Below are 229,842 nucleotides of genomic sequence, written 5' to 3'. Positions count from 1 at the left end.
CGTTGCACGCTGAAGGCGGCGACGGTTCGCGGCACGCCCACGGCGTGAACCCGAGCGCGTCCAGCTTGCTGTTGCGCTCCTTGAGATCGCCGTTGGATGCGCTCGCGCGGACCATGAACAGGGCGCCGAGGGAGGCCGTCGCCGTTGTCAGACCGATGCCGGCGATACGCGCCGGCCCGAGCCACGATGCCACCGGCCGCGGGGCCTGCGGCTTGACCGGTCCGCTCTTCCTCGTGCCCGGAGCCGGCGCGCGCGCGGGCGCGTCGGCCGCGCGCACGAGCTGCAGCGCCGCGCTGACCGTCTTCCCCGCATCGACCTCGACCCGCTGCGAGCCCTCCCCGTGCCCCGACAGCCGGGCCCGGAGCGTGTACGTGCCCGGCGCGACGAACAGCTCGTGGACCGTGGCGCCCGTGCCGACGGGCTCCCCGTCCAGGAGGATCTCGGCGTCGGGCGGGGAGGCAGCCACATAGATCCTGCCGACGTGCTCGATCGCCGCGTCGAACGCCCGCGTGAACCTGTCGAGGAGCGCGCGACTCAGGGCGGCGTCCTGCTCGAGGCTCCGCCCCAGGTGCTCGGCGGCCTCCCGGTGCTTGCCCTGCTCCAGCTCGCAAAGCCCGAGATAGCCGAGCACCTCGGCCCGCTGCACCGCGGTCATTCCGGCGGCGTCGGGCGCCGCCAGGACGGCTTCGAAGCTCGCTTCCGCCTCGGTCCACTTCCGTGCGCCGAAGGCAATCCGGGCCTTCTGGCGCGCCTTCGTCGCTGCCGCGCTCTCGGTCAGCGCAGGTGCTGCGCGCGCGAGCCCGATGCCGCTGCCCAGCACGCCGAGAAGGCAAATCCCGGACAGGGCCGAGCGCAAGAGGGTCATGCGGCCCACTTTATCAACGAGGCTGTCGGCCCAGCAAGCGCGTACGGATATCGAGCGCTGCGCTTTTGCATGATAAATCCAACGTCGCCTGCGCAATGATTCAACGGAGCCGTGGCCTTCTCGTTATCCCCCTGCGGACGCACCTTCGCGCACCGTTCTTCGTCGCACCGGTCGATTGGGTCACCTCTTTTCGCGCCTGAAGCATCTGGACGTGCATGGATGTGAGCACCTCGGCGAGCCTGCCCATCGCGGCCCCTGGTACGCTTGGTTCCGATCGCTTCCGCCGGCTCGCGCGCGCCATGCGCGTGCCGGCTCAGGACGTCGACGACGTCATCCAGGACGCGTGGCTTCGCATCCTGGAGAACCGCGCGCGCATCGGCCTGGCGAGGGACGCCGCGGCATATGTGGACGAGCTCGTCAGAAACGTGGTGCGCAACAGCCGGCGGCGATCGCGCCGCCGGCAAGAGGTGATCGCACCCCTCCAGGACGAGGATCCTTCGGACGAGCGGCCGGGCCCGGAAGCCTCCTTGATCGCCCGCCAGCGGGCTTCCGTCCTCTGGCGCTTCATCGACAAGCTCGACGACGCACGTCGCACGGTCTTCATCGAGCACGAGCTCCTGGGCCGGACGCTCGCCGAGATCGCCGAGGCGCACGCGCTCCCCGAGAACACCGTCAAGTCACGGCTCGCTGCCGCCTGGGACAAGATCGAGCAGGAGGCAGGGCGCTGGCAGGCGGCGCAGCACCGGCGCAGGCAGCCCGCGGTGCCGTGCTTCGTGCCCTTCTTCTCCGGTGCCTGGCTTCGCGACGCCTTGCGCGGGCTTCGCCGGTTCAGGCTGCATGGGACGGCGGCGGCGGGGCTCGTGCTCGGGGCGGGCGCTGCCTGGCCCGGCCCAGCGGCTGGCTTCGTCGAAGCGCCGCTGCTCGCGGCCTCGGGGCGCGCGCAGCCCGCGTTCGAGATGCCGGCGGCGCCTGCCGACCAGCGCGGCGTGGGGCCGGGCCGACCCGAGAGCGCGATCCGGCGAGAGGCCGTCACGGCCTCCGCCGTGTCTGCCCATCAGGGCAGCACCACGACGGCTCGCGCGGTCTCCGCCGCGGGCAAGGTGTCGCCCCGGGCGCACTCCGGCGCGGCGCATGCTCGGATCGATCCGATGCTCGAGCGCGCGCGAGCGATGCTCGAGCTCGGGACCACCGAGGGACAGCTCTCGGCGTGCCGTCTCCTGCACGAGCACCGCGAGCGTCGTGGTCGCGGAGAGCACACCGCGGAGCGCGACGCGCTCCTCCGGCGGGTTCGCTGCGAACGCCACGGGTCGATCGGGGCGCAGAGGTGATCGCGTCGCGCGTGTGGTGGCGGGATGATGGGCCAGAGAGGGCGACTCTCGCGCGCCACGTCTCCCTGGTCCCTCCGAGGAGGGCGCGAGCGGCGCGCCTACCGCGCAGCCATGAGCCCACCATCACCCGGTGCACACGGCTGGACGAGCAGCCGCTCAAAATGCGCCGCAGGAGCGCCCCAGCTTCTCCAGGCCGCTCACCACCTGTTGAGCGGCGTCGATGCTGCCCATGTACAGACGCTCGGCCTTCTGGGCGCTGCGGTCGCCGATGATGATGCGATAGATGACGCCCAAGACCGGCGTGTCAGACCACTCCACGTTCGCCAGCGACGCGTGGTCCAGGAAGCGGAGCGAGAGGGTGTTCGGCGGGCCATCCGTCGTGACCCGGACGCGGCAGTGCCCGAGGTATTCGAACCGGGCCCCGAGCCCCAGCTGCTCGCGGCCCATGACCTGCGCAATCGCCACCGCCACCTCGGTGCGCCAGGCTTCCTGCTCGGGATGGGGATCGTCCGTCTCGTCCGCTCGAGCCTGGTCTGCCGCGGCGGCGATATCGGCGCGTAGCCTGGCGGCATCCTCCTCCTTGCGGGCCTGGACCAGCGGCTCGAGCGAGGCCATGAACGCTTGCGCGCTGGCGGCATCGTAGAAGGACACATCGGCGGATTCGAGGCCCACGGCACCGATGGTGTTGTACGCGGCGAGGATCGAATGGTCTTTCGTCGTGCACGTCGCGGGATCGGCGGTGAAGGTGATGCCGTCCTGCTTGCTGAGCCGGTTGACGTATTCGCGGGCAGCGGTCGCGAACCCGGCCTCGGCCCCGTACTCGCCTCCGTTCTCTCGACACCAGCTCTGCAACTCCTGGCGCAGGGCGCTCACCACCTTCCTTTTGCGGGCCTCCGGGGTGGTGCCGTTGAGGTGCTCGATGAACGATCGATCCGTGGGCAGGATCTTCACGACGGTCGTATACAGAGCCCAGGGGGGGTTCGGGTGGGCCTGGTACCCCAGCGAGTCCGCGAAGGCGGCGATCGACATCTTCTCGTAGGATTGCGGCGGACGTCCCTGGAGGGCGGCGCAACCGCTGGCCGCCGCCGCGGCCGCCAGCAGGACCAGCACCCCTGCGGGCGATGGCGCCCTGGGCGGTCTCACTGCGGGGAGTACCTGCGGGAGAGGCGTGACCCGGTGTCGTGGGAGGGAAGTCATGGTGCGGCAGCGTACAGGAAGAATTCCAGCCCGGTGAAGAACTCCCTCAAGCGGGTGTGGAGCCGGGGGTGGAACCAGTGAGCCCGCCGCGAACGGAAGCGGTGTGGGGGAGGCAGCCGGCAGCCCTGCCGGCAACGGAAACGGGTAGTGCTGCACTTTGGCTCTGAGTGCTGCACTTTGACTCCGGCGCCGCACTGACGGGCTAAGTTCGGCCGGAAGTAGTACAGCCCGCGTCGGCGCCAACCGACCGGGCTGCGTGGCCGAACCCCGCTTCCACGGAGTCCGACAGTGCAGCAATACCTGATCCCACCCGACGGTGGGCAAGGCGGACGTGTACCCACACGCCGCGGTCCCCGTTCCACGTCCTTGACCGATGCGGAGGCGATGCGCCTGCGCGCCGCCCTGCGCAACCTGCGCGCCGCGTACGGCACCTGGGCATGCCTTGCCGAGGTCATGGGCATGCCGACCCGTACGATCCGCGCCATCGCGTCGGGCCAGTTCGCCGGGTCGCCCGGCACCGCCATGCGGGCCGCGCGTGCGGCTGGAACCACCATCGAGCGCCTCCTGGGCCGGCCAGTCGCGGCTGACCGCTGCCCAACCTGCGGGAGGTCCGGGTGACCAAGCCGCGGAAGGGGGCCGGACGCCCGCCTGCCGCACGACATCCCCGGAAGCGACCGACGATGGAGGCGATCCTTGCCGAGCGCGGCATCGTCCTGGCGACGCTCGCCGGCATCCCGAAGCGCGACCGCCGCGACGTGGAGGCCGAGGTGTTGCTCAACGCCTGGAACGCCGTCCGCCGTTGAATGTACCGGCCCGACCCGAAGGACAAGCCCAGGGACGCGCTCCGGAAGTGGCTCCACGGCATCGCCTGGCGCCTCGCCTCGCACTACATCCACAGCGCGTACGTCCGTCATGCCGTGATCCATCCGAGCCCCCTCGGCCTGCTCCGCGAGCCCGTCGGCATCGACATGCACGCCCAGATCGAGGCGCGTGAGGTGCTCGATGCCATGGCCAGCCTGCCGCCCTGGCAGGTCGACGCGCTCCTCTCCGTCGACGATCCCGAGAGCGTCTCGGCGTACGCCCGGCGGCATCGCATGAGCCCGCACACGGCGCTCAGCCGGCTCCGCATCGCCCGCGAGGCGCTGGCCCTGAAGCTGCGAAGGTGCCGGCGATGAAGCGGTGCAGCCCGAAGCGCACGGTATCGCATCAGCGTGACACGCTGCCCTGCTATAGACGAGATGTCCCCGAGGAAAATCGAGGCGCACCTCATGGCCAGCCATCCCATTGACCGAAATTCAATAAGACTGAAAGTGTCCTCAAGATGAGCGTCGCGAAAGCTCGTCCAGGCGGGTTTGAAGCTCGGCGACGTCAGCGATGCCAGCGCCTTCTGAAGCCAGCGAGATGAGAACTCCGAGCGCTCGCGCCTCGGCATCATCATCCATGTTTTGCCTCGCGGCTCGAAGTGCACTCCTTCCAAGCATCTCCAGTGATTGAATCTCAGAAATTGCCTTGTTTTGAACGGCCGCCAGCTCGTGCGCGGCGCCGAGAGCGTACATAACCGTTGCTCCTAGCTTAAATTGCGGCACGGCGCGAGCTCGGGTCTCTGCCTGCGTCAGCAACGAAATAGCCTCATCAAACCTCCTAAAATGCACGTAGGCCATGGCAAGCGAAACGGCATTGTATATATACAAATCCGCGTGCCCCAGCTGTTGCGCCTCATCGAGCGCCTGCTGCGTGACGCTCATCCCCTGCTCCCACACCCTTTGACTAATCAGGAATAAGCCCTTATATGTCTTGGCCGCGACGACCTCTGAGCGCAGGCCCCCTCCCAAGGCAATATCCGATGCGCGTTCGACGGCATGATGTGCCTCGTTGTACTGCTCCGCGTTCGCAAGGGCAATGCCTAGTTCACGAAGCGCTACGGACAGCCCGAGCATGTCACCACGCTCTTCTGCCTCTTTTACACGTTCCCGCAACGCGCTAATACGAATTGCGTGATCCGAGACTGATGTGTCCGCTGACATATCCGGCGGCGACGGATAGCCGGAGAGCCAAATAAGTATCGAACCCGTCAACCCCTGGTATGCCACCGCGAGCGGATCGGTCGGCTCAGCGCCGGACTTGTAATTGAGCAGCTGCTCTCCAAAACTCCACCTGGCCCGATGTGGGATCTCGTGACTCCTGAGGCCCGAAGAATGGTCCGCCCTCTGCCAGAGGCCCTGCACGATCCCTTCATCGAACCAGGGCTTATGTTGTTTGAACCATCGTGCTGCACGCAGGCTCTCCTCGATGCTGGAAATGCGAGACACTGATACCAGCAACTTTGGCATCTCGCGCCCAGCTCGTTCCTCGGCCGAGGCGCCCGCGATGCCGCGCGCCACCTGCATAATGCCATCGAGCGATTGCTTGTTGGGAGTCGACATCAACACAACTGCATCCGGTAGCTGGACGGTGCAGATTCCGCCGGCGTCTGTGAGTCCTGTCCGACTGTCGATCAGCACAGCATCAGCCGTGCCGACGAGCTGCTCCCGAAGCGTCTCGACTGCTGCTGCGCCGGCAGAGTTCTCGTAGAAGTCCTTCCAATCAACACCGGCAAGCCGACGGCCGAACTCGGCGTCAATGCGTCCTGCGACGAGCAGCGACAACGAACCGTGCCGCGGCGCATGATCCTTGTCCTCGATACGAATGAGCCACTGCCTGATGTCTGGCGGTGCAGGAGCATTGTTGCGTAGGGCCTCTCGCCATTCGAGTAAGTAATCCAGTACCCCACGAGCCTCGGCCATCTGCTCAGCGGTGAGTCCGAAAAAATTATGCAGCCCGGGGGCTTCCAGATCCCAGTCAACCGCGACCACGTCAAGAGCGTGCGTATCGGCAAGCCGGTAGGCGACGTTCGCGAGGGCCATAGTTCGCCCGACGCCACCCTTGAACGAGTAGAAGGTGATGACTCGTCGATTAGGCCGAGTGATATTCATGCGGCCTCGGTGATCGCCCTGATCATACTGGGCGGTTTTCGGGGCAGATGGCCACGCCTAGCCCAAGTCGGATGAACGCTCGGGACTGCGGGTGGGAGCCAAGCGTCAAGCTCTTCTGCAAGCGCTCCGATCTCCTCCAGGTCGCGCCGGCACCGAGCCACGGCCTCAGGGGACAACCCCGAAAGCGCCTTCGCAATCTGCCCTGCGTCGATGACAGGGTCGGTGCCGAACGCCCAGAGCACTTCTCCCAGAGGGAAGCGACCCCCACTGAGAGCCCGCTCAACGATTTCCGGCAAAAGCTCGGTCGCCTTGGATGGGTTCGAGAGCCGTAGCCCGGCGACGATGATCGGCCACGGCACTGGTGCACCCTGGCGCCAGAGGGACAACCAGTTTTCCCAGAGCAATTTTCTCTCCTGGAGTCCTGCGAGCGCGAAGAGTACGCTCCGCTCAACGATCTCAACGAGGCCTCGTGCCCGCCCACCAAAGGCGCCTCGCTCCGCGATCCGACGGAGCACTGGCGCCGCAGCCGAAATCCGACGCCGCAGGGCGAGCTCTGCCAAGTTCCGCACGGCTTCCGCATCCCGCGTGGTGAGTACATCGCTGGCGCCAGACATCTCTAGCCCAGTTACGACCGCACGCTCCAAGCGCTCCCGAAAGGTGAGGTCGGTCGTCTGCCCATGGATGACAGCGACATAGTCGTCGGGGGTCTCCGCGTGCAGTGTCGACAGCGGCGGATCCGCCTCTTCGGCGCGCATGCGGCGCAGCAACCAGTCCAGGAGTTGCTCCTCCTCCATTAGTTCAACAATTTCCCTAGTAATCATCTTAGCCTCACAGCGAGGTACCCTTCGGAAGGCGGTCGCATGATCGGACCGATGTACTCGGCGTCCAGTCCATCGTCCGGGTGGGGGCGAGCGAGAAGTTCGGGTTCAGTTGCGGCATCCGTTCGCAGGTCACGCGTCATTCCCCATGGATCTTTGTGGCCAGGAGGTGGGCATCGCCACGCGGGGCCTGCGTTAGCATCGAGCGCCGTCGGAACATGTAGGTCGCGGTCTGGCGCCGTGTCGATGGGGACAGGCACCCGAAACATGTGCTCCTTGTCGGGGATATGGCATAGCCCGAGGCGATCTCGCGCGTCGTCAGCGTCGTTGCTAGTGTACGAGCTGATCCAGAACGGATACCTGATGCCGTCTTTCCCCAGGCCAAAGGACCGTTCGAGGCGTAGTCGCCGTGGTGGGCGGGATGCCAGAGGGTCAGTCCTGGCAACGTAATCCAACTTTTGCAATTTTTCGAAAGTTACATGGGTCCACCAAACGCCTTGGATCGTTGACGGACGCGGGCTCGCGACCGGCAACATCAGGTGTCCCGCCGAGCAAGCCCCACAAACCCGGTCGATCGCCTTCGGCGCAGCGGAGGCTGCCAGCGCCTTGTGAAACGCCTCCCGACCGTGATCGGGAACACGGGTCTCTTCTTGGAGGCTGAGCAAGACCGCCTTGTCCTGAAGCGAGCCGCCCTTCAGTTCGGCTATGATTGACGCGACGACGGACGCGTGATCAGCGGAGGTGCCATCCAGCAGCGACATCGCCGCGAAACTATCACAAAGCGGCCGCGCTGCGCACCGGCGGTCCGACACCGACCGGCGCACGCCCCTGTGGATGTCCATCCCGTGCGTAGCGTCCGCAGCCCAAGGGGGCTGGGTGCGCTGTGTCGCTATGACATACCCCGTCCTGCCGGCATCTCTCCCGCACGCTTCCGAGCGGTTTTCCGCGGAGAAATCGCTGTAATCAGAGGACCTTAGACGAAAACGCCCCGCTCCCAGCGGCAAACTAGGAGCAGGGCGGCAGAAGCCGCGCGGGTTGCCCCGTCCGACGTCCTGGCAGACCGGATCGTGGGCCCTCCGCCGGGGAAAGGCAAGGGTCCCGTGGCGAACGTGCTCCCGGCGGAGAAGCGCCTGCGTGTGCTCGCGGCGCTCCTGGACGGCAACAGCATCCGGGCGGTCGAGCGCATGACCGAGGTCAACCACCGCACCATCACGCGCCTGCTCCTGGCGCTGGGGGCAGGTGCGGTGCGCCTGCATGACCGCCTCGTGCGAGACGTGCAGTGCAGCCTCGTGCAGGTCGATGAGGTCTGGTCCTTCGTGCAGAAGAAGCAGTCCCGTGTGACCGAGGCCGACCCGCCCGACGTGGGGGAGGCGCACACCTTCGTTGCCGTCGACGCGACGAGCCGCATGGTCATCTGCTGGCGTGTTGGCAAGCGCGACCAGGCGACGACGGACGCCTTCATCAAGGATCTTCGCGCACGCATGCTGGTCATGCCGCAGCTGACCAGCGACGGGTTCGCCCCGTACATCTCCGCCGTTGGCGCGTCCTTCGGCCCGAGCATCGACTACATGCAGACGGTCAAAAACTACCGCTCTGGCAGCCGTGGGCGCCGCGACGACGACCACCGGTACGAGCCGCCCCGGGACCCCTTCATCACGAAGTCCGTGGTCTACGGCGCGCCCGACCCGGCCAAGGCGTCGACGTCCTACGTGGAGCGTCTGAACGGCTCCACGCGCCACAGCAACGGGCGCATGCGGCGGCTCTGCTACGCCTTCAGCAAGAAGGCGGACCACCACGCCGCAGCGGTCGCCCTGAACTACGTGGCGTACAACCTGTGCCGCGTCGTGCGCACGCTCCGCGTCACGCCCGCGATGCAGGCAGGCATCACCGACCACGTGTGGGGCCTGGACGAGCTCCTGGAGACGCTCACGACCGAGGAGGAGGCCGCAGCCCCCGAGGCGCAGCCGCTCACTCATCGCGAGCCCTCCGCGCCAGCGAGGCCGCTTCCGAACGGCCGCGGGTTCCTGCGCCTCGTGACCGAGCCGACCCCAGGGTTGAAGCAACGGCGCCGGAGCGAGCCGCCGCCTCCGGCGGCATCCCCGGTCCAGGCCGTTCCGCCGCCCGCGCCGGATGGCCCGGTCCAGCTGTCCCTGTTCGATCCCCCGGAGGGGTCGTGAGTGCTGCACTTTGCGCGCGCAGGGTGCTGTACTTTGAGCACGAGTGCTGCACTTTCCCCCAAAGTGCAGCACCGCCCGGAAACGGTGTGGGGGAGGCAGCCGGCAGCCCTCCTGGCAACGGAAACGGTGTGGGGGAGGCAGCCGGCAGCCCTCCTGGCAACGGAAACGGTGTGGGGGAGGCAGCCGGCAGCCCTGCCGGCAACGGAAACGGTGTGGGGGAGGCAGCCGGCAGCCCTGCCGGCAACGGAAACGGTGTGGGGGAGGCTGCTGGGCAGCCCTCCTGGAAACGGAAACGGTGTGGGGGAGGCTGCTGGGCAGCCCTCCTGGAAACGGAAACGGTCTGGGGGAGGCAGCCGGCAGCCCTCCCGGCAACGGAAACGGTGTGGGGGAGGCAGCCGGCAGCCCTCCCGGCAACGGAAACGGTCGGCCGCGAACCGCCACACGTGGATGGCACGGTGCCTGCCGACATGCGTGCTGACAGCTACCAGACGCCGTGACGAGAGCAGCACTCTCGACGCCACCCCGCCGCGCGCCGGGCACATGACACCTTCAGGCGACTTCTCGCGAGCCTCGCGGGGCCTGGCCCATGAGCACGATCACGACGAGCGGCGGCAGGTCGTGATCAAATTGGAACATGAAGGCAGGAAGGCGGGAAGAAAACATGAATGATTTTCCCGCCTTCCTGCCTTCATGTTGACTCTCTCTGGGCAAAGTTGACCACCACCCGGCGGCACGCCGCCAGAAAATCAGCCGGCATGTCGATTGACGGGTGCGCGGGGGGGATTATCCCTGCGCGGAACGTTCGGCGTGCGCCTGACGTTCTCAACACGTCCAGCGCGCAGGGGTGGAGCGCGTCGTACCTGTTCTCCGCTGCTCCGCGACGACGAACAACGAGAGGTCATCCCCTCATGACGAAGCCTTCTCCGCTCAAGAAGAAGCCCGCTCCCAAGAAGCCCGCGGCCCCGCCCCAGGCGGCGGCGTTCGACGAGATCCTGCCCGAGATAGAGGCCCTGAGCCCGGATCGGCTGATCGCCATCAACCTCGATATTCCCCGGGTCGTCTCCCAGGTGCTGGGCGTGCTGCCCGGCCTCCTCGCGCTGCGCTCCGCCATCGCGGAGCACGTGCCGACGCACGATGTCGCGTTGCTCGACCGGCTCGAGACCTACGCGCTGGCCGCGTGGTACGCGCACCTCGCGTGGCTGTCGAGCGGAGGCGCCGAGAACTCGCTGAAGCCGCTGCTCGCGGAGGCGGCCCCGCTGCGCGAGAACCTGCTGAGCGACGCCGAGGCGCTGGCCCGGCGCGGCCTGCTCGACGCGGACACGGTCGCGGAGATCCGCGCGGGGCTGGGGCACATCGACACGGCGAACGACCTGGTCGCGCTCTCGGCGCTGTTCACTGCGAGCTGGGCGGAGGTCGCCAGCAAGACGGCGGCGACCGAGGAGGAGGTGAGGCGCGCGGGGGAGATCGGGCCGCAGCTGCTCGCGGCCCTCGGCGTGCGGGAGCACGGCAAAGGTCCCGGGCCGACCGAGGCCGCGGACAGGAGGGCGCGGGCGTTCTCGCTGCTCGTCCACGCCTACGACCAGACCCGCCGCGCCGTCACGTACCTGCGCTGGGACGAGGAGGACGCCGATACGATCGCCCCCTCTCTCTACAAGGGCCGCACTGGCCGCGCGACGGCGCACAGCGACGCCGTCGCCGCCCCGGGCGACGAGGCGCCGGCTGAACCGGCGGCGCCCCGCGCTGCGACCCCCGCAGCGCCGAACGGCACGGCGGCGCCTGCTGCGCCGAACGGCACGACGGCGCCTGCTGCGCTGAACGGCACGGCAGCGCCCGCGATGCCCGGGGCTGCACCGAACGGCGCGGCGCCTACCGGCTAGACATCGCCGCCCGCCTCCGCGGCGAGCGCTTCCCGCTCCCAAGGATCGGCTGCCCAGGCGAACGCACCGGCGGAGGGCAGGCAGACTCCCCCGCTTGCGGTGCAGTTCGCGAGGCGGGATCGAGCTAGTCGCCGCCCGCGCACGCCGGCTTGGGGGGGCAGCGACCTTCCAGGATGTCGCGGCACACCTTGTCGCGCTCCTTCTTGTCGACCGCGCCGAGCGCGGCGTAGATCTGCTGCGTACTGCACCCGAGCGAGCCCTCGGCCATGAGCGGACCGCACGCGTCGAACACCTCCGGCGCCGGCAAGGGCGCGCAGAGGGCCTCGCAGGCCGCGATATCCGCGAGCTCGATCGGGCATATGGCCGCATAGAGCGTGCACATCGCCTCGCACCGCCCGACGCACCCGGCGTCGCCCTCGGGGCCGAGCGGCCCGGCCGCGGTGCAGCCGGCGGGATCGCCGGCCTGCGCCGCGCGGCACCCGGCATACCCCTCGGGCGACGGCATCGCCTCGCAGACGGTGCAGCACGCCTCGACCGACGGATACTGCGGCGTGAGCTCGCAGAGATCCATCGACCGGGCGCAGTGCGCCGAGCACGCGGCGATCTCGCACGGGCCGCCCTCCTGCGTGGGCGGAGTCCAGCTCTCGGGGCTCCCATCGCCGGCGTCGCCCGTGGCGGCGCCGCTGTCGATGCCGTCACCCACGGCCGAGGTGGCGCTGTCCTCGCCGTCGGGCAGCGGGGCGACGACCTGACATCCGGCGACCCACGCGGCGAACGCGCAGGCGGCAGCGAGGCGCGCCCTCACAGCGTCCCTCGCATGCTGATGTAGCCCGGACCGACAGCCCAGGTGACGCTCGACTCCGGGGCCTTCGAGCGCTCCATGCCGAGGGCGATGCCGCCGACGGCCGCGCCGGCGATCGCGAGGCCGAACCCCACGTTCGAGACCCAACCCAGGGCGTTCGCGTCGCCTCGCGCGCCTGCGGAGCAGCCCGAGGTGCCCTGCCGGCACGCCTCGGCGAGGTCGCTCCTCGCGCTCAGGTAGGCCGCGCCCACGCCGATCCCCACCGCCAGCCCGGCGCCCGAAGCGATGAACCCGCCGACGGCCCACGGCGAGACGCCGTGCGGGCGGGGCTCCGGCGTGAGGGCGACGTCGAGCGCCGTGGTCTCCCGCTCCGGGACGTAGACCCGCTGCCGGGCGCCGACGTAGCCGTCGGCCTCGACCTCGACCCAGTGGTTGCCAGGATCGATCAGGGTCCCCTCCGAGGAGACCTTCACCTCCTGGCCGTCGACCCTGAGCCTGGCCCCGGCGGGGCTCGGCACGAGCCGCACCTTCAGCCGGGGGATTCGATCGTCGAGCTCGTCGCGCAGGGCGTCGGCGCGGCGCCGCGCCTGCATGAACGGCCAGGGCTCCCCCGGGAGCGCGCGCGACGAGGCGATCGTGGCCGCGAGCTCGCGCGCCTCGCTGAGCCGGCCGATCGCGGCGAGCGCCTTCGCCACCTCGATGGAGGTCGAGGGCACGCGGACGAGCTGCTCGGCGCGCTGGTAGGCGCGGAGCGCCTCCGCGTACCTCCTCAGGATGAAGAGCTCGTCGCCCTGGTACACGAGCTCCCGGGCGTCGCGCCGCGCCTTCTCGTCCGCGGCACCGCCGGCGGTGTCCGCCGCGTCGCCGGCGAGCGCCGGCGGCGCCGCGAGGATCAGGCTGGCGATCACCATCAGCGTGCTGGACCGGGGGCGCATGGGTCTCCTCTCCTGTCAGAAGCCGAGATCGCGGCGCCAGCGCGTGCGCGTCGCGACCGTCTTGCCTGGCGTCGCGGTCGGCGCGGCGAGCGCCGCCGTCGGGGCGTTCTGGGCGCCAGACACGGCCGGCACCCTGGCGTCGGCTACCGCCCTGACCGCAGGCTGCGCCGTGGCCGAAGCCCGCGCCTCGGCCTGGGGCGGCCGGACGTCGGCCTGCGCCGTGGCCGCGGCCTGCGCCTCGACCTGCGGCGCCGTGGCCGCGGCCTGCGCCTCGACCCGCGGCGCCGTGGTCGCGGCCTGCGCCTCGGGCTGCTGCGCGATCGTGGCGCACTGGGCCGCGGGCTCGACGGCGGGAGCGGCGCGTCCAGCCGCTGCGCCGGCCACCATCGCGAGCGACGCGGACTGCGCTGCCGGCGCGGTCCGGGTGACGCCGGAGGCCCCAGCCCACGCCAGGGTGCTGAGCCCCATGACGGCGCCCGCCGCGAGGGCCCAGGTGCGCGTCCGCGCCCGCTGCCGAGGCAAGCTCATGCCCACGCCCAGCGTGCCGAACGGCATGAGCGTGGTCACGAGGGACGAAAAGCCTTCGCCCGAGCAGAGGGACTCGCGCGGGGGCATGACCTCGGTCTGGGCGGGCCGCGTGCCGCGCGGGGCGGCGACGGCGGCGTCCAGCGCATCGAGGACGGCGCGGGCGCTCCGGGCGCGGCGCGCCGGGTCGGGCTCGAGCAGCGAGAGGACCCAGGCGTCGATCGCGGGGGGCACCTCCGGGGCGAGCCGGGACGGCGGCGGGGGCGGCCCGCGGTCGATCGCCACCGCCACCGCGGCGACGGTGGCGCCGCCGAAGGGGATCTGCCCGGTCAAGCAGAAGTAGGCCACGACGCCGAGGGCCCAGAGATCGCTGTGCGGTCCGACCCGCGCTCCGCCCGCCATCTGCTCGGGCGACATGAAGTGCGGCGTCCCCAGGATGGCGCCCGTGACCGTGAGCCGCTCGGCCTCGTCGGCGGTGTCCTTGGCGATGCCGAAGTCGAGCACCTTCACGAAGGGCTCCCGCTCGCCTTCGACGAGGAAGATGTTCTCGGGCTTGATGTCGCGGTGAACGATGCCCGCCTCGTGCGCCCGGGCCAGCGCGGCGCAGAGCTGGCGAAGGATGGAGACGGTCTCCTCGACCGTGAGCCGGCGGCGGCGCTCGACCAGATCTTGCAGCGTCTGCCCTTCCAGGTGCTCCATCACGATGTAGGGGACCCCCTGGTCGGTGAAGCTCACGTCGAACACGCGCACCACGTGCGGGCTCTGGATGCGGGCCGCGGCCTCGGCTTCCCGGTGGAGGCGCACGACGGCCAGCGGGTGGTCCATGTACATGTCGCGGAGGAACTTCACCGCGACGTGGGTCCTGAGCGCGACGTGCTCGGCGAGCCAGACGCTCCCCATCCCTCCCTGGCCGAGCGCGCGGATGAGGCGGAGCTGGGAGCCCACGTGCATCCCCGGCAGCGGACCGCGCTCCGAGCTCGACGCGGTGTGGCAGCCTGCCTCAGCTGGGGCGATCAGGCAGGGCGATGGCTGGGTGGCCTCGCCTATTCCTAGCGTCTTGCTCATGCCGGAGCCGGCTTGCACGCCTCGAGCCATCGCTCCGGCGGAGGGGTTGCCGGGAATGCGCCGGTGTCGGGGCGTCCAGTCGTGGCGTGGAGCCGCGCTGCCTGGCGCGCTCGTGACAGTTCGCTACAGGCGCGGTAGCGGCCGCGGCGCGCGCCGTCGACACCGGCTCACGGACGGCTCACGGCCGCCGTCATCGCGGGCTCCACGCGTCGCCTGTCGCCCGAAACCGTGACGTAACGCGAACTGCGCTGTCGGTGGACGCTAGGACGCTGGACGCGACAAGGGCGCGCGTCGAGCAGGGCTTGTCGTCTGCGCGCGGAGTCACCACGCTTGGGGGCTTGTCGTCTGCGCGCCGGGTCACCAGGGTAGGCCGGGCGATGCAGCCTCTCCTCCTCTGTTCCCTGCTGGCTGGCGTCGGCCTCCTCGCCGCGGCGTGCGACTCGCCTCCCGCGGAGGCGCCCAGGCCGGTCGCTCTTCCGCCCGTCGCTCCGGGCGAGCTCCGCAGTCCGGAGGCGTTCGCGGCGATCCGGGACGACGACGCGCGCGCGGCCTCGCTCTTCCTCGAGGCGAGCAAGGTGCTTCTCCACCCGCGCTGCGTGAACTGCCATCCTCACGATGGCGTCCCGCGCCAGGGCGACGCCGGCGAGCGCCACAGCCCGCCGGCCGAGCGCGGTCCGAACGATCTCGGGGTGGCGGCGATGGAGTGCACCTCGTGCCATCAGGCGCAGAACCTCGAGCTCGCCCGCGTCCCCGGGGCGCCGGGCTGGCACCTCGCGCCGGCGGAGATGGCGTGGCTCGGGCGGTCGCCGGCGGCGATCTGCGCGCAGATCAAGGATCCGGCGCGCAACGGCAAGAAGACGCTCGCGCAGATCGTCGAGCACGCCGAGCGCGACGAGCTCGTGGCGTGGGGGTGGGCGCCCGGCCATGGCCGCACGAAGGCGCCCGGCTCGCAGGCGGCCTTCGGCGCGCTCGTCGACGCATGGGTGAAGGCGGGCGCGGCGTGCCCGCCCGAGGAGTCCCGACGATGATCATCCTGAAGGTGAACGGCGCGGAGCAGAGGCTCGACGTGGATCCGGACATGCCGCTCCTCTGGGTGCTGCGCGACGTGCTCGGCCTCACGGGGACGAAGTACGGCTGCGGCCAGGCGCTCTGCGGGGCGTGCGTCGTGCACCTCGACGGCGAGACCGTGCGCGCCTGCGTGACGCCGGTGAAGCGCGCCGCGGGCGGCTCGGTGACGACGATCGAGGGGCTCAGCCCCACCGGCGATCACCCGCTGCAGCGCGCGTGGGTGGAGCTCGGCGTCCCGCAGTGCGGCTTCTGCCAGGCGGGGCAGATCATGAGCGCGGCCGCGCTCCTGCGGAAGAACCCGCGGCCCTCGAACGACGACATCGACAGGTCGCTCGCCGGCAACATCTGCCGGTGCGGCACGTACACGCGCATCCGCGCGGCGGTCCGCAAGGCCGCCGGCCTTCCCACGGAGTGAAGATGGAACAGCAACGGGTCGTCCTCCTCCGCCGCTCCTTCCTCGCGGGGCTCGGGCTCGCGGTGGGCGGGCTCGCGCTCGGGGTCGCCGAGGCCGCGCCGCCCGCGCGCGGCGACGTCGACAGGCCGCCGCCTGCGCCGCCCACGCCCGGCGGCGCGAAGGCGCAGCCGGGGCTCCGGACCGGGGTGTTCCTCCACATCGCGCCCGACGGGACGGTGTCGATCGTCTGCCACCGGTCGGAGATGGGGCAGGGGATCCGCAGCTCGCTGCCGGTCCTCGTCGCCGACGAGCTCGGCGCGGACATGGCGCGGGTCAAGATCGTGCAAGCCGACGGCGACAAGGCCTACGGCGATCAGAACACCGACGGCTCGCGCAGCGTGCGCGGCAGCTACGAGCCGATGCGGCGCGTGGGCGCGACAGCGCGCGCGATGCTCGTCGCGACCGCGGCCAGGAGGTGGCGCGTCCCCGCCGCGGAGTGCGTCGCCCAGCAGCACGCGGTCCACCACGCGAAGTCGAAGCGCTCGCTGGACTTCCGCGAGCTCGTTGCCGACGCGGCGAAGCTCCCGGTGCCCGACGCGGCGTCGGTCGCGCTCCGCCCCACCTCGGAGCTCAAGCGCGTCGGCGGCCTGCTCCCGCTGCTCGACGGCCGGGCCATCGTCACGGGCGCGGCCCAGTTCGGCGCGGACGTGCGCCTGCCGGGCATGCTCACCGCGGTCATCGCGCACCCCCCGGTCGTGGGGGGCAAGGTCGTGCGGTACGACGGTGCGCGCGCGCTGGCGGTCCCGGGCGTGAAGAAGCTCGTGGAGCTATCGGCGCCGAAGGGCGTCGGGGTGGGGTTCCAGCCGCTCGGGGGCGTGGCGGTCGTGGCGGACACGACGTGGGCCGCGATGCGCGGCCGCGCGGCGCTGGAGATCGTGTGGGATCACGGCGCGAACGCGTCGTACGACTCGGCGAGCTACCGCGAGGCGCTCTCGCGCGCGGTGCGCGCGCCGGGCAAGGTCGTGCGGAAGGTCGGCGACGTCGACGGGGCGCTCAAGGCGGCGGCGCGCACGGTCGAGGCCGAGTACTACGTGCCTCACCTCGCGCATGTGGCCATGGAGCCGCCCTCGGCGGTGGCGAAGGTCGACGCGGACGGCTGCGAGGTGTGGGCGCCGACGCAGAACCCGCAGGCCGCGCGGACCGAGGTGGCGCGGGCGCTCGGCGTCGACGAGGGCAAGGTCACCGTGCACGTGACGCTCCTCGGCGGCGGCTTCGGCCGGAAGTCCAAGCCGGACTACGTCGCCGAGGCGGCGCTGCTCGCGCGCGAGGTCGGCGCGCCGGTGCGCGTGCAGTGGACGCGCGAGGACGACGTGCAGAACGGCTACTTCCACGCCGTCAGCGCGCAGCACCTCACGGCGGGGCTCGACGCGGGCGGCAAGGTGACGGCGTGGCTGCACCGGACGGCGTTCCCGCCGATCCCGTCGACGTTCGACGCGAGGGTGAAGACCCCGAGCGAGAACGAGCTCGGCCTCGGCGTGCTCGATCTCGCGCTCTCGGCCCCGAACGTCCGCGCCGAGGCGTGCGACGCGCCGGCCCACGTCCGGATCGGCTGGCTCCGGTCGGTCTGCAACATCTTCCACGCCTTCGCCGTGCAGAGCTTCATCGATGAGATCGCGCACGCGCGGCAGGCCGATCCGCGCGAGGTGCTGCTCGAGGTGCTCGGCCCCGCCCGCAAAGCGACGCCCGCCGAGCTGGGCGTCGACAAGGTCCCGAACTACGGGGCGCCGATCGAGCAGCACCCGGTCGACGTGGGCCGCCTCCGGCACGTCATCGAGCGGGTGACGGAGCTCTCGGGGTGGGACGCCGCGCGCAAGGCGGGCCGCGCGCTGGGCCTCGCCGCGCACCGGAGCTTCCTCACGTACGTGGCGGTCGTCGCCGCGGTCTCGAAGGACGCGCTCGGCAAGGTGAAGGTCGACGAGGTGTGGCTCGTCGCGGACCCCGGCACGGTCATCAACCTGGACCGCGTGCGCGCGCAGATGGAAGGCGCGGTGGTCTTCGGGATGAGCATCGCGCTCCACGGCGCCATCACGATGAAGGGCGGCGCGGTCGAGCAAACGAACTTCCGCGACTACCCGGTGGTGCGGAGCCCCGAGGTGCCGGCGCGGATCCACGTGGAGATCGTGAAGAGCGACGCCCCGCCCGGGGGCGTCGGCGAGCCCGGGGTGCCGCCGGTGGCGCCCGCGATCGCGAACGCGGTGTTCGCCTTGACGAAGACCCGCGCGCGGGAGCTCCCGCTGCGGCGCCTGGGGCTGTGACGAGGGCAGGGCGCGGGGGGATCGACCGGAGGCCGCCGCGAGCGGCCCGGATGGATTGAAAAGCTGAAATTCGAGACGGCAGCCGCCGGGGGCATCGGTCGCGCACGAGGCGCCGTGGACCGTGCCGTCACCGGCTTGCGGCGTCGCCCGCGGACACGAGGGTAAGGAGCATGCTCACGTTCCTCGGGGTCGCGGTCGTGGTCGTCGGCTTCGTGGCCCGGATCCATCCGCTCCTGGTCGTCGCGGCGGCCGCCATCGTGACAAGCCTCTCGGCGGGGATGGGCCTCATCGAGGGGATCTCCGTCCTGGGCAAGGCGTTCAACGACAACCGTTATGTGAGCCTTGTCTGGCTCGTCCTGCCGGTCATCGGCCTGCTGGAGCGCTCGGGCCTCCAGGAGCGGGCGCGCGCGCTGATCTCGCGGGTGAAGACGGCCACGACCGGGCGCATCCTGCTCGTGTACTTCGCGGTGCGGCAGCTCAGCGCGGCGCTCGGCCTGACGTCGCTCGGCGGCCACGCGCAGATGGTCCGGCCGCTGATCGCGCCCATGGCCGAGGCCGTGGCGGAGAACCGGTACGGACCGCTGCCGGACAGGACGCGCTGGCTGATCCGCGCCTCGGCGGCGGCGGCCGACAACGTGGCGCTGTTCTTCGGAGAGGACATCTTCCTCGCCATCGCGTCGATCCTGCTGATCAAGGCGTTCCTCGAGCAGAACGGCATCTTCGTGGAGCCGCTCCAGCTGTCGGTCTGGGCCATCCCCACGGCGGTCCTGGCGCTCCTGATCCACGGGACTCGGCTCCTCCTGCTCGACAGGCGGCTCCACCGCGACCTCGCCCGCGCGGACGCGGGGAAGGCGCCCGAATGATCACGCTCGATGTCGTCTACGTCGTGGGAGGGCTGTTCTTCGCGGCGTCGGCCGTCCTGAGCGCGGTCGACCGCGAGAACTCGAGGCGGTGGAAGAACACCCTGTTCTGGGGTCTCCTGGCGACGAGCTTCCTCTTCGGCTCGCGCCTCGGGGATCTCGGCAACGGGGTGCTCGTGATCTCGCTCGTGCTCCTCGCGGGCGTCAGGGGCCTGGGCCAGGGGCGCCCCGCCACCTCGACACCCGAGGAGCGGCGCGCCAGCGCCGAGCGGCGCGGCGACCTGCTCTTCGTGCCGGCGCTGATCATCCCGGCGACCGCCCTCCTGGGCGCGCTGGTCCTCAAGCGGGTCGAGATCCGCGGAGCGCACTTGCTCGACCCGAAGCAGGCGACGCTGATCTCGCTCGCCCTCGGCGTGGTGCTCGCGCTCGTGGTCTCCGTGGCGTGGTTGCGCCCGCCGCTGCTCGCGCCTCTGCAGGAAGGCAGGCGCCTGCTCGACATCGTGGGCTGGGCGGCGATCTTGCCCCAGCTGCTGGCCGCGCTCGGGGTCGTGTTCGCGGCCGCGGGCGTGGGGGACGTGATCGGCGAGCTGGCCGGGAGCGCGCTCCCGCGCGGCGGCCGCCTCGCCGCGGTGGCCGCCTATACCGTGGGCATGGCGCTGTTCACGGTGATCATGGGGAACGCCTTCGCGGCGTTTCCCGTCATGACCGCGGCCGTGGGGCTCCCCCTGATCGTGCGCCGGCTCGGCGGCGACCCGGCGATCATGAGCGCCCTCGGCATGCTGTCCGGCTTCTGCGGGACGCTGATGACCCCCATGGCCGCGAACTTCAACATCGTCCCAGCGGCCCTGCTCGGATTGCCCGATCGCGACGGCGTGATCAAGGTCCAGCTCCCCACCGCGCTGCTCCTGCTGATCGGGAACACGCTCCTCATGTACCTGCTCGTCTTCCGGCGCTGAGGTCGCCATTCCATGACGCACGTCCTGACACCCGAGATCGCCTCGCATTTCGCCGCCATCGCGCTCGGACACGTGACGCGGGAGTATCCGAACAAGCTCGATCACGTCATGGCCGGCCCCGAGGACGTGAAGGGCCCGCGCGACCTTCACCCCATCTTCTACGGCAGCTTCGACTGGCACTCGTGTGTCCACGGCCACTGGCTCCTCGCGCGGATCCACCGCCTCTTCCCGGGCGTGGTCGGCGCCGCGTCGGTCCGCGGGCTGCTCGACGCACAGCTCACGGAGGACAAGGTCTCCGGCGAGCTGGCCTATCTGCGGCGGCCGTCGAGCCGCGGCTTCGAGAGGCCTTATGGGTGGGCGTGGCTCTTGATGCTGGCGGCCGAGCTCTCGCGGTGCGAGACCGAGGAGGGGCGGCGCTGGTCGGCCGCGCTGGCCCCGCTCGGCGACGCGTTCACGGGGCGGCTCCTCGAGTACCTGCCCAGGGCCACGTATCCGGTCCGCGCCGGCGCGCACACGAACAGCGCCTTCGCGCTGGCGCTCGCGCAGGAGTACGCCACCGTGAAGGGCGACGAGCGGCTGTCGCTGCGCTGCGCCGAGGCCGCGCGCGCCTGGTACGGCGGCGACGCGGACTGCCAGGCGTGGGAGCCCTCGCAGGACGATTTCCTCTCGCCCGCCGTCGTGGAGGGCGAGTGCATGCGCAGGGCCCTGCCCGGACCGGAGTTCCGCGCCTGGTTCGCGCGGTTCCTGCCGCGGGCGGCGCGGGGCGAGCCCGCGACCCTGTTCGAGCCCGCGACGGTCAGCGATCGCAGCGACGGCAAGATCGCCCACCTCGATGGGCTCAACCTGAGCCGCGCCTGGTGCTGGCGCTCGCTCGCCGCGGCGCTGCCCGAAGGGGACGCGGTCCGCGCCCGCGCCCTCGACGCGGCGGAGCGGCACCTCGACGCCAGCCTGCCGCACGTCGCCGGCGATTACATGGGCGAGCACTGGCTGGCGAGCTTCGCCCTCCTCGCGCTGGGCGAGGGCGCTGATTGACGCGCCACGGGGCCGCGGAGCGGTGCTCAGCGGCGTCCGGTGTTGCAGCGTCTATATCGCGGAGCGGGAGACGGGATTTGAACCCGCGACGTCAACCTTGGCAAGGTTGCACTCTACCACTGAGTTACTCCCGCGAACGGCGGTCCCATGGCTCAGGAAACCACTCTCGTGCGACGCAAACAGCGATGAGGCTGAGTGCGCCGGACCTCCTCAGAGGCCGTCTCCGTCGATGGGGGCGCAGGAGTATCAACCGACGTCGCCATAGTCAAGCACTGATGTGCGTGGTCGTGGCGCTTCTCAGCGACGGAGATCCGGGCGCCGTGGTTTTCCGGGCTCCGGCACCGGCGGGGCCCGGTTGCCGTCGAGGGGACCCCTCGCACACCTCTACCCCGCGCCGCGCGCGTACTTCCTGAGCTTCCTGTAGAGCGTCGACGCGCCGATCCCGAGCTCCGCGGCGGCGCGGGCCTGGTTGCCGCCGTGCCTCTCGAGCGCCGCGAGGATCGCTCGCTGCTCGACGCCCTCCAGCGTCCGCGCGGCCGGCGCCTCGCCCGCCTCGCCGCCGGTCGGCGCGGCGCCGCGGACGTCGTCCGGCAGGTCGTCCAGATCGGCGGCGCCTCCCCGCGCCAGGGCGACCGCGTGCTCCACGGCGTTCTCCAGCTCGCGCACGTTGCCGGGCCACCCGTGGCGCTCCAGCGCGCCTTCGGCCTCCGGCGTGAAGCCCGCGACAGGCCGATGGAGCCTGCGTGCCGCCGCCCCGAGCAGCGCCCGCGCGAGCGGCAGGATGTCCTCGCGGCGCTCGCGGAGCGGCGGAAGGCGGATCTCGATGACCCGCAGGCGGTAGTAGAGGTCCCGCCGGAAGCGGCCCGCCGCGGCGTCGGCCGCGAGATCGCGGTTCGTCGCCGCGAGGATCCGGGCGTCGACGGGGCGGCTCGTGTTCTCGCCGACGCGGCGCACCTGCCGCTCCTGGAGCGCGCGGAGGAGCTTCGCCTGCACCCCGGGCGGGGCCTCGCCGACCTCGTCGAGCAGCAGCGTGCCCCCGCGCGCCGCCTCGAACAGCCCGGCGCGGTCGTGGGTCGCGCCGGTGAACGAGCCGCGCGCATGCCCGAAGAGCTCGCTCTCCAGCAGCGTCTCGGTGATCGCCGCGCAGTTGACCGCGACGAACGGGCCCGCGGCGCGCGCCGACGCGCCGTGGATGAGCCGCGCCACCCGCTCTTTCCCTGCGCCGCTCTCGCCCGTGAGCAGGATCGTCGAGTCCACCGGCGCGACCCGCCGCGCGCGGTCGAGCGCCCGCTGCATCGCCGGGCTCTCCGCGACGAGCGGGGTCGGCGGCTCGCCCCGCGGCGCGGCGAAGGGCAGGGCGCTCGCCTTCGCGACGAGCGCCCGCCCCGTCACCCTTCGCAGCGGCGCGGGGTGCGCGGGCTGGCCGAGCGACGGGTCGAGATCGCTCTCGCGGAAGAACGGCAGGTGCTCGTCGAGCGCGCCGCCCCACGCGGCGCGCGTCCGGCCCTGGAAGTGGCAGACGTCGTCGCCCCGGCCGATGCACCGATCCTCGATGACGTAGACCGCCTCGCCCGTCGCCCGGGTCATGTAGCCGCTCGCGATGCCGGCGAGCATCCAGCACACCGGCTCGTCCGCGCGGCCGAGGTGCAGGAGGTGCTGCTCGGCCTCGTACGACGAGAGGAGCGTGGCGCCGCGCGAGGCGAGCGGCGTCGTGTCCCCGGGGGCGAGCCGGATGAAGCCCTGCAGCGTGTGGAGCAGGGCCCCTGCGCCGTGCAGCTCGGCGTCGCTGTCCCAGGCGAGCCGGGACACCATCGCCTCCGCCATCCGGGCGCCGTGCTCGACGCCGAAGCGCGTGAGCACGGCGCGCGCCCCCGCGTACCCCGCGAGCCGGACGAGCTCCTCGCGCAGCCTCCCGAGCGCCCCGGCGTCGAGGATGACCGCGCGCTCCCCGGCGAAGCGGACGACGCCGCCGCGCGAATCGACGTCGAGCAGCTTCCGGATGTCGAGATCGGCTGCGCGCATGGGACGACCTTTCAACGTGACAGGAGCGACCGGTCACCCTGACCGGCGGGCTCGCGAGGCGCCACGGATGAGCCCCGGATCTCCCATGAAAGCGGCCGCTCCTGCGCGGGCCCGGCGTGTGCTCGGGGCCATCGCGGGAGGTCTCTTCGCATGAGCGAGCGCGTGGACATCATGACACCCGCCTTCCGGGCGGATCCTTATACGCCGTACGCTGTGATGCGCCGCGAGGCGCCGGTCTGCCAGGTCGATCCTGGCGGGATGTGGGCGGTGAGCCGGTACGCCGATGTGGCGACGGTCCTCCGGAGCCCGGAGCGGTTCTCGTCCCAGGGGTTCCGGGCCGCCTGGCAGCCGGCGTGGGTGGGGCACAACCCGCTCGCGAGCTCGATCCTGGCCATGGATGGCCCGGATCACGCGCGGCTCCGCGGCCTGGTGAGCCGGGCCTTCGGGGCGCCGGCGATCGCGCGCATCGAGCAGCGGGCCCGGGATCTGTGCGAGCGGCTCGCGGGCCGCCTCGACGGCGAGGTCGACTTCATCGCCGCGGTCGCGGCGCCGCTGCCGGCGTTCGTGATCAGCGAGCTGCTCGGGCTGGATCACGCGCTCGAGCCGCGCTTCAAGCGGTGGATGGACGACCTCCTGTCCGTGACGCCCGAGCCGGCGAGCGCCGAGCACGCCGCCCGCGTCCGCGCCACGATCGCGGAGCTCGACAGGTACATGGCCGACGTCATCGAGGCCCGCAGGCGCTCGCCCTCCGACGACCTCGTGAGCGAGCTCGTCCGCGCCAGCGATCTCCTCGCCGACCGCGAGATCATCGATCTGCTGGTCAGCATCCTCGGCGGCGGCCTCGAGACCACGACCCACTTCCTCGGCAGCTCGATGCTCCTGCTCGCGGAGCGCCCCGCGGAGCTCGAGCGGCTGCGCGCCTCGCCGCAGCTCATCCCGAGGTTCATCGAGGAGATGATGCGTTATGATGGCCCGACGCAGTCCGTCCCCCGGCTCACGACGTCGGACGTCGCGCTGGCCGGCGTGACGATCCCCGCAGGCTCGCTCGTGCTCGCCCTGGTCGGCTCGGCGAACCGCGACGAGCTGCGCTTCACGGATCCCGATCGGTTCGATCTGCACCGCGGGCAGCCGAGCCTGACCTTCGGGCACGGCGCGCACTTCTGCCTTGGCGCTGCGCTGGCCCGGATGGAAGCGAAGGTCGCGCTCGAGGTGCTGCTCCCGAGGATCGGCGAGGTGATCCGCGCGCCGGGCGAGATCCCCTACAACCGCACGCTCACCGTGCGTGGCCCCGTGTCGCTGCCGCTCCGCTTCATGCCGGCCTGACATGCCAACGAAATGAGGGGATTTGTCAGGCCCTGTTCTGCACAATGGCTGTCCATGCGATATCGAGCGTTCCTGCCGCTGGTCTTCGCGCTACCGGCGTGTGGCCCGGCGGCCGCTCCCTCGCCTGCCGCGAGCGCCGCGCCCGCCGTGGCCAAGGCGGCGGCCACCACGGCGCCGTCTCCGTCGGCGCCCGCCGTGGGCGTCGCGCCTGCGCCGGCAGCGAGCGCCGCACCGGCGCCGCAGAGCGCCTGTGCGCTGGAGCGCGGCTTTCACGGCACGATCGGGCCGAAGCTCGAGGTCTTTGCGCGGCTCGAGCGCGACGGAGGGACGGTGCGGGGCCGTTACTTCTATGCCCACGTCGGCGTCGACATCCCGCTGGCCGGGACTGTCACCGACGCTGGCGAGCTCGCGCTTGTCGAGGGCAACCCGGCGCGCCCGACGGGCCAGTTCGCGGGCACCTGCCGGGCGGACGGCCACCTCACCGGGACGTGGACGAGCCCGCGGGGCGCCTCGCTGCCGTTCGACCTCGCCTCGGTAGGCGCGCGCGATGTGCTGCTCGTGGCCACGAAGAAGAGGGCGCGGCGCTTCCCGCCGCAGCCGAACCCCGATGGCCCATCCGACGGGGTGGGGATCCCCTTCGAGCCTGGCGAGGCGTGCAGCGAGGAGCTCGCCTGGCCAGAGATCTTCGGCGCCGCGACGGCGAAGAGCGAGGCGGCCATCAACCGCGCGCTCGAGAGCGGCGCGTGGGTGTTCGGGCAGGGGGATGAGGCGAGTTTGCGCGCGTGCAAGACGGGCGAGCGAATGGCCGCCTCGCGCACCTTCGAGATCTCCCTCAACGAGAAGGGGCTGCTCGCGGTCCGCTCCCACGATGCGCTGCGCTACGAGGGTGGCACGCACCCCTGGGATCCTGGGCCCGAGCGCTGGCAGGTGCTCGACGCGCGCACGGGCGCGCCCGTGACCCAGCTGCTCGACCGGTCCGCCGCGTCGAAGAAGGCCCTACGGCCCTTGCTGGAGCGCTGCCTCGCGCCGCTCGCCGACGGCGACGCGGCCGTGCTCGAGCTGCTGCGGGAGCGCGTGAGCCTCGACAACCCGGAGCTGCTCCTCCTGCCGACGCCCGCCGGGCTGAAGCTCGCCGCGACCGGATATCCGCCGCCGCTGCGCGTGCTCGAGGGGGATGGCCCCATCCTGACGTGGGCGGCGCTCGCCGGCGCGGGCGCGGTCGGCCCGAGGAGCCCTCTCGCTCGCCTCTGGGAGGGCCGCAGCGCGGCCGCGGCGGCGGACCCGTGCGCGAAGCAGGGGTCGCCCTGAGCCGGACCCGATCGGGCCTGTAAACCCGATCCGGTCGAGACGACAACCGACAACCCGACCCGGGTCGAGGCGACCATCGGCAATCTCATGGTGTGACGAGCCCGGGAACCTGGCCGGACCTCACCGGACTCGACAGCTGGATCCGCCGCGCCGTCGTGATCGGCGATGCAAGTGAGCTCCTCACATCCAGCAGACGTCCGCCGGGTTGAAGCTCGCCGCGACCGGAGATACAACGCTGAGCGCTTCCTGTCGGCGTGGGCCGCCATGTCATCAACGCGCGCCCGCGCCGCGCTCGTCGGACGCGACCCAGCCCACACCGAGGCCGTCTTTCCCGGGGAGGACGCTCGTCACGGAGCACGCGGACCAAAAGAACATGGAACAGAAGACAACTCCGACGATCACCGAGCTCGAGCGTGAGATCGATACGCTGCGCCGACGCGTTGCCGAGCTGGAGATCCCCGCGCGCCGCTACCAGGCCCTGCTCGACGGGGGCATCGTGAGCATGATGATCTACGATGGCGAGAGCCGCGTGCTCGAGGTGAATCGCCGGTGGGAGCAGCTCTGGAGCTTGAGCCTCCGGGATGTCGCCGAGTGGCGGTTGCTGAAGGACGAGCAGGTATCCGCCAATGGGTCCATGCCCCTCGTCGAGCGGGCGTTCTGGCGGGGCGAGGCCACGGCGTTGCCCACGATTCGCTACGATCCGGTCCAGGCAGACACGCTCCAGAAGGGAATGGCCCGCTGGGTCGCCTCTTCGCTCCATCCCATCAGCGACGCAGCGGGCAACGTGCGCGAGGTGCTGCAGATCCACGTGGACGTCGGCGAGCTCAAGCGGTCCGAGGACGAGCTACGGGTCCAGACGGCGCAGCTCGAGGCCGCGATCGCCGAGCGGACCCAGCGGCTCGAGGAGCAGCTCCGCGTGAGCGAGGAGCAGCAGCGCGCCATTGCCGCGCTGTCCACGCCCGTGCTCAGGCTCTGGGACGGCATCCTCGCGCTGCCGCTCATCGGTCGCATCGACGCCGAGCGCGCCGCCCATCTCCTCGAGGTGCTTCTGCAGGCCATCGTGGACACGCAGGCGGAGCATGTGATCCTCGACGTCACCGGCGTGCCTTTCATGGACGCGGAAGGGGCACGCCACCTCGGCAATACGGTGCGCGCTTCCTCGTTGCTCGGGGCGCAGTGCATCGTCGCGGGCATCTCGCCGGCCATGGCGAGATTGCTGATCGACTGCGATCTCGGCTTCGATGGCGTCCCCATCGTCGCGAGTCTCCAGGACGGGCTTCGGCGCTTGTTGTCCAGCCGCAACGGCGATCGGGAGAAGGGGAGTAAAGTCCCATGACTCTCCCCTCCTCCCTGTTCAATTTTCTCTCTCGAGATGCCAACGACAGTCACGTCATCTTGGCGAACCAGCTGTCGAGGATGGTTTGCGCCCGCGCGAGCTCCGAAAGCTCCGTCACCTCGTTCAGAGCGTGCATCGTCCGCTCCGCGCCCGGTCCGAAATTCGCCGCCGGGATCCCGAGCGTCGTGAAGCTTGCCACTTCCGTCCAGGTTTGCCGCGCCTCGACGCCTTGAACGCCGCTCTGTTCGAGAGCCGCGATGAGCGCGTGGTTCCGGTTCGGCGGCGCCGGACGGGAGAGCTCCTCGAACCGGACGGCTCCCACGCGGTCCACGAGCGCCATCAGTCGTTCTTGCGATGCATGGGAGCTCGTGCTCGGACCGTACGTGTGGTGCACGTTCACCTCCAGGTGGTCCGCCACGACGCTGCCGGAGCGGCCCCCGTGCGCCGAGGTGGCGTTCATCATCTCGTACCAGGTGAGGCCGTCGACGACGTCGGGTACGGGCTCGAACGCGACAAGCTGAGAGAGCACGCGCGCGAACTTGTGAATCGCGTTCACGCCGGCCCCGGGCAGCCCGCTGTGCCCCGTGCGGCCTGCAAAGGCCAGCGTCGCGTGCGTGGAGCCTCCCGAGCCGAGCTGGAGCTTGTTGTCCGTGGGCTTGAGCACCAGGGCGAAGTCGGCCCCCCGGAGCTCGGCATCCTGCTTCATGACCACCCTGAGCTCGCTCGCGTCGAAGCCGCACGCTCCGCGCGCGTGGAACACGAGGGTGATATCGGCGTGTACCTGCGGCCGGCGCTCGGCCAGATCGAGCATCAGGCAGAGGCCGCTCTTCTCGGCGGCTCCAGCGCCGAGTACGCGCTTGTTCTCCGTCCGCGCCTCTCCTCGTTGCCCCGGGTTCGCCACGTCGAGCTGCCCGACGAGCAGAATCTTGGGGCCTCCCGACCCGCGCGTCAGCGGCGCCACCAGAGAGTCCCCGTAGCGGCGCGGCGGTGAAGCCAATGGGCGCGCCGCGAGACGTTGAGCCAGCTCGTCGGCCAGGTTGCGTTCCTCACCCGACGGCGAGGGGATCTTGCACAGCCACAGCAAATTTTCGAGCAGCTCCACGTCGACCTCCGATCAGAAGAAACGATGCGCGCTGGCCCTCCCCGCGGCAGGTTTCAGGTGGGCTAACCGCGCGAACGACTGGACAAGCTGCTGCCCGACGTGCGGCGCCCAGCACTGTCGTCCCCGGCGAGAGCCGCAAGGGGCCGTTCCCATGGCGATGGCGGGGCCCTTACACTACGCCTCCCGTGACCCGCACTCCATGCTCGGGTACCCCAGCAGGCGATCGGCAAACGGAGTCTCCGACAGAGGCACGGAGCACCGGAAGGCCACCAACCGGCGCGAGTAAAAGAGGGCCCAATACCATCATATGGCTATTTAGGTAACACTGCGAAACGACCGCATCGCGTGAGGCGCCTTCGCGGCGCTCCACTGCGGTTGTCGTCACGAATCTCCGTAAAGATCACTGATGTAACGCTCGAAACGAGCTTCCTCAAATTTGTTCATCTCTTCCTCCCGGCTCTCGACAAACTGCACGTAGTCCCCTGCCTCAAAAGCTGCTTGAGCTCTTGGAGTGATAAGATGGCTGCGAAGCAATTGCTCAAGGTCACCCTTGTAGATCGATGGCTTCCTGAGCACGCTCCGTAGTACTTGGACTGACTCGCGCCGCAGCACGACGCGAGCACCAGGACTGGTTGACACGTTCTCTCTTGCCATATTTGCGCTGACGATCTGGGGTATCGCAGAAACACCGAGTCTAGCAAGCTCATCCAGAGGCCGGAACACATCAGGACCTCCTCTCGGATCCACCGGCTTCCTTCGTGCTAGCGTGACAGCCAAGAGCCGGGACCGTGCGTGACGAAAGTCAAACCGGCCGAGTGGGCGGCGGCTCTGATTTCGAACGCTCGGCGAGGGCTGGTCGCCGGCAGCAATGGCCCTAACCTCGTCGTGTAGCTTTCTGAAGCGAGAGTCGCTCATCTGGCGTGCAAATACTTCGCTGTAGGTGGTCAATCGAATCCATTTCGCCAGTAGCACTTGCGATTCGTATGCCATGTTTGGTTGGGCTCGGAAAGCCGCTGCTACAAGGACGATCTGAGCAGGGTAAGGAACCAAGTCGGGCGACTTGATCCCCATTCTACGGGCGAAGAAAGTGGCGGCCTTACGCAGATAGACCGTCACGCGTTCAAGTGCAGCCGTGTCGTCCTTCAGATTCTTGCTGAGTTCATCCGCCTGGACCTCATACATCGCAAGCCCAAATTCGATTTTGCAAACTCGCAAAATCGTCTGCTCGTCAATGTCAGACCAGTTGAACTCTGCGAGATGTTCGCTTCGAATCGTATCAATTCGATCCAGGAAATCGAAGTCTTCAAGGTGCACAAGCGCGTTGATCATGTGAGGCTCACTCATGGTCACGTGCTGGCTGTTGATTCGCTCGAAGGTCTTCGTTACGATATCAATGCTGTCGGATGTTATAGGAATTACCGGTAGCTTGTATTGACGGAATGCATCCGCCACTTCGTCCGAGCGGTCCTTTAGTCCATCAATGAGCTCATCGCACTCCTGAGCGTTCGCTCCTTTATCTCGAACGCTCACGTCTTCCTTCAATGCGTCCTCCATCTTGCGCTGAAACCGTGTCAGCCGCTTGCCCACGAGGACATCGACCAACGGCAAGTGGAATGGTTCTACCTCCTCCAAATCCGAACGCACCACGAATCGTTCTGTCTTCAGGTCAAAGAAGGTCTCATAATCCTCCGGTCTCTCGTCCTCTCTAACCGAGCCAGTCGTCGATCTCGGATTTGAGGAGATTCGTTCCGGCTCGAAAAGTGCCGAGTAGAGGGTCGTAAGACGCTGCTGACCGTCTAGTAGATATTGCTGCAGCCTGGAAGCATTCTTACGAGGGAGGCGGAACGGCCCCACGGTATCTTTCACACGCACGTCCTTAAGGGTAGTGCGCCATACGAGAAGGGCACCAATAGGAATGCCTTCGCGCACGCTGTCGAGCACCGCGAGACGCATTTCTTTCGGCCATACCAGCGGGCGCTGAAATTTGGGAACGAGCAGTTCGCCGCTATGAAAACCCTCTAAGAGTTGGGGCAAACTCAGGATTTCGGGACTGCTATAAAATGACGAGATAGCATCGTGTGCCATGACGCTCACCGGATCCGAGCGAGGAGTTCGTCGACGAACGGTTGTAACTCGTTTTTTGCCTCATGATCGAAGTCGTGATACTGAACACGACGTTCGTCGTACAGAAGCGCGATGGTATCGCCGAGTCCGTCCTGCAGAAGTTGACGGGTATGGGTGGCAACGCCTAGAGCGGCGAACACATTGAAAACGATTAAATTACGGCAGGTTACGCTGCCTGCTGCATCAGGCGTTGGGCCGCCTCGAGATTCTGGATCGCTGCTGCGCGCCGGAGGTCGAACAGATTTCTCCTGGCGCCGATGTAGCGTGCAGTGTGGCCCTTCCGTGCCGCGATGTGGGCGAGCGCATGCTCCACAGCCACCCGCTGGCGGAGCACGGCGCGACCTGCCCCCGTCTGCTGCAGCTTCCGGAATTTGCGCTGCAGAGCCTCGTCCTCCGCGATGGACACGGTCCGCCCCCGTCCCGAGGCGGCTTGGGTGCACCTAGCTCGGAGGGGGCACGCGCCGCACTCCTCAGGATCAAACTCGACCGTGTCGCCCGGCTCGAATACCTCGACCTGTCCCGCCGGACAGGTGATCGTCTTGGTGCGCAGGTCGATCTTGAAGTCGCGCTTGCTGAACAGGTTGGGTCTGCGAGCACGCTGTCCCCAAGGCTTCGAGAACACCTGGCCACCGTCGCGGATCACGTCGTCAACGACGGGACTGTTCACATAGGCGCGATCGATATGGAGCTCGCCGAGGCGCAGCCGCTGACGTTGGATGTCCTTGGCGATCGGTGCGGCCCCCTCTTCTTCGGGGCGATTCGCTGGCGTGACCGCACAGGCGACGATGACGGGAAGGTCCAGGTCGCGTGCGATATGTTCCTTGTAGCCATCGAACCTCTTCGAGCGGCTCTTTCTTCCGTGGCGCATCTCGGCGTCCTCAATGGAGACACGGCGGTCAGCTGCAACACCTTGACGGATGCGAACGGTCCCATCCTCAGCCGTTTCCAGGTCTTGGTCCCGAACCTGTGTGACCGCATCCAGATAGAAGCGGAGCGGCTGCTCGACAACGTCGTCCAGATGGCGGTCCACCCACTGCTGCAGGGACGAGACCTGCCGCTCCAGGATCTGAATCGCCGCCGCCTTCTGTCTCGGGTCGCTCCAATCGAGATCGAGCCCGGCCTTGATGCTGGGAGCCAGAAGCAGCGGGATGCCCGCCTTGCGACAGATCTCCTCGGGCGGGCGCTCCGTGATCTTCGACACGACGCGGACGATGCTGCGTGCTGCATGGCCGAGCAGGTTGATCGTGTCCTCAACCCGCCCGGCTCCCGCTAAAGGGCGGCTATCGATGGCCACGCGCAGCGCTTTGGACACCGCCCGCTTCTCGCTCGCCGTCATCGCGCCCGACCGAACGAGCGCCACGGTCCGCTCCAGCAGCACCCGGTCCATCTCATGCTCGACCATCCGCTCTCGGAACGCCTGCAGCGCGCCCTGCGCGAACGCGGGCGTGGCCGCCCCCAGGCAGCCGAGCACCATCTGCCAGCGAAGGTCGACGATCGACAGCTCCACCGCCTCGGCATCCGATGCGCCGACGTAGCCTTGGAGCAGCGTGACCATGCACATCAGCGCCGGCGGATGCGGCGGCTCACCTGCTCCCGTGGTCCGGTACATGCTCTCCAACTGCTCCTGGAACGTCTCGTCGAATAGCTCGTGCCGGTGCAGCCTGAGAAAGCCGAACAGGGCTCGCACCCGGGTCAACCGTTTCATGAGCGCCTGTTCCTGCCGCGACAGCTCCACCGGCGGCAACCATCGTTCCATCCGTGCACCTCCAGGCGCGGACGAGATCATGGCCCGCCGAAACCGTCGAGCCTTCCATCGAAGCGCTCGGGATTACCACAAAATCAAACTGATCGGTCCTCTAGATACAGGTCGTCTGCGCGATCGTGTCGGCGCGAGTCACCCGCCAGGCCGTGCTTGAAGTTGTAGTGGGATCGCTGATCGCGGCCGAGCTCCTCGAAAAGCGCCCTCACCTTCGCCGTGCGGATCTCTTTCTGCAGGCCGTCTGACAGCTTTGCCCACCTTTCGAGTACTTTGCGAGGTAGATAATTTTCGATTGATCGCCGCCTAAGCATGTGATGGTGGACGTCTGGGTAGCAAACATCCGAAATGCGCTGGTTCTCCGGCGCATTGGGTCTGACGCCGTCGCCATCGAAAAGTGCGCTCGTTCGTGTACATCTCGACGGTAGCGTTTTGCTCTGCAGAACGCGCTTGTACAGATGTTGTTTACCGCCACAATGCTCTATCTCCACCCACTCTTGCCCAACGCGCTTCTCGAGCCACTCGCGATCGTTCTTGGAACACAATGATAGAAGGAAGTTTCGATCCGAGAATCCATTTTCAACCAGGATTCTGTAGAGTCTACTCATTAAATCGAGTGCTTCGCCTATGCTGAGTGTGTTCGCAACCCAAGAGGAGTGGCTTCGGTCTTCGATGCGAATCTCATGATAAGATGGACTCAATGCATCTTCCGTAAGGCTGCTTCCTAACATCTGCGTCCACTCAAGCGTAAATTCCGGCGCAAAACTCCCAAGCCAGTCCGTGTAAACGGGATCTCTGTCGTCTTCGATAAGAGCACCTAACAAAAGCTCGTTCACCCCGCTTGCTTGAGGGAAGCCGATGGTGCGGCAGAATACAGCGTGGGCAAGCTGTTGGTGCCAGACGAACTCTGGGAACGAATCGTACCTCTATTGCCGAAAACGGAGCCGAAGCCGCAGGGGGGCCGGCCGCGTACGCCTGATCGGATCGCGCTGACCGGTATCTTGTTCGTGCTCAAGACCGGGATCCCTTGGGAGTATCTCCCGCAAGAGCTCGGCTGCAGCGGCATGACGTGCTGGCGCAGGTTGCGCGACTGGCAGCAGGCTGGCGTTTGGGATCGGCTCCACGAGGTCTTGCTCGATGAGCTCGGCGAAGCCGATAGGATCAACTGGGAGCGTGCTGCGCTGGATGCCTCGCTGGTTCCGGCAAAAAGGGGGGTGAAAAAACTGGCCCGAACCCCACGGATCGCGGCCGGCCGGGCACGAAATATCACATTCTGGTCGATCGGAATGGTATCCCGCTCGCCGTCGAGATGACGCCGGCGAACGTCCATGACTCGAGGATGTTCACTTCTATGGTGGACGCGGTGCCGCCGATCGCGCGTCCTTGCGGCCGACCGCGGCGCCGCCCTAAGAAACTGCATGCCGATAAGGCCTACGACGACCCGGCCCTGCGGTTGGCTTGTCATCTGCGCCACATCGTGCCCCGCATCGCTCGCAAGGGCATCGAGTCGTCGGAGAAACTCGGCCGTTATCGCTGGGTCGTCGAACGGACGATCGCTTGGATCCGGCGCTTCCGCCGCTTGACGGTGCGGTATGAGCGCCGTGCCGACATTCACCGAGCGTTCCTCCTGCTCGCCGTATGCGTGATCTGCCTCAACCATATCCCGACGGGCTTTTGTTAGGCGCTCTAAATATGCGATGGCGGCCAATTGCACCGACCCACAAGAGCAAAGAGGCGTCCATGACGGAGATGCGCGAGAATACCGTGAGCGAAAGTATTACCTTCATCGGCCTCTCCGCGCCAAAAACAACTCCCGTGCCAGTTCAACATCCTCTGAAAAGACGCCAGACGGCCATCCCACAGATCGACCGGCAGCGTCTAGACCTATGCTTTTGATGCAACTGTGACCTGCATCGGTGTCGATCCACAAGACCGACACCTCATCCGGAGAAAGGAAGCCTTTGGCAATTTGGAGCTGCACAAAGAGCAACAAATTCTCCGAGTGTGTCTCGACCAGGAGGCGTGCACCGGGCGCCTTTGCTGTAGTGCTCAGCGCTTCCGCTAAAACGCGCTCGGCGCGAGGATGAAGGTGCATTTCTGGCTGCTCCAGTACAACAACCGGCGTCGCTCCAAGCTGACCCGCCTTCAACATGCCGAGCAAAGTGAGTACTGCAAGGACCTGCGATACGCCTTCGCCGACATCAACGATCGACACATGCACAGGAGCTGCCGGATCAGGTGAAACCACTAGGGCGAATTCGTCGCCTGCGGGAGCGACCTGCATGGTTTGCTCGAACATGCGATATATGTGCTCTGCAACAAAGGGGAACACCAACGAAGGACCATGATGATCTGTGACAAGTTTTTGGGCGGTCCACCGACCATCGTCTCCGAGGGTTTTGGGCTCACTGGGCTGCCTAAAGCTGCGGGGCGGCATTGCGCGAACGGCGCCGAGCCAGTGTACGTCGGTCTTGAGGCTTCCAATACGCTGCGCGGCCTTAGCTAACGTGTCTCGATGCGTCTCCGCAGCTAGTTCGTTCCCGAGCGGTATGGGCCGGAGACCATCGAACGGTAATCTTATAGAATATTTTGAGTCTGCGGCGAATATTTCGTATTGTCCCAAAGTCTCCAGATCATCGCGCAAACGCAGAGTTTCCGCCCCGGCAGAGCTTCGAGTCGCAAAGGTGTCGAGCACATGTCCTCGAACCTCGTCCCCACGCAAGGACCACTCGACCTCGCGCACATCCTCGGGACCATCGTCCCACGCAACACGGAAGGAGAGCCTGTCACCCGGCTCGAAGCGACAAACGAAGTCGCGGTACGTCGCACCGCGTGCTACGCCGGCATCGAGCGCAAGCGGACCGAAAGCAGCGCCCCCACAGGAAGCAGCCACAAGAGGAAGCGCCCGTGCGAGGGCGCTTTTTCCGGCGCTATTGTAGCCAAAGAGCAGCGTCAACGGCTTCAGCGTGACCGAAGTCCGTGCAGCAAAGGAACGGTACCGCTCAACCGAGAACGAGGTAATCGCCACGTCGCGAATCATACTCGAAAGCGGCGAACAGGACACCCGGAGAACGTTCGGCCTGCGAGGCGCCCCGTCGGAGCGTCCGCTGGCCGTGCGAGCGGTCTCGTGCTCGCCTCACGAAGGCGCACCGCCTAGCTCGCGAAGCCGTTCCGGTGCTCGCGGATTCAGACGCGTCGGGATCGGCTGCTCGCGAGCACGTCGGCACTGAGCAGTGGCAGTGCCCCTGTCAGCGCCCGGCCGTTCAGGGAGTGGAACCTGCGGGATTGACAAAGGTAGTAGAACATGCTTAGGAGCCGCCGGCCGAACACGTAGATCGGTCGTCTGGAGCCGGAGTCGCGCCGCACAGTTCCACGCTATCTCGCGCCGCAGCGCGTAGCATGTGGCCCGGTAGCGACGCTCACGCTCCTCGACGTCCTGCGTTCCAGGACTGGCAACCCATCGCACCACGGAGCACGGCGCGCCGAGCGCATCCGGGCTCGACTTGTGTACTTCTCGCACGTTCCGCCGGGCGGGCGTTTGCTGGCGGATGCGGGCGGCGGCGGTGCCGGTCTGATGAGGCCCTTGAGAACCATCGCGTTCCCGGCCGGCGCGCTCGGGGCGCCGGCGGGTGGGTAACGCGGCCTCGCTCAGCGAGATCGCGCAGCTCGGGCAGCCTTCGGCTGGCTCCCGACGAACGCCGCCAGGTGCTCGCCGGTCAGCGTCGACTTCGCCGCCACCAGATCGGCCGGGGTACCTTCGAACACGATCCGCCCGCCGTCGTGGCCCGCGCCTGGACCGAGGTCGATGATCCAGTCGGCGTGCGCCATCACCGCCTGGTGGTGCTCGATCACGATGACCGACTTGCCGGAGTCGACGAGCCGGTCCAGCAGCCCGAGCAGCTGCTCGAGGTCGGCCAGGTGCAGCCCGGTGGTCGGCTCGTCGAGCACGTAGACGCCGCCGTCCGCGCCCATGTGCGTCGCGAGCTTGAGCCGCTGCCGCTCGCCGCCCGACAGCGTGGTGAGCGGCTGACCGAGCCGCAGGTAGCCGAGCCCCACGTCGGCCATTCGCTGCAGGATCGCGTGCGCGGCCGGCGTATGCGCCTTGCCAGCACCGAAGAAGCCGACAGCCTCCGTAACCGACAGATCGAGCACCTCGGCGATGTTGAGCTTGCCGAGGCGGTACTCCAGCACAGACGCCTGGAACCGCCGGCCCTCGCAGTCCTCGCAGACCGTGGTGACGCCGGCCATCATCGCGAGGTCGGTGTAGATCACCCCCGCGCCGTTGCAGGTCGGACAGGCACCCTCGGAGTTGGCGCTGAACAGCGCAGGCTTCACGTTGTTGGCCTTCGCGAACGCCTTGCGGATCGGCTCCAGCAGATCGGTGTACGTCGCCGGGTTGCTCCGCCGCGAGCCGCGGATCGGGGTCTGGTCGACCGACACAACCCCATCACGGCCGGACACCGAGCCGTGGATCAGCGAGCTCTTGCCCGACCCCGCCACGCCGGTCACCACCACCAGCACGCCGAGCGGGATGTCGACGTCGACGTTCTTCAGGTTGTGCGCGCGCGCGCCGCGCACCTTCATCACACCCGACGGTCTCCGCACCGACTGCTTCAGGGACACCCGGTCGCTCAGGTGACGCCCGGTGAGCGTGCCGCTCGCCCGCAGCCCGTCGACGGTGCCTGTGAAGACCACCTCACCGCCGGCGGTACCGGCGCCGGGGCCCAGGTCGACGACGTGATCGGCTATCGCGATCGTCTCGGGTTTGTGCTCGACCACGAGGACGGTATTGCCTTTGTCGCGCAGCCGCAGCAGCAGCTCGTTCATCCGCTGGATGTCGTGGGGGTGCAGCCCGACCGTCGGCTCGTCGAAGACGTAGGTGACGTCGGTGAGCGACGACCCGAGGTGGCCGATCATCTTGGTGCGCTGCGCCTCCCCGCCCGACAGCGTGCCCGACGGCCGGTCGAGGCTGAGGTACCCCAGCCCGATCTCGACAAACGAGTCGAGCGTGTGCCGCAGCGTCGCCAGCAGCGGCTTGACGGACGGCTCGTTCAGATCGCGCACCCACTTGGCCAGGTCGTTGATCTGCATCGCGCAGGCTTCGGCGATGTTGATCCCCTTGATCTTGGAGGACCGGGCCGCCTCGCTGAGCCGCGTGCCGCCGCACTCGGGACAGGTCGAGAACTTGATCGCGCGCTCCACGAACGCCCGGATGTGCGGCTGCATCGCGTCGACGTCCTTGGACAGCATCGACTTCTGGATCTTCGGGATCAGCCCTTCGTAAGTCAGGTTGATGCCCTCGACCTTGATCTTGGTCGGCTCCTTGTGGAGCAGGTCGTGGAGCTCCTTCTTCGTGAACTTGCGGATCGGCTTGTTCGGGTCGAAGAAGCCGCAGCCGTTGAAGATGCGCCCGTACCATCCATCCATCGAGTAACCGGGGATGGTGAGCGCACCCTCGTTGAGCGACTTGCTGTCATCGTAGAGCTGGGAGAGGTCGAAGTCGGAGACCGATCCCATGCCCTCGCATCGCGGGCACATGCCTCCGTTGACCACGAACTCGCGCTTCTCGGTCTTCTTCCCGCCGGCCTTCTCGATCGAGATCGCCCCGACCCCGCGGACCGACGGGACGTTGAAGGAGAAGGCGTTGGACGAGCCGATGTGCGGCTTGCCGAGGCGGCTCCACAGCACCCGCAGCATCGCGTTGGCGTCGGTCGCCGTGCCGACCGTCGAGCGGGAGTTCTGGCCCATCCGCTCCTGGTCGACGATGATCGCGGTCGTCAGCCCTTCGAGCACGTCGACCTCGGGCCGGGCCAGCGTCGGCATGAACCCCTGCACGAACGCGCTGTAGGTCTCGTTGATCAGCCGCTGCGACTCCGCCGCGATGGTGCCGAACACCAGCGACGATTTGCCCGATCCCGAGACGCCGGTGAACACGGTCAGCCGCCGCTTGGGGATCTCGACGCTGACGTCCTTGAGGTTGTTCTCCCGGGCGCCCTGGACGCGGATCAAGTCGTGGCTGTCTGCGGCGTGCTGTCTGTCTGTGGCGTGCTGTCTGGAGGAGGCCATGTCCGCGATCATGTCACCAACACCGACGGTCTGTGAAGGGGTTCCGGCAATCGGCGCGAGTCCGGCCGCAGCGCCCACGACGTCACCGCCAGCGCGAGGACCACGAGCGGCGCGACGATGTGGCCGGCGTTGCTCGTGGAGTCGCTGGCGCCGACGGCGGCCCAGGCGAAGGCGGCGCCGGTGAGGTCGAACACGAGGCCTGCATACGCCCACTCCTTCAAGCGCGGGAATCTCGGCGCCAGCAGCGCGAGCGCGCCGAGGATCTTCCAGATGCCGAGGAACGTGACGAAGTGCATCGGGTAGCCGAGGCGCACGAAGCCGTCGACGCTCGCTGGCGCGTGGAGGACGTGGGCCACGCCGCCGGAGACCATGGACGACGCGACCAGGCCTGTGGTCGCCCAGTAGGCCACGAGCCTTGCCCGGCTCATGAGACCCTCTCGAGCAGGTCGACGAGCTTCCCGCCCATCATCTTCCAGCCGTAGCGCGCGCCGGCGAAGTTCTGCTTCTGGTCCGGCTTGAAGCCCGATTGCACGAGGGACAGGCGCGTGCCCGACGCCGTTGGCGTGAGCGTGAAGGTCACGACGGTCTCCAGGAAGGGGACGCTCCACGTGTAGCTGAGCTTCCGATGTGCTTCGATCTCGACGAACCGGCAATTCACGGTGCCGTCCCAGCCGGGGTAGGGCTGCGTCTTGAGCGTGAACGCCGCCCCCGGCTCGAGCTGGAGGCCGATGGTGGGCAGGAGCCACTCCGCGAGCAGCGCCGGTTCGGTGAGCGCGCGCCACACCTTTGCCGGCGAGTGCTTCAAATCGAACTCGAACGAGATGGATTCGGTCTGCGATTGTGCGGTCGTGTCGGTGAGGTTCATTCGTCCATTTTCTCCAGCAATTGTTCGAGGCGATCGACGCGCTCCGTCCAGAAGGCGCGGTAGTGCGTGATCCAGTCGACGAGCGGCTTCAACCCGCGCGGCTCCACCCGGTAGTAGACACAGCGCCCCTCGCGCCGGCCGCTCACCAGGCCGGCGTCTTTCAACGTGGCGAGGTGCTGCGAGATCGCCGGCTGCGAGATGTCGAAGCGCGCCGTGAGGTCCTTCACGGCCGCTTCGCCACGCGTGAGCGACTCGAAGATCGCCCGGCGGCTGGGGTCTGCCAGCGCCTGGAAGATCTTGTCTTCGAGCACGGCCGCGCTCTGCATGGACGACTTATAAGCAACGGCTTATTGATTGTCAAGCGCGCGGATCGGGCCGCCCGGGAGCGTCGGAGCAAGGGGCATGCTCTTTGCGCTCCTCCTCTCGCTCTCGTCGACCGCGCGGCGCGGCCAGCGGCGGTCGAGCCCGTTGGTCGGTCGGGTTATCGCGCGAAGGCGGAGCTCAGCGCGGCGGATGCCTCCGCGAGGGCCCTCTTTCCCTCGTCCAGGAGGTCGGCCATCGCCATGAACCCGTGCATCATGCCGTTGTAACGCCTCACCTCGGCGGGGACGCCTGCCTCCCGCTGCGTACGCAGGGGGACGAACGCGCTCCTACCGTGATGAGGCGTGGGCGTGGTGCGCATCGACGCGGCGAACGGCCGCTACGTTGCCGCCGACGCGCTGCGCTGGACCATCGATCGGCCGGCGTACGGCGAGGCCGTGCTGCTCGAGGGCACGACGGCATCCGCGGTTGGCCGCAGGGCCCTGGACGTGTCCCCCGCGAGGCCCGTACCGGTGGCAGGAGCCCGACGCCGACGCTCAGACGCCTGCTGTGTGGGCCGCGGCGCCTCCGTGGGCTGCCGCCTCGGCTTCTGCAGCTGCCGTGAGCCGCATGTGCCTGCCGAGTCCGACGTAAAACGCCATCTCCATCATCAGCCCCATGGCCACATCGAACGGGCCGGTCGCGTCCGTCACCAGGTCGAGGAGGCCAGCAACGACATAAGCCACGACCACCGGGAGCATGAACATCACCGCGAAGCGTAAAGTGTACACCCAGCTGAGCGACACGTACCTCTCGATGAAGTGATGGCCCCGGTCACCACCGTTGAGGTGATAAGCCCAGATCGTACCCAACACCATCACCGCGATGTTCACGCCGGTCGCGATCGCGTCCCACGCGTTTTGAGGTATCGAGTCCTCCAGGAGCAAGGGCACCGCCCCCGTGAGAAGCACGAAGCCCAGGAGATAGCCGAACCGGGCCCGCTCGGACGAGGTCCCGTCAACCAGCGCAACCCGGAGCGCCTTGATGTTCCAGAAAAACATGTCCCACCCGACCAGCTCGCAGGTGTAATGCATGCCGTTCGCCCGCGCGAGAGCCAGCACGAACCCGCCGTGCACCACGGACATCCGCGAGCGGTCGGAGGGTCACGTGTGCCCTGGTGCTGAACGAGGGACTTGCGCAGCGCCCGGCGTCGATACGACGCGGTGCGCGGCGGGGATCACCATGAAGTCCGCGGGCAGGCGATGAGGCTACAGTTCGTGAACGTGTGCCCGTCCGAGGTCGTGTAGGTGTTGCAGAGATCGCACGCGGGGAGCAACGGATTGTCGAACGTGGGGCAGTCGAAGCGGCGCTGCTTGTAATAACGCGATGTCTCGCCGTCGGCCTCCCGGTAAATCGGGTCGCACTCCCAGTTCACCCAGCCCACGACCGTCGTGTAGGACGCGTCGCTGTAGTACGTGCGGAAGTAGCCGCTCGACGGCAGCGGCTGCTGCGCTGACTCGACGATCTCACCCTCCTCGCCGGCGGGATCCTCGCCGGCAGGATCGGCGCTCATCACGCAGCCGGCGAAGGTGGCGGAGGCGACGAGCGAGGCGAGGACCAGGCGAATCTGCTGAATCATGGGTAGCTCCTTCTTGCGAGGCGAGAGGCACAGAGAAAGCACGACGGCTGCGGCGATCACCACTTCGCCGTCGCGCTGGGGGCCCTCTGTGCCAACGTCTGGTGAGACAGGCTCCCCCTGGAAATCTGTGGTGAGAGGGCGGAGAATGGACCTGACCCGTGCCGAAGCCTTCCCATCTCCGATCCGTCGATCCTACCCTCGCCCCAGCGGCGCAGGGCGCTGCTCCACGCGCGAGTGGCGTCGCCGTCGAGACCATGCCGAAGGCGGGCAAGAGGCGGAAGTTCTCGGCGGCTGAGAAGCTGCGCATCGTTCGTGAGGCGGCCGCATGCACCCAGCGCGGCGACATCGAGGCGCTGCTGCGCCGCGAGGGCATCTACAGCTCCCTCCTAACGGCGTGGCGCAAGCAGCTCGCCCTCCACGGCAGCGAGGCTCTCGCGGGGCGCAAGCCCGGCCGCAAGCCGAAGCAGGACGCGAAGGACCGGCGCATTGCCGAGCTCGAGAAGCGCTCGGCCCGACTCGAGGAGAAGCTCGCGCTCGCGGAGAAGCTCATCGATCTCCAAAAAAAAGTCTCTGCCATTCTGGGCATCAATCTCACGAGCGACGAAGAGCGCTGATGGACGCCATCGAAGAGCTCGATGACCCGCACGTCCCCATCGCGCAGGCGTGTGCGACACTCGGCATCAGCCGCGCTACGCTCTACCGGCAGACGCAGCCCGCGAGGCCACCGGCGTTGCAGGGGCCCGTTCCGAGCCCACGCCGGCTCAGTGACCCCGAGCGGCAAGCCGTGCTCGATGTGTTGCACAGCGACGAGTTCGTCGACCAGCCCCCGCCGGAGGTCTACGCGACGCTGCTGTCGCGCGGCGTCTACCTTGCCTCCATCCGCACGATGTACCGCCTGCTCGCGGCGTCCGGCGAGAGCGGCGAGCGACGCGCGCAGCGCGGGCCGATGAAGCATGCCAAGCCGACGCTCACCGCCACAGCCCCCAACCAGATCTGGACGTGGGATATAACCAAGCTGCGCGGGCCGCTGCCCGGGGTCTTCTACTGCCTGTACGTCGTCCTCGACCTGTTCAGTCGCATGACCGTTGGCTGGCTGCTCGCCGAGCGCGAGAGCGCGAAGCTCGCCGAGCACCTCTTCGCAGAGACGGTCGCCCGCCACGGCGTCGAGTTCGGCTCGCTCACGGTGCACGCCGACCGCGGCTCCGCGATGAGGTCGGAGGGGCTCGCTCAGCTCCTCGGCTCGCTCGGCGTCGTTCGTAGCTTCAGCAGGCCTCACGTCAGCGATGACAACGCCTTCTCCGAGTCGCAGTTCAAGACGCTCAAGTACCAGCCCGACTATCCGGACCGCTTTGCCTCGCTGGCGCATGCACGAGCGTGGTGCCAGGAGTTCTTCAGCTGGTATAATGACCTTCACCAGCATTCTGGTCTTGCTCTCTTCACACCTGCTGATGTATTCTACGGCCGCGTCGAAGATATCGCGGCTCGGCGCCAGGTCGCCCTCGACACGGCCTACGCCGCGCATCCGGAACGCTTCCCGAACGGTCCGCCTGTCGTCCGCAGGCCGCCCGCTTCGGTAGCCATCAACCCGCTGTCCGTCGACGACGCTGCCGACGAGGCCGCGGCGCCGCCACACACGGCAACGACCAGCGTCGCGCCCGAGCCCGTCGCTGCGCCAACCGCCGAGACGCAGCGGCCGCTCGGGTGCCAGAGCCGGAACGCGTCCCTCAACGCGATCCACTCATAGAATTCCCGTCCGGCCTGTCTCAAACCTGTTGGCATTTTCCGGGGTCATTGCAAGGAGAGGACCAAACGGCGACGCGCGTGCTCCCCGGTCACGATCGCCGCCGGCGCGCGCCGGGGAGCGGTGAATTGAGCGATCCTTGCGCAACTTGCGCAACTTGCGCCGAGGGCGCGCTACGGCGCGTCGCGACCGACGAGCGCCATGGGCGTGGCCCCCTGGCGCTCTCGCCAAGGTCGACGATGCTGGGCGCAGGGCGGCGGCTGCCCACGGCTCAGAGCCTGGGACGGTGCTCTGCAAGCCGGCCTCGGCCCGCGTCGACGATCGCGGCCCGCGTCGCTCAGGATGCGTCGGCGTCGCCTTTTGCAGGAGCAGCGCGCGACGATTTCACCCAGGCGTCGGGCAGCAGGTCGTCGAGCCGAACGCGTGGCCAGGCGCTGGAGCGACAAACAGGCTGAAACTGCCTGAAAAGCGCAGAATTTTGAACGCCAAGGCGCCACAAGACGCCATGAGACGCCAAGGTATCTTGTTATTCTCATGGCGTATTGTAGCGCCTTGGCGGTTCATTTCTCGCTTGAGCAACGTGATCGCTGTTCTAGGATCATGGCGGTGCCTGTTCTCGAGGCCCAGAGCAGGGCCAACTCGTGTCGGAGCGGGGGCCCTTCTGGCTGGGGGATGCACGTCATCTCTTCGAGATTTGGGCGCGTCTCTATCGGAAGTATTTACAGGAAGGCGAGAAGGTTCCTGGAGATGCCCCAATTCCCACCTTCACGCTGGCCAGCGCTGAGAAAGCGCTTCCTATCACGACCCATCCAACGGCAGCTTCGCGGCCACATCTGTGAGTCGTGCGGCGCCGCTTCCGGAAGTCTGAAGGCCGCTTTATGAGACCGGCGAAGAGAGCGCTGCCTGCAGCTCGTTTGCTGGCTCTCTTTGAGGGGGGTCCTATGCAATTTCTCGTGTACCGTTCTGCGGGCATGGCCGCTGCCAGTGTCGCCTTCTTGTTCGCGTCTCACGGTCTGGCCCAATCTGTGCCGAGTGGACCAGTTCAGGTGATCTCGGAGAACAGCGGCCTGTGTCTGGATGTGCCGGGCTTCAGCACGAGCCCTGGTTCCACTCTTCAGCAGTGGGGATGTAACGGCGGCAACAACCAGCGATTCTCGCTGGTGGGCGCGGGCGGCGGCAATTACTTTATTGTCGCCACGCAAAGCGGCCTGTGTCTGGATGTCCCGAACTTCAGCAGGAATTTCGGGACGACCGTCCAGCAGTGGGGATGCAACGGCGGCAGCAATCAGCGGTTCTCGCTGGTGAGCGCAGGCGGGGATAACTATTACATCGTTTCCGAGAACAGCGGCCTGTGCCTGGATGTCCCGGGCTTCAGCAGGAATTTCGGGACGACCATCCAGCAGTGGGGATGCAACGGCGGCAACAACCAACGTTTTCGTCTCGTTCCATAATCCGCTAGGAGCGCTGCGAGGGCGCACCGTGGGCCGGCGCGACGAGCGACCGGCCCTCGCGGCTGTAGCGAGTCGGGTGCGACGAAGGGTCAGGCCTCGGGTTCGTGGCAAACCGCTTCGATGTTGTGCCCGTCCGGACCAATGACGAAAGCCGCATAGTAGTTCGCGTGGTAGTGCGGGCGCAGACCAGGCGCGCCATTGTCTTTGCCACCCGCCTCCAGCGCCGCGCGATAGAAAGCTTGGACTTGCTGGCGATTCTCGGCCGTGAACGCCAGGTGAAGATGCGCCGGCTTTTCCTCGGTTTGGTACAGGCACAATGATACATTACCCTTCGAGCTAAGCTCGACACCGTACGTCGGCGGCCCCTCCGAGACAACAGCTACGCCGAGCGGTTCGAGCGCCTTGAGGAAGAACGCCTTGCTCGCTGCATAATCGCTGACTCCGAATTTGACGTGGTCAAACATGATTTCTCCTGCGTTGCTGTGTTGGCGAGCGCGCCAGAGTTCACGATCGCTCCGACGGCCCTCGCGATCTGGTCTCCTCCGTTCATTCGTCCCCTCGATTCGTTCCATGTCCGGTCGACGTCGCGATCAGCTGCGTCGCAGGGCCTGGCGGCCGGTTATAGCATGTGGACGGCGAGGCACCGCGGCCAACCTCCATATACCCGCGAATACGGTCGCGACGCTCCGCGGCCTTCAGGGAGGAGCACCCGGAGCGTGCGCGTGGTACCTTGGCCCGCATGAAGGAGGCCGGCCCCTCGGGGCTCAGGGAACGCAAGAAGGAGCGCACGCGCGCGCAGATCATCGAGACCGCGATCGAGCTCTTCTTGAAGAACGGCTACGAGCAGACGACCCTCGATGACGTGCTCGGGGTGGTCGAGGTCTCGCGGAGGACGTTCTTCCGCTACTTCGAGTCGAAGGAAGACCTCGTGATCGCGTGGATGGACCAGTTCATCGAGGCGGCGCGCGAGGCGGTGCGGGCGCGCCCGCGGAGCGAGCCGCCCGTCGTGGCGCTGCGAAACGCCCTCAAGACGATCGTGAAGCTCCACGAGGGGAATCTGCCCCGCTTCGCCCTGATCCAGCAGTTCGTCGCGCGGACGCCAGCGATCCGCGCGAGGCAGCGCGAGCGGCTGGGACACTGCGGGGAGGAGATCTGCGAGCCGCTGGCCGAGCGCATGGGCCTGGACGCGCGGCACGATCTCGCGCCGCGCGTGCTGGCGAGCTGCGCGATGGCGGTCGTGCAATCCGCGATGGACGCGTGGGTCGCGCGCGGGGCCACCGAGGACCTGCCGGAGCTCGTGGACGAGGCCTTCCGGACGCTCGCACGCGAGTTCGGCCGCGGTGGGAGCGGCACCTCGCCGCAATGAGCGCCGGCTCGGTCGTCTCCGCCTGAGGCGCGCCCCCGGTTCGTCTGCGGGCGAGGAGCGCTCGCGAGAGGAAACGCGCCTTCTTGACAAATGCCACTCAGGGGCTATTGTGCCTGAGTAGCTGCTTTCAGTCGCGTTCCGGCGCTTGATCGCTCCACGATCCCGCGATCGAAGGGGGCTCAGCGCGCCTTTACAGCTTCCGTTTGGATCGACCTTGCCGAACCGCTTGGCCGAGGCGGCCAGGTCTGACCTGGCGGCGGATGCTCACGATCGCGCGACGCCAGCGCATGAGACCCTCCATGGCACCTCGGCGCGCGGCGGCGCTGGCTTGCTTCTGATTCAGCTTCGAGGGGTGTCAGACCGTCGGCGGCTGGCTGGACAATGCCGGTCACGACAAGAAAGGAATCCTATGGCAAGGGTATTGATTACCGGGTGCAGCAGCGGGTTCGGCTTCGAGGCAGCTAAGGCGTTCCGAGCGCGTGGGGACGAGGTGTTCGCCGGCGTGCGCGACTTGAGCGGAAGAACCGTCGGCGAGTTGAGGGAGCTCGGCGTGACGCCGGTCGTGATCGATGTCACCGACGACGTGGCTGTCGAGCGCGGTGTCACCCAGGTGCTGGCGGCAGGCCCGCTCGACGCGTTGGTCAACAACGCGGCGATCTTCCTGCGCGCTGCGGTCGAGGAGACGTCGGACGCCCTGGCATACCGCATGTTCGAGACGAACTTCTTCGGTCCGCTGCGGATGAGCAGGGCGGTGCTGCCCTCGATGCGCGCCCGAAGACAAGGGGTGATCGTCAATGTGTCTTCGGTCGCCGGGTTCCTCGCAATGCCGGGGCACGGCATCTACGCCGCGACAAAATTTGCGCTCGTGGGCATGTCCGAAGCCCTCTACCATGAAACCAAGCCGTTCGGCGTCCGCGTGCGGGTCGTGGAGCCCGGCGCCTTTCCAACGACGGAGATCTTGCGCAAGGCTCTGGGAGCGGCGCGTCACTTCGGATCTCCTTACCAGGCCCACCTGGACGCCTTCGAGTCGGCGATGAGCTCGTTCCAGAAGGCCGCACCGGCGCCGGACGAAAGCCTCGTGATCGAGGCCATCTGGCGCGCGGTGCACGAACCGGAGACGCCGTTCCAGCAACCCGTTGGCGCCGACGCGCAGGCCGTGGCGGCCGCCCGCCGCGCGCAGCCATTCGAGGCCATCGAAGCGATGATCCAGCAGACGCTCGGGCTCGGGTCGGCGTCGTAGATCGAGACCGAGGACCCTCGTTCAGTGGAAGGCGAAGCGGTCGACCGTGATCTTGTAGCTGAGTTGTTCACCGCGCTCGATGCGGCCACCGAGCGATATGTTGTGCTCCTCGCCGCTCGTCGCCACGTACTTCGCGTCGGCCGCCACGAAGGTGCACGCACCCTCGATCGGCTGCGGGCGCTCGGAGAGGCAGCCGTAGCCGTCCTCGGCGACGGGGCGACAGACGCGGGTGTCGATCTTCAGCGCCTCGACCTCCGCGCGCGAAAACAGGCGCTCCTCGTAGGTGATCTTCATGGGCTCCTCGCAGCGAACGTAGATGGGCAGGTACTGGTGCTGCGCGTCCCGGTACACGACGCCGTCTTCGATCTCCTCGCGCGTGCCCTCGGCCACGTCCAGATAGCCCTTCAGGCGGACCGGCGCCTCGACCGCGGCGGGGAGACCCTCGGCGGGCATCGCCTCGGCGTGCGGGTGATCGCCGGCGTAGACGAGGACGTTGAGGAAGCGTTGCCGCGCGCCGTCCCCGGCGGGGTCGAAGATCTCGCTGACCGCGTCGCAGCGTGCGGCCTGCTCGGCGGAGTGGCTCTCCATGTTGTCCCCGATCGACCCGAACCCGAGCGCGTAGACGCCCACGCTCGCGCCCCAGCCATTGTCGTCCTTGGACGCGGCCAGGCCGGCGGCGTCGTTGTTTGGGGCGATCCAGAGGTTGTTGGTGGTGAGCGCGGGGACGTGCGTCAGCGAGCGAACGAGGGAGCCGTTGTCACCGCAGCCGCGCCCGATCTGTTCATAGGTGGTGTTTACCTCCGCCGGAGTCGACGGGGTTGCCGGCGCCTCGGTGGGCTCGGCGATCGTGTCGCCGTCCGATCCGCCGCAGCCCGCGACGAAGATGAAAGGAGCCCCCACGAGAACCAGCGAACGAAAGAAGTTCCTCATGACGGCGGTGCGAGCAAAGCTCGTACCTCTCCGATCCATGCGGATTTTCCGTCCAAATCGCAGCGGGAGACGCGACGCGTGAACGGGGCGCCACACCGCGGCCGCTTACGACGCGGCCGGCGTCATCGACCTCGCCGCCGAGCGTACCGCGGCGCCGGACGATAGCCTCGGGGTCGACTGGGGCAGGTCGCGGCGAGAGTTGCGTCGGTATCTACCGGCCGGCTAGGCGCTCGGCGAGCGTCCATAGCTCGATCCCCAGGGTGCGGTCGTTCAGCAGGGGAGAGCCCGCCGCGGGCTGGTTGCTCGCGAAGTACTCGCCGTGGATATCACGCTCGGTCGTCGCCAGATGCACGAGGCGCTGCGCGCCCTGGGCCGGCGTGTCGAGGAACGGCGCGGCGAGGACCTTCAGGGCGGCGCCAGCGGCGCCCAGGTAGCGGCCGAAGTCGGAGGCGATGATGCCGGGGTGGAAGTCCGCGACCACCACCTGCGGGTGTCGCCGGCCGAATTCGCGCAGGAGGATCCCCGACGCCAGCTTGGCGCGCGCGTAGACCTTGTGAGGCCCCAGTCCCGCCGTGCTGGTTGAAATGCGGGTGAGGGTCTTGGAGGACAGGGTAGCCCCGGTGTGGGAGCGCGAGGACGTGGCGACGACCCTGCCACCCGTCAGGCGTGGCGCGAGCAGGCGCATCAGCAGCCACGGGCCGAGGGTGTTCACCTGGAAGATGGGCTCGATACCCGAGCTGGTGGGTTGCCTATCGGCGGGGATCCCGCCGGCGTTGGCGGCGAGCACGTCGATGCGCGGCAACGTGCTGAGGAGGTCGTGGGCGAGGCGCCGCACCTCGTCGAGGCGGGTGAAATCGACCGAGTGGCCGCGCACGCCGAGCTCGGCGCAGAGGGCCGCGGTCTTCTGCGGCGAGCGCCCGACGGGGACGACGCTTGCGCCCCGGCGCCGCAGCTCCCGGGCTGCCGCCGCGCCGATGCCCGAGCTGGCGCCCGTGATCACGACGATCTTGCCATCGAGAGAGCTCATCTCAGGTCCCTCGTCGCGAGGCGCCGCTGAGGACCACCCGGCGGCCAGCGAAGGCGTCGTCTTCAGCGGCGGAGACCAGAAACTGGGCGACGTCGTCGCGAGCGATCGCGAGCTGGCCGGGAGCGCGGAGCTCCGCGGAGACGCTCCAGCCCGAGGAGGGCGCCGCGTCGGTCAGCCGGCCGAAATACGCCACGGTCCACGCCAGACCCGAGCGCGCGAGGATCTCCTCGGCAGCGTCGAAGTCGCGGTAGTCCCGGCGGATCAAGATGCGAATGGCCGCGCGGACGAGGGGCGATGCGTGGGCATTGCTCTGGCCGGCGCCCCAGGCCAAGGGCATGACGATCCGCGATACGCCCTGCTCGCGCATGGCGGCGACCAGGTTGCCGGCCGCGGCCGCGACGATCGCCGGGCCGCGCTTGCCCTTGAGCCACAGCGGGTTACCCAGCGCCGAGAGCACCGCGCCGTGCCCGGCGATGGCCTCGCGAACCCGCGCTGGCTCGTCGGCGACCGCGCCGATTCGAACGGACAGCCCGGGTCGCTCGACGATCGCCCTTGGATCTCGCACGAACGCGGTGACCTCGTGGCCGCGTCGTAGCGCCTCCGCGACGACCCGCTGCCCCAGGCGCCCGTTGGCTCCGACAACGAAGATCCGCATACCTATCTCCTTGATTCGGGGCGACACCCGCAGCCATCCAGGTGAAATCTGGAGTCAGCCATGGGGCGCAGTCCCCGCGTCGCCCTCGATCTCGCGCTTCAACGTCCGATCCAGCGCGAAGGTCCCGCCCGGTACGAGCGACGCGAGGAGCGCCATGAGCGAACGGCGACGCGGCCAGTCGCGCTCGGTGGCCGCGCGAAACAGCGCGGAGACGAAGAGGAGAAAGAAGAGCCCGTGGGCGCTGCCGGCGATCCGGACCGCGACCGGCAGGCCGAAGACGTATTTGAGCGGCATCGCGACGGCGAGGAGGACCAGGAACGACAGCCCTTCCAGGAAGCCGACGACGCGCAGGGTGCGAAGCGCGCTCATGATCGGACGTCAGACCAGGTGGGCCGAAAGACCATCATCAGCAGCACCACGAAGAGAGGGGCAAAGGTCGAGACGAACGCGCCGAGCGTGCGCCGGTCGCGCGCGACGCTGCGAACGAGGGCGAGCTGCGAGACCAGCGACAGGACGAGCCCTGCGATGACCCAGAGCTCCATCAAAGGAATCTGCAGCTGCGTGGTCATCAGGTATCCCGCGATCCACGTGACGACCAGCCCTGGGGAGGCCACGGCGTGGATGGCGCGTTTGCGATCGGCGTGCGCCGTGGCGACGAAGCTGCCAATGAGGCCGCCCGCGTACAGGATGACGCCCAAGAACTTGATCAACCGTAGTATCTGGTAGGAGGGCATGAGGGGGATCCATGGCGCGGCGCGAGGCGCTCTTCACGGTTCGCCTTCTCGGGATGACCACGACGGCTCCGAGACGTGAGGCGGTCGGAGGGGCTCGCAAACGAGGGGATGCCCCGGATGCCAGTGGCATCAAGCCGTCATCGCTCGGCAGTTGGCACAGCCGGGATATGGCACAGCCGGGACGGTCCCGCGAGGGGCGTTCGTGCCAATCTTCGACGACTTCTGGCCAGCCCAACGTCCCCAACCCGCGCCGGATCATAAAACCGTTGGCATGAAGTGGATAATCAAGCATCTTTCAGCCATGCACGCCGTGGCTGTGGTCGCGATGGACGGGGTCGTCCCGTTCGACCTGTCGACGCCCTGCGAGGTGTTCGGGCGTGTCCGGCTGCCCGGGGGTCGGGCCGGGTATCAAGTCCGTGTTTGCGGGGTGACGCGCGAGGTGAGCGCCGGAGCGTTCGATCTCCGGGTGCGCTGCGGCCTCGACGAGCTGACGCGAGCGGACACCGTCATCCTTCCGGGCATCGCCGAGGTGAGCGTCCCGGTCCCGGAGGCGCTCTTGCACGCGGTCCGCGCCGCGGCGGCCTCGGGCGCCCGCGTCGCCTCCATCTGCACCGGGGCGTTCATCCTCGCCGCAACCGGGCTGCTCGACGGGCGCCGCGCCACGACCCACTGGCTCGCGACGGACGAGCTCGCGCGCCGCCACCCGGCCATTCGCGTCGACCCGAAGGTGCTCTACGTGGATGAGGGGCAGTTTCTGACGTCGGCGGGCGCCGCGGCGGCGCTCGACCTCTGCCTCCACATGGTGCGGCTCGACTACGGCTCGGCCGTGGCCGCGGACACGGCGCGGCTCTCGGTGATGCCGCTCGAGCGCGACGGGGGGCAGTCGCAGTTCATCCTCCACGAACCGCCCGCGCCGGACGGCTCGTCGCTCGAGCCGCTGCTGCGGTGGATCGAGGAGGTCCTCGACAAGCCGCTCACGCTCGAGGACATCGCGCGGCGCGCGGCCCTCAGCGTGCGCACGCTGAGCCGCCGCTTCCGCGAGCAGACCGGCACCACGCCGCTCCAATGGCTGCTCCGGGCCCGCGTGCGCCGCGCGCAGCAGCTGCTCGAAACGACGGAGCACTCGGTGGAGTCGATCGCGGCGAGGGTCGGGTTCGGCTCGCCGACCGCCTTTCGCGAGCACTTCCAGCGGCTCGTGACCACGAGCCCGCAGGCGTACCGCCGCGCCTTCCGCGCCGCGCCGATCAAGGCGAACGGACGCCGGGGGGCGAGCGTGAAGTCGAGCGCTTCTTGAGCGCTGGATCGGGCGAGGCGCCCCGCGCTCCCCCGTCGCAGGCGCATTGACAGTGTGGACATAACTGCGGGTTGGACCACCGTGGACGTCGCCTGCCGGTGGGAGAACGGTGCGCGCATCCGGAAAGGGGAGGAAAACATGGGAGACGGCTTGAAGAAGGCGAGTGCGCTCGTGTTGTGCGGCGGGCTGGCAGCGATGCTCGTGTCGGCATGCGACTTGTCCTACACTTGTGACACAGTGGAGCCGGGAAGCGCGGGTGCTGGAAACCCGACAGAATCCGTCGGGGCGGGAGATTATCTCGAACCAGGCGACGAAGAGGTAGGCAGCGAATCGTTCGAGCTGATGGCGGGGTGCACGCCGCTCAACAAATGCACCCTGATGTACGAGGATTGCATCGCAAAGGGCTATCCATGTACGCGTCTGGTTGAAGGGAGAAAGACTATGTGTGCCATCTGCCAGGACAATTGCTTCAAAGGTGATCCGTACAAGTTTAGTCAATGTTATGAGTGTGGGTTCTATTGAACATGGCAGAAGCAGCCCTCATCCGTGCGGCGACTCATGTTGCCTTCGATACGCCAACGACAGAGCGTCTGGTGCAACTGGGTGCGATTAGCGTCGTGCGTGCATCTGACTGCCTAATTGTCGGGCCGAGTCGCCGGGATCCGAGCGAGCATGCCCAGGCGCGTAAGGCGTGGTTTTCTGTGCCCGAGGGACGTTCGGATACCGATGATTCAGGCGAAAAGTGGGATCGGCTCTATTCGTCGGACGTTCGCTGGGAGCCGCCCGTCGTCTTGTGGGTGTCGGCAAGTATCCACGAGCGGGTGAACCTCTGGAGGGCTTGTAGCTGGTTGCGTTATTTGGGGTTCTCGCATCACGACATCTTTGTTCTCGATTTTGAACCAGCTCCACCATCGAGAGCAGCGAGCCGTGAGGTGTTGACTCGTCCATTTACCTGTTCCGAGTCCGTGTCTGATCATGCTGACGAGGTTCTCCTGGACCGCCTTAGCAAGGCGCGCCCTTGGTCGGGGGATCGCTACGAACGTGCCATTCGACTCTGGGAGAGCTACGTCGACGAGAACCCCTTACCGTTCGTCGAGAGCTGCATCACGGGCGTCGAGGGCTTTGCAGAGCTCGCTCCCTCGTGGGCGCTTCTCTCGTGCTTCTTCCCAAGAAAGACCGCAGAAGGATGTCTGCGTCTCAGTCGATTTGACGAGATTGTCTTTGCCCTCCTATCGTCTGAGTGGCAGACCGCCTTGGCATTGGCCGTCCACAAATCGGAAACGCGAATGCACCTGTGGCATCTCCTCTCCTGTACAGGTGACATGTTCCTGGAAGATCGTCTGGAGCAATGGGCAAATCACGATTTAGGCGCCGCCGTCGAGTCCGCTCCTGGCCCGAAGCCACTTGGCCACCCGATGCTCTCGAGGGTGTACCGCCTCACCGAACATGGGATGCAGCTCCGAGACACAGGGCTCGACCAGCTCACGGATGCGCCGAGTCTGCCCATAGCCGGAACCGAGGCGTACTCGGCTTCAACCCCCTGGGTGTTGTGCGAAGATGGCCGGCTCGCTCGGCTGTGAGGGGTAGCCAGGCACGGTGAAAATACTTTGAGGCACTGTCCCCCCAACGGGACATGAACCTTATAGTCCCGTCTGACGCTAGGAACGACGGAGTGGTCTAATGGCGGAAAATACTATCGTTCACGTGCTGCGGCGTGAGTGCGTAGTCGCTGAACGTCGAGGCGTTCTTTTGTCCGTTTTTGGGGAGACATTCACCCTTGATACCGTGCGAGAGCTGCGCAGCCCGTGCCCTCGCGCTACCCGCCGCGCCCGTTTCGGATGGTCCCACCTACATTCAGCCACGCAGCAATCCAGCATCGCCAAAATTCGTCAGGTCACACGCAGGGCACACAAAAAGCAGAAGACACGGCTCTCGCCGTGTCTTCTTGGTGGAGGCGCCGGGAATCGAACCCGGGTCCGCAAGGCATCCAGTCTACCTTCGTTCACGTGCGTAGTCGCCATGCGCCGGCGACGGCGTTCGTAGATTCGGCTACGACCTATCCCTCACTGAATCTCGGCCGCGTTATCGAGGGCGTCCTCACGCGACCCAGCCCTGTGGTTGACACCCTTAGAGTACTAGGACGACCTTCTCCTCGGATGGCTTAGCGGTTATTAGGCCGCGACAGCGTATGCGTTGTCGTTCGCACTTGTAACGTCCCGCTTGATAGGCGGAGCAGGAGCCGCCAGCACGCAGACAGACCTTCAGTCCCCACGTCGAAGCCGATCGCCCCCTCGTGGTTCGTTCAGACGGACCGAATATTGCTAGAAACCGTGCTGCCGTCAACCCTTCGGTGTCAGATCGTTCCGTCGCTGACGCCGTCGCGGACGGCGCCGTGCGCCGGTCGAGGCCGTTCCCGTTCGGTTCTTCCGGATTTCCTGCCGGCTGCTGCCACCACGCGCCTCCACCGGCCTTGGCCTCCGCCCCTTTCCTCGCCCTCCTGCACCTGCCTCAATCTGCTGCCGCCTGCCCGCCCGCTCGCCCCGCCTGCCGCTCTGGTCGGGCCGCTACCTGCTCGGCCCCCCGCTGACCTTGCCCGCGCGCCTGCCGCCCTCGACGGCTCCTCGGGCTCGGCTATCTGGTTGGCCCCCCGCTGACCTCGCCCGCGCGCCTGCCGCTCTCGACGGCTCCTCGCGGCTCGGCTAAGAAGCCCGCGAAAAGGAAAAGGAGTCGGGCAACTTATGGCGAGGATGGTCCAGTGCGTGAAGCTCGGCCGTGAGGCGGAGGGGCTGGAGAAGCCGCCGCTGAAGGGCGAGCTGGGCAAGCGGATTTTCGACAACGTCTCGAAGGAGGCGTGGCGGATGTGGCTCGAGCACTCGAAGATGCTCATCAACGAGTACCGCCTCGACCTCATCTCCGAGGCCGGCCAGCGGATCTGGATGACCGAGCTCGACAAGTACTTCTTCACCGGCGGGAACGAGGCCGCGCAGCTCCCGCCCGACTACGTGGCGCCCAAGGACAAGCCGGAGTAGCCGACCCGCCCGCCGCGGCGCTGCCCGGCAGCCGTCCCACCCGCCCTCGGTCACCAACGTGGTCGTGGACGTGAACGTGGTCGTGGACGTGAACGTGGTCGTGGTCGTTCACGGCCTATCGTTGACGACCACGACCACGACCACGACCACGACCACGTAAACGTTCACGACCACGTTCGGATGTAGGAGAATGTGGCGCGCTCTTGGTTAACCCCAGGGCCGCTCCCCCTCCGCCCCTCAGGGCAGCGGCCCCGGCGCCGGCAACGCCCCTCCGCCGCGCACGTACTCGATCAGCGCCGCCGCCATCTGCTTGTCGACCTTCTCGCACTTCGCGGTGACCGCCCCCATCGTCGCGCCCTTGCACTCTCTCTTCCGCTCGATGATGAGCTTGCCCGTCTTCTCGTCGGCCAGGAACGCGTCGCGCGTCTTCTGATCGAGGCTCTTCCACGGGATCGCCGCGAACTTCGGCTTCGGCGGCACGTGCTGCCGGACCTCCTCCGCCATCAGCGTGGCGCACGTCCCGTCCCATCGCAGGACCTCGTATCCACCCCCGGCTCCGCTCACGACCATGCCCCCCGTCTCCGGCTCCCGGTGATAGAGGATCAGCACCTCCTCATCGAAGACCAGCTTGTCGTTCGAGGACGACCCGCCAGAGGCGTTCACCGCGTCGGTGTCCCGCGTCAGGTACCCGCGCGTGAACGGCGACCCCTTCGCGAACAGGGTGAGCGCCACGTCCGGATGGAACCCGCTGCAGAGGCGCTTCACGAACGCCACCGGCGGCAAACACTCGTTGCCCCGCTGCTCGCACGTCGTCGGGATCTGCCGTGACGCCTCGGCGGCTGCGTCATCCTCCTTCTTCGCACCTTCACCCTCCGCCGCCTCGCCGCCCTCCTTCGCAGCCGGCGCCGTAGATGCCACCTCGGCCTCCGCACGATCCGGCTCCGACGGAGGAGGCGCCGCGCCACCACAAGCGGCCAGGGTACCCACCAGCACAAGCGCAAACGAGCTCTGGACAGATCGCATGGCCGACGAACCTACCGGAGCCAGCCCGCCCCTCCGCATGGAAAAACAACGTCGACCCGCGACGCAATGCGCCAGCGCGGCGTCAAAACACGTGGTGCATTGGCAGGAGGCCCGCCGCTGCCCGCAACGCAATGCGCTGAACGCCTCGAAGGATTCAAATTTCCGACAGCGCTTGACATCAGCATCCCATCAGCAGAGTCTGAGCTGATTCCGGCAGGAGGTGGTCGTGCTGGATCTTTCTTCGTCGGCATTCTCGTCATCGTGTGTTGGGGGTTCGCGTAAGTGCAAGTCTCACACGGGTGCTCGTCGAAGGCGACGGCGAGTGTCCGCTGCTCTCGGAGGGTGTGTGATGGTCGCCGCCAGTGCTCTCCTCGCGGGCTGCAGCGCGGCCGGGGAGCAGTTCGATCCGCCGGCGAGCACCGGCGAAGTGCTCACGGGCGCGGGCGGCGGCTCCGCCTCGGGCGTCTGGACGAGCTCGTCGGGCTCGCCGGACGACCCGGGCGAAGCCGGCGGCGGCTGGCCGTCAGGGAAGCTCGGCCCGCCGTATCCCATCGTCCTCGCTCACGGCTTCTTCGGATTCGAGGACTTCGCGGGCGCGGGATACGTCAGCTACTTCTACAACCTCAAAGAGGCCCTCGCCGAGAGCGGCGAGACGGTCTTCACGCCCTCCGTCGACCCGTTCAACAGCTCCGAGGTCCGCGGCGCGCAGCTGCTCGCGCGGATCGAGCAGATCCTCGCGGCGACAGGCCACGAGAAGGTGAACATCATCGCCCACTCGCAGGGGGGGCTCGACGCCCGCGTTGTCGCGCACGACAGGCCCGATCTCGTCGCCTCCATCGTCACCGTCGCCACACCCCACCTGGGCTCCAAGGTCGCCGACGTGGCGCTCGAGCTCGTCGCCGACGAGCACCTGCAGGACATCCTGGACGATCTCATCAACGCCATCGGCGCGCCGCTCTACGATCAGATAGGCAACGAGACGAGCGTCTTCGCGGCGCTCGAGCAGTTCTCGACGCCCGGCATCGCGGAGTTCAACGCGAGGTTCACCGATTCTCCCGGGGTGTACTATGCCTCCTTCGGCGGGCGGACGAACCGCGCGCGCGGCGGCAGGGACTGCTCGACGCTCAATCCAGCGCCCTTCGTCGCGCAGTTCGACGACGGCCTCGATCCGGTCCACCCGCTGCTGTCGCTGACCGAGACCCTGCTCGACGGCGGCATCGGCGAGTCGTTCCCGAACGACGGCCTGGTCCGCGCGCGGGACGCGCGGTGGGGGGACTTCTGGGGCTGTATCCCGGCCGACCATTTCGACGAGATAGGCCAGCTCTTCGGACAGAGTCCTGGCGACGGGAACCCCTGGCTCTATCTCGACTTCTACCGCTCCGTGATCGCGCGGCTCCGGCAAGAAGGCTTCTGACGAGCCCGCCGTCGTCCACGCTCGCCGCTCGCCGCTCGCCCGCGCTCGCTCCGCCGAAAACCGCCCCGAGCGGCGACCTCTCCACTACCATCACCCGCCGATGCTCAAGGCGCCGCTCACCTGCTCGCTCCCGCTGCTCGCCCTGCTCAGCGCGGCGTGCAGCGGCGACGTGCGCCGGTTCCCCCTGCGCGATCCGGTCTGGCGCGACGCCGACCTGAGCCCCGTCTCGTTGCCCTGCCGGCCCGATCCCGAGGCGCCCAGCGACGATCCGCAGCACCGCCTCTGCTCGCCCGCGCCCTACGAGTCCTCGTTCGCGTGGGACGCCGCCGACAACCTCGTCTTTCGCCCGGTGACCCGGTTCTTCGCCGTGGATCCAGGGGGCGAGGCGGTCAACGTGAACAGCGTCGACGAGGTGCCGGACTCCAGCTGGTTCACGAACCGGATCGGCAAGCGGCCGCTCTCCGTCGAGGAGCTCGTGCGCGGGCCGTGCGGCGACAAGACGCTGGATCCCGAGGCGCCGGACGGGTCCTGGGTCATCGACATGGGCAAGCCGAACGGCGCGAACCCCGGCTTCCGGATCAAGGTCGAGGGCGTCGGCAAGTTCATGCTCAAGGCCGACCCGTCGGACCAGCCCGAGCGGGCCACCGGCGCGACCGCCATCGCGGCGCGCCTCTACCACGCCGCCGGCTTCTGGGCGCCGTGCGACAGCGTTGTCTACCTGAAGCCGTCGATCCTGAAGCTGGCGCCCGGGCTCACCGTGACCGACAACAGCGGCGTCGCCAGGCCCTTCGATCAAGCGGCGCTCGACGGCGTGCTCGCCAAGGCCTCGAAGCGCGGCGACCGGGTCCGCATGGTCGCCTCGCGCTGGCTCCCGGGCCGCGCCCTCGGCCCGTTCAGGTACGAGGGGACCCGGGAGGACGATCCGAACGACGTGATCCCGCACGAGGACCGCCGCGACCTGCGCGGGGGGCGCCTGCTCGCCGCCTGGCTCAACCACTTCGACTCGCGCGAGCAGAACTCGATGGATGTCTGGCTCGCCGAGGACCCGAAGGACAAGGACGCGTCGCCAGGCCACGTGCGCCACTACTACATCGATCTCGGCGACTGCTTCGGCAGCGAGTGGGAGTGGGAGGAGATCTCGAAGCGCCTCGGCCATGCCTTCTACTTCGACGCCGAGTACGCGCTCCTCGACTTCGTGACGCTCGGCATCCCCGAGCGCCCCTGGGACCGGGCGAGCCACGACCCGCAGGGCGACATCTTCGGCTTCTTCAGCGATCGCGACTTCCGGCCGGAAGCCTGGCGCGGCGGCTACCCCAACCCGGCCTTCGGTCGGATGACCGAGCTCGACGGCGCCTGGGCCGCCCGGGCGCTCGCGCGCTTCACGCCGGAGCTCATCGAGGCTGCCGTGCGGACCGGCGACTTCACGGCGCCACGGCACACGGCGTTCCTGATCGGCAAGCTCCTCGCGCGACAGCGCGCGATCATGGCGCGGTACCTGACGCGCCTGTCGCCCATCGCCGACGTCGCCCTGGCCTCGCCGGCGGCGCTGTGCGGCGTCGATCTCGCGCGGCGCACCGGCGTCGCCCGCCCGCAAGACCTCCGCTACGAGGCCGCGATGTACGCCGGCGAGTCGCTCGCCCTGCACACGCGGCCGGTCGTGCGTCCCTCGCCGGACGGCGGCGTGTGCCTGTCGCTTCCCCACATCGCCGCGGACGGCGGCGCGCCCGACGACGCGCCCTCGCGTTATGCCATCATCGATGTCCTGAACGGGCAGGCGCCCGGTCCGCTGCGCGCCCACCTCTACGACCTCGGGCCGCGCCGCGGCTATAGGCTAGTCGGCATCGAGCGCCCCGACGAGGCCGAGCCGCCCAACTGAGGTCCTCACCCCGACAATCCCCTCATCTTGTTGGCATTTCTAGAGAGAAATTGAACAGGGAGGCGGGGAGACGGGGAGATTTTTGGGATTTTACTCCCCGTCTCCCCGCCTCCCTGTGAATTCCCCCGAAAAGTTCGAGGGGATGCTTCAGATCCCCACCGGACATTCCCCTTGCTCGATCAGAAGCCGTGGGTCGCGCCGACCATGAACCGCAGCTCCTGGAGGCCCGCCCCCTGCTCGAAGGTCTCGGTCGCCGAGCCGATCAGGACATCGATGGAGTGGTCGCGCTCGCCGCTCGTGCGCAGGCCGAGCACGAACGACATGCGGAGCAGGTCGAGATCGAAGCCGCGGAGGTGCTCGCCGAACACGTTGCCCGCGGCGACCTGCATCGTGCCATCGACGAACGCCCAGATCGGATAACGGTACTCGAGCGTCGCCGCGGCGGCGCTCCGCCCGCGGAGGCGCCCTTCGCGGAAGCCCCGCATCGGCGCGTCGCCGCCGAGCTCGGCGAGCTCGGTGAAGGGGACCTCCGCGGGGCCGAGCGGGTCGGCGAAGGCCGCCGAGAGGACGAGGCTCACGACGCGATCGTGCCCGGTGAGGTCGACGAACCCGCCCAGCGAGCCGCCGTAGCGGATCCACCGGCTCTCCAGCGGCCGCTCCAGGTCGGTGGCGTGCTCTCCGGAGAGCTCCAGCCGGACGCCGTTGCCCCGCGCAGGGCGCGGCCGGCGCGAATCGAGGCCTGCGCGGGCCCCGATCCGGTAGGCCGTGTACCCCGTGTCGTACGACGGGGGCATCGGATAACGGCCGTGCGCGACCCGGAAGCCGACCGTCGGTTTGCAGCAGATGTCGTGGAAGTCGACGGTCTTCGCGCCGGTTGTCGCCTCGACGAAGCTGAACGCGCCGAAATCGGCGTGGAGCGTCGCGGTCCCCTCGACGCTGCGGGCGTTGTAGCGGGCCCAGTCGCGCTCCAGCGAGCTCGGGCCGATCCCGGAAAACAGCCAGTCAGGCCGGATGTCCCCCTCGCCGCGGAGCTTCAGGTGAGCGCGCCCGCCGAGGGGGATCCGGTCGGCCACCGTGAGCCTCCACCAGTCGATCCCGCCGGTCGCGGCGTGGACGCGGAGCTCGTTGCCGGGGACGAACAGATCGTCATAGAAGAAGTAGACGCCGACGCTCGCGCGAAAGCCGAAGTCGAAGAGCGCCGTCGGGACGATGCCGATGTTGTCGTTGGGCCCGAAGGTGAAGATGTCCTTGAGCTCCTTGATCCACTCGCCCTGCTCCGCCGCGACGGTGAGAGCGCCGAGCGGCCGCCGGACCAGGTACTCGCTGGCGAGGTAAGCGGGGAAGAACACGACCCGCGGCACCCAGAGCAGCACGTCGCCGGCGCTCGTCGCCTCGTCCGGGCGACCATCGTAATCCGGCACAGGGCGCTTCGCGCCGGACGCCGGCGGCGCCGCCGCAAGAGGCCGCGGCGGCGCAGCAGGCTCAGCCGATGCGCGAGGAGCCGCCGGCGGAGCCCCCGGGAGCACGGGCGGCGGCATAGCAGGCTCAGCCGATGCGCGAGGAGCCGCCGGCGGAGCCCCCGGGAGCACGGGCGGCGGCATAGCAGGCTCAGCCGATACGCCAGGAGCCGCCGGCGGAGCCCCCGGGAGCACGGGCGGCGGTGTGGCGCCCTCTGCCTGCGGCGCGGCCTGCGCCTCGGCGCACAGCGACAGCGCGGCGCAGCTCGCGAGCGCGGCCGCGCGTCGCCGAAAGGCCGTGCCGAGCGCGCGCGTCGGTCCCTCGTCGTTGGTGCCCAATCCGCCTCGCCTCTCGCACGCAAACACGTCGCGGCGCGGGAGCATAGCGGAGTTCACGACCCGAGAGACGCCTGTCTGCGCGGCGCGCGCCTGTCGAGCGTCCACGCGACGGCGCGGCGGACGCGGCGGTTCACACGCACGGCCGCGAGAGGGAGGTTGCCGGCCGGGACCAGGCTCGATAGCCTCGCGCGCTCGGGATCGGTCCTGTTCCGGTTCCGGTGCCGCCAGGACGGCGGGGTTCCCGGGATGGAGCGGCGGGTGGCGAGCACAGGAGAGAACGAGACACGGGCCCGGAGCGTGCTTCACAGGCTCCTCTCGATCTTCGCCGAGGTGAAGCCGCGCGAGGTCTTCAGCGTCCTCGTCCTCACGCTGAACGTATTCCTCCTGCTCACCGGCTATTATCTCCTCAAGGTCGTCCGCGAGCCGCTGATCCTCGCGGGCGGCGGGCTCGAGATCGGCGGGCGCCGGCTCGACCTCGACGGCCCCGAGGTGAAGGCCTACGCGGCGGCGGGCCAGGCGCTCCTCCTCGTGGGCGTGGTCCGCGCCTATGGCGCCCTGGCCAGGCGCTTCGGGCGCATGCAGCTCACCACCGCGCTCACGCTCTTCTTCGCCGCGAACCTCGTCCTCTTCTTCGTCCTCGCGCGCCTCGGCGTCCCCCTCGGGGTGCCCTTCTATCTGTGGGTGGGCTGCTTCAACCTCACCGTGATCGCGCAGTTCTGGTCGTTCGCCAACGACGTTTATACGCCGGAGCAGGGCAAGCGGCTCTTCGCCATCGTCGGCATCGGGAGCTCGCTCGGCGCCATGTTGGGCGCGCAGATCGCGAAGCGCGTCTACGTGCCGATCGGCCCGTACAACATGATGCTCCTCGCGGCGGGCGTGCTGCTCGCCTGCCTGGGGCTCACCTACCTCGTCCACCGCGACGACCTCGCGGGCTCGAAGGGCGCCGCGGACAAGGCCGACGCGCCGCCCGGGGGCGCGGCGGGCGGCTTCAAGATCATCGCGCGCGACCGCTATCTCCTCCTCATCGCCGGCCTGACGCTCGTCCTCAACTGGGTGAACTCGACCGGCGAGTACATCCTCGATCGCACCCTCATCGAGTCCGCCACGAGCGCGCTCGACCCGGGAAGCGAGCAGCGCGGCGCGTCCGAGCCGGCCCCCGCCGGCGCGGCCCCGGGCGCGCCGCTCGCGGCGGGCGCGCCGGTCTACCTCGTCGATCCGCAGGCGTCGCGCCTGCTCGAAGGGAAGATCGCCGCCGTCAAGGGCGGCGCGTTCGACGTCGAGGCCGGCGGCAAGATCGTCGAGGGCGCCGAGGCGGGGCTCGTCCACCCGCGCACCGAGAAGGGGAAAAAGGCGGCGCTCGGCGCGATCATCGGGACCTTCAAGGGAGATTTCTTCTACTGGGTCAACACGTTCGGCGTCGTCCTGCAGCTCTTCTTCGTCTCCCGCATCTTCAAGTACCTCGGCGTGCGATTCGCCCTGTTCATCCTCCCGGCCATCGCCCTCCTCGGCTACGCGTCCCTCGCCGTCCTGCCGGCGCTCGCCGTCGTGCGCGTCGCGAAGATCGCGGAGAACAGCGCCGATTACTCCGTCCAGAACACCGCGCGGCAGGCGCTCTTCCTGCCCGTCGGCCGCGACGCCAAGTACAGCGCCAAGGCGGCCATCGACACCTTCGTCGTCCGCGCGGGCGACGTGCTCGCCGCCGTGGGGGTGATCGCCGGCCAGGTGCTCGCGCTCTCCACACGCCACTTCGCGATGGTCAACATCGCCCTCGCGCTCGTGTGGCTCGGCGTCGTGGTCGGCATCGCCCGGGAGCACAGGCGGCGCGCCGCGGACGAGCCGGCGGCGCCGAAGTCCGATGACCGCGAGGCCGCGTAAGCCTCACGGCCGCGCGGCGTTCGCCTTCCAGCCCTCGTAGGCTTCCATCAAGGCCAGGTACAGCCAGCGGCCGATGACCTCGGCCCCCGCGCCCGACGGGTGCGCGAGGTCGGCGCCGCCGAGCCCGCGCTGGACCCAGATCCCCATCGAGCCGGAGCCGCCCATCGCGCCGAAGGTGTCGAAGTAGCCGCAGCCGACCTGCCCGGCCACCCTGCGCTGGATCGCCGCGAGCTTCGGGATCACCGGGCGGCTCCGGTACACATCGCCCTTCTTGTCGGCGCGATCCATCGGCCCCACGAGCAGGCACGACGACCCGGGCAGCGCCGCCGTCACCTGCTCGAGCACCGCCTTCATCGTCGACTCGACCTGATCGAGCGGGAACAGCTCGCCGTCCTCGCTCTCGTTCATGCCGTAGTGGAACACCGTCAAGGACGGGCTCCGCGCGCGCAGCTGCTCGGCGAAATGGGCGTCGTCGCTCTTGTCGAGGAAGCGGATGCGGCAGCCCTGGATGCCGATCGCGTCGAGCACCACCCCTGGCGTGTCCCGCTCCATCCAGACGCCGAACGCCCGCACCCCCGGGCCGTGCGCCCGCACCTCGATGGCGTGCGGCCCGTCCGGGACCTCGTAGGTCGCGATCCCCGAGGTGGCCGCGTCGGCCCGCGTGTCGATCATCTCGCGGCTCTCGCCGTCGATCTTGATCTCCATCCGCCCGCCCTCGGGGTGCTTCAGGTAATCGACGGCGAACCGCGACACCGCGCGCCCGAAGGTCCCGGACTCCGCGGTGCCGAAGCGCGAGAACACCCCCGCGCCCTGCGAGCGGAACGACACGCCGCCGAGCCCGTAGAGCCCGTCCTTGGCGAACGGGCCCACAACGCGGCTCACCTGCCAGCCCGGGCCGGCGAAGCGGACAACGTCGTTGTGGAAATATCCCGGCCAGGCGTTGGCCATCAGCATGAACCCGTGGCCCGCGTCCCCGAACCGCTTCTGCAGCTTGCGCCGCAGCGTCGCCGTCACGAAGTCGCTCGCCACGATCGAGTCGCCGAAGTAGGTGATGCGCGCGATCGACTGCGGCGCCTTGCGCTCCACCGCCGCGAGCGCGCGGAAGAACGGCGTCATCGCCTTGCCGCTCGGGTCCTCGATCGGCCGCGGCGGCTTGCCCTCGGAGGCGACAGCGGCCGGCACGAGCTCGGCGGCCGCGGCCGGCAGCGCGACCTCCTCGGGCTGGCGCAGCTCGGCCTGCTCGGTGGTCTCGGTGGCGAGCGTCGTCTCGCCGACCGACGCCACCGGCGCCGGCGTCGGGACCACGACGAGCCCCTCCCCCTCGGGCAGCGGCGTGAGCACCCGCAGCCGCGACAGGCTCGGGTGCGCGTAGGGGACGAGCGCGAGCAGGGCGAGCGTCGCCATCGCCCGCGCAGCCGGCGACGCGAGCCCGTTCCGCGCCGGCGAGGCCTCGGGGACGGGGCGCACGGGGCGCACGGCGCCTCCGCCGCGCTCCGCCGGAGGAACATCACGCCCGCCAGGCGGCGGCGCCTCGTGGACGTGTGCCTCGCGGACATCCGGCTCGTGGACGGACGGCTCGTGAGCCCTGGTGCTGCTCCTGGAGGTCATCGACGCACGCGGAAAGGACGATGGAAGCGCCCGGCGGTTACAGGCCCTTCTTGTCCAGCTTGTCCAGGGCCGCGGTCGCCTTGTCGCGGCAGACGGCGTCGCCCTGGTGGATGCAGATCGCGCGCAGCAGCTTGATCTCGCTGGCCGACGCCTTCCCGTTCCAGACCTTCGGCTCGAGCGCGCGCCGCTGCGCGGGGTACGAGCTCGAGTCGAGGGCGGAGCTCGCCGGCGCGGCGCCCGAGGCCGAGGGCGCGGGCGCCGAGGCCGAGAGCGTGGGCGCAGGCGTGGGCGCGGGTTGCTGCGGCAGCCAGGACGCCGGCGAGCCGACGTGCGCCGGCACCGGCTCCGGCTCGGGCGGCGCCTCGGGGTCGACCTGCCGCCGCATCTCGGCCACCCGCGCGCGGAGCGCCGTCGGGACGCCCGTCGTCTTCGCGATCTCGTTGAGCAGCGCGAGCTTCTCCGCCTTCGTCCCGGCCTGCTCGACCTGCCGGAACATCCCCTCCGCCCAGCGCTCCTCGATCTCCTTGAAGCGCGGCGTCTCCCGGACCGGCGACGTCTCGGCGATCTCCTGCAGCTTCCGGTGCGCGGCGTCGATGTTCCCCGAGAGGAGGTGCTCCTGCGCCGCGTCGAGGATCTGCGCGTCGTTGCCCGCCAGCGCCGGCGCCGCGGGCCTCACGTCCGGCTCGGGCGTCGTCGACCCGTGCGACCGGGCGCGCGTGGCCACGATCACGGCGATGACGACGATCAAGGCGACAGCGAGCAGGAGCCCCATCGCCTTGCTCGCCCCGCCGAGCGAGCGGGACGACTGCGCGGAAGGGGCCACGCTCCCGTAGGCGCCCGGCGCCACGCCAGGCCCGCCGTCCGGCCCCGCGCGAAAGATCTTGCCTGCAGCGACGAAGCGGAGGCGGACGTCGCCGAGCTCGAGCGCGTCGCCCGCCTCGAGAAGGCCCCGCTTGAGCTCGACGCCGTTGATGCGCACGCCGTTCGCGCTCTGCTTGTCGACGACCTCGTAGCGACCGCTGCCGAGGCTGATGAGCTCGGCGTGCAGGCGGCTCACGGAGCTGTGGTTGATCGAGATGGTCGCGTCCTCGGAGCGCCCGATCGTGAAGCGCTCGCCGTCGAGCGGGAACTCCGCGCCCGGGGTCGGGCCGACGACCATGACGAGCCGGTTCGGGCGGGTGTGGAGCGGCAGGTGCGCCGTGCTGCGGCTGCCCGGCGGCGGCGTCGGGCTCGTCACGGCGGACGAGAGCGCCTCATCGACGATCTCGATGCGGTAGTCGCCGAGCTGCACGAGGTCGCCGTGGCGCAGGTGCTGCTCGCCCTGGACGCGCCCGCCGTTGACGTACGTGCCGTTGTAGCTGTCGAGATCCCGGATGAGCCAGCCCTGGCCGTTCTTGGCCAGCGTGGCGTGGGTGCGCGAGACGTTGCGATCGGTCAGCCGGATCGAGTTCGACTCTCCGCGTCCGAGCGCGTACTCCTCATGGGCGAGGGGGAGCCCCGTCTGTTTCCCCTCGTCATCCTCGATCGTCAGCTTCCACATAGCGGGTTCGGGGTACTCAGGCGGGGCCAGGCTCGCCCCGCGAGCCCCTGTGGATCCGTGGCAACCACCGCTCGCCGTACGAGCCTCCTCAGCGAGGCGGGACTACTTTAGCGAGTCCGCCTCCGGGAAGGCAATGACGGCGCGCCGGCCCACGGCGGGCGGCCGGGACCGCGCCGTCGCCGGCGCCGAAATCCACGAGCGTTCCTCGGACCTTCGCGCGCGCAGGGGGCATGCGCGCGGCTCCGAGGCGCGCGCAGGGGCACGCCCGCAGCGAGCGCCGGGCCGGCCAGGCAGGCCGCCCGCCCGCGCGGCGAGCCCGGAAGGACTGGCCGGCCTTCTGGCGGGCGGAGCTAGTGGCCGCCGCCCACGGGCCGGAACGGATGGAGGAACGCCGAGAGCGCCCCCGGGTTCCGGGTCTGCAGCCAGAGCCTCCCGTGCCCGCGGAACTCGCAGACGAGCCCCTCGCCGGACAGGAACAGGCCCTTCAGCCCGGCCAGCTTGCGCACCTGATACCTCAGGCCCTCGGTGAACGCGAGCAGATGGGTGTTGTCGCAGAGATATCCCTCGTGCTGGCGGCCGACGTCGATCGCGTGGATACCGCCGTAGCTCGAGAACCAGATCAGCCCTTCGCCGTACGCCCGGAGCAGCGACAGGCCGCCGGCGAAGAAGCCCTTGGCCCCCTGCCACTTCGTGTCGAGCGTGATGCCGGGCGTGGAGGCGAGATAGGCGCCCGACTGGAGGAACACCTCCATGCCCGAGCGCAGCACGAGGCGCTCGATCGAGCCCTCGGGGGCCGGCGCGAGCCGCATCGACTGCATGGGCGCCGTCGCCGTGAAGGTGTCCTGGAAGAGGCTCTCTCCGGCCGTCATCCTGCGCTTGAGCGCGCTGGCGAGCCCGCCCTGCAGGCTGGTCTTCATGTCGATGGCCGGGTCGCGCGCGACCATCGCGCCGCTCTCCGCGACGATCTGCTCGCCGGCGTGCTCGAAGGTCACGTGGAGCACGCCGAACTCGGGGTTGCCTCGGATCTCGTCGCGCACGCCGTCCCCCGATCTCTAGGGCTGCCGCGGGGCGAGCCGCGCGCCGATCGCCGCGCCGTACCTGCCGGCGTTGCGCGACTGGACCCACAGGCTGCCGTTCCCCTCGACGTGGCAGACGAGGCCCTCGCCCGAGAGCCACGTGCCGTGCCACGTCGACGTGTTCTTGCCGATCCGGCAGGCGAGCGTCGACTCCCACGCTGCGATGTGCCCCGTGTCGATGACGACGTGGCCTCTCACCTCGAGCTCCTCGAGCGCGCCGAACGCGCCGATGATCATCTGACCCTGCCCCGCCGTCTCCAGCGCGAAGAGCCCCGCCCCCGAGAAGAAGCCGCGCAGGCCGGAAGAGCGCGTCCTCACGTCGACATCGGGGCTGGACGCGACATAGGCGCTGCTCTGGACGCACCATTGCCTGTCACCCACCTCCAGCACGGCCATGTCCCCGGACAGCGGTGTCGCGAACAGCACCTCTCCGCGCCCGCCCTCCGCGGCGAACGCGTTCCTGTAGAAGGACTCTCCGGCCAGCATCCGCTTCAAGCCCGACATGAGGCCGCCCGACTGCGTCTCCACGCGCACGTTCGTCGACATGCCCACGAGCGCGCCGCTCTCCGCGAACACGCGCTCGCCCGGGTCGAGCCAGCACTGCGCGAGGGCCTGGGAGGGACGGTAGAGGAGATTCACCTGCATCGGACGTCTCCGCCGCTCCCTCAGGGCGGGAGCAGCGGCGCGAGCCACCCCACGAGCGCGCCGGCGCTGCGCGACTGGATCAGCACGCGGCCGCGGCCCGAGAGCTCGCACACCACGCCTTCGCCAGAGACCATGAGGCCCGTGAGCCCGCCGCCAGGGCTCCTGATCTTGAGCGCCAGCGACGCGTCGAACCCGACGAGGTGCCCGCTGTCCACGACGAGCGACCCGTCGCAGGGGAGCTCCTCGATCGCCCCGTAGCTCGTGATCCAGAGATCCCCGACGCCGGAGGCCTCGATGAAGAAGACGCCCTCCCGCGCGAGGATGGCGCGCAGCCCACCCCAGCGCACCTTGACGTCGACGTCGCCCGCGCTCGCGAGGTACGAGCCCGCGCTGAAGAGCAGCATCTCTCCCTGGAGGCGGACGTGCTTGATGCCGCCGCTGAGCGGCGGGGCGAGCCACACCCACCCGCCCTCCGGCGCCTCGATCCAGCTCACGAAGAATGTCTCGCCCCCCGCGAGCTTCCGGAGCAGCGCGACGAGGAACGCCTTGAGCCGCCCGAGGAGCCCGGCCCCGCGGCCCGCGTTGAGCCGGACCTCCGTCCGCAGGCTCGGCGACCGCGCGACCATCGCGCCCGCCTCCGCGAGCAGCGCCTCGCCCGGATCGAGGCTCACCTCCAGCAGCGAGGACGACGGCTCATGCTTGGTGCGATGCTGCATTCATCCACCCGCGGAGCGCATACATATAACGGAGCGACGCCAGGAGCGGAAGCGGGAAGAAGGTATGTCGAGGTGAGCGGGACTCGGCGAATTTCATGTTTTCTGTCCGGTGGTTCGCTCGCGCTGACTTCTGCCCTTCAGCGTGGGTAGACTGAGCGGGTGAGCGACAGGCGATTTACGGCCTCCGAGCCGACGCCCCGCGCCGAGCCGCGCAGCGAGCCGAGCCATGGGTCTGGCTTCGTCGCGGCGCCTCAGCGCATCGCCGGGCGCTACGAGATCCTCGGCCTGCTCGGCACCGGCGGCATGGGCAGCGTGTACCGCGTCCGCGACGTGGAGCTCGACGAGATCGTCGCCCTCAAGATGCTCCGCCGTGATCTCGCCGACTCCGCCGGCATGCTCGAGCGCTTCCGGCAAGAGGTGAAGCTCGCGCGCCGCGTCACGCACAGGAACGTGGCGCGGACGTTCGACTTCGGCGACCACGACGGCGAGAAGTTCCTCACGATGGAGTGCGTCGAGGGCGAGTCGCTGCACAGCGTCCTCGCGCGGACGGGCCCGATGCCGTCGCAGCAGGCCATCGGCATCGGCTGCTCGCTCTGCGACGGGCTCGGCGCCGCGCACGCGGCGGGCATCGTGCACCGCGACCTCAAGCCCGAGAACGTGCTCATCGACAGGAACGGGCGCGTCGTCATCACCGATTTCGGCATCGCGCGCACCTCGTCGGGCCCGAGCGCCGGCGAATCGCAGGGCTTCGTGCTCGGCTCTCCCGCGTACATGTCGCCGGAGCAGCTGACCGGCGAGCCTGACCTCGACGCGCGCACCGACATCTACGCGCTCGGCATGATCCTCTTCGAGTGCCTCACCCACCGCCGCGCGTGGCCGGGCGCCGGCGCGATCGCGGCCGCCATGTCCAGGCTGAAGTCTCCGCCGCCCGACCCGCGCTCCGTCCGTCCGGACGTGCCCCTCGCCGTCGCGGACGTCGTGCTGAGGTGCATGGCGATACGCCGGGAGGATCGCTACGCCAGCGCGGCCGAGGCCCACCGCGCGCTCCTGCTCGCGCGCTCGCGCGTGTCGATCGCCCCGCAGCCGGCGCAGTCGCTCGTGTCCGCCATCGCCGCGTCCGCCGCCACGGCCGCGCCGACCGCGCCGCAGCCGATCGAGCAGAACCCGACCCGGGTCGCCGCGGCGCCGGTCGAGGAGGTCACGGCGCCGCAGCGTCGCCTCAACTCGCCCACGCTGGCGGCGCCCGTACCCACGCCCGCGCCGACGCCGACGTCGTCGCTGAAGACGGTCGCCGTGCTCCCGTTCCGCAACGTCGGCGCGCCGGACGACGAGTACCTCGCCGACGGCTTCACCGAGGATCTCACCGACACCCTGTCGATGACCGCCGGCCTCAAGGTCCGGCCGCGCGCCGCGGTCTCGCGGGTGCGGCTCGACGGCCGCGATCCCAGGGATGTCGGCCGCGAGCTCGGCGTGCAGGTCGTCGTCGAGGGGTCGATCCGCCGCACCGGCGGCGGCGGCTACGGGCCGGATGGGCCGCGCTCGCAGCCCGCCGCGCCGTACTCGCGGCCGGGGTCGCGCATGCCGCCTGGCGGCGTGCGCGTGACCGTGCGTGTCATCGGCGTCGAGGACGGGTTTCAGCTCTGGGCGAAGCGGTTCGACAGCTCACCCGAGGCGCTGCTCACGGTGAGCGACGACGCGGCGGGCGCGATCGCCGCGGCGCTGACCGTCGACGCCGCGAGCCGCGAGCGCGAGTCGCCGAGCGACCCGCGCGCGATCGACCTCTACCTGCGCGCGCGCCACCAGATGCGTCGCCTCTGGTACGGGGACGCCGCGCCGGCCGTGGCGCTCTTCGAGGAGGCGCTGTCGTTCTCCCCGAACGATCCGAGCATCCTGTCCGGTTACGCGATCGCCTTCGCGCGGCTGATGGGCGCGCGGGGCGAAGGCGCGGCGCAGTTCGCGAAGGCGCAGCAGGCCGCCGAGCGCGCGATCGCGCTGGCCCCCGCGCTGGGCGAGCCGTGGGTGGCCCTCGCCACGGTCCGCTTCAGCGCGGGCGATCCGGTCGGCGCCGTCCCGGCGCTGCGCAAGGCGCTCCAGTGCGCGCCGAGCCTGGCCAAGGCGCACGAGCTGCTCGGCCGCATCCTCCTCGAGGCGGGGCTCGTCGACGAGGCGATGTTCCGGCTCGACACGGCGCTGGCGCTCGATCCGAGCGAGCCTTTCCCGCGCTGGGAGCTGGCGCGTGGCCGCGCGTTGCTCGGCGACTGGCCTGCGGCCGCCGTGCTGCTCGACCTGCCGGCGGAGGACCCGTCGAGCCGCTTTCACAAGGCGGTGATGCGCGCGCGCTTCGGGCTGTGGCGAGGCGCCGCGTTCTCCATCGACGACCTGCCGCTCGCGACGGAGACCATCCCGATCCAGTACGCGCGCATCTACCGTGACGTGCTCGCGACGTCGCGGCTCTCGGACGAGCAGCGGGCGTTCCTGAGCGCGAAGGCGGACAGCTCCGAGCCGGGCAGCCGGCTGCGCCCGCTCTTCTTCCAGATGTACGCCGAGATCCTCGCCTTCCTCGGCGAGGACGACGCGCTCTTCCGCGTGCTCGCCGGCGCGGTGGACGCGGGGCTCTTCGACGCCTTCTGGATGCAGCGCTGCGCTGTGCTCGACGGCGCGCGCGCGGACGCGCGCTTCGCCCCGCTCCGCGCGCGCGTCGAGGAGCGGGCCGCGGCGATCATCGCCGCGTTCAGGGGCTGAGCGCCGCGGCGCGGAGCACCGCGCGCGGAGCATGCGAGGAGCTCGGCTCGCGTGCGCGGCGCTCGGCTCGTGCGCCGCGCTCAGCTCCTGCGCGCGTTCTTGGCTGCCTTGGAGACGGCGGGCATCAGCAGGTCGCCCTCCACGTGGCCGGAGACGTCCAGGATGGTGCGCCCCTCCGCGTCGCGCCCGGGGCGCTCCCGCGTGTAGCGCTCGGCGGGCGCGGCGAGCACCACGCCGAGGTCGCGCGCGGCGCCGGTGAGCTCGACGGAGAGCGCCTCCTCGACGAGGCGGGCCCGCTCGCTGCTCGACGAGCCGGCGGGGATGGCGACGGCCACCGAGCCCGCGACGACCCCGCCCTTCGCGAGCAGCCCGTGCGGCGAGCCGGTCGTCTGCGCGAGCTTCAGCGCGACGCGCGCCGCCTCGCAGCGGTCGCGCGCGGCGGCGAGCGACGCCGCGCCGCGGCGGAGGATCTCGCGCGCGTCCTCCGCCGGAGCGCCGCGGTACTCCTCGGCGAGCTCCGCGTTCTCCTCCCTGATCCGCGTCACCTCGGCCTCGGCGGCCGCGACGTCGGCCTCGTACTGGGACAGATCGATCGAGCTCATGGCGTGTCGTCACCCTCGGTTCGTGAACAGCAGGCTCCCTGCGAGCAGCGCCCCGGCCGCAGCGGCGCCGTAGAGGCAATAGCGCGCGAGCGCCGCCTGGCCAGCCAGGTACAGCTGCAGCCCCGCGAAGCCCGCGGCGATCGCGAGCGCCGCGTAGATGAGCTGGCGCACCCCCGTATAGACGAGCGACGCGGCCTGGGCGAGGCCGCGGATCTTCACCTCGGCCTCGCCGCGGTTGGCGCGCGTGAGGTACTTGCGCAGGTCGTCCGGGATCGTCAGCGCCTTGATCCCCATGTCCTTCGCCGCCTCGAGGGCGATCTGGGCCCAGTCGCGGCTGCCGAGGACGAAGTCCTGCAGGTAGGGGCGCACGACGTCCATCGGGTTCAGGTCCGGATCGAGCTGCGTGCAGACGCCGGTCAAGAGGAGGAGGGTGCGCTCGAGCAGCACGAAGTCGCGCGGCACGTGGAACGCGCCGGAGAGCTCCTTCAGCCCGATGTTCATGCGCCGGAGGTCGATCAGGCTCTCGATGCCCTTCTGCGGGTCGAGCTTGATGTCCTTCAGGTTGAACGACTCGAGCTTCACCTCGTCCTGGAAGCGCTGGTGGAAGAACTCGACGACCTTCTCGCTGACGTCGACGGCGTCCCGCCGCGAGAAGAAGCGCATCTTGCGCAGCGCCTTGATGATCCCCTCCGTGTCGCGGCGGATCACCGCCTCGAGGAACTCGGGGATGCCCTCGCGCATCTCCTGGGAGAGCTCGGCGACCGCGCCGAAGTCGAGCAGGATGAGCTCCCCGCCCGGCCCGACCAGCATGTTCCCCGGGTGCGGATCCGCGTGGTAGATGCCGTCGATGAAGATCTGCTGGCAGAAGACCTGCACGATCTGCCGGGCGAGCGCCTTGCGATCGACGCCGTGCGCGTCGAGCGCCGCGACGTCGCCCACCTTGATGCCCTCGACGAACGTCGTCGTCATCACCCGGCGCGTGCAGTAGGCCTCGATGGGCCGGGGGAACCGGACCTGCGGCTGCTTCGCGAAGTTGTCGGCGATGCGCACGATGTTCCTGGCCTCGCGCACGAAGTCGAGCTCCTCGAGGATCATCGAGCGGATCTGGTGGTGGTAGGCGTCGAGCCCCTGCACGGGCACGAACTGCGCAACGATCGCCATGATGCGGCGGATGGTGCGCAGGTCGAGGCGGACGATCTCGTCGATGTCGCGGTGCTGCACCTTCACGGCCACGCGCGTGCCGTCCATGAGCCACGCCTCGTGCACCTGGCCGAGCGACGCGCTCGCGAGCGGCTCCCTGTGGAAGCGGGCGAAGACCTCGCCGATGGGGCGCCCGAGCTCCTCGGCGATGCGCGCCTCGATCTCCTCGTAGGGGCGCGGCGGCACCTGGTCCTGCAGCCCCTCGAGCCCCGCGCGCAGCGTCGCGGGGAGGAAGTTCGCCATGATGCTGAGCATCTGGCCGACCTTGATGAAGAGGCCCTGGAGCTCGACGATCGTGCGCTCGATGCGGCGGGCGTTCCTCGCGTGGACCTCGTCCACGCGGTTGTTCGCCCACGTCTCCCCGAAGAGGCGGCGGAGGAAGAAGAACCAGAGGTAGCTCGCGAGGACGGTGAACGTCGTCAGGTACGCGCGGATGAAGCGGCCGCTCTGCGCGGCGTTCTGGCGGAGCGAGCTCGGCGTCGCGGCGGAGGGCTGCGCGCGCCGCGGCGCCCTGGCGGACCCGGGCGGCGGCGCGTGGTCCGCGTCGGGAGGCCTCGGCGCGCCGGGCGCGCGCGGCGGCTCTGCGGGCGAGCGAACCAGCCCGGAGGACGGGCCCAGCTCTTCGGGGACGGCGCCGTGTGACACCGCGGCAGCCTAGCATCGCTCCGCGCCGGCCCGCGAAAACGCGGGAGCGATGCGGCGCGCCATCCGTCCTCGCGTCATCGCGCCCGCGCCATGGCCTCTGCGATCGCGTCATAGACGGCGGGCCGCGCGCGACGGATCGCGTCGGAGGCGCGCGTCGGGTGGACGCGGTTCGTGAGCAGCACGCCGACGAGCTCCGCTTCCGGATCGATCCACAGGCTCGTCCCGGTGAAGCCGAGGTGGCCGAAGGTCTGCGGGCCGAAGCGCGCGCCGGAGCTCGGCCTCTCGCCGCTCCTGCCGTCGAACCCCGCGCGCAGCGACCCGCCCGGGCGCGGCGCGATCAGCCGCCGGACCTCGTCGCGCGAGAGCCACTCCGGGCGCTCGCCCGCGAGCGCCTCGAGCAGCGCGACCCCGAGCCGCGCCACGGACATGGCGTCGCCGAAGAGGCCCGCGTGCCCGGCCATCCCGTCGCGCGCGATCGTCCACGCGTTGTCGTCGTGCACCGCGCCGCGGATCATGCCTCCGCGGAACGCGACGTCCTCGGTGGGGACGACCCGCTCGTCGAACCGCGGATCGCGCCGCCGGAGCGCGCGGACCGGCGCGACCGCGAGCCCGAGGGGGCCCGTCACCTCCCGCGCGACGACCTCGTCGAGCTCGGCCTCGCCGCGCCGCGCGACCGCTGCGCCGAGCAGCAGGTACCCGAGGTCGCTGTACACCGGCGGGAACCCGCCGGCGGGCGGATCGCCCTCGCACTCCGCGCGGCGCCCGTTCGCGCAGGCCAGCAGCGCGCCGAGGGGATCGATCGGCGCGTCGTCGCCGGGCGGATGGAGCGGTCGGTGCGCCTCGAGCCCGGCGCGGTGGGCGGCGAGGAGCTCGAGCGGCACGCGCGCCGACCGCGTACCGGCGAGCTCTGGCAGCACCTGCCCGAGCGGCTCGTCGAACCTCACCTTGCCGGCGCGGGCGAGCCGGGCGAACGCGAGCGCGGTGAACGGCTTCGTCACCGACGCCAGATCGAAGATCGCATCACCCGTCGCCGCGGCCGGCGTCGCGCCGCCGGCGCCTGCCGGCGGGCTGTCTTCCAGCCACAAGCGTCCCGCGGCGCCCGCTCCGTACCGGACGTTGTCTCGCGTGCGCACGGCTGCTGCGACGCACGCGCACGGCGCGGCCCGATGCGCTTCGATCGCGAGCGCTGCGATCGCCGTGAGATCGACGGGGGTCATGGCCGAGGATGAGGAGGGCAGGGCGCCCGTGTCAAACGAGCTCTGGTGGCCGGCCGGATGGCTCGGCGGATGAGCCGGACGACGCATGGACAATCGCGACGCGCTCCCCGAAAAACCGAGCCGCACGGCCGGTCCTGCTTCAGGATCTCCCCGTGGCTTCTCCCGTGGGCACCGAAACACGCGCCGCCGTCGCGCCGCTCGCCGCGCTCGCGGCGAGGTACGACGATCGCCGGCCCGATCGCTGGGAGCCGGTCCCCGAGCGGCTCGACGCGGCCATCGCGTGCGACGTCGAGCTCGCCGAGGCCGGGCGCGTTGCGCGGGCGCCGCTCGTGGCGGAGCTCGCGCGCCGCTTCGAGTTCCTCGCCCACTACCTGGACGCAATCCTCCTCGTGCCGCGCGAGCGCTTCGTCCTGCCGGAGGATCTCGCAGCGTCCGCGGACGACACCCCGCTTCCGCTCGACCGCGCGGGGCACGCGACCGTGAGCGCGCCGCACGCGTACCTGCTCACGTACAGCCTGCTCGATCTCGGCCCGGGCGATCGCCTGCTCGAGCTCGGCACGGGCACCGGCTACGGGGCTGCGCTCGCGCGGCGCATCGTCGGCCCGACCGGGCACGTCGCCTCGATCGAGATCGACCCCGTGCTGCACGCGCGCGCGGTTCGTCTGCTCGGCGCGCGGCCGGATCGCCAGGAGGGCGACGAGGCGCTCGTGGCCAGCGCCGCCGGCCCGTCCGACGAGGGCGCGGGCGTCACGCTGCTGTGCGGCGACGGGCGCTCGCTCGCCGAGCGCGTGCTCGCGCGCTGCCCGACGTCGTCGTCGGAGCGGCCCTGGAAGGTCGCGGTGACGTACGCGCTGACCGAGCCTCCCACGGCGCTCGAGGCGCAGCTGAGCGACGGGGGTGTCCTTGTCGCGCCGGTCGGCGCGTGGGAGGGCCACCAGGAGCTCGTGCGTGTCGAGCGCCGTCAGGGCGCGCTCCTCCGCGAGGTGCACGGCGCGGTCCGCTACGTGGCGGAGCGCGGGCGCGGGTAGGCTGCTCGTTGGGCGATGCCGGGAAGCGCGTTCGCCGGCGGTGTACCAGCCCGCGTCCGCCGCTGCATTGCGCGCAGGTGTTCGCTCGACGGCCTTCGGAGGCTGGTCATGCGCGCCGCAGGGCTTCCTGGTTCACGGCGACGCGCCGGAGCGGCGCAGGGTAGGCTCCTGTACCCGGCCCCGAGCTCGGGTTAACGAGAGAGCGGCGATGCTGACGGAAGCAAACTTCAAGAATTTCAAGCTGCTTCGAGACGTGAGGCTACCTCTCGGGCGGCTCAACGTGCTGGTCGGCGCGAACGCCGTGGGCAAGAGCACCGTGCTGGAGGGGATGCACCGCCTGCTCCAGCTTGCCGCGGTGAAGCCCGGGTCCGCGACCCTCCGTCCGGGGTCGTTCTTCTGGGGCGAACGCGTTGTGGAAGACCTCGTCGCGAAGCCGGACGCCACCGAGCTCGAGCTGGAAGCCGTCCTGGAGGACGGCAGGCGGTTCCGTCTTCGCGCAGGGGCCGCGAAGGAGGAGCCGGAACCCGAGTGGTTCCACCTGTGGTTCGGCAGGGAAGGGCAGGAGACGGAGCTCTCTCTGCCCAGCGACGATCAGGAGGAAGAGCGGCTCTTCTTTCGAGGCCCCCGCGAGGCGAAGCTCGGATCGGTCGTCCGGCTCAAGCTGCACGCCGAGACGCTCGCCGCGGAGCACTACTCTGAAGAGGAGATCCCGGCCGTCGGACACGGCGGTGAGGGTCTGGCTTCCGTGCTGCAGTACCTGCAGGGGCTGCGTGACGGAACCCTGGAAGTGATCGAACGGGATCTGGCGACGATCGTCCCCGGCGCCCGGCGTATCCGCGCGCTCCCCGCCCGCGTCCGGCGCCGGGAGAAGCAACGGATATCCGTCGGGGGCCAGGACTTCTGGGCCGAGCAATCGCGCGAGGTCACCGGCGCCCGTTTCGAGGTCGAGTGGGAAGGGCTGGGGTGGGTGCCGGCCGGTCAGCTCTCCGAGGGGACGCTGCTTGCCCTCGGCCTGATCACGGTCATGCGCTTCGACGCACCGCGCCTCGTCCTGCTCGACGATCTGGACAAGGCGCTTCACCCGGTCGCGCAGCGCAAGCTCGTCGCGCACCTCCGTGGCATCCTCGACGCGACGCCTCACCTGCAGATCGTGGCGACGAGCCACTCGCCGTTCCTCCTTGACGAACTGAGCATGCAGGAGGTGATGGTCATGAGCCGCGGAGCGCGGGGCTCGGCGCTGCGCCGGCTCGACGAGCACCCGACATCGCAGAAGCGGGGCGCCTATCTTCGCCCGGGTGAGTTGTGGAGCCTCGTCGGTGAGGGATGGGTGAGCGAGGCGCGAGAGTGAGCGCCGTCGGCATCGGTATCGCCGCCGAGAGCGCCGGCGACACGCGGATCATCCAGAAGCTCGTCGACCGCATGCTCATCGACCGCATCGCGTGGGTGAAAGAGACCGTCGAGGCGTGTCAAGGCTCGATGACGGATCCCCTTTCACCGTGCCGGAGCTGGCAGGGGGTGGAGGGCTTCGGCTGGCTCGACCTCCACGGCGCGTGGAAGCGCGCTCGGGAGCGCGGCCTTCGCATCTATGGTTCCTTCGAAGGAGAGCGGGCCGAGGAAGATGCGCAAATGCACCGAGCCGCGCTCCTGCTCTTCGCGGAGGAGGTCGAGCCTCCCGTAGCCGTGGTGATCGCGCGTGACATGGACGGCAGGGCGGAGCGCGCCGAGGGCTTCGCCCAGGCGGTAGCGGCTGGGAGCTGGCCGTTCGATGTCGTCCTCGGCGCCCTTCCAGAGCCCGAGATCGAAGCCTGGTTGGTTGCGGCGTGGGTCCCCGAGGACGACTCGGAACGCCAGCGGCTCGATGCTCTCCGCCGTGAGCTCCATTTCGACCCCTGCGTGCAGCCCGAGCGACTCACCTCGAAGAGCGAAGCGGACCGCAAGGATGCCAAGCGGGTCCTCGCGGTGCTGACGACCACGGGGCGAGATGCGGACGCGCGTTGGGCCGACGTGCTCGTCGAGCGCCTCGAAGCGAGCGGCGCCGCGTGTGGCCTCGCGCGCTTCGTGCGCGAGGTGAGGGAGCATCTCGTGCCGCTCGTAGAGCGCGGCGGAGCCTCGGCGTCCGGCCAGTGGTGACCCACCCGGACCGGCCGCCACGCCCTCCGGACAAGCCGCCACGCCCTCCGGACAAGGAGATCCATCTCACGATCCCACGCCGGCGACCTGTGCCGTCCGGGTGGATCTATCCCACGTCCGTGTGACCCACCCCCTGTCCAGATGGCCCATGATCCTGTCCAGATGGCACACCCTCGTGTCCTGATGACCCATCGCCTTGTCCAGATGGCACACCCTCATGTCCAGATGACCCACCCCCCTGTCCAGATGGCACACCCTCATGTCCGTGTGTGAGCCCCGGCGATCCGGGCCCATGGCTCAGGGCCACCCGCTCTGATGGAAGCGCGAGGGCTGGATCGAGGTGAGCGCCGGCGGGGGTCTCCGCGCGGCGGGGGCGGGCGGGCGCGGCGAGCACCGACCGAGGTGCCATCCGGTCTCAGTGGGCGCGGCGTCTCAGGCGCGCCTTGTGTGGCGCGCGACGAAACGTTCCAGGTGGCATGGCCCGAAGGGAGACATGCCGGGCGGTGTTCTCAGCGCAAGCTCTCCCGCTCCGGTCTTGGCGGATGGCCGAGCGCCCGCCCGCCCCCGCCGCGCGGAGACCCCCGCCGGCGCGTGCTGCTCGGCGCGGCACCCTCTCCCTTCTTCTCTTTCCCCCCTCCCTTCCCCGTAGCGTCGCCCCGCCCACCGGATCAGAGAACGCCCCACCGTCTTTGACCCTGGACCGCCTGGAACTTTATCCTGGCCTCCCCGAGGCGGGGCCGCCCCGGCGCGTCGGCTCGCCCGTCGTGGACCAGGGAGAAGACCGGGAGCACTATGGCGGAGTTCGTTTGGGAGGCGCGCGGCCGCACCGGAGAGATCCGGAAGGGCACCATGGAGGCCGAGAACGAGGCGGCGGTGCAGAACCGCCTCCGCGCTCAGCAGCTCAACCCCACCCGGGTCAAGAAGAAGGGGGCGCAGTTCAGCCTCAACCTGACCTTCGGCTCGGGCGTCGAGGCGAAGGACCTCGTCAAGTTCATCCGCCAGTTCGCGACGATGATCGACGCGGGCCTTCCCCTGGTCCAGTGCCTCGAGATCCTCTCGAACCAGGAGCCGAACAAGGTCTTCCAGGCGGCGCTGAAGGACATCAAGAACACGGTCGAGCAGGGCGCCACGTTCAGCGACGCGCTCCGGCGCCACCCGAAGATCTTCGACGACCTGTTCGTCAACCTCGTCCAGGCCGGCGAGGTGGGCGGCATCCTCGACAGCATCCTGAACCGGCTCGCGATCTACATCGAGAAGCGCGTGAAGCTCGCGCGCCAGGTGCGCGGCGCGCTCGCGTACCCGATCGCCGTCATCGTGATCATGGTCGTCGTCATGATCGTGCTGATGTCGTTCGTCATCCCGTCGTTCGAGACGATGTTCGCGGAGTTCGGCGCGAAGGACGCGCTCCCGCAGCTCACGAAGATCGTCATCGCGGTCTCGAAGACGTTCGTCACCTACCTCCCGCTCATCGTCGTCCTGACCGCGGCCGCGGCCTTCGGCGCGACCTACTTCTATCGCTCGCCGGCCGGCAAGCGGATGGTGCACCGCCTCATCCTCAGGCTCCCCATCATCGGCCCGGTCATGCAGAAGATCGCCGTGGCGCGGTTCTCGCGCACGCTCGGCACGCTGCTCGGCTCCGGCGTGCCGATCCTCGACGCGCTCGACATCGTCGCGAAGACGGCCGGCAACGTCGTCGTGGAGGAGGGCCTCATGTACTCCCGCCAGAAGATCTCCGAAGGGAAGAACATGGCCGAGCCGCTCGGCGAGATGAACGTCTTCCCCGGCATGGTCGTGCAGATGGTCGCGGTCGGCGAGCAGACCGGCGCCCTCGACACCATGCTCAACAAGATCGCCGACTTCTATGAAGAGGAGGTCGACGTCGCCGTCGCCGCGCTGACGTCGCTGCTCGAGCCGCTGCTCATGGTCATCGTCGGCGGCATGGTGGGCGTCGTGCTCATCTCGATGTACCTGCCGATCTTCGATCTCGCCGGCAAGATCAAGGCGGAGTGATGTCGCCCGCGGCCTCCCCGGCGAGCCAGGGCGGCGAGGCCGGGGCGCCGCGAGATCACGCCGAGGCCGGGCCGTCGCGCGACGCCCGCCTCTCGACGCCGGCGATGCTGCTCCCGTCCGGCGCTCCCGCCGGCGCCGAGGCGCCGCTCGCGAGCCGGCTCACCTGGCTCATCGCGCTGCGCCTCGCGGTGCTCACGGTCTTCCTCGTCGTGACCGCGGCGGTGTACCTCGGCGGCTTCACACCCGGAAGCTTCTCCAGCAACGTCGCGCTTGTCACGGTCGCCACCGCGTACGGCGTCTCCGGCATCTACGCCGTGTTCCTGCGCATGAACCGCGCCCTCCGGGCGATCGCGCGGGCGCAGCTCGTGACCGATCAGATTACCTGGACCGCGCTCGTGTACATCACCGGCGGGGCCTCGAGCGGCGCGACGTCGCTCTACGGCCTCACCTGCCTCACGGGGGCGATCCTCCTCGGGCTCCCCGGCGCCATCGTCGCCGCGGCGTCGGGGGCGGCGGCGTACCTCGTCCTGTGCGCGGCGCTCGGGCTGCACCTCGTCGGGGTGCCGCCGGACCAGCCCGCCGGGGCCTACGCGATGCAGTGGGGCGAGCTGCGGTACCCCATGTTTGTCAACCTGCTCGCGATCGTGGTGGTCACGCTGCTCGCGAGCTACCTGGCGGAGCGGCTGCGCGCGACGGGCGGCCGGCTCGTGCAGGCCACCGCGCGGGCGGAGCAGGCCGAGCGGCTCGCGGCGCTGGGCCGCCTCGCCGCGGGGCTGGCCCACGAGATCAGGAACCCGCTCGGCTCGATCGCCGGATCCATCGAGCTCCTCCGCACGGGCGGCACGCTCTCCGACGAGGACCGCAAGCTCTGCGAGATCATCGAGCGCGAGACCGCGCGCCTCAACGACCTCGTGGGCGACATGCTCGATCTGTCGCGCCCGCGGGTGCCCGCGCTCGAGGGCGTGGACCTCTCGGCGACGGCCCGCGACGTCGTCGTGCTCGCGGGGCGCTCGGGCCGCGGCGTCGACGTCGAGGTCCGCTTCGATGGGCCGTCGTCCGCGCCCGTGACCGCCGACGCAGCCCAGATGCGCCAGGTCGTCTGGAACCTCGTGCGGAACGCGATCCAGGCGAGCTCCGCGGGCGCCGTCGTGACCGTGCGCCTCTGGCGCGACGCGAGCGCGTGGCTCCTGGAGATCCGCGACCAGGGGCGAGGCATCCCCGCGGGCGCACGCGATCGCCTCTTCGACGCGTTCTTCACGACCCGCACGCACGGCATGGGCATCGGCCTGGCCGTGGTGAAGCGGATCCTCGACGACCACGGCTTCGCGATCGAGGTGGACAGCCGCGAGGGCGAGGGCACCGCGTTCCGGGTGAGGATCCCGGATCGGCCATCCGACGCAGGCCACGCCGAGCGCCTCGCCGTCGCCGCGGAGCTCTCCCCGCGATCGCGCCCGGCGGGCTGACGCGGAGCCCGCCCCACGATCGCGCCCGCTGCATCGTCATCGTCACAGGGGACGCGTGGCGCTCCGTTCACGCCCCGCGCCGCCGCCGCGCGCGGCTTCGCCCGAGCGCCCAGCCGAGAGATCGCGGCCGAGCCCGCCTCCGCGCGTGAATAGGCCGCGAAGGCCGCCGTCTGCCCCTGGGAAGCGGGCCCGTGCAGGCGGATTGCTGTCTCTTTTCGCGGTGTTCATGGAGAGCAGGGATGCGACGTCGCCGGGCCACCGGGGCCTGCGTCCGACCTGGCAGGCCGTTTGCCATGCCGTTTGCCGAAGGACAGGGTGAGCAGTAGAAGCGTCCCGAGGCGCGCTCGCGGCCCGCAGGCACAGAAGGAGAACCATACGTGACACGCAGGATGAACCATCTCTTCGCGGCGGCGTTCTCGCTGCTCGCGCTCACGCTCGGCCCGGTGGGCCTCGCCAGCGCCGGGCCGGCGACGGACGTCGTCAAGGCCAGGCAGACGGCCCTGTTCGACCTCCTGAAGAAGGGGGGGGTCGAGAACCAGAAGAAGGTGGGCGCGGTCTTCGACGAGATGCTCGATTACTCGGCGCTGGCGGAGGCCTCGCTGGGCAGCGAGTGGGCCGCGCGGACCGACGCCGAGAAGAAGCAGTTCAGCGAGCTCCTCAAGCAGCTCGTGCGCAAGGCCTACGAGCGCAACCTGAAGAAGACGCTCGACTTCAACGTCGAGTACCTCGGCGAGACCGACAGCAAGGGCGTCATGACGGTCAAGACCAAGGCCGTCTCCAGGAAGGACGCGCGCGAGGAGCCGGTCGAGATCGCCTTCAAGCTCTCCCAGAAGGGGGGCGCCTGGCTCGTGCAGGACATCGTCACCGAGGGCGTGAGCCTGGTGGGGAGCTACCGCGCCCAGTTCACGAAGATCATCAAGAAGGATGGGTTCCCGGCGCTCATCCAGAAAATGAAGGACAAGCTCGCCAAGGGCGACGTCTGACCCGCCCCGCCGCGCCTCGTCCGGCGCGATCGCCGTGAACTCGCCTGAAATGCCGCCGGGTTGATACCCTTGGCGGGTATGGCTGCTGGACAGAGGCGCGGCCGGTCGGCGCGCGCGCTGGGCCTTGCGCCGTCGATCCGCGCGCTCGCGCCCGGCGGCGGCGCGGCCCCGCGCCCGCCCGACGACCGCCCTGTCCTCCGGCTCGCCGTCAGCAAGGGCGCGCTCGCCATCGAGCTCGGGGAGCCGTTCGCGCTCGGACCGCTCCGCGTCACCGAGCTCGTTGTGCGGCTCGCCGGGATCCGGTTCCCCGTCGACCTCTCCGGCGGCGTGGCGCGCTTCCGGCACCGGCGCGGCCAGCTCGTCCGGCTCTCCGTCGAGGCGCAGGGGACCGAGCTCGCCGGCTGGGCCGCGCCGCGGCTCCGCGGCCTCCTCGGCGACGGCGCGCCGCAGCTCATCATCGCGCCCATCGAGGACGGCGCGCTCGTCGCGCTGCGATCCGGCGAGACGGCGCTCGCGTTCGACGTCGCCGTGGCCCCGGCGGAGCGCGCGCTCAGGCTCCTGCCGGAGCGCGCCCGCGGCATCGGCCTCGCCGCCCCGCCGCACGCGCTCGCGCTCCAGGCGCTGTCGATGATGGCGGGCGCGCACGGGCGCCTCGTCGAGGGCGCGATCGTTCTGGACGCCGCGGTCGAGCGGATCGTCCGCCTGCTCCTGCCCGCGGCGGGCGCGAGGGCGCCCGCGGTGGAGGGGGCGCAGTGGGCCGTGGTCAGCGCGGAGGCCGGCCGCTTCCGCGCCGAGGGCGCGCTGGGCGCGGCGCCTCCCGCGCTTGGCGACCGCGCGCTCAGGGCGCTCGAGGTGGCCGAACTCGCAGGCGCCGCCGACGAGCTCGCGTCCGCGGGCGGGCTCGACGAGGCGCGCCGCGCCTACCTCGCCGCGCTGGAGCGCGCCCCGCGGCACCCCGAGATCTCCTCGCGCCTCGCCTGGCTCGACCTCGTGATCGGCGAGCGCGCCGAGGGGGCGCTGTCGACCGTCGTCGACGCCATGCCCGCCGTGGACGCCGGCCTCCTCGGCGGCGCGCTCCTCGAGGCGGTCGGCGATCGCGACGGCGCGTTCTCCGCGCTCGCCCGCGCCGCGCACGCCGAGCCTTACGGCCCGCTCGCCGCGCTCGCGTGGCTGCGCGCGGCGGCGCTCGCGGACGCTGTCGACGTGCGCCTCGACGCGCTGAACCTCGGCGTCGCGCGCGCGCCCGGGATCGAGGCGCTGCGGTGGGCGCGGCTCGACGCGCGGCTCGACGTCGCGGACGTGCGCGGCGCGCTCGCGGACGCCGAGCACCTCGAGGCCTCCGCGCGCGGCGCCGAGGCGCGCCACGCCGTGTCTCGCAGGGCCGCCGAGGCGTTCCTCGCGCGGGGCGACGTCGCCGACGCGCGGGTGCTCTTCGAGCGGGCGCTCCGCTACGCGCCGGAGAGCCCCGACGTGGTCGCGGGCCTGGCGCGCTCGCTGCGGGCCGCCGGGGAGGGGAGGCGCGCGCTCGACCTCCTCGCCCGGGCGCGCGCCCTCGCCGCGCGCAGCGGCGCGCCCGCGTGCGCGCTCGACCTGGAGCTCGGCCGCGGCCTCGCGGAGATCGCGGGGGATCTGCCGGCGGCGATCGCGCGCGTGCGGGGCGTCCCGCCCGGCGTGCCGGAGGCGCTGGAGGCGCGGCTGCTCGAGGGCCGCTGGTGCGCCCGGCTCGGCGATCTCGGCGGAGCGTCGGTCGCGCTCGGGCGGCTGCGCGACGCGGTGGAGCTCGCCCTCCAGGGCCGCGCCGACGACGCGGGCGCCGCTCGCGCGAGGGGAGCGCCGTTCGGCGACGGCGCCGCCGCCGTCGCGGCCCTGCTCGCCGAGGCCGCCGAGATCGAGGAGCGATCCCGGGGGGATCTCCTCGCGGCGCAGCGCCACCTGGGCCTCGCGCTGCGCCTCCGGCCGCGCGATCCGGGCATCACCGCCGCGTTCCGCCGCGTCTCCGGCGAGATCGCGCGGCCGATCGCGCCTGCCCCGGCGGCGCCCCCTGTCCCGGTCGAGCGGCCCCGCGCGGCCGAGCAGCGGATCGAGGTCCACGTCGCCGCACCGCGCCGGCGCACGATCCCGCCCGAGCCCGTGGTGGTCGCCCCGGCGCCGAACAAGCCTCCCCCTGGCCCCCGCGCGCCGGCCGCCCCGCCCAAGGCCGCGCCGGTCGACCCCGGGATCATCGACGAGATGCCCACGCTCGATGGTACCGACACGTCGACCGACCTGACGGCGCCCATCCCCAGCAGTGTCACGCTGGCGGAGGGGCAGGTGCCGCTGGCCCGCGCGTTCGGCGTCGACGACGAGCTCCTGGCCGAGCGGCTCGCCGATCGGCTCCGCGCAGATCCCGCCGATCAGGCGGTGGCGATGGCGCTCGCCGATGCGCTCGAGCGGCTCGGTCGCGATCTCGATCTCCTCGCCCTGCTCTCGGCGCGGATGGAGGAGGGCGACGACGCCGTCCGCCAGGAGGTCGCGCCGCGGCGGCGCAGCGTGCTCGCGCGGCTCGCCGTGAGGGCGCGGGCCGAGGGGCGCGCCTCGGAGGCGGAGCTCTACGAGATGCTGCTCCAGAGCGAGCTCGCCTGATCGCTCCCGCGCGGCCCGCGCCCTCGCGGCGAGCCGCGCGCTTGGCCCGCGCGCCGCGCCCGTGATAGCCCGAGCTCTTGCGCAGCGCGCGCAGCGCTTGGAGGTGCAGCATGGCCGAGCAGCCGTCGAACCGCGCCCAGCAGGAGGGCTCGCCGTGCGAGCCGGGCGCCCCGCCCGCGAGGGCGGGCCGTCCGATCATCGTGCAGAAGTACGGCGGCTCATCGGTCGCCGACGTCGACAGGATCGGCAAGGTCGCCGAGCGCGTCGTCGCCGCGAAGCGCGCCGGCAACGACGTCGTCGTCGTGGTCAGCGCGATGGGCAAGACGACCGACGGCCTGCTCGCGCTCGCCCGGCAGGCGGCGAGCGCGGCCGCGGATCCTCCCCGGCGCGAGCTCGACATGCTGCTCTCGACCGGCGAGCGCGTCTCGATGGCGCTCCTCTCGATCGCCATCCAGGCGCGGGGCTTCGAGGCGATCTCGTTCACGGGCTCCCAGTCCGGCATCCTCACGAACGATCGCCATTTCGACGCGCGCATCATCGAGGTCCGCCCGTTCCGCATCGAGGACGAGCTCGCCCGCGGCCGCATCGTGATCGTCGCCGGCTACCAGGGGATGAGCTACCGCCGCGAGATCACGACGCTCGGCCGCGGGGGCTCCGACACGACGGCCGTGGCGCTCGCGGCGGCGCTCAGCGCCGAGCGCTGCGAGATCTACAGCGACGTCGACGGCGTGTACTCGGCCGACCCGCGGGTCGTCCCGGACGCCCGCCACCTGCCCGAGCTCGACTGCGCGGTCCTCCAGGAGATGGCCGAGTGCGGCGCGAAGGTCGTCTGCGCTCAGGCGGTCGAGTGGGCGCGGCGCTCCGGCGTGGCCCTGTACGCGCGGTCGACCTTCGATACCGGCCCCGGCGCGCGGGAGACGGTGGTGCGCCGGTTCGCGCCGGGCTCGGCGCCGAAGGCGCTCGCGGCGCGCGCGATCGTCGCCGAAGGCAACGTCGTCCTCGCGCGGGCTCACGGCGGGCTCCGGCTCGACGAGGTCCTCCGCGCGGCGGGCGAGCTCGGGCTGGGCTTCCGGGATCTCTCCTTCGGTCACGGCGGCGGCGCGCTCGTGATCCCGCTCCTCAACGTGCCCGAGTGGCAGGGGGCCAGGCGAAAGCTCGCCGCGCTGCTGCCGTCGCTCGAGCTCGTCGAGGGGCTCGCGGCGGTCAGCGTGGTCGGCGACGGGCTCTCCGCGACGGCGGAGCCGCTCGCGCGCTTCGTCGAGGTCCTCGGGCGCGCGGGCATCGCGCCTCGGTTCACGGTCGCGGGCCCCCTGCGCCTCGGCGCCCTCGTCGACGCCGCGGACGTCGCGGCCGCGCAGCGCCTGCTGCACGCGTCGTTCGTCGGCGGCTGAGCGCGCCGCCGGCGCTCGGCGAGCGACGTGCGAGCGCGGCGGGTCGACGCTCGGCGAGCGACGCCTGAGCGCGGCGAGCCGGCGCTCGTGTGGCCGCTCGCGAGGCGGAGGACGACCGTCAGTGCTTTCTCTGTCGCGTGAGCGCGACGAGCCCCGCCCAGCACGCGACCCACACGATCTCGCGCGACGCGTCCCAGGCGATCGCCGCCGGTCCGATCGACGCGGCCTCCTCCTCGGGGGCGCCGGGGGGCGTCGCCCCGAGCTCGGCGACGAGCGTCGGGGCGGCGTTCGACGGCACGTGGACGAGCTGCGCCCGGCGCTCGCCCTCGCGGGCGACGAGCGCGAGCAGCGGCGAGGCCCTGTGGTCGCCCGCGAAGGCGAGGGCGACGACCACCGCGAGCCCCTCCAGCATGCGGAACGTCTCGCCGCCGTCGCGCGACACGCAGAGGAGCCCGGCGCCGGAGATCGCGATCGAGCGACCGCCGGCCGCCGCTGCGAGCCGGCAGTCGTCGGCCTCGGCCGCGCGCCGCGCCGCACCGGACAGCGGCACGACCGGCGAGCCTTCGTCGTCGCCGCGGAGCCGCTCGAGCTGCGGTCCCTCGGCCGCGCTCGTGAGCGCCACGATCACCCCCTCGCTCGCGCTCATCCGGAGCACGCCGTCCCGCAGCGCGGGCCCGGGCGTCAGGGAGAGCGCGCCCTTCGACGGCGTCGGCGCGCCGTCGCGGCGGGGCGAGCCCGTGGCCGCGGAGCCGGTCTCCGGCGGCGGGACGACCGCGCCGGCCGCGGGCGACCACAGCGTCTTGCCGGCCAGCACCCACAAGCGCCCCGGCGTCGTCGCGAGCGTCACCGGCGCGCCGCCCGAGCCCCACGCGCCGAGCGGGCTCGCGCTCTTCCCCCGGTCGTCGCTCCGCAGCAGGTTGCCGCGGCGCGTGGCGATGAGGATCGCGCTGTCCGACAAAGCGATGGAGGACGCCGACGTGTCGATGCCGGCGCGGCGCGCGGACAGCGCCCCCGCGTCGACGACGAGCACGGTCCCGCGATCGGCGCCCGCCCGCTCCGCGCGGCGCGGGCGGCCTCCCGATCGCGCGGCGGGCTCGCTCGTCAGCCCGGGCTCTGCGCCGGCGCTGCCCGCGACGACGTAGCCGCCGGTCACCGCGAGCGTGCTGCACGGGACGGCGGCGCCCGCGTCCTCGACGACGACCCAGGGCAGCGCATCCCAGACGGGCGCCTGGTCGTCCGGGAGATCGGGCAGCTCTGCGAGCAGATCTTCGCCCTCGTAGGCGCCGTCCTGGTCCGCGTCGAGCGCCGGCAGCTCCCCCTCGTCCACGTCGTCCGCCGGGTCGTCTCCCGTCCCTTCCGCGCCGCCGTCGTCGCCGTGCGCCCCGCCGTGATCGTCGAGATCGTCCTGCTCGGCGTCGCTCTGCTCGACGGCCTCATCGGACAGCCACGAGCCCGCGTCGGCGTCCGCGATCCCCTCGTGGAGCGCCCCGACATCGACGCCTTCTTCCGCGGGCTCGTCCTCCCCGGTCCCGCTGTCGTCCAGGGCGAGCTCGACGCCGATCTCGAGGTCGCTCGCGTTCGCGTCGTCGAGCCCCTGCTCCGCGTCGTCGAGCGTCTGCAGGAGGTCGTCGAAGCCCTCGTCGCCGCCTTCTTCCTCGTCGTGCCCGATCGGCGGCAGGTCGACGAGCTTGTTGTCGTTCTCGTCGTGCTCGTCGTGCTCGCGCTCGTCGTCGTCGACGGCGGTCTTCGGCTGCGGCGCCGGGCACGTCTCGCGGCGCTCCTCCATTCGCTCGCTGCAGGCTCGTGAGGCTGACATCGGCGGGAGTGTAGCGCCCCTCGCGGCGCTTTCGCCCCGCGCGGCGATCCTCGTGCGCGCCGTGGGCCCCAGAGCCCGTCCGCCCCGGCTCGCGGCGGCGGCTCTCGTCGGTTCGCGTTGGTTCTCGTCGGTTCTCGTCTGGTTCGGGCCCGCGGCCCGTCACGCTCCCGATGGCGCCGTCGGCGCGCCGCGGGCGCGGATCATGGAGGGGTGAAGGTGAGCGGCCCGACGATCTCGCTGCGCTTTGGCGGGCTCGAGAACGCCGCGGCGCCCGCGGATCGAGGGAGGGACGCGGCATCTTGACGCGGCGAGGAGGCTGGCCATCCCCGCCGGGTGTGCCCGCTGGATCCCTCCGGCGAGCGGTGCTTAGCTCCGCCGTCCATGGGCCGGAACGACAGCAATTCCAGGCGAGTCGCATCCGCGTCTCCGGCCGGCGGGCACCCCTCGGGGGCCGCGGGGCAGCTCGGGCCCGCGCGCGGCCCCCTCTCGATCGCGGACGCGAGCGCCGGGATGCTGGTGCAGCACGTCCTTGTCCATCCAGCGGACGTCGTGTTCGTGAAGAGCATCGTCGAGGCGAGCGACGGCGTCGCGCTCCTGCTCGCGGATCGCGGCGGAGAGATCACGCTCGCCGCGCCGCTCGATCGGGGCGACGAGCTCGCCGAGCTCCTGCTCGATCTCGAGCGCGACGTCGGGGCGCGTCGCCGCGACGCGCTGCGCTGAGGGTGGCATGACGGAGCGCCGCGACCCGAGCTCGGTCGATCTCGTCGAGGAGCCCTCGCTGGACGCTGCCGCTCACGACGGAGCGGCGCAGGGCCTGCCCGCGCCGTCGGGCGCGCTGCTCGACCCGCGCATCCTCGCTGCCTGGCGGGAGTGGCTCGCCGCGCTCGCGACCGACGCCGAGGCTGCCATCGCTGCGGCCCACGTGTACGGGGAGCTCGGCCCCGAGGCGCGCGAGGCGTGGCTCGACGTCCTCGCGGAAGACGCGCCCAAGCTGCAGGTCCCTGCGGTGGCGATCTATGCCCCGCTCCTGTCGGTCGAGAGCGACGCCGGGCGCCGCGAGCGGATCGAGGTCGCGATCGGGGAAGGTGAGCGCGCTCCGCGTCCGGCGAGCGGCTTCGCGCTGCGCGGCGTCGCCGCGGGAGGCGATCGCGTGGTGGCGCTCGTGACGCCGCTCTACTTGCGATTCGTCCGGGTGCTCTGGTGCCGCTATCTCCCCGAGGACGGCATCGCCTGGGCGCGGCACGATCCCATCGTCCGCGCGGAGGACGCGCCGGGTCCGGGGATCCTGCTCGACGGCGCGCAGCTCGAGGCCACGCCGATCAAGCTGGTCATCGAGGAGCTGTGCCATGCCGTCCTGGCGCAGCAGCGCAAGGGCGCCGAGCTCCCACCCTCGCTGCAGCTCTGCGCCGATCTCTTCGACGCGCACCTGGAGGGCGATCCGCTGCCATGAGGCCGCTCGCGCCGGTCTGCACGCCGCTCTTGCTGATCGCGATCGGCTGCGGCGGGGGCGGCGACGCCGTCCGGGAGCCAGCGGCGGGGCCGCCCGTCGCCGCGGCGGCCCCTGCGCCCGGCCCGGTGCGGAGCTTCTCGTACGAGACCCTCGACGGCCGCGAGCTCTCGACCGGGTCGCTCTCGGGCAGGTTCAGCGTGATCGGCTTCGTCGCGACCTACGATGTGGCGTCTCAGGCGGAGGCGCGGTTCCTCGCGGGGCTGTTCCGCGATCACACGCCGCGCGTCAACGCGGCGCTCCTCGTCCTCGAGGCGAGCGAGAACCGGCCGCTCGTCGAGGCCTTCGTCGCGGCGCTCAGGCTCCCGTACCCGGTGGCGCTCGCGGACGCCCCGACGATCGCCGGAGAGGGGCCCTTCGCCGGGCTGCACCACGTGCCGAGCGTCGTCGTCCTGGACGCAGGGGGCCGGGAGGTATTCCGGCATGTGGGTCTCATCACCCAGGAAGCGCTCGAGGAGGTCCTCCGCGGCCTCGAGCGCGCGAGCGCGCGGCCCGCTCGGTAAGCCCGGCTGCGTGCCGCCCGCTGAACGTCGCGCCGGGCGGACAATGGGGGCGACGTCCGGGCGGCCGTGGCGCGCAGCGCCGAATTCCTGCCGAAGACGGCAATCCGAGGTGGCCTATCGCAATGGCGCGCAGAGCGCTGGATGAGCGTGCCTCGGCACGAGGGAGGAGGAGCAGCAGCCCCATTTCTTCGGCCGGTGCGCGCCCGTTTGGGCGATGATGGCGCGCATGGCGATCGACCACATCGGTTTTCCAGTATCGGATTATGAGCGGAGCAAGGCCTTCTATCAGGCGGCCCTGGCCCCCCTTGGTTACGGCCTCCTGATGGAGATCACGCCGGAGATGACCGGGGGCGCGGGCAGCCACGCCGGCCTGGGGGCCGACGGGAAGCCGGACTTCTGGATCGGCACGGGAACCCCCCTGAAGGGCAGCTTGCATGTCGCCTTTGTCGCGAAGACAAGGGCCGACGTCGACGCGTTTTACCGGGCCGCGCTGGCGGCTGGAGGCGTCGACAACGGTCCGCCGGGGCCGCGGCCGCAGTACCACCCTGGCTACTACGGTGCGTTCGTGCGCGATCCTGACGGGCACAACGTCGAAGCGGTCTGTCACGGCGGGTGATGGATGACGGAGCATGGCGAGCGCTCCTCTCCGGCGCTCGCCGCCCGCTCCTCGTCGCCTTCGGCGACCGTCCTCTCCTCGCGCTCAGATCCTGCTGAGGAGCTCTGCCTTCTTTGCAGCGAACTCCTGATCGGTGATGAACCCCTTTTGCCGGAGATCGGCGAGCCGCTCGATGGCGGCGAAGATATCCCCTTCCTGCGCCGGAGCAGGGCGGGGGAGGGCGGCGTCCGCCTGCGCCGGAGCGGGCGCTTGCGCCGGAGCGGGCGGGGCGATCGGCGCCTGCTTCACGGCAAGGTCGCCGGAGATGATTGGCAAGCTCAGCACGCTCACCACGCCGTACTGGCTTGTGAACGTCACCGACGACCCTGATCCCTGCTGCTGCGATACGCCGCCGATCTGGTGATCGAGCGTGTCGTAGACGCTGACGCGCCCGTTGACCTCGACGGCCAGGCGCCGCGCGCCGGGGAAGTAGGCATATCGGACGTTGTTCTGCGATCCGCTGGAGCTCGGCACGCCGAGCTCCCCGGGCCACCAGCTGCCCGAGCCCCCTCCCGACCCCGGGACGAACAGGCTGACCGGGGATCCCCCAAAACCTCCACTGCCACCTTGCTGTTGCTGCTGGCCGCCCTGCGATGGATAGCTCGGGGGCGCTGGAACGAACGGCTGGTTGGCCAGCAGACTGGACAGCTCGGAGCACAGGCCGTCCACCTTGGCCTTGAGACCGTTGTTGAACATGTCCCCGACCATGGTCATGCCGCCCTGCATCCACTGCCCTCCGCCGCCCAGCTCGGGGTGGTAGAACTGCGCCATCGTTCCATGGCCGTTCACGAGCGCCTGCAGCAGCGTCATCACCGCGTCGGTGCTGACGAAATAGCGCTGTGACAGGTCGGAAACTCTCTGCTGACCTTCGACGGTGAGTTGCTGCATGGTGAGGCGCTCCAGGAGGAGGGAGCGCCCACCCTTGCACTGCGGTGCGTCGATCGCAATGCGGGCGAGCGACGATGACGGCGATGACGGCGATCAGCCAGCGAGCTTGCGGACGCTCGCGAGCTGGACACAGACCGCGACGACGTCCATGGCGACGCGGATCTGATCCAGCGGCGGCATCGAGGGCGCGACCCGGATGTTGCGGTCGCGAGGATCGCGGCCGTACGGGTACGTCGCGCCGGCGCCGGTCAGCTTGACGCCCGCCTTGTTGGCCAGGCGCACGACCTCCTTCGCGCAGCCGTCGAGGGTGTCGAGGCTGACGAAGTAGCCGCCGCGCGGCGAGGTCCAGCTGGCGATGCCCTTGCCGCCGAGCTCGCGCTCGAACGTGGTCGTCACCGCCTCGAACTTGGGCCGCATGAGCTCGGCGTGCCGCTGCATGTGGCTCAGCAGGCCCTTGTAATCCTTGTAGAACCGCACGTGCCGCAGCTGGTTCACCTTGTCCGGACCGATGGTCTGGATGCCGAGGTGCTTCTTCGCGTCCGCCACGTTCGCGGGGCTGGACGCCATGGCCGCGACGCCGGCGCCGGCGAACGAGATCTTCGACGTGGAGGCGAAGACGAACGGCCGGTTGGGGTGGCCCGCGGACTGGCACGCCGGCACGATGTTCGCGAGCTTGTCGCCCTCGGCGTACAGGTCGTGGACCGCGTAGGCGTTGTCCCAGAAGAGGCGGAAGTCCGGGGCTGCCGTCTTCATGGCCGCGAGCCGGCGCACGACCTCGGGGCTGTAGGTGGTGCCGGTGGGGTTGGAGTACTTCGGCACGCTCCACATGCCCTTGATGGCCGCGTCCTCGGCGACGAGCTTCTCGACCTGATCCATGTCCGGCCCGTCGTCGCGCAGGTCGATCGTGATCATCTCGATGCCGTGGTGCTCGCAGATCGCGAAGTGACGATCGTAGCCGGGGCTCGGGCACAGGAACTTCACCTTGGGCTGCTTCGCCCAGGGGCCGCTGCCGTCGGGCACGCCGTGGACGAGCGCGCGGACCACAGCGTCGTGCATCATCGTCAGGCTGCTGTTCCCGCCGACGATGACCTGCTCCGAGGGGACCTCGAGCATCTCGGCGAAGATGGCCTTCATCTCGGGCAGGCCGTCGAGGCCGCCGTAGTTGCGCGTATCCGAGCCGTCCGAGGCGATGAGGTCGCCCGCGCCGGGCAGCGCGAGCATGCCGTTCGCGAGATCGAGCTGCTCGGACGACGGCTTGCCGCGCGTCATGTCGAGCTTGAGGCCGCGGGCTTCAAAGGCAGCGAAACGCGCCTCGAGCTCACGGGTGAGCGAGGCAAGAGCATCGGGAGACAACGAGCGCAGTTCGGTCATGGCGCGCGATATCTAGCAGAATTTCGCGCGTGCGTCGCGGCCGGACGGCGCGCGGCGGGTGGGGCGGTGCGTCGATCGGGGAGAGGCGCGGAGAGGCGCGAGAGGCCGGGAAGCCGCCGGGCGCAGCTCGCCCGGCGGCGTCCGCCTCGTCCGCCTCACTCCGCGGCGATGGGCTCCACGCTGTTCGCCCCGTGGCTCACGTGGCGCACCTCGGGGTTGTTCTCGAAGTACGCCTTGCCGGCCAGGCGCTTGACCAGCGGGCTGAAGCGCTCCGCGGCCTTGCCGCCGACGATGTCGCGGAGCAGCGCGACGTCCTCGCGCGCCCGGGCGAGCGTCTCCGGGTCCGTGAGGAACTCCTTTGCCGCCTTCGCCTTGGCCGGGGCGGCCATCACGGCGTCGCGGAGCGCTCCCGCCGCCGCCTTGGCCTTGCCCACCGCGCGCTCGGCGGCCGTCTGCTTGATGAGCGGCGCCACCTCGTAGACCAGGTTGGCGGCCGAGCCGGCGACGCGGTGCGGCGCGTGGTGGAGCGGGCTCGCGTACTTCGGGTTCCTCGCGAGGAACGCGCGCACCTCGGCCTCCGTGACGCCCGCCTCCTCGTAGGCGCGGGTGAGCTCCTGCTCGGCCAGGATGCGCGCCTTGAACATGTACATCTGGATGCGCGAGTAGAAGTTCGTCGCGCCGTCGCCGCTCGTCTCCACCGCGCAGAAGATCGTCCCGGGGTAGCGCGACGTGATCAGCGACTGGACGCCGTCGGAGACGCCCGACGAGGGCATGCAGCCGAACGGCTTCACGCTCACCGTCACGTGCGCCTTCGACTTCACGGCGTTCACGATGAGCTTGCCGACCTCCATGTGCCCCTCGCCGCCGCGGAGGTCGTTCGAGTAGTAGTCCTTCGCCACCTCCGCCACGAGCTCCATGTCCGGAAGGTGGTAGTCGAGCAGGCCGAGCGGCAGCGCGAACGCCTGGAAGCCGACGCGCAGCGCCCCCTCGGCGAGGCGCATCGTCGCGAGGCGCTTCGCCACGCCGAACTCGTCCAGGCCGGCGAGGCCGTAATTGCCCTCGTCGGCGCCGCGCAGGTCGCGCCGCTCGCGGGTGTCTCGGGCGCACTCCCAGATGTTGTAGAGCAGCCACGCCGTCGTGAGCTGGATGTCGTTCTCGCCGCCCTCGCTCTCGAGGAACCTCTGGAGGGCGTAGTTGCCGTCTCCCTCGGTCGTCATCGCCCAGAACTCGCCGATGATCGACGTCTTGGCCTTGGGCCGGAGCTTGTCCACCCGGACGCCCTCGAACTCCTTGCGGGCCTCGTAGAGCGCCTTGAACACGTTCGTCTGCTCGAAGAGCGCCTTGTAGAGGATGCGCTTCGCGCTCTCCATCGCGCGGTTCGTGGCGCCCGGCTCGACCTCGTAAGGCCGGATCCGGTAGCCGAGCGCGTTCAGCGTATCGCCGCAGACGATGGCCTTGATGATCGCGATGAAGAACGCGGGGTTCATCTCGAGCCCGACGTCGTCGCCCGTCGCCTGCGAGAGGCCGCCCGTCTGCTGGAAGAGCATGACCCGGAAGCCGTCGAAGCCGGCGTCGCGGAGCGCCTTCCTGTACTCGGTCACGTACATGCCGAACCGACAGGGCCCGCACGCGCCCGCCGTCAGGAAGACGTAGTTCTTGATGATGTCCTCGGTCGACATCCCCTGCTTGTCGCGCAGGTCGATGAGGTACTTCACGAGGCCGCCGACCGTGAAGTACGTCGGGTTGCACTGGCCGCGGTTGCCGAACTCCTTGCCCGTCTGCAGCCCCGCGTTGTCGCTCATCCCGAAGTAGTGGACGTTGTAGCCGAGGCCCTTCAGCGCGCCCTCGCACAGGAAGTCCTGCGCGGCGGTGAGGCCGCTGATGAGGAGCGTCACGTTGTCGCGCTCCTTCTTGGTCATCTTCGGCTTGAGCATGTTGTCGACCCACTGGCGCCGCTCGGCCTTGAGCCCGAGCCGCTCCCGCTCGGCCTCCTCGAAGGCCCTGAGCTCGGCCTCGATGTCGACGTCGGTCTTGGTGGATCGCGCCTCGCCCACCAGAGGAAGGCGCGTCTTCTGCGTGGTGGTCGTGCTCGTCGTGCTCGTGTGTTGCATGGCGTGGCTTCCCTTCGCTTGGATGCTGGAAGGGGCGGCCCCGCCGTCCCCCCCTCGACCTTCGACGTGGTTCAGGCTTCCAGGGGGACGACGGTCCCGTCGGACTGCTTCTTCTTGAGCTGAACGAGGCCCGTCTTCGGCGCCTCGGGCGGCGAGACCGGCGCGACGTAGCTCCGGACCTTCTCGGCGAGCGCCGCGATCTCCCGCTCGAGCGCGGGATCCGTGATCTTGCGCGCCGCCTGCTGGTCGCGCTTCAGCTGGAGCAGCTCGAGCCGCTTCTCCTCGATGCGCTGGACCAGCTGCGCCTTCTTCTTCGCCGCGTCCTCGAGCGCCTCCTCGTGCAGCTTGAGGCTGTGCGCGTACGTCTTCACGCGGATCTTGATCGAGCCGCCCGGCTTGTTGGCGTCGATGTCGTGCAGCGCCGCGTACGGCGTGGCGCTCGAGCTCACGATGCTGTCGATGATCCCGTACGTCGGCGCGTCATGGCCGCACTTGAAGCTCGAGAGATCGAGCAGGACGACGTTCGGGTGGCGGGCGGCGAACTTGGCCGCCCAGACCTTCTGCGCGCTGTTGGCCGAGTAGTTCTCCGGCCAGACGTCGTTGATGTCGAGCGGGTGCTGGCCCGTCGCGATCTCGTCCTTGAAGTACCTCGCGAGGTACTCCATGTCGCGCGGGATGGATCGCACCGAGAGGATCGGATAGCCGAGCACCTGGAACTCCTCCGGGATGCCGTGGTTCAGGCCCGGGTCGGAGTGGTACGGCCGCCCGATCATCAGGATGGCGACGCGATTTTCGGCCTCGACCGTCTCGAGGATCGCCCGCCCCTTGTCCTGGAGATCGCGCTCGAACTGCGAGAGCGCCCGCATCCCCTCGCGGTGCGCGTGATCGCTCTCGTCCTCGGTGATGCCGAGCCGCGGGCCCCAGGTCTCGAACATCCGGCGCGCCGTCAGCGTCATCTCGGAGAACGTGAGCGCAGGATCGAGGTACTCGATGCCGCGCGTCTTGAAGAAGTCGACCTCCTTCGTGAAGGCCGCCTTCATGACGTCCGGCACGCCCGCGACGATCGGGCAGCTCGTCTTGTCCATCACCCCTTCGCCGAAGCTCGGCACATGGGTGAGGATGGGGAAGAAGATGTAATGGAGCTTCTTCTCGTCCGAGTGGTGGTGGAAGAGCAGGTTGTGGACATGGGCCTGCGCCACCTTGGACGGGAAGCACGGATCGATCGAGCCGTACTTGCCGCCCTCGACCCACATCTCCTCGCTCGTCGCGTCGCTGAAGACGACGTTCTGCTTGGGGATGCCGAGCGCCTCGAAGTAGGCGCGGTAATACGGGCCGGTCGAGTAGATGTTGAGGACGCGCGGGATGCCGATGCGGACGCGGCGCAGGCGCTCGCGCACCTCGATGCCGCTCCGCCGGAACGGGCGCGTCGTCTCCACCCGGCGGATGCCGAGGAAGCCCTTCTTGACGACCGTGTCCTTCACCGGCGCGCCGTCCTCCGGGAGCGGCGCCGTGGCGTAGAAGTGCCGGAAGGCGAGCTTCGACTCGTAGTCGACGAGGTTCGGGAACTGCTTCGCGATCTTCTTCCGCTCGGCGACCAGCGCGAGCATCGCCTGCTCGCTCTCGACGGTGCCCTTCTCGCACGAGAAGCCCGAGATGTAGCGGCTCGTCGTCCCGTCAGGCCGCTTCGTGTCGATGAAGGTCCGCTTGCACTCGTTCGGGCAGAAGTGGCAGACCGTCTCCTCGTCGTTCTTCGTCGTGTACTCGAGGGCGATCGCCGCGTCGATCCCGATGAACGTCGACTGGCCCTTGCGCTTCACGACCCGGAGCGTCTCGAACGCGGCCCCGAGCGCGCCGGCCTCGCCGGTGTGCGGGTGGACGAACACCTCGGCGCCGGGGACGCGCTCCTTGATGTAATCGACCTGCGCCTTGACCGCCGCGAGGTTGTACTGCGTGCCGCCCTGCAGCACGTAGCGCGTGCCGAGCGCCGCGAGCCGCGGGATCTGCACGACGTACTGCCACACGTTCTTCGGCAGCACCTGGGCGAGGCCGGCGAGCAGCTCCTCCTTCGAGAAGCCCTCCTTCTGGAAGTTCACGCGGTCCGTGTCGAGGAAGACGGCGCAGCCGTAGCTGAACTTCGGCGCGAGCTCGGCGCCGAACGCCGTGTCGGCGTAGTCGGTCACCTTCAGGCCGAACTGGTCGGCCATCGCCTGGAGCAACATGCCGTTGCCCGCAGAGCACGAGTTGGAGAGGCGGAAGTTCGCGATATCGCCGTTCTTCATGAACAGGACCTTGATGTCCTGTCCGCCGATATCGCAGATGACGTCGACGTCGCCGAAGAACTTCACCGCGCTCATCATGTGGGCGACGGTCTCGACGATGTTGACGTCGGCGCGCATGCACTCCTGGAGCACGTCGGCCGCGTACCCGGTGCCGCCGAAGCCGAGCACCTCGAGCGTCGCGCCCTGATCGAGCACGTACTGCCTGAGCTGGGAGAGGAGCTCCTTCGCGTCCTGGATCGGGTTGCCCTTGGAGAGCTGGTAGGCCTTGCAGACGATGTTCCCGTCCTCGTCGATGAGCACCGCCTTCGACGAGGTGGAGCCGCCGTCGAGGCCGATGACCCCGCGCACCACCTGGCCGGGCGCGAGCTTCATCGGCGTGAACCGCGGGATGCTGTAGAGCTTCCGGAACTCGTCGACCTCGTCGCGGGTCTTCACGAGCGGCGGGCCCGCGCTCTCGCCGAGCCGGGCCTTCCTGCCGTTCGTCATGTACTCGATGAGCCCCGCCTTGCCGGCGTAGAGGCCGACCTCCGGGGCCTCCTTGAGCCCGTACACGCACGCGCCGAACGCCGCGTAGTACTGCGAGTTCTCCGGGACGAAGATCGTCTCCTCGACCGGCCGGTCCTTCGGCCAGCTGTAGCCGCGCTCGTCCCAGGTCTCGGGGATCCGCTTGCGCCAGCACTCCTGGAGGAAGGGGAGGTAGGTGTTGGGGCCGCCGAGCAGGAGCACCTTGTGCTTCAGCGTCGAGCCGCGCGTCAGCACCGACAGGTTCTGGAGGACGATCGCGTCGGCGAGGGAGCAGAGGATCTCCGTCGAGGGGATGCCGCTCTTCACGAGGTTCACGATGTCCGTCTCGGCGAAGACTCCGCACTTCGCGGCGACGTGGTGGAGCTTCGAGTCGTCGAAGTGGATCTTCACCACCTCCGTCGGCGGGAGGCCCACCTTGATCATGCACTTGTCGATGGTGGCGCCCGTGCCGGAGGCGCACTTGTCGTTCATCGACGGCGCGGCGGTCTTGTCGCCCGTCTTCTCGTCGCGCTGGAAGATGATGATCTTCGCGTCCTGCCCGCCGAGCTCGATGACGCTGCCCACGTCCGGGTGCAGGTTCTCGACAGCGAGCGTGACCGCGTTGACCTCCTGGACGAACTTGGCGCCGAGGCCGGGGCAGAGGGGCGCGGCGCCCGAGCCCGTCATGAACACCCGCCAGCTGTCCCTCGGCGACGCGGGGAACGACGCCTCGATGGTCTCGAGGAGCTCGAGCACCTTCTCCGGCTGCTTGGTCTGATGCCGCTGGTAGTCGCTCCAGAGAATCTCGAGCGTCTGCGGATCGAGCACGACGGCCTTCACCGTCGTCGAGCCGACGTCGATGCCGACCACGACCGGTTCCTGGATCTGCCTTCCCATCGGGGCTCCTCCCACCGCCGTCGCCGGTCCCCAGCGTCCGACTGACTGGCTGGTCAGTCGTGATGGCTACAACGGGGTGCCCGGGAAATCAAGCAATCCGGTGCGTCTTGGTCGTCGCGCAACGCTGTTTTTCGGCCATCTCCGGCCGTCGCTGCGTCCAGGGTGCAAGGTTCCGACGCGGCGCTCGGTGGCGGGCGGTCGCGTTTGCTTGCGTTTGGTTGCGTCTGCTTGCGCGCGGTTCCCGCCAGCGTCCGCATGTCGTGCGCTGTTCCGCGAATTTTCCGGATCTTTCGGGCGGCGGGACCGCTCGACGCCGTCGGGGAGACATCGATCCCCAGATGGCGGTCCGGTGATGGTAAAGCGACCGGCCCATGGACAAGGCCGAGCGCCGCCAAGCGCTCCTCCGCGCGGCGCGCACCGTGTTTTCCGAGAAGGGGTATCACGAGGCGAAGGTCGACGACATCGTCGCGCTCGCCAAGGTCGCGAAGGGGACGTTCTACCTCTACTTCCCCGACAAGCGCTCGGTGTTCGGCGAGCTCGTGCGCGGCCTCTTCTCGCGGCTCGGCGGCGCCATCCTGCGCGTGGACCCGTCGGCGGACGTCGAGGCGCAGGTCAAGCACAACATCCGCGCGATCGTGGCCGTCCTGCTCGACGATCCGGCGCTGACGAGCATCCTCCTGTCGCACGCGGCCGGGCTCGATCCGGCGTTCGTCAAGGAGCTGCGGGCCTTCCGGCAGGAGGTGAAGCTCCTGCTGCAGCAGAGCCTCGCGGAGGGGCAGCGGCTCGGCGTCATCGAGCCGGGGGACACCGAGCTCTACGCGACGTTCACGATCGGCGCGCTGAAGGAGGTGCTGTTCGAGAACGCCCTCGAGGAGCAGGCCCGCCCGCGCGAGCGGATCGTCACGGCGCTCCACGATTTCCTGCGGCGCGGCTATCTCCGGATGGACCCCGCGGCCGGGCTCGCGGCGCGACGCCCGGAGGGCGAGCGCGCCGCGCCCGCGGCGGGGGACGCGCCGGGCGAGGCGCCGGAGCGGGCGAGCCCGTCGCGCGGTCGGCGGGCCAGGTCGCGCGGGGACTGACCGGCACGTCAGTTCGAGATGACCGGCGCGTCAGTCAGGGGATGGACTACCCCGGTCAGGTCGGCTGTGTAGGGATCAAGCGCCGCGCACGACCACGTGCCGGATGAAATTGTGCAGCGTCCGTGTGCCGAGCTGATCGGGCGCGATGGGGGCGAGGAGCGCCGGGACGTCGTGGCCCTCGGCCTGCAGGATCTCGCGCCGCCACGCGATGTAGCCGGCGATGACGTCGTGGTCCATCTCGGGGTGGAACTGCACGCCGTAGCAGGCGCTCGTGAAGCGGATGACCTGGTGGTCGTCGAGCTCGGTGAACGCGAGGCTCGTGGCGCCCTCGGGCAGCGTGCCGACGGTGTCGACGTGGGTCGCGTGCGTCTCGAAGCTCGACGGCAGGCCGTCGAAGAGGGGGTCGTCGGCGCGGCGCTGGACGCGGATCCTGCCGATCTCGCGGCCGCGCGGGTTGCGGACGACCTCGCCGCCGAGGGCCTGGGCGAGGATCTGGTGGCCGAAGCAGATGCCGAACGTCGGGGTGCCGGCGTTCACGACGCCGCGCAGCCACGCCTCGCAGCGGAGCATCCAGGGCTCGCGGTGGGGGACGTTGGCCGACGAGCCGGTGACGACGAAGGCGGCTGTCTCGGGGGCGTCGGGGGCGGGGAGCTCGTCCGTGCGGGCGTCGACGGTGGCGTATCCGCCGCTCCAGGTGGCGCCGATCGTCTGCTCGATCAAGACGGAGAACTGACCGCGCCGCTCGAGGACCGGGGGGACGGGCTCACCGGTCTTCACGATCACGATTTTCTTGCGATGTCGCACCCTTCCAACATAGCGCAGCGCGGCCGTCGAGCGAGGGCGGGGCTTGGCAGCGCGGGGCCGGAGCGCGAAGATGCGCCCCGATGTCCGCGTACGTCGTGTCTCGCCCCATCTGGCGGCGGTTTCGCCCGCGTTTCCTGAGCCGCGCAGCGGCGCACGTGAGGGCCGGCGGGCACGCCGCCATCGTGCTGCCGGACGAACGGGTGGACCTCCTGCTCTCCATCGGCGAGGACGGGAAGCTCACGGAGCTCGGGCTGTGGTCGCTCCTGTCGATCGAGCAGCAGCGCTTTCGCCGCGTGAGCGAGGGGCCCGCCAAGGGGCTCGCGACGGCGCGGGTGAAGCGGCAGTACGAGGGCTCGGTCCTCGACTGGTGCGAGCGCGACAGCACGCACCCCGGGGCGCTCCGCGAGGTGGCGCTCGACTGCCTGGCGTGCGGCGCCTGCTGCCACGACGCCAACGTGGTGCTCGACGAGGTGGACCTCGCGCGCTTCCGGGAGGCCGGGCGCGCCGACCTCACGGGGCGCACCTACGTGCGGCGGGCGCGGGACGGGAAGATCACGCTGCGCTTCGCGGTGAGCGGGCGGTGCCAGCACCTCTGCGAGGACCGGCGCTGCGCCATCTACGAGATCAGGCCGGACAACTGCCGCGCGTTCGTCGTGGGGAGCGAGGCGTGCCTGTCGGCGCGCGAGGAGACGCTCGGGATACGCGACGGGGCGCCGGTGGAGCGGTGAGCGGCGGGCTCGCCGCGGGGCCCGCGGTCACGTGACGGCGGGGGCGGCGGGGCGAGCGTCGCACGCCTTCAGAACAGGAGCCGGACGCTTCCGCCGAGCGGACCGAGCTGCAGCTCCGCCTGGGTCGTGGCGCGATCGAGCTTGATCTGACCCGTGATCCAGAGCGGTACACCCGTGAGGACCATCGCGCCTCCGGCGCTCATCAGCACGGTGGGAAAGACCCATGCGCGAGACGCGCAACCGCAGGAGTCGTCGCCGCTCTTTCGGGTGAGGAAGAACATGCCTGCTCCGACGGAGCCGAGGACCAGCCCGCCCACGGAGAGGCCGGTGCCCACGTCGCGCCGGGTGGTGTCGACGGCGGGCGCCGGCGCCGTCGACTGGGCGTGCGCGTTGCCCACGAGCAACAGAATCACCCCGAACGCGGCGAAACGCATGCCGGCGAGGATCCCTGGTCGCGGCGCGCCCGTCAAGACGAGGAGAGTCTCTCGATCGGTCGAGAACGTGGCGCCGCGGACGCGCGGGAACGCGAGGATCGAGGCCACGATGCTCTGGGCCGGGCGCTCACGTCCGAACGCTCGTGAGCTGGCCCGCGACCGCGGCCTCATGGAACGCCGAGAGGTCGCGATGGGCGGCCTCCCGGTCCGGCAGGCCGTGGGTGGCCAGCCAGGCGACGCCTTCCTCGAGGCTGGCGAAGACACAATGTGGAAACTGCTGGCGTCCCAGGGCGTTGAGCCCCGTGACGATGCTGCGCACGATGGACGCGCGGAAGCCCGACCCGATGTGGATCACCGCCGAGTGGGACACGATGCCATCCACCGAACACAACATCCCGGCGAGAGCGCTGCGGCTGCGCGTGTCGGGTACGATGGCTTCAGGGGTCACGATCTGCAGCAGCCACACCTTGCGGGACGGGGTGCTTGCCTGGGCCCCCACGATCGCCGCCCTCAGGGAGGCGGCGTGGTGCGGGTGGGTCGTCTTCATCCAGACCGCGGTGGCCAGGGAGCTCCAATACCCTACCGCGACATCCACCGTCGCCTCGACGACCTGACAGCCCGCGCGCAGATCGAGCTGCTCACCGGCCTGGGTGAGCGACCGCTGCGGTGCATCGATGAGAGGTCCACATGACGTCGACGACCTGTTCACTCCGCTCGATTCTACGCGAATCTGGCGAAGATCACGGCGAAGAGTGGCGTCGAGCAGGTCGATCGCACGCTGGGTAACCCGGGCGTCTGGCAACGAGAACGAGGCGAACGTGCTGCGCGTCGATCGCCTGGTGTTCCTCGGCGCGGGTCAGGTCCATTCTCCGCCCTCGCACGACAGATTTCCAGTGGGAGCCTGTCTCAACCGACGTTGGCACAGAGGGCGGTGACGGCCCCACGAGGGAGCCGTTCGGCCGATGTGAACACACGGGGGCACCTGAAAGAAAGAACATGTTGTGAGGTTCCGGAGGGTCGCTACGATGCCAGTTTATGCGGCATGGGTACTGGCTCATCGTTGGAATGGCGATGTTTGCGGCGTCGTCGGCCAAGGCAGATGCCCCGAAGACGGACGCCGCGATCCGGAAGGCTCTCGTCGCCGAGTCACGAGCGGCGTACAGCGGGAGCTGCCCGTGTCCTTACGATACCGATCGAGCGGGCAGGCAATGCGGCAAGCGCAGCGCTTATTCGCGGCCGGGAGGCGCAGCGCCTCTCTGTTATGATCACGACGTGACGAAGGAGATGATCGCCGAGTACCGCGCGCGCGACGCGGGTCCTTGAGCTGTCTCGATCGCGTCGTTGCTCCTCGTCGCGCCTGGCGCTGCACCCACCCTCGGCCGCCTGGCTCTGTCCGGCGTTCTTGGCGTCCAACGGCGGCAGCAGCCAGCTGTTCGCGCTGAACCCGGTCGGAACCGGCGCCGACGCCGGTGCGGGCACCACCGGCGGCCCGGAGCCGTGACGCCGCTCGTCCTTCGATCACAGCCACCCCACGAGGCTGAGGCTGCCGAGCAGCGCCGGGCGCGCGCCGCGCGCCGCCTCGGTCTCGACGAAACGGACCACCGGATACGGGTGCGCGACGAGCGCGTGCGCCTCGGCGACGACGTGGAGCCGCCTCACGATCCCGAGCTCGACGCCGGCGCCGGCGTCCGCGGCGAACGCCCACTGCGCGCTGTGGACCCCCCGGTACGGCCACGATGCCTCGCCGTCGACGGCGACGTGGAGCGCCCCGAGGCCCACCGAGAACCTCGGGCGCAAACGCAGCTCGGGCCAGGGGAGCGCCGCGAGCTCGACGAGCCCGAACCGCTGCTGCACGGTCGCGCTGCCCTGCGGCCCGACCACGCGCGGCGCCGTCCCGAGCCCGGCGAACGAGAGGCGCGCCTCGAGCGGACCCATCGGACCGAGCGGCGCGAAGCGCAGACGCGCGACAAGGAGCAGCGCCGGGCCGATGCCGCCCGGGCTCGCGAGGAGCCCGCCCCCCAGCTCGACGCCCCACATCGATAGGCGCGACGCGTGGACGCGCGGCTGCTCCGCCTGTGGAGGCACCTGCTCGCTCACCTTGCTCGGGGGCGGCGCGGCGGCGGGCGCGGGCGCGGGCGCGGGCGCGCGCTGCGAGGACATCAGGAGCTCGAGCAAGCTCGCGCGGAGCAGCTCGACGGCGCGCACCGCGAGCACCTCGACGATGTGCTCCCGCGCCTCGCCGCGCGTGTCGATCCGCCGCACGAGCGTCTCGTGCGTCCGCGGGTCGACCACCCAGAGCTCGGCGGCCTGGCCATCCGGCGCCAGGAACAGCCCGATCAGGGCCGCGGAGCCGGCCTGCTGCCCGGCGTGGTCCATCGTCGGCCGGGGGGCGGAGGCCGACTGCGCATCGAGGACCTCCACGTCGAATCCGTCGGCGACGAGCTCCCCTCGGATGCGGATCAGCGCCTCGGAGATCGACGGATCGGCGGCGCCCGGCCGCACGAGGACCACGCGCGCAGGCTCCGCCGACGCCGCGGGGCTCGCCGCGCAGAGGAGGAGCGCGAGGGCCCCGGCCAGCGCCTGCGCCCGCGCGAACCTCACGGCGTTCGAGCGAGGGCCCGCGCGGCCTGCGCGTAGGTTCCGCCCGGGAACCGGCTCAGGTACGCCCGCGCGACGGCCTCGGCCTGCGCGTCGCCGTGGAGCCGCTGCACGATCACCATCTTGCGGCCGAGCGCTTCGGAGGCATACGCCCCCTGCGGAGCCTCCTTGAGGTAGGTCTCGAACCAGGCGAGCGCCGCGGCGCCTCCCTCCTGGGCCTCCGCGAGGCGGCCGAGCAAAAACGCCGCCTCCTTGCCCCGTTGCGTCGCCGGAAAGCGCCGGCGCTGGGCGAGGAGCGCCTGCCGCGCGATGTCGTTCCGCCTCGTGTACCGCGCCGCGTCCGCGAGGACCGAGAGCTCCTCGTTGCTGCTCTCCGCGAGCGAGACGTCGAGCCCGCGGCGCTGCGCCTCGTCGACGATGGCGTCGAGCTTCCCCGCCGCGAGCTTCCCGGCCCAGTCGCGCCTCGGCTCGGCCGAGAGCGCCGCCGCGGTCGGGCCCGCGGGGGTCCCGGGCGGATCCGGAACCGGCGCAGCGCCGGGCTCCTCGGCGCGGTCGGGCGGCGCCGGGGCGGGCGCCGGCGACGCCTCCGCGCCTTGCTGAAGAGCGAGATCGCGCAGGAGCACCTCTCCCGTGCGCTGCCGCAGGGTCAGCCACTGCCCGGCGCGCACCGCGATCGGCTTGCCGGACAGCGGTCCGCTGACGATGACGGCGCCGTTCTCGAGCCGCAGATCGAGGCGCTCGTCCTCCGGCGCCCAGGAAAGCGCGAAGGCCGTCCCGGTCACGGTCACGAGGAACGGCCCCGCGTCGAACAGCCACTGCGCCTCCGACCGGTGGACCACGCGCGCGTGGACCTCTCCCCGGTCGAGGGCGACCCTGGCGCCCTGCTCGTCCACCGACACGATGTGCGCGCGCGCCATCTCGGCGAGCTGCACCTCGGTGCCATCGGAGAACCGGACCATCGGGCGGCTCGACGTGTCCGCCTGGACGGAGCCGTCCTGCTGCACGGCGCCGCCCTCCACCTCGTAGGAGAGCCGATCGGAGCGCGTTCCTCGCTGCCACACGTTGACGCCGAGAAGGACGGCGGCGGCCGCTGCGAGCGCGAGCGCTCCGGCCCGGAGGGGCGACAGCCGGAAGCCCGGGCGCCTCGCCGTCCGCTCCGTCACGCGGAGCAGCCCCTGGACACGCTGCTGGGGAGACATCGCGCCGAGCGACCGGCGAGCCAGCTCGACCGCGCGCGCGGCCTCCGGGCCGAGCGCCGGGTCCTTCTCCTCGTCAAGAGTCATCCTGCGCCTCCGCTCTCATGCAGTAAGCGGCGAGGGACGTGTCCTTCTCGACCTGGGACGACACGCGCTCCGTTGCCCGGCTGAGCCTGCGCTTCACGGTGGCCAGCGATATGCCGGTCGCCTCCGCGATCTCCGGCAGGCTCATCCCCTCCATGTGGCGGAGCACGAACGCGGTCCGGTCGTCTGCGCTCAGCGTGTCGAGGATCGCATAGAGGCGGCCCAGCGCCTCGCGGGCCTCGCTGTCCGCCGGCTCGACCGCCTGTTCCGGGAGCTCTGCAGTGTCCGTGAGCTGGAGGATGCGCCTCACGCGCCTGCGGCGGAGCTCCCATTTCAGGAGTCGAACGGTCACCGAGAACACGAAGCTCCCCAGCGCATCGGGGTCTCTCAGCCCCGATACTCTGGAGAACACGCGAACAAAGACCTCCTGGGTGACGTCCTCTGCGTCGGCGCCGGGCCCGAGCACGCGCGCGACGATCCGGAACACCTTGGGCGCATGTGCGTTCCACACCGCGGTTGCCGCCCACGGCTCCCCTTCGATGAGCGCGCGCACCACCTCACTTTCGTCAGTACCGACACGCTCTGACGGAGCGATGGCAAGGCTGGCTCTACGCACGACGTCATCGCTCCGAGGGCTCGTGACTTCGCAGATCGGTCGTGATGAGCGAGCACAGTACCGAGCCGAGGTGCCCGGCGCAAGGCGGTGAACGGCTTCTGAGCCGCTCGCAGCGCTACGGTCCGCCATCCTCCTCGCCCGGCCGGAGGAACACCCCCACGCTCCGGAGATCGCGGTGCGCATAATGCACCTTCACGGTCTCCGCGTGCGCGCGCCGTCCGAGCTTCTCGTACGCCATCACCAGCAGCTCGAGCGCGGCGTCGCGGTATTCCTCCTTATCGAGCCAGTGCAGGTCGAGCCCGAACGTCAGCGCCGCCGCGGGCCGCCCCTCGGCGCAATCGCGCTTCGCCGACTCGATCCACTTCTGCACGCGGGGCGGCTGCGTCTTCCACGCCTTCACGCGCTCGTCGGGCGAGCCCACGCGGATGCTCCCGGCGCCGGGCGGCAGCGCGGGCCCGAACGTGCCGAGGGTCGGGATGCGGTCCGCCTCGAGCCAGCGTTGCGCGGGCGGGTCCTCGGCGAGGGCCTCGCGGTCGGCCTCGTCGAACCATTCGATGGCGGCGAGCGCGGCGTACACCTGCAGCGGCGCCGGCTCCTGCTCGTCAGGGCTCGCGATGCGCTCGCGCACGCGGGCAGCGAGCACCGCGAGGGGCGTGGGCTCGCTGTCCCTCCAGGTCTCCGCAGAGTCGCGGGCGTAATTGTGCGCGATGCAGGTCGGCGGATCCGCGGGGTCATCGTACCACAGGCCATGGTGCAGCCCGTCGGAGTCGCCCCACATCACGGTGACCAGCTCGGGCGGGTCGGCGCGGAACCGGCACTCGAGCCGCGGGTCGAGCCCGCCGCGCGTCTTCCGCTCGAGCCCGCCGTCCTCGAACCAGATCATGATCCCGCCCGGCGATCGCCCGAGGTCGCTCATGCCCCGGCGCTCCATCTCGTCGAGGCTGCGCCAGAACGCCGCGAAGGTCGCGAGGTAGCGCGGCAGCCGCAGAGTGAGTGCTCGCGTCGAAGAGGCTGAACGCCGCGACGAGGCCGAGCCCCGGCGCGAAATACGGTGGGTCCCAGCTCGCGAGCTTGGCGCGGTCGTTCTCGACGGGGAACATCTTCTCCCAGCGCTGGCGCGCGAGCGCGAGCGCGAGCGCTGCCTCGATCTCCGGGCTGCTCATGGCGTTCGCCATCCTACGCGAAGCCGGCCCGGGCGGTGCCGGTACCGAGGACAAGAACTTTCATGAGCGTCCCGTCTAGACGTTGTAGAGGGCCGCGCGCAGCTGGTACGCCACGCGCTCGACGTCCGCGCGCGTGAGGCTGCTGGACGAGGGGAGGCAGATCCCGCGGACGGCGAGGCTGCTCGCGACGGCCTCCGCGCCGCGCTCGAACCGGAGTCCGCGGTAGGGCGGGAGCTCGTGGAGCGGCACGAAGAACGGCCGCGAGTCGATCCCGTTCTCTCGCAGGCGTCCCATCACCTTGTCGAGCCGCTCGGCCGACCACTCCCCCGGCAGCAGCGCCGCGACGAGCCAGCAGACCGTCTCGGCGCCCTTCGACTGCGGATTCAACGCGATCCCGGAGCCGTCCAGCGCCTCGCGGTACCACGCGAGGAGATTCGCCTTCTTCTGGAGGAGCTCGGGGAAGCGCTCGATCTGCGCGCACCCTATCGCGGCCTGCAGGTTGGTGAGCCGGTAGTTGTAGCCGACCGCCGGGTGGAAATATCGGCGCTCGCGGCTCATCGCGTGGTCCTTCAGGAACCGCACGTGCTGCGCGAAGCCCGCGTCGTTCGTCGTAATGCACCCGCCCTCGCCCGTCGTGAGCAGCTTGTTGCCATAGAAGCTGAAGCACGCGGCGTCTCCGATGCTCCCGACGGTGCGCCCGTCCCACCGGGCCCCGTGCGCCTCGGCCGCGTCCTCGAGCAGGAACAGCGACGCGCGATCGGCGATCTTCCGCAGCGCCGTCATGTCGGCCGGGTGGCCCAGGAGGTGCACGGGGATGATCGCGCGCGTGCGCGGCGAGACGGCGCGCTCGACGAGCTCCGGATCCAGACACCAGGTCCGCGGGTCCACGTCCACGAGCACCGGCGTCGCGCCCGCGTGGACCACCGCGGCCGCGGTGGCCACGAACGTGAGATCCGGCACGATGACCTCGTCGCCGGGCTGAAGCCCGCGCGCCGCGAGCGCCACGTGAAGCGCGACCGTGCCGTTGGAGAGGGCCACACAGTGCTTGACGCCGCACAGGGCCGCGAACCCGGCCTCGAAGCGCTCGATGTACTCACCGATTGAGGAGACCCAGCCGGAGCGGAGCGCGTCGAGCACGTAGCGCTCCTCGAGCGAGGTCAGATCGGGCTCGGCGACAGGAAGAAATGCGGCTCCCATATAGCTCCCGGATGGATGAATATCAAAACGCGTTCAGAAATTTAAGCCCCTCGTAATGGTCGGCCCTGGCTCTCAGCATGCTGTACAAGGGCACGTCGGAGCAGGCCGAGACGAATCTGCAGCGTGATACTGGCGCATGGGCTGGAGCGCGCAGCGTGCTCCGGCGCCACCGCGTGGCTGCCGCTGTCGGCGTCCGATGGGGTCTCTGCCGTGAGGCAGTGTAGGCCGAAGTACTGGCTGTACGGTCCGCTGGCCATGCTGTCGGTCCTGCCACTGCTGTTGACGGATTGGTGGCGCCGGCACTGGCGCTCCCCGGCCTTGGCGGCAGCCTTCACCGGGCCGCTGTACGTCGTCGCGATCGACTGGGGCCGCTGGATCCACGTCTACGTTTCGATGCCGTCGATCCTGTCGCTGGCGAGCAAGGCGACCATCCGGCCCGTGCACCTGGCCCCCGTCGCGCTGTACGTGAGCGTCTGGAGCCTGCCGCACTGCGGTGCCCATCTGTCCGGCGGCTTCGCCGAGAGTGTCGTGCGATCCGGCTCTCGTGTGGCGCGACATGCGGGCAGGCTCCTCCTCACCGGATGAGCGTCAAGTGCGTCACGGTTCATGTGTGCCTCAACTCAACTCGCGAGCGCGGTGGGGGCCGAATCGGGTTTGCATCCGATAGTATCGATAATTCGCGCCCGCACGGCGCGAGAATCGATCTCTCGACGCGAAGGATCGGCGGTAATACCCGCACCAAAAACAAAGAGCGACCCTTCTGGGACGTGGTGCGCCGTATTGGTACCGCCGAGACGCTCGCGCGCAACGATTCCGAGATCCTCGAGGGTGAACGCAGAACCGGCGTCATTGTCCACCAAACCCACTTTCGTACTCGCTGGCGACACAATCTCGAAGTGCAGAGTGGCGGCGGCGCGACGAAAGTGTTGAAATAAGGGTTGACCTTCGATTCGCAGCGCGCAGAGTCTCGCCCGAGCGGCGTCGGCTTCGGTGTCGGACCGAAATTTCAGCGAATACGCGGGGTACATCGCAAGTCCAACCTCGGCCGGGCGACATCCAATCGCATTGAGCAAGCGCGGCGCTTCGCGAACGACTAAATGTCTCTCGACGGATCGATACGGGATCGGCGCCTGTCCCATGCTCGACGCGACCATGACCACGCGGTCTTCAGCAGAATGCACCCACTTTACGAGCTCTCGAAGATGTCGATCGAAAATGCGCATTGCTTTCCAGATCAGATCGGCGTGTACGCCGTTGACGGCATAGGGTGACTTTTCTCCAAATGATTCCATGGCATCCGCCCAGAATCGGTGCATCATGCCGGCCACGTGGTTCGTGAAGAAAATGCCGAGACGGGGGGCGTGCACCTGCATTTGACGCATGAAGATGTCGAACATCGGTTCGGCTTGCATCATCGATCGACCCGCTTTGTGGCGACCATCAAGCGCCTCGATACAGACATGCCGGACGAGCCGAGCAAGCGTGTATGGACGCATGCCCGCGCGCAGGAGAGTCAGCGGCGCGTCTACGAACGCAGCGACTGGCAAAGGCGCGTCCGCAGAAAATAGGTTTTCCCTCGTGAGCCGCAGATTGAATTTCTGCACTTCGGTAAGAGATGCTGGGACGCATTCCGGCGAACGGGCGAACGTGTCGGGTACGTAAAAACCGCCTGATGCATAGGTTCGCGCGGGCCAGCTTTGCAGCGGACCGAATACGCCCACCTTGATACCCTGTCGAGCTACGGTGTCCCAAATGGGCTCGCCGCCGAATGTCGTCGGATCTTGACCAAGGTCGAGCGAACGATGCTCGAGGGACGACAGTCCGGTATGAAATGCTGGCCAGCTGCGCCACGGTTCGAGCGGATTGGGATCGTTGCATAACGTCGTAAACGTCTGTGCAGATCGAAGTGTCTCGGCGAGCTGAGTGCCGCGGCAACGCTGCATGAACCGGTCAATCACGAGCCACGGCACTTCGTTGAGCTCGTACAAAAGGACTTGCTTTCCAGGCATGGCCATTCCTCTATGTAGGTATTCGCGTGGCATTCTCCGTGGATGCAAACGGTCGCGTGCGTTAGCGCGAGCAACGCTATTTGCCATTCAACATCGATAATGAATTTGGTCGCGCATCATTCTATCATCGCGTCATGGCTTGCCGTGGTGCTCCGCCGGCTCAATGTGGCCTGACAGGCATCGAGCCAGCCGTGGGCCGTGGCTTCCCAGCTTCGCGCGCGGGCGTGCCCCGGTCCTTCTCGCCGAGCCCGCTCCCGCAAGGTTTCATCCTCCACCAGTCGATCCATCGTTACGGCGATGGACGGCTCATGCGACGGGTCACAGCTCGCCGCCAGGTCGCCCGTCACCTCGGGTAGCGCGCCGATCCGCGCAATCGCGAGCGGCCTGCCTGCCGAGAGGGCCTCGAGCGCCGGCAGGCCAAAGCCTTCATGCAGACCTACCATGAGGACGCCATCGGCGCCCGCCACGAGCCTCGACTCCAGCGAATCGGACACATATCCCAGCAGCATCGTGCGATTCCCGAGGCCGAGCCGCACGACCTCCTCGATGATCAAGGGCAGGGCACCCCAGTCGGCGCCAGCCAGCACCAGGAGATGCGTAGAGCTTGCACGGCTCCTCTGGAATGCACGCAAGAGGTGCAGGTGGTCTTTCCCGGCATACTCGATCCGCGCCAGGTAGAGCAGATAGGGCTTATGCAGTCCGAATCGCCTGCGCGCTGCCCGAACCCGCGGGTCATCGCCGACCGGCAGCGTGATTCGCTCGTAATCGACGCCATTCGGGACCACCCGTACGCTGCCTGATGGTCTTCTGAGCATCCCCACCAGATCTCGCCGCGTCGCCTCACTGATCTCGATCAGCTCGTCGGCCCTCCCGACCACGCGCCCGATGAGCACCCGGAGGTAGGCCGTGCGCAGCGCATCGAATTTTCCCGGTACATGGATTTGTGCCAGAGCGTGCACCATGGCTACCGTAGGAATGGGAGAATACGCCGCGGAGCGTCGATTCGCCGCCGGGAGCAGAAGCACATCGGCCCCTGCCCGAGCTGCCACATCGCGGCGGCCATTCGCGCGTGAATCGTCGATCGATGAGCATACCAGGATCCCCGTGCTCGGGCTGACCCTGTTGAGCCTGGAACTTACCGATTTCTTAATCTGATCTGCTGTCGCTGACGTGTCAATGAGAATTCGGAGATCTTGAACCAATGGTATCCTGTGGCGTCACGCCGACGCCTGGGTCGATCGTGATCTGTGCAAGACGGTGATCTCTGTGATGTACAGCGCTGACAGCGAACTTCGCGCCGTGCTTCCGCGCACGAACGCTGGTAGCGCCGGGCAGAATGGCGCTCGGATGGAGGCTCGCTCAACCGGCGCTGAAACGACCCGAACGGCCCACGTGGATCACGCCGCGCCGAGCTCTGTCAGCGCGTGTTTAGAGCGATTTGCGGTTGAGCTTGGTACAAGCTGAGCACGGTCGGGCGGGACGGTGGCATCGCTGATGCTGTTGCCTACCGCATGGGCCCGTACAGCATCGACCTGCGGCGGCGGATCATCGACGCCTACCAGAACCGTGAAGGAAGTATCCGGGAGCTGGCCGAGCGGTTCGAGGTCGCCCCGAACACGGTGCAGAACTATCTCACGCAGCTGCGCGCCACGGGCGACCTCGCGCCGAGCCCGCACGGCGGCGGCATGCCACGGAAGCTCGACGACACAGACGAGCGGGCACTGATCGCGCTGCTGGAAGAGAAGAACGACCGGACGTTGGCAGAATGAATAGGCGTTTGCGGGACTGCGCCTGAGCAGCAGCGGCGGCGAGGTCCCGGCGCAGTCCCGCAAACGTCGGGTTGGACCGGGCCGGTTCGCGGCCGGGCGAGGCGGTCGCGAGGCCTATGGAGATCCTGCCCGAGAAGGCAGCAGAGGGCGGGCGCGGCGGGGCTCGCACGCGTGGTGCATCCCGCCGCCACGACGTTGGGCGCAGACGTGCCGAGGCAGAGCGCGGCGCCGACGGAGGCCCAGCAGCACGCAGGCCGCCGACGTGGACGGCGCAGAAGGCGGATCGATGCCTGACCGCCGCGCAACGGAGGTGGTGCTGTCGCTTCTGCCCAGGCCAGCGATGCTCATGACGTGTCCGGAGGGGCAGCGGAAGAGGCGACGACGCACGACGGCAGCGGGCGGCGAGCCATCGCAGCCTGACCGCAGCGAGGACAGATGGACAGGTCGATCCCCGTGAGCTCGGCGAGCAGCGTGCACCAGTCGACCTTGACGACGTGGCGCGCAGAGGGCTCGTGCTCGTGAGAGCTGGCTTCCCGGTGCTCATCTCCCCCGACAGCGCACTGCCCTGCGTCTCGCGCCGCCAGGATCCTCGTGCGTGCCACCTCGAGCGTGGTGGTGGCGTGACACGCGGCCATCAGGCCGAAGTGTCGGATCTTCACGAAGCGATGTGGCAGCACGTGCATCAGGAAGCGACGCAGAAACTCGTCTGCGGAGAGCGTCACGGTCTTGTCTCCGCGGGTCCGGAAGCACACGCCGCGCTCATCCATCCACCGCAGCCGGTGATTGGACAGCCCGACCCGGTGGGTATAGCGACCGAGGTAGGCAAAGACCTGCTCGGGCCCAGCGAAGGGCGGCTTGGCGTAGACCACCCAGGGCTTGCGGTAGAGCGCGTCGAGCAGCGCAGCGAAGGCAGCGGGGTTGGCCAGCGCGGCGGCTCCGCCGGTCAGGTCGAGCTCTCCTTGGTCATAGGCCTGCCGAAGCGCGGCGAGCAACTTGCCGCGGAAGAGCTTGCCGAGGACCTGCACAGGGAAGAGGTAGCCGCGCCGCCCCTCGATCCAGCGCGAGCCGTCGGGCGAGAGGCCGCCGCCGGTGACGATGCAGTGCAGGTGCGGATGGAAGCTGAGATTGCGGCTCCAGGTGTGCAGCACGGCGGTGACACCGAGGTCGGCGCCGAGCCGTTTGGGATCGCGGCCGAGCGTGAGCAGGGTCTGCGAGCCGCACTGGAAGAGCAGATCGAAGACCGTCTGCTGGTTGACGAGCGCCAGCGGGCGCAGCTCGGCCGGGAGCGTGAAGACGACGTGGAAGTAGTGCGTCGGCAGGATGCGCTGCTGCCGCTCGGCGATCCACCTGGCCTGGCTGAGGCTCTGGCACTTGGGACAGTGGCGGTTGCGGCAGGAGTTGTACGAGGGCTGCTCGTGGCCGCAGCTCGTGCACACGTCGACATGGCCGCCCAGCACCGCGGTCCTGCACGCAGCGATGTCGCGCAGGACCTTGCGCTGGGCGGTGGAGACGGCGTGGGCGCGCAGGTAGGCCTCGCCGTGGGCGCGGACGATATCCGCGACCTCGAGCCGAGGCCTACCCGTTGCCGTGGGCCGCGGCGCCGGGGGATGCGGGTGCACGCGACCTCAGCCGAGCTTCTTCTTGGCCTCCTGGGTGCCGAGCACCTCGACCGGGCTGCGGGTGCGACCGACGTGAGCCTGGCTGACGCGGACGTAGCGGACGGTGGTGCGGATGGAGCGATGGCCGAGCAGGGTCTGGATGACGCGGATGTCGGTGCCGAGCTCGAGCAGGTGGGTAGCGAAGCTGTGCCGCAGCACGTGCGGGGTGACGCGCTTGTGCAGCTTGCAGCGCCTCGCCGCCTCGCGCAGCGCGTTGCGCACCGCCTCGTGCGAGATGACCGAGCCCTGCTTGCGACCCGGGAACAGCTCCGGTCCAGCGGGTCTCTCCGCCCGCCAGTAGATGCGCAGCGCGGTCAGCACGGGGGCGCTGAGCATCACGTACCGATCACGCCCGTGCTTGCAATTGCGGACGTGGATGAGGTTGCGCTTGCTGTCGATGTCCTCGACCCGCAGCGAGCAGACCTCATCGATCCGCAGACCGGCGCCGTACGCCGTCAGTACGATCGTGCGCTGCTTGACCGAGCCGCTCGCGTTGAGCAGCGCCTCGACCTCGGTGCCGCTGAGGACCGGCGGCAGCTTCTGGGGTACCTTCGGCCAGGGGATCGCGACGGCGACCTCCGGACGCCCGAGCGTGGTGGCGTAGAGGAACTTGATCGCCGCCACGTACTGGTGCTGCGTCGCCTCCGCGATCTTTCGCTGCTCGGCGAGATAGAGCAAAAACGCGCGCACCTCGTCGAGACCCATCTGCTGCGGCGGCCTGCGGTGATAGGCTACGAAGGCCCGTGCGCAGCGGAGGTAATTGTCGCACGTCGACGGCTTGTATCGCCGCAGCTTCAGGTCTTCGGCCATTCGATCGCGGAGCTGTCCCATCGCTGCCCTCCTGGTGGACGCGGCGCCCGGGCAGGGGCGTCGCGAACGGCAGGGTGGGCAGGGAATGAGGCGGCGGGCGGCCAGTCCTGCGCGGCGCCGGGCTCTTTTTTCGCAATAAATACTGGCAAAAGCCGCGCTGCGGCAGCAATGACTGCCGTGACAACCGCAGCGAAGACAAGGATCCGAGTCGCGGCAGGAAACCGCGGCTCGGTATCCGGAATGCTTAACGGCGCAGGGCCCGCAGCATCTTCTTGAGCCTCACGCCGAGTTCCTGCACCTCGTCAGCATCGCGCTCGCTCGCGGCCGGCACAGGAGCTGCCGCGAAGCGGCTTGGTTCAACTGATCGAGCAGATGGAGCAGCGTCACCATGTGCACGTCAGCGTCTCGACGATGAGCCGCACACTGCACCGGATGGGGATCACCCGAAAAAAAGGACGTTGGGTGCCAGCGAGCAAGACCGCCCGGACGTTCAACAGGCCCGCGCGAGTTTTCAAGATTGGGCGGGGACCGCAGATGCGCGCCGCTTGATCTTCGTCGACGAGTTCGGTGCCAACCTGGGCATGACCCGGCTCTATGGCTACGCCCCCAGCGGGCAGCGGGCCTACGGCAAGGCGCCGGCGAACGCGGACCCGAACCTCACGCTGGTGCTCGGGCTGGGGCTGCAGGGGGTGGTGGCGCCGGTGGTCTTCGAAGGCGCCATGAATCGTCCTCGATTTGAGACGTACGCCCAGGAATATCTGGCTCCGGTGCTGCGGCCTGGCGACATCGTGCTCGTGGATCGACTCAAGCCACATCTATACCCCGAGGTCCGCGCGGCCATCGAGGCGACGGGTGCCGACTACCACCCGCTGCCGCCTTACTCGCCTGATTTCTCGCCGGTGGAAGAGTGCGGCAGCAAGATCAAGCAGACCCTCCGCACCGCTGGGCAGCGGACCGTGGTGGGCGTGCTCGACGCGATGGACAGGGCCCTCCACCAGGTGACGCCGAAGGACGCCGAAGGCTGGTTCCGCCATGCGGGCTACCTCGACCGACCCCCTCGTCCCAGACCGCAGCGCAGGGGCACGCCTCGGAGGCGTGCGCCGCGGATTCGCACGCCTCGCAAGCGTCGCGCTCGGGATCCGCCACGCCCCGCCCGAGGGGCGCGGTCTGTACCAAAGCCAATCGCGAACCGCTCTAGAGCGCCTAACAATTAGGCGTTTGCTCGAACGCGGACGGCTGCAAGTCGCTGGCGTTCGAGCAAACGCCTATTTGTTAGGTACTCTTACCTCGGTGAGGACCATTTGTACCATCAGGAGGCGGGGGAGGGTACTCGGGACGACGGGACTATCGAGCACGGCTATCGCATCCGCCGAACACCAAACGAGAACCCTGTCGCATCGGAGCCTACGTCTGGCCCTCCGATTTTGGATGAGTCTCTCGTTGCACGGCTCGATACCGAACCCGACGATCTCATGGTGGCGAGCGCGTTTTTCACGGCCTGGTGGCGAGGAAGGCCGGACGTGAGTGGCGACCGGCAAGCCGCCGCAGCAGCCCCGGCACTCCGGTTATGGCATTGAGGCGGAAGCCCGCGCTTTCGATCATCCGACCCACCGTGCTGGGCAGGAACGTGTGCGGGTGGGCCTCGACCAGGATGCTGCCCTTGTGGATCTGCCGCGTCAGCAGCTCGAAGCGCCAGCGCCCGACCAGCGATAGACAATCGACGCCGACCAGCAGCTTGCCGCCCGGACGCAGCGCCCGCGCCGCGTTGCGCAGGATGGTCAGCGGCTCGCGAACATGGTCGAGCACGTTGTAGGTGACCACCGTGTCGAAACAGGCGTCGAAGCCCAGATCTTCGCCCGGCGTCTGGATGTACTCGCCCTCGGCCGCAAGACCCTCGACCCAGGTCAGGAAAGGGGCAGCCCAGGTGTCCACGACCAGCCGAGTCTCGCGCAGAGGCAGGCGGGGCAGGGGATCGGCCTTGACCAGCCGGCGCACCCCGGTCTTGTGGCGACTGAACGACACGACGCTCACGCCCAGGGGGCCGCAGCCCACCTCCAGCACGTCCTTGCCGTACAGCAGGTCGCGCTGCGTCCCGTCGTCGAACAGCGACAGGAATTCCGGCTTCTCGGCGCAGATGCGCAGGATCTCGCGCAGGTCGAGCTCGCGCCAATAGCTAAGCTCGGCGGTCTGGGCAGCGGTCCACCGGTCGAGGGTCACGGCCGAAGTCAAGATGCGTCTCCTGACAGGATGTTCGCCTGCTCGACGGAACCGGGGCAGGAGGAGTTGTTATAGGAATACGGGCTTCCCCCGCCGCCGCACGCAAGCACGGTGCTCGCCACGGCGACGCCGCCGGCCTGCAAGAATAACCGGCAATTCGGCGTGCAGCGCCGGTTCTTCCACGGGTATTGCCGTATGGGAACCGTGATCAAAGGACGTTCGACCGGGACAATGCGCCCCACACCCATCGAAGCCATGGTTTGTCCCCCCCAAACGACGGATGACACGGCGGGCAGTCCGCACGCACGCTCCAGTCACTCAGGAGCGTATGCGGTTTTTACAATCCTGTCAAGTTACGGAGATTCGAATTGATAAGATCCCTATGTGTCCGCGACGCCACTGGCACGCGAACACGCTCAGGAGAACCCGCTCCGCGCGCGACGGCGCGCTGCGGTTTGCCAAGCCGATACGCCACGCGTCCATCCGCGAGCACTGAGAGTCGCTCGAGACTGAAGCACGGCCGCGCCCCATGCGAGCCGCGGCCGTCGTTCAGCGCGAAAAGTTTCGGTGGCGACTCGCCGCGCGCAAGGTCATCGAGCGCTACATCGCGCGCTGACTGTCACTTGCCGGCAGGCACCAGCTGCGGTGCGGAGACGCTGCGTGAGGCGGCGCGCTCGAACAGTTCGCGTGACAGCTCCACGTGACGGCGCACGTACGCTTCCGAGTTAAGGTCGCCTTCGCGGAGCTTGGTTTGGGCGCGGGCGGTGCGCTCGTGGCAGGTGTCGGGCTCGCGCGCGCACAGCTCGAGCTGCCGGCGCAGCGAGTCGGGATCGCCCACGGCGCAGTAGAACAGTTCGTCGTCGGCGAAGTACGAGCGTAAACCGCCTGTGTCCGTGGCCACGACCGGCAGTCCGCGCACGAGCGCTTCTTCGATCACCGTGATGCCCGAAGCGTGCAGGTTGTGCTTGAGCGGGACGACGGCCACGTCCGCCCAGTCGTAGAGCTCGGCGAGTTTTTCGTTGCGGGAGACGCGCAGCAACTCGATGCGTGCACAGCCGCGTCCCGTCGAGCGCGGGGCGGTTTGGGACACGATGCGCGCGCTACAGGCTTCGAAATCGCGCACTGCCGCCACCAGCGTCGACCAATCGCGGTGCCGATCGTTGCCCACGGCCACGATGCGCAGCGGTCCGCTGCGAGCGCGCCGCCGCGCCGGAACCATCTCGTCCACGCGGATCCCGAAGCGGACGAGCTCGGTGTGGTTGTTCGGAAACATTCCACGCGCCACGCGCAGGTTCTCGCTCGAATGCACGGTGATCGCATCCGCGCGCGCGAGCAGCGCGCGCCACAGCAGGCTGCGCGGATCGAGCTTGCGCGCGGCGCCGTCGAAGAACCAGACGCATTGCGCGATCAGCACGGGCGAGCGCGCGGGTTCGCGCTGCAAGCCCTCGAGGATGCGCAGCATGGCCAGCGCCCCCAAGTGCTGCGACTCGGTGTGCGTCCAGACCACGTCCGCCCGCTGAATCTCGGCGCGATTGCGGAAGGCGTGCACCAGATCGAAGCCGAGCAGGGCGCGCACGCCGAGCCGCAGCGCGCGGGCGGGTAGCCGCTCGGCGTGGGCCCGAGAGAACACCACGTTGCAGCCGTGGGCTTCGGCGCGATCGTAACCGTAAGGTTTACGTTCGTTGATACCTATCAGGGTTCCCGCCGACCAGCGCCGCGTCCACTCCTCAGCGTCCTGGCTTGCAGACAAGTGTACGAAGACCTGCATGGTTACTTCCCACGAGCGACCCGGGCTACGTCGGCAACGATGCGGTCCACGCCCGCGAGCATGGTCTGTGGCGAGAAGCGCGTCATGGCGGCGGCACGCGCCCGCGCCCCCATCGCGTCGCGCACGCTGGCGTCCGACAGCGACGCGAGCGCCGCCGCCAGCGCGCCGGCATCGCCGGGCGGCACCAGCAGGCCGGTCTCGCCGTGGTCGACGATCTCCTTCACCCCGCCTGCCGCCGTGGCCACCACGGGCCGTGCGGCCAGCATGCCCTCCACCACCACGCGGCCAAATGGCTCGGCGCACACCGAGGCGTGCACCACCACGTCCATGCAGTGCATCAGCTCCGCCACATCGGCGCGGAAGCCGAGGAAATGCACGCGGCCAGCGAGATCGGGCTGTGCCGCGCGCGCGCGCAGCGCGGCTTCGTAGGCGTGCTGGCCGAACAGCGGCGCGCCCACCACCACCAGCGTCGCGCCGGGCATGCTCGAGATGGCATCCATCACCACGTGCTGCCCCTTCCACGGCATCAGCCTGCCGAACAGCCCCACCACGAGGCCGTCCGCCGGCAGGCCGTTGGCCACGCGCAGCGCCAGGCGGTCGCGCTGCAACGCGGCGTCGAACGGCGCCGGCTCGATGCCGTTGTGCACCACTTCCACAGGCACGGCGGAGCCGGCCAGCGCGCGAAACGCGTCGGCGCTCGCGTGGGAGTTGGCCGCCACGCGCGTGAGGCCGCGCGACAGCCAGCGGATGACCAGCCGCTGCGACGGGCCGAAGAAGCTCGCATCGACGATATCGTGCAGATGCCAGACCACGGGCCGGCGGTGCAGCCATTTGCCCAGCACGCACACGGCCATGGCCTTCTGCGTGTTGGCGTAGACCACTTCGGCCCGGGCCGCGCGGCGGGCCACCCGGCACACCAGCGAGGGCAGCGCCAGCAGGCCGCGCAGCGTGCCCGCACCCAGCCCGCGCTGCCGCAGCGCGCACACGGCGGCGCTTGCCTCCACGCTGACCGGCACGCCCTGCGCGGCCAGCCGTTCGCGGAACGGGCCATCCTCGAGCAGCAGCACTTCGCTGTCGTGGCGCCGATGACGCGCGATATCGAGCAGGCACAGCTCCGCGCCGCCGATCTGTCCGCTCTGGTCGACAAACAGCACGCGCGGCGCGCCAGTCAGGGGGGCGCCCGCCGGGCTGGCTTCATGCGCCATCGAGTTCACGCGCATCATGGCGGGAGGGTCCTGTTCAGCCTCGTGCCCGGCGGCCGCCTGCGCCACCGCAAGGTCCACCATGACGTTGACGATGCCGTTGCCGACATCGAGCGCGTCGTTGGCCAGGTGAAGAATCCTCATGTCTTGCCTCCGTGGTTCGCCTGCGTGGCAACGTCCTGCGGGGCGGCAGCCCGCGCGCGTCGCGTCAGCCGCTGCAAGGCCGATTGCGCCACGTCGCGGAACGTGGCCGAGCTGTGCAGCGACCATCCCATGTTGCATAGGGCGAGGGCCGTGCCCACACCCAGGCAAGGTATCCGGCCATCCACGTGCGAGGCCACCACCAGCGCCACCAGGACGAACGCCAGGTGCGGCGCCATCTCGCGCAACAGCGGCCGCACGCGCATGCCGCAGTACCGCATCAGCGCCGCATACTCGACCACGCCGCGCACCAGTGCCGCCATCACCGCGCCCTGGATGCCGAACAGGTAGACCCCGCCCCACAGCAACAACGCGAAGGCCGGCAGCAGGAGCATCGACACATGCGCCACGCCTGCCTCCTTGCCTTGCGCCAGCATGAGGTTGCGCGCCACGGTGGTCTGCCCGGCAAGCCACACACCGATGACCATGATCCGGCCGATATCGCCCGAACTGGTGGACAGCTCCTGACCCACCCACAGGTGCAGGAACGGCTCGAGCACGAACAGCGCGCCAATGGTTACCGGCGTGAGCAGGGTCTGCAGAAAACCCAGGGAGTGGTGGGCGATCTCCACCGCTTCCTCGCGCGGCGCGGCCGCGAGGCGCGGGAATAGTGTGCGCGAGAGCGCACAGGAGAGCAGGTCCAGCCGCGACACCAGGTTCTGCGGCACGGCGTAGTACGTGACGAAGCGCGGCGGTTGCAGCGCGCCCACCACCACGCGGTCGAGCGATTCGCCGATCATGTTCGCGGCCGCCGTGAGCTGCATCCAGCGGCCATAGCCGAACAGCGCGCGCACGCTGGACCGCTGCGCGTGCTGCACGGTGCGGATTTCCAGCACGCGCAGCGCCGCCACGCCGAGCATCAGCGCAAGGATCGCGCGCGCGATGAGCGCGGCGCACAACGCCACCTGCAGCGTCGGCGCGAACACGAAGGCGGCCGTCACCGGCAGCACCTGGAACAGCACCATGCCGGTGGTCTGGTTGATGTTGAACACCGAGAAGCGCTCGGCCGCGTTGATGGCGCTGGCAAACACCACTCCCACGTTGCCCACCGGGACCGACAGCGCGATCCACGGCAACGCCTGCGCCACCTCGGCCAGCAGCGCCTCCGACGCATGCGTGACCCAGTGGAAGTACGCGCCGGCCACCGCCCACAGGATGGCCGCGCCGACCAGCCCGGTGGCCAGGTTGGTCCAGAACGCGCTCCAGAAGGTGCGCCCGATGTCCTCGCGATCGGCCGTGGCCAGCGCGCGCGCGATGCGCTTCTGGCCGGCCAGGCTGATGCCGAAGTCGCACAGCGTGAAGTAGCCCACCAGCACCCACACGAGCGCCATCACGCCGAAGCGCTCCACGCCCAGCACCGTGATGTACAGCGGCACCGTGACCAGCGACACCAGCGTCGGCAGGGCCGATCCGGTCAGGTTGATCAGCAGGTTGCGCCGCAGCGTCACGTCCATCATGGCCGCGTCGCTTCCGCGGCCAGCGCGGGCCGCCACCGGTAGATCAGGTTCTTGCCGCGCGCGTCTTCCTCGACGACCACCACGTACTCGCCATCGGCACGCCGCAGCGCCGTGATGCCCATCGGCACGTCCATCCAGCCGCTGTCGCGGCCCACCTCTGGTCCCGGCGTCACGCGCCCACCTGCTGGCCGGTGCGGTCGAGCTGGTCGTCGCGCACGGCGCGCGCCGGGCCGCTTTCGGGCTGGTCCGGCTGGCGGCCCGAGGCCGCCATGGCCTGCGCACGCGCCACGAAGCCCAGCAGCGCCTCACGGAAATTGCCGGCCGAGAACCGTTCGGCGTTGAGCCGGCAGGATTCAGGGCGGAACAGCGCGGCATTGCGCTCGAACCGCTCCACCGCATCGACGATGGAGGGCACGCTCTGCTCGGCGAAGAACAATCCGGTCGGCATCGCGCTGGTTTCGTCACGCACGGTCTCCAGCGCGCCGCCCCGACCATAGGCGATGACCGGGGTGCCGCACGCCTGGGCCTCCACCACGGCGATGCCGAAATCCTCCTCGGCCGCGAACAGGAATGCGCGCGCATGCTGCATGATGCGGCGCATCGCCTCGAAGGGCTGATGGCCGAGCACCTGCACATTGGGGCCGGCGGCGGCGCGCACCTTGTCCAGCTCCGGTCCCGCGCCGACGATCACGAGCTTGCGGTCCGGCATGGCGCGGAACGCCTCCGCGATCAGCGGCACGCGCTTGTAAGGCACCAGCCGCGACACCGTGACGTAGTAGTCCTCGTGCGGGCCGCCCGGCACGAAGGCGTCCACGTCCACGGGCGGATGGATCACGCTGGCATGGCGCCCGTAGATCTTGCGGATGCGCCGCGCCACGAACGCCGAATTGGCGATGTAGTGATCCACGCCATCGGGCGTGCGCGCATCGCAGTTGCGGATGTAGTGCAGCAGCATGCGCGCGAGCACCGAGCGCAGCCCGTACTGCAGGTTGCCCTCGCGCAGGTACTGGTGCTGCAGGTCCCACGCGTAGCGGATGGGGGTGTGGACGTAGCTCACGTGGAGCTGGTCCGGGCCGGTCAGGACGCCCTTGGCCACCGCGTGCGAGCTGGAAATCACGAGGTCGTAGCCGGACACGTCGAGCTGTTCGATCGCCAGCGGCATCAGCGGCAGGTAGCCGCGATAGCGCTTACGCGCGAACGGCAGCCGCTGGATGAACGACGTGGTGACGGGCCGGCCCTGCAAGAAGGCGCGCTCCTCGGCAAAGTCGATCAGGCTGAAGACGTCGGCGTCCGGATAGCAGCGCAGGATCTGCTCCAGCACCCGTTCCGCACCGGCGTACGCCACCAGCCAGTCATGCACTACTGCGACTTTCATCTCGGCTCCCCCCTTCACTTCCTCACCTCATCGGCGCATCGGCTCATTCGCAACGGTCGACCGCCTCGCGGTAGACCTGGGCCGTCCTGGCGGCGATCACCGGGATGTCGAAGCGGCTGCGCGCGTAGGTGCGGCACGCCTCGGCATCGGGCAGGCGCAGCGTGCCGCGCAGCGCATCGGTCAGGCCGGCCGCCAGCGCCGCCACGCCGCTGGCTGGCAGCACCAGCGATCCGGACAGGTCGCTGACCGCCTCGGGCAGGCCGCCCACCGGCGTCACCAGCACCGGCGTGCCGGCCGCGAGCGATTCCAACGTGGTCAGCCCGAACCCTTCCAGCATCAGCGTGGGCACCACGCTCAGGTCCGCCGCGCGATAGACCAGCGGCAGTTGCGCGTCGGGCAGCGCGCCCATCAGCCGCACGTGATGCTGCAGGCCCATCGCGGCAATGCGCTCGCGCAACTCCGCTTCGATCGTGCCGCGCCCCACGATCAGCAGCAGCGCATCGGGCACGTGCTTGCGCACCGTCGCCATCGCGTCGACCAGGTCTCCGAGCCCCATGCGGCGTACCAGCCGCCGCACCGTCAGCACGATGGGCCGGTCCGTCGGCAGGTCCAGCGCCTGGCGCGCGCTGCGCCGCTCCATCGGCACGCCAAAGCGCGCCGCGTCCACGCAGCCGGGCACGACGCGGATGCGCGCCGGGTCCACCCCGTAGCGCGTCTCCAGCACGCGGCCGAACGCCATCGACATCACGATGTGGAGCTGGCAGCGCGCATACACGGCCGCCTCGATCCGATGCCGGATGCGGCTGGCCAGATCGGCCGCACCCTCGGCCTGGCTCTCGGCCGCCCACGGCCCTTGGAAATGCATCACGGTGGGATACGCGCGGATCAGGTCCAGCCCGGGCAGCGTGTAGAGCGCGAAGTGCGAGACCACCACGTCGGGCCGGTTGCGCGCGAGCATCTCGCGCAGCGTGCGACGCGCACGCAGCAGGCGCATCGGCACGCTGGCGCCGGGCGGCGCAAACGCGACGATGGCGCCGTGCGTGTCGGCCGCCGCCGCGCCCGAGCCCGTCACCATGCCGCGCACGGCGACACCCGCACCGGGCAATGCGCCGGCCAGCGCGTGGTAATGGCGATCGAGCCCGCCCGGGCGCTCCGGGAACCAGTGCATGCCGATCTGGAAGGCAGTCAGCGGCGTGCGCGCGGCCTCGGCCATTTGCGCGGCCAGCGATTCCCGGCCTTCGTCGGGCGCGCCGGCATGCGTGCGCAATGCCCCGTGCGGATGCCGCGCGGAGGTTTCGGCAAGTGTCCAAGGTGCGGTCATCTGGATTCTCCCTTCAGCGTCACGTCAGTGTCTGGCGCGCCCGCCGCTGCGGGCCGCCGTGCCAGACGGCGGTACAATTGCAGATAGCGTTCGCCCATCGCGCCCCAGCCCTGGCCCAGCATGGCGGCGCGGCCGGCCTGGCCCATGCGCCGCAGCGCATCGGGGTCCGCCGTGAGCTGGCGGATTGCGGCGGCCAGCGCGGGCACGTCGTCCGGGTCGTCCAGCACCACGCCTGCATCGGGCGGCACGAATCCCGCCGCGCCCGCCGAGCGCGCCGTCAGCACCGCCATGCCGCTGGCCATCGCCTCCAGCACCACGAGCGACATCGCCTCGTAGCGCGAGGGGAACACCAGCGCGTCGCAACTGCGCATCAGCGCGGGCATGTCGGCCACGTGACCGAGAAAGTGCGCCCGCTCGGCCACGCCGAGGTCGCGCGCGAGCTGCGGGTAGGGCCTGCCCTCGGTGGTGCCGGCCACGGCCAGCGCCACCGGTTCCGGCACCTGGGCCAGCGCGGCCAGCACCGTGCCCAGGTTCTTGCGCGGCGTGCGCAGGTCGCCGGCAAACAGCAGCAGCGGCACGCCGGCGGGCAGCCTGAAGCGCGCGCGGCAGACCTTGCCCGGCGTGAACTCGCTGGTGTCCACGCCGTTCGGAATCACCTCGATGCCGGCGGCAGGCACGCCCGTGGCGCGCAGCTCGGCGGCGATGCGCGGCGTTAGCGCGACCACGGCCCGCGCCTGCCGGAACGCGCGGCGCTCCAGCGGCACGTTGACGCGCGTGAACATCCATTGGTACGCGGCGCGCCAGCCATCGCGCAGCCGGTATGGGTAGTACCCCGAATGCAGCCAGCCATGGTGGACGAAGTGCGCGGTGTTGACGTCGGCGCGCGCCCACGTGATGAATCCGTTCACATGGACGATGTCGAACCGGTGCCGGTTGCGCGCGAGCCACCAGCCACTGGCGATGGCAAATACCTGGTGGCGCAGCAGCGCGGCGGGCAGGCGCCCCTCGGGCACGCACTGCCAGTGCACGCGCGGGTGATTGCGCCAGACCTCGGCCACGCGGCTGGCCACGAGCGTGACCTCGCAGCCAGCGGCCAGCGCGGCGGCGACGATCTCGTGGTTGACGCGCCCCTGGCCGTCGTTGTGATCGACCACATACGTGACGATGGCCACATGCAACGGCGCCGGCATGGTCGATTGCGGACTCAATGCGCTGGGTCCTCCCTGCGCGGCCAGCATGCGGGCATAGCGATGGCCGATCACGGGCAGCGTCACGCCGATCTGGAACAGAGCTGCGGTCATCTGGATTCTCCCTTCAGCGTCATGTCAGTGTCTGGCGCGCCCGCCGCTGCGGGCCGCTGTGCCAGGCGGTGGTACAACTGCAGATAGCGTTCACCCATCGCGTCCCAGCCCTGGCCCAGGTGACGTCGCAGCCAGCGGCCAGCGCGGCGGCGACGATCTCGTGGTTGACACGCCCCTGGCCGTCGTTGCGCTCGACCACATGCGTGACGATGGCCACATGCAACGGCGCTGGCATGGTCGATTGCGGACTCATGCACTGGGTCCTCCCTGCGCGGCCAGCATGCGGGCATAGCGATGGCCGATCACGGGCAGCGTCACGCCGATCTGGAACAGGATGCCGTCGAACCCGTTCAGCGTATTGCAGAATACGAGCATCGACATCAGCGCAATCGACGTGCCCACGGCCGCGGCCAGCAGGCGGTTCGACTTCATCGCCAGCCCGCGCTTCATCGCCCGGCCCATCATCCACAGCAGCCCGGTCATGTACAGCAACGTGCCGGGCCAGCCCATCACATACGGAATCTCCATCAGGCCGCTGTCGAACACGCCGAACTTGCCGAGCTGGCTCGTGGCGGAGTCGAGCTTGGTGCTGATGCCGACCGACCCCATGCCCTGCCCCGCGATGTCGCTGGTGGCCACCGACAGGAACGATTCATAGAACTGTAGCCGCTCCTGGAAGCTGTTGTCGTCCTGGATCGACGAGAAGGTCTGCATGCGGTCCAGCACCCGCTTGGCGAATTCATCGATCGTGAACATCGGCACCGACAGCGCGGCCACGATCAGGATGGCCAGGATCACGCGCGAGCGCGTGCGGCCGTCGATGCAGGCCAGCGCATAGAGTCCGCCGATGATCAGCCCGCCCCATGCGGCACGCACCGCCGTCAGCAGCAGCGCCGCCAGCCCCGACAACGCGCCGACCCAGACCACCTTGTCGCGCCCGGCCACCATGAACAGCAGCCCGCTCATCAGCACCGTGGCGAACGGCCCAGGCGAATTGAGCGTGCTGAACACGCGGAAGCTGAACGGGAACGGCTCGCCCACCGAGTTCATGCCCGAGTGCAACAGCCACATGGCATCCCACGGCGGCATCAGCACGTACTGGATCACGCCGTAGACGCCCACCACCAACATGCCCCAGCTGAACGTGGTGACCAGCACACGCGCATAGATCGGGTAATGCTTCCACGTGGCGAGGATATGGACGCCGACGAAAACCGGGACGATGGTGTAGCCGAACGAGAGCACCGCCGACGGAATGCTGTTGCGGATGCAGCCCACCACCAACGCATAGGTCAGCGCCAGCACCAGCAGCAGCGACGGGAACGCGCGCTTGGTGGCCACGACGCGGTGGTGCGTGAGCACGGTCAGCCCGCTCATCACGGCCACCAGGACCGGGGCCATCTGGATCGGGCTGATCGGGTTGTAGGCGCCGTTGGAGAAATCCGCGAGGCGGCGCACCTCGGGCGAGAGGAAGTACAGCCAGCACATGAACGACACGTACTGGGTCGGGCTGCGCTGATAGCACAGCAGCCCCACGAGCACCGCGCCCGCCGGATAGAACAGCTCCACCACGCGCCCCAGCCGCAGCAGGATCAGCAACAGCACGAAGGCGAAGAACAGCCCCGGCACCAGCGCGGGATGCAGCTGCCGCTGGTTGCGTCGCGCGGGGGCGTCGAGGGCGAGGCCCATGACCGGTGTTGCTCCGTCGGGCGTCATGCTGCCTTGCCCCTGGCGCGGGCCAGCACGTCGTCCATGCTGTCGGCCGGCTGGTGGCCGCCGTTGCGGCTCACGGTGTTGAGGATGCCGCCCACCACGTTGCCGCCGGCACGCTTGAGCCGCTTCACCGCCTCCACGATCTGCTGCTCGGTATGCACGCCCGTGCGCAGCACCAAAACCGTGGCACCGGCCAGCGCGGCCACCGGCATTGCGTCGTTGTGGTCGAGCACCGGCGGTGTGTCGATGACGACGAGGTCGTAGGTGCACGCATAGCTCTCCAGCGCCTGGCGCAAGCGCGTGTTCATCAGCAACGCGGCCGGCGTGGCGCCGAAGTTGCCGGCCGGCACCAGCCAGAGGTTGGGCACGCCGGTGGGCACCACGGCCTGGTGGGCATCGAGCCGGCCGCCAAGCAGCTCGGACAGGCCCATGCCCGCGGCACGGTTGAAGTAGCCGGATAGTCGCTGGCGGCGCAGGTTGGCATCGATCAGCAGCACGCGCCGGTTCGACTTGGCCAGCAGCGTGGCGAGGTTCACCGCCACGAAGGTCTGGCCCACGCCCGACGTGGCGCCCACCATCGCCACCACGCGATGGCCCATCTGTTTCAGCGTGAACTGGAATTGCGTGCAGATGCCGCACAGCGCCTCGATGGCCTCGTCATGCGGGCGGCTCTCCGCCAGCACCGGCCGCGTGGCGGCGGGCAGCCATTCCTCGGCGCGTTCGGGCGCCACCGGCACGTGTTCCGCGCCGGCCAGCTCCACCGCCATCGGCAGCTCGGGCGGCTTGCTGGCCTCGAGCCGCGAGCTGTCGTCGAGCCAGCTCTGCGCGGGGCTGAACGGAATCTCGCCGAACATCGGCAGCGCCAGGCGGTGTTCGATCTCCTCGATCCCGCGCATGCGGCCGAACACGGCGCGGCGCATGAACACCGTGAGTACCGCCAGCACGAAGCCCAGGATCATGCCGGCCGCGATGAGCAACGCGCGCTTGGGCTTGACCGGCTCCGACGGGATCAGCGCCTCATCGAGGATATGCACGTTGCCCACCATGCCGGCGCGATTGATCATCAGCTCCTGCGCCTTGTTCTGCAGCGAGATGTAGATCTCCTGCGCGATCTTGACGTCGCGCTCCATGCGCACGCCCGACTTCTCGGACGCGGGCATGTCGCGGAAGCGCGCTTCCAGCTTCTGCTGCATGGCGCGCAGCTGGCCCAGTTGCGCGTCGATGGTCTGCACGTCCGGGTGCCCCGGCATGAAGCGCTGCAGCAGCTGCGTGCGCTGCAGGGTCAGCATCGCGATCTGGCGGTCGATCTCGAGCCCGCCCTGCAGGTACGACTGCGCCTCGGACGCGGGCCGCACCGCGCCCTGCCGCTGTTGCAGCGCGGCCAGCGCGTCCTCGGCCTTCTCCAGGTCGGCGCGTACGCGCGGCACCTCGGCGTTCACGAAGTCCAGCGTGCGCGCGGTTTCCTCCTGGTGGCGCTCGAGGTTCTGCCGCACATACGACTGCGCCACCGCGTTGGCGATCTGCATGGCCGCCACGCGGTCACTGCTCTCCATCGATATCTGCACGATGCCGGTCTGCTTGCCCTGCTCGAGCACCAGCAGCGACTTGCCCAGCTCCTCGATGGCCGCGAGCTGGTTGGCGCGCGTCACGGTGAACTCGGTGCCCGGCCGCGCCACGAGCTTGCCGACGCGGATCTGCAGCGGGTCGTCGTCGACGATGGCTCCGGCCCGTCCGGTCAGCAGCTGCACGCCATCGGGATCGAACAGCGCGAACGCGCCGTCCTCGAGCACGCGCAGCGTCAGGGGCACGTCTTCCAGCGCCGGCGGCACGCCGAGCAGCTCCACGTCGATCTGCTCGCCACCCCACGCATAGCTCTTCAGGCCGAACCACGCCGGCGCCGGCTCGCCCGGCGTGGCGAAGCGACGCGCGAGGTGGCCGATGAACGGCATGGTCACGGGCGCCACCGACACATTGAGCCGGAACGCGTTGACCACCGGCTCCAGCACCGAGCGGCTGCGGATGATCTCGATTTCGGTCTCGGTGGGCAGCGGCTTGTCGCCGCCCATCATCTGCGAGGCGCGCGCCAGCGGTGCGCTGTCCGGGTTGCTCGCCTGCACCTGCAGCAGCGCGTCGGCCGAATAGATCGCCGGCATCGAGCAGGCGTACAGCGTGGCGGCGGCGGCCACCACGGCCGTGATGCCGATCACCCAACCAAGCTGCTGGCGCACCATCCGCACCAGGTCGCGCAGGATGAACTCGTCGTCCTCCAGGGGTAGCGGCGTACCGTGGGGGCGCTGGAGAGGGATGTTCATATCGGCTCCGTACTGACCAGGCTAGCGAGCCAGTTCTTTGCTGAAGAACAGGGTCTGGATGGCGGGGGTGATCTGGTCGAGCACGCGGTTGAAGCGCACGGCGTCGGACGTGCCCACGTAGACCACATCGAGCGGCTCCAGCCGGAACTGCGTGGAGAGCAGCATGGCGTCCACCTGCGTCATGTCGAGCCGGTACACGTCCGGCGTCTGTGGCTTGTCGCGCATGCCGCGCACCACGAAGATCTGGCGCGGATCGGCGGTGCGAATATCGATGCTGTTGACGCCGGCCAGCGCATCGGCCAGCGACAGCCGCCCCTTGTTCATCAGCAGCGACTGCGGCCGCACCACCTCGCCGAGCACGAACACGCGGCTCGACAGGTGGTCCGGCACGTAGACGACGTCGCCGCCCTTGAGCAGGAAGTCGTGCGCGCCGTTGCGGCGCTCGATCAGCGCCTCGAGGTCGAACTCATAGAGCCGGCCGTCGCGCGTCAGATGCACCTTCTGCACATCGGCTTCCGGCGCAAACCCGCCGGCCCGCGTGATGACGTTGACCAGCGTCATCGGCACGTCGGTCACCGGCAGCATGCCTGGCGCGCGCACCTGGCCGGTCACGTCCACGTGCTTGCTGCGGTAGGCAATCACGCGCACGTCCACGCGCGGGTCGCGCACGGTGTGGCGGAGAGCCCGGGTGATCATCCCGCGCACATCGTCCACGGTCTTGCCGCGCACCTGCAGCTTGCCCACGGGCGGGTAGTACAGCTCGCCATTGCGGTCCACGCGATAGCCGCTCTGGTCGCCCGGCAGGTTGGTCGGCGTGATCTGCGGCACGCCCGGCACCGGCACGGCGGCCCCGGTCACCGGGGCGGTGATCAGGCCCGAGCTCAGCTCCGGGTGATCGAGCACGGTCACGCCGACGACGTCCTGCGGGCCGAGTTCGTATTCGTATTCGCTCAGCGACTGGGCCAGGTTGCCCGCGCGCGCCGGCGAATCGGCCACGGCGGCGGCCAGCGCGATGGAGTCAGTCTGTGCGCGCACGAGGTCGGCGGTGATCAGCTTGACCGGATAGACGTCGGTGCCGGTCTTGGTGGACAGGTCGTCCTGCAGGCGGCTGGCATCGAGTGCGGGCCCCGGTGCCAAGGTGCAACCACCCAGCGCGGACAAGGCGGCCGCGACGGCCAGCGTGGGGAGGATCTTGTTTACCATGGCAGCTTCTCCTGATTGAAGCTGGTGCACCCTTGTTGCTGTAGACCGATGGGAGCTATTGAAGCGCTCACGGCACCCGGACGCACGTCTGTCTCCGCACGTCTGTTTCCGCACGTTCAGACACTGCGAGCGTGGGCGACACCACGTGGGGCGCCTGTCGGAGGGCGTGGAGCGCATCGGCCCGCGCGCGTTGCGCCAGCGACATGCGCCGCCAGGCCCGCCCGCCCTCGCCGCCCATGCACAGCGCGAATGCGCGCAGCCAGCCCGGATTGTCGCGCGAGCCCACCAGCACCTGGTACGCCCCGACCAGCGCGCGGCGCGCGGCCGGCGCGCCGGTGGCGTGCAGGTGTTGGTCGAGCACGAGGTAAAAGTTGTAGCTGGCGTTGTAATAAGACTCGGCGTGGAACACCCCGCGCTGGTCCGCATCGGCACGCGGCGCGGGAAAGTGATCGACGCAGAGCTTCGGGTCGTAGAGCAGCCGCCAGCCCGCGCGCCGTACCGCGAGGCTGAACGCGAGGTCGTTACTCACCTGCGCACCGGCACCACGCAGCCGGGTATCGAAGCGCAGCCCCGTCACGGCGCTGCGGCGCCACGCCATGTTGACGCCCTTGAGCACGTCCACGTCGCGCGGCGCACCGGCGCCGATGTGATGGTTGCCGATCACGCGCCCGTACCAGCGCACCTCGCCCACGCACCGCGCGGCGCCTTGCAGCACGCGGCCGCCCTCATGCACATGGTCGCGCCCGCCCACGCCGCCCAGGCCGGCATCGCGCGCGAAATGGCCGCCGATACGCGCCAGCCAGTCGGGGTGCGGCGCCGCGTCGTCGTCGGTCACGCACAGGATGTCGCCGCGCGCGGCCCCGAAGCCGCGGTTGTTGGCGGCCACCTGGCCGGGCTCGTCCACGGTGACCAGGCGCAGGCCTGGCAGCGTGTCGGGGCTGGCCGTGCACAGCCAGCGCGAGAGCAGCGCCAGCGTGGGCGCGTCGTCGGCGCGCGCCACCACCACTTCGTCGGCGAGCCGTTGCTGCCGCGCCAGTGCGCGCAGGCAGCGATCCAGGTCTTCACAGCGCCTGTAGCTGGGAATGATGACCGATATCATGTCCATCGTAGCATCCCCCGCGGGCCAGCGGACGGTGCCCGCTGCCATACCTTCAAATACCCGTTTCAAGCCGCTCGCGCCGCTCTCAGCAGGCGTTGCGCCGGAGCAGGATGCACGTCGGCGTGCGCAGGATGATCTGCATGTCGAACCAGAACGACCCGTTGCGAATGTATCAGGTCGAACTTCACCCGCACTTCGTCCGCCGGCCGGATCGATGCGCACCGGGTTGACCGCGCAAGGCGTCCAGTCCGTGCCCGAGGTGCTCCGGATCGACGCCGCTCACCCCAACGCGAAGGCCGTGCCCGGGATCTGCTGAGACGCCTCGACCTGGGGAGCCCGGGGCTCCTCGAGCACAGTGACCATGCACTCGGCGAGCAGCTCGCGCTTGAATGGCCGCTTGAGGAATGCGTTCGCCCCCGCCTCCTCGGCGTAGGCAATGACCTCAGGAGAGTGCCTGTCACTGATCACGACGATCTTCACGCGATGCAGCGCTGGGCTCCTGCGGATCAGTTCGCAGAGGTGGTACCCCGAATCGCGAGGAAGGTTCAGGCTGACGCAGACAACGTCGGGCGGGTCCTGCAGGATGCGTCGGATCGCCGTCTGGCAGTCGATCGCCGCATCGGCGAGGAACCCGAGTGTCTTCAAGGCGATTGTCAACCTCGCGGTAAATACTGGCTCATCATCGACAACGAGGGCCCGCCATTGCTTTTTGTCAGTCATCGCTCCCCCCCCCACCAAGAAAATTGACAATGCGTATATAGCGACAAACGAGACCACCGCAAGAAAAATGGCTGCAAATCGGAATAACGGCAAGTCACCGACGAGCCGTTCAGAGCAGAACCCGCGGCGCCGTGGGCGCCGCTCCCAGAGTACGCATCTCACAGGACGACGAGCCGGCCTCGCACGCGCTCACCCGCGTGCGGTGCGCCCCGCCGTCAGCCCGGATTCGTCGGATCAATGGGCGCGGAGAAAGCGGTCTCATTGATGAACACCGTGTCCCCGGCTGAAGCGCGAACGAGCTGCCAGAGGACCTTCGGTGCGACGGTTAGCCGCGGCGAGCTTGCGCGCCGCGCGGGGCGGCCAGGGTTCAGCTGGCGCCGCGGCCGGCAATCACGACCGGAACGGTCTTCGAGCCGATGTCTGCTTGCGAAAAGCCATCGAATACCTCAGACCAGAGTCATGTTGGGTCTTTGGATAATCGGGCAAATGACCCGACGTGTATTGCCAGGTATAGCAGGAAAATCGGCCCGCACCCTTGGATGACGCATGATTGCGGGGTCAGGCCTCACCGGATGTGCGACAGAGCTCTTGCGCTTGCAGCCGTGATCGACAAGCGTCGAGGTCGAAAAGGGAGTGAAGGCGTGAATCGCGGCTCGCCCGCGCCGGGTCGATTGACGCTCGTGACGTCTCGAGCCGGAGGGTCTGCGGTTCGTCGAGGTCGGACTGTCTCTCAGCAAGCAGGGGCTCGTCGCGGCGGGGCGACCACGCCCGTTCGCGCCCGCGCGCCTCATGGCCGAACTCCAGCGACGTCGCGCTGGCCACGGGCACCGCGCGCCGGCGCTGGCGAGGCGGCGCGGTCTGTCCGCCGTCCGTCGTCGGCGCGTATCGCTTGCGGCCGCTCTTCTGCGACTCGGTCCCTGCGACGGATGCGCTCGACGTGCTGGGGCGCCGCCTTCGCACGCCGGCGTCACCGGCCGCGCGCTCCTCGGACGTCGCTTCGGGCCCCCTCAGAGCGGTCTCGCCGTTGTTGCCCGCGCCCTGCCGTCGCTCTCGCATCGCACGGCCAAGCCTATGTCCGCAGCCCGCTCCGCGTCAGGATGGTGGTCGCCGAACGGATGGTGCGCCGGGATAAATCGGCAGGAAAATGAGGATGAAAGCGCCTTACGTCGAAGGAGCAGCGAACCACGACGGCCCCGAGTCATGCACCTGCACCCGCAAGGGGGCGGGCGAAGCGTTGACAGGGGTACGTACGGGCTGGGTATTGAGCCGCGAAATCAGGAAATCCAGGGTGCCGACGCTGTTATCCGAAGCGGAAGGCAACACAGCCGGGGGCGTTGCCGCGAGCCTCCGGGCGGCCCTGCGCGGTCGGAGACCCCTCGCACGTGCGGATTCTTCCTGCGCGGGAACCGGGAGATCCACGAGTCGTCCACGGCGGATGGTGTCGCGGGCCGCATCGGGAAGGCCGGGGGCCGGACGCCGATGATGCACGACTCGCGGAAATCGGACAGGCCCATGGTGCCGACGAAGCCCTCGAACAAGGCGGAGCCGTCCGCTGCGGAGGGGGTGGAGGGAAGGGGTCTGGCCAAGGGGAACACGGACGAGCAAGACGCACCCCGGACGCAGAGCCGGATCGAAGGTGCGCCCAGTGCGCTCGACCGTGTACGACAGAGGGCACAACAGGACAGGAATGCAAAGTTCACGGCGCTCTTCCACCTCGTCACAGTCGATCGGCTTCGAGACGCGTACCTCTCGCTACAGAAGAGGGCGGCGCCAGGAGTCGACGGCGTGACGTGGGAGCAGTACGGCGAGAACCTGGAGGCCAACCTCCTCGATCTTCACGCGCGGCTCCATCGTGAGCGTGCTCGCGAAGCTTGAGGCGGTGCCGAGCACGAAGATTGAGGGACGCGCGGCGTCATGGCCGTCGCGGCCTTGGGCATGGCCGGGCCGCGACGCCGGGATGGGCACGAGCACGAAGTTTGAGGGCCTTTGAGCGCGAAGAGCGAGTGCGAATCGGCGAGGGCGAAGCCTGAAAGGAGCCGCGGAGGCCTTCTCGCCTGACGCGGTCGATGCGCTCGCACGTGAGCGCGTCGACTTGCGCAGGCAGGATCGCGGCGGACTGAGCGGACAAGTTCCGGTCGACGAGACAAGTCTTCATCGCTGGAGGCTTCAGGGCTCAAGCTTCTTGGCTGGTGCCCCAAGGCGTCGACGTATCAGATCGCCGAGCCGGTTTACGCCCGCCCGGGCGTAACCGAACCGGTGAAGATGATGTCCTCGGCCAGCAGAGGCAAACGCCGCAGCAGCATCGTCTTCATCATGCCGGCCCTCGTGAACGTCGCCATCTGGATCTCCTCCGGAGAAAATCCGGCGTCCAGGGCAACCTTTGTGATCGTGTAAGGCGTAAAGAAAAAGCGATGGTCGGAGTTGATCGTTTCGGTGTTATTTAGAATTCCATTGATGTTGCCGCCCCTGAAAGCGTTCGGCACAGTAATCACGATTTTTTCGACGACGTCACCATAGTTCTCTCTAGAGCGGGGAGCAGGTCCGCGGGACACAGTACCCGCAGTGGTTGAACCAGCCGCGAGCGTCCGCCGGAGTGATCGCGCCGATCGCATGCCCATCGACTTGTAGACGGCTGAGGGCGATCGAGGTGCATCCGCTCGGATCGACTCTTTGATCTTGGAACCACAATTCTCGACCGGAGAAAAGTCCGGGGAGTAGGGCGGCAGGTACATCAGCTTCGCGCCAGCGCCTTCGATCGCTTCGCGAACCCCCAGCGTGCGGTGCGCCCCGAGGTTGTCCGCGATGACGACTTGGCCTGGCCTCAGCGCCGGTACGAGCTGTCCCTCGACGTACGCGCGGAAGGCTACGCCGTCCATGGTGCCCTCGAACGCGAAGGGAGCGACGACACCATCGAGGGCCAGCCCGATCGTGAGCGTGATCATGGGGTCGGTGTTGATCGGCACCGCACCGTGGGCACGGACTCCCCGTGGCGCCCATGCGTGCCTCCGCGTCATGCCCAGATTGGTCCCAAATTCATCAATAAAAACCAGCTCTTGTGGGTCGAGCCGAGCGAGCTTTTTTGCGAAGGCCCGGCGAGCCGCTGTCACATCTTCCGTGTCGCGCTCGGCTGCGTGGAGCGCTTTTTTTTCCGGGTGATGTTCAGCCGTCGCAACGCCCGGCCGACGGTATGGCGGCTGGCTACGATGTGATCACGGCGCGCGAGCAGGTCAGCCAAATCGTCCAGGGTCGCGTCGGAGGACGTCGCCACGAGCGACCTCAGGTCATCCAGGGCTTGCCCGTTGATCTTCGGCCGCGGCCCGTTCGCGCGAGGGCGCGGCGCAACGCTGCCGGTCGTCCGGTAGAGCGTGAGATAGGACTGCACAGTTTTCGGTGCGACTTCGAACTGCTCAGCCAGGTCGCGTACCGATCCTTCCCCATTCTCGTACGCCTTGACGATGCGCTCTCGAAGGTCGAGTCCGCAGGGTCGCATCCTTGCTGCCCTCCTGCCAAGGGGATGCAAGCAGCGTGCACGTCGGACCTGCTCCCCGCTCTAATACTACAGTTGCACTTCGGCGAGGCAGCCGGCCCCGTCCTGGCGCCGCAGGCCTTCGGGTCGGCGGGTCTTGTGCATGGTCACCGCCGCACCACGGACACCTCGACGCCCGGCTCGGTCGGACGGCGCTCTCCTGCACGAACCAGCAGCGCTCAGTGCAGTCTGGGCAGGCGCCTGGACGGGGTTCGTCGAGCGCGTGGGTAACCACTTCGCACGCGCCGAGGTTCGTTCCCACGTCGCTGCCTACCTCAAGGGGCTGCTCAGCCCGATCGAACGGAAGAACAGCTGGCAGCTCGCCGAGGCAGTCGGCGACCCGACCCCGTACGCGCTGCAGCATTTGCTCGGTCGTGCGCGCTGGGATCCGGATGCCGTGCGCGATGATCTCCGCGCCTACGTCGTCGAGCATCTCGGCCATCCAACGGGCGTGCTGGCGATCGACGAGACGGGATTTTTGAAAAAGGGCACGCAGTCCGCCGGAGTGCAGCGGCAGTACAGCGGCACGGCCGGTCGGATCGAGAACTCTCAGGTGGGGGTCTTTCTCTCCTACGCTACGCCACGCGGACGTACCTTCCTCGATCGGGCCCTGTACCTGCCGGCGTCCTGGACCGAGGACCGTGCGCGCTGTAAGCGCGCAGGTGTGCCCGAGGACGTGACGTTTGCGACCAAGCCGCAGCTGGCGTTGCACATGCTGCAGCGGGCCTTGGAAGCAGGCGTGCCTGCCGCCTGGGTTGTGGGCGACGAGGTCTATGGTGATGACAGCAAGGTGCGGCGCTGGCTAGAGGAACGAGAACAGCCGTACGTGCTTGCCGTCTCGAGCCAGCATCGGATCTGGAACGAATGGCGCCAGATCCCCGTGAGCGAGCTTCTGCAGCAGGTGCCTGCGGATGCCTGGCACCGCCTCAGCGCGGGCGACGGGGCCAAGGGACCACGGACCTATGACTGGGCTTTCGCCCGCTTTCCCGAAGCGAAGTCGCGTCGCTGGCAACGCGGCATCCTGTTCCGCCGCAGCCTTGCTGACCCGACTGACGTCGCGTACTACGCGGTCTTCGCCGCGAAAACTACCCCATCAGCTGAAGTGGTCCGTGCCGCGGGAAGCCGCTGGTCGATCGAAGAGTGCTTCGAGAGCGCGAAGGGCGAGGTCGGCCTCGATCACTACGAGGTCCGCAGCTTCACGGGCTGGTACCGTCACATCACCCTCGCGCTCTTTGCGCACGCATTCCTGACGGTCCAGCGGGCTGCTTCCGAGGCGCCCGCGGGGAAAAAAATCGGCCGCGCGGGGCCAGTCTGCCGCGCTCATCCCGCTGACCGTCCCCGAGGTGCGCCGTCTGCTCTGGGCGCTGCAGTGGACCGCGCCGGTTGACCCCGACGCGGTCCTGCGCTGGTCCTGGTGGCGGCGGCATCATCAGGCGCTGGCGCGCCGCTGTCACTACCGGCGCCGTGGCGCTCGGCCGCCGTAAGTACAACTGTAGTACTAATACTACAGTTGCACTTCGGCGAGGCAGCCGGCCCCGTCCTGGCGCCGCAGGCCTTCGGGTCGGCGGGTCTTGTGCATGGTCACCGCCGCACCACGGACACCTCGACGCCCGGCTCGGTCGGACGGCGCTCTCCTGCACGAACCAGCAGCGCTCAGTGCAGTCTGGGCAGGCGCCTGGACGGGGTTCGTCGAGCGCGTGGGTAACCACTTCGCACGCGCCGAGGTTCGTTCCCACGTCGCTGCCTACCTCAAGGGGCTGCTCAGCCCGATCGAACGGAAGAACAGCTGGCAGCTCGCCGAGGCAGTCGGCGACCCGACCCCGTACGCGCTGCAGCATTTGCTCGGTCGTGCGCGCTGGGATCCGGATGCCGTGCGCGATGATCTCCGCGCCTACGTCGTCGAGCATCTCGGCCATCCAACGGGCGTGCTGGCGATCGACGAGACGGGATTTTTGAAAAAGGGCACGCAGTCCGCCGGAGTGCAGCGGCAGTACAGCGGCACGGCCGGTCGGATCGAGAACTCTCAGGTGCGGTGACCGTCAAGGTAGTTGTCGCATCGGCCTCCACTCACGCTGTGAGCGCCTCCTTGTTTGAAAGTCCCCTGAGCTCGTCGGGTTTGCGCGGCCCCAGGCGGACAGCGCCAACCGGCGTCCAGTTGCGCGTCTCGCCCGACCAGCGCTCGGGGTGGCGCCGCCGGGCTCGCTCGTAGACGCGCGCGCGGGCCGCGAGCAGGGCAGCGTCACGCCCGCGATGGCGGTCGTCGGGGGTGACGAAGCGCAGCGCGCTGTGGCGATGGGTGCCGTTATACCAGGTCACGAAGGCGCCGACCCAGGCGCGCGCCTGCGCGAGCGAGTCGAAGGGGGCGGGATAGTCCGGCCGGTACTTCACGGTGCGGAACAGCGCCTCGGAGAAGGCGTTGTCGGCGCTGACGCCGGGACGGCTGAAGGAAGCGCGCACGCCGAGCTGGTCCAGCGTGGCGAGCAGGGTCGAGCCGCGCATGGGGCCACCGTTGTCGGAGCGGAACACCAGGCCCTTGGGGTCGAGCTGACTGGCGGCGCAGGTGGCACGGAAGAGCGCGGCCGCGTGCTCGCCCGACTCTTCTTCGTGCACCGCCCAGCCCATGATGCGCCGGCTGTAGATGTCGACGATGAGGTACAGGAAGTAGAAGCGGCCGCGGACGGTGGTCTTGAGGTAGCTGATGTCCCAGCTCCACAGCTGGTTGGGGCCGGTCGCGATGTGCTCCTCCACCTCGGTGCGCACCGGTGCCTTGGCACGGCCGCGGTGCGTCAGTTGCCCCTCATGGCGCAGGATGCGCAACACGGTCGACTCAGAGCCGATGTAGCGGCCCTCGTCGGCCAGGCGCGGCACGATCTGGCTGGGCGACAAGTCGCGGAACCGGGGCGCATTGACCGTGGCGAGGAGGACCTTGCGCTCGTGGTCGCTGAGCTGGTTGCGCGGCCTGCTCTTGGGCCCCAGCCGCCGGTCGTCACCGGTGTCTTGCTCGCGCCAGCGCTGCAGGGTGCGAGCGCTGAGCCCGAGCAGCGCGGCGGCCTGGGTCTCGGGCGCCCCTTGGGCGACGGCGTCGCTGACCATGCCGAGGATCACTTCTCGCTCCTGTCGTCGGTGCCGTCTTCCCCGTCCCCCCAGAGCGATTCGGCTTTTTTTGCGAGCACCAACAGCGCCGCCGTCTCGGCCAAGGCGCGGTCCTTGCGGCCCAGCTCCTTTTCCAGCTCGCGGATGCGACGCTGGTCGGCGGGCCTGGGCCCGCCGCCCTGCGCAGGGCGAGCGCCGAGCGCCTGGAGCATGGCGGCGCGCCAGACCTCCAGCTCGCTGTCGTGCACGCCCTGGCGTCGCAGGAAGGCGCCCCGCTCGTCGGGCGCGAGCTGCTCGGCAGCGAGCACCAGGCGCATCTTGTCTTCGGCTGTCTTCGGCTGGCCGCTGGGAACCGGTGGCTCCGGCGCCTTGGTCTTGGTGGTCATCGCGGCACGATGGGCCTCGCGCAGCCACTTCGACAGGGTCGGCTGCGTGACGCCGATCTGCTTGGCCAGCTGCGTGGCGGTCAGGGCGCCGGGCCCGACCATCCGCTGAACCATCTTCTCTCGAAAAGACTTCGAATACGGCGGTCTCAAGCGAGTTCTCCAACCTCGCCCTGGTCACGATCTCCCGAGCACCTCGGGCCGGACTGCCGGCCTGAGGAGGCGACATCTTCCCTGACGTATAGGGGGTGGGGGTCTTTCTCTCCTACGCTACGCCACGCGGACGTACCTTCCTCGATCGGGCCCTGTACCTGCCGGCGTCCTGGACCGAGGACCGTGCGCGCTGTAAGCGCGCAGGTGTGCCCGAGGACGTGACGTTTGCGACCAAGCCGCAGCTGGCGTTGCACATGCTGCAGCGGGCCTTGGAAGCAGGCGTGCCTGCCGCCTGGGTTGTGGGCGACGAGGTCTATGGTGATGACAGCAAGGTGCGGCGCTGGCTAGAGGAACGAGAACAGCCGTACGTGCTTGCCGTCTCGAGCCAGCATCGGATCTGGAACGAATGGCGCCAGATCCCCGTGAGCGAGCTTCTGCAGCAGGTGCCTGCGGATGCCTGGCACCGCCTCAGCGCGGGCGACGGGGCCAAGGGACCACGGACCTATGACTGGGCTTTCGCCCGCTTTCCCGAAGCGAAGTCGCGTCGCTGGCAACGCGGCATCCTGTTCCGCCGCAGCCTTGCTGACCCGACTGACGTCGCGTACTACGCGGTCTTCGCCGCGAAAACTACCCCATCAGCTGAAGTGGTCCGTGCCGCGGGAAGCCGCTGGTCGATCGAAGAGTGCTTCGAGAGCGCGAAGGGCGAGGTCGGCCTCGATCACTACGAGGTCCGCAGCTTCACGGGCTGGTACCGTCACATCACCCTCGCGCTCTTTGCGCACGCATTCCTGACGGTCCAGCGGGCTGCTTCCGAGGCGCCCGCGGGGAAAAAAATCGGCCGCGCGGGGCCAGTCTGCCGCGCTCATCCCGCTGACCGTCCCCGAGGTGCGCCGTCTGCTCTGGGCGCTGCAGTGGACCGCGCCGGTTGACCCCGACGCGGTCCTGCGCTGGTCCTGGTGGCGGCGGCATCATCAGGCGCTGGCGCGCCGCTGTCACTACCGGCGCCGTGGCGCTCGGCCGCCGTAAGTACAACTGTAGTACTAAGAGCACCTAACAAAAGCTCGTTCACCCCGCTTGCTTGAGGGAAGCCGATGGTGCGGCAGAATACAGCGTGGGCAAGCTGTTGGTGCCAGACGAACTCTGGGAACGAATCGTACCTCTATTGCCGAAAACGGAGCCGAAGCCGCAGGGGGGCCGGCCGCGTACGCCTGATCGGATCGCGCTGACCGGTATCTTGTTCGTGCTCAAGACCGGGATCCCTTGGGAGTATCTCCCGCAAGAGCTCGGCTGCAGCGGCATGACGTGCTGGCGCAGGTTGCGCGACTGGCAGCAGGCTGGCGTTTGGGATCGGCTCCACGAGGTCTTGCTCGATGAGCTCGGCGAAGCCGATAGGATCAACTGGGAGCGTGCTGCGCTGGATGCCTCGCTGGTTCCGGCAAAAAGGGGGGTGAAAAAACTGGCCCGAACCCCACGGATCGCGGCCGGCCGGGCACGAAATATCACATTCTGGTCGATCGGAATGGTATCCCGCTCGCCGTCGAGATGACGCCGGCGAACGTCCATGACTCGAGGATGTTCACTTCTATGGTGGACGCGGTGCCGCCGATCGCGCGTCCTTGCGGCCGACCGCGGCGCCGCCCTAAGAAACTGGATGCCGATAAGGCCTACGACGACCCGGCCCTGCGGTTGGCTTGTCATCTGCGCCACATCGTGCCCCGCATCGCTCGCAAGGGCATCGAGTCGTCGGAGAAACTCGGCCGTTATCGCTGGGTCGTCGAACGGACGATCGCTTGGATCCGGCGCTTCCGCCGCTTGACGGTGCGGTATGAGCGCCGTGCCGACATTCACCGAGCGTTCCTCCTGCTCGCCGTATGCGTGATCTGCCTCAACCATATCCCGACGGGCTTTTGTTAGGCGCTCTAAATCCAGATTGTCGCGCCAAGGCCGGCATGGCGATCGCGAACGAGGTGCCAGAGGACCTTCCGCGCGACGTTGGGCGCGGCGAGCTTGCGCGCCGCGCCGCGCGGGGCGGGTCGGGGCGGCCAGGGTTCAGCTGGCGCCGCGGCCGGCAATCACGACCGGGACAGTCTTCAGGATCAGCTTGATGTCTTCCGCTATGCTCCAGTGGTCGATGTACCGCATATCAAGGTACATCCACTCTTCGAACGAGACATTGTTGCGACCGCTCACCTGCCACACGCACGTCAGGCCGGGACGCACCGAGAGGCGCCGGCGCTGCCAGGCCTCGTATTTTTCAACCTCGCTGGGAAGCGGCGGGCGCGGCCCGACGAGGGCCATATCGCCGCGCAGCACGTTGACGAGCTGCGGAAGCTCGTCGATGCTGTACTTGCGAAGGATGCTGCCGACGCGCGTCACCCGCGGGTCCTTCTTGATCTTGAACACAGGCCCGGCTTGCTCGTTCCTCGTCATCAAGCTCGACCTCAGCGCCTCTGCATTGACCACCATCGAGCGAAACTTGAGCATCTCGAATGTGCGCCCATAGCGCCCTACCCGTTTTTGCCGGAATAGGACCGGACCTGGCGAGGTCAGCGCGATGAGCGCCGCAACGACGAGGAGCAACGGCGAGAGCAGGACGAGCAAGCAGCTCGATACGAGGATGTCGAGGACGCGCTTGACGGCCATCTGGTAGGGCTTGTGTTCCACGCTGAGGTAGTGCACGTAGCCATCGGAGATGGCGCGGGCGTCCGCCGGGCGCGCCCGATCGAACCGGAAATGACTGGCCGGAAGCGCGAAGGGTATCCCGAACCGTTCGCACACCCGGATGCTGGCCTGCATCGCACTGCCGTGCCGGAGCGAGTTGCCCGCGATGTACACCTCGTCGAACACGCGCTCCCGCAGGATGCGCTCGAGGTCGTCGCTCGTCCCGAGGATTCGACCATCGACTCGACCGCTATTCACCTCGTCGACGAAGGCGAGGTGACAGATCGCCTCGCGCGACGATTTCCGAGCGCGGATCTGACGGGCGGTGTGGCGGCCGAGCGGGCCGACGCCAATGACGAGGGTGTCGTTGGGCTCGTTCCTGGCTAGCCCCCGCCCCCCGGGGAGCGTGATGCGGAGCAGGAGCGTGCCGGACCAGAGCACGGCGAGGAAGTGCTTCAGCGTCGCATCCGCGGCGTACCCATCTACTGTCGCCCTGAAGAGAGCGAGCATGGACGCGACGGCGAGCACCAAGACGGACGTGAGGACCAAATCGCCCGCAAGGCCCTGCGCCTTGAAGACGTCGTACTGGTGCAGGATGCGGCTGCCGAGCAGCCATCCCGCCAGCGCTATCGGTGCCATCGTGACGACAGAGCCCCAGTGGACGACACCTCCGGCCGTCGCCGACGAAGCGATCGATGCAAGGACCAGGACTGCGCAGTCTGCTGCGAGAGTGAGCGTCGGCGCTCCCCCCAGAGCCGCTGTCTGCTTGCGAAAAGCCATCGAATACCTCAGACCAGAGTCATGTTGGGTCTTTGGATAATCGGGCAAATGACCCGATGTGTATTGCCAGGTATAGCAGGAAAGTCGGCTCGCACCCTTGGATGACACATGATTGCGGGGTCAGGTCTCACCGGATGTGCGACAGAGCTATTGCGCTTGGAACCGTGATCGACAAGCGTCGAGGTCGAAAAGGGAGCGAAGGCGTGAATCGCGGCTCGCCCGCGCCGGGTCGATTGACGCTCGTGACCTCTCGAGCCGGAGAGCTTGCGGTTCGTCGAGGTCGGACTGTCTCTCAGCAGGCTGGGGCTCGTCGCGGCGGGGCGACCACGCCCGTTCGCGGCCGCGCGCCTCATGGCCGAACGGCCTGCATGGATCAGCCGGCGCCGAGCGCTGACAGCGCGAGCGAGCGCCGGCGCCCGCACCTGGACGGGTGCTCGAGGACGCCGTCCGGCGCATGGTGCGCACCCTGCGACGGCGCGGGCTCTTCGATCTCGAGCATGCATCGACAAGGACGCGCTTCCACACCGACGAGCCCGCTCCCGAACGCAAGCGGGACGGAGCCCCGAGCGTTGAAGCGCAGCGTCCTTCGCCCCGAGCGGATCTAAATGGGGGCCGAAGGGTTGTAAAAGGGCTTCCCCGATGCCAATGGCGCGCGTTTTTTGCTATTTTTTTGGCCTTCGCGGGAACGGCACTTCCCGCGCACGAAGGGGGAAACATGGGTCGAAAAACCGCGCTCATCACCGGCATCACGGGCCAGGACGGCTCCTACCTGGCCGAGCTCCTTCTGGAGAAGGAATACGACGTCCATGGCATCATCCGCCGGACCTCCCTATTTAACCGCAGCCGCATCGAGGAGGTGCGCGACCAGGCCCGCAAGGCGGGCAAGGTCTACGAGCTCCATTACGGCGACATGGGTGACTCGAGCAGCCTCAACCGCGTGGTCGCCGCCGTGCGCCCCGACGAGATCTACAACCTGGCGGCCCAGAGCCATGTGAAGGTGTCCGTCGACTGCCCCGAGTTCACCGCCGACGTGGACGCCACCGGGGTGCTGCGCCTGCTCGAGGTCATTCGCAGCAACAAGCTCCACACCCGCTTCTACCAGGCCTCCACCTCGGAGCTCTACGGCAAGGTGGTGGAGACGCCCCAGACCGAGACGACCCCATTCTACCCGCGTTCGCCCTACGGCGTGGCCAAGCTTTACGGCTTCTGGATCGTGAAGAACTACCGCGAGTCCTACGGCATGCACGTCAGCAACGGCATCCTCTTCAACCACGAGTCGCCGCGCCGCGGCGAGAACTTCGTGACCCGCAAGGTGACCCTCTCCCTTGCCCGCATCAAGGCCGGCCTCCAGCCCACCCTGCGCATTGGCAACATGGACGCCAAGCGCGACTGGGGCTACGCCAAGGACTACGTGGAGATGATGTGGATGATGCTCCAGCAGCCCGAGCCCGACGACTACGTGGCCGCCACCGGGGAGGCCCACACCGTGCGCGAGTTCATCGAGCAGGCCGCCCCCATCGCCGGGTTTGACATCGCCTGGGAGGGCGAGCGCGATTTCGAGATCGGGCGCGACCGCAAGACCGGCAAGGTGATCGTGGAAGTGGACCCCAAGTTCTACCGTCCCGCCGAGGTGGAGTTCCTCCTGGGGGATTCGACCAAGGCCCGGACCAAACTGGGTTGGAGGCCCAAGGTCGGCTTCCCCGAGCTGGTGGAGATGATGATGCGGGCGGATTTGGACAGACTGGCGGGGGGAGCCTGATCGTTCCTGCCCCTGCCCTGGCGCTGCTCGCCGCCGCGGGACTCGCGGCACGATCGCCTCGGGCACGCCCAGCGGCAGCACGCGCAGCGCGGCGCCGTCGAAGAGCCGCCGAGCCGATCCAGGGCATGTGTCGAGATCCCTGAGCTTGTGTGGTGGATCTGTTGGCGGCGTCGATACCTGTCGGAGGAGCTGAACGTCGCGTGTCTCGCGGCGTGGGAACGGCGCGGCGCGGGAAAGGAAGAGGGAAGGGGACGCCGGCTCCTTCCTGTGCGGCTCATCGTTCCTGGTGCCAGTCGATGTCGACCCGGCATCGGGTGACGCGAGGCGCTCTGTCTCGACGCCGATGTCTCCCGCCGCGCGGTTTCCCTCGCCGCCGGCCGTCCGTCCAACGATGCGCTCGACGGATGGCCAACCCGGGTTGAGCCGTCCAGGGGAACAACCCGGGTTGGATAGCCGGCCGCCACTCAGGTGGATCGGCTGGACCTCGCGAGGCGCCTGCGCAGCCGCGCGGTGGCGAGCGCCCCGAGGGCGAGCAGCCAGGCCGGCGCGCCCTGGCTGCCTGGCGTTATGCGGCAGCCGCCGCCCCCTCCTGCGCTCGGGAGGTCGCCGCCGCCGCTGCTCTGCGCGCCGGTTGCGCCGGTGCCGGCGCTGCTGGCGTCATCGCCGCCGGCGGCGGTCGTGGTGGATGTGGCGCCAACTCCACTGCTGGCACCTCCGCCGTCGCCGCCGGTGGCAGCGCCGCCTTCGCCACCGCCACCGGCGGTTGCGCCAGTGCTGACGCCGCTGGTCGCATCGCCGCCGGCGCCACTGCTTGCATTTGCGCTGGCACTGCCGGTGGCGCTACCGCCGCCACCGCTGTTCGCGCCGCCGCCACCGCCTGTGGCTGTGCCGCCGCCACCGCTGGTCGGATCGCCGCCGCCACCGCTGGTCGGGTCGCCGCCACCACCGCTGTTCGCGCCGCCGCCACCACCGCTGGTCGGGTCGCCGCCGCCACCGCTGGTCGGGTCGCCGCCGCCGCTGGTCCCGTCGCCGCCACCGCTGGTTGGGTCGCCGCCGCCGCTGGTCGGGTCGCCGCCGCCGCTTGTCGCGTCGCCGCCGACGCCAGCGCTGTTGCCGCCGCCGTCACCGCCTGTGGCCGTGCTGCCCGCCCCGCCGCTGGCACCGCCGCCCGCGCCGTCTCCGCCTGCGCCGCCTCCACCCGGCACGCAGGCGCCCGCCTGGCACGCGCCGCGCGACGCGGGCTGCGCCGGGACATAGAGCCACGCATGGTCGATCTTCTGATAAGGCGCGACCACAGAACCGGCGTTGCCGCCGGCGATCAGGACACGGCCATCGTTGAGCAGCGCCGTCGCGTGGTCGTTGACCATCACGTCCAGCGCCGGCCCGAGCGCCCAGGTGTCGCTCGCCGGATCGTAGAGCTCGGCGGCGAGGGCGCCATCGCTTTCGTCATGCGAGTTGCCCGCCATCATGACCCTACCGTCGGCGAAGAGCGCCGCTCCAGGAGATCTCCGCGCCGTGGTCATCTCCGCCGCCGAGGTCCACGTATCGCTCGAAGGATCGTAGATCTCGACCGTCTTGCCGCTCTCGGTACCCCAGCTTCCGGCCACGAGCACCCGGCCGTCCGGAAGCAGCGTCGCCGTGTGCCGCATGCGAGCCCAGCGCATCGAGGCGACGGGCGTCCACGTATCGGTCGCCGGATCGTACATCTCCGCGCTCGTCAGGTGGTGATCCGGGCTCTCGGGGGGATACCCGTCAGCGCCGCCCGCGACGAGGACCCGGCCGTCCTGGAGCAGCGTCGCCGAATGGTTCTGGCGCGCGACGTTCATGGGCGCTCTCGCGGTCCACGTGTCGGCGACCGGATCGTAGACCTCGACCAGGACACCACCGGCACCGCCGGGCTTGTCGCCGCCGGCGACGAGCACCCGGCCGTCCTGAAGCAGCGTGGCGGTGTGAAAGAAGCGCGGCGCGACCGTGGACGCGGCCGGCGTCCACACGCCCGTCGCCGGGTCGAATCGCCTCGTCGGCGCAGGGCCAAAGTCGGTGCTCACGAACGGGCTGTCGCCGATCACCAGGACCGTCCCGTCCGGAAGCAATGTGGGTGTCTGCGCGCTCCGCAGGCCGTCGATCGGCTTGGTCGCCGCCCACGCGCCCGTGCTTGGATCGTAGCGGGTCCAGACACGCTGAGTTTGGTTCCGGCCGGGCACCGGGGCCCCGCCGATGACGAGGACCGTCTCGTCCAGGAGGACCGTGGTCTGCAACCCGGGGAGGATGGAGGCGTCGATCCGCGCCGTCTCCTGCCACCGATCCTCGGCGCCCGGGAAAGCGCAGGGGGTGCCGTCCGGCAGTTCGGGTCCGGGCGCCGCGCACCCGGCCGCGGGGTCGCACGCCGGCGCCTCGTGGCACTCGTCGGCGGGCAGGCACACAGCGAGGCTCGACCCCACGCAGGCGCCGTCCACGCAGGCGGTCGCCGTCGAGCACACGTCGCCGTCGCTGCAAAGCGTCCCGTCCGGCGCCGCCGCGCCCCCGACGCACGCGCCCGCCTCGCAGACGCCGCCCGCGATGCACGCGTCCGCGTCGTCACAGGCGACGCCCGTGACCGGCGTGCAGGCGCCGTCCTGCGATGCGCCCGACGCGGCCGCGCAGGCGTCGCAGGGGCCGTCGCAGCGCACGTCGCAGCACACCGAGTCCGCGCAGGAGCCGCTGCCACAGTCGCTGTCCGTCGCGCAGCCCGCGCCGAGCGGCGAGCGCTCGTGGAAGAGCACGGCCGACGCCGTCGGCGTCGTGGCGCCGACGTACCCGCCGGCGATGAGCACGCTGCCGTCCTCGAGGCGCGTCGAGGAGTGGAACGCGCGCGCCAGGGTGACCGGCGACTCCAGGTCGAGGCTCGACCAGGCGAGGGACGCCTCGTCGAAGAGCGCCTTCGTCCCGTAGAACGTGTACGTGCCGCAGGTCTCCATGCCTCCGGTCAGCAGCACCTTCCCGCTCGGGAGCAGCGATGTGCGCGTCCCCCGGATGCTGCTCGAGCTCGGGGCCGTCCCGCACGACGAGGCCGGAGCATAGGACCCGGACGTCGCCGCCCAGCGGTCCTCCTGGGGGAAGTAGACCTGCGAGAAGGCGTGGACCGCCGGGTCGGGACCGGAGAGGGTGCCTCCCGTGACGAGGACACCGCCGCTCGCGAGCGTCATCGCGTCAGGGTACCTGTACCTCGACGTTGACAGGACAGGCCTGCGCTCGTTGGTCCACAGCCGGGTCTCCAGGTCATAGATGCTGCAGCTGCTCCCGACCGACATCACCCGCCCGTCGTGGAGCAGCGTCGCGCTCACCGGGTTGATCGTGGACTCGCGGCACAAGGCCGTTGGCGTCCAGGAGCGCGACGTCGGGTCGTAGACGGCCGCGTTCAGCTCGTCGATGAACAGCGAGTTGGACCAGGCCATGCCGACCAGCACGGGCCTGCCGTCGACGAGCACCATCGAGGGCGCGGGGTGGGGCTTGGCCAGGTACCCCACCGTGGTCCAGGTGTCGCTCGTCGGGTCATACAGCTCCGCCGAGCTGAGCTCTGTCCCGCTCTGCTCGCGTCTGATCCGGCCACCCGCCACGAGGACCTGGCCGTTCGGCAGGAGGACGGCCGCGTGACCGTGCCGGCCCTGGTAGAGCGGCGCCGCAGGCGACCACGTCCTCGTCGCGGGGTCGTAGATCTCGACCGCCGCGAGGCCCACCGCCGTGCGCGCTGCGTCCGGCGACCCGTCGTCCACCTCCGTGAATCCACCCACGACGAGCACGCGGCCGTCCTGGAGCACCGTGGCCGAGTGCTCGGCCCGCGGGGTGATCATCGAGGGCACGGCCTCCCAGGACGGCGTGCTGGCCGCCCACGCGACGCCCGCGGGCAGCGCCACGATCCCGCACATGAGGGCGGCTCCGAACCTCCAACTCGATCGCATGGTCCTCTTGGCCTCCGCGGCCTTCGTTGCGCGGGGTCGCGTGAACATTCACCGCGTCGCTCGACACCATGGCGTCGGACATGACGTCATCCGAGGCGTGATGGATCGCTCGCTCGATCGCGTCGCCGGCCGGCAGGCCGTCAGCATGTCCGGATGACCGCCGGCCTCGCCAGCACGCCTGTCCCGCGGGCGACGCGCCCCGTGCGTTTCGGAGCGGCTCGCAGCGCTACGGCCCGCCGTCCTCCTCGCGGCTGCGTCTTCCACGCCTTCACGCGCTCGTCGGGCGAGCCCACGCGGATGCTCCCGGCGCCGGGCGGCAGCGCGGGCCCGAACGTGCCGAGGGTCGATCCGCTCGCGTGCGAAAGATCGAAGTTCAAGCTGTTTTCACTGATGTTTCATAATCAAGCCGGGGCCGCGCGGGTAGAGCCCTTCCGGTTTTCCGTGGCCGATCATGCAGATAAAGTTCGACTTCAGCGAGGTGCCCTTGAAGAAGAGCTCGTCGACGAGCGCATTGTCGAACCCCGAGAGAGGGCCGACGTCGAACCGAGCGAACCGTAGGCTCGCAGTATGGAGATGCAGGAGCTCAGCGCGTGAGTGCCTCGGGAGCCACCGATCACATCCGCTTTGCCTCGTCGACAAGGATGCTCACCGCGGCGCTGAACTGCGCGGGGCTGACCCGGCCGTAAGCGAGCCGCATGCCCGCGCTGCTCGCTTCTAGGGTGGCGAGCGGGCCCGGCAGGACGGCGACGCCGCGTACCAGGGCGCGGCGCGCCAGCTCCACGATCGGGTGCCGGGGCCAGAGCGTCCAGACCGCCAGGCCTCCGTCGGGAGGCGTGACCTCGAGAGGGACCTTCCGCGCCGCGCGCGCCAGCGACTCGAGCGCGGCGTCGCGGCGCTCGGCGTAGGCGCGCCGGGCACGCCGCACGTGGCGCTCGAAGCCTCCCTCCGCGATCCAATCGGCGAGCGCTGCCTGGGTCACGCCGTCCCCCGCCCTGACGGTGCTCTGGCGCTGCCGCGCGAGCACGTCGAGCACCTCGCTGCTGCCGCACACCATGCCGACGCGAACGCCCGGCGCGACCAGCTTCGAGAGGCTGGCGACGTACAGGACGTGCGGCGCCGACGCGCTGGCGGCGAGCGGAGGCTGAGGCTCGCCGCGATAGTGGTACTCGTGATCGTAGTCGTCCTCGAGGATGGGCACGCCGTGCGCGAGGGTGAGGTCGAGCAGGGCGCGGCGGCGCGGCGCCGAGAGCGTGACCGTGGTCGGATACTGATGATTCGGCGTCACGTACACGAGCCGGACGCGCCGCCGCCGCAGCAGCCGCTCGAGAGCGCCGACGTGCAGGCCTCGCGCGTCCACCGCGACGGGCACCACCTCGGCTCCCGCCGCTCGAAACGCCCGCCAGGCGGGGAAGTATCCTGGATCTTCCACGGCCACGACGTCGCCGGGTCCGAGCAAGGTGTGCGCGGCGAGCGCGATGCCCTCCTGCGAGCCGCACGTGACCAGCAAGCGCTCGAACTGCACCGCCCGCGCGCGCCGCAGGTAGGCGAGCAGCTCCCGCACGAGCGCGGGATTGCCGTCCACGTCGGCAGCATGCAGCGCGCTCGTGCCGTGCCGCGCGAGCACGTGCGCGTACGATGCCCGAAGCTCGCGCAGGGGCAACAGCGCCGGATCGGGCGTCGCGGCGTGCAGCGGATACCGCACCTGGCCGAGCGCCGCGGGTGGCGGCCCGGGCTCGCGCACGACGCGAAACTGGTAGTGCGTAGCGCTGCGCTCCTCGTGCCGCGGCGCAGGCGGCCCGGGCTCGGGCGGGGCGACGCGATAGCCACGGCGCGGCTCCGCACACAGCAGCCCCTCCGCGCATAGCGCGTCCAGCGCCACCATGATCGTCTGCCGGTGCACCCCATAGGTGCTCGCCAGCTCGCGCGTGGACGGTAGCAGCTCGCCCGCCACGCGGCTGCCGCTCGCCAGCGCCCGGCGCAGCGCCTGCGCGACGGGCACCCAGCGCGTGCGCCGACCGTCGCGGGAGACGGCGCTGCGCGGCTTCGGAGAGGAGCCCATCTGGTCGAAGTATAAACACACATCTGGACGAAATGCTGCAACCAGCCTGCGCTAGACATCCGGGGGAGGCGCGGCTCGTTGGTGGGGTCGGCCTCCCGGAAAGAACCCACATGCACCTCACCCCGAGCGCGCTCCGCGGCGAAGCCGTGGTGCTCCAGCCCCTGTCTGAAGATCAGCTGCCCGAGATCAAGCGGGCCGCGCTGTCCGCTCCCGACGTCTGGCGGTTCATCCCTTACTCCATGCGCGATGCGGCCGACGTCGAGAAGGTCATCCGCCTTGCGCTCGCGATGCAGAGCCGCGGAGAAGCCATCTCCTTCGGAACCCGCCTCGCGTCGACGGGCGAGCTGATCGGCGGCACCAGCATTCGCTGCGTGGACGCCGCGCTGCCGTCCGTCGAGGTCGGCGGCACCTGGATCGTGCCAGCGTGGCAGCGCACCCGCGTCAACACGGAAGCCAAGCTGCTCCAGCTGACGCACGGCTTCGAGCAACTCGGCTGCCAGCGCATCGAGCTGAAGACCGATGTCCGCAACCTGCGCTCCCAGGCCGCCATCCAGCGCATCGGCGGGACCCGGGAGGGGGTGCTGCGGTCGCACATGCGGCGCGCCGACGGCAGCCTGCGCGACAGCGTGCTGTTCTCGATCCTGGCGAGCGAATGGGCTGTTGTGAAGGAGCGCTTGCTGGCTCGGCTGGCGAGCGCCGAGGGAGCGACGCTGGCGGTGCGGGTGGCTGGCTGAGGATCATCGCGGCGGAGGCGCGCGAAGGGACTGTTGCCCCGAGGTCCCACGGGCAGGCCGTGCTTGACAGGAACGACCGCCCTGGCGTCTCCTGTCCTCCGCGGCGTTTTTCATGCCTTGCCCCATGGAGTCGCTGATCCCCGGCTCGCTCGACGATCTCCTCCGCGGCGCTCGCACCTCCGGGCGCTCGCCGAGCCGGCCCCTCGCCTCACCGCCGAAGGGCGGGGATGGGCTCGCCGACCTGCCCACCGTCGAGGCGGTGCTGGACGCGATAGCGGAAGGCCGGGTGCATCCCGAGAAGGTGTTCTTCATCGACGCGACGTCGGAGTACGTGGACGCCAAACGCTTCCTCCGGGCGGAGCCCGACGCTGCGCTCGACGGCGCGGGGGTGCGGCGCTTCTTCGAGGTGGAGGGGGGTAGCCTGCTCCTCGCGGGGGTGCAGGACTGCTTCCCGGCCGTCGGTGCGCTCACAAGCGCCCTGTCCGGAGCGCTCTTGGCCCAGGCCAACACGAACCTTTACCTCACGCCGGGCGGGGCGCAGACCTTCCCCCGCCACTGGGATACCCACGACGTGGTGGTGCTCCAGCTCGAGGGGCGCAAGCGGTGGATCATCTACGAGCCGCTCCTCGAGGCGCCGCTGCACCGCCACCACGCCTGCCGCACCGCCGAGCTCCGCGAGATGACCCCGCGCTGGGGCGAGATCGAAATGCAGCCGGGTGGAGCGCTGTACATCCCCCGCGGCTATCTCCACGAGGCGACCGCTGCCGGGGGCCCCTCGCTCCACATTTCCACCGGGATCCACCGGATCACCTGGCACCGCCTCGTCGAGGTGATGGTGGCTGACGCGCTGCGGGAGTGCGCCGAGGACCTGACCTTCCGGGGAGACTGCCCCGCAGGGGAGGCGCACCTCGCTGCAACCGTCCGAGAGGGGATCGCGCCCCGCGTCGACGCGCTGGTGAAGCGGCTCCGCGAGATCGATGCAGCGGAGGTGCTTCAGTCCCTCACCGAGCCGGCTGACGGGGAAGAGAGCTAGGGGGGGCCAGCTCCGGGCCCGCTCGCGCGGGGCGCTTCTCCTTGCGGACGGATGCGGATTGTCGGTAACTTGTGAGGGCCACCTCTCCTGCGGCCGCTGCACCGCCGCGTACTGCTCATCGCCCACTGCTCCAAGGAGACCTCGGATGTCTACAACGCCCCGATCCAAGAAGGTGAACGTCCCGAAGCCCGCCGCCAGCGCCCACGTTTGCCGACATGATCCGACGCCCATCACGCGGAAGATCAGCATCCCGAAGCCCGCCGCCAGCGCCCACGTTTGCCGGCACGACCCGACGCCGAGCAAGAAGACCAAAATTTAGCCGTAGTGCTGGAGGTGTGTCGCCATTCCCTCCGGCCGCTGGGTGACACGACACGCCCCGGAGGGGACGACCGCCTGCAAGGACTCCCCCTGCATACCTCGCGATTTCGCCCATCCCGACCCATGTCGTCGCACGGCGACGGGCGAGCCGGATTCACGGATTCTCGGGCAGACGTCGTGGACCCGAGGAACGTCTCATCGCCCGCGGCAGCGGCCTCCTCACGGGAGTGATCCGATGGCTGTTCACATCGGCATGAGCTACCACCCGGAGCTTCACGACCTGCTGTGGCGAGCCAGGGATGAGGGGCTCGTCGACTTCCTGGAAATACAGCCGGAGCGATACATCTACAGTCACTTCGAGAGGGGCCAGATGAAGCGGCTACTCTCCGACTTCGGCACGTCGTACTGCTTTCATTTCGCCTGCAACTCGCTGGGCAGCGCCGACTATCGCCTCGACCGCAACGCGCGGCAGCGTCGCGACATCGTCAATCGGTTGGCCCCGCGCTGGTGCTCGGATCACATGACGTCCTGCCGGATCGGCGATTTCGACCTCGAGAAGAACCTGCCGCTGCTGCGGACCGACGAGACGCTGCAGATCCTCGTGGAGAACATAAAGCTCTTTCAGGAGGGCCTCGCTGCGCCGTTCCTGCTCGAGAACATCGCCACGATGTGGGAGCTGAAGCGATCGACGATCGCCCACGACGACTTCTTTGCCCGGGCCGTCGAGATGGCCGACTGCGGCATCCTGCTCGACCTCCACAACCTGTACGCCGACCAGCTCAACCACGGGCTGGACCCGAGGGCGTTCATCGATCGCATGCCGGCGCACCGTATAAGGCAGCTCCACCTCGCCGGAGGCACCTCGCACGACGGTTACTATTATGATGGCCACGATCACGAGGTCCCCCAGGTCGTCTTCGAGCTGCTGGAATACCTTCTGGCACGGGTGACCCCGGAGGCCGTGATCCTGGAGCGTGAGGCGCGCTTCAAGGACCTCCCCAGGGTGTGGGATGATCTCGTCCGGATTCGACGGATGTGCCAGCGATGAGTCGCACGAGCGTCGCCCGCTGGCAGGAGCGCTACCTGAGGAGCCTCGTCCAGGGTGGGCCTGACGAGGGAGCCGCGCTCGGCGACGAGCTATCCCAGTACAGCGAGTCGTGCCTGGCGAGCATCGCCGCGTCGTTCAGGGCTTCGATACAGCGCTCGGTCAAGAGCCATTACCCGGTGTTCTGCAGGCTCACGGCGAGGAGGCGGCGGCTCTGGGACTGCCTCTATTCTCAAGTCAGCATGGATACCGATCGAGGAGCCATGATCAAGAAGATCTTCGGCGTCCTGTATTCATGGGCGGAGCGCCTGGACGGCGCATGTCTGTACAAAGACCTCCTGAGGGTGGAGCGGGCGGTCGCCCTCGCGCAGTTTCATCAGGCGCGGCCCCGGATCACGGGGCGCCTCAAGGTAGACACCTCCCGCTTCGGGATCCACGACAGCGGCCACCTCTATTGCATGAAGCTCGCCTCGAACGTCATGGACCTGTATCCAGCCATCGATCGCATCAGCGTCCTTCAGGGCAGAGGAGAATCCATCTACGCGATCTACTACTCCCGCGACAGGCAGAGCGTGATGACGCATCGGCTCTCGAAGCAAGCCGCCGAGGATCCCTGCAATCTGCTGAGAGGTGAGCTGAGCTGAGGCGGACGCCGGGCACGCCTGCGCCTGCAGCGAGGAGATTTGCGCGATGAAGATCTGCATCATCAGCAAGTTCCCACCCATTCAAGGGGGCGTCAGCACCCGGACCTACTGGATGGCGTATGCGCTCGCCAAGCGCGGCAATCAGGTCTGGGTCGTCACGAACGCCGACGAAGCAGAGGCAGATTGCCGGATGGTCATGACCCCATCCGACAAGCGGCGGCTGCACGTCCGCTTCGCGAACGGCGGCTCCGTCCGCTGCGTCTCGTCGGAGCGCCCTGCGTACGACCTCTACGTCCCCTGGGCGAACCCGTACGTGACCAAGCTGGCCTCCATGGCGACGGACATCGTCAGGGAGCACGCCTGCGATCTGATCTACGCCTACTACCTGGAACCGTACGGGATGGCGGCATCTCTCGCGGCGCAATGGACGGGGGTCCCCTGCGTCCTGGCGCACGCGGGGAGCGACATATCGGTCCTGATGACGAGGCCGTGGCTGAGGACCTCCTACGCCGAGATCCTGAAGCGGGCGCACAGGGTCGTGACGGCGAAGCACTTCGATGACCTCTTCGTGGGGCTCGGAGTGAAGAAGAGGCGGCTCTACCACCTCGGCTCCGACTCCCTCCCCACGCACTGCTTCCGCCCCGGCGCGCCGAGGCTCGACGTGAACGAGCGCCTGGCGGAGGCGCTCGCCGGCAACGACTGGCTCCATGCGTGCTTCCGCGAATCCGCCCCGAAGACGTTCGATCCCCATGTCCCCACGCTCGGGATGTACGGCAAGATCGATCATGCGAAGGGCATGTTCGACTTCATCCGGGCGCTGGGGATGGTGAAGCGCCGGGGCGTCGACGTCCAGGCGATCATGATGTGCGGCGGCGCCGAGAAAAGCTGCCGCGAGCTCGCCGCGTTCATCCGCGAAAACCGGGTGGAGGAGAACGTCTGGCTGCTCCCGTTCATGCCGAACTGGGTGATCCCGAGCCTCATCAACGCCACCACGGCGACGTGCTTCCTGGAGCGAGATTTCTTCATCGACTACCACACGCCGGGCGTACCGAGAGAGGTGCTCGCGTGCGGCAGCTGCCTCGTCCTGTCGGGTGATATCCACAAGAAACGAGGTTACAAGGAGGGCCTCGTGGACGGAGAGAACTGCCTCCTCGTGCCGGATCCGAGGGACCACGAAGCCCTGGCCAGCAAGCTCGAATGGGTCGCGCGCAACCCCAGGGAGGCGGAGAAGCTCGGCCGTCGTGGCCTCCTCCTCTCGCGCATGTGGGAGGATTTCGACGAGTACATGGAGGATCTACATACCATGTTCCATGGATTCGTCGGCGCATAGGGCTTCACGGCGCTCCCGGATGCTGGCCTCTGTTCCCTGAGACATCGCGGGCGATGAAGATACAAGAAACGACGGTCAACGGACGCAAGGTCATCCTCGTGGATCACCTCTTCCGCAAGAAGAAGATCGAGCAGGTCTACCGGACCCTCTCGGAGTCCTACGTCTACTACCGAGGGCAGCTCAGCTCGAGCGCGGATCATTTCCCGAAGATGGTGGCGCACTTCGTGGACCTCGAGGCGTTCAAGGCGCTCTTCTTCTACGAGGACGTCTTCGGTCTCATCAAGCAGTGCTACGCGGACGTGCCCCACCACCTCTACAAGGCGTACGTCAACCAGACGTCCTACGGCGACGTCAACTACCCGCACGTCGACTGCAAGCCGCGTCGCCGAGAGGTGACGGTGCTGTATTACGCCAACCCGCGCTGGGACCGCGAATGGGGGGGAGAGACGATGCTCTACGACGACTCGGGGGCCTTCAACCTGGCCGTCCTGCCGGCCCCTGGGCGCGTCTTGATCTTCCCGGGCGCGACATGGCACTGCGCGGGCATCCCGAGCAGGGTGTGCCCCGTGTCGCGGTTCACGCTGGCCATGAAGTATACGCCGTCCGCGAAGGACGCCCGGCAGGTTCGCTCGAGCAGGCCGCGGGACGCGTGATCGAGGCGCTATGTTCAGGAAGAGAGCGGCGATTCGCGGAACGGGAAGCACGAATTCAATCGATGAGGGGTCGCCATGAGGATCAAGACACACCTGGTGTCGATGCCGTGGGCCGATGTCTATGTTCCCTCGGTCCAGCTCGGCGCGCTGAAGGCGCACCTCGATGTCGCGTTCCCCGGCCGTTTCACGACCAACACATACTCTGCATTCTGCTCGGTGTTCCTCGACGCCGGCGAGTCGGACCTGTACTCCGAGCTCTCGGAGTTCAGGGAGTTCCCGTACTTCCTCCTCGCTCTGGAGCGGTTCATCAGGCCGCGCGGGTCCGTCGAGGGGGCCCCCTCCCTCGACGAGCTGCTCTCGATCGTGAACGCTCCGAAGCGCGGTCGCGTCAAGCTCACGAAGCGCTCGCTGACCCGCCTGAGGAGCGCGACGCACAGGTACATCGACGCCGCGCTGGGGCCGGAGCTCATCCGGAACGGCGTGAACCTGGTCGGCTTCACGCTCAATTACAACCAGGTCTATTCGTCCATTTACTGCGCCCTCTACCTGGGCCAGAGGTACCCGGATCACAGGTGCGTCTTCGTGTTCGGCGGGGCGAGCGCGGCGGCGACCAGCGTCGCCGACGTGCTGAAGCGGCTAGGTATCCGCGGGTTTGGCGTCCTCGGAGAGGGGGAGAAGAAGCTGGAGCTGCTCGCGGGCGCCTACCTGCGCACCCCCCTGAGCGAGATGGAGCGTCTCCACGGCAGCATCCCCGGCGAGGTGCAGGGGATCTATGACATCCAGACCAACCAGATGGATCTCTTCAAGAGAGATCCGGCGAACTTCGCTTCGCAGCTCGCATCCATCCGGGACCTCGGCGTCCCGGATCTGGAGGAGTACTTCGGGGCCATCAGGAGGGTGTTCCGGGGCGCGGAGGCGATCCGACCGTTCAGCAAGAACGTGATGCTTCCCGTCGAGGGCAGCCGGGGATGCTTCGCCAGGTGCGATTTTTGCGGCATCAACGTCAACTGGGAGGGCTTCAGAAAGCGGCTCGCGGGGGACATCGTCAAGGATGTGCTGGCTATGATCAAGCGCTACGGGGTGCGACGTATCCTGTTCATGGACAACGTCTGCGACACGTGGGCGGAGGGCTATGCCGATGAGCTGATACGGCTCAACATCCAGATTCCGGCGACGATGGAGCTCCGGGCGCACCACCCTCAAAGATTCTGGACAAAGCTGGTCCTGGCCGGGGTCGACGCTGCTCAGGTCGGGATCGAGTCCCTGTCCTCGTCCCTGATCCGACGAATGAACAAGGGGACCAAGGCGCGGCAGAACATCCTCGTTCAAAAGTGGCTGAAGGAGCTGGGCATCCGCTCGCTCTCGAACCTGATCATCGGGCACCCCCGCTCGACGATGGATGATATCGCCGAGACACAGCGGATCATCGAGGAGACGCCTCACCTGGGGAGCTACAGCCTGTCGGATTATACGTTGTCTTATGGAAGCCCTCTCTTCAACCAGCTCGGTCCTGATGAGATGGCGCGGCTCAGGCCCGATACCTATCTGGAAGGACTGGAGGGCGTCGAGCGATTCCTCGTGCCATACTACGGCTACTCCGCGCCCGAGGGATGGTTTGAGCCCGGGGTGATGGAAGGCTGGCGTAGCTTTGCCGGGTGGTACGAGGAGCACGTCCAGTGGAAGCGTGGGATCCCGGCCATGGAAGTCCACAGGGTGAGCCCGGGCGAGCTGCTCATCAGGGACGAGCGCTCCGGGGATCTCGTCGAGACGGTTCTCGATGGGGAGCTGGCGTGCATCTATGATCTGTGCCACGCCGGCATGGAGCCAGGGCGAGCGGCAGCGGCCGCCGGGCTCCAGCAGGAAAAGGTCCTGCGGCTGCTCGGTGAGCTCGTCGAGCGGCGCCTCGCGCTCGAGGTGGAAGGCCACTTCATCTCCCTGGCGCTGAGACCCAGGGATGAATTGCTCCGAAATCACTACGTGGCATCGGCAAGCCGGGAGACGGAGGCGATGAGGCCCACGGAGGCGAAGCCGCAGGCGAGACGACTCTCGATGATATGATGGCAGCGGAATCCTCGTGCCGGTGGCGCCGGCGCCCCGCGGGGGCGATGCGCCACGCCCGAACCGCCCGGCGGGCCTGTCAGTCGGTCTCGGGGCGCACCGACGCGGAGATGATGCCGTCCGTCTCCGCGGGCGAGCCGTCGGCGTTCCTGGGATCGTGGATCTCGATGGTCGTGTAAACCGCCTTCGCGCGATCCCTGCTCGGCACGCGCCAGCGCCGCAATCCCATCGTGGACGATGGCGGCGTGCAAGGCGATCGATGATCCTATTGCCTCTGCCAGATGCGTAGAACGTTCTATCGCTTTTCTGGGTAGATGAATGAGCCTAGAACTTCCTCCGGTGTCTCGTCGACGACGTGCGAATGGGTGCTCGTCGTGATTGCTGTTCCATGGCCTCTCGCTTCCATGGCCAGAATAGATTCCGGACGATAGTAGGCCCACGGATGCTGCCTGTTGTAGTCTGATGGAACGTTCGTGCCGCGTCCGTCCGAGTTGCGAGTCAATCGAATGAATGGCGTCAAGTCAAGCTGAGCTATGAGTTTGTCGATCGGATCGACCGTGTCGAGACCTAGAAATGGGGTGCCGATGTGGGTGTCCAGGCCCAACCCCGGATTTCTCGGGACAATCGCGTCGATCGTGTCCCGATCCAGCACCCAGTCGTATCGATATTCCGATCCGCCTTGTCCGGCGGCGCATTGCGCGAAAGACACCGGATGCGCGATCGGGCACGCTTTCAGCACAGCCTCGGCCGGCAGGCCTGCAAGCTTGACTGCGCCGTGTAATTCAATGGTTCCGCTTCGGTCCGTCCGGAATCCTTTTATCCGGTTCGCCCGGAAGAATGCTCGACCGCTTTTGACCTGAGCGACTGTCATGTTCATCGTCCAGTTCGGCTCGAGCTGGTCGCTGTGCGCGCTCTCCCGGCTGTCGAAGGTGTAAACGTAGGTGGACGAGTCTTCGAGGGGAGACGCTCCGAGCAATCGCTCGCGACGAAAGTGAATGACTTGTCCCTCGTTGCTGTGCATGCAATCGAATGTCTCGTCGGGGAACCTGGCCATCAACTCGCTCGGCGACTCTGCGGCCATGTAATCTCGGCCGCTTGACGTGTGGACCGTCGCTGCGTCGTTGATGCTCGTGATGTACTCGATTGCGCTGAGGCGAATATGTCCCCATGTGTGTATCGAGTTCTTTGAGAATGGAATTTTTGCGAATGGGTCGTCTCCTTGGATGGCGTTCAACAAGGATTCGACCGATCGAATTTCCAGGTAGCGTCGCCCATGAAGTTCATTGAGGAGCGTTCCCTTCTCCTCTTGTAATAGAAGTTCGATGGCGAGAGGTCGAACGTAAAGAGGCGGGCGGTTGCCCGAGGAATGTGCCAGCGTGATGAATGTCATGGATGGCCCTCCTGAATTTTCAGGGGCCAGGCATCATAGGAACCTGGCGTCCGCGAGGTCAATCCTGCTGCGGGTTGACGCTGTCTGAGCACCACGCCGGTGAGATCGGCTCGCTCGCTCGATCCTCGACCTGAACGGCAATCAGACCGGCGAAGCCTGCGACCTGGGCATCGACGAGCGCAGCGGGGCATGCCTGGCCGCCGGGGTCGTCGATCGCGACGACGACACGAGCTGGCCGAACCCTGCCAGCCTTCCGAGCCCCGAGACCATCGACACCGGGATCTTCGGCCGGTACTGCGGCGGGCGCCTCCTTTACCTATGCGCTATCGCTGGGCGGCGCAGGTTGCGATCGCCTCGCTGCCAGGACAGCCTCCTTCACCGGGGCGCTCAAGCCTGGATAGCGCTCACGGCGAGCTCAAGCGCCGAGCTCGGGAAGCAGGACCCTATCTTTCTACCATCAGCGCAATTCCCCCGCCGAAAAAGTCGATCGATGCGTGATTTTTGTAGCAAAGCTGCTTGGACGCTTGCCGTGTTGGGACATACTGGTCCCCTCGATGGCTTGGCCGCATCCGGGGGCGATTGCCTGCCCGCTCGGGTCGCGCTGAGGAAAGGAGACTTATGTCACGATGGTTGAAGCTCTCGTTGCTCGCCCTTGGTGCCAGTGCTCTCTTGGCCGCGTGCGGGGATGACGGTGAGTCGTCCGCTGGCTCCGGCAGCGGCGCGAGCACGTCGGCCGCGAGCGGCTCGGGCGGCGGCGACGCTTCGACGAGCACCGCTGCGTCCGGAAGCGGCGGCGGTGACGGCGGAAGCGGCGGCGGCGACGGCGGGAGTGGCGGCGGCGAGTCCCTGCGGGCCGAGGCGGAGCTCCAGGGGTTGAACTCGAGCGGTCTGACCGGGACTGCGACGTTCACGCAGGCCGGAGAGGAGGTGACGCTCACCATCACGGTGTCCGGCTGCCCTGCCGGCGAGCACTCCGCTCACATCCACCAGAACAAGAGTTGCGAGAACAACGGTGACGCTGCGGGCGCCCACTGGATCCCCAACGGCGAAGGGCTCGGCAGCTTCAAGTGCGATGAGGCTGGCCAGGGCACGCATAGGGTCAAGCGTGGGACCGATATTTGGACCGTCGGTGGCGACGAGGCCACCGACGTGACGAAGTACGCGATCGTGGTGCACGCCGCGGCAGACCCGCAAGCCGGCGGCCGCATCGCCTGCGGGCTCATCGAGCTGGAGTAACCCTCCGCGCAGCGCTTCCGTCCGGGCCTCCAGGGGCGCATCCCCCTCCGACCGGCTCGCTCCTTCTGGGCCCGGCCGGCGCGCGGCGTGCGTGCGACAAGCCGCCGGCGACGCTCGGAGTCTCTACTTCGGAGGCATCCCCGTGATCTCCTGACGGCGGAGGGTGACGGTGCGCTCGACGACGTCCGATACGGAGAGCAGACGCAAGCGGGGCGGCTACCGGGCGGTCGACGACCCGCGCCGAGCGTCTGCGCCGCACGTTTGCGATCGATGTCCTCGAGTGCCCGGCCTGCAAGGGCAGGATGAAGCTCGTCGCCATGATCACCGCGCCGAGCAACATCGCCCGCTTCCTCACCGCGCTCGGCGAGCCGACCGACGTTCCAGGCCGCTCACCCAACCGAGGACCGCCGTACTGTGGGTTCGGGGCGCAGGGCGCCGTAGGCGACCCGGAGCCCCGAGCGTTGAAGAGCACCGTCCTGCGCCGCAAGGGTTCGCTGCGCACCACGTTGCCCCGCCTTGCCCCGCCGTCCCGCCCCGGGCAGGCTTCGCCCATGGGCGAGCCCGCCGAGAAGCAGCGCCGCGCCACGTACGCCGACCTCGAGGCCGTCCCGCCGAACAAGGTGGCGGAGCTCGTTCGCGGCACCCTGCACGTGTTCCCCCGTCCGGCGCCGCGGCACGCGCGCGCAAGCTCGGGCCTGGGGGCCGAGCTGACCGGTCCGTTCGACCATGGCAAGGGCGGCCCGGGCGGCTGGTGGATCCTGGACGAGCCCGAGCTGCACTTCCCCGACCCGATGGCGCCTGGCGAGATCGACGCGCTCGTGCCCGACCTCGCCGGCTGGCGCCGCGAGCGCATGCCCGAGCTGCCCGAGACGGCGCACTTCGCGCTCGCCCCGGACTGGATCTGCGAGGTCCTGAGCCCGTCGACCGAGGACGTCGACCGCGCGGAGAAGATGCCGATCTACGCGCGCGAGGGCGTGAGGTACGCGTGGCTGGTCGACCCGATCGCGCGCACGATCGAGGTGTTCTCTCTCGTGTCCGGTCGAAGCGGGGAGCGCGGTCCGATCCACCGCGACGCCGCCCGCGTTCGCGTCGCCCCCTTCGAGGCGATCGAGCTCGACCTCTCGGTCCTCTGGGCGAAGTAGTAGCTCCTCGATTGCGTGGTGACGGGAGATTCTGTTCGACGCTCTTGGAGCGGATCTCGTCGTGGTCGGTCAGCTGGGCGGCGGCTCGGCGCTGGCCTGGCGGGGCCCCGGGATCAGCGGCACCGACGCATCTCAGCCAGGAAACTGACTAAATCTAGGCGGAATCTAGAAAATTAACTCTGCATCCTGGCTAAATGAAAGCTCCGTTCAGAATTAATTCTCTAGGATCCAGGTGATCGAAAGCCACATCGAGAGAATCGACTCTGGGAACCAGATTGATCTACCCAGGATCCAGAAAAAACGCTCATGAATCGAGCTAAACGCCCCGCCCGGGCGCTGTCGGATCGATGATCCGCGGACTCACGGCACCGGATCCGGCCATGCGGCGCGGGAGGACGAGGGCTCAGCGCTTCAGCTCAGGGGGCCGCCGCTCCCTGCTCGGCCGGCGCAGCCTGCGGCGCGGGGGCGGGCGGCTGTGCGGCGGCGCCCTCCTGCGCCGGCGCATCCATGGCGCAGCGGAAGCCGATCCACGCGTGCGCGGTCACGGGCGCCGCGGCGGTGCGGTACGTGGCGGAGAGCTTCTCGGGGCCGTCCAGGAAGCTCCCGCCGCGCACGACCTTCAGCGGGAAAGAAGGGTCGCCCTGCGGGTTCTCGCCGCCGGGCGGCGGGAAGACGAGGCCGTCCGAGACCCACTCGGACACGTTGCCGGCGAGGTCGTAGACGCCCTCCGGGGTGCGATCGCTCGGGTGGGCGCCGGACGCGCAGGTCGAGACGTCGGCGCCGCGCGCTAGGCAGCCCTCGTTGCGGTCGTAGCAGGCGCGCTCGCAGGTCGGCGCCTCGTCGCCCCAGACGAAGGCCCGGCCGGCCGCGCCGCGCGCGGCGACCTCCCACTCCGCCTCGGTGGGCAGCCGCCGGCCGCGGAAGCGGCAGTAGCTCTCGGCCTGGGAGTAGTCGACGCAGTTGATCGGGTGCCCGGTCGCGTTGCGGGGCTCGTTGCAGCGCCGCGTCCAGAGCTCGACCTCCCGCTGCTCCTCGGGCGTCGTCGGCGCCTGCGCGCCGGGCAGGAGCTCGGGCGTCAGCGAGACGTGATCGGCCGTGGAGCACATGCGCTGCTGCATGCAGGCCCGGTAGGCGCGGACGGTGACCTCGTTGCGATCGATGTAGAACCCGCGGGTGAGCGTCACCTGGCGCGCCTCGCCCGCGGCGCCGATCGTGGTCGAGATGGGCCCGATGAAGACCATGTCCGCCGGCGGCGCCGCAGGCGCGGCGGGCTCGGCGGAAGGCGCCGCAGCCGAGGCGCTCGCGGTCGGCGCGGCGCTGGCGGGCGCCGGCACGCCTGCGGCGGCCGTCGCGGGGCGCCCGGCGGACGATGCCGCGGTGGTGCGCGCGGCCGGCGCCTTCGCCGGCTTCTTGTCGGGCGCCCGCGTCAGGACATACGCCGTCGCGCCGGCGCCCCCGAGCACGAGCGCCGCGACGAACCAGGGAAGCGCCGCGCGCGCGGTGCTGCGACGGCGTGGTGGTGCAGCGTGCGGCGGCGCGGCGTGCGGCGGCCCGCCCGCCGCGGCCTGGGGGTGCGGGGCCGCGCCGGGATGCGGGGCCGCGCCGGGATGCGGGGCCGCGCCGGCCGCAGGGGGTCTGGCCGGCGCGACCGTCTCGATCATGGAGTCCTCGACCTGCGCGGTCCTGGAGCCCCCCGTCGCCAGCGCGTCGGCCCCGTCTCGCGCCCGAGGCGCCGCGCCGCCCGTCGCGCCGGCGGCCTGCGGCCCGCTCGCGCCGGCGGCCTGCGGCCCGCTCGCGCCGGCGGCCCGCGGCCCGCTCGCGCCGTGGCTCACCTTGACGATGGCAGGCCGCGCCGGGGCGGGCGCGTGCGCGTCGGCGAGCATCGTCGGCTCGCTCGGCCCGACGGCCACGCCGAGCCCCTGCGCTGCCGCGTACTCCGCGGTCGACTGCCCCGCCGCGTGCTCCGGGGAGGAACCGCCCCGACCCGCGAAGGACCCCGCGCGCTCGCCGTGCGCCGCGGCCGAGAGGGCGTCCCAGAACTCGCCTGCGCTCGTGAAGCGGTGCTTGGGCTCGATCGCGAGCGCCTTGTCGAGCACGCGCTCGATCGCCTCGGGCGCGTCAGGGAGCCCGCGCGCGCGCAGCGTCGGGCGCACCGCAGGGTCGGCCGAGGCGACGTAGAGCTGCGTGGGGTCGTCCCCCTCGAGCGCGCGCCTGCCGCTCACGAGCTCGACGAAGATGAGCCCGAGCGCGAACACGTCGGTCCACGGGCCCGTCGCGCCGCGGGCCTTGTTGAACTGCTCGGGCGCGCCGTAGCGCGGCGTGAAGGCGCTCGGCCCCTGCCGGGTCGCGGCGAGCGCCTCGGTGAACGTCGGGTGATCGGACAGCACCTTGGCGATGCCGAAATCGAGCACCTTCAGCGTCCGCGCCCCGCCGACCTGGGTGAGGAACAGGTTCGCCGGCTTCACGTCCCGGTGCGCGACCTTGTGCGCGTGCGCGACGGCGAGCGCGCGCGCGGCCGGCGTGAGCAGCTGGATCGCCTCGGCGATCGACATGCCGGCCTCGCCCCGCTCGCGGCGCTCCCGGAGGTATTGCCCGAGCGTCTGGCCCTCGAGCCACTCCAGCACCAGGTAGGGCACCCACACGCCGGCCTGGGTGGTGAACGCGCCGACGTCGAGCGCCTGCACGATGCCCGAGGTGGCCCGCGACAGCCGGTGCAGGATCCGCCCCTCGCCCCGCAGCGTCTCGAGCAGCGCGTCCCGCTCCGCGGCGTCGAGCGAGGCCGGCAGCTTCAGGCACTTGATCGCGATGAGCTCGCCGAAGCCCTCGTGCATCCCGCGGTAGACGACGCCGAACCCGCCGTCGCCGATGACGGCGGCGACGCGGTACTTCCCCTCGATGGTCTGCCCCGAGAGGCCAAACGGATCGTCGGACGGCTCCGCCATGCCCCGCTCCTAGCGCGTCGCCGTGCCCAGGCAAAGGGGCTTCCGCGCCGCCCGTCTCCGCCGGCGCGCGCACGCGCTCGCGCGGCTTGTGTCTGCATGCCTGGGCTTGCATCTGCTCGCATCCGCTTGCATCCGCTTGCATGCGCTCGCTCAGCCTGCGTCCGGCTTGCGCCCCCCGGCGTCCGGGGTGCGTCCGGCTTGCATCCGGCGGCCAGCGGCCCCATGCCGACGCTCATGAAGACGCCGCGAGCGCTCGTGATCCTTGCCGAGGGAGCCGAGGAGATGGAAACGACGATCATCGTCGATGTCCTGCGCCGCGCCGAGGTCGAGGTCGTCCTCGCCGGGCTCGATGGCCCGGGCCCGGTGCGCTGCAGCCGAGGCGTGCGCCTCGTGCCGGACGCCGATCTCTCGGCGGTGACGGGCGACTTCGACGTGGTGGTCCTCCCGGGCGGCAAGGGCGGGGCCGACCGGCTGGCCAGCTCGCCGGCGGTCGGGGAGCGCCTTCATGCGCAGGCGCAGGCGGGCCGGGTCGTCGCGGCGATCTGCGCCGCGCCGATCGCGCTCGCGGCGCACGGGCTCTTCCAGGGCCGCAGGATGGCGTGCCACCCGTCCGTGAACGACGTGGTGTCGGCGCACGGCCAGCTCCTCGCGAGCCCGGTCGTCGAGGACGGGCTGCTCGTCACGAGCCAGGGGCCGGGCACCGCGATGGCGTTCGCGCTCGCGCTCGTCGCGCGGCTCCGGGGCGAGGAGATCGCGGCGAAGGTGCGCGCGCCGATGATGCTGACGGCCTGAGCGAGATCGGCGCTCGGCCGGCCGAAGTTCTGCTAGGCAATCGAGGACGTCAGATTTGCTTTCCGCATCCACGGAGGTCGAGATGAAGCTTATTTCCAAGAGCGCAATTGTCACCGGGGCTGGCCAGGGGATCGGCCTCGAGATCGCTAGCGATCTCATGAGCCGGGGCAGCAATGTGCTGCTCTTCGGCCGGACGGCGGCGAAGGTCGAGGCGGCGGCCGAGGAGCTGAACCGCGCGGCCGACGGCCCGGCGCGCGCGCTGCCCTTCCCGGGCGACGCGTCCCGCGCAGAAGACGTGTCGCGCGCCGTCGAGGCGGCGACGTCGGCGTTCGGATTGCCGGGGATCCTCGTGAACAACGCGGGGATCGCCACGCTCGCGCTCCTGACGGACCTGCCGGAGGAGGATTTCGACCGCGTCATCGACATCAACCTGAAGGGCCCCTTCCTCTTCATGAAGGCGGTCGCCCGCGGCCTCATCGTCGCGAAACAGCCTGGCGCGTTCGTCAACATCAGCTCCATCAACCAGGTCCTGGCGACCGACGGCCTGTCGCATTACTGCGCCTCCAAGGCTGCCCTCGCGCAGCTCACCAAGGTGGCCGCGTCCGAGCTCGGGCGCCACGGCATCCGGGTGAACGTCGTGGCGCCGGGGCTCATCCGGACCCCGCTCGTCGACGACTTCGGGTTCACGACGGGGCTCAGCGCCCAGAGGTTCCTCGAGCGCACGCCGCTCGGGCGGATCGGGGAGACGATTGACGTGGCGCCCGTGGTCTCGTTCCTCTGCAGCGAGGAGTCGCGCTGGATCACCGGCGATACGGTGTTCGTCGACGGCGGGAACAACCTCCGCGGCCTGCACAGCTACTGGGACACGATGAACGCCAGCCTCTGAGGCCGCGCGCCTCCGAGGGGGCTCCTCCGGACGGGCGCCATCGGGCTCTCCGGCGTCGTAGCGCCTTGTATCGACCCGGAGCCCCGGGGCGCCGCCGAGGGGGTGTAGCTCGGCGTCGAGTCCGGACGCTTCAAGCGCCGTGATGGGCGGGGGCCTGCGCCCGTCCGGCGACCCACCGCCGCCCTTCCCCTTCGTTTGCGGGATCACCGTCGCCCGCGGAAGGCGCGTATACTCCGCCGCGTGCTGCCGCTGCTCGCTCTGACAGTCATCGTCGTGCTGTGCCTTGGCTACCGCTTCTACGGGAGGATCGTCGCGCGCAACTACGCGCTCGACGACGGCGCCGTGACGCCCGCCGTGAAGGTGAACGACGGCGAGGACTACGTCCCCACGAAGCCGTTCTACCTCTTCGGGCAGCACTTCAGCGCCATCGCCGCCGCCGGGCCGATCGCGGGCCCCATCCTCGCCGGCCAGGCGTTCGGGTGGCTCCCGTGCATCCTCTGGATCGCGATCGGCGTCGTGTTCATCGGCGCGGTGCACGACTTCTCGGCGCTCATCGCGAGCGTCCGCCATGAGGCCGAGAGCGTCGCCGAGATCGCGAAGCGGCACATCGGCCGGCGCGCCTGGCTGTCGATGATGATCTTCATCTGGCTCGCGCTCGCCTACGTGATCGTCGCCTTCACGGACATCACGGCGAGCACCTTCGTCGGCAAGACCGAGGAGTTCGAGGGCGGCACGTTCCAGTTCAACCCCGGCGGCGCCGTCGCCGCGGCGAGCGCCGCCTACCTCGGCCTCTCCATCGTGATGGGCGTGGTCGAGAAGTACCTCAAGCCGCCGCTCTGGCTCACCACGCTCATCTTCGTGCCCGCGACGCTCGGCGTCGTCTGGCTCGGCACCAAGATCTCGACCGCGTTCGTCCTGCCGCTCGACAACCCGCAGCGCGCGTTCGGCCTCATCATCCTCGTCTACTGCCTCATCGCCTCGCTCCTGCCGGTCTGGCTGCTGCTCCAGCCGCGCGGCTACCTGGGCGGGTTCGTCCTCTACATCGCGCTCGCGGTCGGCGTGATCGGGATCTTCTTTGGAAACCTCCGTTACCCGGGGGAGTTCGAGCTGCGGCAGCCCGCGTTCACCACGTTCAACGCCGGCGGCGCGACAGGCATGCTCTTCCCGTTCCTGTTCGTCACCATCGCCTGCGGCGCCTGCTCCGGCTTCCACGGGCTCGTCTGCTCGGGGACGACGTCGAAGCAGATCTCGAAGGAGACGCACACCCACCCGGTGGGCTACGGCGCGATGCTGGCCGAGGCGTTCGTCGCGCTGATCGCGCTCGCGACGCTCGTCATCGTGGCACAGGGGACGAAGCTGCCCGGGCCGGGCAAGATCTACGGCGACGGGATCGGCAGGTTCCTCACCGTCATCATCGGCAAGGATCACTTCCTGTTCGCCGCGACGTTCGGCGCCATGGCGTTCTCCACGTTCGTGTTCGACACGCTCGACGTCTCGACGCGCCTCAGCCGCTACATCCTCCAGGAGCTCTTCAACTGGAAGGGGCGCGCGGCGTCCGCGGCCGCGACAGCGATCTCGCTGGCGCCGCCCACGCTGTTCATCATGACCGCGCGCCCGCCCGCGCCCGGCGTGCGGCCCGCGTACCTCGACTTCTGGACGCTGTTCGGCACGAGCAACCAGCTGCTCGCGGCGCTGACGCTCCTCGCGGTCACCGTCTGGCTGCACCGCGAGAAGCGGCGCATCTGGTACACGGCGATCCCGATGGTGTTCGTCATGACGATCACGGTGTGGGCGCTCATCCTCCAGGTGCGGACCGCGTTCGCCGCCGTGGCAACCGAGGGGTTCGCGCTGAACGCGACGACGATGAACGGCGTCGTGGGGCTCGCGCTGATCGGGCTCGCTGTGTCGCTGATGGTCGAGTCGGTGAAGGCGCTGAAGAACGGCCCGGCCGCCGAGCCGGCGCCCGGACCAGGAGCGCTGACGCGGTAGCGATCACCCGGCCGCGGCGCGCTCCCGGAGGCGCGCCTCGGCCAGCCGCTCGGCGGCGAGCTGCGGCGACACGCCTTCGCTCGCCGCCATCTCGAGGACCCTGAGGACCGTGTCGTAGATCGCCTGGACGCGCCGGTGGACCTCGGCGCGGGTCCAGCCGAAGAGATCCGCGCCGCCGCTCAGCACGCCGCCTGCGTTGGCCACGACATCGGGGACGTAGAGGACGCCGCGCGCGGCGAGCGCGTCGCCGTGACGCGGCTCGAGGAGCTGGTTGTTGGCCGCGCCCGCGACGATCTCGGCCCTCAGCTCCTGGACGGCGCGGTCGTCGAGGACGCCGCCGAGCGCGCACGGGGCGAAGATGTCGGCCTGGACCGAGGCGATCGCGTCCGGCGGCACGACCGTGGCGCCGAGCTCGGCGGCGACGTGGCGGGCGCGATCCGGGTCGACGTCCGCGACGAGCAGCCGCGCGCCCAGCCGGTGGAGCTCCGCCGCGAGCCGGCCGCCGACGCTGCCGCAGCCCTGGAGCGCGACGGTCCTGCCGGCGAGCTCGTCGCTGCCCCACCGGTGGCGGGCCCCGGCCTGGATCGCGCGGAGCACGCCCCGCGCGGTCCACGGCGACGGGTCGCCGCCCTCGCCGGCGAGGCCCTTCACGTGGCGCGTCTCGCGCCGGATGAGCTCCATGTCCGCGGGGGTGGTGCCCACGTCCTCGCCGGTGATGAACCTGCCGCCGAGGCGCTCGATGAAGCGCCCGTGCGCGCGGAACAGCCGCTCCCGGTCGAGCGGCTCCGCGCCGCTCCGGAGGACGACCGCCTTGCCGCCGCCGACGTCCATCCCGGCGAGCGCGTTCTTGTAGGTCATGCCGCGCGACAGGCGCAGCGCGTCCACCAGCGCGTCCTCGTCGCTCGCGTACCCGAGGAGCCGCGTCCCGCCGAGCGCCGGGCCCAGCGCGGTGCTGTGGATCGCGATGATCGCGCGGTAGCCCGCGGGCTCGTCCGCGCAGAGCAGCACCTGCTCGTGCCCCATGGCGGCAAGGGTGTCGAACACGCTCTTCATGCCGCGCCGAGCGTACCATTCCGCGGCGACCCCCAGGGCCGGCGCGCTCGGCGGGCGTCCGCGCAGCGGCCTGGCAGCCAATACTGCGGTTCAAAAATCCTGCCAGGGATCTGCCTCGCAAGCGGCGAGACCCGTCCGCCCTCACAGGTCCGAAAAGCGCCAGAGCCGCGCCGGCACCCGCGCTACGACGCCTGCATGCGCATCGACGAGGACGCGTGCTACCGCGCGCTCGAGACCCGCGACCGTCGCTTCGACGGTCGCTTCTTCACGGGCGTGCGCTCGACAGGCATCTACTGCCGCCCCATCTGCCCCGCGCGCACGCCGAGGCGGGAGCGGTGCGTGTTCTTCCCCTCGGCGGCCGCCGCGCAGGAGGCCGGCTACCGCCCGTGCCTGCGCTGCCGCCCCGAGGCCTCGCCCGGGACGCCCGCGTGGCTGGGCACGTCGGCCCTCGTCTCGCGGGCGCTCCGGCTCATCGCGGAGGGCGCGCTCGACGACGCGGACGCCCCGGCGCTCGCGGCGCGGCTCGGCGTGGGCGAGCGCCACCTGAGGCGGCTCTTCCTGCGGCACGTGGGCGCCTCCCCGCTCGCGGTGGCGCAGACACGGCGCCTGCTCTTCGCCAAGAAGCTCCTCGACGAGACAGCGCTCTCCATCACCGAGGTGGCGCTCTCGTCGGGGTTCTCGAGCGTCCGCCGCTTCAACGACGCGATCCGCGCCGCCTACGAGCGCTCGCCGCGCGAGCTGCGAAAGGCCGTGTCGAAGCGGGGCGGGGGAGGGGAGGGTGGGGGACGGGAGGGCGGCGCGCCGGACATCGCGCTCCGCCTCCCGTTCCGGCCGCCGCTCGACTGGGGCGCGCTCGCGGGCTTCCTCGGGGCGCGCGCGATCCCCGGCGTCGAGTCGGCGGAGCCCGGCGCGTACCGCCGCACGGTGCGCGTCGCCGGCGGGCACGGCGTCGTCGAGGTGCGCCCGGAGGCCGGCGAGCCGTACCTCCTCGCGCGGCTGCGGCTGCCCGGCACCGAGGGGCTCATCCACTGCGCGGAGCGGCTGCGCCGGCTCTTCGACCTCGGCGCCGATCCCGACGCGATCGCCGCGCACCTCGGGGCCGATCCGCGGCTCGCCCCGCGGGTCCTGGCGATGCCGGGCGTGCGCGTGCCGGGCGCGTGGGACGGCTTCGAGCTCGCGGTGCGGGCGATCCTGGGCCAGCAGGTGAGCGTCCGCGCCGCGACGCAGCTCGCGGGCCGCCTTGTCGAGCGGCACGGCGAGCCGCTCGCGGTCCGCGGCGGCCTGCCCGAGGGCGCCGAGGGGCTGCGCTTCGTCTTCCCGGCGCCCGAGGCGCTCGCCGCGGCCGATCTGACGGACCTCGGCCTGCCGCGCGCCCGCGCCGCGACGATCACGGCGCTCGCGGCGCGCGTGGCCTCCGGCGAGGTCGCGCTCGACGCCTCGCGCGGCCTGGAGGAGACGGTGCGCGCGCTCTGCGCGGTCCCGGGCGTCGGCGCGTGGACAGCGCACTACATCGCGATGCGCGCGCTGCGCGAGCCGGACGCGTTTCCGGCGACGGATCTCGGCCTGCGGCGCGCGCTCGGCGGCATCTCCGGCGCGGATCTCGCGGCGATGGCCGAGGCGTGGCGCCCGTGGCGCGCCTACGCCGCGGTGCTGTTGTGGACGGCGGACGCGCAGGGCGCGCGGCCCGCAGAGAGGGAGGTATCGGATGGATCTCTCGCTGGATGAGGTGGAGTCGCCGATGGGGGTCATGCTCTTGGCCGCCGGGGGCGGCGCGATTCACGCGCTGGATTTCGCGGACTGCGCGCCGCGCCTCCGCCGCTTGCTGGAGGCGCGGTATGGCGCGGTCGCGCTCCACAGCGCCGCGGATCCCTGCGGCTTCTCCGGCCGGTTGAGGGCCTATCTGGGCGGCGATCTCGGCGCGCTCAAGGACGTCCCCTTCGAGCCTGGCGGCACCGTCTTCCAGCGCCGCGTCTGGGCGGAGGTCCGGCGCATCGCTCCTGGGTCGACGCGGAGTTACGGCGAGATCGCCGTGTCTCTCGGCCAGCCGTCGGCGTCCCGCGCGGTCGGCCTGGCGAACGGCCGGAATCCCGTCTGTCTGATCATCCCGTGCCACCGGGTCATCGGAGCCGGCGGAGAGCTCACGGGCTATGCCGGCGGCCTGGAGAGGAAGCGGTGGCTGCTCGCGCACGAAGGCGCCCGCGTCTTCGCTCCGAGCAGCGCCGCGATCGTCGGATAGTCGCTTCCCTGGGCTGGCGAGGCGATGTCCCGCTGATCGAGGTGTGGCGCTCGCGCCTGCCGGCGCACGGCTCAGGTGTTGAGGTGCGCAAGCGCGGTACGGACAGCCAGACGTCTGGCCACGCCGGCTCGCACGCGGCCTGATCGACGCCGGGCCCTACCCGGAATAGATCCACATGAGAATTCCGATGACTGCACCGCCCCGCCACCCCGTCACCGCCGACCAGCTCCGCCCGGGAGACCCCTACGAGCTGTCGGAGGGCCAGCTGGTCGAGTGCCTGCCCAGCGGTCGCCGCGGCGGCCGGCGCAACGGCACCGGGTTCGGCGTGCTCGACAGCGATCCGCTCGCCGAGGCTGCCGCCGTCGATCTCGGCGTCTCGCCGCAGCCGGAGATGCTGCGCGCCCCCGACATCGCCGTCGGCCCCATCCCGGACGAGCCCGGCTGGGCTACCGAAGCGCCGCCGCTCGCCGTCGAGTACGCGGACACCGGCCAGGACGAGATGGAGCTGCAGAGCAAGATCGACGAGCTCTTGGCGGCCGGCACGCGCTGGATCTGGGTGGTGCGCCTTCAGGGCGCACGTCGCGTCGAGGTCTATGATGCCTCCATCTCGGCCGGGCAGAAGGCGCCGGAGCGCAGGGCGCAGGCGAGCGCCGGCGCGCAGAGGCCCCGGCGCCTGCCGGCGCGGGTGGCCTTGCCGGGCGAGGCGCTGCTCGCGCCGGGCGTGCTGAAGAACCCGGTGCTCGTCGAGGCGCTCTACGACCGCGAGGCCGCGCACGAGGCGACCCTGCGCAACCTGCTCCAGCGCAGGGGCTATGAAGACATCGAGGCGGTCCGGGAAGAAGGCAGAAGCGAGGGCAGGAAAGAAGGCAGAAGCGAGGGCAGGAAAGAAGGCAGAAGCGAGGGCAGGAAAGAAGGCAGGAAAGAAGGGCACACCCAGGGGCTGCGAATCGCGGTCCGGGATCTTTGCGAGGTGCTCGGCATCGCCCTGTCACCGGAACGCGAGGCGACCCTCGAGGCCATGGCCGGACCGGAGCTCTCCACCCTGCGCGAGCAGCTCAAGCGCGAACGACGTTGGCCTTGACCGTGTAAGCGCGCGGCCTCTGTGCGGCGTGCGTCGAAACCTGCCGACGGGCCAACCCATCTGCTGACGGCGATGGGGGGGCTCACCAGGTCGTGATGAACGTGCAGGATCTGGCGCCGCGCAGGCGCGTAGGTTGGCTCTCGTCGAGCACCGCGTCGAGCGTCGGCTCGAATTTGCGGCCGCAGCCGACGATGACGCCGCGGTCGTTCTCGCTCGGGTAGGGGGTGTCGCACACCACGTCGATACGGCGCTTGCCCACGCGCGCGCAGCGGAAGTGGCCGATGCCCTCCGCCATCGCGCCCGTCTGGACATCGAACATGGGCGCCCCGTTCACGCGATGGTTCATGTGATAAGCGACATCGATGAAGCGGAACGCGGCCTCGACGTCCTTGATCTCCTCGGGCCACAGGGCGTTGTCGGGGATGTATCTGCCGATCTGGAACATGGTCTGCGGCCCGATCTCGCGGAGCACCTCCCGGTACACGTCGAGGCAGACCTGCTGCGGGTACCAGGCATTGACGTCGATCTCCCGGATCCCGTGCCTGGCCAGGATCTTGAGCGCCAGGCCAGAATACGAGCCCGTCGCCATGGTCAGGCCGACGAGGGCCTGGCCGCGCACCTCGATACCCTCTCGTATTGCCTTGAACGCTTGCATGAGCCCCCTGTCGGCAAAGCGGTACGGGCGCGAGCCGCGCGGCCGGACGATCATGGTAGCAACACCTGCCAAGCCTCGTCGAGGCCGCGTGCACCGGGTCACGCGCGCCGGCCGCACGGCGGCCGCACGGGGCGGAGTGCGGCGGTCGAACAGGGGGGCCGTGGCGGAGCCGGTCAGGCGCGCGCCGCCCCCGTGGACCGATCACCGCCCGCCGTGGTATGACATGGAAGTTTGCGGGGGGAAGGTGAGCTCTCCTGTGGCAGAAGACAAGGGACACCAGGCGCTCGCGTCCATTCTAGCGCTCCTCGCCGAGGTTCGTGAGGGCGCGTACGATGGAAGGCTCGAGGCGCTGCCGGCCGACGACTCGCTCGCTCCGGTGCATGAGGGAATCAACGCCATGCTCGAGGTGCTCGTCCGGGAGCGGCGCCGGAATGCGGTCTACCGCGACGAGCTGGAGGAGGCGCGCACGACGATCGAGCTGCAGCGGGCCGCGATCCGGGAGATCTCCAGCCCGATCATCGAGGTGGGACGTGGGGTGCTCTGCTTGCCCCTCGTGGGGATCATGAGCACGGAGCGCAGCGAGGGGGCGCTTGACGCGCTGCTCGCGGCCGTGTCGGAGCGCGGCGCGCGTTGTGTGGTGGTGGATGTGACCGGCCTGAGCGGGATGGACATCGACACGGTGCGGTGGTTGCTCCGGCTGGCCGGCGCGGTGCAGCTGCTCGGCGCACGCTGCGCGTTGACGGGGATCGGGAGCGAGCTGGCGAGGACCATCGTGCACGCTGACTTCGAGGTGAGGGGACTGACCACGCTGAGCAGCGTGCGCGAGGCCCTGGAGCGCTTCGCGCGGGCCTCGGGGTGATGGGCGTCGATCGCTGTTGCCGGCGCCGCGGACAGGGCCAGATCAAGTGGTGATAGCCTCAGTGTGGATACAGGTATACGGCACGACACTTCCCGCTTGAACATGAAGCAGCCGAACCTGCCGACTCACGCGCCGGCGACGACGAAGCCATCATCTCTGCTCCTCTCGCTCTCTCGTCGTGGCTCATGCCCCGAGGATGGACGCGACGATGTATGATGAAAACGGAAGCGTCGTCATGTCGCGCCGATGACGCGGCGCTGAGGGCGAGCTTCGCGCGGTCGGATTGCGTGCACTGCTCACGACGCGCTCGAATCGAGCGCGCAGCGAGCGGTCGTCGAGGACGCTCGAGGAAGAGCGGTCTCCTGGCCCCACGCGGTCCAGGAGAGCTGCCGCTGGCAGGAGGCTACTTCTTCCCCCCGAGCAGCGCCGCGATCGTCGGATAGTCGCTGTCCTCGACGGCGCCCTGGATCACGCACGTCACCTGCCCGCTCGGCGCCGCGATCGCGTGGATCGGCAGCTCGGTCGTCTCCTTCACGCCGAGCGCCCGCAGCCACCCGGCCCGCTGGGGTCCGTCGGGCAGCCAGTACGAGGCGCGCACCCCGGTGCCCGGCTGCGCCTCCAGGAACCGCGACAGCTGCCGCTCGTCGTCGTCGATCGAGATGAACGCCAGGTCGACGAGCACGCCGGCCGCCCGCAGCTTCTGCTGCCACCCGAGCAGCCGTGGCATCTCCTCCATGCACGGCTTGCACCACGCCGCCCAGAAGTTCACCCACACCCACTTGCCGACGCCGAACCCGATGTGCGCCGGCAGCTTCTCCGCGCCGGCGGCGGCGACCGCCGTGAGCCCGCCCGACGAAGGCGCAGGCCGCGGCGACTGCCCCGTGCACAGGAGCCGCGGGGCGGCCGGCGCCGCCTCCGCCGCGGCGCTCGCCGGCGCCGTGGCGCTCGCGGGCGCCGCGGCCCCCGGCGCCGTCACCGCGTTGCTCCGCCCCTGCCCGGGCGTCGGAGGCGGCGGCAGATCGGCCTTCTTGTCCGCGTCGCACCCCCCCGCGAGCCCCGCGGCCAGGGTGAGGGCCACGAAGGCGCTCCGGAGGGCGCCGCTCGTCCTCGCGGTGCTCACAGCTGACAGTCCACCCACGAGACGAACGCGCTCCGGTTGATGGCCTCCGCCGTACATGCCTTGTTCTTGCGCGAGACGTTCCATTGGCAGTATTCCGCGCCGAGCTGCGCGAACTCGTTCCCGAGCCACAGCATCCCGACCTTCTTGTCCAGGTCCTGCTCCTTGAACTTGTCGGAGATGTCGAAGAACGCGCTGTTCGCGCGCTTGTGGGACAGCGTCCGGTTGAACTCCGGCCCCCCCGTCTTCGACGCGCGGGCGACGATGAAGAAATAGCGGGCGCCGCGCCGATCGAGCCACATCTCCTCGATCATCTTCTTCCCGTCGTCGTCGAGCTTCTCCGAGGCGTCGTCGAACATCACGACCCCGCCGCGCTGCTTCAGCGGCGTGAAGAGCGCGTTGAAGTCGTCGTCGCTGATCGACGCGAGCGTCTTCACGTCGGCCGGCTGGCACCCGCGCCGCGCCTCCGCCCCGACGAGGCCGCACGCGTTGAGCACCCGCTGCAGCACCGTCTTGAACGCGGGCGTGCAATACGGCGCCTCGGCGTCGTTGGCGATGGCCACGGCCGGCTTCACCGCTGCGGCCAGGCCCGTCTTCAGGCGCTGCGACGCGGCCTGCACCTCGCTGTGCACCGTCACCCCGGACGCGACCAGAAGCGCGCACCCGGCCACGATCCCGATGATCCCTGCGCCTCTCATGAACACCTCACTTCGTCCGGAGCGCCGGCGCGAGCTGCCTTATCGCGTACGACATCCCGATGTCCGTATCTTCGTCGCAGAGCCGCGTCGTGCCCAGGAACATCTGTGGCGTCGAGACAGGGAGCTTGTTGTCCACGATGTAGCGGAGCATACGGTTCAGCCGCAGCGCCGTCTCCTTCGAGTCCATGCATGCGTCGAGCCCCGGCCAGCGCTGCCGGATCGCCGCCTGGACGTTGGCGGTGCCCGCCCCCGCCTTCGCGCCGGCGAGCAGCTCTTCCTGGTTCTCGTAGGCCCACTCGAGCACATCCATCGCCCGGTGATCGCTGCACAGGATGGCCTTCGAGAGGAGGCACGAGCCCGGGTGCACCGGCCGGTCGAGCATCCAGTTGCACTCGCTGTCCAGCGGGAAGAGCACCAGCGTCGCGTCGAGCTTGTCGAACACCCCCTCGGACACGAGCCGCTGGTGGAACGCCTTGCAGGTCGGGCAGAGCGGATCGACGAAGATCGTCGCCGGCTGCACCGCGCCCGGGCGGGTCACGTGGAGCAGCGCGCCGTTCGGCTCGGTCGGCTTCTCCAGCTTGCCGCAGCCGGTCATGTAGCTCGCGTAGCTCGGCAGCGCGCTCGCGTAGAGCAGCGCCGGCGTCACCGCGCACACGGCGAGCGCGACGAGCCACCCCGGCAGGAGCAGCAGCGAGCCCATGCGGCGCGCGGGCTGGGCAGGCGCTGCGGCGGCCCCGCCCGGCGCGTCGACCCCGAGGGGCGCCGCGGGCACGGTGGGCCCCACACCGGCCGCGCCTGCCGGAGCAGCCGCGCGCGGCGCCGCGCTGGACCAGGCCGCGGCGCGGGCCGCCCTGCGGTCCTCGAGGAACGCCCAGACGCCGCCGGCCGCGAGCAGGACCGACGAGATGTACATGCCCACGCACGTCTTGCAGAACACCCCGAGGCGCGTCGCCGAGATGATCGCCATCATGAGCGACACGGCGAGCGGCGTGAGGCCCGCGACGAACAGGAAGTGCGCCGCGCGCCGCGGCGCGTGCTCGGCCGAGAGCAGCACATAGAGCGCGAACGCCGCGAAGAACGCGAACGCGCCCAGGGCGAACAGCGAGATCGGGATACCGCCCCAGAAGCCCTCGCGGAACAGGGCGGAGTAGGGGCTGTACATGGCCACGCGGCACGCGGTGTCGGCGCCCGCCTGCGCGCCGAGCCCCGGGATGAAGCTGCAGTGCAGGTCGTGGACCTGCCGGTCGAGGTGCCGGATGTAATCGAACGTCGATGAGGCGCTGAACGCGAGTCCCAGGAGCGACCCGCTGAGCGCGAGCGCCGCAGGCCCGCGAGGACCACGACTGCCTGACATGGCCGAGTGGATTACGCGACGTCGGGCAACGCGTCAAATAAGGACGCCTGTGCGCGCGGGCGTCGCGCGGCCGGCGACGCGCACGCGCGCCGCGCCGTCCAGGGAGCGATCGCCCCGCGTCGCGCGCGGGGAGCGTCGCGCTGAGCCCGCCGGCAGGCATCGCCGAGGCCGCCGGCCTCGCGCCGCGAGGCGAGGCGAGGCGAGGCGCTGGTCGGCGTTGCCCACGCGATCGGCCGCTGCTAGGAGCCGGCTCGGGGGGATTCGGGATCCCAGAGCCAACCGATGACGACCTCTGCACCCGGCGCGGCGACCGGCGCGCCCCCTCCTGTGAAGCTCGGTCCGTTCGATGCCGAGTTCCTCGCGGACCTCCCTTACGACCCCTCGGTGCTCTTCTTCGACGAGCTCCTCGAGGTGGACGCCGAGAAGGGCCTCGTGCGCTGTCGTATGCCGACCGACAGGCCGATGCCGCTCGTCGACGCGCAGCGGGCGCACCCGCTGCTGCACCCGCGCCACGTCGCCGGCGCCATCATGGTGCACGCGACGGGGATGCTCGGCTTCGTGCACGCCTACCACCTGCTCGGGCTGCGCCACCGCGAGGGCTGGATCGGTTATGGCACCAACATCCACCGGGTGGTCTTTCGCAAGCTGGTCCAGCCGGGCGCGCCCATCGAGGCGACGTGCGTGGCGACGCGCTCCCGCCTCGGCGCGAAGCGGCACATGATCCGCTATTCGTTCGAGTTCCGTCACGAAGGCAGCGTCTGCTACGAGGGCGATCAGACGGCCGTGTGGATGCGCGTGCAGGACGTTCCAGCCATGGATTCCCGACCCGCGCTCGAGGACCCCGAGCGATCCCTCGCTTGACCCGCGCGTTCGTCTCGTCTACCCGCCCTCCCCATGTCGGATTTCGATGCAGGATCGATCGTCCCGTCCACACGCGATCTTCTCCAGGTGCTCTCCACCCGGAGGAAGAACATGGCTCTTGTCGGGCTCGTCGGCTCGGAGGCGCCCGCGGAGGATGCGGCGCGGCTGCATGAGCTCAACATCTCGGCGCTCGCGTTCGCCGAGGCGGGGCTCGCCATGCAGGGGGCCGCGCGGGCGACGAGGACCGTGCCGTCGCTCTGCCTGTCGCGGGTGAGCGATCGCGACGGCGCCCTCGCGGCGCGCTACCACGGGGCGGACGGGGTCTGCATCGACGCGACGCTGCCGCTCGACGACTGGGACCGCCTCGCGAAGGGGGCGAGGACGATGCGGATGCTCCCGCTCGCGCTGGCGGAGAGCAAGGAGGGGGCCGAGGCCGCCGCGAAGGTCGGCGCGCGCGCGATCCTGGTCCGGGGCGCGTCGGCGGACGAAGTGATCGAGGCCGTCGCGTCGCTCCCGAGGGCGCTCACCGTCGTCGCCGAGGTCCTCTCGGCCGACGCCGACGCGCTCCGCCGCCTCGTCGGTCACGTCGACGCGGCGATCGTCCCGCCGGGCGTCCACAAGTCGGCGCAGTTCCCGGCGCTCGTCGCCGAGGTCGATCCCTGAGCGCTGAAAGTTCGGGCCGCCCCTCGACGGCGCGGGCTCCCTCCTCCACGATCCGGCCTCGATGAGCAACGCTCACGAACTGGAAGAGCGGCGGCGCGCGCTCCGCGAAGGGGCGCTCGTGCAGGCCATGCCCGAGCTCGGGACGCTGATCGTCACCGGCTCGGACCGGCAGACCTGGCTGAACGGCCTTGTCACCTGCGATCTAGCGCCGCAGAAGCCGCTGCCTGCCGGGGCGAAGGCCGCGCCTCCCGCGGGCGGCGCCTACGGGCTCAACGTGGGGAAGACCGGGAAGATCTTCGCCGAGGTGTGGATCGTGATCGCGGCCGATCGCATCTACGTCGGCGCGCTGCGGGAGCGCGTCGAGCAGCTCCGGGAGATCTTCGACCGCTACCTCATCATGGAGGACGCCGAGGTCCAGGACGCCTCCGGCGAGCACGCCTGGGTCTTCGCCCACGGCCCGCGGTCCGCCGATCTCGCGGCGGCCGGGCGCGCGGCCGGCGCCGAGGCCGCGCTCGTCGACTGGACCGGCCTCGGGGGCGCGCTCCTCGTGGCGCCCCGGCAGGCCGAGGGCGCCGTCCTCGAGGCGCTCCTCGCCGAGGGCGAGGCCCGCCAGGTCGTGCCGGTGACGGCGGCGGCGTGGGAGGTGCTCCGGGTCGAGAACAACGTCCCGCGGTTCGGGGTCGACTTCGACGACCAGAACTTCCCGCAGGAAGCGTCGATCGAGGAGCGCGCCGTCTCGTTCAACAAGGGGTGCTACCTGGGGCAGGAGACGGTGTTCATGCTCCAGGCGCGCGGCCACGCCAAGAAGCGGCTCGTGCAGCTCGCCGTGGAGGGGGAGGGCGGCGTGCCCGCGGGCGCGGAGATCGCGCTGCCCGACGGCGCGGCCGTCGGCGCCGTCACGAGCCAGGTCGAGGATCCGCGCGGGACAGGGCTTCTCGCGCTCGGCTACGTCAAATACAAACACGCCGTCCAGGGCACGGCGCTCCGGGTCGCCGGCCGGGCGGCCGAGATCACGCGCGCGCCGGGCGCCTCGCCCGGGGCGAGCGGCGCGCCGGCCCGACGCTGAACGGCGCGCTCAGGTGGGGACGGGCGGGCGAGCGGTGGCCCCTCGCCGGAATGGGCAGTTGACCCGCGCTTCGCGGGATCGGCCCTCCACATCGGACCGCGTCATGACGCTGCTGGCAGCGCAGTCGGGCCTTGGGTAGGATGCTCGCATGTCGCGCCGCGCGATCTGGCAGACGGTCCACGAACGCTTCGACCCCGCTGTTCCCGCGGAGTTGTCGGCCTGGCGCGCGGATCGCCCGCTGAGTCCATTTGAGAACATCAACAAGGCGCTTGACCGTCCTTTCGGCGTCCCGCGGATGCTGCTCACGGGGACGGTGGGCACGGGGAAGACAACCGAGCTCCTGCGGATCGCCGAGGCGCGATCGAGGAAGGAGTTCGTGGTCGTCATCAACCTCGAGCGCCATTTCGAGCAGGTCGTCGGCGATGCGGCGGCCTTGCAGCACATCAGCCCATGGGAGGTCTGCTTTCTCGCGGGGGTCGCGCTGCTGCGCAGCGCCGAGGAGCAGCTCGGATTTTCATTCCCGGAGATCCACCTGCGCGCACTCGAGCAGACGTGGATCAAGCTCGCGCAGTCGTCCGACGAAATCGCGCAGGCGCCCTCGATCGACATCGCGAAGCTCGCCAAGTCCATGGTGGTGCTCGCCTCGCGCGGCGCGGCTGGCGTGGTGGGCGGCGCCGCCGGCGCCGCGATCGAGTCAGGGCTCAGCGTGCTCGCGGCGGTAGCGGATGCCGGGAGATGGTCGCTGCCGTTCGGCCGGAAGAAGACGTCGCTGCCCGACCAGGACGCCGAAGTTCAGACGCTCCTTGCCTGCGTGAACGTGCTGATCGGCCTCGTCCAGCAGCATGGGAGCAAGGTGCTGCTCATCATCGACGGGCTGGATCGGATCGACTCGTTCGAGCGCGCGAAGGAGCTGTTCCTCGACTCGCAGATGATAAGCCAGCTCGCCTGCCGCGTCGTCCTCTGCGGTCCCTTCATCCTGCGCCAGGGCGGCTACATGAGCAACATCAGCGGGTTCTCCGGCGTCCCTCCGCTCGTGAATGTCCCGGTCATGTTGCCTGACGATCCCAGCCGTCTCGGCCCTGGCGTGCCGTTCTTTCATGCGCTGTTCGCACGTCGCGTCGCCGACCTCGGCGCGCCGGGTCTCGTATCTCCGGCGCTCCTCGACCGGCTCGCCTATTACTCCGGTGGGCGCGCGCGCGAGTTCGTCCGCTTCATCCGCCGGCTCGCCGAGCTCGCGTGGGACGTGGACGCCTTCGCGGTGACGGACACGCTTGTGGACAAGGTGCTCGACGAGTGGCGGCTCGTGAAAGAGTCGGGGCTCGATGTCGGGCAGATCCGCCTGTTGGAAGCAGTCGTGGCCGATCCGCAACATCGCCTCCCCGAGGACAGGGACAAGGCGAGCACGCTGCTCAAGATCAATGCACTGCTACCCTATCCGAACGGGTCCGAATGGTACTACCCGCACCCGCTGCTCACGATGAGGCTGCTCCGCACGAGGCCTCCTGGCTCCACAGGCTGAAGCTCAGCCTGCGGCTCAGCAAGGCGGCGATCCTCCTCCACGTGGATCACGCGCGTCCGGAGCGGCTCGGTGAGCTGGTGAGGTCGCTCGCCGAGGTGGATCCGCGGGTCGACGTCGCTGCAGACGTCCGGACCGTCGCGACGGCCCCCGAGGGGAGCCTGCTGGTCCTCCTTCCGACGAGTGACGACGCCGCGTGGCTGAACCTCGAGCGTCCTATGTTCGCGCGGCGCGGGCTCAAGGTTGTTCTCTTCTGCGATCGCGAGACGTCGACCGCACTCAAGCACGGCGCGCCGGATTTCTTCGACTGGATCTCGCAGCACCAGGACTGCCCGCCCGGCCCGGTCGCGCATGCGGTGCTTGGGCTAAGAGCGGCGCTCGCGGCGGAGGCGCCGGTCGTGTGGGCTGGGTCGGGCGGACCCGAGGACGTCGAGCGGGCGTGGAGCGCGTTCTCCGCGGCTTTCCCTGGGCAGACGCTGCGCTGGCTGAGCCCTACGCAGGACTATGCTGCGTTCGTGACGGACGTCCAATCGGCGGCGGCGGACGCGTGGGTCGCGTGCAGGCCGCGCGCCGCGGCCCACCTCCGGCGTTTCCGCTGGGCGCTCGCGGAGGCGGGGCGGCGGTCGCACGCGCTTGTGGTCACGGATTCGCTGCCCTGCCCCGGGTACTGGCCCGTGCATGACCGCATGATGCCATTCCTCGATGCGCGCCGCCTCCTGGAGGAGGCCGGCTCGGCCCACGCCGGCGCCGTCGCGGCGCTGACGGGGCTTGAGCCGGAGGCCGTGGAGCTCGCGCGGGCGCTGCTTCGCCACGGGGTGGGCGAGGATCACCTCGTGGAGCTCCTTGTCGGCGCGGAGGATCCGGGGGCGACGCTGGCGGCGGAGGCGTGCCTGAAGGACTGGTTTCGAATAGGCAAGGTGTCGTGGGCCGAGGCAGCAGAGAGGATGACGTCGCTGCCGTTGCTTCGTTTGCGCGGCAACGACGGGGAGGTGCAGCGGCTTCGCGCGGCGCGTCTCCAGAGCATCGCGTCAAGGATTTCCAAGCGCGTCACGGTAAGTCACATGGATCTCGGCGATTTCGCGGCGAGCTGTCCGGCTCCAGCGTCCATGAGCAACGCGGTTTTCCGCAATCCCGAGGCAATCGAGTTCGCCATCGAGTGCGTGCTGCGGCGCGGCGCGGGCCCATGGTTGGCTGAGCTGGCGGCCCTCGCGCTCGTCGTCGGCGATCCCGGCGCCGCCGCTGCATGGGGGCAGCGCGCGCTCTCCCTCGAGCGAAACCGGCATCTCCCGCTGCGGCTCTGGGATGTGGCACGACACCTTTCCGCGCTGGGTGATCCGCGAGGAGCCGACCTGGAGATCAAGCTCCAACGCTACGAAGAGATGCTGCGCTTGATGACCCCAGGGGAGCGCCTGCGCCGCGCCGGTAAGCGCTTGCTCGACACCCCGATTCAGTTCTTCCGTGATTCTGAATTCTGGCGTCTGATCCCAGGCACCGCCTGGTATCTCGCGATCTTTTTCTTTTTGCAGTCTGCGATCGGCGATTTCCTTGAGACCCTTCGCCGTGGTGGATGGTTCCTTCTCCTGGTGCCGCTGATGATGTGGCTAGATAAGTTCAAATTCTTCGCATGGGCTGGGGAGCGCTGGCGCGCGTGGCGAAGAACGAGCCCGAGCGAGGAGACGGCACGCTGGATGAGGGGACACCTCGATTACTGGCGCCCTTCGCTTGAGCGCGGCGACTACGCCGAGGCCGAGAGGAGGCTCAGGGGGCTGCTCAACGATGCGAGGGCAAAGCTCGGTCCAGAGCACCCGCTCTACCGGGCGATCCATCACGGCCATGCCCTCGCCCTTGTCGGGCTGGGGGAGGGTGAGCGCGCGCTCCGTGCTCTCGGCGAGGCCGTCGCGCTGGAAGGCCGGCTCGTGGGCGTCGACCAGGAAAGCTTCGCCGTGCTCATCCCGACGCTGGCCGAAGCGCTCGCCAGGACGGGTCGCGCGGCGCAGGCGGAGATGCTCCTGCGCAAGCTCCTTGGCCCCGATGGGCGCCTCCCCGGAGAGGGCGAGCTTCGTCCTCCTCCGGCACAGGGCGGCGCCGCCGGCCTGAACGCCGAAGCAGAGGAAGCCCTCTCGCAGTTCCTAGCGCAGCCGGGCACGCCTTCCCTCTCCCCCACGGAGCGCGTGAGGGCCCTCCGGCTGCTCGCCGGAGCGCTGGTCGTGGAGGGCAGGTACCAGGAAGCAGCGTGGCTACTCGAGCGCGCGCGAGAGAAGCTGTCGACGCTGCCCCCCGAGCACCCGGAGCAATGGCGCACGCTGGCCAGCTTCGGCCGGGTCCTCACCCTCGATGGGCGCGGTGACGAGGCAGAAGAGGCCCTCCGCTGCGCCGACGAGCGCGCGGAGTCGTCCCTCGGTAAGGCAGGTTACCTCGATCGCGCTCGCATCCTCGCTGATCTCGCGCGCCTCGAGCATCGCCTCGGCAGGCGATGCGCCGCGAGCACGGCGCGCCGTGCGCTCGCGTTTTACGGCGAGGTGTCTGGCTTCGATGCGGAGAGGGCAAGCACCCTGCAGGAGCTTGCGCCCATTGTCGAGGCCGAGCCGGTGTTGCGTTCATGATCCGGGGCGGTGGGATGTCCGCCGGAGCTCGTACGCGGCGCCTTCGGTGGTCGCACCCGCATTCGCCTTCATCGCCGTGGCAGGGTGTTCTACGCAGTCTTCCGGGAAGGCCGTCAGGGAAGCGAACGACTGCCAAGCAAGATCTCGACGGATGTCGCTCGCCGTTTTCGCTGGACTCTCCGGGCTGGCAACTTTGAATTCCTCCGATGGCCACCAAGAAGACGCCCCCGAAGCAAGACGTGCACGAAGCACAGGACGGGGAGCAGGACGCGACTCACGCGCTCGAGCTCCTCGCCGCAGACGTCGGCGAGCCGCCCAAATCGTCGCTCAAGGCGATCCTCGCCGGCACGACCGACGCGGATCTCGTCAGCGTCGGCAAGACGATCCTGTCGAGCAGGATCGTCACGGACGCCGCGCGGATCTACCGCAAAGCCTGGGATTTCTATCAACAGGCCACGGACGAGCAGAAGCGGAGGCTCCGTGGCTTCTCGAAGCCGCTGCTCGCGCTCGCCGTCCAGCAGGCGCTCGCGCTGGAGAAGCTCGATCGGCAGCGTGCGACGACGAACGCCTCGGCTGGTATCGCGAGGGCGGGGCAGGACAAGGCGTCGGAGGCGGCGCAGTCGAGGGCGATCGAGCTCCGCGACCAGGCCTATGACGCCCTCCGCGACGCGTCGGGCCGGGACGAGAAGTTGCGGGCGCAGGTTGACGCTGCATTCGGGACCGCCGCCACCAGCGAGACGCTGGCGGGGGGCCTCCAGCAGACCGCGAAGCTGCTGCGCCGTTGGCTGAAGAGCGACGACGAGGCGCTCACGGGGCGGCTGGAGCTCGCGAGCCTCGATGAGTCCTACGCGAAGGAGCTGGACGACGCGGCCAGGGAGCTCCGCGTCGCGGTGGCCGACGCGACGAACCGCCCTGTGGACGCGAAGGTGACCCAAGGCGCCCTCGACCGCGCTGACGGGATCAACATCCTGATCATGGGCCAGATCATCCGCGCGTTCGACGGGGCGCACGGCATCGACCCCACGATTCCGCGGCTCGTGCCGATCTCGACACGGCGGCTGTTCAACCGCAACACGAAGAAGAAGGCCGAAGCGGCGGAGCCGCAGCAGGCGGGCAGCGACGCGAAGCCCACCGGCGGGAGCGTGGGGCTCGTCGACGGTTAGGACGCCGATCGCGTTGATCGAGCGTAAATGAACCGCCAAGCGCGCCAAGGACGCCAAGAAGAGCACGAGATCTTGGCGCCTTGGCGACTTGGCGGTTCGAGATTCCGCTCTTGACTCGACGCGAGGGCGCAAAGCGACCTCGACAGCGCCTCTCTCTGCGCCATCGCGCGCCGGGTCACCCGCCTCCCAGGCGCGCCAGGACGCACGTGATGTTGTCCGGCCCGCCGTGCTCGTTCGCGATGTCGACCAGCAGGCTCGCCGCGAGGCTCAGGTCCCGGTGCCTCCCGAGCACGCCTTCGATCCGCGCCTCGGGCACCGGGCCCCACAGCCCGTCGGAGCAGACGAGGAAGACGTCGCCCGGCAGGGTCGGCTCGACGCGCGACTCGATATCGACGTTCTTGTCGCACCCGAGCGCGCGGGTCACCGCGTCCGCCCGGCCGCTCAGCGCCTCCAGCGCTGCCAGCGCGCCTTCACCATCGCTCAGCAGCTCCTCCAGCAGCGTGTGGTCTCGCGTCAGCCGCTCCAGCTTGCCGCCGCGCATCCGGTAGACCCGCGAGTCGCCCACGTGCGCGATATACGCCATTCCCGGCCCGAGCAGCACGCCCGCGAAGGTGGTCGCCATGCCGCGCACCGCTTCTTGCCGCTGGCTCGCCTCGTAGATCTCCCGGTTCGCACGCCGCACGCTCAACACCAGCCTTACCTCGTCGCGGTTGTGCGGACTCCCCGTGCCGTAGGGCCACGTCTCCTCGAGATCCTCGTCCTCCTCGAAGCAGCTCTTGACCACCTCGATGGCCATGCGGGATGCGACCTCTCCGGCCGCGTTGCCGCCCAGGCCGTCGGCTACCATGAAGAGCCCAAGGCACGGCAGCGCCGCGAAGCTGTCCTCGTTGTGGCTACGGCGGCGGCCCACGTCCGAGTACGCCGCCGCCTCGATGGCGAGCTGTGGATGCACCTTCGTCCTCCTCGTGCGCTCGTCCTCGAGACGAGCCGAGCCATGGCGCGCCGCCATTTGCGACGCGCATTCTCCTCGATGAGATCGGGCCGCGCGCGGCGCGGCCTTCGCTACGTCGCTACCTCAGCGCAGCGGCAGCGCTGCCAGCACCACGCTGCACAAGAGAATCCATCACCCACACCCGGCGCGAGGACGAGCGGGCTCGCTGGTGCGCTGTGATCGCAGGGAGCCGGTCCGTTCTCCGGGGCCGCGCACCGCGGCGCTGCCGCAGGTCATCAGAGCGCGCGCGGCGCTCACACCCCCGCCGATCAGTTTTTCGTGTAGTCCGGACGACGCGGCTGCGCGAGCGCCAGGTGCGCCGGCTTGCCGTCGCTCTCGCTGCGCGTCCGTGGAGCGCTGGCGGATGGCGTGGTGTCCTCGCCGTCGTCCGGCATCGGGAAGTAGGACCGAGTCCCGGAGGGCGGCGCGATGTCCTCCACGTCTCCCCCTTGAGCGGCGCGCTCCGCTCTGCAGTCCTCGCAATAGCGCGCCGCGTCCCATGCGATGTCCTCGAGACCCAGCTTCCGCAACCACGCGAGCTCCCACATCTCCCGCGCGCTCACGTGGATCGCGTTTCCCGAGCGGGGCATGGTGGTGGTGTTGATCGGCCGACGTTTGGACATGGGCGCTCCTTCTCGGCTGAGGCCGCCCATTCTGCCGTCGACGAAGCTGCTCGCCCAGGGATCTCTCGCGAAAATCGTCGACATTGCGCTTACTTGCCGCTGGCCGTCTAAGATTCTCACGGGATGACATGATTTTCCTCACTCTCCGCGGCGCTCGTCGGTCGCGACGTTCCAGCAGCTCCCACCGCTTCCCGGCACGCCGGCGCTCTCCGGCGGACCGCCGGGCGCGGCGCTGCCGCCGTCGCCGGCCGTGCCGGCGGTGAACTGCACCGCCGGCGCTGCGTTCGGGGAGCCCGGCCATGCCGTGGGCGACAAACGGGCGCCGGCGGCAAGACAACGGCCTCGCAGGGCAAGACAGCGGGCGCCAGCGGCAAGACAACGGTCTCGCGCGGCAGGACAAGAGGCGCCGGCGGCAAGACAGTGGGTGCCAGCGGCAAGACAACGGCCTCGCGGGGCAAGACAGCCCGTCCCAGCGGCAAGACAACGGTCTCGCGGGGCAAGACAGCCCGTCCCAGCGGCAAGACAACGGCCTCGCGAGGCAGGACAACGGGCGCCGGCGGCAAGGCAGCGCGCGCTTGCAGCAAGACAACGGCTGCCGGTGACACCGGGAGCGCCCACCTTTGCCGGCGCTGACGAGCATGCGAGCGCCCCGCCAGCGAGCGAATCGTACGGCAATTGTCAAGAGAAAAAGGCGAGGAGGGAGTCGCTGTTCCTGGACTGCGCGCCGAGCGCGGGGGCTGAAGACGATCCAGCTGTCCCCCGGCCAACCCTCCGGCGTGATGGACCCCCTCCGCGCTGCGGTGGTGATCCGCCGGTCGCCCTGCCGAGCCGTTTCCGGCCTCCTCTACCTGTCTAGTTCCGGCGAGAGGCCCTGGTTCGCTGCGCAATCGTCCGCCGGCCTCATTTTTTTTCCTGCGACTCCGGTGACGCTGTGCGTTGGATGACGCAGCGACGTGGTTGCGGGGGGCGGGGAGGGGAGGAGTGCGGCCAGGTTCGAGGACGCAGCGCGCGAGCTCGGCGGTGGCGCCATCGGCGCCGCGGTGATCTCCTGCGGCTTCGCCGCCGGCCCCGCCCACGCGCCGCGCTGTGGGCGGGCCGGGAGGGGACGCCTCGCTCGCCCCGTTGCGGCTCATCGTTCCGCGCCGGTCCGTCGCGTTGCCCGAGTGCGAGGCTCGGCTGCTCTCACCCATGGCGTCCTACTCCCGGGAGTGTCGTGTTCAGGGGAGAGCGCTCTGCTTCCTCCCAATCGGACGCACTGGCAGGGCTCGCCCCGCCTCCGTCGGGCTGTAGCGGGAAGCTCGTCAGGGGGGCAGCGCGACGGGCGAGCTCTTCCCCTGTGGCGGCGCGGACAGGGCGCGGTGGCCGGAGCTGCGGCAGGGGAGGCGGCGGGAGCTTCGCCTGCGGGCTCCTGGCCGCGAGCTCGGGAGACGGCACCACGGGAGGTGGAACGTCGAGCGCGCGGGGAGGTATCGGCGGCGACGCCGAGCTCTCACGCTCGGTGACGGGCTCGCCGGCCTGGATCACCGCGGTATCCTCCGCGTCCGTTCGGCGATCGTCGTGCAGCCGCCAGAGGCGCTCCCAGTACCGCGCCGGCGTGCCGGTGAAGGTCTCCAGCTGCCGCGCGAGGCCGGGCGTCATGGGCAGGTCGCTCCTCAGCAGCCGCTCCACCTCCCTCGGTTCCAACCCCGTGCACTCGGCCAGCTTTCTCCTCCACGAAGGCGTCGTCGCACAGAACGACTCGAGGACCCTTCCCGGCCAGGGGACGGGGCGCCCTCGGGCGTCTCTCAGCTCGGCGAGCGCCGCGTCGACGTGACAGTCCAGGAGCCGCCGGTATCGATCTCGCTCCCCCGCTGCCTGCGCCTTTGCATCGGTGAGGGCTGCCTCCTCTTCAGCATGCGCCTGCTCGCGCGCCTCACGAAACCCCCGCTCCCGTCCCAGCGCTTCGCGCGCGGTGACCGCGAAGCCGATCGCGACGCACGCGATCATCGCGAGCCCGAGCGGCGAGACGAGCCACATTGCACCCAGCATGTCCTCCATGTTCCCTCCTGAACCGTGAGCACTCCTGTCCGATGCACCGCGGAGCCCGGCCTTGTGCTGCCCGACCTAAGGCACCGGGCCCCACAGCCCGTCGGAGCAGACGAGGAAGAGGTCGCCCGGCGCGGTGGCTTCGACGCGCGATTCGATATCGACGTCCTCGCCGGCCCCGAGCGCGCGGGTGATGACGTTGGCCCGCTCGCTGAGCGCCTCGACCGCCTCCCGTGCTCCGCCGCCGTCGCCGAGCGTGTCTTCCAGCACCGTGTGATCCCGAGTCAGCCGCTGCAGCGTGCCGCCGCGCATGCGGTAGACGCGCGAGTCACCGACGTGCGCGATGTAGGCCATGCCGGGCGCGAGCAGCACGCCGGCGAAGATCGTCGCCATGCCGCGCTGCTCGTCGTGCTGCTGGCTGGCCTCGTAGATGGCCCGGTGGGCGCGTCGCACGCCGAGCATGAGCCGCACCTCGTCGCGGTCGCCGGGGGTCCAGGTCTCGGCCGGCGCCGCGCCGCCGCGGGGCCAGGTCCGCTCCATGTCGGCGTCCTCCTCGAAGCAGCGCTGGACCACCTCGATGGCGATACGGGACGCGACCTCTCCGGCCGCGCTGCCGCCGAGGCCGTCGGCGACCAGAAACAGCCCCAGGTGCGGCAGGGCCGCGAAGCTGTCCTCGTTGTGGCTGCGGTGGCGGCCTACGTCCGATTGCGCCGCCGCCTCGATGGCGAGCTGTGGGTACACGATCGTCCTCCTCGCGTGCTCGTCGCCAAGACGAGCCGAGCCATGGCGCGCCGCGCTCGGCGGCGCGCGTTTCTTTGTTCCTGCTCAAGCCGCGCCGCGCGCGGCCTTCGGCCTACGTCTACGTCAGCGCGGCCAGCGCCGCGCGGTACATCCTCCTGAGCACGCCGAGCTCCGCGCCGCGCCAAGCGCGCGGTGTGTGGCTCGGCCGTGCGGTCATCGAAGCTCCTGCTCTCCAGCCGTCGCGCCGTCGGCGCCGGCGTTGTCGGTGATGTTGTTGCTGCCGCCCGGACCGCCGGTGCCCGGGGCGCCGGGGGTGAGCGAGGTCTGGCCCTGCTGGACGACGGGCGTGCCTCGGAAGGCGATGGCGAGCGAGGGACCGCCGAGGCCGCCGCCGCCGGGGCCGCCGTTGCCGCCCTTGCCGCCTTGACCACCGGCGCAGCCGGGATTGGTGCCGCCGACGCCGACGCCGCCCGCGCCGCCGTTACCGCCCAGGCCTCCCGGCTGCAGGTCGCCGCCCTTGCCGCCGTTGCCGCCGCGTCCGGCAGTGAGCGTGCAGCCGATGAGGGTGACGCTGGCGTCGACGCTGGCGAGGGCGATGCTGGCGCCGCCAGGGCGACCGCCCCCTCCGGCCAGGCCGCCGCAGCCGCCAGCGCCGCCGCTGCCGCCGCTGGCGCCCGCGCCCGAGACGCCGCCGGTGCAGAGGCGGCCGCCCTTGGCGCCGCCGCCACCACCGCCGCCCTGTCCGGGCGTGCCGGGCGTGCCGTCTCCGCCGGGGACGCCGGTGTAGCCCGAGCGGCTCAGCGTGCCGTTACCACTCGCTCCGACGCCGGGTTCGCCGGCGATGCCGCTCACTCCAAAGTCACCGCCACCGTTGGGCTCGTTGCCAGCACAATCCCAGGCTCCATTGACCGGCTCGCCGAGACCGCCACGTGCCGTCTCGGCGGTGCCTTGACTGGTCGCGCCATCGCTGCCTGTGTTCACGTTTCCATCGCCGCCTGCACCGCCGATCGAGAGCACGCCGCCGTCGCATGCGTTCTCTACCAGCGCGCCACCCCGCAGTGTCGCATCGGGCCCTTCCACCGCATCGAGGTCGCTGCACGCATCGACGCCGTTGCTGCCGGCCGGCGCGCGCTCGGGCGCGACGCTCGGCGCGTCGTCGCCGTCGTCGCCGTCGGCGGCGTTGCCGGCGACGAGGGCGCATCGCGCGAGCTCGGCGGTGGCGCCGTCGGCGAGCACGGCGATCGACGAACCGCCCTTGGCCAGCGCGTCGTGTGCGCGCGCCTCGATGTCCTCGAGGCGCGTGGTGCCCTCGCCGCGCGCGAGCGTTAGCGGGATCGCGTCGGCTTCCGGCGCGACGGTAGTCTTCGTCTGCGCGCCGATCCAGGTCCAGCCGCTTTCGCAGTCGAGGCCGCCGAAGAGGGCGACGCCGGCCGGGACCTCGACCGACTCGCCGAACGGCTCGGCGCAGGCGTACACGTCGCTGCCCGTCTCCCGAGCGCGCCGGAGCGCCTCGGCGAGCGTCTTGACCGGCTCGGCCTTGGTGCCGGCGCTGCCGTCGTTGCCGCTCGCGGCGACGAACACGCCGCAGCTGTCCGACACGGCGTCGTTGGTCTCGCTCGGCACGCAGCCTACAGCGCTTGGATCGCGGTCCCAGAGCCCACGATACTCCTCGCACATCAGCGTGAGCTTGCAGTCGTTCGCGCGATCGCTCCACACGCCATCGCATCCGCTCAGGAGAGCGGCGGCGAGCCCGACCGTGCCGAACGTCGAGGTTCGCGTGCGCCACGACCTTGCTTCCTTGCGATGTCTCATCACCAAGCTCCCTGCGCGATGATCCCGGCGCTGCGCGCACCGACGTTGGGAACCAACCGCACGCTGCGCGCGCTCGCCGACGCTCTGGCTGGCCACAGCGAATACGTCAGCGCTCCAGCGAGTAGTAGCCCCGAGGTCACGTAGGCGATGCGCGCCGCATTGGAGAACGCGTCGACGCGCGCTTCTCCGTCACGAACCTCCGCGCACGCTCCGATGTACTCGTCCGGGGCGTCAATGCAGGCACCGCCTGCCGTCCAGATCGCGGTTCGCTGAGTGCGCGTCGCCGCGATCGCGTCGTTCGCCGCCACGGTCGTCCCGATGCCCACGCCGAGCGCCACGGCGCTCGCCGCGCCGAGCGCAATCACGGGGATCCAGCTGCGCTGCTCGATGCGCCCCGGAACCGCGACGTGCTGCTCCGGCTTTGCCGCAGGCTGTTCGGCGCTCGGCCCGTGCCCCTCCGCGTCGCCCGCCGCCGTCTTCTCTCCCGCGTTCACCGCCGCATTTCCCTTCGCAGCCACCATCGCCAGCGCCACCGCGGCGGTCTCTCCCTTGCCGACGCGCACGGTCTTCTGCGCGGGCGCGTAGCCGTCGAGTCGCGCTTCTACTGTGTGCTCGCCGGGCTCGACGAAGAGCTCGCCGGCGAGCGGGGCCTTGCCGGCGGGCTTGCCGTCGATGAGCACCTCGGCGAGCGGGGCGCTGACGGTGACGGAGAGCGCGCCGACCTGGGCCCGCGACGTCGCGAGCCGCTGCTGGGCGGTGGGCTTGAGGTGTGCGACGGCGCTGAGCAGCGGCCAATGCCGGAGCGCGAAGGAGAGGTGCTCCGCGGCGCGCGCGTGTTTGCCCTGCTGGTAGGCCGCGCTCCCGACGTTGTACGCGACGTCGAACGTCGGTGTGAGCGCCCAGGCCTCGAGAAAGACCGCCTCGGCCTCCTTCCACTTCTTCTCCGAGTAGAGCTGCACGCCCTGCTTGTAGAGCGCGTCGGCGCGCGCCGTCGCCTCGTCGGGCGCCGCAGCCTGCGGCGATGCGGGCGCCGCGCCCTGCGGCGGAGCGGGCACCGCGCCCTGCGGCGGAGCGGGCTGGGCGAGCGCGCGGCCCGAGGGAGCGAGCGCGCACGCGAGGGCGAGCACGGAAGCGAGGCATCGTCGGTTCATCATCAAGAGCTCCAGACCGGAATGAGTGTCCTGGGGCGGGCCTGCGCCGTCCCGTTCAGTGCATGATATCCGCCGCGATCTCGGGAGGCGCCGGGGAGACCTCCGCCGGAGGCGGGCGGGCCCCGGCCGGCGCGCGCGGCGCCGGGACCGCAGGGCGTGCGCTCGCGCCTGCCTTCTGCGGCGGCACCTCGGCGCTCGTACCTGCCTTCGGCGACGGCGCTTCGTCGCTCGCGCCTGTCTTCGGCGGCGACGCCTCATCGCTCGCGCCTGCGTCCACGGCCGGCGGCGCCGCTGGGCGCGTGCCTGGCTCCGCCGCCGTCGGCGCTCCGGCGCTCGCGCCTGCCGCCGCCGCCGCCTCGGCGCTCGGCCGCCCAGACGCCGTCATCGCCCCCGAGGAAGCCACGGGCGCCACGGAGGCGACCGGTGCCTCGGAGCGCCTGAGCCGAGAGAAGACCTGGTGCGTCGCCAGCGGGCCCAGCACCGCGACGGCCAGGAGAACGGCGATGCGCCTGCGCGACGTGCCGCGCCGCCGGTCCCGCAGCGGCGGCGCGGCGTCTCGCGAGGACCCCCGCGCCGCCCCCGGAGGCGTCGCCGCGGGCCGCTCCGGGGTTGCCACGTCAACGCGCGCGGCACCGCCTCGCGCAGGACCCGCCCCGGTCTGCCCTCCCGCGACCTTCGCGGCCGCAACGGGCGCGACCGGCACGACCGGCGCAGCGGGCCCCGGCGCGGGCGCCTCCGCCTGCCTGGGCGGCGCGACCACCATCGGGAACTCGAACGGCGCCCGCCCAGGCTCGTTCCCCTGCCGGAGATCGTCGAGCGCCCGATCGAGCTCCGGGTTGTTGATCGCCTCCCGGTACCGCTCCTCCGCCAGCGCCGGATCCGCCGTCCGCGCGATGGTCTTCAGATCCGGCATGTACTTGCGGATGTCGTCGTCGTCCCTCGCGCCCATCTACGGCCTCCTCGGGTGCGGCTTCGGCGCCGGCGCGTGCTTCACGGGGGCGCGCCTCGGCGGGCTCTTCGGCATCGGGTAGAAGTCGTCGGGATCTTCGAGGAGGCGCTCCGGCCAGAGCGCGTCGTCGTCGGAAGCGCGCGGAGACGACGGCCGCGCCGGCCGCGACGCGCGGCCGGTCGACGGCGCAGCCGGAGCGCTCCGGTGCGGGGCCGCGGGTGCCCGTGAAGGAGCCGCCGCAGGCGTCGCGGCGCTCGCAGCCGGCGCGGCTTCCGCCGGGGGCGCGGCTCCCGCGGGCGGCGCGGCCGTCTCGAGCTGCGCCGCGGCGGTCGTGAACGACGCCGGAGGTTCCGGCGGCGGGACGTCGCGCGCGGCGACGTCGGCCGTGACCTCCGCCGCGGCCGTCGCCGTCGGCGCGGCCGGCGGCTGGCCGGCGCCCGCGGGCGCCTCCGGCGCAGGGGCGACCACGGCCGGGCTCGCCGCCGCGGAGCTCGCGAGCGCGGGCGCAGGCTGCTCCGGCGATCCCGCCTCGATGCCGCGCGCGACGAGGACGCCCGTCGCCGCCAGGGCGACGAACACCATCCCGAGCGTCGGGGCCGTCGCGAAGCGCGACAGCGCGCCGGGGACGCGCCTCGGTCCTGGCGCCGCAGACGCGCCAGGACCGGCGCGCGACGTCCGCTCGTCTACCTCGGAACGCGGTGCCGGAGCCGGAGGCGACAGCGGCGCCGCCGCCGACATCCACGGCGACGCCTGCGCCGCCGGCGGCGGCGTTACCGCCCCAGGCGCCTCCTGGTGCGGCGGGAGGCTCTCGTGACTCGCGCGCAGCGCGTCCGGAGGCGCGCCGAACGCCTGCGTCGCGACGTCAGGCTCGGATCGGGCGCGCGCCGGCCACGCGGGCAGCGGCAGGGTCGTGGGCATCCGCTCCGTGAACCCCTTGCCGCGCAGCTCGCCCGAGGCGCTGCCGCTCGCCGGTGCGAACGGCAGCGCGCTCGCGAGCGGCACGAGGCGAAGGGGATCGAGCGGCACCGTCGCGTGGGCGGCGCCCGCCGGCGTGGCGGCCGGCGGCGCCGCGACAGCCGCCACCTCGGCGCCGGTCGGCCGGGCGGCGCTGGCCGTCGCAGCCGCCTCCGCCTCGCTCGCCGGCCGCGCGCCGGCGTCACCCGAGCTGTCCGATCGGTCGAGATCGGCCGCGGAGAACGCCGCCTGGCGCGCCACCGTCCACCGCCCGTGCGCGAGGTGCTGCGCGAGCGCATGGGCCGGCGGCACCCGCCGCTGCAGGACACACTCGTCCACCAGCGCGCGAAGCGCGCTCTCCACCTCCGTGAAGGTCTGGAACCGCGCGTTGCGGTCGATGGCGACGCACCGGGCCACGAGCGGCCACACGATCTCGGGGCAGTCCGGGACGAGCTCGTGCACCGGCACCGGCTCGGCGAGGAGGTGCCCCGCGAGCGTCTCCTCGGCCGACGGCGGATCCGCGTCGTTGATGAACAGGTGCGTCCCCGTCAGCACCTCGTAGAAGATCGCCCCGAAGGCGTAGATGTCGGCGCGGCTGTCGGGCTTCTGGTGCGGAATCTTCTTCGCCAGGCTGTAGATCGTCTTCACCTGCTCCGGCGACATGTACCGGATCGTCCCCACGTCCGGCATGTCGTCGGTGTTCAGGCCCCCGTCGGCGAACTTGGCGATGCCGAAATCGAGCAGCCACACGTGCCCCCGCGCGTCGCCCTCCGTGCCGATCATGATGTTCTCGGGCTTGAGATCGCGGTGCCAGATCTTCTTCGAATGGACGAACCGCATCGCCTCGGCGACCTGGAGCATGATGTACAGCGCGTTCAGGAAGTCGAAGCGATACGCCCTCGTGAGCAGCCGCCGCAGCGTCCTGCCCTCGAGAAACTCCATGACGATGAACGCCACGTTGTCCGGGGAAACGCCGGCCCGCCGCATCGACACGATGTGCGGGTGCCGGAGCTTCGGGTAGAACTTGCACTCCTGCCGGAAGCGCCGCGCGAAGTCCTCACGGCTCCGGTGCCGCGGCGACATGCACTTGATCGCGACGATATCCTCGGAGTACTCGTCGACGGCCCGGTACACCTCGCCCATGCCGCCGCGATCGACGACATCGGTGATGCGGTACTCAAGGAAGGTGTCGCCCGGCTGGAGCGGCGCAGGGAGGCTCATGCGCGGACCTCCGTGCGGGCGCGCCGAGAGGGCGTAGGGGGTCTCCTGACTGTGGAGGCAGGTCGCGGGAGGCGACAGCGGGCGCGCATGCGAGGGCTCCAGGTGCAAGGGCTCCTACATGGAAATTCACCTCCTCGACCTCGGTTCAGACAGAAAAAATGCACGGGTCGAGCCGGGCGCGCGGCAAGTCCAATTCTTTCGATAGGTTACCTGCCGCTCTGGCGCTGGGGCGGAGCGGCGCGAGCGAGGCGCACGGACGCCGGGGGAAATCGTCACGCCGGGACCACTTTTTCTGTCCGAACCCGCCGCGACCCAGTGATTTATCTCAAGGAGGGACACGGTGGGCACCGCGTCCCCGTAGCCATCCAGGCAGCGCGCGTGACGGCGCGCACGAGGGCCACGATGACAGGCGACCCGTCGCAGGACGACATGCTGGCTGATGAAGGCGAAGATCCGGTGATCGAGACGTGCCTTCGAGACGCCCTGGCTCCCTTCACGAAGGTGCTCTCACCGGAGCAGCTCCTCGATTATCGGCGCTATCTCACGGTGTTCATCAAGACGCACCCCTCGGCCGCCCCGCTGTACGAGCGGCTCCGCGGGCGAGCGGCCCTCGATGCGAGCGCCGCCGTGCCGAAGGAGAGCGACGGAGATGACGAGGACGGCGCTCTGGCGTGGCCGAAAGGCATGTGGGGAGGGCGCGGGTGAGCGACTCTCGGCCCCCGCGCGTGCCGGACCCGCGCCGCGATCCACGCGTCGCACGCACACTCCCGGAGGTGCGCCGCATCGCGCGCACCGTCGCGCGCACCTACGGGGTGCGCGCGCACGACGTCGTCGAAGAGTGCGAGCAGATCGCCTGCCAGGCGCTCGTCGAGGCATTCTCCGGATTCGATGCCTCGCGTGGCGTGCCCCTCCTCCACTTTGCATGGAAGCGGGTCGTCGGCGCCGTGCGGGACTGGATCGCTCGCGAGGCGTCGCCCTCGCGTGCCGGGGTCGACGCCGGGGACGACGTCGCCGACGCGCTCCGGTTCGACAGCGATCCGTTCGAGAGCGACAGCGCGACGCGTGAGCGGCTCTCGGGCTACTGCCGAGCGCTCTCCGTCGCCCGTTTTCTGGGCGACTGCCCGGAGCTCCTCGACGCCGGGCCGCACGACGCGCTCGTGCGCGCCGAGGCCCTGGACGCGCTCGTCCAGGCGCTCGATCGCGTGGATGAGCGCGAGCGGCGCCTGATCGCGCTGCGATACGGGAGCGACCTCTCCTGGGCGAAGGTCGGCGAGGAGCTCAGCGTCCACGAGAAATTCGCCCAGAGGCTCGATGAGCGGCTCCGCGAGCGGTTAGGACGAGCCCTCCGCCAGCAAGGGATCTGCGAGGCCCCGCCGGCGGAGGGGGAGTAGTGTATACAGCTCAGGGGAAGATCTCGCGCTCTCCATACACCGCGGCGAGCCGCTGCAGCGCCACGGCATAGGCGGCGAGGCGCAGCGTGCACTTCTTCTGCCGCGCCATCTCGGTCACCTCGCGGTAGGCCCGCTTCATCGCCTTCTCGAGCCGGGAGTCGACCTCCTCGAGCGTCCATGTCTCCGAGCGCTTGTTCTGCACCCACTCGTAGTAGCTCACCGTGACGCCGCCCGAGTTGGCGAGGACGTCGGGCAGGATATGGATCCCGCGCTCCAGGAGGATCTTCTCCCCCTCGGGCGTGCACGGCCCGTTCGCGCCCTCCGCCACGAGGCGGACCTGCAGCCAGCTCGCCTCCTCCACGCCGACCTGGTTCTCCAGGGCCGCCGGGATGAAGATGTCCGCCTTGAGCCGGAAGAACTCCTCGCGGCTGATCGGCTTGCCGGCGGGGTAGCCCGCGATCGAGCGGTTCTTCTTCACGTAGTCCTGCAGCTTGTGCGGATTGAACCCTTCCGGATTGTAGAGATACCCTGTGTGATCGCCGACCGCGACGGTCGAGGCGCCGAGCTTCGACAGGAGCACGGCCGTGTTCGAGCCGACGTTGCCGAAGCCCTGCACGAGCAGCGTCGAGCCGCCGAGGTTCACGTCGTTGTCCTCGGCCCACTCGGTGATGCAGTGGACGACGCCCTGGCCCGTCGCCTTCTCGCGACCGTACGTGCCGCCCGACGCCACCGGCTTGCCCGTCACGACGCCCTTCACCGCCTGCTTGAAGAGCTGTCCGACGGTGTTCATGTACGTGTCCATGGCCCAGGCCATGGTCTTTGCGTCGGTGCCCATGTCGGGAGCCGGGATGTCCGTCTCCGGGCCGATGTTTCCGCCGAGCGCATGGAAGAAGCGGCGGGTGATCCGCTGGAGCTCGGCGCGCGACACCTCGTTCGGGTTGAACTTGATTCCCCCCTTTCCGCCGCCGAGCGGCAGGTTCATGAGCGCGCACTTCCACGTCATCATCGCGGCCAGCGCCTTGAGGTCGTCGAGCGACACCGTCTCGTGATATCGAATGCCCCCCTTGAACGGCCCGAGGAGGTTGTTGTGCTGGATCCTGTAACCCTTGAAGAGCCGGATGCTGCCGTCATCCATCCGTACAGGGAAATTGACGATGATCTCGTTCTTCGGCTGGCTCAGGATCGTGGTGATGTAACCCGGCAGCTCGATCAGCCGGGCAGCCTCGTCGAGATAACCCTGGACGACTTTGAAGAACTCGTATTTGTGCCTGTGGCTCGGAACAGCAGGGACGCTCACAGGCGGAGTCGTGTTCTTGGTACTGAGTTGTTCTTCCATGGCTATGTAACTTTCTAGTGCGCCGAGCCCTTCCGTTCAACGTCGGGCGCAACCATGCGATGCGTCATCGTGGTTCCGGACGGGCGGGGCGATGCGTCAGGCCGCCAGTGTGCGAGGAGGCGCCGCGTTGACGGCGGGGAAGCTGCGTCGGGCGGCGAGGCGGCGCGTGCGTGCGATGTGGGTGTCGCGCATCGATGGATGCGCGGTCTTCTAACCGCGCACCGCGCACGACGCGCGGCGCGCGGCGCCGTTCAGGGCCTCGACCACAGGACATACAGATAGGTGATGGTCCCGGTGACGAGCAGGGCATCGACGCGGTCGAGGATGCCACCGTGGCCGGGGACGATCCCGCCAGAGTCCTTGATCCCGAAGGAGCGCTTGAACAGGGACTCCCCGAGGTCTCCCGCCTGACCGAGGCCGCCCGCGACGATCGCGAGCGCGACCGCGTCCACGAGCGGCAGCGATCGGAGGAACCAGAAGTGGGCAAGGAGCGCGCCGATCACCGCGAAGAGCAGGCCGCCGAGCGCGCCCTCGACGGTCTTCTTCGGGCTCACGGCCTCGTAGAGCTTGCGCCGACCGAGGAAGCGGCCGGCGAAATAGGCGCCTGTGTCGGAGAACCAGGAGAGCAGCAGGGCCAGCACCACGAACGAGGGGCCGTCGGCGCCCGCGTCGCGGCGGAGGAGCGCCAGCGCGCCGAGCCCGCCGCCGACATAGAGCGGGCCGAAGGTCATCGCCAGCACGCGCAGCGCCGCGGTGCGCATCTCGCCGAGGCGCACCAGCGTGATGAGCATCGCGACGAACGGGAGCAGGAAGATCAGCGCGAGCAGCGCGCCCGGCGAGCCGCTGAATCGCCAGATCACGCCGAGGACGGCGAGGGTGAGCGCGACGCCGATGGCCCGCGACACGCGGTCGTCCGCGTGCGTCATCGCGAAGAGCTCGAGCGCGCCGATGGCGGAGGCGGCCGCGACGAGCGCCGCCCAGCCCCAGCTCGGGCCGAGGTAGAGCAGCGAGAGGAGCAGGGGAGCGGCCACGATCGCGGTGGTGACCCGCATCGCGAGGTTGGAAGCAGCCAATCTCAGACCCCCGTCCGTGAGCCGTCGTGGGAAGCATGCGAGGCGGGCGCGGCGATCTCGCGCGCGCGCCACGGCCGCTCCACGTCGAGCGCATCCGCGCGCGACGTGGACGACGGCTCGCCCCCGGAGCCGCCCTCCCCGTCGTGCGCGGGCGGGGCGGCGCCGTCGCGCCGCTGGTAAACCGCGATGGCGGCGAACAGGTCGTCCTCGGTGAAGTCGGGCCACAGCCGCTCGGTGAACGACAGCTCGGCGTACGCGGCCCCGTAGAGCAGGAAGTTGGAGAGCCGCTGCTCGCCGCCGGTGCGGATGATGAGATCCGGCTCGCCCACGCTCAGGCTCGGCAGCCGCGCGGCCAGCAGCTCCCCGTCGATCGACTCCGGATCGAGCCTGCCGGCGACCGCCTCCATCGCGAGCTCGCGCGCCGCGGCGGCGATCTCCTCGCGCGCCCCGTAGGACAGCGCCAGCGCGAGCGTCATCTGGCGGTTCGTCGCGGACGCCTTCCGGAGCGGGTCGAGCACGTCGCGCACGCCCTCGGGGAGCCGGCTGATGTCGCCGATCGCGACAAGGCGGATGTCGTTCTCGAGGATCTCGCAGCGCTCGCTCATCAGGTACTCGCGCAGCAGCCCCATCAGCGCGTCGACCTCGTTCTGGGGCCGCGCCCAGTTCTGCTCGCTGAACGCGTACAGGGTCAGCGCCTCGACGCCGAGCCTCCGGCAGACGCGCACGATCCGCCGCACGGCGGCGCTGCCGGCCTTGTGCCCGGCCTCGCGCGGCTCGCCGCGCAGCTCCGCCCAGCGACCGTTGCCATCCATGATGATTCCGACGTGGCGCGGGAGATTTCTGGCTTCTACAAGGTTCATCGGCGGGGGCAGTTTCCCTTGTTGACTACCGACTGTCGACTGTTGAGTCTTCACGCCCATGAGCACAGGGGTTGGTCTCACGGTCACGCTGCGCGTCAGGATGGGCGCGCACGACGCACATTACGCGGGCGAGCTGTGCGATGGAGCGCGTATTCTCGCGCTCTTCGGCGACGTCGCCACCGAGCTCCTGATCCGCCTCGACGGCGACGAGGGGCTCTTCCGCGCGTACGAGGCGGTCGAGTTCCTCGCCCCGGTCAGAGCAGGCGACTTCATCGAGGCGACCGGGGTGGTCACCAAGGTCGGCGCCACGTCGCGCACGATGGCGTTCGAGGCGCGCAAGGTCGTCGCCAGCGTCCGCGAAGCCGGGGTGGCGCCCTCGGCGGCCGACGCGCTGGCCGAGCCGATCATCGTGTGCCGGGCGCTCGGCACCTGCGTCGTCCCGAAGGAGCTCCAGCGTCGGCCGCGCCTCGTCCTGCCGGCGCTCTCGGCGCCGCCCCCGGACCACGCGCAGCTCCCGGAGCCCCGGCCGATCATCACGCCGCCCCCCCGGATCCTTGTCACGCCGCCGCAGAGCGCCCTCATCCTGACGGCCGCGATCGTCGGCGCGGAGACGACCCGGGCGCAGACGCCGCACCTCCCCATCACGGCGCGCGAGCTCGCCGACGAGGCCGCCCGCTGTCGCGACGCGGGCGCCTCGGTGGTCCACCTGCACGTCAGGAACCCGGACGGGTCGCCGAGCCAGTCGCGCGCGCTGTTCGCCGAGGCGATCGCCGCGATCCACGAGAAGACGGACGTCATCGTCCAGACGTCGACCGGGGGCGCCGTCGGGATGGGCGTCGACGAGCGCGCCCAGCCGCTGCTCTGCAGCCCCGAGATGGCCACCCTGAACTGCGGCACGATCAACTTCGGCGACGGGATCTTCGACAATACCCGGCCCCTCATCCGGGACATGGCGGCCCGCATCCGCGCGGGGGGGAGCGTCGCCGAGCTCGAGTGCTATGAGGTCGGCCATATCCATGAGGCGCTCAGCCTTGTCGCCGAGGGGCTCCTCGCGGAGCCGCTCCACTTCCAGTTCGTCCTGGGGGTGCCCGGCGGCATCGCGGCGCGCGAGGACGTGCTCCGGTTCATGATCACCCAGATCCCGCAAGGCGCCACCTGGGGCGTCGCCGCCGTCGGCCGCCACCAGCGCCCGATGACCGAGCTCGCCATGCAGCTCGGCGGGCACGCGCGGGTCGGGCTGGAGGACAACATCTACCTGGACAAGGGCGTGCTCGCCGAGGGGAGCGCGCCGCTCGTCGCGCGCGCCGCCGCCTTCGCGCGGAGCGTCGGCCGCGAGGTGGTCGAGCCGGACCGCGCGCGCCAGCTCCTCGGGATCCGCCCGCGCGCCGCGGCGGCCCAGGCCGGCGCGGCCTCCGGAGGGAGCGAGCGCGCGCAGGGATGACGGACCGACCGCTCTCGCCCTGGCTCGATCACCTGCGCGGTCGGCTCCCGATCGCGCTCGGCATCGCTCTCCTCGGGGCCGTCGCGCGGCTCTCGGCGCCGCCCCCGCCGGCGCGGACCGCGGACGCCATCGCCGGGATGCTCGGGGAGGCGATCGGCGGCGCCGTCGGCCCGGACGACTTCGTCTGGGAGGAGCGCGGCGGGTTCTTGTCCGACGCGCTTCTGGGCCGCCGGGTGCTGTTTCTGGGCGTCCCGCGCGTCCCGCGCCCGGGCGACGCGGAGCGCGGGCCCGATGCGGAGCGCGCCCCTGACGGGCGCGGCGCCGCCGACCTGTACCGCGCGCGCGTGCGGCTCACCCGCTCCGGCCGGCCGGTGAGCCTGGACGGCGTGCGCAACCTGACCGGGACGCCCCTCGGCGATGATCGCGGCCTCGTCGCCCGCGGCAGCCGCGTCGCGGTGACCACCTCCGCCTTCGGCGTCGTGCAGGGGATCACGCAGCTCGATCTTGGCGGCGATGGGCGCGCGGGTGCGCGGCCCCTCGGCGAGCGGCTCCGCGCGGCGATCGACGGCTGGCTCGAGACCGGGAGCGTTGACGGCGCGTCGCGCACCGAGATCTCGTTCGACAACCCGCCCGCGTCGGCGCGGCTCGACCTCGTCGACGAGGGCCTGGTGATGGCGCTCGGGCCGGAGGCGGTCCCGGCGGCGCTCAACGCCAGCACCGGCGAGGTCGACACGGGCGGACGTGATCCGTTCGTCGCCCGCGCGCACCACCTCCCGCGCCGCGTACCCTCGCTCGGGGAGCTCGCCGGGCCGTCCGCCGAGCGCCTGCTCGGTCCGACGGCGGCGGCTGCGGTCGAGCGGCTCGCGCTCGCCGCGGACCGCGCGACGGCGAGGGTCCGCGCCGCGCAGGCCGCCGCGTACGTGACCCGCGGCCCCGCGTCGCCCGAGCCCGCGCCGGAGGGGTGGCCCTCGCTCTGGCCGCCGCCGCCGGTCGCGCCGGCGGTCGACCCCCCGCTCCCGGGGGAGGGCGCCTGGGAGCTGGTGGCGCCCTCGCTCCCGCGCGCGCTCCCCGGCGTCGAGGACGATCCGCAGCGCCCCTCCAGCCCGTTCGCCGCGACGACCCTCCGGCCCGATCCGCGGCGGCCGGAGCTGCGCGTCCACCTGCTCGCGATCGACACGCGGCACATCCGGTTCACCTTGCAGGCGGGATACGAGGCGCCCAGGCCGACCGTCGGCCCGCGCGGCACGGGGCAGCTCCCCCACGCGTCGACGCTTCGCGGCGCCATCGGCCTCGGCGCCTCCACGCGCGAGCCCGGCGCGCCCCACGCGGGGGCGGAGGCGCTCGGCATGGTCGTCGGCGGCCGCGCGATCGTGCCCCCGCGCGACGGCGCGGCGACGCTGGGGGTCGACCTCTCGGGCCGGCCGTACTTCGGCGCATGGCCGTCGGGCGGGGATGTCGAGCGCGTCCCCTGGGCGCTCTGGCAGCGCCCGGCGGCCTCGAGCCCCGGCGCGCCCCGCGCGGAGGGATCCACGCGCTTCCCCTGGGCGCTCTGGCAGGGCCCTTCGCTCTTCGAGGCAGGGAGCGCTGCGGCCCCGCTCGCCATCCTCGCCGGCCCTCCCGCGGAGCGCGCCTCCGCCAGCGCGGCGCTCTCACCCGACGACGGGGACGACCTGATCGTCGAGCGCGCGGCGCTGTGCATGACCGACCGCGGCTTCGTTGTCCACGCGTGGGGCAGCGCCCTCGACGCGGCCGCGCTCCGGGCGGCGCTCGAGCGCGCCGGGTGCCTCTCCGGCGTCTCGCTGGGCAGGGCGCCGGACCCCCTCGGCGTCGCCTTCCTGAGCCCCCAGCAGGACGGCATCTTGACCGCCGAGCGCCTCTCGCCCGCGATGTCGATCGCGCCGCCGGAGCACGCCTCGGCCGCGTCGCCGCGCCCCTTTCTCTTCTTCGAGTCGCGCTGGACGCACGGTCCCCCGCCGCCGGACCTGTCGCTGCCGGGCGAGAGCGTCGGCTGGACCGAGGACGGCGGCGCGCAGCCGCCCCCGGCGTGGAGCCCGGCCGTGTACGCCGCCGACACAGTGCACCTCGGCGCGCAGGTCCGCGTCCACGCCTTCGCTCCGGACCGGTTCCTGTTCCGCCTCCGCGCCGGCTCGCGCGAGATCTCGCCGCGGAGCGCGCCGAAGCTCGACGCCGAGGTGCCGGCCGACGAGCGGAAGCAGGTCCTCGCGGCGATCGGCGTCGGCACCGGCCGGCGGCGGGGCCCGCGCGGGCTCGCCGTGGGCGGCACCGTCGGCCTTCGCTTCCGCGGCGAGGGAGGCTTGCTGCTGGTCCGCCAGGGCCGCATCGAGATCCGCCCGGCGGGCGGCGCCCCGCTCGCGCCGAGCGCGGACGCGACCGAGCTGCCGCTCACCGCCGACGACGGCAGGCTGCGGCCGGAGGCGCGCGAGATAGGGACCATGCGCCGCCGCAGCGCTGCCTGCGTGCTCGACGACGGCACGCTGCTCGTGGCCACGACCACCTTCGACAGCGACGAGGCGACGACCGAGGCGCTGCTCGACCTCGGCTGCGCCCGCGTGGTCGCGCTGGATCGCGGCGCGCACCGCAACGCGTTCGTGCACCGGGCCTCCGGCGACCCCGCCCTGCAGCAGACCTACGAGGAGACCGCGCTCTTCGCGGTCGGCGTCGCGATGCCCGGCCGGGCGCGCCGGCTCGCCCCCTGAGCGCGGGCGGCGGTCAGGCGTGGGACAGCATGCCTCGCAGCATGCCGAGCGCGCGCGTGTGCAGCTGCGAGACGCGGGGCTCGCCGATCCCGAGCTCTGCGCCGATGTCCTTCAGCTTCGCCCCTTCGAAGTAGTACATGCCGATCACGCGCCGCTCCCGCTCCGGGAGCTGCGCGATCGCGAAGGACAGCGCCCGCCGGGTCGCCTGCGCCGAGATCGCCTCGATCGGATCGTCTTCGCCGGACATGTGCACCGACTCCTCGGTCGGCGTCACCTCGCTCAGGCTCACGAAGACGGTCGCGCCGCCAACCTTGCCGGCGGCCTCCGCCTCGACCGCCTCGCGCGCGCGCCGCGAGAGCCAGTCCTGAGCGCGGAGCTCATCGACGATCGCGCCGCGGATCCGGAGCTTCGCGTAGCCGGCGAACGTCTCGCCGTCGCTCCCGCCGTTCTTGCGGATCGAGTCGACGAGCCCGAGCATCCCCGCGCTGAGCAGGTCGTCGCGCTGCACGTTGGGCGGCAGGTGGCGCGACACCTGCCGCACCAGCTTGCGGACGAGCGGGAAGTACCCCTGCAGCACCTCCGGGCGGAGCGGCGTGCACGTCGGCTCGTGGTCGCGCGGCCCGCCCGGGCAGGCCGCGTCGGTACAGCGCGGCGGGCTATGCGAGCCGCTGTCCGGCTCGCCGTCCGGCGCCAGCGACTGCCACGGACCCTCGTAGGTGCAGGCAGACGTGGCCTCCACGGATTCCCAAATGTCGTGCGCGCACCTTGACGCGACCTCCGCGGACTCCCAGAGCTCGTGGGCGAGCGACGCGCCCGCCTCCCGCACCGCGATGCCCGGCGCTCCATCGAGGCCGAGGGCAGAAGGCGCCTCGATCAGCGCGTGCTCACACGGAACGACCGGACACGTCGCGCCCAGGGCGACCGGCTGGACCAACTCGCCCCCGTCACAGCATGCGGGGAGCGACATGGGAGGAGCGTGCCCCTCCCGCTGCAGTCGGGTCGATTGCTGCACGTGAGGTGGATTGGTGCCACAACTCTCGCGGCGTGCAAGGCAGAGCCGTGCAATTGTGTCTGGTGCGGATGTTCAGTGTGTGGATTATAGCCAGCGAGCGGGACAGCTCACCTTTTCGCAGGCGAAGTTTCAGGAGCAAGGGTGGGTGAACCTGACCCCACGTCCTTCTCCGTCTCGCTGCCGCTGCGCACGGTGTCCGAGTTTATCCCTGTAGAATTCATGGGTTGCGGCTGAGGGGCACGGGGCTCGCCTGACCCATACACCTCTTCTTCTGCGGACACAGGGACGTCGCGCGCCGCTTCATCGGCCGCGACGGAACCCTTCGCTCCCTCGTAGCGCGGCGCCTCTCCAGGCCCCGAGTAATCCACCCAGTACACTTTATCTGATCTGACGTCCAGGTGAACGAACGTAGAGTTGGGATAATATCCGACACCTGCGTTGCGGAAACCCCGGCAGAAATCGCGGACCACGGTGTTGGGCACGCCCTCGACCATGAAATCGACGGCGCGACCGTGGTTGTGGTTGGAGTGCGGGGTGTACTGGGTGGGGGAATAGGGGCGATAACCGCTGACGACGCGGAGGGTCCTGCCGCCGAAGTGGTCGCTCACCATGGCTATCAGCGTGGCGAGCCGGGGATCGATGGGTATCGAGGCGGTGGGGGACGCGCGCATCAGCCGGCTGAGCTTGGGGAGGGCCTTGGGCACGAGCCGCCCCTTCGGCGTGAGCAGCTGGAGGTCCAGCCGCTCGGCGCCTCGCGACAGGCGGACCCATCCGGGGCGCTTGGGTCGCTGCGCATAGCGCTTGTTCGGCGGCATCGACCGGGGATCGGCCTTCGCCGCGTCCCTCTTCGCCGACCCCTTCCCTCGGGGACCGGCCTCGGCGTCGCGCTCCTTCGCGCTGGCGCCGCGGCTCCGCTCCCGCTCGTCGCGCAGCGCGGCGGCCCGGCCGGGCGTGGCGCGCGTGGACCGCCCGCGCGCGCCGGGCTCACCCCGCTCCGGGATCACGAGGACGAGGCCCGGGTGGATGCGCTGGCCAGGCTTGAGCCCGTTCGCCTCGCGGAGCGCGTCGACCGTGATGCGGTACCGCTTCGCGATCTTGCCGAGCGTCTGGCCGGCGTAGACCGTGTGCTGGCCGTCCTCGGCGACCGCCGTGCCGGGCGCGGCGCTCAAGAGAAAGGCCGCCGCGAGGGCGGCGAGCGCACATCGCAGCCGCGATGGGCGCGACGGCCGCGACGACCGAGAGGTGGGCTCCATCGCGGCCCCGGCGCGGGGGCCGGTGCCGCAGAAACGGGAGAACTCCGGATGCATGAGGGGACTCTGACCTGACGTCATCCGTGCCCGACGACCGAGCCCCGGACGGTGCTACCCTGGGCTGGCGCGCGCTCGCCGGCCCGACCGGCGGCGCAGCACCGCGTGTCGAACTTCGATAGGCGGGCGGGAGGCGAGCGTAAAGCGGTTTTTTGCCCAGCGATCCCCGGTGGTGCGAAGCTTCGCCAGAAGCGACCAGAGGCGATCACAGGGGATCGGGCGCCCGGGAGCCGGGCAACGCGGCCCGGGCTTCCCTTGCTTCACCACGGCGGGCGCGGAGCAGGACGGACGGGATGTCGGAAGGCAAGAACTTGATCGGGGTCGATATCGGATCGAGCGCGATCAAGATCGCTCAGATCAAGGAAGGTCGCAGAGGCTATGGCCTCGTGCGGCTCGGTTACGCGCCGCTCGCGCCGCAGGCCATCGTCGACGGCCACGTGATGAACGCGCAGGCCATCGTGGAGGCGCTCGGCCGGGCCTTCTCCGAGGCCAAGATCCGCCAGCGCGAGATCGCGCTCAGCATCAGCGGTCAGGCGGTCATCATCCGCAAGATCACGGTGCCGCTCATGACCGCCGCCGAGCTGGACGAGCAGATCCAGTGGGAGGCCGAGCAGCACATCCCCTTCGACATCAAGGACGTCCACGTCGACTACGAGGTGCTGCGCCGGCGCCCCGAGGCCGGGCAGATGGACCTCCTGCTCGTCGCCGCGAAGCGCGACGAGATCAACGACTACACCCAGATCGCCAGGACGGCGAAGCTCAAGCCCATGGTGGTCGACATCGACGCGTTCACCGTCCAGAACCTGTTCGAGGTGAACCGCGGCATCCCGCCGGACCAGACGTTCGCCATCATCAACGTCGGCGCGAGCCTCGCCTCGATCAATATCGTGTCGCGCGGGGCGAGCGCGTTCACCCGCGACATCGGCAACGGCGGCAACTACATCACCGAGCAGATCCAGCGGAAGCTCGGCATCAGCTTCGAGCAGGCCGAGGAGTTCAAGTGCGCCAGCGTGACCTCGGGGCCGGGCGGCGTGCCCGCGCAGGTCATCGAGACCATCGAGCAGGTGTGCGACTCCATCGCGGGGGAGATCCAGCGCTCGCTCGACTTCTTCCTGGCCACGAGCGGTGAGGGCGACATGCACCGCATCTACCTGACCGGCGGCTCGTCGAACCTGCCGGCGCTGCCCGCCGCGATCGGGCGGCGCGCCCGGGTGGCCGTCGAGCTGATCCAGCCGATGGAGCGCATCACCGTGGAAGCGAAGGAAGTCAACCAGGAGCTGCTCCGGCTCCGGGCGGCGCAGTTCTGCGTCTCGCTCGGGCTCGCGATGCGCAAGGACCGGGAGAAGCGCTCGTGATTCGCGTCAACCTTCTCCCGCAGCGGCGCGGCACGCGCGGGGCCGCGCCCCAGGCGAGCCAGCGGTGGCTGCTCGTCACGCTCGGCGTCGTGATCCTCGAGATCGTCGCGCTCTTCCTCTTCCACCAGACGAAGGTGGAGGAGCTCGAGGAGCAGAACCGGAAGAACTCGCTGCTCCAGAGCCAGATCCAGGACATCCGCACGCTCGTCGCGAACCACGAGGAGATCAAGAAGGCGCTCGAGGTGCTGCGCGCGCGCGAGGACGCGATCGCGAAGCTCCAGGCCGCGCGCAGCGGGCCGACCGCGGTGCTCCTCGAGCTCGCGCAGCTGCTCACGAACGGCAAGGGGCCGACCGCCGACCCGGACAAGCTCGCGCAGCTCCGCAAGGAGAACCCGCTCGCCGTCTACAACCCCTCCTGGGACAGCCGCCGGCTGTGGCTCACGAGCTACGTCGAGTCCGAGCGGATCGTGCGCGTCGAGGGGCTCGCGCGCGACGGCACCGACGTCTACGAGCTCGCCCAGCGGCTGAAGCTGTCCTCGTACTTCTACGACGTGCAGCTGCTCCCGGGGAAGAAGGAGAACGAGAAGGAGTCGCGGCTCGAGCTCGTCTCGTTCGCGCTGCAGCTGAAGGTGAGGTACTGATGGCCACGAAGCCCATGCCCGCGCAGGCCGGCTCGGCGCTCGACCGGCTGCCGCCGCTCGCCAAGCTCGGCGTCGGCGCGCTCTTCGCGGCGCTCGTCGGCATCCTGTACTTCGTCGGCTTCTACGCCGACGTCGACTCGCAGATCGAGGGCGCCGTGCAGAAGCAGGGCGTGCTCCAGGCGGAGCTCACCAAGGCGCAGGCGTCGAAGGCCGCTTACCAGAAGGACCTCGACGAGAAGACCCGCCGCGAGCAGATGAGCCGCGAGCAGAAGAAGATCCTCCCGGACGAGTCCGAGACGCCGGCCTTCCTCTCCGCCATCCAGGGCGTCGCGACCGTCTCCGGCGTCAACCTGACGTCATGGAGCCCCACCGAGGAGATCCCGCAGGAGTTCTTCTCCAAGGTGCCGATGCAGCTGACGCTCTCCGGCAAGTTCCACCAGGTGGCGAAGTTCTTCCACGGCGTGGGGCAGCTGGATCGCATCATCAACCTCGAGGAGGTCCAGATCAAGGAGCCGAAGGTCGTGGGGACCGACGTGGAGATCAAGGTGGAGTGCCTCGCGACCGCGTTCCGCGCCGTGCGCGCCGGGGAGACCGCGACGAGCGGCGTGAAGCGGCGCAGCGGAGGTGTCCGGTGACGCCTGGCCGGATGCTGCTGCTCGCCCTCGGGGCGACCACCGCCGCGGCCCTCGCGATCGCCGGGTGCGGGGAGGAAGAGCCGGTGACCTCGTCCACCCAGGCGCGCCCTGCCGGGGCGCAGGCCTCGGCCTCGCCGCCGCGCGCGCCCGCGGCCGGCGCCGCGTCCGCGGCCGCGGACGCCGGCGCGCCGGAGCTGCCGCCGCTGCCGCTCCGGGAGTTCCAGGAGGCCGACTTCTCCGAGAGCGACCGGAGCCGCGACCCGTTCCGGAGCTTCGAGTCGCTCTTCGCGACGCAGGCCCGGGGTCGGGTGACGATCCAGCGCCAGGTCCTCGTGGATCGCTTTGCGCTCGACGAGCTCAGGCTGGTCGGCGTCGTCTCGCGCGCGCCCGCCCGCGCGCTGCTCACCGATCCCACGGGGCTCGGGTGGGTGGTGAAGGTGGGCGATTTCGTCGGCAAGGCCGAGATCGTGCACGCCGGCGGCCCCACGGGCGTCGACGTGGCCGTGAACTGGCGCATCGATCGGATCCGCGACTCGGACGTCGTCTTCATCCGCGAGGACCCGTCGCACCCGGAGATCCCGCCGACCACGCGCGTGATCGCGCTGAGGCCGCTCGGCGAGGAGAACGGGTCGGGCCTCGGCGCCCCGTGACCGCCACGAATTGGGCCCGCGCCGGGCACCCGAAGTAGCCTCCCGGCAGCGTGACGCAGATCTCGCGTCACCGCGAAGCGGGAGTGCAATGAAGAGCAATCGAGACTATCGCCCGAGGCGGGGCGCGCTTCGCCGTGCTGCGGCACTCGGGGTGATGTTGATCCTCGGCGCTCCTGCGGGAGACGCAGACGCCGCCGCCCCGATCAAGGTCAGCGACGTGAGGCTCACGGCGCCGGACGAGGGCAAGGCCGAGATCGTGGTCGCGACGAGCGGCGAGCCGCGCTTCTCGGCGCGGGTCGCGGACGGCGGCAAGCGGCTCCTCGTCGACCTCGAGGGCGCCGTGGATGGCGGGGCGTCCGGCGCGATCACGAGCGGCAACGCGATCGTGGCCGGGGTGATGACGCAGGGGTTCGGCAAGGCGACGCAGCGGACGACGCGGGTGCTCGTGCAGCTCGCGCGCCCGGCTGCCTACCGGATCCGCGCCGAGCAGGGCGCGCTCGTGATCGAGCTCGCCGCCGCCGACGCGACGGCGCCGATGGCGGCGCGGGCCCCGGCCGGCCCCGCGGCGGCGGCGCCGGCGCGCGAGCCGGCGGCGATCACCGACGTGCGCTTCGAGCACCAGCCGACGCTCGATCGGGTCGTCATCGAGCTCTCGTCGATCCCGAGCTACCGCGAGTCGACGGGCAAGGGGGGGCGCCGCGTCATCGAGCTCAGCGGCGTCCGGCTCCCCGACGCCCTCCAGCGCAAGCTCGACGTCGGCGCCTTCGGCGGCCCGGTGCGGGCCATCTCGACGTTCCGGCGCAACAGCGACGGCTCCAGGGTCGTCGTCGAGGTCGAGCAGGCCGCGGGCGCCTCGGGCGTCGTCGCGCGCGAGGGCAACGCGCTCGTGCTGAGCGTCGCGAAGGGCGCGCTGCCCACGACGCTCTCGGGGATCGCCGCCGACGGCGGCGCGGCGAGGCGGACCCGCACGGTGGCGCGCGAGGCGCTCCTCGACGACGCGGCGCCGAAGGTGGAGACCTCGTTCGAGGGCGCGGCGAGCAGCCAGGAGTCGCTCGTCGAGCCCGACCAGGCCGGCGCCTTCATGCCCGCGATCGCCGGGCAGCAGCGGCGGTTCACGGGGCGGCGCATCGACCTCGACCTGAAGGACGCGGACATCCACAACGTCCTCCGGCTGATCTCCGACGTGGGGCGGGTCAACATCGTGACCGCCGACAACGTGACCGGCACGGTCACCATCCGGATGCGCAACGTCCCGTGGGACCAGGCGCTCGAGACGGTGCTCCAGGCCAAGGGCCTCGGCGTCGTCCGGCAGGGCAACATGATCCGCGTCGCCCCGATCGCCGATCTCAACAAGGAGCGGGAGCTCGCGATCGCGCGGCGCAAGAGCGAGCTCCAGCTCGCGCCGCTCGAGACGCGGCTCATCCCGATCAACTACGCGGACGCCAAGGACCTCCAGGACCGCTCGAAGGACATGCTCTCGCCGCGCGGCTCCCTGGCGGTCGACGAGCGGACCAACGTGCTCATCGCGCGCGACGTCGCGGGGAACCTGAACCAGATCGAGGAGCTGGTCCGCTCGCTCGACACGCAGACGCCGCAGGTGCTGATCGAGGCGCGCGTGGTGGAGGCGACGAGCCGCTACGTGCGCGACATCGGCATCCAGTGGGGCGGCGACGGGACGTTCAGCGCGGCGACCGGCAACCCGACGGGGCTCGTCTTCCCCTCGGCGATCGGCATCGCCGGCGGCGCGACCGACTCGAACAGCCCGACCGGCGGCCTCTCGCCGTTCGCGAGCCAGGTCTCGAACCCGAACTTCGCGGTGAACCTGCCGGCCATCGTGGGCGCCGGGCAGGGCGGAGCGCTCGGCTTCACGCTCGGCTCGATCAACAACACCGTCAACCTCGGCGTCCGCCTCTCGGCGGCCGAGGCGAGCGGCATGCTGCGGGTCGTCTCCAGCCCGCGCATCCTCACGCTCGACAACCGGGAGGCGCGGATCAGCCAGGGGACGCTGATCCCGTTCTCGCAGATCAGCGCGCAGGGCGTGCAGACGACCTTCCAGGAGGCCAAGCTCCAGCTGCTCGTCAAGCCGCACGTCACGTCGGACGGCAGCGTCGCGATGCACGTGAAGATCAACCGCGACGAGCCCGACTTCAACCAGACGTCGGCCCGCGGCGACCCCACCATCCTGAAGCGCGAGGCGGAGACCGACCTCCTGATCATGGACGGGCACACGGCGGTGATCGGCGGGATCTTCACCCGCAACACCGGCCGGAACCTCGATCAGGTGCCGTTCTTCGGGGACATCCCGGTCCTCGGCCTCCTCTTCCAGCGGCGCCGCGCGAGCGACACGCGGAACGAGCTCGTCATCTTCCTCACGCCGCGCATCGTGAACCGCGCCGAGGCGCTCGGCCGCTAGCCCCTGGCGCGGCGCGCCTCGCCGCGCCCTCGACCCGATCAGACGCGCTTGCGCCGGGCCGCCTCCCGCGGGGTCGGGGCGGTGTCCGTCACGACGCCGCGCAGCCACGCCCGCGCGGGATCGCCCTCGGTCCGGCTGTTCCACGCCATCGCGATCTCGATGGGCGGCAGCTCGAACGGCAGGTCGAAGGTGCGGAGCGGCACCAGGCTGGAGAACGCCCTGCCGAGGCGCGTGGCCACGGTGGCCACGAGATCCGACGCGGTGAGGGCGTGCGGCACGAGGAACACGTGCGGCACCGTCATGGCCTCGTGGCGCGCGATCCCGCGCGCCGCGATGAGATCGTCCGCGACCCCGTCGTGGGCGCCGCCCCTGGGGACGACGACGTGCGGGAGGGCCGCGTAGGTCTGGAGATCGACGTGCCCGCGCGCCGTTGGGTGGCTCATGCGCGCGAGCCCCGCGAAGCGATCGTCGAAGAGGGGCGCGCGGCGCAGGTCGGAGGGGAGGCTCTCCTGCGGGAAGACGCCGATCGCGACATCGATCTCGCCGCTCCGGAGCGCGTCGACGGCGCGGCCGTCGAGCGGGAGCAGGTGGAGCGCGAGCCTCGGTCCGCCCTGCGCGAGCGCCGCGTTGAGCCGCGGCATGAGGACGAGCTCCACGTACTCCGTGGCGGCGATCCGGAAGGTGCGATCGCTCGTCGCCGGGTCGAAGGCCTGCGCCGTCTCGCCGAAGAGGCCCGCGAGATCGTGGACGATCGCGGTGACCTGCGGCGTGATCGCCTCGGCGCGCGAGGTGAGCGCCATCTGCCGGCCGACCCGGACGAGCAGCGGGTCGGAGAAGAGCTCACGCAGCCGCGTCAGCGCGTGGCTCATGGCGGGCTGGCTGAGGCCCACCCGGCGGGCCGCGAGCGTCACGCTGCGCTCCTGCAGCAAGGCGTCGAGCGCGATCACCAGGTTGACGTCGATCGCCGAAAGATTCACTCCAGGAATATATGACGAACAAAGTATCCACATTGTGGATACTTTCGTTATCTTGCGCGGGCGCGCGGCGGACGTGGCGACGATGCGTGATCCTGCGCCTGCGGGCGCTGTCGTGCGGCCCGCGTGGCTGCTAGGGTCGCCCGCGGCTCGTCCCTGACCGGCGGCGCCTCGCGGAGACCATGACATCGCCCGTTCTGCTCGGGGGGATCGACTTCTTCCACCTCATGAACGATCGCGCCATGCGATCGCGCGGCCAGGCGGGCAACCACTGCCTGTTCGTCCTCGAGCTCGACGGTCGCCTCGACCTGGCGCGGCTCGCGGTGCGGCTCGAGCGCGCGACCCGGGCGCTCCCCGAGCTCCGGTTCCGGCTGGACAACAGCGTGCTCGGGCGGGCGGGGCGGCCCCGCTGGGTCGTCGATCACCACCGGCGCGCCCCTGGGCTGCGCCTCCACGAGGTGGAGGGCGAGCGCGAGCGCGCGGCGCGCATCGAGGCGCTGCTCGCGGACCGGACCTCTGCCGAGCGGCCGTGGGCGCTCGACGTCGTGCGCGAGGTGGGCGACGGCGACACGGTCGTCCTTCGCCACCACCATGCGCTGACGGACGGCAGGGGCGCAGATCGGCTCGTTGCCTGGCTGGGCTCCGGGAGCGGCGACGCGCCCGACGACCCGCCGCCGCAGCAGGAGCGGCACGACGCGCCGGAGCGCCTGCTGGCTGCCATGGACCGCGACGAGCGGGTCGCGCTGGCGCGCGCGTACAAGGCCCACGTGCTGTCGCTCGGCCGCGCGCCCATCCTGTCGCTCGCGCGCGCCTGTCCTGGGGTGCGGCCCTCAGCTTCTCGCGTCCTCCGGCTCACGCTCTCGGCGGAGGAGACGCGCGCCTTCGATCTCCGGGCGCGCCAGCGAGCGCGGCTCGCCGAGACGAGCCTCATGCTGATCGCGGCGACGCGGCTCGCCGACAGGGCGCTCGCGGCCCGCGGCTTCGCCCCGCCGCACCACGTGATCCCGCTGCCCCTCTCGCTCGACCCCAAGGGGGGCGCGCGGCGGCTCTTCGGCAATCACCTCACGATGGCCCTGCTCTCGCTCGGCCGTGACGAGCTCTACGACGACGCGCGCGCGGTGGCCCGCTTGGCCGAGCAGCAGCGCGCCGTGGTGCGCGACAGGCTCGATCTCGCCATGATCGCCGCGCTCGATCTGGCCCGCTGGCTCCCCGGCCCGATCTACCGCTGGCTTGGGGATCAGCCCTTCCAGGGAGAGCTCGCCTCGCTGATCGTCTCGAACCCCGGCGCGGTGACGGTGGAGCGGTTCGCGGGGCTCCCTGTGCGCTCGGCGTACCCGCTGCCCGCGGTCGTCGCGCCGCCCGGCTTCCAGGTGATCTTCAGCCGCTTCGGCGGTCGCCTCTCCGCGTCGATCATCCACGGCGACGGGCTGCTCCGCCCGGACGAGGTGGAAGCGATGCCTGGCGCGCTCCGCGCCGAGCTGCTCGGAGAGCCCGCGTCGCCGGTCGGGGCCGCGGTATAAGGGCTCTCGTCATGCGCACGTTCGATATCGTCATCATCGGCAGCGGCATCGCCGGCGGCTTCCTCGCGCGGCAGCTCCGCCTCGCGTGCCCCGACCTCGGGGTCCTCGTGCTCGAGGCCGCCGAGGCGATGGAGGATTACAAGGTCGGCGAGAGCACGGTGGAGGTCGCGGCGAACTACATGGTTCGCCGGCTGAACCTCGGCACGTACCTCTACCAGCACCAGCTCCCCAAGAACGGGCTCCGCTTCTTCTTCGACTCTCCGGGCAAGGATCTCCCGCTGCCCCGGATGAGCGAGATCGGCTCCGACCACATGCCGTTCCACCCGAGCTTCCAGCTCGAGCGCGCGCGGCTGGAGCGCGATCTCGTGACCATGAACCGCGCCGCGGGCGCCGAGGTCGAGCTCGGCGCGAAGGTGGTCGACGTTTCGATCGACGGGCGCGGGCGGCACACGGTCGTCTACGAGCAGGGCGGCGAGCGGCGCGAGGTCGCCTGCCGCTGGGTGTGCGACGCCTCCGGTCGGCGGCACGTGCTCTTCCGCAAGCTCGGCGTGAAGGTGCACAAGGAGGCGCGGCTCAACACGGCGGCCGCGTGGGGCCGCTACCGCGGCGTCGCGGGGCTCGATGCGGTCACCGACGCGGCGTGGCGGTCGCGCGCGCGGTACACGTCGCGCCACCTGTCGACGAACCACTTCATGTACGACGGGTACTGGATCTGGTTCATCCCGCTCGCCGGCGATCTGATGAGCGTGGGCGTCGTGTTCGACAAGGACAGGATCGGCGCCGGGAACACGCCGGCCGGGAACGCGCCGGCCGGGGCGCTGCCCGGTCCGCGCACGCGCGCGGAGTTCGAGCGCTTCCTGGGCGCCCACCGCGCCGCGCGCGACCTGCTCGAGGGGGCGGAGCTCGAGGACTTCCAGAGCTATGCCCACCTGCCGTACCACGCCGAGCAGTACTTCTCGACCGACCGTTACGCCGTCACCGGCGAGGCCGGCGCGTTCACCGACCCCTTCTACAGCCCCGGATCCGATTTCATCGCGACCGCGAACGAGTTCATCACGCAGATGATCCTCTCCGACGTCCGCGGCGACCGCGCCGGGTTCGAGGAGAGGGTCGCGGCCTACGACGCGTACTACCGGTTCAAGTACGACAGCACGCTCCGGCTCTATGAGCGCATGTATCCGGTGTTCGGCTCCTTCGAGCTCTATCGGTTGAAGTACCTCCTCGACTTCAACAACTACTACAACCTCGTCGTCTGGCCGTTCATGGCCGACCGGGTGACCGACGTGGGTTGGATCCGGGAGGAGCTCAAGTTCACCGATCTCGTGCTGCGCGCCCTCTCGACGATGGGCGAGCACCTCGCGTCGCTGGCGAGCGACCTGCGCGCGCGCGGGGAGTACTTCGCGCAGAACGAGGGGCGCTTCGCCAACGGGCTGAACGGCGTCGCCCAGCTGGAGACGCGGCTCGGCCCGTCCATCGACGAGCGGTTCCGGCGCGAGCAGGTCGACCGGGCGTACGGGAGCGTCTTCGCGGCGCTCGTCGAGCGGCGGCTCGGCGAGCAGGGCCTCTCCGACCGCGCTCGGCTCGTCTCGGAGCTCACCCTCCCTCAGGTGCTCGTGTTCCGGGACATCACGCCCGAGCGGCTCGCGCGCCTGCTCCAGCGCATCGGCGAGCGGATGACCAGGGAGCTCCGCGACGAGCTCCCGGACGCAGGGATCGAGCGGATCGAGCTCGGCGCGGGCGGCGTGATCTCGGTGACAGGGCCTGCCGCGGGGACCAGGGCGCATGCGGACGCCCTGTCCCGGGCACAGGCGCTCTGGGACGCCTCGGCGGGATCGCTCGCCCACATCGCCCTCTGAGCCTGCTTTCGCGGCCTTCGGGGCCCCGGTCGTCGCCGGTGGCGAGCGCCTCGCGGCAGCCTCGACGAGCTCCCCGCGGTTTCTCCTGTACGCGCGCCCGTTCCGCAGTATCACACCGGCCGATGCGGTGGAGAGCAGCAGGTGGGCGTCTTGGTCAGTGGGCGATCTCTGTGGCGCTGTCGATGGGCGCTGTCGGCGCCTGTGTCGGCGCGGTCGCCGAGGGCGGCGCGCCGCCGCGGCAGGAGCCGCCGGATCAGGGGTGGATCACGGCGGCGACGCCTGACGCGGGCGGCGCTCCGCGGTGTCCGCACGGCGCGCTGGAGGATCCGCACCGTGGTTTCGTGCGTTGCCTAGAGCCGGGCGAGGCGGATGCCGGCTGGCTCCCCCCGTCGCCGCAGCCCGAGCCGCCCCCTCCCGACGGCGGCGCCCCTCCTCCCGACGGCGGTGTTCCCGGCGACGCCGGCCCCATCGACGGCGGCGTGCCCGACGCATCGATCGTGTCGGCCCCGCTCCCTCTCGTGGAGGTCAAGGAGCCCGAGTTCATGAACGGCGACGTCCCGAACGTGGCCAAGCGGCTAGAAAAGGTCGCCCCCGACCTAGCGAAGTGTGTTGCCGACAATGGCGGCCTCTCTGGCGCGTCGGGCAGCATCAAGGTCCAGTTCCTCGTCCGGGTGCGCGGCCGCGCCGAGGGTGTCGAGATCCTCGACTCTCGGGGCGTCACCTCCGACGCGCAGCGCTGCATCCGTCAGCTCCTCAAGAACAAGCCCGTCGGCACCCCCAGCGCCGACCCCGTAGGCGTGACCGTATCCCTCTCCCTTCGCGCCCCGAAATAACGACCCCTTACAAATCCCCGAGACGGGTCATCCCGCGCAACCGCCGCTGGAACCACGACCCCCATCGGCCGCCCCGTCTCTTCCAAAGACCCCCTTACAAAGAGCCAGGGCGGGCGGGGGTGGCGCGCGAGCGGGCGGCGGGGGTGGGCCCCACGAACCCGAGGGCCGGCCCGCCCCGCAGCGCCCCCCTCTCTGACCGAGTCACCCGTCCAGCGCGCCCATAGCCCCCCAAAAGGCCCGAGTTCGTGGGGGGACCCCCGCCGCCCGCTCGCGCGCCACCCCCGCCCGCCCTGGCTCCGTCGCCCCTTGGGTTGACGCAGCCCCCACGGACTCTATCCTGCCGCGCCGCTGTGCCCGACCCGATGCTCACCCGCGAGATCGCCCGTCGAAAGACGTTCGCGATCATCTCCCACCCCGACGCTGGCAAAACCACCCTAACCGAGAAGCTCCTGCTGTACGGAGGCGCCATCCAGCTCGCCGGCGCCGTGAAGGCCAAGAAGGCGCGCGCTCACGCCGTGAGCGACTGGATGGAGATGGAGCGCGAGCGCGGCATCTCCATCTCGACCAGCGTTCTCCAGTTCCCGTACAAGGGCCGCCTCCTGAGCCTGGTCGACACCCCTGGCCACGCCGACTTCAGCGAGGACACCTACCGCGCGCTGATGGCGACCGACGCTGCCATCATGATCCTGGACTGCGCGAAGGGCGTCGAGACGCAGACGAAGAAGCTCTTCCGTGTCTGCAAGCTCCGGCAGATGCCGATCTTCACCTTCGTCAACAAGCTCGACCGCCCCGGGCGCGACCCGTTCGAGCTGATCGGCGAGGTCGAGGAGGTCCTCGGCATCGGCGTCTACCCCGTCACCTGGCCCATCTCGGCGGGCGGCAAGTTCCGCGGCGTCTACCATCGTGAACGCAAGCAGGTCTTCCTCTTCGAGCTCGTCGCGCACGGCGCCGAGATCGCCCCCATGGAGGTCGTCTCGCTCGACGCGCCCGAGCTCGTCGAGGCGCTCGACGAGGAGGGCGCCCGCCAGCTGCGCGAGGACATCGAGCTCATCGACGCCGCCGGCGACGCGCTCGATCGCGACAAGCTCGCCCGCGGCGAGGTCACCCCCATGTTCTTCGGCAGCGCCATCACCAACTTCGGCCTCCCGCAGTTCCTGGACGCCTTCATCGAGCTCATGCCCCCGCCCGCGCCGCGCGGCAGCGACAAGGGCCCCATCGCCCCGGACGACGACCGCTTCACCGCGTTCGTCTTCAAGATCCAGGCGAACATGGACCGGGCCCACCGCGACAGGATCGCGTTCCTCCGCGTCTGCTCCGGCCGCTACGAGCGCGGGATGAAGGTGCACCACGTGCGCCTCGACCGCGACATCCGGCTCACCAACCCGGTGCAGTTCATGGCCCAGGAGCGCACGCTCGTGGAGGACGGCTTCGCGGGCGACATCATCGGCGTCTTCGACCCGGGGCTCTTCCTCATCGGCGACTCGCTCTGCAGCGGCTCGCCCGTGAAGTACGCCCCGCTGCCGCAGTTCCCGCCGGAGCAGTTCGCCCGCGTCGTCATGATCGATCCCATGAAGCGCAAGCAGCTCAAGAAGGGGCTCGAGCAGCTCGCGCAGGAGGGCTCGGTCCAGCTCTTCCGGCCGCCCGAGGGGCGGGAGGGCGAGGCGATCCTGGGGGTCGTGGGCGAGCTCCAGTTCGACGTCGTGAAGCACCGCCTCGCGGCCGAGTACGGCGTCGACGCCCGGATCGAGCGGCTCTCGTTCAGCCTGGCCCGCTGGGTCGAGGGCGAGCCGGTGCCCCTCGCCGAGCTCGAGTCGAACCTCTACGGCTACGGCGCCCTCGACGTGCACGGGAACCACGTCGTGCTCTTCAAGGGCGACTGGCAGCTGGATGCCTGCCAGAAGGCGTTCCCCAAGGCGCGCTTCGTCGAGCTCGGCGGTTCGATCTCTCCGGTATGACCTTCCGCCGCGCGCGGCCCTCCTCGGCCGCGCGCGGATCGCCGCTACTCCGCGAGCAACGCCGGGAGGTGCCGCACGGACGGCGAGCCGTGGCTGAGCAGCCGGTCGTGGTAGGCGCGCTCGGTAAAGCCCGGCTTGCGCTCGTGCTCGGCGCGCAGGCGCATCATCTCGGTGAAGCCGTGGAAGTACGTGGTGAGCTGCGCGCTCGTGAGCCGGGCGCGCCGCCACTTGCCGACGGCCTCGCCTTCCTCCTGGAAGGCGTCCTTCGTCATGAGCGCGAGCGCCTCCTCCTCGCTCATCGCGCCCGCGTGCACCCCTTGGTCGAGGAGGGCGTTCACCGACATGCGCAGCACCATCTTCTGGCGCTGCATCCGCACCCTCGGGCCGCCGAAGCCGTGGTGGGCCATCAGCCACTCGGTGTAGACCGCCCACCCCTCGACGAACGGGCCGCTCGAGAAGACCGCGCGGAACTTCGAGGGGAACCTGTTGTTGTGCATGAGCTGCAGGAAGTGGCCCGGCATCGCCTCGTGGACGGTGAGGTCGGCGAGCATGCTCGAGTTGTACTCGCGGTAGAACGAGTCCACGCGCGCCTTCGGCCAGTCCTTCGGCGTCGGCGCGATCGCGAAGAACGTCTCCTGCTTCGCCTCGAGCGGGCCGGACGCGTCGCAGTAGGCGATCGCGACGCCGCGGCGGTACTCGGGCATCTCGATCACCCGGCACGGCTCCTCCGGGATGCGCACGAGGTCGTGCGCGCGGACGAAGTCGGTCGCCTCCGCGAGGAGCTTCTCCGACGCCTTCACGATGGTCGCGTTCGTCGGGTGATCGGCCGCGAGCGCGTCGAGCACCTTCCGGATCGCGGCCATCTTCTCGTCCTGCGCCTCGACCCTCGGGAAGGGCTGCTTCCCGAAGAGCGCCGGCCAGAGCTCCCTCGAGGTCTCGAGCATCTCGGCGTGCGTCGCCGCGAGCAGCGCGCGGGCGCTCGCGACAACGCCGTCGATGTCGATGGCGGTGTCGTCCAGCGTGAACCGGAGCTTCTTCTCGAAGCGCGCGCGCCCCAGCCGGAAGTCGCCGCTGCTCCGCGGGAGCAGGTCCTTCTCGAGGAACGCCTGGAAGCCCTCGAGCGCCGCCGCCGCCGCCCTCGCGGCCGCGTCGAGCTCGGCCTGCTGCGCCGGGACCGACGCGAACAGCGCCGGGAGCTCGGACTTGCAGAGCGCGATGAGCCCCTTGTTCTGCGCGATCGCCGTCTCGGTGTGGATGCGCGGCGGCGCCGCTGTCAGGCGCTGCTCCGCGGCCCGCACGAGCGCGGGGACGCCCGAAAGGCGACCTGCGAGGCTCCGCAGGCGCTCCTCGAGCGGCGCGAAGCTCCTCGTGATCAGGGGATCGAGCCCGTCGCCGATGATGCCCGTGTACACCATCGGGTTCCACGTCGCCTCGCGGAGCTCGTCGATCGCGAACAGCCAGGAGCGCAGCTGGTTCTCCATCATGGCCGCGTCGACGCGGCTCTCGACGCCCAGGCTCGCCGTGGGCAGCGCTCCGAGCTCGGCCAGCGCCGCCTCGATCGTGCGCCTGCGCGAGGCCTCGCCCTGCTCGGTCACGTCCGGCCACGCGGCGTCGTACCGGTGGTCCCCCGCCTCGGTGGCGCGGACCGGCTCGTCGCGCAGGTACTCCTCGAGCACGCGCGCCGACAAGGCCGCGAGCGCCTGCTCGGCGCCCGCCTCGCCGGATCGAGCGTCGGCCGGGCTCACGACGGCCGCCTTCGTGACGGGCGGCGGGACGGCGCGCTCGGTCGACCCGCACGCGCAGAGCAGCGCGACGAGCAGGGGCAGGTGGCCGCGGAGCGATCTGCGGGAGAAAGAGAGCTCATCGAAGAGACCATGGTGTCGCACCCACGCCTCCTAGCGCCAGCTCGCCGAGAAGGGAACGTGCCGAGCGGCGGCATCGGCCTCAGTGCGCGCTGCCGAGCGAGGCCTTCGCGAGGCGGGAGATGCCGTCCACATCGCCGTGCACCGCGTCGAGCAGCGGGCCGAGCGCGAGGCGGAGCGGCTTCGAGTTCGGGTGCCGGAGGATGCGCGCCATGCTCTCGGCCGCCAGCTCGTTCAGATCCTGCTCCGCATAGCGATCGATGTGGGCGCTCGACAGCGCGAGGCCCGGGAAGGCGGTGCGGCAGAGCGCGTCGATCAGCTCCCCCGCGACGCCCGCCGCGATGTTCGCGGCGCCCAGCGCGGCCCGGGCCTTCTGCGCGCTGATCGCGCACGACTCCGTGCGCAGCTGGCTGATCACGGGCGAGCCGAGCACCGTGTGCCAGCGGGAGAGCTCGGCGGCTCGGCTCGCCTCGAACTCACCCGGCGGCGCCTCGGAGACGGGCAGCAGCGCGGCCAGCTGATCGGCCGCGCCCGGATCGATCGCGACGCGGCGCACGATGATCAGGTCGTGCGCCCGCAGGCATCCGAGGAGCAGCCGCGTGGACGCGTCGCGCAGCAGCGGCGCGAGCGCGGCCGCGATCACGGTGGGGGGCGAGCCGATGAGCCCCGGGCTCGACCCCCGCGCGGCGCCCGCGCCGCCGGCGCGGGAGCGTGGCGCGCCGGAGCTCGGCGGCGAGCGCACGCTGATGGGCGGCGGGATGCTCGACGGCGTGTTGCGACCGACGGCCGGCGGCGCGCCGGGAGCCTGCGACAGGGCGCGGCTGCTGGCCGGCGATACGCCGGTGGGCCGGCTCACGCCGACCGGCGAGGGCTTGTTCGACGGCGCCCGCGCGCCCACGGTCCGCGTGGGATCCTGGATTGGCGTCGGCTCGCCGCGCCGCGACTGCGTGGTGCGCTCGGTCACAACGTGAAGCGCCGCGAGCTCGATCGCGCGGAGCCCCGGGATGCCGCGCGGCGCGCGGTCCGCGATGGCCGCGGCGAGCTCGGCCTCCTTGCCGAGGAGCGGCTCGTGCTCTGCGGCCTCGCGCAGCAGGTCTCCGGCGAGCTGCGCGCACCGCTCCGCGGCCCTGTCCGCGGCGCTCCGCGTCTGCGGCTCCTTGAAATAGAGCGTTAACTTTCCCCGCACGGTCTCCCGATGCGTGTCCGCCGTGACGACCTGCGACGCGCTCTCGACGTTGGCAGGTTCACGCCCCCCGAAAGGCCAGAATCCCATGCGCCCATTGTCGCGCGATCCTGGGCCCGGGCGCGAGCGCTTCGAGCGCTCGCGCCCTCACGCCCGCTCAATGGCGAGGCGGAACGGAGACATAGCGATTGCCGCGTTCGTAGAATCGCCACGGCTTCTTCGCCCACGCACCTGCATAGTCGACGTTGATGCGAGGCGACCTGCCGATGGGTCCAGCAGCGCCGGGGAGCAGCGAGAGCTGCGCTCCGCAGACATCCATCCCGTACGCGGAGCGGTCGAGCCCCAGCGCCTTGCACAGCTTCCCTGGCCCGTTGGTGAGCTCGATCCGCCCAGGCTCGACGCCGCGCCGGCGGCTCATGAGCGGGAGGCCGATCATCGGCTCGATGGCGCGGATGAGGACGGCGTGCGGCTCTCCCTCCGAGGCCACGACGATGTTGAACGCCCAGTGCATGCCGTAGAGCTGGAACAGATACGCATAACCCGCCGGGCCAAACATGACCTCCGTCCGCACGGTCCGTCGCCCGCCCGCGCTGTGCGCGGCGAGGTCTTCCGGGCCGCGGTAAGCCTCGGTCTCGACGATGCGCCCGGCGGCGGTGCCCTCGGGCGTCGTGTGGACGAGCACCTTGCCGATGCACGCCCGCGCGACGACGAGCGCGGGGCGAGCGTAGAAGTCACGCGGCAGCGGCGTCGCTCCGTCGAGGAGCGCGGCGCCTTCGCTGGGCTCGGGGGTGGGGCGCACGGCGGGGGGCACCGCGCTCACCCCGCGGGGGGGCGCGCCGCCCGGAAGCGCTTGTCGATGAACGAGAGCACGTCGTCGCGGTGCTTCCAGGCCTGGAACTCGTGGTGGAAGACCGCCGCGATCTCCAGGGCGGGCGTGATGACGTAGGTGATCCGCCGGGCGAGGCCGATGAGCGGCCAGAGGACGCCGTAGGCGCGGCACACGCTGCGATCGCGGTCGGCGATCATCGGGTAAGGGACCTTCTGCGCCTCGGCGAACCGGCACTGCGTCGTGTGGTCGTCGGTGCTGACGCCGACGATGCTGGCGCCCGCGAGCGCGATCTCGGCGTGGTTGTCGCGGAAGAGCTGGGCCTCGACGGTGCAGTCGGGCGTGAAGGCCTTCGGGAAGAAGTACACGACCGTGCAGAGCCCACCCTGCGCCGACAGCACGAAGCGCTGGCCGTCGATGGCCAGCGTGTCGATCTCCGGCGCGCGCTCGCCGACCTTCAGCATGCCGACGCAATCTGCCGCAAGTCGCCCCCGGCGTCGACTGTGGCCACGCTCCGCGGCGTCCCGGCGGGGCCGTCAGCGTCGGTCGGGTGTCGTCAGGGAGCGTCGACCGTCGTCGACCGTCTCCAGCCGTCTTCAGCCGTCTTCAACTGTCTTCAACCGTCGATTCCGAGCCGCTTCAGCCTGTAATAGAGGGTCGTGCGCTGCATGCCGAACTGCCGCGCGACCTCCGCCTTGTTCCCTCCGCAGCGGTCCAGCGCGGCGAGGAGCTCCCGCCGCTCGATGTCGTCGAGCTGGGAGCTCAGGTCGAGCCTTGGCCGGGCGCACGCCGGCGCGGCGGCCTCTTTTCCGGCCGGTTCCGCCTCCGGCTCCGCCGGCGCGGCGGCCCTGGGCGCGCGCGCGGGCGGCTCGGCCGGCTGCGCGCGCGCCGTGAACGCGAGGTGCTCGGGCAGGATCACGTCGCCGCGCGACAGGATGGCGGCGCGCTCGACCACGTTCTCCAGCTCCCGCGTGTTCCCCGGCCACGCGTACGCCGCGAGCTTCGCGATCGCCTCGTCCGAGAGCGCGGTGGCCGCGCGGGCGTTGCGCCGCGCGACCTTGCGCAGGAAGTGCTCGGCGAGGGCGCGGATGTCCTCGCGCCGCTCCCGGAGCGGCGGCAGCCGGAGCGGGAACACCGAGAGCCGGGAGACGAGCTCGGGCAGCACGCCCGCGCGCGCCCAGGCCTCGTCGATGCCGGGCGTGAGCGACAGCACGACGCGCACGTCGACGCGCGTGGTCTCCGTCGACCCGAGCCGCTCGATCTCGCCGTCGGTGAGCACGCGGAGCAGCCTCGCCTGGAGCGAGGGCGTGAGCGGCGCCGGCTCGTCGAGGTAGATCGTCCCCCGGTGGGCGAGCTCGAGCCGGCCTGCGCGCTCGGCGAACGCGCCGTCGAAGGCGCCTCGCCGCCAGCCGAACAGCTCGCGCTCGAGCGTGTCGCCCCGGAACGCGGCGCAGGTCACCTTGACGAACGGCTGCTCTTCCCGCGGGGAGCCCACGTGGATCGCCCGGGCGACGACCTCCTTCTCCGCCCCTTCCTCGCCCTCGATCAGCACGTGCGTCGCCGCCTTCGCCACCTCGCCGATCCGGGCGGCGACCTCGCGCATGGCCTCGCTCTCGCCGGCGATCTCGCCGAAATCGATCGGGTCCCGCTGCTCGCGCTCGAGGTAGCCCGCGTACTGCGCGAGCTGCTCGCGCAGCCGCCGGTTCTCCCGGAGGGTGGCGACCCCCGCGATCGCCTGCCGGAGGATGACGGCGAGCTCCTTCGAGTTCCAGGGCTTCTGGACGTAGCGGTCGACCGCGCCCGAGTTGACCGCGTCGATGAGCACCGTCATGTCCGCGTAGGCGGTGAGCAGCACGCCCGCCGCGTCGGGCCGCCGCTCCTTCGCCTGCTTGAGGAACTCGATACCGCTCATCCCCGGCATTCGCTGGTCCGCCACGATCACCGCAGGATCGAGGCGGTCGAGGAGCGAGAGGGCCTCGGCGCCGCCCAGCGCATAATGGATCTTGAACGACTTCCTGAAGGCGAACCGGAACGCGTCGAGGTTGTCCTGCTCGTCGTCGACGACGAGGACGTCGAAGCTGTTCCAGTCCAGATCGCGCATCGGGTCGCCCTGCCTCCCAGAGTTACTACAGCTCGGCACGATCGCGACAGCGGAGGTGCGTGCTCGACGGGGGGGACGGCGCGGCGGCGCTCGGGCGCGCGCGCGTCCGCCTGCGCCCGGGCGGAGGCGAGCGCTCTTCCGACCGCGACGCCGGCGAGGTCGGGCGGATCGATTTCTCCGCCGGCCCGGAAATACGCGGTAAGCTCCGCCCCCGCCCGCGAAGAGGGCGGGCTGGGCGAGCCCCACACGGAGGAAGCCGGATCATGCTCGAGGACGTCATCAAGGAGCTGCGCGACGGGATCGAAAAGGCCATCGAAGCTCTCCGGCGAGACCTGGCGAAGGTGCGCACCGGGCGCGCGAACGCGGCCATGCTCGACGGCATCCGCGTCGACTACTACGGCGTGCCGACGCCGATCGTGCAGATGGCCACGGTGTCCGTGCCGGAGCCGCGGCTCATCAGCGTCAAGCCCTGGGAGAAGAACCAGGTGAAGGCGATCGAGAAGGCGATCCGGGAGAGCGATCTCGGCCTGAATCCCCAGGTGGACGCTGATCTCATCCGACTCCCGATCCCGCCGCTGACGGAGGAGCGGCGCAGGGAGATGGTGAAGCTGACGAAGAAGAACGGAGAGGACTGTAAAGTTGCCATCCGGAAGCACCGCCGGGACGCGAACGAGATGATCGACTCGCTCGAGAAGGACGGCGACGTCAGCGGCGACGAGGCCGATCGGGCCAAGAAGAAGGTCGACGACGTGGTGGCCGACGGCACGAAGCAGGTCGACACGGTGATCGCCGGCAAGGAAAAGGACATCCTGGACGTGTGAGCGGGCCCTCGGCCGGGCGGGCGTCGGCGACCGAGCCGGAGCCCCGTGCGGCCGCCCCATCCCCGCAGCGCGCGATGGGGCCGGGCTCTTCGAGGAGGGCGATGCGCGGTGGGCGACATCGCCTGCCGGCAGCGCCCCTTCGTGTCGTGACGCCGCGCGCGCCGAGCCCGGCCCGGCCTGATGATGCCTCGCAGCCTCGTTGTCCTGCGCTCGCGTGACCCGCGACCGTGCCCGCGCCGGCGCTCGCGTCCGAGCGCCACGGGGCGAGGCGCGCCAGGGACCAGCCCAGCTCACAATGGGCCGTCCCGTGAAGCAAAGAAGTGAAAAAGAGGCTTGCGGTCCCCCCGGTCGGAGTCGGTAGGATCGGGAAGGTCGGCGAGTGGGCGTGCGAGGGCGTGACGAGAAGGCGCGAGAAGGCTCTGAAGACGCCCATTGGGGTGCGAGGGGCCCTGCTTGACAGGTTTTCGCTAGCGTGAAATGGTTGGTGTTCGAAGCCGAAGGCCCGGAGCCGTCTCAAGGATTCCCGAGGTTATGCGAGCGATCGCTTCAGGAATGACGGACGTTGGTCTCCAACGCGACCACAACGAGGACAGCTACGCCGTCCTGTCGGAGTACGATCTGTTCATCGTCGCGGACGGCATGGGGGGCCACCGTGCGGGGGACGTAGCCAGCAAGCTGGCGACCGAGTCGATCGCGGACTTCTTCCGGTCGACGTCGCGGGAGGACGCCACCTGGCCATTCCACTTCGACACCAGCTTGTCGGAGGAGGAGAACCGGCTCCAGGCGGGCATCCGGGTCGCGAACCGCCAGATCTTCGAGCGCAGCATCCGGTCGCGCGACTGCGCCGGGATGGGCACGACGGTCGTGGGGGCGCTCTTCTCGAAGAAGAAGAACCGGATCTACGTCGGCCACGTGGGCGACAGCCGCGCGTACCGTGTCCGCAAGGGCTCGATCAGCCAGCTGACGCGCGATCACTCGCTGTTCAACGACTACATCATGGCGATGCCCGAGCTCACCGAGGAGCAGCGGGCCGAGCTTCCGCGCAACGTCATCACCCGCGCGCTCGGGATGCACGACAGCGTCTCCGTGGATCTGCTGAGCGATGAGCCGCAGCCCGGCGATGTCTACCTGCTCTGCTCCGACGGCCTGAGCGGGATGCTCTCGGACGACCAGATCCTCCACATCGTGAGCTCGACCGAGGAGGTCCCGGAGATGTGCCGCCGCCTCATCGCCAAGGCGAACGAGAACGGCGGAGAGGACAACATCACGGCGCTCGTGATCCGGATCGACGAGCAGGACGACGCCGAGCTCCCGAACAGCGCGACGATCGGCCCGCCCGCCGACTCGCAGCAGGTCAGCATGGGCGATCGGTCGACGGTCCCGGCGGTGTCGGCCTCGCGCTCCGAGAAGAGCTGACGCGCGGGGCGCGCCCCCCGCGCGCGCCGCCTGCCAACAGCCAGCCGCCAGCAGCCAGCGCCGCTCAGCCTCCGCAGCTGTCGAAGGCCAGGACGCCCAGCCTGAGCTGGCATGTCTCGCCTTCGTTCAGCATCGCCGGGCACTCGAAGCCGACCCAGATCTTGCCCGCGTCGACCCCCTGCTTGCCCTCGAACCAGAACTTACACGGGGCCGCGGTATCGGAGTAGAAGGTCTGGCCCCCCGTCTTCGCCGAGGAGAAGCTGATGCTGCCGGTGGCCGGCGCGTCCTGGGTCGCCGCGGGGGAGATGGCGTCGATCTTGACGTGGATCTCCGCCGCTTCGGCGGGGTTTTTGGCCACCGCCGAGACGGAGAAGGTGCCCGAGCCGGACACGGAGCAGTCGACCGAGGCGTCATCCTCGCCGTCGGTGACCAGCCGGACCTTCTGAGTAGCGGACACGTCGCCGAGGACCGCCCGGTGCCCCTGTGCGGAGCAGTCGGCGCCAGGGTCGGCGAAGTTCATGGTGTAGGCGCCGCGCGGGGTCGACGGCTCCGCGCCGCTGCAGCCGAGGCCGAGGAGGGGGAGGAGGCCGAGCACGGGCACGAAGCCGAGGCGAGCGAGACGCATGGAAAGCTCCGGTGGTAGGTGGCGGCCCCGAGGCCGCTCCTCGCTTCTATCGTACTCGGGGGCCCGCGATCAAACGGCGGCCGCGCCGCGCGCGTTCCCGCGCGCTTACGTGCCCGTCGCGCGCGTGTGCGCGTCGTCCAGCGCCTGGGCGACGTCGTTCCAGAGGTCCTCGCTGGCCTCCAGGCCCACCGAGAGCCGGAGGAGGCCGTCGGCGATGCCGAGCGTCTCCCGCGCCGCCGCGGGCACGGAGGCGTGGGTCATGAGGGCGGGGTGCTCGGCGAGCGACTCGACGCCGCCGAGGCTCTCGGCGCAGGCGAAGATCGCGAGCCGCTCGAGGAACCGCGAGGCGACGGGGAGGCCGCCGCGCACGACGAACGAGATCATCGCCCCGGGCGCGCGCATCTGCCGCGCGGCGAGCGCGTGGCCGGCGTGCGTGGCGAGG

Annotated in this window: 192 protein-coding genes, 1 tRNA gene, 1 other RNA gene and 5 pseudogenes (2 of these 199 only partly in view); 92 read left to right on the top strand and 107 right to left on the bottom strand. The window is 70.0% G+C overall.

What is annotated here, in order from left to right:
• On the bottom strand, positions 1-865 hold the 5' portion of the coding sequence (locus tag WMF19_RS35710) for a PEGA domain-containing protein (protein WP_437894453.1). Its footprint begins 209 nt before the window's first position; the window shows 865 of its 1,074 coding nt (coding positions 1-865); it begins with the start codon at positions 863-865; its stop codon lies off the left edge, out of view.
• Between the two features lie 215 nt (positions 866-1,080).
• On the opposite strand from WMF19_RS35710, the gene WMF19_RS35705 reads away from it, so the two are divergent.
• The gene (locus tag WMF19_RS35705; RefSeq protein WP_437894452.1) at positions 1,081-2,193 is read left to right on the top strand and encodes an RNA polymerase sigma factor; all 1,113 of its coding nucleotides are present in this window, start codon (positions 1,081-1,083) and stop codon (positions 2,191-2,193) included.
• A 156-nt stretch (positions 2,194-2,349) separates the two neighbouring features.
• Here the strand turns inward: WMF19_RS35705 and WMF19_RS35700 are convergent, their stop codons facing one another.
• Entirely contained in the window at positions 2,350-3,303 is a 954-nt protein-coding gene (locus tag WMF19_RS35700; RefSeq protein ID WP_437894451.1) for a hypothetical protein, read from the bottom strand.
• 453 nt (positions 3,304-3,756) lie between these two features.
• On the opposite strand from WMF19_RS35700, the gene WMF19_RS35695 reads away from it, so the two are divergent.
• The 3 genes from WMF19_RS35695 to WMF19_RS35685 all read left to right on the top strand — a co-directional run bounded on the left by WMF19_RS35695 (position 3,757) and on the right by WMF19_RS35685 (position 4,565).
• Positions 3,757-4,008: a transcriptional regulator gene (locus WMF19_RS35695; RefSeq protein ID WP_437894450.1), complete on the top strand. Its 252-nt coding sequence runs from the start codon at positions 3,757-3,759 to the stop codon at positions 4,006-4,008.
• Positions 4,009-4,070: 62 nt separating this feature from the next.
• Positions 4,071-4,193, top strand: a complete 123-nt coding sequence (locus tag WMF19_RS35690) for a hypothetical protein (protein WP_437894449.1) — start codon at positions 4,071-4,073, stop codon at positions 4,191-4,193.
• On the top strand, positions 4,194-4,565 hold the full coding sequence (locus WMF19_RS35685; protein WP_437894448.1) for a sigma-70 family RNA polymerase sigma factor: 372 nt from the start codon (positions 4,194-4,196) through the stop codon (positions 4,563-4,565).
• A gap of 141 nt (positions 4,566-4,706) precedes the next feature.
• Here the strand turns inward: WMF19_RS35685 and WMF19_RS35680 are convergent, their stop codons facing one another.
• Positions 4,707-6,362, bottom strand: a complete 1,656-nt coding sequence (locus WMF19_RS35680) for a KGGVGR-motif variant AAA ATPase (protein WP_437894447.1) — start codon at positions 6,360-6,362, stop codon at positions 4,707-4,709.
• The gene (locus WMF19_RS35675) at positions 6,359-7,183 is read right to left on the bottom strand and encodes a hypothetical protein (protein WP_437894446.1); all 825 of its coding nucleotides are present in this window, start codon (positions 7,181-7,183) and stop codon (positions 6,359-6,361) included. Before WMF19_RS35675 ends, WMF19_RS35680 begins: the two co-directional genes overlap by 4 nt.
• A 1,097-nt stretch (positions 7,184-8,280) precedes the next feature.
• On the opposite strand from WMF19_RS35675, the gene WMF19_RS35670 reads away from it, so the two are divergent.
• Together WMF19_RS35670 and WMF19_RS35665 are read left to right on the top strand one after the other, a co-directional pair.
• Complete coding sequence (locus WMF19_RS35670; protein WP_437894445.1) at positions 8,281-9,357, top strand: transposase; 1,077 nt, start codon at positions 8,281-8,283, stop codon at positions 9,355-9,357.
• Between the two features lie 908 nt (positions 9,358-10,265).
• On the top strand, positions 10,266-11,234 hold the full coding sequence (locus tag WMF19_RS35665; protein ID WP_437894444.1) for a hypothetical protein: 969 nt from the start codon (positions 10,266-10,268) through the stop codon (positions 11,232-11,234).
• A 124-nt stretch (positions 11,235-11,358) separates the two neighbouring features.
• On the opposite strand, the gene WMF19_RS35660 is transcribed toward WMF19_RS35665, so the two are convergent.
• From WMF19_RS35660 to WMF19_RS35650, 3 genes are read right to left on the bottom strand one after another with little or no spacing between them, the layout of a single operon-like run.
• Positions 11,359-12,039 carry a hypothetical protein gene (locus tag WMF19_RS35660; protein ID WP_437324250.1) on the bottom strand — a complete coding sequence of 227 codons (681 nt, stop codon included), beginning with the start codon at positions 12,037-12,039 and terminating at the stop codon, positions 11,359-11,361.
• Entirely contained in the window at positions 12,036-12,971 is a 936-nt protein-coding gene (locus WMF19_RS35655; protein ID WP_437324249.1) for a PEGA domain-containing protein, read from the bottom strand. The genes WMF19_RS35660 and WMF19_RS35655 overlap by 4 nt, the downstream gene beginning before the upstream one ends.
• A gap of 15 nt (positions 12,972-12,986) precedes the next feature.
• Entirely contained in the window at positions 12,987-14,561 is a 1,575-nt protein-coding gene (locus WMF19_RS35650; protein ID WP_437894443.1) for a protein kinase domain-containing protein, read from the bottom strand.
• Between the two features lie 377 nt (positions 14,562-14,938).
• Here WMF19_RS35650 and WMF19_RS35645 point away from each other — a divergent pair, with 377 nt between their 5' ends.
• The 6 genes from WMF19_RS35645 (at position 14,939) to WMF19_RS35620 (ending at position 21,186) form a co-directional block, all read left to right on the top strand.
• Positions 14,939-15,589, top strand: a complete 651-nt coding sequence (locus WMF19_RS35645; RefSeq protein ID WP_437894442.1) for an Isoquinoline 1-oxidoreductase subunit — start codon at positions 14,939-14,941, stop codon at positions 15,587-15,589.
• Positions 15,586-16,044: a (2Fe-2S)-binding protein gene (locus WMF19_RS35640; protein ID WP_272095274.1), complete on the top strand. Its 459-nt coding sequence runs from the start codon at positions 15,586-15,588 to the stop codon at positions 16,042-16,044. Before WMF19_RS35645 ends, WMF19_RS35640 begins: the two co-directional genes overlap by 4 nt.
• Before the next feature lie 2 nt (positions 16,045-16,046).
• A complete protein-coding gene (locus WMF19_RS35635) occupies positions 16,047-18,338 on the top strand; it encodes a molybdopterin cofactor-binding domain-containing protein (RefSeq protein WP_437894441.1) in 2,292 nt (763 codons plus the stop codon).
• 170 nt (positions 18,339-18,508) lie between these two features.
• Positions 18,509-19,201: a DUF969 domain-containing protein gene (locus tag WMF19_RS35630; RefSeq protein WP_272095271.1), complete on the top strand. Its 693-nt coding sequence runs from the start codon at positions 18,509-18,511 to the stop codon at positions 19,199-19,201.
• Complete coding sequence (locus WMF19_RS35625) at positions 19,198-20,154, top strand: DUF979 domain-containing protein (RefSeq protein WP_437894440.1); 957 nt, start codon at positions 19,198-19,200, stop codon at positions 20,152-20,154. The genes WMF19_RS35630 and WMF19_RS35625 overlap by 4 nt, the downstream gene beginning before the upstream one ends.
• A 12-nt stretch (positions 20,155-20,166) precedes the next feature.
• Positions 20,167-21,186: a DUF2891 domain-containing protein gene (locus tag WMF19_RS35620; RefSeq protein ID WP_437894439.1), complete on the top strand. Its 1,020-nt coding sequence runs from the start codon at positions 20,167-20,169 to the stop codon at positions 21,184-21,186.
• A 62-nt stretch (positions 21,187-21,248) separates the two neighbouring features.
• Here the strand turns inward: WMF19_RS35620 and WMF19_RS35615 are convergent.
• Both WMF19_RS35615 and WMF19_RS35610 read right to left on the bottom strand, forming a co-directional pair.
• Positions 21,249-21,320 (bottom strand) — tRNA-Gly (locus WMF19_RS35615).
• 250 nt (positions 21,321-21,570) lie between these two features.
• Complete coding sequence (locus tag WMF19_RS35610; RefSeq protein ID WP_437894438.1) at positions 21,571-23,208, bottom strand: sigma 54-interacting transcriptional regulator; 1,638 nt, start codon at positions 23,206-23,208, stop codon at positions 21,571-21,573.
• A 150-nt stretch (positions 23,209-23,358) separates the two neighbouring features.
• On the opposite strand from WMF19_RS35610, the gene WMF19_RS35605 reads away from it, so the two are divergent.
• From WMF19_RS35605 to WMF19_RS35595, 3 genes are all read left to right on the top strand, one after another.
• Positions 23,359-24,531, top strand: coding sequence for a cytochrome P450 (locus WMF19_RS35605; RefSeq protein WP_437894437.1), 1,173 nt, complete (start codon positions 23,359-23,361; stop codon positions 24,529-24,531).
• A gap of 54 nt (positions 24,532-24,585) precedes the next feature.
• Positions 24,586-25,839: a hypothetical protein gene (locus WMF19_RS35600; RefSeq protein ID WP_437894436.1), complete on the top strand. Its 1,254-nt coding sequence runs from the start codon at positions 24,586-24,588 to the stop codon at positions 25,837-25,839.
• A gap of 373 nt (positions 25,840-26,212) precedes the next feature.
• A complete protein-coding gene (locus tag WMF19_RS35595) occupies positions 26,213-27,175 on the top strand; it encodes an STAS domain-containing protein (RefSeq protein ID WP_437894435.1) in 963 nt (320 codons plus the stop codon).
• 49 nt (positions 27,176-27,224) lie between these two features.
• Here WMF19_RS35595 and WMF19_RS35590 read toward each other — a convergent pair whose 3' ends face one another.
• From WMF19_RS35590 to WMF19_RS35575, 4 genes are all read right to left on the bottom strand, one after another.
• Positions 27,225-28,277: a peptidase dimerization domain-containing protein gene (locus WMF19_RS35590; protein ID WP_437894434.1), complete on the bottom strand. Its 1,053-nt coding sequence runs from the start codon at positions 28,275-28,277 to the stop codon at positions 27,225-27,227.
• 381 nt (positions 28,278-28,658) lie between these two features.
• Positions 28,659-30,362, bottom strand: a complete 1,704-nt coding sequence (locus WMF19_RS35585) for a DUF262 domain-containing protein (protein WP_437894433.1) — start codon at positions 30,360-30,362, stop codon at positions 28,659-28,661.
• A 205-nt stretch (positions 30,363-30,567) separates the two neighbouring features.
• On the bottom strand, positions 30,568-32,157 hold the full coding sequence (locus WMF19_RS35580; RefSeq protein ID WP_437894432.1) for an IS1182 family transposase: 1,590 nt from the start codon (positions 32,155-32,157) through the stop codon (positions 30,568-30,570).
• Between the two features lie 83 nt (positions 32,158-32,240).
• Positions 32,241-32,993 carry a hypothetical protein gene (locus WMF19_RS35575; protein WP_437894431.1) on the bottom strand — a complete coding sequence of 251 codons (753 nt, stop codon included), beginning with the start codon at positions 32,991-32,993 and terminating at the stop codon, positions 32,241-32,243.
• Between the two features lie 42 nt (positions 32,994-33,035).
• Here WMF19_RS35575 and WMF19_RS35570 point away from each other — a divergent pair.
• Positions 33,036-33,838 (top strand): annotated as a pseudogene (locus WMF19_RS35570) (IS5 family transposase).
• Positions 33,839-33,940: 102 nt separating this feature from the next.
• On the opposite strand, the gene WMF19_RS35565 reads toward WMF19_RS35570, so the two are convergent.
• From WMF19_RS35565 to WMF19_RS35535, 7 genes are all read right to left on the bottom strand, one after another.
• Positions 33,941-35,185 (bottom strand): AAA family ATPase, encoded by a 1,245-nt coding sequence (locus WMF19_RS35565; RefSeq protein WP_437894430.1) that lies wholly within the window; start codon positions 35,183-35,185, stop codon positions 33,941-33,943.
• Between the two features lie 620 nt (positions 35,186-35,805).
• Positions 35,806-38,223 carry an ATP-binding cassette domain-containing protein gene (locus WMF19_RS35560; RefSeq protein WP_437894429.1) on the bottom strand — a complete coding sequence of 806 codons (2,418 nt, stop codon included), beginning with the start codon at positions 38,221-38,223 and terminating at the stop codon, positions 35,806-35,808.
• An 8-nt stretch (positions 38,224-38,231) separates the two neighbouring features.
• Positions 38,232-38,651 (bottom strand): DoxX family protein, encoded by a 420-nt coding sequence (locus WMF19_RS35555; protein WP_437894428.1) that lies wholly within the window; start codon positions 38,649-38,651, stop codon positions 38,232-38,234.
• Positions 38,648-39,088: an SRPBCC family protein gene (locus WMF19_RS35550; RefSeq protein WP_437324236.1), complete on the bottom strand. Its 441-nt coding sequence runs from the start codon at positions 39,086-39,088 to the stop codon at positions 38,648-38,650. The genes WMF19_RS35555 and WMF19_RS35550 overlap by 4 nt, the downstream gene beginning before the upstream one ends.
• On the bottom strand, positions 39,085-39,414 hold the full coding sequence (locus tag WMF19_RS35545; RefSeq protein WP_276596697.1) for an ArsR/SmtB family transcription factor: 330 nt from the start codon (positions 39,412-39,414) through the stop codon (positions 39,085-39,087). The genes WMF19_RS35550 and WMF19_RS35545 overlap by 4 nt, the downstream gene beginning before the upstream one ends.
• Before the next feature lie 531 nt (positions 39,415-39,945).
• Positions 39,946-40,524, bottom strand: a complete 579-nt coding sequence (locus WMF19_RS35540; protein ID WP_437894427.1) for a hypothetical protein — start codon at positions 40,522-40,524, stop codon at positions 39,946-39,948.
• Between the two features lie 101 nt (positions 40,525-40,625).
• Positions 40,626-41,027, bottom strand: coding sequence for a hypothetical protein (locus WMF19_RS35535; protein WP_437894426.1), 402 nt, complete (start codon positions 41,025-41,027; stop codon positions 40,626-40,628).
• A 254-nt stretch (positions 41,028-41,281) separates the two neighbouring features.
• Between WMF19_RS35535 and WMF19_RS35530 the strand changes: the two genes are divergently transcribed.
• From WMF19_RS35530 to WMF19_RS35520, 3 genes are all read left to right on the top strand, one after another.
• A complete protein-coding gene (locus WMF19_RS35530) occupies positions 41,282-41,641 on the top strand; it encodes a transposase (RefSeq protein WP_437894425.1) in 360 nt (119 codons plus the stop codon).
• The gene (locus WMF19_RS35525; protein ID WP_437894424.1) at positions 41,641-42,771 is read left to right on the top strand and encodes an IS3 family transposase; all 1,131 of its coding nucleotides are present in this window, start codon (positions 41,641-41,643) and stop codon (positions 42,769-42,771) included. Before WMF19_RS35530 ends, WMF19_RS35525 begins: the two co-directional genes overlap by 1 nt.
• A gap of 938 nt (positions 42,772-43,709) precedes the next feature.
• On the top strand, positions 43,710-44,219 hold the full coding sequence (locus tag WMF19_RS35520) for an RICIN domain-containing protein (protein ID WP_437894423.1): 510 nt from the start codon (positions 43,710-43,712) through the stop codon (positions 44,217-44,219).
• Between the two features lie 89 nt (positions 44,220-44,308).
• Here WMF19_RS35520 and WMF19_RS35515 read toward each other — a convergent pair whose 3' ends face one another.
• On the bottom strand, positions 44,309-44,683 hold the full coding sequence (locus WMF19_RS35515; protein WP_437894422.1) for a VOC family protein: 375 nt from the start codon (positions 44,681-44,683) through the stop codon (positions 44,309-44,311).
• Between the two features lie 275 nt (positions 44,684-44,958).
• Between WMF19_RS35515 and WMF19_RS35510 the strand changes: the two genes are divergently transcribed.
• The gene (locus tag WMF19_RS35510) at positions 44,959-45,585 is read left to right on the top strand and encodes an acyl-CoA-like ligand-binding transcription factor (RefSeq protein WP_437894421.1); all 627 of its coding nucleotides are present in this window, start codon (positions 44,959-44,961) and stop codon (positions 45,583-45,585) included.
• A 409-nt stretch (positions 45,586-45,994) separates the two neighbouring features.
• Positions 45,995-46,825 (top strand): SDR family oxidoreductase, encoded by an 831-nt coding sequence (locus tag WMF19_RS35505; protein ID WP_437894420.1) that lies wholly within the window; start codon positions 45,995-45,997, stop codon positions 46,823-46,825.
• A gap of 21 nt (positions 46,826-46,846) precedes the next feature.
• Here the strand turns inward: WMF19_RS35505 and WMF19_RS35500 are convergent, their stop codons facing one another.
• The 5 genes from WMF19_RS35500 to WMF19_RS35480 form a co-directional block, all read right to left on the bottom strand.
• On the bottom strand, positions 46,847-47,725 hold the full coding sequence (locus tag WMF19_RS35500) for a hypothetical protein (RefSeq protein ID WP_437894419.1): 879 nt from the start codon (positions 47,723-47,725) through the stop codon (positions 46,847-46,849).
• 241 nt (positions 47,726-47,966) lie between these two features.
• On the bottom strand, positions 47,967-48,782 hold the full coding sequence (locus tag WMF19_RS35495; protein WP_437894418.1) for an SDR family NAD(P)-dependent oxidoreductase: 816 nt from the start codon (positions 48,780-48,782) through the stop codon (positions 47,967-47,969).
• 1 nt (position 48,783) lies between these two features.
• On the bottom strand, positions 48,784-49,437 hold the full coding sequence (locus tag WMF19_RS35490; RefSeq protein ID WP_437894417.1) for an NAD(P)-dependent oxidoreductase: 654 nt from the start codon (positions 49,435-49,437) through the stop codon (positions 48,784-48,786).
• Positions 49,438-49,491: 54 nt separating this feature from the next.
• Complete coding sequence (locus WMF19_RS35485) at positions 49,492-49,806, bottom strand: DUF3817 domain-containing protein (protein WP_437894416.1); 315 nt, start codon at positions 49,804-49,806, stop codon at positions 49,492-49,494.
• Entirely contained in the window at positions 49,803-50,171 is a 369-nt protein-coding gene (locus WMF19_RS35480) for a hypothetical protein (RefSeq protein WP_437894414.1), read from the bottom strand. The genes WMF19_RS35485 and WMF19_RS35480 overlap by 4 nt, the downstream gene beginning before the upstream one ends.
• Positions 50,172-50,472: 301 nt before the next feature.
• Between WMF19_RS35480 and WMF19_RS35475 the strand changes: the two genes are divergently transcribed.
• From WMF19_RS35475 to WMF19_RS35465, 3 genes are all read left to right on the top strand, one after another.
• Positions 50,473-51,465 (top strand): GlxA family transcriptional regulator, encoded by a 993-nt coding sequence (locus WMF19_RS35475; RefSeq protein WP_437894412.1) that lies wholly within the window; start codon positions 50,473-50,475, stop codon positions 51,463-51,465.
• 138 nt (positions 51,466-51,603) lie between these two features.
• Positions 51,604-51,987 (top strand): hypothetical protein, encoded by a 384-nt coding sequence (locus WMF19_RS35470; RefSeq protein WP_437894411.1) that lies wholly within the window; start codon positions 51,604-51,606, stop codon positions 51,985-51,987.
• Between the two features lie 2 nt (positions 51,988-51,989).
• The gene (locus WMF19_RS35465; protein ID WP_437894409.1) at positions 51,990-53,045 is read left to right on the top strand and encodes a DUF1835 domain-containing protein; all 1,056 of its coding nucleotides are present in this window, start codon (positions 51,990-51,992) and stop codon (positions 53,043-53,045) included.
• 366 nt (positions 53,046-53,411) lie between these two features.
• Here WMF19_RS35465 and ssrA read toward each other — a convergent pair.
• Positions 53,412-53,756, bottom strand: a transfer-messenger RNA (tmRNA) gene (ssrA, locus tag WMF19_RS35460).
• A gap of 447 nt (positions 53,757-54,203) precedes the next feature.
• Between ssrA and WMF19_RS35455 the strand changes: the two genes are divergently transcribed.
• The gene (locus tag WMF19_RS35455; RefSeq protein ID WP_272095228.1) at positions 54,204-54,494 is read left to right on the top strand and encodes an oxidative damage protection protein; all 291 of its coding nucleotides are present in this window, start codon (positions 54,204-54,206) and stop codon (positions 54,492-54,494) included.
• A 237-nt stretch (positions 54,495-54,731) separates the two neighbouring features.
• Here the strand turns inward: WMF19_RS35455 and WMF19_RS35450 are convergent, their stop codons facing one another.
• Positions 54,732-55,412 (bottom strand): hypothetical protein, encoded by a 681-nt coding sequence (locus WMF19_RS35450; RefSeq protein ID WP_437894408.1) that lies wholly within the window; start codon positions 55,410-55,412, stop codon positions 54,732-54,734.
• 454 nt (positions 55,413-55,866) lie between these two features.
• On the opposite strand from WMF19_RS35450, the gene WMF19_RS35445 reads away from it, so the two are divergent.
• Positions 55,867-56,931 carry an esterase/lipase family protein gene (locus WMF19_RS35445; protein ID WP_437793031.1) on the top strand — a complete coding sequence of 355 codons (1,065 nt, stop codon included), beginning with the start codon at positions 55,867-55,869 and terminating at the stop codon, positions 56,929-56,931.
• Between the two features lie 100 nt (positions 56,932-57,031).
• Positions 57,032-58,807 (top strand): hypothetical protein, encoded by a 1,776-nt coding sequence (locus WMF19_RS35440; RefSeq protein WP_437894407.1) that lies wholly within the window; start codon positions 57,032-57,034, stop codon positions 58,805-58,807.
• Positions 58,808-58,986: 179 nt separating this feature from the next.
• Here WMF19_RS35440 and WMF19_RS35435 read toward each other — a convergent pair whose 3' ends face one another.
• The gene (locus WMF19_RS35435; protein ID WP_437894406.1) at positions 58,987-60,228 is read right to left on the bottom strand and encodes a BamA/TamA family outer membrane protein; all 1,242 of its coding nucleotides are present in this window, start codon (positions 60,226-60,228) and stop codon (positions 58,987-58,989) included.
• Between the two features lie 633 nt (positions 60,229-60,861).
• Here WMF19_RS35435 and WMF19_RS35430 point away from each other — a divergent pair.
• Positions 60,862-62,478, top strand: a complete 1,617-nt coding sequence (locus WMF19_RS35430; RefSeq protein WP_437894405.1) for an NTP/NDP exchange transporter — start codon at positions 60,862-60,864, stop codon at positions 62,476-62,478.
• Between the two features lie 3 nt (positions 62,479-62,481).
• On the opposite strand, the gene WMF19_RS35425 is transcribed toward WMF19_RS35430, so the two are convergent.
• The 5 genes from WMF19_RS35425 to WMF19_RS35405 form a co-directional block, all read right to left on the bottom strand.
• Complete coding sequence (locus tag WMF19_RS35425; protein ID WP_437894404.1) at positions 62,482-64,086, bottom strand: GDSL-type esterase/lipase family protein; 1,605 nt, start codon at positions 64,084-64,086, stop codon at positions 62,482-62,484.
• Positions 64,087-64,123: 37 nt separating this feature from the next.
• Positions 64,124-65,626 carry an FHA domain-containing protein gene (locus WMF19_RS35420; RefSeq protein WP_437894403.1) on the bottom strand — a complete coding sequence of 501 codons (1,503 nt, stop codon included), beginning with the start codon at positions 65,624-65,626 and terminating at the stop codon, positions 64,124-64,126.
• Positions 65,627-65,976: 350 nt separating this feature from the next.
• Positions 65,977-66,663: a TIGR00266 family protein gene (locus WMF19_RS35415; RefSeq protein WP_437894402.1), complete on the bottom strand. Its 687-nt coding sequence runs from the start codon at positions 66,661-66,663 to the stop codon at positions 65,977-65,979.
• 15 nt (positions 66,664-66,678) lie between these two features.
• Positions 66,679-67,347, bottom strand: a complete 669-nt coding sequence (locus WMF19_RS35410) for a TIGR00266 family protein (protein WP_437324209.1) — start codon at positions 67,345-67,347, stop codon at positions 66,679-66,681.
• A 20-nt stretch (positions 67,348-67,367) separates the two neighbouring features.
• Positions 67,368-68,063 carry a TIGR00266 family protein gene (locus WMF19_RS35405; protein WP_437894401.1) on the bottom strand — a complete coding sequence of 232 codons (696 nt, stop codon included), beginning with the start codon at positions 68,061-68,063 and terminating at the stop codon, positions 67,368-67,370.
• A gap of 159 nt (positions 68,064-68,222) precedes the next feature.
• Here WMF19_RS35405 and WMF19_RS35400 point away from each other — a divergent pair, with 159 nt between their 5' ends.
• Positions 68,223-70,805: a protein kinase domain-containing protein gene (locus WMF19_RS35400; protein ID WP_437894400.1), complete on the top strand. Its 2,583-nt coding sequence runs from the start codon at positions 68,223-68,225 to the stop codon at positions 70,803-70,805.
• Between the two features lie 80 nt (positions 70,806-70,885).
• On the opposite strand, the gene WMF19_RS35395 is transcribed toward WMF19_RS35400, so the two are convergent.
• The 3 genes from WMF19_RS35395 to WMF19_RS35385 form a co-directional block, all read right to left on the bottom strand.
• On the bottom strand, positions 70,886-71,407 hold the full coding sequence (locus tag WMF19_RS35395) for a hypothetical protein (RefSeq protein ID WP_437894399.1): 522 nt from the start codon (positions 71,405-71,407) through the stop codon (positions 70,886-70,888).
• Between the two features lie 9 nt (positions 71,408-71,416).
• The gene (locus tag WMF19_RS35390) at positions 71,417-73,252 is read right to left on the bottom strand and encodes an ABC1 kinase family protein (protein WP_437894398.1); all 1,836 of its coding nucleotides are present in this window, start codon (positions 73,250-73,252) and stop codon (positions 71,417-71,419) included.
• Between the two features lie 74 nt (positions 73,253-73,326).
• Entirely contained in the window at positions 73,327-74,469 is a 1,143-nt protein-coding gene (locus WMF19_RS35385; RefSeq protein ID WP_437894397.1) for a serine hydrolase domain-containing protein, read from the bottom strand.
• A 152-nt stretch (positions 74,470-74,621) separates the two neighbouring features.
• On the opposite strand from WMF19_RS35385, the gene WMF19_RS35380 reads away from it, so the two are divergent.
• The 8 genes from WMF19_RS35380 to WMF19_RS35345 all read left to right on the top strand — a co-directional run bounded on the left by WMF19_RS35380 (position 74,622) and on the right by WMF19_RS35345 (position 86,096).
• A complete protein-coding gene (locus tag WMF19_RS35380) occupies positions 74,622-75,497 on the top strand; it encodes a protein-L-isoaspartate O-methyltransferase family protein (protein ID WP_437894396.1) in 876 nt (291 codons plus the stop codon).
• 208 nt (positions 75,498-75,705) lie between these two features.
• Positions 75,706-76,845: an AAA family ATPase gene (locus WMF19_RS35375; protein WP_437894395.1), complete on the top strand. Its 1,140-nt coding sequence runs from the start codon at positions 75,706-75,708 to the stop codon at positions 76,843-76,845.
• Positions 76,842-77,627, top strand: a complete 786-nt coding sequence (locus tag WMF19_RS35370; protein WP_437894394.1) for a hypothetical protein — start codon at positions 76,842-76,844, stop codon at positions 77,625-77,627. Before WMF19_RS35375 ends, WMF19_RS35370 begins: the two co-directional genes overlap by 4 nt.
• Positions 77,628-78,419: 792 nt before the next feature.
• On the top strand, positions 78,420-79,637 hold the full coding sequence (locus WMF19_RS35365) for a type II secretion system F family protein (RefSeq protein WP_437894393.1): 1,218 nt from the start codon (positions 78,420-78,422) through the stop codon (positions 79,635-79,637).
• Positions 79,637-81,100 carry a sensor histidine kinase gene (locus tag WMF19_RS35360; RefSeq protein ID WP_437894392.1) on the top strand — a complete coding sequence of 488 codons (1,464 nt, stop codon included), beginning with the start codon at positions 79,637-79,639 and terminating at the stop codon, positions 81,098-81,100. The genes WMF19_RS35365 and WMF19_RS35360 overlap by 1 nt, the downstream gene beginning before the upstream one ends.
• 389 nt (positions 81,101-81,489) lie before the next feature.
• A complete protein-coding gene (locus WMF19_RS35355; RefSeq protein WP_437894391.1) occupies positions 81,490-82,083 on the top strand; it encodes an MlaC/ttg2D family ABC transporter substrate-binding protein in 594 nt (197 codons plus the stop codon).
• Between the two features lie 78 nt (positions 82,084-82,161).
• Complete coding sequence (locus WMF19_RS35350) at positions 82,162-84,705, top strand: tetratricopeptide repeat protein (protein ID WP_437894390.1); 2,544 nt, start codon at positions 82,162-82,164, stop codon at positions 84,703-84,705.
• Positions 84,706-84,815: 110 nt separating this feature from the next.
• Positions 84,816-86,096, top strand: coding sequence for an aspartate kinase (locus WMF19_RS35345; RefSeq protein ID WP_272095203.1), 1,281 nt, complete (start codon positions 84,816-84,818; stop codon positions 86,094-86,096).
• Positions 86,097-86,214: 118 nt separating this feature from the next.
• On the opposite strand, the gene WMF19_RS35340 is transcribed toward WMF19_RS35345, so the two are convergent.
• A complete protein-coding gene (locus WMF19_RS35340) occupies positions 86,215-87,882 on the bottom strand; it encodes a hypothetical protein (protein WP_437894388.1) in 1,668 nt (555 codons plus the stop codon).
• Positions 87,883-88,293: 411 nt separating this feature from the next.
• On the opposite strand from WMF19_RS35340, the gene WMF19_RS35335 reads away from it, so the two are divergent.
• The 4 genes from WMF19_RS35335 to WMF19_RS35320 all read left to right on the top strand — a co-directional run bounded on the left by WMF19_RS35335 (position 88,294) and on the right by WMF19_RS35320 (position 90,538).
• On the top strand, positions 88,294-88,632 hold the full coding sequence (locus WMF19_RS35335) for a DUF4911 domain-containing protein (RefSeq protein ID WP_437894387.1): 339 nt from the start codon (positions 88,294-88,296) through the stop codon (positions 88,630-88,632).
• A gap of 7 nt (positions 88,633-88,639) precedes the next feature.
• Positions 88,640-89,362, top strand: coding sequence for a hypothetical protein (locus WMF19_RS35330; RefSeq protein WP_437894386.1), 723 nt, complete (start codon positions 88,640-88,642; stop codon positions 89,360-89,362).
• Positions 89,359-89,922, top strand: coding sequence for a TlpA family protein disulfide reductase (locus tag WMF19_RS35325; protein ID WP_437793000.1), 564 nt, complete (start codon positions 89,359-89,361; stop codon positions 89,920-89,922). Before WMF19_RS35330 ends, WMF19_RS35325 begins: the two co-directional genes overlap by 4 nt.
• Before the next feature lie 226 nt (positions 89,923-90,148).
• Entirely contained in the window at positions 90,149-90,538 is a 390-nt protein-coding gene (locus WMF19_RS35320; protein WP_272095198.1) for a VOC family protein, read from the top strand.
• A gap of 84 nt (positions 90,539-90,622) precedes the next feature.
• Here WMF19_RS35320 and WMF19_RS35315 read toward each other — a convergent pair whose 3' ends face one another.
• From WMF19_RS35315 to WMF19_RS35300, 4 genes are all read right to left on the bottom strand, one after another.
• Entirely contained in the window at positions 90,623-91,465 is an 843-nt protein-coding gene (locus WMF19_RS35315) for an SHOCT domain-containing protein (RefSeq protein ID WP_437894385.1), read from the bottom strand.
• A 93-nt stretch (positions 91,466-91,558) separates the two neighbouring features.
• Positions 91,559-92,836: an aminotransferase class I/II-fold pyridoxal phosphate-dependent enzyme gene (locus WMF19_RS35310; protein ID WP_437324189.1), complete on the bottom strand. Its 1,278-nt coding sequence runs from the start codon at positions 92,834-92,836 to the stop codon at positions 91,559-91,561.
• Between the two features lie 155 nt (positions 92,837-92,991).
• The gene (locus WMF19_RS35305) at positions 92,992-94,947 is read right to left on the bottom strand and encodes a 2-hydroxyglutaryl-CoA dehydratase (RefSeq protein WP_437894384.1); all 1,956 of its coding nucleotides are present in this window, start codon (positions 94,945-94,947) and stop codon (positions 92,992-92,994) included.
• A gap of 71 nt (positions 94,948-95,018) precedes the next feature.
• Positions 95,019-98,627: a BadF/BadG/BcrA/BcrD ATPase family protein gene (locus WMF19_RS35300; protein ID WP_437894383.1), complete on the bottom strand. Its 3,609-nt coding sequence runs from the start codon at positions 98,625-98,627 to the stop codon at positions 95,019-95,021.
• A 371-nt stretch (positions 98,628-98,998) separates the two neighbouring features.
• Here WMF19_RS35300 and WMF19_RS35295 point away from each other — a divergent pair, with 371 nt between their 5' ends.
• Complete coding sequence (locus WMF19_RS35295) at positions 98,999-99,706, top strand: TetR/AcrR family transcriptional regulator (RefSeq protein WP_437324187.1); 708 nt, start codon at positions 98,999-99,001, stop codon at positions 99,704-99,706.
• A 75-nt stretch (positions 99,707-99,781) separates the two neighbouring features.
• On the opposite strand, the gene WMF19_RS35290 is transcribed toward WMF19_RS35295, so the two are convergent.
• Positions 99,782-100,510 (bottom strand): glutamine amidotransferase, encoded by a 729-nt coding sequence (locus WMF19_RS35290; RefSeq protein ID WP_437894382.1) that lies wholly within the window; start codon positions 100,508-100,510, stop codon positions 99,782-99,784.
• A gap of 80 nt (positions 100,511-100,590) precedes the next feature.
• Between WMF19_RS35290 and WMF19_RS35285 the strand changes: the two genes are divergently transcribed.
• Positions 100,591-101,238, top strand: a complete 648-nt coding sequence (locus WMF19_RS35285) for a YkgJ family cysteine cluster protein (RefSeq protein ID WP_437894381.1) — start codon at positions 100,591-100,593, stop codon at positions 101,236-101,238.
• A 68-nt stretch (positions 101,239-101,306) separates the two neighbouring features.
• Here WMF19_RS35285 and WMF19_RS35280 read toward each other — a convergent pair whose 3' ends face one another.
• A complete protein-coding gene (locus WMF19_RS35280) occupies positions 101,307-101,780 on the bottom strand; it encodes a hypothetical protein (protein WP_437894379.1) in 474 nt (157 codons plus the stop codon).
• 19 nt (positions 101,781-101,799) lie between these two features.
• Positions 101,800-102,474, bottom strand: coding sequence for a hypothetical protein (locus WMF19_RS35275; protein ID WP_437894378.1), 675 nt, complete (start codon positions 102,472-102,474; stop codon positions 101,800-101,802).
• A 233-nt stretch (positions 102,475-102,707) separates the two neighbouring features.
• Between WMF19_RS35275 and WMF19_RS35270 the strand changes: the two genes are divergently transcribed.
• Positions 102,708-102,995 (top strand): hypothetical protein, encoded by a 288-nt coding sequence (locus tag WMF19_RS35270; protein ID WP_437894377.1) that lies wholly within the window; start codon positions 102,708-102,710, stop codon positions 102,993-102,995.
• A gap of 195 nt (positions 102,996-103,190) precedes the next feature.
• Here WMF19_RS35270 and WMF19_RS35265 read toward each other — a convergent pair whose 3' ends face one another.
• The 5 genes from WMF19_RS35265 to WMF19_RS35245 form a co-directional block, all read right to left on the bottom strand.
• Complete coding sequence (locus tag WMF19_RS35265; RefSeq protein WP_437894376.1) at positions 103,191-104,273, bottom strand: hypothetical protein; 1,083 nt, start codon at positions 104,271-104,273, stop codon at positions 103,191-103,193.
• Positions 104,270-105,553 (bottom strand): FecR domain-containing protein, encoded by a 1,284-nt coding sequence (locus WMF19_RS35260; protein WP_437894375.1) that lies wholly within the window; start codon positions 105,551-105,553, stop codon positions 104,270-104,272. The genes WMF19_RS35265 and WMF19_RS35260 overlap by 4 nt, the downstream gene beginning before the upstream one ends.
• On the bottom strand, positions 105,543-106,106 hold the full coding sequence (locus tag WMF19_RS35255; RefSeq protein ID WP_437894374.1) for an RNA polymerase sigma factor: 564 nt from the start codon (positions 106,104-106,106) through the stop codon (positions 105,543-105,545). The genes WMF19_RS35260 and WMF19_RS35255 overlap by 11 nt, the downstream gene beginning before the upstream one ends.
• A 175-nt stretch (positions 106,107-106,281) precedes the next feature.
• The gene (locus WMF19_RS35250) at positions 106,282-107,082 is read right to left on the bottom strand and encodes an ADP-ribosylation family protein (protein WP_437894373.1); all 801 of its coding nucleotides are present in this window, start codon (positions 107,080-107,082) and stop codon (positions 106,282-106,284) included.
• Positions 107,083-107,404: 322 nt separating this feature from the next.
• A complete protein-coding gene (locus WMF19_RS35245; RefSeq protein ID WP_437894372.1) occupies positions 107,405-108,526 on the bottom strand; it encodes a DegT/DnrJ/EryC1/StrS family aminotransferase in 1,122 nt (373 codons plus the stop codon).
• A gap of 255 nt (positions 108,527-108,781) precedes the next feature.
• On the opposite strand from WMF19_RS35245, the gene WMF19_RS35240 reads away from it, so the two are divergent.
• The gene (locus WMF19_RS35240) at positions 108,782-109,111 is read left to right on the top strand and encodes a hypothetical protein (RefSeq protein WP_437894371.1); all 330 of its coding nucleotides are present in this window, start codon (positions 108,782-108,784) and stop codon (positions 109,109-109,111) included.
• 35 nt (positions 109,112-109,146) lie between these two features.
• Here the strand turns inward: WMF19_RS35240 and WMF19_RS35235 are convergent, their stop codons facing one another.
• On the bottom strand, positions 109,147-110,535 hold the full coding sequence (locus tag WMF19_RS35235; protein ID WP_437894370.1) for an alkaline phosphatase family protein: 1,389 nt from the start codon (positions 110,533-110,535) through the stop codon (positions 109,147-109,149).
• Between the two features lie 116 nt (positions 110,536-110,651).
• Positions 110,652-111,560 (bottom strand): glycosyltransferase family 4 protein, encoded by a 909-nt coding sequence (locus WMF19_RS35230; RefSeq protein WP_437901711.1) that lies wholly within the window; start codon positions 111,558-111,560, stop codon positions 110,652-110,654.
• A 486-nt stretch (positions 111,561-112,046) separates the two neighbouring features.
• Here WMF19_RS35230 and WMF19_RS35225 point away from each other — a divergent pair, with 486 nt between their 5' ends.
• On the top strand, positions 112,047-112,304 hold the full coding sequence (locus WMF19_RS35225) for a hypothetical protein (protein WP_437894369.1): 258 nt from the start codon (positions 112,047-112,049) through the stop codon (positions 112,302-112,304).
• 344 nt (positions 112,305-112,648) lie between these two features.
• Here the strand turns inward: WMF19_RS35225 and WMF19_RS35220 are convergent, their stop codons facing one another.
• Together WMF19_RS35220 and WMF19_RS35215 are read right to left on the bottom strand one after the other, a co-directional pair.
• Entirely contained in the window at positions 112,649-113,923 is a 1,275-nt protein-coding gene (locus WMF19_RS35220) for an IS91 family transposase (RefSeq protein ID WP_437894368.1), read from the bottom strand.
• 6 nt (positions 113,924-113,929) lie between these two features.
• The gene (locus WMF19_RS35215) at positions 113,930-114,793 is read right to left on the bottom strand and encodes a tyrosine-type recombinase/integrase (RefSeq protein WP_437894367.1); all 864 of its coding nucleotides are present in this window, start codon (positions 114,791-114,793) and stop codon (positions 113,930-113,932) included.
• Positions 114,794-115,123: 330 nt separating this feature from the next.
• Between WMF19_RS35215 and WMF19_RS35210 the strand changes: the two genes are divergently transcribed.
• Positions 115,124-115,321, top strand: a complete 198-nt coding sequence (locus tag WMF19_RS35210; RefSeq protein WP_437894366.1) for a winged helix-turn-helix domain-containing protein — start codon at positions 115,124-115,126, stop codon at positions 115,319-115,321.
• Positions 115,318-115,986 carry a transposase gene (locus tag WMF19_RS35205; RefSeq protein ID WP_437894365.1) on the top strand — a complete coding sequence of 223 codons (669 nt, stop codon included), beginning with the start codon at positions 115,318-115,320 and terminating at the stop codon, positions 115,984-115,986. The genes WMF19_RS35210 and WMF19_RS35205 overlap by 4 nt, the downstream gene beginning before the upstream one ends.
• A 277-nt stretch (positions 115,987-116,263) precedes the next feature.
• Here WMF19_RS35205 and WMF19_RS35200 read toward each other — a convergent pair whose 3' ends face one another.
• The 14 genes and pseudogenes from WMF19_RS35200 to WMF19_RS35135 all read right to left on the bottom strand — a co-directional run bounded on the left by WMF19_RS35200 (position 116,264) and on the right by WMF19_RS35135 (position 132,661).
• A complete protein-coding gene (locus WMF19_RS35200) occupies positions 116,264-117,001 on the bottom strand; it encodes a class I SAM-dependent methyltransferase (RefSeq protein WP_437894364.1) in 738 nt (245 codons plus the stop codon).
• Between the two features lie 607 nt (positions 117,002-117,608).
• Positions 117,609-118,757, bottom strand: a complete 1,149-nt coding sequence (locus tag WMF19_RS35195) for a glycosyltransferase (protein WP_437894363.1) — start codon at positions 118,755-118,757, stop codon at positions 117,609-117,611.
• Between the two features lie 2 nt (positions 118,758-118,759).
• Positions 118,760-120,103 (bottom strand): glycosyltransferase family 4 protein, encoded by a 1,344-nt coding sequence (locus WMF19_RS35190; protein ID WP_437894362.1) that lies wholly within the window; start codon positions 120,101-120,103, stop codon positions 118,760-118,762.
• A complete protein-coding gene (locus WMF19_RS35185) occupies positions 120,100-121,617 on the bottom strand; it encodes an oligosaccharide flippase family protein (protein WP_437894361.1) in 1,518 nt (505 codons plus the stop codon). The genes WMF19_RS35190 and WMF19_RS35185 overlap by 4 nt, the downstream gene beginning before the upstream one ends.
• Positions 121,614-121,790, bottom strand: a complete 177-nt coding sequence (locus WMF19_RS35180) for a hypothetical protein (RefSeq protein WP_437894360.1) — start codon at positions 121,788-121,790, stop codon at positions 121,614-121,616. Before WMF19_RS35180 ends, WMF19_RS35185 begins: the two co-directional genes overlap by 4 nt.
• Positions 121,790-122,992 (bottom strand): annotated as a pseudogene (locus WMF19_RS35175) (glycosyltransferase family 4 protein); the annotation flags it as partial. The pseudogene WMF19_RS35175 and the gene WMF19_RS35180, both read right to left, overlap by 1 nt.
• A 43-nt stretch (positions 122,993-123,035) precedes the next feature.
• Positions 123,036-124,205 (bottom strand): glycosyltransferase family 4 protein, encoded by a 1,170-nt coding sequence (locus tag WMF19_RS35170; RefSeq protein WP_437901710.1) that lies wholly within the window; start codon positions 124,203-124,205, stop codon positions 123,036-123,038.
• 104 nt (positions 124,206-124,309) lie between these two features.
• Positions 124,310-125,491, bottom strand: a complete 1,182-nt coding sequence (locus tag WMF19_RS35165; RefSeq protein ID WP_437901709.1) for a glycosyltransferase family 4 protein — start codon at positions 125,489-125,491, stop codon at positions 124,310-124,312.
• 142 nt (positions 125,492-125,633) lie between these two features.
• A complete protein-coding gene (locus WMF19_RS35160) occupies positions 125,634-125,867 on the bottom strand; it encodes a hypothetical protein (protein WP_437901785.1) in 234 nt (77 codons plus the stop codon).
• On the bottom strand, positions 125,864-127,303 hold the full coding sequence (locus WMF19_RS35155; protein WP_437894359.1) for an O-antigen ligase family protein: 1,440 nt from the start codon (positions 127,301-127,303) through the stop codon (positions 125,864-125,866). The genes WMF19_RS35160 and WMF19_RS35155 overlap by 4 nt, the downstream gene beginning before the upstream one ends.
• Positions 127,304-127,326: 23 nt before the next feature.
• Positions 127,327-129,639, bottom strand: a complete 2,313-nt coding sequence (locus WMF19_RS35150; protein WP_437894358.1) for a polysaccharide biosynthesis tyrosine autokinase — start codon at positions 129,637-129,639, stop codon at positions 127,327-127,329.
• Positions 129,640-129,660: 21 nt separating this feature from the next.
• Positions 129,661-130,842 (bottom strand): polysaccharide biosynthesis/export family protein, encoded by a 1,182-nt coding sequence (locus WMF19_RS35145; protein WP_437894357.1) that lies wholly within the window; start codon positions 130,840-130,842, stop codon positions 129,661-129,663.
• A gap of 67 nt (positions 130,843-130,909) precedes the next feature.
• Complete coding sequence (locus WMF19_RS35140) at positions 130,910-131,941, bottom strand: glycosyltransferase family 2 protein (protein WP_437894356.1); 1,032 nt, start codon at positions 131,939-131,941, stop codon at positions 130,910-130,912.
• A gap of 279 nt (positions 131,942-132,220) precedes the next feature.
• Entirely contained in the window at positions 132,221-132,661 is a 441-nt protein-coding gene (locus WMF19_RS35135) for a response regulator (protein WP_437894355.1), read from the bottom strand.
• Positions 132,662-134,173: 1,512 nt separating this feature from the next.
• On the opposite strand from WMF19_RS35135, the gene WMF19_RS35130 reads away from it, so the two are divergent.
• On the top strand, positions 134,174-134,536 hold the full coding sequence (locus WMF19_RS35130) for a hypothetical protein (protein WP_437894354.1): 363 nt from the start codon (positions 134,174-134,176) through the stop codon (positions 134,534-134,536).
• A gap of 353 nt (positions 134,537-134,889) precedes the next feature.
• Here the strand turns inward: WMF19_RS35130 and WMF19_RS35125 are convergent, their stop codons facing one another.
• Positions 134,890-135,768 carry a transposase gene (locus WMF19_RS35125; protein ID WP_437894352.1) on the bottom strand — a complete coding sequence of 293 codons (879 nt, stop codon included), beginning with the start codon at positions 135,766-135,768 and terminating at the stop codon, positions 134,890-134,892.
• A complete protein-coding gene (locus tag WMF19_RS35120) occupies positions 135,765-136,151 on the bottom strand; it encodes a helix-turn-helix domain-containing protein (RefSeq protein ID WP_437580039.1) in 387 nt (128 codons plus the stop codon). The genes WMF19_RS35125 and WMF19_RS35120 overlap by 4 nt, the downstream gene beginning before the upstream one ends.
• A gap of 196 nt (positions 136,152-136,347) precedes the next feature.
• On the opposite strand from WMF19_RS35120, the gene WMF19_RS35115 reads away from it, so the two are divergent.
• Positions 136,348-137,574 (top strand): IS701 family transposase, encoded by a 1,227-nt coding sequence (locus WMF19_RS35115; RefSeq protein ID WP_437901621.1) that lies wholly within the window; start codon positions 136,348-136,350, stop codon positions 137,572-137,574.
• Between the two features lie 310 nt (positions 137,575-137,884).
• Positions 137,885-138,217, top strand: a pseudogene (locus WMF19_RS35110) (IS701 family transposase); the annotation flags it as partial.
• 37 nt (positions 138,218-138,254) lie between these two features.
• On the opposite strand, the gene WMF19_RS35105 reads toward WMF19_RS35110, so the two are convergent.
• A complete protein-coding gene (locus WMF19_RS35105; RefSeq protein WP_437894351.1) occupies positions 138,255-139,292 on the bottom strand; it encodes an IS3 family transposase in 1,038 nt (345 codons plus the stop codon).
• Positions 139,289-139,780 (bottom strand): hypothetical protein, encoded by a 492-nt coding sequence (locus tag WMF19_RS35100; protein ID WP_437894350.1) that lies wholly within the window; start codon positions 139,778-139,780, stop codon positions 139,289-139,291. Before WMF19_RS35100 ends, WMF19_RS35105 begins: the two co-directional genes overlap by 4 nt.
• A 131-nt stretch (positions 139,781-139,911) precedes the next feature.
• On the opposite strand from WMF19_RS35100, the gene WMF19_RS35095 reads away from it, so the two are divergent.
• Positions 139,912-140,745, top strand: coding sequence for an IS701 family transposase (locus tag WMF19_RS35095; RefSeq protein WP_437894349.1), 834 nt, complete (start codon positions 139,912-139,914; stop codon positions 140,743-140,745).
• A gap of 182 nt (positions 140,746-140,927) precedes the next feature.
• Positions 140,928-141,730: pseudogene (locus tag WMF19_RS35090) on the top strand (IS5 family transposase).
• Between the two features lie 135 nt (positions 141,731-141,865).
• Here the strand turns inward: WMF19_RS35090 and WMF19_RS35085 are convergent.
• Both WMF19_RS35085 and WMF19_RS35080 read right to left on the bottom strand, forming a co-directional pair.
• Positions 141,866-143,365, bottom strand: a complete 1,500-nt coding sequence (locus WMF19_RS35085; RefSeq protein WP_437894348.1) for a sugar transferase — start codon at positions 143,363-143,365, stop codon at positions 141,866-141,868.
• Positions 143,366-143,630: 265 nt separating this feature from the next.
• Positions 143,631-143,756: a hypothetical protein gene (locus WMF19_RS35080; protein WP_437894347.1), complete on the bottom strand. Its 126-nt coding sequence runs from the start codon at positions 143,754-143,756 to the stop codon at positions 143,631-143,633.
• A gap of 216 nt (positions 143,757-143,972) precedes the next feature.
• Between WMF19_RS35080 and gmd the strand changes: the two genes are divergently transcribed.
• Entirely contained in the window at positions 143,973-145,016 is a 1,044-nt protein-coding gene (gene gmd / locus WMF19_RS35075; protein WP_437894346.1) for a GDP-mannose 4,6-dehydratase, read from the top strand.
• 464 nt (positions 145,017-145,480) lie between these two features.
• Here the strand turns inward: gmd and WMF19_RS35070 are convergent, their stop codons facing one another.
• The 3 genes and pseudogenes from WMF19_RS35070 to WMF19_RS35060 all read right to left on the bottom strand — a co-directional run bounded on the left by WMF19_RS35070 (position 145,481) and on the right by WMF19_RS35060 (position 151,013).
• Positions 145,481-148,954, bottom strand: coding sequence for a Kelch repeat-containing protein (locus tag WMF19_RS35070; protein WP_437894344.1), 3,474 nt, complete (start codon positions 148,952-148,954; stop codon positions 145,481-145,483).
• Between the two features lie 373 nt (positions 148,955-149,327).
• A pseudogene (locus WMF19_RS35065) lies at positions 149,328-149,494 on the bottom strand (malonic semialdehyde reductase); the annotation flags it as partial.
• A 73-nt stretch (positions 149,495-149,567) separates the two neighbouring features.
• A complete protein-coding gene (locus WMF19_RS35060; RefSeq protein ID WP_437894342.1) occupies positions 149,568-151,013 on the bottom strand; it encodes a PLP-dependent aminotransferase family protein in 1,446 nt (481 codons plus the stop codon).
• A 110-nt stretch (positions 151,014-151,123) separates the two neighbouring features.
• On the opposite strand from WMF19_RS35060, the gene WMF19_RS35055 reads away from it, so the two are divergent.
• The 8 genes from WMF19_RS35055 to WMF19_RS35020 all read left to right on the top strand — a co-directional run bounded on the left by WMF19_RS35055 (position 151,124) and on the right by WMF19_RS35020 (position 158,828).
• A complete protein-coding gene (locus WMF19_RS35055; protein ID WP_437894341.1) occupies positions 151,124-151,747 on the top strand; it encodes a GNAT family N-acetyltransferase in 624 nt (207 codons plus the stop codon).
• Positions 151,748-151,871: 124 nt separating this feature from the next.
• Positions 151,872-152,780: a JmjC domain-containing protein gene (locus WMF19_RS35050; RefSeq protein ID WP_437894340.1), complete on the top strand. Its 909-nt coding sequence runs from the start codon at positions 151,872-151,874 to the stop codon at positions 152,778-152,780.
• A 145-nt stretch (positions 152,781-152,925) separates the two neighbouring features.
• Positions 152,926-153,099 (top strand): hypothetical protein, encoded by a 174-nt coding sequence (locus tag WMF19_RS35045; RefSeq protein ID WP_272095172.1) that lies wholly within the window; start codon positions 152,926-152,928, stop codon positions 153,097-153,099.
• Positions 153,100-153,333: 234 nt separating this feature from the next.
• On the top strand, positions 153,334-154,146 hold the full coding sequence (locus WMF19_RS35040; RefSeq protein ID WP_437894339.1) for a multinuclear nonheme iron-dependent oxidase: 813 nt from the start codon (positions 153,334-153,336) through the stop codon (positions 154,144-154,146).
• Complete coding sequence (locus WMF19_RS35035) at positions 154,143-154,787, top strand: hypothetical protein (RefSeq protein WP_437894338.1); 645 nt, start codon at positions 154,143-154,145, stop codon at positions 154,785-154,787. The genes WMF19_RS35040 and WMF19_RS35035 overlap by 4 nt, the downstream gene beginning before the upstream one ends.
• 46 nt (positions 154,788-154,833) lie before the next feature.
• Complete coding sequence (locus WMF19_RS35030; RefSeq protein WP_437894337.1) at positions 154,834-156,117, top strand: glycosyltransferase; 1,284 nt, start codon at positions 154,834-154,836, stop codon at positions 156,115-156,117.
• 53 nt (positions 156,118-156,170) lie between these two features.
• Positions 156,171-156,770, top strand: a complete 600-nt coding sequence (locus WMF19_RS35025) for a 2OG-Fe(II) oxygenase (protein ID WP_437894336.1) — start codon at positions 156,171-156,173, stop codon at positions 156,768-156,770.
• 75 nt (positions 156,771-156,845) lie between these two features.
• Complete coding sequence (locus WMF19_RS35020; RefSeq protein ID WP_437894335.1) at positions 156,846-158,828, top strand: radical SAM protein; 1,983 nt, start codon at positions 156,846-156,848, stop codon at positions 158,826-158,828.
• A gap of 79 nt (positions 158,829-158,907) precedes the next feature.
• Here WMF19_RS35020 and WMF19_RS35015 read toward each other — a convergent pair whose 3' ends face one another.
• Both WMF19_RS35015 and WMF19_RS35010 read right to left on the bottom strand, forming a co-directional pair.
• Complete coding sequence (locus WMF19_RS35015; RefSeq protein ID WP_437894334.1) at positions 158,908-159,036, bottom strand: hypothetical protein; 129 nt, start codon at positions 159,034-159,036, stop codon at positions 158,908-158,910.
• 87 nt (positions 159,037-159,123) lie between these two features.
• Positions 159,124-160,218, bottom strand: a complete 1,095-nt coding sequence (locus WMF19_RS35010) for a hypothetical protein (protein ID WP_437894333.1) — start codon at positions 160,216-160,218, stop codon at positions 159,124-159,126.
• A 618-nt stretch (positions 160,219-160,836) separates the two neighbouring features.
• Here WMF19_RS35010 and WMF19_RS35005 point away from each other — a divergent pair.
• Complete coding sequence (locus tag WMF19_RS35005; protein WP_437894332.1) at positions 160,837-161,454, top strand: superoxide dismutase family protein; 618 nt, start codon at positions 160,837-160,839, stop codon at positions 161,452-161,454.
• A gap of 551 nt (positions 161,455-162,005) precedes the next feature.
• A complete protein-coding gene (locus WMF19_RS35000; RefSeq protein WP_437901708.1) occupies positions 162,006-162,596 on the top strand; it encodes a Uma2 family endonuclease in 591 nt (196 codons plus the stop codon).
• Positions 162,597-163,012: 416 nt separating this feature from the next.
• Here the strand turns inward: WMF19_RS35000 and WMF19_RS34995 are convergent, their stop codons facing one another.
• Positions 163,013-165,538, bottom strand: a complete 2,526-nt coding sequence (locus WMF19_RS34995) for an SUMF1/EgtB/PvdO family nonheme iron enzyme (protein WP_437894331.1) — start codon at positions 165,536-165,538, stop codon at positions 163,013-163,015.
• A gap of 234 nt (positions 165,539-165,772) precedes the next feature.
• Here WMF19_RS34995 and WMF19_RS34990 point away from each other — a divergent pair, with 234 nt between their 5' ends.
• The 3 genes from WMF19_RS34990 to WMF19_RS34980 all read left to right on the top strand — a co-directional run bounded on the left by WMF19_RS34990 (position 165,773) and on the right by WMF19_RS34980 (position 169,205).
• Positions 165,773-166,330 (top strand): DJ-1 family glyoxalase III, encoded by a 558-nt coding sequence (locus WMF19_RS34990; RefSeq protein ID WP_272095156.1) that lies wholly within the window; start codon positions 165,773-165,775, stop codon positions 166,328-166,330.
• A gap of 82 nt (positions 166,331-166,412) precedes the next feature.
• A complete protein-coding gene (locus WMF19_RS34985) occupies positions 166,413-167,216 on the top strand; it encodes an SDR family NAD(P)-dependent oxidoreductase (protein WP_437894329.1) in 804 nt (267 codons plus the stop codon).
• Between the two features lie 240 nt (positions 167,217-167,456).
• On the top strand, positions 167,457-169,205 hold the full coding sequence (locus WMF19_RS34980) for a carbon starvation CstA family protein (RefSeq protein ID WP_272095153.1): 1,749 nt from the start codon (positions 167,457-167,459) through the stop codon (positions 169,203-169,205).
• 3 nt (positions 169,206-169,208) lie between these two features.
• On the opposite strand, the gene WMF19_RS34975 is transcribed toward WMF19_RS34980, so the two are convergent.
• On the bottom strand, positions 169,209-170,258 hold the full coding sequence (locus tag WMF19_RS34975; RefSeq protein ID WP_437894328.1) for a Leu/Phe/Val dehydrogenase: 1,050 nt from the start codon (positions 170,256-170,258) through the stop codon (positions 169,209-169,211).
• Between the two features lie 195 nt (positions 170,259-170,453).
• Between WMF19_RS34975 and WMF19_RS34970 the strand changes: the two genes are divergently transcribed.
• The 3 genes from WMF19_RS34970 to WMF19_RS34960 all read left to right on the top strand — a co-directional run bounded on the left by WMF19_RS34970 (position 170,454) and on the right by WMF19_RS34960 (position 173,575).
• On the top strand, positions 170,454-171,983 hold the full coding sequence (locus tag WMF19_RS34970; RefSeq protein ID WP_437894327.1) for an AlkA N-terminal domain-containing protein: 1,530 nt from the start codon (positions 170,454-170,456) through the stop codon (positions 171,981-171,983).
• Positions 171,964-172,494, top strand: coding sequence for a methylated-DNA--[protein]-cysteine S-methyltransferase (locus WMF19_RS34965; protein WP_437894326.1), 531 nt, complete (start codon positions 171,964-171,966; stop codon positions 172,492-172,494). Before WMF19_RS34970 ends, WMF19_RS34965 begins: the two co-directional genes overlap by 20 nt.
• Before the next feature lie 187 nt (positions 172,495-172,681).
• Positions 172,682-173,575, top strand: coding sequence for a Uma2 family endonuclease (locus WMF19_RS34960; RefSeq protein ID WP_437894325.1), 894 nt, complete (start codon positions 172,682-172,684; stop codon positions 173,573-173,575).
• Between the two features lie 82 nt (positions 173,576-173,657).
• Here the strand turns inward: WMF19_RS34960 and WMF19_RS34955 are convergent, their stop codons facing one another.
• On the bottom strand, positions 173,658-174,284 hold the full coding sequence (locus tag WMF19_RS34955; protein ID WP_437894324.1) for a hypothetical protein: 627 nt from the start codon (positions 174,282-174,284) through the stop codon (positions 173,658-173,660).
• 202 nt (positions 174,285-174,486) lie between these two features.
• On the opposite strand from WMF19_RS34955, the gene WMF19_RS34950 reads away from it, so the two are divergent.
• Positions 174,487-175,089 (top strand): STAS domain-containing protein, encoded by a 603-nt coding sequence (locus WMF19_RS34950; RefSeq protein ID WP_437894323.1) that lies wholly within the window; start codon positions 174,487-174,489, stop codon positions 175,087-175,089.
• Between the two features lie 403 nt (positions 175,090-175,492).
• Here the strand turns inward: WMF19_RS34950 and WMF19_RS34945 are convergent, their stop codons facing one another.
• Genes WMF19_RS34945 through WMF19_RS34935 form a run of 3 tightly spaced genes read right to left on the bottom strand, consistent with a single transcriptional unit; the run spans position 175,493 to position 178,258 of the window.
• The gene (locus WMF19_RS34945) at positions 175,493-176,209 is read right to left on the bottom strand and encodes a thioredoxin-like domain-containing protein (protein ID WP_437894322.1); all 717 of its coding nucleotides are present in this window, start codon (positions 176,207-176,209) and stop codon (positions 175,493-175,495) included.
• A complete protein-coding gene (locus WMF19_RS34940) occupies positions 176,206-176,904 on the bottom strand; it encodes a hypothetical protein (RefSeq protein WP_272095141.1) in 699 nt (232 codons plus the stop codon). The genes WMF19_RS34945 and WMF19_RS34940 overlap by 4 nt, the downstream gene beginning before the upstream one ends.
• 7 nt (positions 176,905-176,911) lie before the next feature.
• Positions 176,912-178,258 carry a vitamin K epoxide reductase family protein gene (locus WMF19_RS34935; RefSeq protein WP_437894321.1) on the bottom strand — a complete coding sequence of 449 codons (1,347 nt, stop codon included), beginning with the start codon at positions 178,256-178,258 and terminating at the stop codon, positions 176,912-176,914.
• A gap of 282 nt (positions 178,259-178,540) precedes the next feature.
• Here WMF19_RS34935 and WMF19_RS34930 point away from each other — a divergent pair, with 282 nt between their 5' ends.
• The 6 genes from WMF19_RS34930 (at position 178,541) to WMF19_RS34905 (ending at position 186,130) form a co-directional block, all read left to right on the top strand.
• On the top strand, positions 178,541-179,119 hold the full coding sequence (locus tag WMF19_RS34930; RefSeq protein ID WP_437894320.1) for a hypothetical protein: 579 nt from the start codon (positions 178,541-178,543) through the stop codon (positions 179,117-179,119).
• 111 nt (positions 179,120-179,230) lie between these two features.
• Complete coding sequence (locus WMF19_RS34925; RefSeq protein ID WP_437894319.1) at positions 179,231-179,782, top strand: hypothetical protein; 552 nt, start codon at positions 179,231-179,233, stop codon at positions 179,780-179,782.
• A gap of 61 nt (positions 179,783-179,843) precedes the next feature.
• A complete protein-coding gene (gene ygfZ, locus WMF19_RS34920) occupies positions 179,844-180,848 on the top strand; it encodes a CAF17-like 4Fe-4S cluster assembly/insertion protein YgfZ (RefSeq protein WP_437894318.1) in 1,005 nt (334 codons plus the stop codon).
• A 148-nt stretch (positions 180,849-180,996) separates the two neighbouring features.
• Positions 180,997-182,367: a hypothetical protein gene (locus WMF19_RS34915; RefSeq protein ID WP_437894317.1), complete on the top strand. Its 1,371-nt coding sequence runs from the start codon at positions 180,997-180,999 to the stop codon at positions 182,365-182,367.
• Positions 182,298-184,967, top strand: a complete 2,670-nt coding sequence (locus tag WMF19_RS34910; protein WP_437894316.1) for a hypothetical protein — start codon at positions 182,298-182,300, stop codon at positions 184,965-184,967. The genes WMF19_RS34915 and WMF19_RS34910 overlap by 70 nt, the downstream gene beginning before the upstream one ends.
• Positions 184,968-185,173: 206 nt before the next feature.
• Complete coding sequence (locus WMF19_RS34905) at positions 185,174-186,130, top strand: hypothetical protein (protein WP_437894315.1); 957 nt, start codon at positions 185,174-185,176, stop codon at positions 186,128-186,130.
• A gap of 175 nt (positions 186,131-186,305) precedes the next feature.
• Here the strand turns inward: WMF19_RS34905 and WMF19_RS34900 are convergent, their stop codons facing one another.
• The 9 genes from WMF19_RS34900 to WMF19_RS34860 all read right to left on the bottom strand — a co-directional run bounded on the left by WMF19_RS34900 (position 186,306) and on the right by WMF19_RS34860 (position 196,597).
• The gene (locus tag WMF19_RS34900; RefSeq protein ID WP_437894313.1) at positions 186,306-187,082 is read right to left on the bottom strand and encodes a PP2C family protein-serine/threonine phosphatase; all 777 of its coding nucleotides are present in this window, start codon (positions 187,080-187,082) and stop codon (positions 186,306-186,308) included.
• Between the two features lie 308 nt (positions 187,083-187,390).
• Complete coding sequence (locus WMF19_RS34895) at positions 187,391-187,744, bottom strand: hypothetical protein (protein WP_437894312.1); 354 nt, start codon at positions 187,742-187,744, stop codon at positions 187,391-187,393.
• Positions 187,745-187,882: 138 nt separating this feature from the next.
• Complete coding sequence (locus WMF19_RS34890) at positions 187,883-188,014, bottom strand: hypothetical protein (RefSeq protein ID WP_437894311.1); 132 nt, start codon at positions 188,012-188,014, stop codon at positions 187,883-187,885.
• 912 nt (positions 188,015-188,926) lie between these two features.
• Positions 188,927-189,781 (bottom strand): helix-turn-helix transcriptional regulator, encoded by an 855-nt coding sequence (locus WMF19_RS34885; protein WP_437894310.1) that lies wholly within the window; start codon positions 189,779-189,781, stop codon positions 188,927-188,929.
• A 66-nt stretch (positions 189,782-189,847) separates the two neighbouring features.
• Positions 189,848-190,510 carry a PP2C family protein-serine/threonine phosphatase gene (locus tag WMF19_RS34880; RefSeq protein WP_437894309.1) on the bottom strand — a complete coding sequence of 221 codons (663 nt, stop codon included), beginning with the start codon at positions 190,508-190,510 and terminating at the stop codon, positions 189,848-189,850.
• A 213-nt stretch (positions 190,511-190,723) separates the two neighbouring features.
• Positions 190,724-192,322 carry a PGRS family protein gene (locus tag WMF19_RS34875; RefSeq protein ID WP_437894307.1) on the bottom strand — a complete coding sequence of 533 codons (1,599 nt, stop codon included), beginning with the start codon at positions 192,320-192,322 and terminating at the stop codon, positions 190,724-190,726.
• Positions 192,322-193,476, bottom strand: coding sequence for a PEGA domain-containing protein (locus WMF19_RS34870; RefSeq protein ID WP_437894306.1), 1,155 nt, complete (start codon positions 193,474-193,476; stop codon positions 192,322-192,324). Before WMF19_RS34870 ends, WMF19_RS34875 begins: the two co-directional genes overlap by 1 nt.
• Before the next feature lie 52 nt (positions 193,477-193,528).
• Positions 193,529-194,422, bottom strand: a complete 894-nt coding sequence (locus WMF19_RS34865) for a hypothetical protein (protein WP_437894305.1) — start codon at positions 194,420-194,422, stop codon at positions 193,529-193,531.
• Positions 194,423-196,597, bottom strand: a complete 2,175-nt coding sequence (locus WMF19_RS34860) for a protein kinase domain-containing protein (protein ID WP_437894304.1) — start codon at positions 196,595-196,597, stop codon at positions 194,423-194,425.
• Between the two features lie 402 nt (positions 196,598-196,999).
• Here WMF19_RS34860 and WMF19_RS34855 point away from each other — a divergent pair, with 402 nt between their 5' ends.
• Both WMF19_RS34855 and WMF19_RS34850 read left to right on the top strand, forming a co-directional pair.
• Complete coding sequence (locus WMF19_RS34855; RefSeq protein WP_437894303.1) at positions 197,000-197,302, top strand: hypothetical protein; 303 nt, start codon at positions 197,000-197,002, stop codon at positions 197,300-197,302.
• Positions 197,299-197,988, top strand: coding sequence for a sigma-70 family RNA polymerase sigma factor (locus WMF19_RS34850; RefSeq protein WP_437894302.1), 690 nt, complete (start codon positions 197,299-197,301; stop codon positions 197,986-197,988). The genes WMF19_RS34855 and WMF19_RS34850 overlap by 4 nt, the downstream gene beginning before the upstream one ends.
• A 10-nt stretch (positions 197,989-197,998) precedes the next feature.
• On the opposite strand, the gene WMF19_RS34845 is transcribed toward WMF19_RS34850, so the two are convergent.
• The 3 genes from WMF19_RS34845 to uppS form a co-directional block, all read right to left on the bottom strand.
• Positions 197,999-199,324, bottom strand: coding sequence for a Glu/Leu/Phe/Val family dehydrogenase (locus WMF19_RS34845; RefSeq protein WP_272095135.1), 1,326 nt, complete (start codon positions 199,322-199,324; stop codon positions 197,999-198,001).
• Positions 199,325-199,575: 251 nt separating this feature from the next.
• Entirely contained in the window at positions 199,576-200,397 is an 822-nt protein-coding gene (locus tag WMF19_RS34840) for a phosphatidate cytidylyltransferase (protein ID WP_437894301.1), read from the bottom strand.
• A 2-nt stretch (positions 200,398-200,399) separates the two neighbouring features.
• Positions 200,400-201,257, bottom strand: coding sequence for a polyprenyl diphosphate synthase (uppS, locus tag WMF19_RS34835; protein WP_437894300.1), 858 nt, complete (start codon positions 201,255-201,257; stop codon positions 200,400-200,402).
• Between the two features lie 58 nt (positions 201,258-201,315).
• On the opposite strand from uppS, the gene WMF19_RS34830 reads away from it, so the two are divergent.
• Both WMF19_RS34830 and WMF19_RS34825 read left to right on the top strand, forming a co-directional pair.
• Positions 201,316-202,698 carry a 3-keto-5-aminohexanoate cleavage protein gene (locus WMF19_RS34830; RefSeq protein ID WP_437894299.1) on the top strand — a complete coding sequence of 461 codons (1,383 nt, stop codon included), beginning with the start codon at positions 201,316-201,318 and terminating at the stop codon, positions 202,696-202,698.
• Positions 202,695-205,415 (top strand): hypothetical protein, encoded by a 2,721-nt coding sequence (locus WMF19_RS34825; RefSeq protein WP_437894298.1) that lies wholly within the window; start codon positions 202,695-202,697, stop codon positions 205,413-205,415. Before WMF19_RS34830 ends, WMF19_RS34825 begins: the two co-directional genes overlap by 4 nt.
• Before the next feature lie 13 nt (positions 205,416-205,428).
• Here the strand turns inward: WMF19_RS34825 and WMF19_RS34820 are convergent, their stop codons facing one another.
• On the bottom strand, positions 205,429-206,382 hold the full coding sequence (locus WMF19_RS34820; protein ID WP_437894297.1) for a sigma-70 family RNA polymerase sigma factor: 954 nt from the start codon (positions 206,380-206,382) through the stop codon (positions 205,429-205,431).
• A 152-nt stretch (positions 206,383-206,534) separates the two neighbouring features.
• Positions 206,535-207,596 carry a DUF882 domain-containing protein gene (locus tag WMF19_RS34815; protein ID WP_437894296.1) on the bottom strand — a complete coding sequence of 354 codons (1,062 nt, stop codon included), beginning with the start codon at positions 207,594-207,596 and terminating at the stop codon, positions 206,535-206,537.
• A 431-nt stretch (positions 207,597-208,027) separates the two neighbouring features.
• Between WMF19_RS34815 and pilM the strand changes: the two genes are divergently transcribed.
• From pilM to WMF19_RS34790, 5 genes are all read left to right on the top strand, one after another.
• The gene (pilM, locus tag WMF19_RS34810; protein ID WP_012238809.1) at positions 208,028-209,089 is read left to right on the top strand and encodes a type IV pilus assembly protein PilM; all 1,062 of its coding nucleotides are present in this window, start codon (positions 208,028-208,030) and stop codon (positions 209,087-209,089) included.
• Positions 209,086-209,730: a PilN domain-containing protein gene (locus tag WMF19_RS34805; RefSeq protein WP_437894295.1), complete on the top strand. Its 645-nt coding sequence runs from the start codon at positions 209,086-209,088 to the stop codon at positions 209,728-209,730. The genes pilM and WMF19_RS34805 overlap by 4 nt, the downstream gene beginning before the upstream one ends.
• Positions 209,730-210,365: a type 4a pilus biogenesis protein PilO gene (locus WMF19_RS34800; RefSeq protein WP_272095126.1), complete on the top strand. Its 636-nt coding sequence runs from the start codon at positions 209,730-209,732 to the stop codon at positions 210,363-210,365. The genes WMF19_RS34805 and WMF19_RS34800 overlap by 1 nt, the downstream gene beginning before the upstream one ends.
• Positions 210,362-211,015: a pilus assembly protein PilP gene (locus WMF19_RS34795; RefSeq protein ID WP_437894294.1), complete on the top strand. Its 654-nt coding sequence runs from the start codon at positions 210,362-210,364 to the stop codon at positions 211,013-211,015. Before WMF19_RS34800 ends, WMF19_RS34795 begins: the two co-directional genes overlap by 4 nt.
• An 88-nt stretch (positions 211,016-211,103) precedes the next feature.
• On the top strand, positions 211,104-213,428 hold the full coding sequence (locus tag WMF19_RS34790) for a type IV pilus secretin PilQ (RefSeq protein ID WP_437894293.1): 2,325 nt from the start codon (positions 211,104-211,106) through the stop codon (positions 213,426-213,428).
• Positions 213,429-213,466: 38 nt separating this feature from the next.
• On the opposite strand, the gene WMF19_RS34785 is transcribed toward WMF19_RS34790, so the two are convergent.
• Positions 213,467-214,405, bottom strand: coding sequence for a LysR family transcriptional regulator (locus WMF19_RS34785; RefSeq protein ID WP_437894292.1), 939 nt, complete (start codon positions 214,403-214,405; stop codon positions 213,467-213,469).
• A gap of 179 nt (positions 214,406-214,584) precedes the next feature.
• On the opposite strand from WMF19_RS34785, the gene WMF19_RS34780 reads away from it, so the two are divergent.
• The 4 genes from WMF19_RS34780 (at position 214,585) to WMF19_RS34765 (ending at position 220,566) form a co-directional block, all read left to right on the top strand.
• Positions 214,585-215,922: a hypothetical protein gene (locus WMF19_RS34780; RefSeq protein ID WP_437894291.1), complete on the top strand. Its 1,338-nt coding sequence runs from the start codon at positions 214,585-214,587 to the stop codon at positions 215,920-215,922.
• 11 nt (positions 215,923-215,933) lie between these two features.
• Positions 215,934-217,778, top strand: a complete 1,845-nt coding sequence (locus WMF19_RS34775) for an NAD(P)/FAD-dependent oxidoreductase (RefSeq protein ID WP_437894290.1) — start codon at positions 215,934-215,936, stop codon at positions 217,776-217,778.
• A gap of 182 nt (positions 217,779-217,960) precedes the next feature.
• The gene (locus WMF19_RS34770) at positions 217,961-218,611 is read left to right on the top strand and encodes a hypothetical protein (protein ID WP_437894289.1); all 651 of its coding nucleotides are present in this window, start codon (positions 217,961-217,963) and stop codon (positions 218,609-218,611) included.
• 362 nt (positions 218,612-218,973) lie between these two features.
• Positions 218,974-220,566 carry a peptide chain release factor 3 gene (locus WMF19_RS34765; protein WP_437792944.1) on the top strand — a complete coding sequence of 531 codons (1,593 nt, stop codon included), beginning with the start codon at positions 218,974-218,976 and terminating at the stop codon, positions 220,564-220,566.
• Between the two features lie 44 nt (positions 220,567-220,610).
• Here WMF19_RS34765 and WMF19_RS34760 read toward each other — a convergent pair whose 3' ends face one another.
• The 5 genes from WMF19_RS34760 to WMF19_RS34740 all read right to left on the bottom strand — a co-directional run bounded on the left by WMF19_RS34760 (position 220,611) and on the right by WMF19_RS34740 (position 226,538).
• Positions 220,611-222,452: a DUF885 domain-containing protein gene (locus WMF19_RS34760; RefSeq protein WP_437894288.1), complete on the bottom strand. Its 1,842-nt coding sequence runs from the start codon at positions 222,450-222,452 to the stop codon at positions 220,611-220,613.
• 58 nt (positions 222,453-222,510) lie between these two features.
• Positions 222,511-223,701 carry a hypothetical protein gene (locus WMF19_RS34755; RefSeq protein WP_437894287.1) on the bottom strand — a complete coding sequence of 397 codons (1,191 nt, stop codon included), beginning with the start codon at positions 223,699-223,701 and terminating at the stop codon, positions 222,511-222,513.
• Between the two features lie 67 nt (positions 223,702-223,768).
• On the bottom strand, positions 223,769-224,410 hold the full coding sequence (locus WMF19_RS34750; RefSeq protein ID WP_437894286.1) for a DNA-3-methyladenine glycosylase: 642 nt from the start codon (positions 224,408-224,410) through the stop codon (positions 223,769-223,771).
• A 17-nt stretch (positions 224,411-224,427) separates the two neighbouring features.
• Positions 224,428-224,901, bottom strand: a complete 474-nt coding sequence (locus tag WMF19_RS34745) for a peroxiredoxin (RefSeq protein ID WP_437324118.1) — start codon at positions 224,899-224,901, stop codon at positions 224,428-224,430.
• A 152-nt stretch (positions 224,902-225,053) separates the two neighbouring features.
• Positions 225,054-226,538, bottom strand: a complete 1,485-nt coding sequence (locus tag WMF19_RS34740) for a sigma-54-dependent transcriptional regulator (protein WP_437894285.1) — start codon at positions 226,536-226,538, stop codon at positions 225,054-225,056.
• A gap of 263 nt (positions 226,539-226,801) precedes the next feature.
• Here WMF19_RS34740 and frr point away from each other — a divergent pair, with 263 nt between their 5' ends.
• Positions 226,802-227,359 carry a ribosome recycling factor gene (gene frr, locus WMF19_RS34735; RefSeq protein ID WP_437324116.1) on the top strand — a complete coding sequence of 186 codons (558 nt, stop codon included), beginning with the start codon at positions 226,802-226,804 and terminating at the stop codon, positions 227,357-227,359.
• Between the two features lie 552 nt (positions 227,360-227,911).
• Positions 227,912-228,775, top strand: coding sequence for a Stp1/IreP family PP2C-type Ser/Thr phosphatase (locus tag WMF19_RS34730; protein ID WP_276596419.1), 864 nt, complete (start codon positions 227,912-227,914; stop codon positions 228,773-228,775).
• 64 nt (positions 228,776-228,839) lie between these two features.
• Here WMF19_RS34730 and WMF19_RS34725 read toward each other — a convergent pair whose 3' ends face one another.
• Together WMF19_RS34725 and WMF19_RS34720 are read right to left on the bottom strand one after the other, a co-directional pair.
• Complete coding sequence (locus WMF19_RS34725; protein WP_437324115.1) at positions 228,840-229,400, bottom strand: hypothetical protein; 561 nt, start codon at positions 229,398-229,400, stop codon at positions 228,840-228,842.
• 105 nt (positions 229,401-229,505) lie between these two features.
• Positions 229,506-229,842: the 3' portion of a cystathionine gamma-synthase gene (locus WMF19_RS34720; protein ID WP_437894284.1), read on the bottom strand. 854 nt of this gene lie beyond the right edge of the window; 337 of the gene's 1,191 nt are visible here — the last part of the coding sequence; the start codon falls outside the window, past its right edge; its stop codon occupies positions 229,506-229,508.

This window comes from Sorangium sp. So ce124, assembly GCF_051525235.1.
Lineage (GTDB): Bacteria > Myxococcota_A > Polyangia > Polyangiales > Polyangiaceae > Sorangium > Sorangium atrum.
The sequence above is the reverse complement of the archived record's forward strand: the minus strand, read 5'-3'. Positions and strand labels throughout refer to the sequence as shown.

Coding starts and splice junctions, on each gene's coding strand:
- WMF19_RS35010 (WP_437894333.1), bottom strand. CDS start 160,218: ATGACATTCATCACGCTGGCACATTCCTCGGGCAACCGCCCGCCTCTT.
- WMF19_RS34935 (WP_437894321.1), bottom strand. CDS start 178,258: ATGTCAGGCAGTCGTGGTCCTCGCGGGCCTGCGGCGCTCGCGCTCAGC.
- WMF19_RS35100 (WP_437894350.1), bottom strand. CDS start 139,780: ATGGTTCAGCGGATGGTCGGGCCCGGCGCCCTGACCGCCACGCAGCTG.
- WMF19_RS35625 (WP_437894440.1), top strand. CDS start 19,198: ATGATCACGCTCGATGTCGTCTACGTCGTGGGAGGGCTGTTCTTCGCG.
- WMF19_RS34770 (WP_437894289.1), top strand. CDS start 217,961: ATGGGCGCTGTCGGCGCCTGTGTCGGCGCGGTCGCCGAGGGCGGCGCG.
- WMF19_RS35345 (WP_272095203.1), top strand. CDS start 84,816: ATGGCCGAGCAGCCGTCGAACCGCGCCCAGCAGGAGGGCTCGCCGTGC.
- WMF19_RS34970 (WP_437894327.1), top strand. CDS start 170,454: ATGCGCATCGACGAGGACGCGTGCTACCGCGCGCTCGAGACCCGCGAC.
- WMF19_RS34830 (WP_437894299.1), top strand. CDS start 201,316: ATGAGCACAGGGGTTGGTCTCACGGTCACGCTGCGCGTCAGGATGGGC.
- WMF19_RS35595 (WP_437894435.1), top strand. CDS start 26,213: ATGGAACAGAAGACAACTCCGACGATCACCGAGCTCGAGCGTGAGATC.
- WMF19_RS35045 (WP_272095172.1), top strand. CDS start 152,926: ATGTCTACAACGCCCCGATCCAAGAAGGTGAACGTCCCGAAGCCCGCC.
- WMF19_RS34990 (WP_272095156.1), top strand. CDS start 165,773: ATGAAGACGCCGCGAGCGCTCGTGATCCTTGCCGAGGGAGCCGAGGAG.
- WMF19_RS35260 (WP_437894375.1), bottom strand. CDS start 105,553: ATGACTCTTGACGAGGAGAAGGACCCGGCGCTCGGCCCGGAGGCCGCG.
- WMF19_RS35665 (WP_437894444.1), top strand. CDS start 10,266: ATGACGAAGCCTTCTCCGCTCAAGAAGAAGCCCGCTCCCAAGAAGCCC.
- WMF19_RS34855 (WP_437894303.1), top strand. CDS start 197,000: ATGACAGGCGACCCGTCGCAGGACGACATGCTGGCTGATGAAGGCGAA.
- WMF19_RS35245 (WP_437894372.1), bottom strand. CDS start 108,526: ATGGGAGCCGCATTTCTTCCTGTCGCCGAGCCCGATCTGACCTCGCTC.
- WMF19_RS35330 (WP_437894386.1), top strand. CDS start 88,640: ATGACGGAGCGCCGCGACCCGAGCTCGGTCGATCTCGTCGAGGAGCCC.
- WMF19_RS35630 (WP_272095271.1), top strand. CDS start 18,509: ATGCTCACGTTCCTCGGGGTCGCGGTCGTGGTCGTCGGCTTCGTGGCC.
- WMF19_RS34870 (WP_437894306.1), bottom strand. CDS start 193,476: ATGATGAACCGACGATGCCTCGCTTCCGTGCTCGCCCTCGCGTGCGCG.
- WMF19_RS34915 (WP_437894317.1), top strand. CDS start 180,997: ATGTCGCGCCGCGCGATCTGGCAGACGGTCCACGAACGCTTCGACCCC.
- WMF19_RS35475 (WP_437894412.1), top strand. CDS start 50,473: ATGCACGCCGTGGCTGTGGTCGCGATGGACGGGGTCGTCCCGTTCGAC.
- WMF19_RS35480 (WP_437894414.1), bottom strand. CDS start 50,171: ATGCCCTCCTACCAGATACTACGGTTGATCAAGTTCTTGGGCGTCATC.
- WMF19_RS34960 (WP_437894325.1), top strand. CDS start 172,682: ATGACTGCACCGCCCCGCCACCCCGTCACCGCCGACCAGCTCCGCCCG.
- WMF19_RS35270 (WP_437894377.1), top strand. CDS start 102,708: ATGCGGCATGGGTACTGGCTCATCGTTGGAATGGCGATGTTTGCGGCG.
- WMF19_RS35680 (WP_437894447.1), bottom strand. CDS start 6,362: ATGAATATCACTCGGCCTAATCGACGAGTCATCACCTTCTACTCGTTC.
- WMF19_RS35155 (WP_437894359.1), bottom strand. CDS start 127,303: ATGGGCCTCGCCCTCGACGCCCCCGCGCGACGCAACCAGCGGCAGCTG.
- WMF19_RS34740 (WP_437894285.1), bottom strand. CDS start 226,538: ATGCGCGATCTGGACTGGAACAGCTTCGACGTCCTCGTCGTCGACGAC.
- gmd (WP_437894346.1), top strand. CDS start 143,973: ATGGGTCGAAAAACCGCGCTCATCACCGGCATCACGGGCCAGGACGGC.
- WMF19_RS34860 (WP_437894304.1), bottom strand. CDS start 196,597: ATGAGCCTCCCTGCGCCGCTCCAGCCGGGCGACACCTTCCTTGAGTAC.
- WMF19_RS34995 (WP_437894331.1), bottom strand. CDS start 165,538: ATGGCGGAGCCGTCCGACGATCCGTTTGGCCTCTCGGGGCAGACCATC.
- WMF19_RS34875 (WP_437894307.1), bottom strand. CDS start 192,322: ATGAGACATCGCAAGGAAGCAAGGTCGTGGCGCACGCGAACCTCGACG.
- WMF19_RS35350 (WP_437894390.1), top strand. CDS start 82,162: ATGGCTGCTGGACAGAGGCGCGGCCGGTCGGCGCGCGCGCTGGGCCTT.
- WMF19_RS34800 (WP_272095126.1), top strand. CDS start 209,730: ATGGCCACGAAGCCCATGCCCGCGCAGGCCGGCTCGGCGCTCGACCGG.
- WMF19_RS35195 (WP_437894363.1), bottom strand. CDS start 118,757: ATGCAGGTCTTCGTACACTTGTCTGCAAGCCAGGACGCTGAGGAGTGG.
- WMF19_RS34775 (WP_437894290.1), top strand. CDS start 215,934: ATGCGCACGTTCGATATCGTCATCATCGGCAGCGGCATCGCCGGCGGC.
- WMF19_RS35605 (WP_437894437.1), top strand. CDS start 23,359: ATGAGCGAGCGCGTGGACATCATGACACCCGCCTTCCGGGCGGATCCT.
- WMF19_RS35060 (WP_437894342.1), bottom strand. CDS start 151,013: ATGGGCTCCTCTCCGAAGCCGCGCAGCGCCGTCTCCCGCGACGGTCGG.
- WMF19_RS34865 (WP_437894305.1), bottom strand. CDS start 194,422: ATGGGCGCGAGGGACGACGACGACATCCGCAAGTACATGCCGGATCTG.
- WMF19_RS35305 (WP_437894384.1), bottom strand. CDS start 94,947: ATGCAACACACGAGCACGACGAGCACGACCACCACGCAGAAGACGCGC.
- WMF19_RS35050 (WP_437894340.1), top strand. CDS start 151,872: ATGGAGTCGCTGATCCCCGGCTCGCTCGACGATCTCCTCCGCGGCGCT.
- WMF19_RS35490 (WP_437894417.1), bottom strand. CDS start 49,437: ATGCGGATCTTCGTTGTCGGAGCCAACGGGCGCCTGGGGCAGCGGGTC.
- WMF19_RS35530 (WP_437894425.1), top strand. CDS start 41,282: ATGCCGAAGGCGGGCAAGAGGCGGAAGTTCTCGGCGGCTGAGAAGCTG.
- WMF19_RS35675 (WP_437894446.1), bottom strand. CDS start 7,183: ATGATTACTAGGGAAATTGTTGAACTAATGGAGGAGGAGCAACTCCTG.
- WMF19_RS34730 (WP_276596419.1), top strand. CDS start 227,912: ATGACGGACGTTGGTCTCCAACGCGACCACAACGAGGACAGCTACGCC.
- WMF19_RS34825 (WP_437894298.1), top strand. CDS start 202,695: ATGACGGACCGACCGCTCTCGCCCTGGCTCGATCACCTGCGCGGTCGG.
- WMF19_RS34985 (WP_437894329.1), top strand. CDS start 166,413: ATGAAGCTTATTTCCAAGAGCGCAATTGTCACCGGGGCTGGCCAGGGG.
- WMF19_RS35525 (WP_437894424.1), top strand. CDS start 41,641: ATGGACGCCATCGAAGAGCTCGATGACCCGCACGTCCCCATCGCGCAG.
- WMF19_RS35405 (WP_437894401.1), bottom strand. CDS start 68,063: ATGCAGCATCGCACCAAGCATGAGCCGTCGTCCTCGCTGCTGGAGGTG.
- WMF19_RS35070 (WP_437894344.1), bottom strand. CDS start 148,954: ATGCGATCGAGTTGGAGGTTCGGAGCCGCCCTCATGTGCGGGATCGTG.
- WMF19_RS35610 (WP_437894438.1), bottom strand. CDS start 23,208: ATGCGCGCAGCCGATCTCGACATCCGGAAGCTGCTCGACGTCGATTCG.
- WMF19_RS35375 (WP_437894395.1), top strand. CDS start 75,706: ATGCTGACGGAAGCAAACTTCAAGAATTTCAAGCTGCTTCGAGACGTG.
- WMF19_RS35240 (WP_437894371.1), top strand. CDS start 108,782: ATGCTGTCGGTCCTGCCACTGCTGTTGACGGATTGGTGGCGCCGGCAC.
- WMF19_RS34955 (WP_437894324.1), bottom strand. CDS start 174,284: ATGATCGTCCGGCCGCGCGGCTCGCGCCCGTACCGCTTTGCCGACAGG.
- WMF19_RS34930 (WP_437894320.1), top strand. CDS start 178,541: ATGACGACCTCTGCACCCGGCGCGGCGACCGGCGCGCCCCCTCCTGTG.
- WMF19_RS35160 (WP_437901785.1), bottom strand. CDS start 125,867: ATGAGTCCGCAATCGACCATGCCAGCGCCGTTGCATGTGGCCATCGTC.
- WMF19_RS34895 (WP_437894312.1), bottom strand. CDS start 187,744: ATGTCCAAACGTCGGCCGATCAACACCACCACCATGCCCCGCTCGGGA.
- WMF19_RS35055 (WP_437894341.1), top strand. CDS start 151,124: ATGCACCTCACCCCGAGCGCGCTCCGCGGCGAAGCCGTGGTGCTCCAG.
- WMF19_RS35120 (WP_437580039.1), bottom strand. CDS start 136,151: ATGCGACCCTGCGGACTCGACCTTCGAGAGCGCATCGTCAAGGCGTAC.
- WMF19_RS35705 (WP_437894452.1), top strand. CDS start 1,081: ATGGATGTGAGCACCTCGGCGAGCCTGCCCATCGCGGCCCCTGGTACG.
- WMF19_RS35035 (WP_437894338.1), top strand. CDS start 154,143: ATGAGTCGCACGAGCGTCGCCCGCTGGCAGGAGCGCTACCTGAGGAGC.
- pilM (WP_012238809.1), top strand. CDS start 208,028: ATGTCGGAAGGCAAGAACTTGATCGGGGTCGATATCGGATCGAGCGCG.
- WMF19_RS35410 (WP_437324209.1), bottom strand. CDS start 67,347: ATGCAGGTGAATCTCCTCTACCGTCCCTCCCAGGCCCTCGCGCAGTGC.
- WMF19_RS34790 (WP_437894293.1), top strand. CDS start 211,104: ATGAAGAGCAATCGAGACTATCGCCCGAGGCGGGGCGCGCTTCGCCGT.
- WMF19_RS35385 (WP_437894397.1), bottom strand. CDS start 74,469: ATGACCCCCGTCGATCTCACGGCGATCGCAGCGCTCGCGATCGAAGCG.
- WMF19_RS35465 (WP_437894409.1), top strand. CDS start 51,990: ATGGCAGAAGCAGCCCTCATCCGTGCGGCGACTCATGTTGCCTTCGAT.
- WMF19_RS34905 (WP_437894315.1), top strand. CDS start 185,174: ATGGCCACCAAGAAGACGCCCCCGAAGCAAGACGTGCACGAAGCACAG.
- WMF19_RS35580 (WP_437894432.1), bottom strand. CDS start 32,157: ATGGAACGATGGTTGCCGCCGGTGGAGCTGTCGCGGCAGGAACAGGCG.
- WMF19_RS34975 (WP_437894328.1), bottom strand. CDS start 170,258: ATGAAGAGCGTGTTCGACACCCTTGCCGCCATGGGGCACGAGCAGGTG.
- WMF19_RS35140 (WP_437894356.1), bottom strand. CDS start 131,941: ATGATATCGGTCATCATTCCCAGCTACAGGCGCTGTGAAGACCTGGAT.
- WMF19_RS35425 (WP_437894404.1), bottom strand. CDS start 64,086: ATGACCTCCAGGAGCAGCACCAGGGCTCACGAGCCGTCCGTCCACGAG.
- WMF19_RS35600 (WP_437894436.1), top strand. CDS start 24,586: ATGCGATATCGAGCGTTCCTGCCGCTGGTCTTCGCGCTACCGGCGTGT.
- WMF19_RS35315 (WP_437894385.1), bottom strand. CDS start 91,465: ATGCAGCAACTCACCGTCGAAGGTCAGCAGAGAGTTTCCGACCTGTCA.
- WMF19_RS35285 (WP_437894381.1), top strand. CDS start 100,591: ATGTCCGCGTACGTCGTGTCTCGCCCCATCTGGCGGCGGTTTCGCCCG.
- WMF19_RS35455 (WP_272095228.1), top strand. CDS start 54,204: ATGGCGAGGATGGTCCAGTGCGTGAAGCTCGGCCGTGAGGCGGAGGGG.
- WMF19_RS34940 (WP_272095141.1), bottom strand. CDS start 176,904: ATGAGAGGCGCAGGGATCATCGGGATCGTGGCCGGGTGCGCGCTTCTG.
- WMF19_RS35645 (WP_437894442.1), top strand. CDS start 14,939: ATGCAGCCTCTCCTCCTCTGTTCCCTGCTGGCTGGCGTCGGCCTCCTC.
- WMF19_RS35640 (WP_272095274.1), top strand. CDS start 15,586: ATGATCATCCTGAAGGTGAACGGCGCGGAGCAGAGGCTCGACGTGGAT.
- WMF19_RS35560 (WP_437894429.1), bottom strand. CDS start 38,223: ATGGCCTCCTCCAGACAGCACGCCACAGACAGACAGCACGCCGCAGAC.
- WMF19_RS34845 (WP_272095135.1), bottom strand. CDS start 199,324: ATGGAAGAACAACTCAGTACCAAGAACACGACTCCGCCTGTGAGCGTC.
- WMF19_RS35395 (WP_437894399.1), bottom strand. CDS start 71,407: ATGAGCTCGATCGATCTGTCCCAGTACGAGGCCGACGTCGCGGCCGCC.
- WMF19_RS35340 (WP_437894388.1), bottom strand. CDS start 87,882: ATGGAGGAGCGCCGCGAGACGTGCCCGGCGCCGCAGCCGAAGACCGCC.
- WMF19_RS35440 (WP_437894407.1), top strand. CDS start 57,032: ATGCTCAAGGCGCCGCTCACCTGCTCGCTCCCGCTGCTCGCCCTGCTC.
- WMF19_RS35040 (WP_437894339.1), top strand. CDS start 153,334: ATGGCTGTTCACATCGGCATGAGCTACCACCCGGAGCTTCACGACCTG.
- WMF19_RS35355 (WP_437894391.1), top strand. CDS start 81,490: ATGAACCATCTCTTCGCGGCGGCGTTCTCGCTGCTCGCGCTCACGCTC.
- WMF19_RS34885 (WP_437894310.1), bottom strand. CDS start 189,781: ATGGAGGACATGCTGGGTGCAATGTGGCTCGTCTCGCCGCTCGGGCTC.
- WMF19_RS35300 (WP_437894383.1), bottom strand. CDS start 98,627: ATGGGAAGGCAGATCCAGGAACCGGTCGTGGTCGGCATCGACGTCGGC.
- WMF19_RS34745 (WP_437324118.1), bottom strand. CDS start 224,901: ATGCTGAAGGTCGGCGAGCGCGCGCCGGAGATCGACACGCTGGCCATC.
- WMF19_RS35365 (WP_437894393.1), top strand. CDS start 78,420: ATGGCGGAGTTCGTTTGGGAGGCGCGCGGCCGCACCGGAGAGATCCGG.
- WMF19_RS35685 (WP_437894448.1), top strand. CDS start 4,194: ATGTACCGGCCCGACCCGAAGGACAAGCCCAGGGACGCGCTCCGGAAG.
- WMF19_RS34755 (WP_437894287.1), bottom strand. CDS start 223,701: ATGGGATTCTGGCCTTTCGGGGGGCGTGAACCTGCCAACGTCGAGAGC.
- WMF19_RS35635 (WP_437894441.1), top strand. CDS start 16,047: ATGGAACAGCAACGGGTCGTCCTCCTCCGCCGCTCCTTCCTCGCGGGG.
- WMF19_RS35170 (WP_437901710.1), bottom strand. CDS start 124,205: ATGGCCGAGGCCGCGCGCACGCCGCTGACTGCCTTCCAGATCGGCATG.
- WMF19_RS34925 (WP_437894319.1), top strand. CDS start 179,231: ATGGCTCTTGTCGGGCTCGTCGGCTCGGAGGCGCCCGCGGAGGATGCG.
- WMF19_RS35000 (WP_437901708.1), top strand. CDS start 162,006: ATGGGCGAGCCCGCCGAGAAGCAGCGCCGCGCCACGTACGCCGACCTC.
- uppS (WP_437894300.1), bottom strand. CDS start 201,257: ATGAACCTTGTAGAAGCCAGAAATCTCCCGCGCCACGTCGGAATCATC.
- WMF19_RS35320 (WP_272095198.1), top strand. CDS start 90,149: ATGGCGATCGACCACATCGGTTTTCCAGTATCGGATTATGAGCGGAGC.
- WMF19_RS35135 (WP_437894355.1), bottom strand. CDS start 132,661: ATGACTGACAAAAAGCAATGGCGGGCCCTCGTTGTCGATGATGAGCCA.
- WMF19_RS35535 (WP_437894426.1), bottom strand. CDS start 41,027: ATGATTCAGCAGATTCGCCTGGTCCTCGCCTCGCTCGTCGCCTCCGCC.
- WMF19_RS35420 (WP_437894403.1), bottom strand. CDS start 65,626: ATGTGGAAGCTGACGATCGAGGATGACGAGGGGAAACAGACGGGGCTC.
- WMF19_RS34965 (WP_437894326.1), top strand. CDS start 171,964: ATGGATCTCTCGCTGGATGAGGTGGAGTCGCCGATGGGGGTCATGCTC.
- WMF19_RS35555 (WP_437894428.1), bottom strand. CDS start 38,651: ATGAGCCGGGCAAGGCTCGTGGCCTACTGGGCGACCACAGGCCTGGTC.
- WMF19_RS35445 (WP_437793031.1), top strand. CDS start 55,867: ATGGTCGCCGCCAGTGCTCTCCTCGCGGGCTGCAGCGCGGCCGGGGAG.
- WMF19_RS34725 (WP_437324115.1), bottom strand. CDS start 229,400: ATGCGTCTCGCTCGCCTCGGCTTCGTGCCCGTGCTCGGCCTCCTCCCC.
- WMF19_RS35515 (WP_437894422.1), bottom strand. CDS start 44,683: ATGTTTGACCACGTCAAATTCGGAGTCAGCGATTATGCAGCGAGCAAG.
- WMF19_RS35190 (WP_437894362.1), bottom strand. CDS start 120,103: ATGAGGATTCTTCACCTGGCCAACGACGCGCTCGATGTCGGCAACGGC.
- WMF19_RS35360 (WP_437894392.1), top strand. CDS start 79,637: ATGTCGCCCGCGGCCTCCCCGGCGAGCCAGGGCGGCGAGGCCGGGGCG.
- WMF19_RS35510 (WP_437894421.1), top strand. CDS start 44,959: ATGAAGGAGGCCGGCCCCTCGGGGCTCAGGGAACGCAAGAAGGAGCGC.
- WMF19_RS35150 (WP_437894358.1), bottom strand. CDS start 129,639: ATGAACATCCCTCTCCAGCGCCCCCACGGTACGCCGCTACCCCTGGAG.
- WMF19_RS35335 (WP_437894387.1), top strand. CDS start 88,294: ATGGGCCGGAACGACAGCAATTCCAGGCGAGTCGCATCCGCGTCTCCG.
- WMF19_RS34820 (WP_437894297.1), bottom strand. CDS start 206,382: ATGTCGCTCCCCGCATGCTGTGACGGGGGCGAGTTGGTCCAGCCGGTC.
- WMF19_RS35655 (WP_437324249.1), bottom strand. CDS start 12,971: ATGCGCCCCCGGTCCAGCACGCTGATGGTGATCGCCAGCCTGATCCTC.
- WMF19_RS35185 (WP_437894361.1), bottom strand. CDS start 121,617: ATGATGGACGTGACGCTGCGGCGCAACCTGCTGATCAACCTGACCGGA.
- WMF19_RS35025 (WP_437894336.1), top strand. CDS start 156,171: ATGAAGATACAAGAAACGACGGTCAACGGACGCAAGGTCATCCTCGTG.
- WMF19_RS35620 (WP_437894439.1), top strand. CDS start 20,167: ATGACGCACGTCCTGACACCCGAGATCGCCTCGCATTTCGCCGCCATC.
- WMF19_RS35130 (WP_437894354.1), top strand. CDS start 134,174: ATGGTGCCGACGAAGCCCTCGAACAAGGCGGAGCCGTCCGCTGCGGAG.
- WMF19_RS35585 (WP_437894433.1), bottom strand. CDS start 30,362: ATGGCACACGATGCTATCTCGTCATTTTATAGCAGTCCCGAAATCCTG.
- WMF19_RS35145 (WP_437894357.1), bottom strand. CDS start 130,842: ATGGTAAACAAGATCCTCCCCACGCTGGCCGTCGCGGCCGCCTTGTCC.
- WMF19_RS35520 (WP_437894423.1), top strand. CDS start 43,710: ATGCAATTTCTCGTGTACCGTTCTGCGGGCATGGCCGCTGCCAGTGTC.
- WMF19_RS35550 (WP_437324236.1), bottom strand. CDS start 39,088: ATGAACCTCACCGACACGACCGCACAATCGCAGACCGAATCCATCTCG.
- WMF19_RS35235 (WP_437894370.1), bottom strand. CDS start 110,535: ATGCCTGGAAAGCAAGTCCTTTTGTACGAGCTCAACGAAGTGCCGTGG.
- WMF19_RS34780 (WP_437894291.1), top strand. CDS start 214,585: ATGACATCGCCCGTTCTGCTCGGGGGGATCGACTTCTTCCACCTCATG.
- frr (WP_437324116.1), top strand. CDS start 226,802: ATGCTCGAGGACGTCATCAAGGAGCTGCGCGACGGGATCGAAAAGGCC.
- WMF19_RS35690 (WP_437894449.1), top strand. CDS start 4,071: ATGGAGGCGATCCTTGCCGAGCGCGGCATCGTCCTGGCGACGCTCGCC.
- WMF19_RS35225 (WP_437894369.1), top strand. CDS start 112,047: ATGGGCCCGTACAGCATCGACCTGCGGCGGCGGATCATCGACGCCTAC.
- WMF19_RS35215 (WP_437894367.1), bottom strand. CDS start 114,793: ATGGGACAGCTCCGCGATCGAATGGCCGAAGACCTGAAGCTGCGGCGA.
- ygfZ (WP_437894318.1), top strand. CDS start 179,844: ATGAGCAACGCTCACGAACTGGAAGAGCGGCGGCGCGCGCTCCGCGAA.
- WMF19_RS35545 (WP_276596697.1), bottom strand. CDS start 39,414: ATGCAGAGCGCGGCCGTGCTCGAAGACAAGATCTTCCAGGCGCTGGCA.
- WMF19_RS35030 (WP_437894337.1), top strand. CDS start 154,834: ATGAAGATCTGCATCATCAGCAAGTTCCCACCCATTCAAGGGGGCGTC.
- WMF19_RS35650 (WP_437894443.1), bottom strand. CDS start 14,561: ATGAGCAAGACGCTAGGAATAGGCGAGGCCACCCAGCCATCGCCCTGC.
- WMF19_RS35295 (WP_437324187.1), top strand. CDS start 98,999: ATGGACAAGGCCGAGCGCCGCCAAGCGCTCCTCCGCGCGGCGCGCACC.
- WMF19_RS35310 (WP_437324189.1), bottom strand. CDS start 92,836: ATGACCGAACTGCGCTCGTTGTCTCCCGATGCTCTTGCCTCGCTCACC.
- WMF19_RS35250 (WP_437894373.1), bottom strand. CDS start 107,082: ATGAGCGACCTCGGGCGATCGCCGGGCGGGATCATGATCTGGTTCGAG.
- WMF19_RS35020 (WP_437894335.1), top strand. CDS start 156,846: ATGAGGATCAAGACACACCTGGTGTCGATGCCGTGGGCCGATGTCTAT.
- WMF19_RS35485 (WP_437894416.1), bottom strand. CDS start 49,806: ATGAGCGCGCTTCGCACCCTGCGCGTCGTCGGCTTCCTGGAAGGGCTG.
- WMF19_RS34765 (WP_437792944.1), top strand. CDS start 218,974: ATGCTCACCCGCGAGATCGCCCGTCGAAAGACGTTCGCGATCATCTCC.
- WMF19_RS35005 (WP_437894332.1), top strand. CDS start 160,837: ATGTCACGATGGTTGAAGCTCTCGTTGCTCGCCCTTGGTGCCAGTGCT.
- WMF19_RS35470 (WP_437894411.1), top strand. CDS start 51,604: ATGGGAGACGGCTTGAAGAAGGCGAGTGCGCTCGTGTTGTGCGGCGGG.
- WMF19_RS35495 (WP_437894418.1), bottom strand. CDS start 48,782: ATGAGCTCTCTCGATGGCAAGATCGTCGTGATCACGGGCGCCAGCTCG.
- WMF19_RS34910 (WP_437894316.1), top strand. CDS start 182,298: ATGGTACTACCCGCACCCGCTGCTCACGATGAGGCTGCTCCGCACGAG.
- WMF19_RS35325 (WP_437793000.1), top strand. CDS start 89,359: ATGAGGCCGCTCGCGCCGGTCTGCACGCCGCTCTTGCTGATCGCGATC.
- WMF19_RS35080 (WP_437894347.1), bottom strand. CDS start 143,756: ATGCTCGAGATCGAAGAGCCCGCGCCGTCGCAGGGTGCGCACCATGCG.
- WMF19_RS35505 (WP_437894420.1), top strand. CDS start 45,995: ATGGCAAGGGTATTGATTACCGGGTGCAGCAGCGGGTTCGGCTTCGAG.